Origin of the sequence: Mesorhizobium sp. GbtcB19 (assembly GCF_019091085.1) — a bacterium.
Classification (GTDB): Bacteria; Pseudomonadota; Alphaproteobacteria; order Rhizobiales; family Rhizobiaceae; genus Mesorhizobium.
In genome coordinates this window covers 1-227,100 of record NZ_JAGXJY010000009.1, presented here as the reverse complement: position 1 = coordinate 227,100, position 227,100 = coordinate 1, and the positions used below count along the sequence as shown (strand labels likewise).

At 64.2% G+C, this 227,100-nt stretch carries 209 protein-coding genes, 2 tRNA genes, 1 other RNA gene, 1 pseudogene and 1 riboswitch (1 of these 214 only partly in view); of the genes and pseudogenes, 102 read left to right on the top strand and 111 right to left on the bottom strand.

Features of this window, described 5'->3' with window-relative positions:
• Window positions 1–992, top strand: the 3' portion of a protein-coding gene (locus tag KVT37_RS17785; protein WP_217575351.1) for an FGGY-family carbohydrate kinase. The gene continues 373 nt to the left of window position 1, outside the view; 992 of the gene's 1,365 nt are visible here — the last part of the coding sequence; its start codon lies beyond the left edge, outside the window; the stop codon is at window positions 990–992.
• 9 nt (window positions 993–1,001) lie between these two features.
• On the opposite strand, the gene KVT37_RS17780 is transcribed toward KVT37_RS17785, so the two are convergent.
• Window positions 1,002–2,258 (bottom strand): D-amino acid dehydrogenase, encoded by a 1,257-nt coding sequence (locus KVT37_RS17780; RefSeq protein ID WP_217575349.1) that lies wholly within the window; start codon window positions 2,256–2,258, stop codon window positions 1,002–1,004.
• 100 nt (window positions 2,259–2,358) lie between these two features.
• A complete protein-coding gene (gene galE, locus KVT37_RS17775; RefSeq protein ID WP_217575422.1) occupies window positions 2,359–3,354 on the bottom strand; it encodes a UDP-glucose 4-epimerase GalE in 996 nt (331 codons plus the stop codon).
• Window positions 3,355–3,683: 329 nt separating this feature from the next.
• Here galE and hemA point away from each other — a divergent pair, with 329 nt between their 5' ends.
• The gene (hemA, locus tag KVT37_RS17770; protein WP_217575347.1) at window positions 3,684–4,961 is read left to right on the top strand and encodes a 5-aminolevulinate synthase; all 1,278 of its coding nucleotides are present in this window, start codon (window positions 3,684–3,686) and stop codon (window positions 4,959–4,961) included.
• A gap of 155 nt (window positions 4,962–5,116) precedes the next feature.
• On the opposite strand, the gene KVT37_RS17765 is transcribed toward hemA, so the two are convergent.
• Window positions 5,117–6,283 carry a pyridoxal phosphate-dependent aminotransferase gene (locus tag KVT37_RS17765; protein WP_217575345.1) on the bottom strand — a complete coding sequence of 389 codons (1,167 nt, stop codon included), beginning with the start codon at window positions 6,281–6,283 and terminating at the stop codon, window positions 5,117–5,119.
• A 102-nt stretch (window positions 6,284–6,385) separates the two neighbouring features.
• Window positions 6,386–6,808, bottom strand: coding sequence for a large conductance mechanosensitive channel protein MscL (mscL, locus tag KVT37_RS17760; protein ID WP_217575343.1), 423 nt, complete (start codon window positions 6,806–6,808; stop codon window positions 6,386–6,388).
• Window positions 6,809–7,044: 236 nt separating this feature from the next.
• Between mscL and KVT37_RS17755 the strand changes: the two genes are divergently transcribed.
• Window positions 7,045–10,530: a PAS domain-containing hybrid sensor histidine kinase/response regulator gene (locus KVT37_RS17755; RefSeq protein ID WP_217575341.1), complete on the top strand. Its 3,486-nt coding sequence runs from the start codon at window positions 7,045–7,047 to the stop codon at window positions 10,528–10,530.
• Window positions 10,531–10,539: 9 nt separating this feature from the next.
• On the opposite strand, the gene KVT37_RS17750 is transcribed toward KVT37_RS17755, so the two are convergent.
• Window positions 10,540–11,175, bottom strand: coding sequence for a TetR family transcriptional regulator (locus tag KVT37_RS17750; RefSeq protein ID WP_217575339.1), 636 nt, complete (start codon window positions 11,173–11,175; stop codon window positions 10,540–10,542).
• 86 nt (window positions 11,176–11,261) lie between these two features.
• On the opposite strand from KVT37_RS17750, the gene KVT37_RS17745 reads away from it, so the two are divergent.
• Both KVT37_RS17745 and KVT37_RS17740 read left to right on the top strand, forming a co-directional pair.
• Window positions 11,262–11,918 (top strand): O-methyltransferase, encoded by a 657-nt coding sequence (locus tag KVT37_RS17745; RefSeq protein ID WP_217575337.1) that lies wholly within the window; start codon window positions 11,262–11,264, stop codon window positions 11,916–11,918.
• A gap of 119 nt (window positions 11,919–12,037) precedes the next feature.
• On the top strand, window positions 12,038–13,291 hold the full coding sequence (locus KVT37_RS17740; RefSeq protein ID WP_217575335.1) for an MFS transporter: 1,254 nt from the start codon (window positions 12,038–12,040) through the stop codon (window positions 13,289–13,291).
• A 39-nt stretch (window positions 13,292–13,330) separates the two neighbouring features.
• On the opposite strand, the gene KVT37_RS17735 is transcribed toward KVT37_RS17740, so the two are convergent.
• A complete protein-coding gene (locus tag KVT37_RS17735; protein ID WP_217575333.1) occupies window positions 13,331–14,233 on the bottom strand; it encodes a LysR family transcriptional regulator in 903 nt (300 codons plus the stop codon).
• Between the two features lie 141 nt (window positions 14,234–14,374).
• Here KVT37_RS17735 and KVT37_RS17730 point away from each other — a divergent pair, with 141 nt between their 5' ends.
• Window positions 14,375–15,886 carry an MFS transporter gene (locus tag KVT37_RS17730; protein ID WP_217575331.1) on the top strand — a complete coding sequence of 504 codons (1,512 nt, stop codon included), beginning with the start codon at window positions 14,375–14,377 and terminating at the stop codon, window positions 15,884–15,886.
• A 12-nt stretch (window positions 15,887–15,898) separates the two neighbouring features.
• On the opposite strand, the gene KVT37_RS17725 is transcribed toward KVT37_RS17730, so the two are convergent.
• On the bottom strand, window positions 15,899–16,558 hold the full coding sequence (locus KVT37_RS17725) for a response regulator transcription factor (RefSeq protein ID WP_217575420.1): 660 nt from the start codon (window positions 16,556–16,558) through the stop codon (window positions 15,899–15,901).
• A 119-nt stretch (window positions 16,559–16,677) separates the two neighbouring features.
• The gene (locus KVT37_RS17720) at window positions 16,678–17,109 is read right to left on the bottom strand and encodes a hypothetical protein (RefSeq protein ID WP_217575329.1); all 432 of its coding nucleotides are present in this window, start codon (window positions 17,107–17,109) and stop codon (window positions 16,678–16,680) included.
• A 110-nt stretch (window positions 17,110–17,219) separates the two neighbouring features.
• On the opposite strand from KVT37_RS17720, the gene KVT37_RS17715 reads away from it, so the two are divergent.
• Together KVT37_RS17715 and KVT37_RS17710 are read left to right on the top strand one after the other, a co-directional pair.
• Window positions 17,220–17,567: a DUF952 domain-containing protein gene (locus tag KVT37_RS17715; RefSeq protein ID WP_217575327.1), complete on the top strand. Its 348-nt coding sequence runs from the start codon at window positions 17,220–17,222 to the stop codon at window positions 17,565–17,567.
• Window positions 17,564–18,640: a quinone-dependent dihydroorotate dehydrogenase gene (locus tag KVT37_RS17710; RefSeq protein WP_217575325.1), complete on the top strand. Its 1,077-nt coding sequence runs from the start codon at window positions 17,564–17,566 to the stop codon at window positions 18,638–18,640. The genes KVT37_RS17715 and KVT37_RS17710 overlap by 4 nt, the downstream gene beginning before the upstream one ends.
• Before the next feature lie 10 nt (window positions 18,641–18,650).
• Here the strand turns inward: KVT37_RS17710 and KVT37_RS17705 are convergent, their stop codons facing one another.
• Together KVT37_RS17705 and KVT37_RS17700 are read right to left on the bottom strand one after the other, a co-directional pair.
• The gene (locus KVT37_RS17705; protein WP_217575323.1) at window positions 18,651–19,193 is read right to left on the bottom strand and encodes a GNAT family N-acetyltransferase; all 543 of its coding nucleotides are present in this window, start codon (window positions 19,191–19,193) and stop codon (window positions 18,651–18,653) included.
• A gap of 147 nt (window positions 19,194–19,340) precedes the next feature.
• A complete protein-coding gene (locus KVT37_RS17700; protein ID WP_254634089.1) occupies window positions 19,341–20,672 on the bottom strand; it encodes an MATE family efflux transporter in 1,332 nt (443 codons plus the stop codon).
• A gap of 139 nt (window positions 20,673–20,811) precedes the next feature.
• On the opposite strand from KVT37_RS17700, the gene KVT37_RS17695 reads away from it, so the two are divergent.
• Window positions 20,812–21,714: a histone deacetylase gene (locus KVT37_RS17695; protein ID WP_217575320.1), complete on the top strand. Its 903-nt coding sequence runs from the start codon at window positions 20,812–20,814 to the stop codon at window positions 21,712–21,714.
• Between the two features lie 92 nt (window positions 21,715–21,806).
• Here KVT37_RS17695 and KVT37_RS17690 read toward each other — a convergent pair whose 3' ends face one another.
• A complete protein-coding gene (locus tag KVT37_RS17690; RefSeq protein WP_217575318.1) occupies window positions 21,807–22,076 on the bottom strand; it encodes a DUF6460 domain-containing protein in 270 nt (89 codons plus the stop codon).
• A 385-nt stretch (window positions 22,077–22,461) separates the two neighbouring features.
• Here KVT37_RS17690 and KVT37_RS17685 point away from each other — a divergent pair, with 385 nt between their 5' ends.
• From KVT37_RS17685 to KVT37_RS17665, 5 genes are all read left to right on the top strand, one after another.
• Entirely contained in the window at window positions 22,462–23,076 is a 615-nt protein-coding gene (locus KVT37_RS17685; protein WP_217575316.1) for an outer membrane protein, read from the top strand.
• Window positions 23,077–23,257: 181 nt separating this feature from the next.
• Entirely contained in the window at window positions 23,258–23,653 is a 396-nt protein-coding gene (locus KVT37_RS17680) for a hypothetical protein (protein WP_217575314.1), read from the top strand.
• 103 nt (window positions 23,654–23,756) lie between these two features.
• Window positions 23,757–24,431 (top strand): response regulator transcription factor, encoded by a 675-nt coding sequence (locus KVT37_RS17675; protein ID WP_217575312.1) that lies wholly within the window; start codon window positions 23,757–23,759, stop codon window positions 24,429–24,431.
• Between the two features lie 29 nt (window positions 24,432–24,460).
• Window positions 24,461–25,858: a HAMP domain-containing sensor histidine kinase gene (locus KVT37_RS17670; protein ID WP_308642648.1), complete on the top strand. Its 1,398-nt coding sequence runs from the start codon at window positions 24,461–24,463 to the stop codon at window positions 25,856–25,858.
• Between the two features lie 59 nt (window positions 25,859–25,917).
• Window positions 25,918–25,991: transfer RNA gene (locus KVT37_RS17665), tRNA-Gly, on the top strand.
• A 177-nt stretch (window positions 25,992–26,168) separates the two neighbouring features.
• Here KVT37_RS17665 and KVT37_RS17660 read toward each other — a convergent pair.
• The 3 genes from KVT37_RS17660 to KVT37_RS17650 are packed head-to-tail and all read right to left on the bottom strand — an operon-like array spanning window position 26,169 to window position 27,983.
• Complete coding sequence (locus tag KVT37_RS17660; protein WP_217575308.1) at window positions 26,169–26,795, bottom strand: hypothetical protein; 627 nt, start codon at window positions 26,793–26,795, stop codon at window positions 26,169–26,171.
• Window positions 26,771–27,736 (bottom strand): RimK-like protein, encoded by a 966-nt coding sequence (locus KVT37_RS17655; protein WP_254634087.1) that lies wholly within the window; start codon window positions 27,734–27,736, stop codon window positions 26,771–26,773. The genes KVT37_RS17660 and KVT37_RS17655 overlap by 25 nt, the downstream gene beginning before the upstream one ends.
• 1 nt (window position 27,737) lies before the next feature.
• On the bottom strand, window positions 27,738–27,983 hold the full coding sequence (locus KVT37_RS17650; protein ID WP_217575428.1) for a hypothetical protein: 246 nt from the start codon (window positions 27,981–27,983) through the stop codon (window positions 27,738–27,740).
• 188 nt (window positions 27,984–28,171) lie between these two features.
• On the opposite strand from KVT37_RS17650, the gene KVT37_RS17645 reads away from it, so the two are divergent.
• Both KVT37_RS17645 and KVT37_RS17640 read left to right on the top strand, forming a co-directional pair.
• Entirely contained in the window at window positions 28,172–29,092 is a 921-nt protein-coding gene (locus KVT37_RS17645) for a hypothetical protein (RefSeq protein WP_217575304.1), read from the top strand.
• Window positions 29,093–29,142: 50 nt separating this feature from the next.
• Window positions 29,143–30,342, top strand: a complete 1,200-nt coding sequence (locus KVT37_RS17640) for a glycosyltransferase family A protein (RefSeq protein WP_217575302.1) — start codon at window positions 29,143–29,145, stop codon at window positions 30,340–30,342.
• 155 nt (window positions 30,343–30,497) lie between these two features.
• Here the strand turns inward: KVT37_RS17640 and KVT37_RS17635 are convergent, their stop codons facing one another.
• Both KVT37_RS17635 and KVT37_RS17630 read right to left on the bottom strand, forming a co-directional pair.
• The gene (locus KVT37_RS17635; protein ID WP_217575416.1) at window positions 30,498–30,848 is read right to left on the bottom strand and encodes a protamine-2 (modular protein); all 351 of its coding nucleotides are present in this window, start codon (window positions 30,846–30,848) and stop codon (window positions 30,498–30,500) included.
• 105 nt (window positions 30,849–30,953) lie between these two features.
• Complete coding sequence (locus tag KVT37_RS17630; RefSeq protein WP_217575300.1) at window positions 30,954–31,943, bottom strand: LysR family transcriptional regulator; 990 nt, start codon at window positions 31,941–31,943, stop codon at window positions 30,954–30,956.
• Between the two features lie 293 nt (window positions 31,944–32,236).
• Between KVT37_RS17630 and chvE the strand changes: the two genes are divergently transcribed.
• The 5 genes from chvE (at window position 32,237) to KVT37_RS17605 (ending at window position 37,992) form a co-directional block, all read left to right on the top strand.
• Window positions 32,237–33,307: a multiple monosaccharide ABC transporter substrate-binding protein gene (chvE, locus tag KVT37_RS17625; RefSeq protein WP_217575298.1), complete on the top strand. Its 1,071-nt coding sequence runs from the start codon at window positions 32,237–32,239 to the stop codon at window positions 33,305–33,307.
• Between the two features lie 188 nt (window positions 33,308–33,495).
• Window positions 33,496–35,031: a multiple monosaccharide ABC transporter ATP-binding protein gene (gene mmsA, locus KVT37_RS17620; RefSeq protein WP_217575296.1), complete on the top strand. Its 1,536-nt coding sequence runs from the start codon at window positions 33,496–33,498 to the stop codon at window positions 35,029–35,031.
• Complete coding sequence (mmsB, locus tag KVT37_RS17615) at window positions 35,028–36,320, top strand: multiple monosaccharide ABC transporter permease (RefSeq protein ID WP_254634086.1); 1,293 nt, start codon at window positions 35,028–35,030, stop codon at window positions 36,318–36,320. Before mmsA ends, mmsB begins: the two co-directional genes overlap by 4 nt.
• Window positions 36,321–36,522: 202 nt before the next feature.
• Window positions 36,523–37,515, top strand: a complete 993-nt coding sequence (gene araD1 / locus KVT37_RS17610) for an AraD1 family protein (protein ID WP_217575294.1) — start codon at window positions 36,523–36,525, stop codon at window positions 37,513–37,515.
• Between the two features lie 24 nt (window positions 37,516–37,539).
• Window positions 37,540–37,992, top strand: a complete 453-nt coding sequence (locus KVT37_RS17605) for a hypothetical protein (protein ID WP_217575292.1) — start codon at window positions 37,540–37,542, stop codon at window positions 37,990–37,992.
• A gap of 23 nt (window positions 37,993–38,015) precedes the next feature.
• On the opposite strand, the gene KVT37_RS17600 is transcribed toward KVT37_RS17605, so the two are convergent.
• Entirely contained in the window at window positions 38,016–39,110 is a 1,095-nt protein-coding gene (locus tag KVT37_RS17600; protein ID WP_217575290.1) for a 2'-deoxycytidine 5'-triphosphate deaminase, read from the bottom strand.
• A gap of 116 nt (window positions 39,111–39,226) precedes the next feature.
• Window positions 39,227–39,304: riboswitch (SAM riboswitch) on the top strand.
• Between the two features lie 56 nt (window positions 39,305–39,360).
• On the opposite strand from KVT37_RS17600, the gene KVT37_RS17595 reads away from it, so the two are divergent.
• The gene (locus tag KVT37_RS17595; protein ID WP_217575288.1) at window positions 39,361–40,551 is read left to right on the top strand and encodes an O-succinylhomoserine sulfhydrylase; all 1,191 of its coding nucleotides are present in this window, start codon (window positions 39,361–39,363) and stop codon (window positions 40,549–40,551) included.
• Between the two features lie 32 nt (window positions 40,552–40,583).
• Here the strand turns inward: KVT37_RS17595 and KVT37_RS17590 are convergent, their stop codons facing one another.
• Complete coding sequence (locus tag KVT37_RS17590) at window positions 40,584–41,729, bottom strand: ceramide glucosyltransferase (RefSeq protein ID WP_217575286.1); 1,146 nt, start codon at window positions 41,727–41,729, stop codon at window positions 40,584–40,586.
• Window positions 41,730–42,055: 326 nt separating this feature from the next.
• Here KVT37_RS17590 and apaG point away from each other — a divergent pair, with 326 nt between their 5' ends.
• A complete protein-coding gene (gene apaG, locus KVT37_RS17585) occupies window positions 42,056–42,448 on the top strand; it encodes a Co2+/Mg2+ efflux protein ApaG (protein WP_217575284.1) in 393 nt (130 codons plus the stop codon).
• Window positions 42,449–42,539: 91 nt separating this feature from the next.
• Here apaG and KVT37_RS17580 read toward each other — a convergent pair whose 3' ends face one another.
• The 3 genes from KVT37_RS17580 to KVT37_RS17570 form a co-directional block, all read right to left on the bottom strand.
• Complete coding sequence (locus tag KVT37_RS17580) at window positions 42,540–43,571, bottom strand: Hsp33 family molecular chaperone (RefSeq protein ID WP_217575281.1); 1,032 nt, start codon at window positions 43,569–43,571, stop codon at window positions 42,540–42,542.
• A gap of 114 nt (window positions 43,572–43,685) precedes the next feature.
• Complete coding sequence (gene argF, locus KVT37_RS17575; protein ID WP_217575279.1) at window positions 43,686–44,597, bottom strand: ornithine carbamoyltransferase; 912 nt, start codon at window positions 44,595–44,597, stop codon at window positions 43,686–43,688.
• A 17-nt stretch (window positions 44,598–44,614) separates the two neighbouring features.
• Window positions 44,615–45,814: an aspartate aminotransferase family protein gene (locus KVT37_RS17570; RefSeq protein WP_217575277.1), complete on the bottom strand. Its 1,200-nt coding sequence runs from the start codon at window positions 45,812–45,814 to the stop codon at window positions 44,615–44,617.
• A gap of 358 nt (window positions 45,815–46,172) precedes the next feature.
• Here KVT37_RS17570 and KVT37_RS17565 point away from each other — a divergent pair, with 358 nt between their 5' ends.
• Complete coding sequence (locus tag KVT37_RS17565) at window positions 46,173–46,691, top strand: GcrA family cell cycle regulator (protein WP_217575275.1); 519 nt, start codon at window positions 46,173–46,175, stop codon at window positions 46,689–46,691.
• A gap of 138 nt (window positions 46,692–46,829) precedes the next feature.
• Here KVT37_RS17565 and KVT37_RS17560 read toward each other — a convergent pair whose 3' ends face one another.
• The 3 genes from KVT37_RS17560 to KVT37_RS17550 form a co-directional block, all read right to left on the bottom strand.
• Entirely contained in the window at window positions 46,830–47,840 is a 1,011-nt protein-coding gene (locus tag KVT37_RS17560) for a magnesium and cobalt transport protein CorA (protein WP_217575273.1), read from the bottom strand.
• A gap of 86 nt (window positions 47,841–47,926) precedes the next feature.
• Window positions 47,927–48,649, bottom strand: coding sequence for a phosphate signaling complex protein PhoU (gene phoU / locus KVT37_RS17555; protein ID WP_217575271.1), 723 nt, complete (start codon window positions 48,647–48,649; stop codon window positions 47,927–47,929).
• 109 nt (window positions 48,650–48,758) lie between these two features.
• The gene (locus KVT37_RS17550; protein ID WP_217575269.1) at window positions 48,759–50,024 is read right to left on the bottom strand and encodes an ATP-binding protein; all 1,266 of its coding nucleotides are present in this window, start codon (window positions 50,022–50,024) and stop codon (window positions 48,759–48,761) included.
• Between the two features lie 201 nt (window positions 50,025–50,225).
• Between KVT37_RS17550 and ppk2 the strand changes: the two genes are divergently transcribed.
• On the top strand, window positions 50,226–51,131 hold the full coding sequence (gene ppk2 / locus KVT37_RS17545) for a polyphosphate kinase 2 (protein ID WP_217575267.1): 906 nt from the start codon (window positions 50,226–50,228) through the stop codon (window positions 51,129–51,131).
• A 106-nt stretch (window positions 51,132–51,237) separates the two neighbouring features.
• Here the strand turns inward: ppk2 and KVT37_RS17540 are convergent, their stop codons facing one another.
• From KVT37_RS17540 to KVT37_RS17530, 3 genes are all read right to left on the bottom strand, one after another.
• Window positions 51,238–51,987: an enoyl-CoA hydratase-related protein gene (locus KVT37_RS17540; RefSeq protein ID WP_217575265.1), complete on the bottom strand. Its 750-nt coding sequence runs from the start codon at window positions 51,985–51,987 to the stop codon at window positions 51,238–51,240.
• Between the two features lie 11 nt (window positions 51,988–51,998).
• Window positions 51,999–52,637 (bottom strand): acyl-homoserine-lactone synthase, encoded by a 639-nt coding sequence (locus KVT37_RS17535; RefSeq protein ID WP_217575263.1) that lies wholly within the window; start codon window positions 52,635–52,637, stop codon window positions 51,999–52,001.
• Between the two features lie 98 nt (window positions 52,638–52,735).
• Complete coding sequence (locus KVT37_RS17530) at window positions 52,736–53,467, bottom strand: LuxR family transcriptional regulator (protein ID WP_217575412.1); 732 nt, start codon at window positions 53,465–53,467, stop codon at window positions 52,736–52,738.
• Between the two features lie 282 nt (window positions 53,468–53,749).
• Here KVT37_RS17530 and KVT37_RS17525 point away from each other — a divergent pair, with 282 nt between their 5' ends.
• Window positions 53,750–54,571: a transporter substrate-binding domain-containing protein gene (locus tag KVT37_RS17525; RefSeq protein WP_217575410.1), complete on the top strand. Its 822-nt coding sequence runs from the start codon at window positions 53,750–53,752 to the stop codon at window positions 54,569–54,571.
• Window positions 54,572–54,731: 160 nt separating this feature from the next.
• Here KVT37_RS17525 and KVT37_RS17520 read toward each other — a convergent pair whose 3' ends face one another.
• A complete protein-coding gene (locus tag KVT37_RS17520; RefSeq protein ID WP_217575261.1) occupies window positions 54,732–55,145 on the bottom strand; it encodes a tellurite resistance TerB family protein in 414 nt (137 codons plus the stop codon).
• 209 nt (window positions 55,146–55,354) lie between these two features.
• On the opposite strand from KVT37_RS17520, the gene KVT37_RS17515 reads away from it, so the two are divergent.
• Window positions 55,355–57,004: a lysine--tRNA ligase gene (locus KVT37_RS17515; RefSeq protein ID WP_217575259.1), complete on the top strand. Its 1,650-nt coding sequence runs from the start codon at window positions 55,355–55,357 to the stop codon at window positions 57,002–57,004.
• On the opposite strand, the gene KVT37_RS17510 is transcribed toward KVT37_RS17515, so the two are convergent.
• From KVT37_RS17510 to KVT37_RS17475, 8 genes are all read right to left on the bottom strand, one after another.
• A complete protein-coding gene (locus KVT37_RS17510; RefSeq protein ID WP_368860635.1) occupies window positions 56,967–57,887 on the bottom strand; it encodes a thermonuclease family protein in 921 nt (306 codons plus the stop codon). The two genes, KVT37_RS17515 and KVT37_RS17510, sit on opposite strands and share 38 nt — an antisense overlap.
• A 10-nt stretch (window positions 57,888–57,897) precedes the next feature.
• Window positions 57,898–58,539, bottom strand: a complete 642-nt coding sequence (locus KVT37_RS17505; RefSeq protein WP_217575255.1) for a helix-turn-helix transcriptional regulator — start codon at window positions 58,537–58,539, stop codon at window positions 57,898–57,900.
• 280 nt (window positions 58,540–58,819) lie between these two features.
• On the bottom strand, window positions 58,820–59,362 hold the full coding sequence (locus KVT37_RS17500; protein WP_217575254.1) for a thioesterase family protein: 543 nt from the start codon (window positions 59,360–59,362) through the stop codon (window positions 58,820–58,822).
• A gap of 12 nt (window positions 59,363–59,374) precedes the next feature.
• Window positions 59,375–61,594 (bottom strand): 3-hydroxyacyl-CoA dehydrogenase NAD-binding domain-containing protein, encoded by a 2,220-nt coding sequence (locus KVT37_RS17495; protein WP_217575252.1) that lies wholly within the window; start codon window positions 61,592–61,594, stop codon window positions 59,375–59,377.
• Between the two features lie 14 nt (window positions 61,595–61,608).
• On the bottom strand, window positions 61,609–62,817 hold the full coding sequence (locus tag KVT37_RS17490) for an acetyl-CoA C-acetyltransferase (RefSeq protein WP_217575250.1): 1,209 nt from the start codon (window positions 62,815–62,817) through the stop codon (window positions 61,609–61,611).
• Window positions 62,818–62,850: 33 nt separating this feature from the next.
• Window positions 62,851–64,023 carry an acyl-CoA dehydrogenase family protein gene (locus tag KVT37_RS17485; RefSeq protein WP_217575248.1) on the bottom strand — a complete coding sequence of 391 codons (1,173 nt, stop codon included), beginning with the start codon at window positions 64,021–64,023 and terminating at the stop codon, window positions 62,851–62,853.
• A gap of 52 nt (window positions 64,024–64,075) precedes the next feature.
• Window positions 64,076–65,872, bottom strand: a complete 1,797-nt coding sequence (locus KVT37_RS17480) for an acyl-CoA dehydrogenase (protein WP_217575246.1) — start codon at window positions 65,870–65,872, stop codon at window positions 64,076–64,078.
• Window positions 65,873–66,106: 234 nt separating this feature from the next.
• A complete protein-coding gene (locus KVT37_RS17475) occupies window positions 66,107–66,571 on the bottom strand; it encodes a MerR family DNA-binding transcriptional regulator (RefSeq protein WP_217575408.1) in 465 nt (154 codons plus the stop codon).
• 455 nt (window positions 66,572–67,026) lie between these two features.
• Here KVT37_RS17475 and KVT37_RS17470 point away from each other — a divergent pair, with 455 nt between their 5' ends.
• From KVT37_RS17470 to KVT37_RS17455, 4 genes are all read left to right on the top strand, one after another.
• Window positions 67,027–71,127 (top strand): peptidoglycan-binding protein, encoded by a 4,101-nt coding sequence (locus tag KVT37_RS17470; protein WP_217575244.1) that lies wholly within the window; start codon window positions 67,027–67,029, stop codon window positions 71,125–71,127.
• A gap of 191 nt (window positions 71,128–71,318) precedes the next feature.
• Window positions 71,319–72,242, top strand: coding sequence for a sulfite exporter TauE/SafE family protein (locus tag KVT37_RS17465; RefSeq protein WP_217575242.1), 924 nt, complete (start codon window positions 71,319–71,321; stop codon window positions 72,240–72,242).
• Entirely contained in the window at window positions 72,242–73,033 is a 792-nt protein-coding gene (locus tag KVT37_RS17460; RefSeq protein ID WP_217575240.1) for a TIGR02186 family protein, read from the top strand. The genes KVT37_RS17465 and KVT37_RS17460 overlap by 1 nt, the downstream gene beginning before the upstream one ends.
• Before the next feature lie 251 nt (window positions 73,034–73,284).
• Window positions 73,285–74,541, top strand: coding sequence for an Hsp70 family protein (locus KVT37_RS17455; RefSeq protein WP_217575238.1), 1,257 nt, complete (start codon window positions 73,285–73,287; stop codon window positions 74,539–74,541).
• 84 nt (window positions 74,542–74,625) lie between these two features.
• Here the strand turns inward: KVT37_RS17455 and KVT37_RS17450 are convergent, their stop codons facing one another.
• Complete coding sequence (locus KVT37_RS17450) at window positions 74,626–75,513, bottom strand: LysR family transcriptional regulator (protein WP_217575236.1); 888 nt, start codon at window positions 75,511–75,513, stop codon at window positions 74,626–74,628.
• Between the two features lie 124 nt (window positions 75,514–75,637).
• Between KVT37_RS17450 and KVT37_RS17445 the strand changes: the two genes are divergently transcribed.
• From KVT37_RS17445 to KVT37_RS17430, 4 genes are read left to right on the top strand one after another with little or no spacing between them, the layout of a single operon-like run.
• Window positions 75,638–75,796 (top strand): hypothetical protein, encoded by a 159-nt coding sequence (locus KVT37_RS17445; protein ID WP_217575234.1) that lies wholly within the window; start codon window positions 75,638–75,640, stop codon window positions 75,794–75,796.
• A complete protein-coding gene (locus tag KVT37_RS17440; protein ID WP_217575232.1) occupies window positions 75,793–78,723 on the top strand; it encodes a molybdopterin oxidoreductase family protein in 2,931 nt (976 codons plus the stop codon). The genes KVT37_RS17445 and KVT37_RS17440 overlap by 4 nt, the downstream gene beginning before the upstream one ends.
• Window positions 78,720–79,454: a 4Fe-4S dicluster domain-containing protein gene (locus KVT37_RS17435; RefSeq protein ID WP_217575230.1), complete on the top strand. Its 735-nt coding sequence runs from the start codon at window positions 78,720–78,722 to the stop codon at window positions 79,452–79,454. Before KVT37_RS17440 ends, KVT37_RS17435 begins: the two co-directional genes overlap by 4 nt.
• 2 nt (window positions 79,455–79,456) lie before the next feature.
• Complete coding sequence (locus KVT37_RS17430; protein ID WP_217575229.1) at window positions 79,457–80,395, top strand: DmsC/YnfH family molybdoenzyme membrane anchor subunit; 939 nt, start codon at window positions 79,457–79,459, stop codon at window positions 80,393–80,395.
• A gap of 3 nt (window positions 80,396–80,398) precedes the next feature.
• Here the strand turns inward: KVT37_RS17430 and pdeM are convergent, their stop codons facing one another.
• From pdeM to KVT37_RS17405, 5 genes are all read right to left on the bottom strand, one after another.
• Window positions 80,399–81,115, bottom strand: coding sequence for a ligase-associated DNA damage response endonuclease PdeM (gene pdeM / locus KVT37_RS17425; protein ID WP_217575227.1), 717 nt, complete (start codon window positions 81,113–81,115; stop codon window positions 80,399–80,401).
• Window positions 81,116–81,137: 22 nt separating this feature from the next.
• Window positions 81,138–83,660 (bottom strand): ligase-associated DNA damage response DEXH box helicase, encoded by a 2,523-nt coding sequence (locus KVT37_RS17420; protein ID WP_217575406.1) that lies wholly within the window; start codon window positions 83,658–83,660, stop codon window positions 81,138–81,140.
• A gap of 219 nt (window positions 83,661–83,879) precedes the next feature.
• On the bottom strand, window positions 83,880–84,740 hold the full coding sequence (locus tag KVT37_RS17415) for an NlpC/P60 family protein (protein ID WP_217575225.1): 861 nt from the start codon (window positions 84,738–84,740) through the stop codon (window positions 83,880–83,882).
• Between the two features lie 47 nt (window positions 84,741–84,787).
• Complete coding sequence (locus tag KVT37_RS17410) at window positions 84,788–85,138, bottom strand: MarR family winged helix-turn-helix transcriptional regulator (RefSeq protein ID WP_140782196.1); 351 nt, start codon at window positions 85,136–85,138, stop codon at window positions 84,788–84,790.
• A gap of 117 nt (window positions 85,139–85,255) precedes the next feature.
• Entirely contained in the window at window positions 85,256–86,620 is a 1,365-nt protein-coding gene (locus tag KVT37_RS17405; protein WP_217575223.1) for a M17 family metallopeptidase, read from the bottom strand.
• A 123-nt stretch (window positions 86,621–86,743) separates the two neighbouring features.
• On the opposite strand from KVT37_RS17405, the gene KVT37_RS17400 reads away from it, so the two are divergent.
• On the top strand, window positions 86,744–87,577 hold the full coding sequence (locus tag KVT37_RS17400; RefSeq protein ID WP_217575221.1) for a tetratricopeptide repeat protein: 834 nt from the start codon (window positions 86,744–86,746) through the stop codon (window positions 87,575–87,577).
• Between the two features lie 92 nt (window positions 87,578–87,669).
• On the opposite strand, the gene KVT37_RS17395 is transcribed toward KVT37_RS17400, so the two are convergent.
• From KVT37_RS17395 to KVT37_RS17355, 9 genes are all read right to left on the bottom strand, one after another.
• On the bottom strand, window positions 87,670–88,686 hold the full coding sequence (locus tag KVT37_RS17395) for a type II secretion system F family protein (RefSeq protein WP_217575219.1): 1,017 nt from the start codon (window positions 88,684–88,686) through the stop codon (window positions 87,670–87,672).
• 13 nt (window positions 88,687–88,699) lie between these two features.
• Entirely contained in the window at window positions 88,700–89,713 is a 1,014-nt protein-coding gene (locus KVT37_RS17390) for a type II secretion system F family protein (RefSeq protein ID WP_217575217.1), read from the bottom strand.
• A 131-nt stretch (window positions 89,714–89,844) separates the two neighbouring features.
• The gene (locus KVT37_RS17385; protein ID WP_217575215.1) at window positions 89,845–91,341 is read right to left on the bottom strand and encodes a CpaF family protein; all 1,497 of its coding nucleotides are present in this window, start codon (window positions 91,339–91,341) and stop codon (window positions 89,845–89,847) included.
• Between the two features lie 30 nt (window positions 91,342–91,371).
• On the bottom strand, window positions 91,372–92,661 hold the full coding sequence (locus KVT37_RS17380) for a CpaE family protein (RefSeq protein WP_254634084.1): 1,290 nt from the start codon (window positions 92,659–92,661) through the stop codon (window positions 91,372–91,374).
• Between the two features lie 39 nt (window positions 92,662–92,700).
• Window positions 92,701–93,438, bottom strand: a complete 738-nt coding sequence (locus tag KVT37_RS17375; protein WP_217575213.1) for a CpaD family pilus assembly protein — start codon at window positions 93,436–93,438, stop codon at window positions 92,701–92,703.
• Window positions 93,439–93,452: 14 nt separating this feature from the next.
• Window positions 93,453–94,988 (bottom strand): type II and III secretion system protein family protein, encoded by a 1,536-nt coding sequence (locus tag KVT37_RS17370; RefSeq protein WP_217575211.1) that lies wholly within the window; start codon window positions 94,986–94,988, stop codon window positions 93,453–93,455.
• Window positions 94,985–95,797 (bottom strand): Flp pilus assembly protein CpaB, encoded by an 813-nt coding sequence (gene cpaB, locus KVT37_RS17365; protein WP_217575209.1) that lies wholly within the window; start codon window positions 95,795–95,797, stop codon window positions 94,985–94,987. The genes KVT37_RS17370 and cpaB overlap by 4 nt, the downstream gene beginning before the upstream one ends.
• Before the next feature lie 254 nt (window positions 95,798–96,051).
• Complete coding sequence (locus KVT37_RS17360; protein WP_217575207.1) at window positions 96,052–96,570, bottom strand: prepilin peptidase; 519 nt, start codon at window positions 96,568–96,570, stop codon at window positions 96,052–96,054.
• Window positions 96,571–96,730: 160 nt separating this feature from the next.
• Window positions 96,731–96,910, bottom strand: coding sequence for a Flp family type IVb pilin (locus KVT37_RS17355; RefSeq protein ID WP_095765933.1), 180 nt, complete (start codon window positions 96,908–96,910; stop codon window positions 96,731–96,733).
• A gap of 360 nt (window positions 96,911–97,270) precedes the next feature.
• Here KVT37_RS17355 and KVT37_RS17350 point away from each other — a divergent pair, with 360 nt between their 5' ends.
• From KVT37_RS17350 to KVT37_RS17340, 3 genes are all read left to right on the top strand, one after another.
• Window positions 97,271–97,693: a pilus assembly protein N-terminal domain-containing protein gene (locus KVT37_RS17350; RefSeq protein ID WP_217575205.1), complete on the top strand. Its 423-nt coding sequence runs from the start codon at window positions 97,271–97,273 to the stop codon at window positions 97,691–97,693.
• 143 nt (window positions 97,694–97,836) lie between these two features.
• Complete coding sequence (locus KVT37_RS17345) at window positions 97,837–98,430, top strand: TadE/TadG family type IV pilus assembly protein (RefSeq protein WP_217575203.1); 594 nt, start codon at window positions 97,837–97,839, stop codon at window positions 98,428–98,430.
• Between the two features lie 39 nt (window positions 98,431–98,469).
• Window positions 98,470–99,081 carry a TadE/TadG family type IV pilus assembly protein gene (locus KVT37_RS17340; RefSeq protein WP_217575201.1) on the top strand — a complete coding sequence of 204 codons (612 nt, stop codon included), beginning with the start codon at window positions 98,470–98,472 and terminating at the stop codon, window positions 99,079–99,081.
• Window positions 99,082–99,085: 4 nt separating this feature from the next.
• On the opposite strand, the gene KVT37_RS17335 is transcribed toward KVT37_RS17340, so the two are convergent.
• Window positions 99,086–99,997 carry a phosphate/phosphite/phosphonate ABC transporter substrate-binding protein gene (locus KVT37_RS17335; protein WP_217575199.1) on the bottom strand — a complete coding sequence of 304 codons (912 nt, stop codon included), beginning with the start codon at window positions 99,995–99,997 and terminating at the stop codon, window positions 99,086–99,088.
• Window positions 99,998–100,157: 160 nt separating this feature from the next.
• On the opposite strand from KVT37_RS17335, the gene KVT37_RS17330 reads away from it, so the two are divergent.
• The 11 genes from KVT37_RS17330 to KVT37_RS17280 all read left to right on the top strand — a co-directional run bounded on the left by KVT37_RS17330 (window position 100,158) and on the right by KVT37_RS17280 (window position 111,486).
• Window positions 100,158–101,402 carry a phosphopentomutase gene (locus KVT37_RS17330; RefSeq protein ID WP_217575197.1) on the top strand — a complete coding sequence of 415 codons (1,245 nt, stop codon included), beginning with the start codon at window positions 100,158–100,160 and terminating at the stop codon, window positions 101,400–101,402.
• A complete protein-coding gene (mutM, locus tag KVT37_RS17325) occupies window positions 101,386–102,276 on the top strand; it encodes a bifunctional DNA-formamidopyrimidine glycosylase/DNA-(apurinic or apyrimidinic site) lyase (RefSeq protein WP_217575195.1) in 891 nt (296 codons plus the stop codon). The genes KVT37_RS17330 and mutM overlap by 17 nt, the downstream gene beginning before the upstream one ends.
• A 43-nt stretch (window positions 102,277–102,319) precedes the next feature.
• The gene (locus KVT37_RS17320) at window positions 102,320–103,093 is read left to right on the top strand and encodes an enoyl-CoA hydratase (RefSeq protein ID WP_217575193.1); all 774 of its coding nucleotides are present in this window, start codon (window positions 102,320–102,322) and stop codon (window positions 103,091–103,093) included.
• Between the two features lie 251 nt (window positions 103,094–103,344).
• On the top strand, window positions 103,345–103,611 hold the full coding sequence (gene rpsT, locus KVT37_RS17315) for a 30S ribosomal protein S20 (protein WP_040985913.1): 267 nt from the start codon (window positions 103,345–103,347) through the stop codon (window positions 103,609–103,611).
• An 843-nt stretch (window positions 103,612–104,454) separates the two neighbouring features.
• Window positions 104,455–106,005, top strand: coding sequence for a chromosomal replication initiator protein DnaA (gene dnaA / locus KVT37_RS17310; protein WP_217575402.1), 1,551 nt, complete (start codon window positions 104,455–104,457; stop codon window positions 106,003–106,005).
• A gap of 200 nt (window positions 106,006–106,205) precedes the next feature.
• The gene (gene dnaN / locus KVT37_RS17305) at window positions 106,206–107,324 is read left to right on the top strand and encodes a DNA polymerase III subunit beta (protein ID WP_140645319.1); all 1,119 of its coding nucleotides are present in this window, start codon (window positions 106,206–106,208) and stop codon (window positions 107,322–107,324) included.
• A 25-nt stretch (window positions 107,325–107,349) separates the two neighbouring features.
• On the top strand, window positions 107,350–108,510 hold the full coding sequence (gene recF / locus KVT37_RS17300; RefSeq protein WP_217575191.1) for a DNA replication/repair protein RecF: 1,161 nt from the start codon (window positions 107,350–107,352) through the stop codon (window positions 108,508–108,510).
• 73 nt (window positions 108,511–108,583) lie between these two features.
• The gene (locus KVT37_RS17295; protein WP_217575189.1) at window positions 108,584–109,339 is read left to right on the top strand and encodes a molybdopterin-synthase adenylyltransferase MoeB; all 756 of its coding nucleotides are present in this window, start codon (window positions 108,584–108,586) and stop codon (window positions 109,337–109,339) included.
• A gap of 4 nt (window positions 109,340–109,343) precedes the next feature.
• Window positions 109,344–109,832, top strand: coding sequence for a GNAT family N-acetyltransferase (locus KVT37_RS17290; protein WP_217575187.1), 489 nt, complete (start codon window positions 109,344–109,346; stop codon window positions 109,830–109,832).
• Window positions 109,829–111,082, top strand: coding sequence for an aconitase X catalytic domain-containing protein (locus KVT37_RS17285; RefSeq protein WP_217575185.1), 1,254 nt, complete (start codon window positions 109,829–109,831; stop codon window positions 111,080–111,082). Before KVT37_RS17290 ends, KVT37_RS17285 begins: the two co-directional genes overlap by 4 nt.
• The gene (locus tag KVT37_RS17280; RefSeq protein ID WP_217575183.1) at window positions 111,079–111,486 is read left to right on the top strand and encodes a DUF126 domain-containing protein; all 408 of its coding nucleotides are present in this window, start codon (window positions 111,079–111,081) and stop codon (window positions 111,484–111,486) included. The genes KVT37_RS17285 and KVT37_RS17280 overlap by 4 nt, the downstream gene beginning before the upstream one ends.
• A gap of 15 nt (window positions 111,487–111,501) precedes the next feature.
• Here KVT37_RS17280 and KVT37_RS17275 read toward each other — a convergent pair whose 3' ends face one another.
• The gene (locus KVT37_RS17275; RefSeq protein WP_217575181.1) at window positions 111,502–112,503 is read right to left on the bottom strand and encodes a D-glycerate dehydrogenase; all 1,002 of its coding nucleotides are present in this window, start codon (window positions 112,501–112,503) and stop codon (window positions 111,502–111,504) included.
• A gap of 270 nt (window positions 112,504–112,773) precedes the next feature.
• Between KVT37_RS17275 and KVT37_RS17270 the strand changes: the two genes are divergently transcribed.
• Window positions 112,774–113,331, top strand: coding sequence for an SH3 domain-containing protein (locus tag KVT37_RS17270; protein WP_217575179.1), 558 nt, complete (start codon window positions 112,774–112,776; stop codon window positions 113,329–113,331).
• 140 nt (window positions 113,332–113,471) lie between these two features.
• Here KVT37_RS17270 and KVT37_RS17265 read toward each other — a convergent pair whose 3' ends face one another.
• Both KVT37_RS17265 and irrA read right to left on the bottom strand, forming a co-directional pair.
• On the bottom strand, window positions 113,472–113,858 hold the full coding sequence (locus KVT37_RS17265) for a DUF4260 domain-containing protein (RefSeq protein ID WP_217575177.1): 387 nt from the start codon (window positions 113,856–113,858) through the stop codon (window positions 113,472–113,474).
• Window positions 113,859–113,862: 4 nt separating this feature from the next.
• Window positions 113,863–114,294: an iron response transcriptional regulator IrrA gene (gene irrA / locus KVT37_RS17260; RefSeq protein WP_217575399.1), complete on the bottom strand. Its 432-nt coding sequence runs from the start codon at window positions 114,292–114,294 to the stop codon at window positions 113,863–113,865.
• A 245-nt stretch (window positions 114,295–114,539) separates the two neighbouring features.
• On the opposite strand from irrA, the gene fabA reads away from it, so the two are divergent.
• From fabA to KVT37_RS17240, 4 genes are all read left to right on the top strand, one after another.
• A complete protein-coding gene (gene fabA / locus KVT37_RS17255; RefSeq protein ID WP_112101788.1) occupies window positions 114,540–115,055 on the top strand; it encodes a 3-hydroxyacyl-[acyl-carrier-protein] dehydratase FabA in 516 nt (171 codons plus the stop codon).
• Between the two features lie 116 nt (window positions 115,056–115,171).
• Window positions 115,172–116,392 (top strand): beta-ketoacyl-ACP synthase I, encoded by a 1,221-nt coding sequence (fabB, locus tag KVT37_RS17250; RefSeq protein WP_217575175.1) that lies wholly within the window; start codon window positions 115,172–115,174, stop codon window positions 116,390–116,392.
• Window positions 116,393–116,420: 28 nt separating this feature from the next.
• Complete coding sequence (fabI, locus tag KVT37_RS17245; protein WP_217575173.1) at window positions 116,421–117,233, top strand: enoyl-ACP reductase FabI; 813 nt, start codon at window positions 116,421–116,423, stop codon at window positions 117,231–117,233.
• Between the two features lie 157 nt (window positions 117,234–117,390).
• Window positions 117,391–118,944 carry a bifunctional diguanylate cyclase/phosphodiesterase gene (locus KVT37_RS17240; protein ID WP_217575171.1) on the top strand — a complete coding sequence of 518 codons (1,554 nt, stop codon included), beginning with the start codon at window positions 117,391–117,393 and terminating at the stop codon, window positions 118,942–118,944.
• A 122-nt stretch (window positions 118,945–119,066) separates the two neighbouring features.
• Here the strand turns inward: KVT37_RS17240 and KVT37_RS17235 are convergent, their stop codons facing one another.
• The 11 genes from KVT37_RS17235 to rimP all read right to left on the bottom strand — a co-directional run bounded on the left by KVT37_RS17235 (window position 119,067) and on the right by rimP (window position 132,017).
• Window positions 119,067–120,203 carry a class I SAM-dependent methyltransferase gene (locus KVT37_RS17235; RefSeq protein ID WP_217575169.1) on the bottom strand — a complete coding sequence of 379 codons (1,137 nt, stop codon included), beginning with the start codon at window positions 120,201–120,203 and terminating at the stop codon, window positions 119,067–119,069.
• Window positions 120,204–120,273: 70 nt separating this feature from the next.
• On the bottom strand, window positions 120,274–122,424 hold the full coding sequence (pnp, locus tag KVT37_RS17230) for a polyribonucleotide nucleotidyltransferase (RefSeq protein WP_217575167.1): 2,151 nt from the start codon (window positions 122,422–122,424) through the stop codon (window positions 120,274–120,276).
• Between the two features lie 357 nt (window positions 122,425–122,781).
• The gene (gene rpsO / locus KVT37_RS17225; RefSeq protein ID WP_274534970.1) at window positions 122,782–123,093 is read right to left on the bottom strand and encodes a 30S ribosomal protein S15; all 312 of its coding nucleotides are present in this window, start codon (window positions 123,091–123,093) and stop codon (window positions 122,782–122,784) included.
• A gap of 149 nt (window positions 123,094–123,242) precedes the next feature.
• Window positions 123,243–124,337 (bottom strand): magnesium/cobalt transporter CorA, encoded by a 1,095-nt coding sequence (corA, locus tag KVT37_RS17220; protein WP_217575165.1) that lies wholly within the window; start codon window positions 124,335–124,337, stop codon window positions 123,243–123,245.
• Window positions 124,338–124,442: 105 nt separating this feature from the next.
• Window positions 124,443–125,402, bottom strand: a complete 960-nt coding sequence (gene truB / locus KVT37_RS17215; protein WP_217575163.1) for a tRNA pseudouridine(55) synthase TruB — start codon at window positions 125,400–125,402, stop codon at window positions 124,443–124,445.
• On the bottom strand, window positions 125,403–125,819 hold the full coding sequence (gene rbfA / locus KVT37_RS17210; protein WP_217575161.1) for a 30S ribosome-binding factor RbfA: 417 nt from the start codon (window positions 125,817–125,819) through the stop codon (window positions 125,403–125,405).
• A gap of 92 nt (window positions 125,820–125,911) precedes the next feature.
• Entirely contained in the window at window positions 125,912–126,466 is a 555-nt protein-coding gene (locus tag KVT37_RS17205) for a hypothetical protein (protein ID WP_217575159.1), read from the bottom strand.
• Window positions 126,467–126,475: 9 nt separating this feature from the next.
• On the bottom strand, window positions 126,476–129,064 hold the full coding sequence (infB, locus tag KVT37_RS17200) for a translation initiation factor IF-2 (RefSeq protein WP_217575157.1): 2,589 nt from the start codon (window positions 129,062–129,064) through the stop codon (window positions 126,476–126,478).
• Entirely contained in the window at window positions 129,061–129,711 is a 651-nt protein-coding gene (locus tag KVT37_RS17195; protein ID WP_217575155.1) for an RNA-binding protein, read from the bottom strand. Before KVT37_RS17195 ends, infB begins: the two co-directional genes overlap by 4 nt.
• A gap of 38 nt (window positions 129,712–129,749) precedes the next feature.
• Window positions 129,750–131,345 carry a transcription termination factor NusA gene (gene nusA / locus KVT37_RS17190; protein ID WP_217575153.1) on the bottom strand — a complete coding sequence of 532 codons (1,596 nt, stop codon included), beginning with the start codon at window positions 131,343–131,345 and terminating at the stop codon, window positions 129,750–129,752.
• 45 nt (window positions 131,346–131,390) lie between these two features.
• On the bottom strand, window positions 131,391–132,017 hold the full coding sequence (gene rimP / locus KVT37_RS17185) for a ribosome maturation factor RimP (RefSeq protein WP_217575151.1): 627 nt from the start codon (window positions 132,015–132,017) through the stop codon (window positions 131,391–131,393).
• Between the two features lie 290 nt (window positions 132,018–132,307).
• Here rimP and KVT37_RS17180 point away from each other — a divergent pair, with 290 nt between their 5' ends.
• Complete coding sequence (locus tag KVT37_RS17180; protein WP_217575149.1) at window positions 132,308–132,469, top strand: hypothetical protein; 162 nt, start codon at window positions 132,308–132,310, stop codon at window positions 132,467–132,469.
• A 16-nt stretch (window positions 132,470–132,485) separates the two neighbouring features.
• On the opposite strand, the gene KVT37_RS17175 is transcribed toward KVT37_RS17180, so the two are convergent.
• The 19 genes and pseudogenes from KVT37_RS17175 to KVT37_RS17085 all read right to left on the bottom strand — a co-directional run bounded on the left by KVT37_RS17175 (window position 132,486) and on the right by KVT37_RS17085 (window position 151,116).
• Window positions 132,486–133,817: a hypothetical protein gene (locus tag KVT37_RS17175; protein ID WP_217575147.1), complete on the bottom strand. Its 1,332-nt coding sequence runs from the start codon at window positions 133,815–133,817 to the stop codon at window positions 132,486–132,488.
• A gap of 60 nt (window positions 133,818–133,877) precedes the next feature.
• Window positions 133,878–134,588, bottom strand: coding sequence for a tRNA (guanosine(46)-N(7))-methyltransferase TrmB (locus KVT37_RS17170; protein WP_217575397.1), 711 nt, complete (start codon window positions 134,586–134,588; stop codon window positions 133,878–133,880).
• A complete protein-coding gene (gene metK / locus KVT37_RS17165) occupies window positions 134,585–135,850 on the bottom strand; it encodes a methionine adenosyltransferase (protein ID WP_308642639.1) in 1,266 nt (421 codons plus the stop codon). The genes KVT37_RS17170 and metK overlap by 4 nt, the downstream gene beginning before the upstream one ends.
• A gap of 165 nt (window positions 135,851–136,015) precedes the next feature.
• Window positions 136,016–136,438, bottom strand: a complete 423-nt coding sequence (locus tag KVT37_RS17160) for a helix-turn-helix domain-containing protein (RefSeq protein ID WP_040985949.1) — start codon at window positions 136,436–136,438, stop codon at window positions 136,016–136,018.
• A gap of 140 nt (window positions 136,439–136,578) precedes the next feature.
• Window positions 136,579–138,165: an apolipoprotein N-acyltransferase gene (gene lnt, locus KVT37_RS17155; RefSeq protein WP_217575145.1), complete on the bottom strand. Its 1,587-nt coding sequence runs from the start codon at window positions 138,163–138,165 to the stop codon at window positions 136,579–136,581.
• A gap of 95 nt (window positions 138,166–138,260) precedes the next feature.
• Window positions 138,261–138,731, bottom strand: a complete 471-nt coding sequence (locus tag KVT37_RS17150) for a VOC family protein (protein ID WP_217575143.1) — start codon at window positions 138,729–138,731, stop codon at window positions 138,261–138,263.
• A gap of 13 nt (window positions 138,732–138,744) precedes the next feature.
• Window positions 138,745–139,821, bottom strand: a complete 1,077-nt coding sequence (locus tag KVT37_RS17145; RefSeq protein WP_217575141.1) for a hemolysin family protein — start codon at window positions 139,819–139,821, stop codon at window positions 138,745–138,747.
• Window positions 139,822–139,848: 27 nt separating this feature from the next.
• The gene (ybeY, locus tag KVT37_RS17140) at window positions 139,849–140,346 is read right to left on the bottom strand and encodes an rRNA maturation RNase YbeY (RefSeq protein WP_217575138.1); all 498 of its coding nucleotides are present in this window, start codon (window positions 140,344–140,346) and stop codon (window positions 139,849–139,851) included.
• Window positions 140,347–140,357: 11 nt separating this feature from the next.
• On the bottom strand, window positions 140,358–141,350 hold the full coding sequence (locus KVT37_RS17135; RefSeq protein ID WP_245442649.1) for a PhoH family protein: 993 nt from the start codon (window positions 141,348–141,350) through the stop codon (window positions 140,358–140,360).
• 83 nt (window positions 141,351–141,433) lie between these two features.
• Entirely contained in the window at window positions 141,434–142,843 is a 1,410-nt protein-coding gene (gene miaB, locus KVT37_RS17130; protein ID WP_217575134.1) for a tRNA (N6-isopentenyl adenosine(37)-C2)-methylthiotransferase MiaB, read from the bottom strand.
• Between the two features lie 136 nt (window positions 142,844–142,979).
• Complete coding sequence (locus tag KVT37_RS17125) at window positions 142,980–143,780, bottom strand: 1-acyl-sn-glycerol-3-phosphate acyltransferase (protein ID WP_217575132.1); 801 nt, start codon at window positions 143,778–143,780, stop codon at window positions 142,980–142,982.
• Window positions 143,781–143,841: 61 nt separating this feature from the next.
• Window positions 143,842–144,330 (bottom strand): annotated as a pseudogene (locus KVT37_RS17120) (GNAT family N-acetyltransferase); the annotation flags it as partial.
• Window positions 144,330–145,022 carry a tRNA (adenosine(37)-N6)-threonylcarbamoyltransferase complex dimerization subunit type 1 TsaB gene (gene tsaB / locus KVT37_RS17115; protein WP_217575130.1) on the bottom strand — a complete coding sequence of 231 codons (693 nt, stop codon included), beginning with the start codon at window positions 145,020–145,022 and terminating at the stop codon, window positions 144,330–144,332. The gene tsaB and the pseudogene KVT37_RS17120, both read right to left, overlap by 1 nt.
• 125 nt (window positions 145,023–145,147) lie before the next feature.
• Complete coding sequence (locus tag KVT37_RS17110; RefSeq protein ID WP_217575128.1) at window positions 145,148–146,263, bottom strand: DUF1513 domain-containing protein; 1,116 nt, start codon at window positions 146,261–146,263, stop codon at window positions 145,148–145,150.
• Between the two features lie 3 nt (window positions 146,264–146,266).
• Window positions 146,267–147,340, bottom strand: a complete 1,074-nt coding sequence (locus KVT37_RS17105; protein ID WP_217575125.1) for an imelysin family protein — start codon at window positions 147,338–147,340, stop codon at window positions 146,267–146,269.
• Entirely contained in the window at window positions 147,340–148,827 is a 1,488-nt protein-coding gene (locus KVT37_RS17100; protein WP_254634095.1) for a di-heme oxidoredictase family protein, read from the bottom strand. The genes KVT37_RS17105 and KVT37_RS17100 overlap by 1 nt, the downstream gene beginning before the upstream one ends.
• 126 nt (window positions 148,828–148,953) lie before the next feature.
• Window positions 148,954–149,439, bottom strand: a complete 486-nt coding sequence (gene bfr / locus KVT37_RS17095) for a bacterioferritin (RefSeq protein WP_217575121.1) — start codon at window positions 149,437–149,439, stop codon at window positions 148,954–148,956.
• Window positions 149,405–149,716 carry a (2Fe-2S)-binding protein gene (locus tag KVT37_RS17090; protein WP_217575119.1) on the bottom strand — a complete coding sequence of 104 codons (312 nt, stop codon included), beginning with the start codon at window positions 149,714–149,716 and terminating at the stop codon, window positions 149,405–149,407. The genes bfr and KVT37_RS17090 overlap by 35 nt, the downstream gene beginning before the upstream one ends.
• A 110-nt stretch (window positions 149,717–149,826) precedes the next feature.
• Window positions 149,827–151,116, bottom strand: a complete 1,290-nt coding sequence (locus KVT37_RS17085) for an imelysin family protein (RefSeq protein WP_217575117.1) — start codon at window positions 151,114–151,116, stop codon at window positions 149,827–149,829.
• Window positions 151,117–151,548: 432 nt separating this feature from the next.
• Here KVT37_RS17085 and KVT37_RS17080 point away from each other — a divergent pair, with 432 nt between their 5' ends.
• Genes KVT37_RS17080 through KVT37_RS17070 form a run of 3 tightly spaced genes read left to right on the top strand, consistent with a single transcriptional unit; the run spans window position 151,549 to window position 153,401 of the window.
• Window positions 151,549–152,802, top strand: coding sequence for an NAD(P)/FAD-dependent oxidoreductase (locus KVT37_RS17080; protein ID WP_217575115.1), 1,254 nt, complete (start codon window positions 151,549–151,551; stop codon window positions 152,800–152,802).
• A 38-nt stretch (window positions 152,803–152,840) separates the two neighbouring features.
• Window positions 152,841–153,071, top strand: coding sequence for a type II toxin-antitoxin system ParD family antitoxin (locus KVT37_RS17075; protein WP_217575113.1), 231 nt, complete (start codon window positions 152,841–152,843; stop codon window positions 153,069–153,071).
• 3 nt (window positions 153,072–153,074) lie between these two features.
• On the top strand, window positions 153,075–153,401 hold the full coding sequence (locus KVT37_RS17070; protein WP_217575393.1) for a type II toxin-antitoxin system RelE/ParE family toxin: 327 nt from the start codon (window positions 153,075–153,077) through the stop codon (window positions 153,399–153,401).
• Between the two features lie 44 nt (window positions 153,402–153,445).
• On the opposite strand, the gene KVT37_RS17065 is transcribed toward KVT37_RS17070, so the two are convergent.
• The gene (locus KVT37_RS17065) at window positions 153,446–154,723 is read right to left on the bottom strand and encodes a 4-aminobutyrate--2-oxoglutarate transaminase (RefSeq protein WP_217575111.1); all 1,278 of its coding nucleotides are present in this window, start codon (window positions 154,721–154,723) and stop codon (window positions 153,446–153,448) included.
• Between the two features lie 152 nt (window positions 154,724–154,875).
• Window positions 154,876–155,142, bottom strand: coding sequence for a hypothetical protein (locus tag KVT37_RS33940; RefSeq protein WP_308642637.1), 267 nt, complete (start codon window positions 155,140–155,142; stop codon window positions 154,876–154,878).
• On the opposite strand from KVT37_RS33940, the gene KVT37_RS17060 reads away from it, so the two are divergent.
• From KVT37_RS17060 to KVT37_RS17050, 3 genes are read left to right on the top strand one after another with little or no spacing between them, the layout of a single operon-like run.
• A complete protein-coding gene (locus KVT37_RS17060) occupies window positions 155,135–156,115 on the top strand; it encodes an efflux RND transporter periplasmic adaptor subunit (protein ID WP_308642636.1) in 981 nt (326 codons plus the stop codon). The two genes, KVT37_RS33940 and KVT37_RS17060, sit on opposite strands and share 8 nt — an antisense overlap.
• Window positions 156,112–157,185, top strand: coding sequence for an efflux RND transporter periplasmic adaptor subunit (locus KVT37_RS17055; RefSeq protein WP_217575107.1), 1,074 nt, complete (start codon window positions 156,112–156,114; stop codon window positions 157,183–157,185). The genes KVT37_RS17060 and KVT37_RS17055 overlap by 4 nt, the downstream gene beginning before the upstream one ends.
• On the top strand, window positions 157,185–160,274 hold the full coding sequence (locus KVT37_RS17050; RefSeq protein WP_306796960.1) for an efflux RND transporter permease subunit: 3,090 nt from the start codon (window positions 157,185–157,187) through the stop codon (window positions 160,272–160,274). The genes KVT37_RS17055 and KVT37_RS17050 overlap by 1 nt, the downstream gene beginning before the upstream one ends.
• On the opposite strand, the gene KVT37_RS17045 is transcribed toward KVT37_RS17050, so the two are convergent.
• The 12 genes from KVT37_RS17045 to ffs form a co-directional block, all read right to left on the bottom strand.
• Window positions 160,275–161,207 carry a TIR domain-containing protein gene (locus tag KVT37_RS17045; protein ID WP_217575105.1) on the bottom strand — a complete coding sequence of 311 codons (933 nt, stop codon included), beginning with the start codon at window positions 161,205–161,207 and terminating at the stop codon, window positions 160,275–160,277.
• A gap of 77 nt (window positions 161,208–161,284) precedes the next feature.
• The gene (locus KVT37_RS17040) at window positions 161,285–162,034 is read right to left on the bottom strand and encodes an ABC transporter ATP-binding protein (RefSeq protein ID WP_217575103.1); all 750 of its coding nucleotides are present in this window, start codon (window positions 162,032–162,034) and stop codon (window positions 161,285–161,287) included.
• Window positions 162,031–162,867, bottom strand: a complete 837-nt coding sequence (locus KVT37_RS17035) for an ABC transporter ATP-binding protein (protein WP_217575101.1) — start codon at window positions 162,865–162,867, stop codon at window positions 162,031–162,033. The genes KVT37_RS17040 and KVT37_RS17035 overlap by 4 nt, the downstream gene beginning before the upstream one ends.
• Window positions 162,868–162,877: 10 nt before the next feature.
• Window positions 162,878–163,804 (bottom strand): nickel transporter permease, encoded by a 927-nt coding sequence (gene nikC, locus KVT37_RS17030; protein ID WP_217575099.1) that lies wholly within the window; start codon window positions 163,802–163,804, stop codon window positions 162,878–162,880.
• Between the two features lie 196 nt (window positions 163,805–164,000).
• Window positions 164,001–165,068: an ABC transporter permease gene (locus tag KVT37_RS17025; protein ID WP_217575097.1), complete on the bottom strand. Its 1,068-nt coding sequence runs from the start codon at window positions 165,066–165,068 to the stop codon at window positions 164,001–164,003.
• An 18-nt stretch (window positions 165,069–165,086) separates the two neighbouring features.
• A complete protein-coding gene (locus KVT37_RS17020) occupies window positions 165,087–166,718 on the bottom strand; it encodes an ABC transporter substrate-binding protein (RefSeq protein WP_217575095.1) in 1,632 nt (543 codons plus the stop codon).
• 265 nt (window positions 166,719–166,983) lie between these two features.
• Window positions 166,984–168,255, bottom strand: a complete 1,272-nt coding sequence (locus tag KVT37_RS17015; RefSeq protein WP_217575093.1) for a lytic murein transglycosylase — start codon at window positions 168,253–168,255, stop codon at window positions 166,984–166,986.
• Between the two features lie 184 nt (window positions 168,256–168,439).
• A complete protein-coding gene (gene recR / locus KVT37_RS17010; protein WP_217575091.1) occupies window positions 168,440–169,045 on the bottom strand; it encodes a recombination mediator RecR in 606 nt (201 codons plus the stop codon).
• Window positions 169,046–169,137: 92 nt separating this feature from the next.
• A complete protein-coding gene (locus KVT37_RS17005) occupies window positions 169,138–170,127 on the bottom strand; it encodes a cell wall hydrolase (protein ID WP_217575089.1) in 990 nt (329 codons plus the stop codon).
• A 217-nt stretch (window positions 170,128–170,344) separates the two neighbouring features.
• Complete coding sequence (locus KVT37_RS17000; protein ID WP_040993963.1) at window positions 170,345–170,668, bottom strand: YbaB/EbfC family nucleoid-associated protein; 324 nt, start codon at window positions 170,666–170,668, stop codon at window positions 170,345–170,347.
• 22 nt (window positions 170,669–170,690) lie between these two features.
• Complete coding sequence (locus KVT37_RS16995; RefSeq protein ID WP_217575080.1) at window positions 170,691–172,502, bottom strand: DNA polymerase III subunit gamma/tau; 1,812 nt, start codon at window positions 172,500–172,502, stop codon at window positions 170,691–170,693.
• 106 nt (window positions 172,503–172,608) lie between these two features.
• An RNA gene (ffs, locus tag KVT37_RS16990) (signal recognition particle sRNA small type) lies at window positions 172,609–172,705 on the bottom strand.
• Window positions 172,706–172,886: 181 nt separating this feature from the next.
• Here ffs and KVT37_RS16985 point away from each other — a divergent pair.
• From KVT37_RS16985 to KVT37_RS16975, 3 genes are read left to right on the top strand one after another with little or no spacing between them, the layout of a single operon-like run.
• On the top strand, window positions 172,887–173,306 hold the full coding sequence (locus KVT37_RS16985) for an HIT domain-containing protein (protein WP_027165934.1): 420 nt from the start codon (window positions 172,887–172,889) through the stop codon (window positions 173,304–173,306).
• Window positions 173,307–173,341: 35 nt separating this feature from the next.
• The gene (gene nudC / locus KVT37_RS16980; protein WP_217575078.1) at window positions 173,342–174,283 is read left to right on the top strand and encodes an NAD(+) diphosphatase; all 942 of its coding nucleotides are present in this window, start codon (window positions 173,342–173,344) and stop codon (window positions 174,281–174,283) included.
• A gap of 10 nt (window positions 174,284–174,293) precedes the next feature.
• Window positions 174,294–174,596, top strand: a complete 303-nt coding sequence (locus KVT37_RS16975) for a Dabb family protein (protein ID WP_217575076.1) — start codon at window positions 174,294–174,296, stop codon at window positions 174,594–174,596.
• Window positions 174,597–174,845: 249 nt separating this feature from the next.
• On the opposite strand, the gene KVT37_RS16970 is transcribed toward KVT37_RS16975, so the two are convergent.
• Together KVT37_RS16970 and KVT37_RS16965 are read right to left on the bottom strand one after the other, a co-directional pair.
• A complete protein-coding gene (locus tag KVT37_RS16970; protein WP_217575074.1) occupies window positions 174,846–175,709 on the bottom strand; it encodes a prephenate dehydratase in 864 nt (287 codons plus the stop codon).
• Window positions 175,710–175,717: 8 nt separating this feature from the next.
• Window positions 175,718–176,446 (bottom strand): 3-deoxy-manno-octulosonate cytidylyltransferase, encoded by a 729-nt coding sequence (locus KVT37_RS16965; RefSeq protein ID WP_217575072.1) that lies wholly within the window; start codon window positions 176,444–176,446, stop codon window positions 175,718–175,720.
• A 193-nt stretch (window positions 176,447–176,639) separates the two neighbouring features.
• Here KVT37_RS16965 and KVT37_RS16960 point away from each other — a divergent pair, with 193 nt between their 5' ends.
• From KVT37_RS16960 to KVT37_RS16930, 7 genes are all read left to right on the top strand, one after another.
• The gene (locus tag KVT37_RS16960) at window positions 176,640–177,302 is read left to right on the top strand and encodes a cytochrome c family protein (protein ID WP_217575070.1); all 663 of its coding nucleotides are present in this window, start codon (window positions 176,640–176,642) and stop codon (window positions 177,300–177,302) included.
• A gap of 156 nt (window positions 177,303–177,458) precedes the next feature.
• Window positions 177,459–179,339 (top strand): extracellular solute-binding protein, encoded by a 1,881-nt coding sequence (locus KVT37_RS16955; protein WP_217575068.1) that lies wholly within the window; start codon window positions 177,459–177,461, stop codon window positions 179,337–179,339.
• Entirely contained in the window at window positions 179,339–181,216 is a 1,878-nt protein-coding gene (locus tag KVT37_RS16950) for an extracellular solute-binding protein (RefSeq protein ID WP_217575066.1), read from the top strand. Before KVT37_RS16955 ends, KVT37_RS16950 begins: the two co-directional genes overlap by 1 nt.
• A gap of 30 nt (window positions 181,217–181,246) precedes the next feature.
• The gene (locus KVT37_RS16945) at window positions 181,247–182,341 is read left to right on the top strand and encodes a microcin C ABC transporter permease YejB (RefSeq protein ID WP_217575064.1); all 1,095 of its coding nucleotides are present in this window, start codon (window positions 181,247–181,249) and stop codon (window positions 182,339–182,341) included.
• The gene (locus tag KVT37_RS16940; protein WP_217575062.1) at window positions 182,341–183,480 is read left to right on the top strand and encodes an ABC transporter permease; all 1,140 of its coding nucleotides are present in this window, start codon (window positions 182,341–182,343) and stop codon (window positions 183,478–183,480) included. The genes KVT37_RS16945 and KVT37_RS16940 overlap by 1 nt, the downstream gene beginning before the upstream one ends.
• Window positions 183,477–185,105 carry an ABC transporter ATP-binding protein gene (locus tag KVT37_RS16935; protein WP_217575060.1) on the top strand — a complete coding sequence of 543 codons (1,629 nt, stop codon included), beginning with the start codon at window positions 183,477–183,479 and terminating at the stop codon, window positions 185,103–185,105. The genes KVT37_RS16940 and KVT37_RS16935 overlap by 4 nt, the downstream gene beginning before the upstream one ends.
• Before the next feature lie 91 nt (window positions 185,106–185,196).
• Window positions 185,197–186,138 carry a glyoxylate/hydroxypyruvate reductase A gene (locus KVT37_RS16930; RefSeq protein ID WP_217575058.1) on the top strand — a complete coding sequence of 314 codons (942 nt, stop codon included), beginning with the start codon at window positions 185,197–185,199 and terminating at the stop codon, window positions 186,136–186,138.
• Here the strand turns inward: KVT37_RS16930 and KVT37_RS16925 are convergent.
• The 3 genes from KVT37_RS16925 to KVT37_RS16915 all read right to left on the bottom strand — a co-directional run bounded on the left by KVT37_RS16925 (window position 186,135) and on the right by KVT37_RS16915 (window position 188,126).
• Complete coding sequence (locus KVT37_RS16925; RefSeq protein ID WP_217575056.1) at window positions 186,135–186,665, bottom strand: AAA family ATPase; 531 nt, start codon at window positions 186,663–186,665, stop codon at window positions 186,135–186,137. The genes KVT37_RS16930 and KVT37_RS16925 overlap by 4 nt on opposite strands.
• Window positions 186,666–186,732: 67 nt before the next feature.
• Window positions 186,733–187,107, bottom strand: a complete 375-nt coding sequence (locus KVT37_RS16920) for a hypothetical protein (RefSeq protein ID WP_217575054.1) — start codon at window positions 187,105–187,107, stop codon at window positions 186,733–186,735.
• Window positions 187,108–187,181: 74 nt separating this feature from the next.
• The gene (locus KVT37_RS16915; RefSeq protein ID WP_217575052.1) at window positions 187,182–188,126 is read right to left on the bottom strand and encodes a methyltransferase domain-containing protein; all 945 of its coding nucleotides are present in this window, start codon (window positions 188,124–188,126) and stop codon (window positions 187,182–187,184) included.
• A gap of 108 nt (window positions 188,127–188,234) precedes the next feature.
• Between KVT37_RS16915 and KVT37_RS16910 the strand changes: the two genes are divergently transcribed.
• Together KVT37_RS16910 and KVT37_RS16905 are read left to right on the top strand one after the other, a co-directional pair.
• On the top strand, window positions 188,235–189,245 hold the full coding sequence (locus tag KVT37_RS16910; RefSeq protein ID WP_217575050.1) for a ligase-associated DNA damage response exonuclease: 1,011 nt from the start codon (window positions 188,235–188,237) through the stop codon (window positions 189,243–189,245).
• 238 nt (window positions 189,246–189,483) lie between these two features.
• On the top strand, window positions 189,484–191,085 hold the full coding sequence (locus tag KVT37_RS16905) for a cisplatin damage response ATP-dependent DNA ligase (RefSeq protein ID WP_217575048.1): 1,602 nt from the start codon (window positions 189,484–189,486) through the stop codon (window positions 191,083–191,085).
• Between the two features lie 36 nt (window positions 191,086–191,121).
• On the opposite strand, the gene KVT37_RS16900 is transcribed toward KVT37_RS16905, so the two are convergent.
• Window positions 191,122–192,318, bottom strand: a complete 1,197-nt coding sequence (locus KVT37_RS16900; RefSeq protein WP_217575046.1) for a hypothetical protein — start codon at window positions 192,316–192,318, stop codon at window positions 191,122–191,124.
• Window positions 192,319–192,658: 340 nt separating this feature from the next.
• On the opposite strand from KVT37_RS16900, the gene KVT37_RS16895 reads away from it, so the two are divergent.
• The 10 genes from KVT37_RS16895 (at window position 192,659) to KVT37_RS16850 (ending at window position 199,803) form a co-directional block, all read left to right on the top strand.
• A tRNA-Thr gene (locus KVT37_RS16895) sits at window positions 192,659–192,734 on the top strand.
• A 105-nt stretch (window positions 192,735–192,839) separates the two neighbouring features.
• Window positions 192,840–193,028: a YodC family protein gene (locus tag KVT37_RS16890; RefSeq protein WP_217575044.1), complete on the top strand. Its 189-nt coding sequence runs from the start codon at window positions 192,840–192,842 to the stop codon at window positions 193,026–193,028.
• A gap of 147 nt (window positions 193,029–193,175) precedes the next feature.
• Window positions 193,176–193,613 (top strand): EF-hand domain-containing protein, encoded by a 438-nt coding sequence (locus KVT37_RS16885; protein ID WP_217575042.1) that lies wholly within the window; start codon window positions 193,176–193,178, stop codon window positions 193,611–193,613.
• Window positions 193,614–193,658: 45 nt separating this feature from the next.
• A complete protein-coding gene (locus KVT37_RS16880) occupies window positions 193,659–194,201 on the top strand; it encodes an RNA polymerase sigma factor (RefSeq protein ID WP_217575040.1) in 543 nt (180 codons plus the stop codon).
• 74 nt (window positions 194,202–194,275) lie between these two features.
• Window positions 194,276–194,725 (top strand): hypothetical protein, encoded by a 450-nt coding sequence (locus KVT37_RS16875; RefSeq protein ID WP_217575038.1) that lies wholly within the window; start codon window positions 194,276–194,278, stop codon window positions 194,723–194,725.
• On the top strand, window positions 194,722–195,156 hold the full coding sequence (locus tag KVT37_RS16870; RefSeq protein WP_217575036.1) for a periplasmic heavy metal sensor: 435 nt from the start codon (window positions 194,722–194,724) through the stop codon (window positions 195,154–195,156). Before KVT37_RS16875 ends, KVT37_RS16870 begins: the two co-directional genes overlap by 4 nt.
• A 108-nt stretch (window positions 195,157–195,264) precedes the next feature.
• A complete protein-coding gene (locus KVT37_RS16865; RefSeq protein ID WP_217575034.1) occupies window positions 195,265–195,546 on the top strand; it encodes a hypothetical protein in 282 nt (93 codons plus the stop codon).
• Window positions 195,547–195,643: 97 nt separating this feature from the next.
• A complete protein-coding gene (locus KVT37_RS16860) occupies window positions 195,644–197,104 on the top strand; it encodes a DUF1800 family protein (RefSeq protein WP_217575032.1) in 1,461 nt (486 codons plus the stop codon).
• 81 nt (window positions 197,105–197,185) lie between these two features.
• Window positions 197,186–198,424 (top strand): DUF1501 domain-containing protein, encoded by a 1,239-nt coding sequence (locus tag KVT37_RS16855; RefSeq protein WP_217575030.1) that lies wholly within the window; start codon window positions 197,186–197,188, stop codon window positions 198,422–198,424.
• 932 nt (window positions 198,425–199,356) lie between these two features.
• Complete coding sequence (locus KVT37_RS16850; RefSeq protein WP_217575028.1) at window positions 199,357–199,803, top strand: pyridoxamine 5'-phosphate oxidase family protein; 447 nt, start codon at window positions 199,357–199,359, stop codon at window positions 199,801–199,803.
• Window positions 199,804–199,826: 23 nt separating this feature from the next.
• Here the strand turns inward: KVT37_RS16850 and KVT37_RS16845 are convergent, their stop codons facing one another.
• The 5 genes from KVT37_RS16845 to KVT37_RS16825 are packed head-to-tail and all read right to left on the bottom strand — an operon-like array spanning window position 199,827 to window position 206,471.
• On the bottom strand, window positions 199,827–201,407 hold the full coding sequence (locus KVT37_RS16845) for an indolepyruvate oxidoreductase subunit beta family protein (RefSeq protein WP_217575020.1): 1,581 nt from the start codon (window positions 201,405–201,407) through the stop codon (window positions 199,827–199,829).
• Complete coding sequence (locus KVT37_RS16840; protein ID WP_217575018.1) at window positions 201,400–203,553, bottom strand: indolepyruvate ferredoxin oxidoreductase subunit alpha; 2,154 nt, start codon at window positions 203,551–203,553, stop codon at window positions 201,400–201,402. Before KVT37_RS16840 ends, KVT37_RS16845 begins: the two co-directional genes overlap by 8 nt.
• A 56-nt stretch (window positions 203,554–203,609) precedes the next feature.
• Entirely contained in the window at window positions 203,610–204,092 is a 483-nt protein-coding gene (locus KVT37_RS16835; RefSeq protein ID WP_217575016.1) for a MarR family winged helix-turn-helix transcriptional regulator, read from the bottom strand.
• On the bottom strand, window positions 204,092–205,663 hold the full coding sequence (locus KVT37_RS16830; protein ID WP_217575014.1) for an NAD(P)/FAD-dependent oxidoreductase: 1,572 nt from the start codon (window positions 205,661–205,663) through the stop codon (window positions 204,092–204,094). Before KVT37_RS16830 ends, KVT37_RS16835 begins: the two co-directional genes overlap by 1 nt.
• Window positions 205,664–205,679: 16 nt before the next feature.
• The gene (locus tag KVT37_RS16825) at window positions 205,680–206,471 is read right to left on the bottom strand and encodes a cyclase family protein (protein WP_217575012.1); all 792 of its coding nucleotides are present in this window, start codon (window positions 206,469–206,471) and stop codon (window positions 205,680–205,682) included.
• A 122-nt stretch (window positions 206,472–206,593) separates the two neighbouring features.
• Here KVT37_RS16825 and KVT37_RS16820 point away from each other — a divergent pair, with 122 nt between their 5' ends.
• The 13 genes from KVT37_RS16820 to KVT37_RS16760 all read left to right on the top strand — a co-directional run bounded on the left by KVT37_RS16820 (window position 206,594) and on the right by KVT37_RS16760 (window position 220,484).
• A complete protein-coding gene (locus KVT37_RS16820) occupies window positions 206,594–208,168 on the top strand; it encodes an NAD(P)/FAD-dependent oxidoreductase (RefSeq protein WP_217575010.1) in 1,575 nt (524 codons plus the stop codon).
• 92 nt (window positions 208,169–208,260) lie between these two features.
• Entirely contained in the window at window positions 208,261–209,790 is a 1,530-nt protein-coding gene (locus KVT37_RS16815) for an ABC transporter substrate-binding protein (RefSeq protein WP_217575008.1), read from the top strand.
• 188 nt (window positions 209,791–209,978) lie between these two features.
• Window positions 209,979–210,986, top strand: a complete 1,008-nt coding sequence (locus KVT37_RS16810; protein WP_217575006.1) for an ABC transporter permease — start codon at window positions 209,979–209,981, stop codon at window positions 210,984–210,986.
• A complete protein-coding gene (locus KVT37_RS16805) occupies window positions 210,979–211,827 on the top strand; it encodes an ABC transporter permease (RefSeq protein ID WP_217575004.1) in 849 nt (282 codons plus the stop codon). Before KVT37_RS16810 ends, KVT37_RS16805 begins: the two co-directional genes overlap by 8 nt.
• Window positions 211,824–212,702, top strand: coding sequence for an ABC transporter ATP-binding protein (locus KVT37_RS16800; protein ID WP_217575002.1), 879 nt, complete (start codon window positions 211,824–211,826; stop codon window positions 212,700–212,702). The genes KVT37_RS16805 and KVT37_RS16800 overlap by 4 nt, the downstream gene beginning before the upstream one ends.
• Window positions 212,695–213,519 (top strand): ATP-binding cassette domain-containing protein, encoded by an 825-nt coding sequence (locus KVT37_RS16795; RefSeq protein ID WP_217575000.1) that lies wholly within the window; start codon window positions 212,695–212,697, stop codon window positions 213,517–213,519. The genes KVT37_RS16800 and KVT37_RS16795 overlap by 8 nt, the downstream gene beginning before the upstream one ends.
• Before the next feature lie 80 nt (window positions 213,520–213,599).
• A complete protein-coding gene (locus tag KVT37_RS16790; RefSeq protein ID WP_217574998.1) occupies window positions 213,600–214,199 on the top strand; it encodes a VOC family protein in 600 nt (199 codons plus the stop codon).
• 136 nt (window positions 214,200–214,335) lie between these two features.
• The gene (locus KVT37_RS16785; RefSeq protein ID WP_217574997.1) at window positions 214,336–216,630 is read left to right on the top strand and encodes a bifunctional salicylyl-CoA 5-hydroxylase/oxidoreductase; all 2,295 of its coding nucleotides are present in this window, start codon (window positions 214,336–214,338) and stop codon (window positions 216,628–216,630) included.
• Window positions 216,627–217,400 (top strand): SDR family NAD(P)-dependent oxidoreductase, encoded by a 774-nt coding sequence (locus tag KVT37_RS16780; protein WP_217574995.1) that lies wholly within the window; start codon window positions 216,627–216,629, stop codon window positions 217,398–217,400. Before KVT37_RS16785 ends, KVT37_RS16780 begins: the two co-directional genes overlap by 4 nt.
• Window positions 217,394–217,858, top strand: coding sequence for a MarR family winged helix-turn-helix transcriptional regulator (locus KVT37_RS16775; RefSeq protein WP_217574993.1), 465 nt, complete (start codon window positions 217,394–217,396; stop codon window positions 217,856–217,858). Before KVT37_RS16780 ends, KVT37_RS16775 begins: the two co-directional genes overlap by 7 nt.
• Window positions 217,855–218,667, top strand: a complete 813-nt coding sequence (locus KVT37_RS16770) for an enoyl-CoA hydratase family protein (protein WP_217574991.1) — start codon at window positions 217,855–217,857, stop codon at window positions 218,665–218,667. The genes KVT37_RS16775 and KVT37_RS16770 overlap by 4 nt, the downstream gene beginning before the upstream one ends.
• A gap of 231 nt (window positions 218,668–218,898) precedes the next feature.
• Window positions 218,899–220,047, top strand: coding sequence for an acyl-CoA dehydrogenase family protein (locus tag KVT37_RS16765; protein WP_217574989.1), 1,149 nt, complete (start codon window positions 218,899–218,901; stop codon window positions 220,045–220,047).
• A gap of 41 nt (window positions 220,048–220,088) precedes the next feature.
• On the top strand, window positions 220,089–220,484 hold the full coding sequence (locus KVT37_RS16760) for a RidA family protein (RefSeq protein WP_217574987.1): 396 nt from the start codon (window positions 220,089–220,091) through the stop codon (window positions 220,482–220,484).
• Here the strand turns inward: KVT37_RS16760 and KVT37_RS16755 are convergent, their stop codons facing one another.
• Window positions 220,485–221,576, bottom strand: coding sequence for an LLM class flavin-dependent oxidoreductase (locus KVT37_RS16755; protein ID WP_217574985.1), 1,092 nt, complete (start codon window positions 221,574–221,576; stop codon window positions 220,485–220,487).
• 124 nt (window positions 221,577–221,700) lie between these two features.
• Between KVT37_RS16755 and KVT37_RS16750 the strand changes: the two genes are divergently transcribed.
• The 5 genes from KVT37_RS16750 to KVT37_RS16730 all read left to right on the top strand — a co-directional run bounded on the left by KVT37_RS16750 (window position 221,701) and on the right by KVT37_RS16730 (window position 226,900).
• On the top strand, window positions 221,701–222,462 hold the full coding sequence (locus KVT37_RS16750; RefSeq protein WP_217574983.1) for an HpcH/HpaI aldolase/citrate lyase family protein: 762 nt from the start codon (window positions 221,701–221,703) through the stop codon (window positions 222,460–222,462).
• 186 nt (window positions 222,463–222,648) lie between these two features.
• A complete protein-coding gene (locus KVT37_RS16745; RefSeq protein WP_308642647.1) occupies window positions 222,649–223,839 on the top strand; it encodes a pyridoxal phosphate-dependent aminotransferase in 1,191 nt (396 codons plus the stop codon).
• 73 nt (window positions 223,840–223,912) lie between these two features.
• A complete protein-coding gene (locus KVT37_RS16740) occupies window positions 223,913–224,710 on the top strand; it encodes an ABC transporter substrate-binding protein (protein ID WP_217574979.1) in 798 nt (265 codons plus the stop codon).
• 186 nt (window positions 224,711–224,896) lie between these two features.
• On the top strand, window positions 224,897–225,571 hold the full coding sequence (locus KVT37_RS16735) for an amino acid ABC transporter permease (protein WP_217574977.1): 675 nt from the start codon (window positions 224,897–224,899) through the stop codon (window positions 225,569–225,571).
• A 45-nt stretch (window positions 225,572–225,616) separates the two neighbouring features.
• Window positions 225,617–226,900, top strand: coding sequence for a cysteine desulfurase-like protein (locus KVT37_RS16730; protein WP_217574975.1), 1,284 nt, complete (start codon window positions 225,617–225,619; stop codon window positions 226,898–226,900).
• Window positions 226,901–227,100 lie beyond the last annotated feature (200 nt).

Genomic DNA, 227,100 nt, shown 5'->3' with positions numbered 1-227,100 from the left:
CCGGCCTCAATCTCGGCGCGCAGTTTTTCTGGCAGCAGAAGCGCTTCCCGGCGGAATTCGCCAGGGCGGCCGCGATGCTGACGTATCCGCAATACTGGGCGCTGCGGCTGACCGGCATTGCCGCCAACGAGGTCACCTCGCTCGGTTGCCACACCGATCTGTGGAATCCCTGGACGTCCGACTATTCGCCGCTGGTCGACAAGATGGGCTGGCGCCAGCTGATGGCGCCGGTGCGGCCGGCAAGAGAGCGGCTTGGTCCGATCCTGCCGGTGTTTGCGCGGCGCACCGGGCTCGACCCGCAGACGCCGGTGTTCTGTGGCCTGCACGATTCCAACGCCTCGCTGCTGCCGCATCTGTTATCCGACCAGCCGCCCTTCTGCGTCGTTTCAACCGGCACGTGGGTTGTGTCGATGGCGGTCGGCGGCAGGAAGGTTGAACTCGACCCGGCGCGCGACACGCTGGTCAATATCAATGCGCTCGGCGATCCCGTGCCTTCGGCGCGCTTCATGGGCGGACGCGAATTCTCGCTTTTGACCGACGGCCAGCCACAGGAATGGATCGATGACGATGTTGCCGTCGTGCTGGCGCGGCAGGTCCTGCTTCTGCCTTCCACGCAACAAGGGTCCAGACCGTTTCCGCATCGTGACGCGCAATGGGTCAATGCCGAGGACTTGAGCCCCGGGCAGCGCTTCGCGGCCATTTCGTTCTATCTGGCGCTGATGACCGCGACCTGCCTGGAATTGATCGGCGGCGATGGAGCGACGACCGTCGAAGGACCTTTCGCGCGGAACCCGCTTTTCGTCAGCATGTTGGCGGCGGCGACGGAGCGGCCGGTCATCGCATCGGAGACTTCGACCGGGACCAGCATCGGCGCCGCGCTGCTGGCGTCGGACGGCACACCCACGATGAGCATGGGCGAGCGGACCGAACCGCCGGCGGAGCCGGCATGGCAAGCCTACAGGCAAGCGTGGCGGAAGATCGCCACCGCGTAAGCCAACCGCTCAGCGTCTTGTCCCGTAGAGCAATCCCTGAGGGTCGATCTGCGGCTTGCGGCCGGCAACGACGTCGGCGAGGAATTGGCCCGAGCCGCAGGCCATGGTCCAGCCGACATGGCCGTGGCCGGTGTCGAGATAGAGGTTGCGGTATTTCGCCTGGCCAATCACCGGAACCGAGTTCGGCATCATCGGCCGCAAGCCGGCCCAAAACACGGCTTTCTTCTCGTCGAAGGCGCCCGGGAAGAGGTCCTTGCCGGTTTCGAGGATGGTCCTGAAGTCGCGCGGCTTGAAGCTGCGGTCGAAGCCGGTGAACTCGGCCGTCGAGGACATGCGCAGGCGATTGCCGAGCCTCGAATAGCCGATCAGCCGGTCCTCGTCGGCGCCGCCCATGGTCGGCCCCTTGCTCTCGTCCTTCAGCGGAATCGTCGCGGTGTAGCCCTTCACCGGATAGACCGGCAGGTCGATGCCGTAGCGGCGTCCAAGCAGGCCGCTTTCCGGCCCCATGGAGATGACGACGGCGTCGCCGGTTACCGGGCCGGCCGAGGTGATGACCGCGCGCACGCGGTCGCCTTCGATATCGAGGCCCTCGATCGTCGTGCCGAACAGAAACTTCACGCCAAGCTTTTCGGCGGCATAGGCGGCAAGGCTGTCGGTGAACTGCTTGGAATCGCCGGTCTGATCGATCGGCGAATAGATGCCGCCGGCGATCTTTTCCTTGACGCCGGCAAGGCCGGGCTCCAGCTCGACCAGGCGCTCGCGGCCGACGATCTCGATCGGCAGGCCGTGCTCCGCGAGATAGCGGTAGTTGTCGGTGCCGGTGTCGAGGCTCTTCTGGGAGCGGAAGAAGTAGAGAATGCCCTTCTTTCGCTCGTCGTACCGGATGCCGGTTTCCTCCGACAGTTGATTGATGCACTCGCGAGAATGGAGCGCCAATCTCAGCTTGATATCGGTGTTGGCGCGCAGCCGCTTCACGGTGCATTCGCGCAGGAAGCGCAGGCTCCAGAGATAGAAATAGGGGTCGAGGCGCAGCCTGACCTTGATGCCGAGATCGTGGTTCCAAAGCGCGCGCAGGAAGGTCTTCAGCGCGGCGGGCGAAGCCCAGGCGGTGGCATCGCCCGGCGACACCAGGCCGGCATTCGACTGGCTGGTGCCGCGCGCCGCCGCTTCGTGGCGCTCGATCACCGTCACCTCGTGACCGTCTTTGGCCAGATAGTAGGCGGCCGCCGTGCCAACCACGCCGGCGCCAAGAACCAGGACCTTCATGCCATCCCCTCAGGATCGAACAGGGAGCGACGCTTGGACAACGCCCCTGGCGATCCCATAGCGCGTCTCGCAGCGCCGGACGAGTCCTTGGCCCAACAGGTCAGTTTCGAACGGAGTTCTTGGTGGTCAGGATGCGTTCCCAGGCCAACGCGTCGTTGACGATCAGGTCGAGATCGTCACGTTGCGGCGTCCAGCCGAGCTCCTTGCGGGCAAGCTCGGAATTGGCGACCACCGCGGCGGCGTCGCCGGGACGGCGCTCGCCCATGCGCACGTCGAAATCATGGCCGAAGGCGCGGCGCACGCTGTCGATCACTTCCAGCACCGAATAGCCATGGCTGTAGCCGCAATTGGCGACGAGGCTATTCCCCCCGGCGCGCAGCCGCTGCAGCGCCAGCCGATGCGCCGCCGCGAGATCGCTGACATGGATATAATCGCGCATGCAGGTGCCGTCCGGCGTCGGATAGTCATCGCCGAAGACCTGCATGAAGGGGCGCTTGCCGAGCGCGGTCTCGCAGGCGACCTTGATCAGATGCGTGGCGCCGGGCGTCGACTGCCCGGTGCGGCCCTTGGGATCGGCTCCGGCGACGTTGAAGTAGCGCAGCGCCGTGTAGCGGATGTCGTGCGCCAGCGCCGCGTCGCGCAGCATCCATTCGCTCATCAGCTTGGAAAGGCCATAGGGCGATTCCGGCGCAAGGCGGGCATCCTCGCGCACCGGCTCCAGCCCGGCGCCACCATAAACGGCGGCGGTGGAGGAGAAGATGAAGTGTGGCACGCCCTCGCGCACCGCGGTTTCGATCAGCGTGCGGGTCTTCGAGGTGTTGTTCTCGTAATAGCCGAGCGGATCGGTGACCGATTCCGGCACCACGATCGAACCGGCGAAGTGGATGATGGCGTTGACATGATTGTCGCGGATGATCCGGCCGACCAGGTCACGGTCGGCGACATCGCCGACGACGAGCTTTGCCTCCGGGGCCACCGCCCATTCGAAGCCGGTGGAAAGCCGATCGAGCACCACGACGCTTTCGCCGGCGTCGAGAAGCTCCCAGACCATGTGGCTGCCGATGTAGCCGGCACCGCCCGTCACCAAAACCGTCATCATTTACCTCGCTGATCAAGATTTATCGGAAACTGTCTCAACAGCTGCCTTGCTGGAAACCCCGCCGCAAGTCTGTATGGTTCGACCCAGGTCGTCCTCACCGCTGCACACTTTGGACGACATGCATTATCCTCCCGGAATGTTAAGTCCGTAACAGTTCCTCCCGCCCGAGGCATCGTACTGAAACAAAGCTGGTTCACATCCCGGGGAATAGGCCACGATCCGGCATCGTTAGGAACAGGGCAAGGGCGTGGCATTTTGACCGGTTGGGTCCGGTGGACGCGGCATGGGGCAGTCACTATTATCCGGCCCAAAATTGGGAAGTCGACATGAACTATCAGCGGTTCTTCGAGGATGCGATCGACCAGCTCCACGCCGAGCGTCGCTACCGCGTTTTCGCCGACCTCGAGCGCATCGTGGGCAAGTTCCCGCGCGCCATCTGGCGTTCCAACGGCCGCGCCCGGGAAATCACCGTATGGTGCTCCAACGACTATCTTGGCATGGGCCAGAACGCCGACGTCATCGCCGCCTTCCAGAACGCCGCGGGAAAGATGGGCTCGGGCGCCGGCGGCACCCGCAACATTTCCGGCACCTCGAACCCGCTGGTCGAGCTTGAGCTTGAGCTCGCCGACCTGCACGACAAGGAAGCAGCACTGGTCTTTACCTCGGGCTTCGTCTCCAACGAAGCCTCGATCTCGACCATTGCCCGGCTCTTGCCCAACTGCCTGGTGCTCTCGGACGAGCTGAACCATGCCTCGATGATCGAAGGCGTGCGCCGCTCTGGCGCGGAGAAGAAGATCTTCCGCCACAACGACGTCGCGCATCTGGAAAGCCTGCTGCAGGCCGCGGGGCGCGAGCGCGCCAAGCTGATCGTCTTCGAAAGCGTCTATTCGATGGACGGCGACATCGCGCCGATCAAGCAGATCGTCGAGCTCGCCGAGCGCTACAACGCCATGACCTATATCGACGAGGTCCATGCTGTCGGCATGTATGGACCGCGCGGCGGCGGCATCACCGAGCGCGAAGGCCTGGCCGACCGCATCGACATTATCCAGGGGACGCTCGCCAAGGCCTTCGGCACGTTGGGCGGCTACATCACCGGCACCAGCGCGGTGATCGACGCCGTGCGCTCCTATGCGCCGGGCTTCATCTTCACCACCGCGCTGCCGCCGGCGATTGCCGCCGCCACTACCACCTCCATCCGCCACCTCAAACGCTCGCAGGCCGAGCGCGACGCGCAGCAGCGCCAGGCATCCCGTACCAAGCAGGTGCTTGCCGCCGCGGGCCTGCCGGTGATGGAATCGGCCACCCATATCGTGCCGGTGCTGGTCGGCGACCCCGAGCTTTGCAAGATGGCCAGCGACCGCCTGCTCGGCGTGCACGGCATCTACATCCAGCCGATCAACTACCCGACCGTGCCGCGCGGCACCGAGCGGCTGCGCATCACGCCGACGCCGTTCCATTCGGATGCGCTGATCGCCGAGCTGCAGGACGCGCTGGTCGAGACCTGGGATGCGCTGGGCATCCCGTATGGCGCCGCCGGCAGGCCTGCCGTCGCCAAAACTGACCGGATCATTCCGCTGCTCGTGCCGAAGTCGGGCGGCTGAAGCCCGTTCGAAACTCTACTCCGGCGGCCACCTGCCGCAGCTTTCTCCGCTTCCGGTGCTCACGGACCTGAATGTCCGCTGCGCTCCGGTTCTCGAAAGCCACGCCAGGTGACTCCCCGGAGCGAGTTTCAATCCGGGCTTCGTCGATGGCTCGGCTACACCGTCTTCATCCATTTCGCCAGGCGATGCGCCGCTTCCTCGAGTTGATCGAGGCGGCGGTGGAAGCATAGTCTGAGGAAGGCTTCGCTGCCCGGGCCGAAGGCAGTGCCGGGCGCCAGGCCGACATTGGCGTTGTCGACGATGTCGAAGGCGGCGCTGCGGGAATCGGTGATGCCGTCGACCTTGAAGAACAGATAGAAGGCGCCTTGCGGCACGGTGAAACGTGCCTTGCCGGTCGCACCCAGTATATCGCAGACGAGGTCGCGGGCGGCATGCGCGCGCTCGACCTGTTCAATGATGAAGCCGTCGCCCTCGTCGAGAGCGGCGACGGCGCCGCGCTGCATGAACTGGGCTACCCCAGAGTTCGAGTACTGGATCAGGTTCTCGAACACCTGCTGCAAGGCCGGATGCGTCTTGATCCAGCCGACGCGCCATCCGGTCATCGCCCAGTTCTTGGAAAAGGAGTTGACGAAGAGGATGCGGTCTTCGGGCGTGGCGACGTCAAGGAAGGACGGCGCGCGGCCGCGCCCATAGTGGAACAGCGAATAGATCTCGTCGGCGATGATCCACAGGCCCTTTGCGCGGGCGAGATCCAGAATCGCCTGAAGCGTCTCTTTGTCGGCGGTCCAGCCGGTCGGGTTGGACGGGGTGTTGATGAACAGCAGCTTGGTGCGCGGCGTGATCGCAGAGGCGATCTTGTCGACATCGCAGGACCAGCCATTGCCTGACTGGTCGAGCACCACCGGAACCGGGATGGCGCCGGCCACGCCGGCGGCAGCGGCGAAATTCGGCCAGGCCGGCGAGAGGTAGATCACCTCGTCGCCGCTGCCGGCAATCGCGTCGATGGCCAGCTGGATGGCGTGCATGCCCGAGCCGGTGACGATGAACTCTTCCTCGGCGAAGGTCTGGCCGAAATGCCTGGCGTAGTAGCTGGCAAGCGCCTGCCTGAGCGGGGGGATGCCCTTCTGCCAGGTGTAGAAGGTCTCGCCATCGGCAAGCCCCTTGGCGGCGGCAGCGCTGATGAAGGAAGGCGTCGGCAGGTCGCCTTCGCCGGCCCAGAGCGGAATCAGGCCTTCGCGCAGGCGGCCGTGATTGACGACGGCGACGATGCCGCTTTCGGGCGCGGCACGGGCTTCGGTGCGCAAGGTTTCGATGAGGGTCATGAACAAATCCGCTTTCGTCTTGGTACGGCTCTTATCAGATCGATGAACAGAAAACCCCGGCCGCGGGCGGCCGGGGTTTTGGTCCAGAACGTCTGCCGAAGCTTATCTCTTGGCGAGCAGATCGCGAATTTCGGTCAGGAGCTGAACATCGGCTGGCGGCGGGGCCGCAGCGGCGGCAGGCTTCTCGCGCTCAAGCCGCTTGCGCAGATTGTTCACCGCCTTGACCATCAGGAAAATAATGAAGGCAAGGATCAGGAAGTTCAGCACGACGGTAATGAAGCTGCCATAGGCGAAAACGGCGCCCTCTTTCTTGGCGTCGGCCAACGCGGACGAGTGGACGTTCGAGGACAGTCCGAAGAAATAGTTGTTGAAGTCCAACCCGCCGAAAATCGCGCCGACGATCGGCATGATGATGTCGTTGACGAGCGAATCGACGATCTTGCCGAAAGCCGCGCCGATGATGACGCCGACGGCCAAGTCCATGACATTGCCCTTGGAGATGAACTCCTGGAATTCTTTCAGCATTCGACCCTCCTTGACGGGCCGCGCTGCCGCCTCATCCATGTCCTTCGGCGCCGGCCCGGGCTCACAATAACAAAAACCCCCGGTTGCAAAACCGGAAAAACGGCCAAAGCACCGGTTTGTGTTTAGGCAGAGTCATCAAGCACATATGCGCCGAAAGCCGCGGTGGACTCATGGTTGGAGCTGTGATTGCGTTGTAGAAGCCGGATGAGGAACCGGCCAGGGAGGAAGTGCGGACCGTGCAAGGCTGGTTCGTCGTCATCATCGCGATCGCCTATGTGACGCTGCTGTTCGCCATTGCCAGCGTCGGCGACCAGCGCGCGGCGGCCACCGGGTTCGGCCGCGCGCGGCCGTTCATCTACGCGCTCAGCCTCGCCATCTACTGCACCTCCTGGACCTTCTTCGGCTCAGTCGGCCTCTCCGCCGAGCGCGGCCTTGAATTCCTTGGCATCTATACCGGACCGGTACTGGTCTTCGTGTTCGGCTTTCCGCTGCTCAACCGCCTGGTCCGGCTGGCGAAAAGCGAGAAGATCACCTCGATCGCCGACCTTCTCGGCGCCCGTTACGGCAAGAGTTTTGTCGTCGCGGCCATAGCGACAGTGATCGCGACGGTCGGCGCGGTGCCTTACATGGCGCTGCAGCTCAAGGCGATCTCCGGCTCGGTCAGCCTGATGGTCGAACACTATACCGGTTCGCCGCCCTCTTTCGATCCGTTCGTCAGCGACATCTCGCTCGTGGTGGCAATGCTTTTGGCGCTCTTCGCGGTGCTGTTCGGCACCCGCCATGCCGACGCCACCGAGCACCAGGACGGCCTGGTTCTGGCGGTGGCGGTCGAAACCGTGGTCAAGCTCGCCGCCTTCATCGCCATCGGCCTGATGGTGACCTTCCTGATCTTCGGCGGGCCCGGCGACATGTTCGCCAAGCTCGCCGCCAACGGCCAGGTGCGCCAGGCGATGAGCTACAACACCTCCTTGGCCACCTGGCTGGTGCTGACCGGCTTGAGCGGCTTTGCCATCCTGATGCTGCCACGCCAGTTCTACGTCACCATCGTCGAGAATCGCAGCGAAGCGGAGCTGCGCACGGCAACCTGGGTGTTCCCGCTCTATCTGGTGGCGATCAACCTCTTCGTGCTGCCGATCGCCTTTGCCGGCCTGTCGCTGGTCGGCGGCAAGACCAGCAGCGACCTTTACGTGCTGTCGCTGCCCTTGCTCAGCGGCCATGATCTGCTCGCCATGGCCGCCTTCATCGGCGGCCTGTCGGCGGCGACCGCCATGGTGATCGTGGAGAGCGTGGCGCTGTCGATCATGATCTCCAACGACCTCGTCATCCCGCTGTTCGTGCGCCGCGTGCTCAAGACCAGCACTTCGGAGAACGAGGACTGGTCGACGCTGATCCTCAATGTCAGGCGCGCGTCGATCTTCATCATGCTGTTCATCGCTTTCCTTTACTACCGCGAGAGCACCAACAGCGCGCGGCTGTCCTCGATCGGGCTGATGTCGTTTGCCGCGATCGCCCAATTCGCGCCGGCGCTGATCGGCGGGCTGATCTGGCGCCGCGCCAATGGGCGGGGTGCCGCGCTTGGCATGGTCGCCGGCATCGCCGTCTGGTGCTACACCCTGCTGCTGCCTTCACTCGCCGGTCCGTCTACCGACATCGTCGTCCATGGCCTGTTCGGCTTCGAGGCGCTGAGGCCGCAGGCACTGTTCGGCACGGTCGGCGAGCCGCTGAACCACGGCGTGCTGTGGAGCCTCTCGGTCAATGCGCTGTTCTTCGTGCTAGGCTCCCTCTCGCGCGCGTCGCTGCCGCTGGAGCGCATCCAGGCGGCAATCTTCGTGCCGCGCGAAGCCGGCCCCATGCCGAGTCTCAGGCGCTTCCGCACCGCCGTCACGGTCAACGACCTCAAGGACACGATCTCGCGCTATCTCGGCGTCGAGCGCACCGAGCGTTCCTTCCAGTCCTTCGAAAAGGACAATGCCGTTTCGCTCCACGGCAAGGAGCAGGCGAGCATGGACGTCATCCGCTTCTCCGAACAATTGCTGGCAAGCGCGGTGGGCTCGTCCTCGGCGCGGCTGATCCTGTCGCTGCTTTTCCGCCGCAACGACCGCGATTCCAAGGATGCCTTCAAGCTGCTCGACGACGCCACCGAGGCGCTGCAGCACAATCGCGACTTGCTTCAGATCGCGCTCGACCAGATGGAGCAAGGCATCACCGTCTTCGACCGCGATTTCCGGCTGATCTGCTGGAACCGGCAATACCGGCTGCTGTTCGACCTGCCGGACGAGATGGGCCAGGTCGGCGTTTCGCTCGACCGGATCCTGCGCCACCTCGCCGAGCGCGGCGACATTCCCGCCGAACAGCGCGTGACGATGCTCAACCGGCTGACCAGCTTCGCCGGCCCGTGGCAGATGGAGCTTAAGACCAGCGGCCGCATCCTGGAGCTGCGCTCCAACCCGATGCCGGACGGCGGCATCGTTGCCACCTATGCCGACATTTCCGGCCGCGTCGAACAGGACCTGGCGCTGAAGCGGGCCAATGAATCGCTGGAGCAGCGCGTCAGGACCCGCACCATCGAGCTCACCCGCGTCAACGAGGAACTGGCGCAGGCGCAGATGCTGGCCGAGGAGGCAAACCTCGGCAAGACGCGCTTCCTCGCGGCCGCCGGACACGACATCCTGCAGCCGCTGAACGCCGCCCGGCTCTATTGCTCGTCGCTGATCGAGAAGGCCGGCAAAGGGCCGGCCGGCAAGGCCGCTGTCAACATCGAATCCTCGCTGGAATCGGTCGAGACCATCCTCGGCGCAGTGCTCGATATCTCGCGGCTCGACGCCGGCGCCATGAAGCCGGAGGACACCGCCTTCAACCTGGGCGGACTGCTTGGCCAGATCGGCAATGATTTTCGTCCGCTTGCCGCGGAAAAGAGGCTCGAACTCAAGATCATGCCGTCCTCGCTCGGCGTCATGACCGACCGCAATCTCTTGCGCCGGCTGATCCAGAACCTCGTTTCCAACGCCATCAAATACACGCGCGAGGGCCGCATCCTGGTGGGTGTGAGGCGGCGCGGCGAGCTGGCCGAGATCCAAGTGATCGACACCGGCATCGGTATTGCCGGCGACAAGCTCAACACGGTCTTCCACGAATTCACGCGGCTCGACGAGGGCGCGCGCGAGGCCGAGGGCCTTGGCCTCGGCCTCTCGATCGTCGACCGCATCGCGCGGGTGCTGCGGCTCGAAATCCGCATCTTCTCCAATCCGGGCAAAGGCACGCGCTTTTCCGTCCTCCTGCCAGTCGCGGCGGTTGCGGCGCCACCGCGCGAGGTCGGCAAGGCGCCGGCGCGCTCCGCCTCGACGCTTGCGGGATTGAATGTGCTTTGCATCGACAATGACGCGCGCATCCTCGACGGTATGCGGCTGCTGCTCGAAGGCTGGGGCTGCCGTGTCGAGACGGCTTCGGGATCGGAGGACCTTTTGAAATCCGGCGCGCCAAGGCCCGATATTGTGCTTGCCGACTATCATCTCGACGGCGAAACCGGGCTCGAAGCCATCGACGCGCTGCGCGCCATCTATGGCCAGGATCTGGCTTGCGTGCTGGTCACCGCCGACCGCTCCAGCGAAGTCCGCACAGCCGCGGGCAGGCTCGACATCCCGGTGATCAACAAGCCGCTGAAGCCGGCCGTGCTGCGCTCGATGATGGCACGGGTCAGACCGCTGGCACCGGCGGCGGAGTGATATCCGGTCTCAACCTCGATGCCCTAGGCTTGTGAGATAGGCGCAGAACATGTCGGCGAGCGCATCGGAATAGGCTTCGGTCTCGGCCGGTGTTCGCTCCTTTTCCGAAAAACCGGCGCCCACGGCGCTCAGCGTCTTCATGATCAGATCACCGGCGAGGACGCGGACAGCATCCGGCGCCTCGGGCAGCGTTTCGCGCATGAACGCCTCGACAGTGCGGTTCGCCATGGCTTTTGCCTCCTCGGCCTCGGGGGCGTCGCGATAGAGGGGTGCCGCATCGTTCAAGGCGCCGCGCACCGCCGCCTCCTCGCACTCGGAACGAATGAAGGCATGGACCACCGTGCGTATGCGTCCAAGGGGTGTTTGTTCCCTATCTTCAAGGATGCCGCACAAAAGCTCCGTCGTCTGGCGCCACTCGTCGCTTTGCAGCCTGAACAGCAGCGCCGCCTTGTTGGGAAAATACTGGTAGAGCGAGCCGACGGCGACGCCAGCCTTTTCGGCGACGCGCGTCGTGGTGAAACGCTGGGCGCCTTCAACAGCCAAAACCTGAGCAGCGGCCTGCAGAATCGCCGCGACAAGCTCGGTGGCGCGCGCCTGCTTTGGCTGTTTTCGGGTGGAAATTGAAGGGCTTGGGCGTTGCATCATGGTCGCGCTCGGAAATGCGAATTGGAAACCTGAAGGATTATTCGTATTTTTCGGAGCAACACAAGAACCCCGCCCCGGAGACAGCCATGAGTACCTTGACCGGAACCCCGCTCGCCCCCTTGCTCGCCCGCCTGTTCGAGGAAGCCGATGCGGCAACCAGCCCGGCGATCGCCCGGTACTCGGGCGAGGAACGGACGCGCCTCATCAACAGCAAGACCGAATATCGCCAGTTCTACGGCAGCCTGAAGGATCTGTGGCTCGCGGTCTCGCCCGAGACCGGCACGCTGCTCTACATGCTGGCGCGCAGCACCGGCGCGCGCGTCATCGTCGAGTTCGGCACGTCCTTCGGCATCTCGACGCTCTATCTTGCCGCCGCCTTGCGCGACAATGGCGGCGGTCGCCTGATCACCACGGAATTCGAGCCGTCCAAGGTGGTGCGGGCCAAGTCCAATCTGACGGAAGGCGGCCTCATCGACCTGGTGGAGATCCGCGAGGGCGACGCGCTGGAGACACTCAGCGCCGACCTGCCGGACACGATTGATCTTTTGCTGCTCGACGGCGCCAAGGCGCTCTATTCGGAGATATTGAGCCTGGTCGAGAGCCGGCTCAGGCCCGGCGCGCCGGTCATCGCCGACAATGCCGACTTCTCGCCCGACTATCTGCAGCGGGTGCGCGCGCCGGCGGGCGGCTATATGTCGACGCCGTTCGGCGACGACGTGGAGCTGTCGATGCGGCTGAACTAGGCGCTTTCAACACAAAACTGATGCTGCTCGTCCGAGTGGCCGTAGGCGTTTACGTCAACCAACGCGCAATCCCGGCCTTCGGGCCCCGGCCTTTGAGCCTTTGACGCGTAGGTGACATCATGACCATTTTTCCACTCTCCTGGCGCGGACTGCCGCGCCCGGCCCTGCTCGGCCTCTTCCTGTTCTTCTGTGCCGGTTTCGCCGACGGCGCGCTGGTGCCTTTCTTCCCGCTCTGGGCGAGCAGCGAGGCGAATATCCCGATCGGCGCCATCGGCCTGTTGTTTGCCTGTTATGCGGGCGGCGAGCTGATCGCCGCGCCGCTGATCGGCGGCATCGCCGACCGGATCGGCCGACGGCCGGTGCTGATCCTGTCGTCGCTCGGTGTCGGCTGCGGCTTCATCGCGCTGTTCTTCGTCCATGGCGTCGCCGCCATTGCCGCTGTCCTGCTTTTGACCGGCATGTGCGAGTCGGTGCTCCACCCGACCATCCTCACCGCGATCGCCGACGTGACCGAGCCGTCCGCGCATCCGCGCTGGTTCGGCATGGCGCGGGTGAGCTCGAGCGCCGGGCAGATCCTCGGACCGGCCTGCGGCGCGCTGCTGGCGCTGGTTTCACTCAGCAGCGTGTTCCTGGCCGGCGGCGGCATGCTCATCCTTGGCGGCATCGTCATGTTCGTTGCATTTGCCGAGACGGGCGGGCATGCCGCAGTCGACACTGATGAAACGGAGGACGAGGAAGGCCTGTCGGCGCTGCTGCCGGCCTTCCGCGACGGCCGGCTGGCCAGATTGCTCGTCTGGGTCGTGCTGTTCGAAATCTCCGGCAACTGGATCGAGGCCGTCATCCCGCTCTATGCGCAGGACGCCGGCACGCTCAGCCCGTCGGGTGTCGGCACGCTGTTTGCCTATGCAGCCGCCTTGACCGTCGGCCTGCAGATGCTGGTCAGCCGCTTTGCCGAGACGCGATCGGCGCTTTGGCTGACGATTGGCGCCGGCATCTCGACCATGGCCGCTTTCGCCCTGCTCGTGGCCTCGCCGGCGATGATCTCCCTGGTCGCCGCGGTCAGCCTGTGCGCAATGGCGCAGATGCTGGTCGGGCCACTGGTGCCGACCGCCGTCAACGTGCTGGCGCCTGTGTCGCGGCGCGCCTCCTACATGGCGGCATCGTCGGTGGCGGTCGACCTCAAGGACTCGCTTGGGCCTTCGATCGGCACGGCGGTCTATGCGCTCGCGCCGCGCCTGCCCTGGGTCGCCGGCATTCCGCTGATGGCGATCGCTGCGCTTGGCCTCGGCGCCGCGATCGGACGGGCGCGCAACCCTGTGGACACCGTCGAGGATGAGGCGATGCCGGGCTCGGCCGTCGAAAACTATCGCTGAGCCCTCAGCATCGCAGCCAAGTCGCGCAGGCCGGCAGCTTCAGATGGAGCTGTCGGCCATCTGCGAGTTGCGGAAGCGGGGCCTTGCGCCATTGGCCGCCGGCCGATGCTCGCGAAACGCCATGGCAAGGGTGCGCAGCGCCTCGCGCGATTGGGGATCGGAGAGCGTCGAAAGCAGCAGGATTTCCGTTGCCGGCAGCGGCGGCAGGCCGAATTTGCGGCTGACCTCGATGGTGCCTGGCGGGGCGAGCCGGCAGGAAAAGACCGCCGCGGCAAGGCCGGCCGAAACCGCCTCGGCCACCGCAAAGGAGCCGCAGCCCAGGAAAACCTGCGTCCACGGTATGCCGACCGCGTCGAGCGCGCCGGTGACGATGTCGCGGATGCTGCAGGACGGCGAGGAGGCGGCCAGCCGCAGCGGCTCGCCGGCGCGGTAGACGAAATCGGGCGTGGCGTACCAGCCGAAATGCTCGGGCGCCAGCACCTCGCCGTCACGGCGGTCATCCTCGCGCCGCACGATCGCGGCGTCGAGCTCGCCGCGATCGAAAGCAGCAAGCAGGTCGCGCGTGTCGTCGAGCCGCACCTCGATGGTCAAGGCCGGATCATGCGCGTTAAGCCGCGCCAGCAAGGTCGGCACCTCGGCGCCGCCGACATGGGTGGCGATGCCGAGCCGGAAATGGCGGCGAACGGCGGTGAGACTGGCGACGGCGCGGTCATGTGCGGCAAGCAGCTCGCGCGCCGGCTCCAGGAACACCGCGCCGCGCGCCGAAAGGCGCACCAGCCGCGGCGTCCGCTCGATCAGTCTTTCGCCGATCCGATCCTCCAGCCGCTTCAGCCTGACGCTGATCGCGCCCTGCGTGGTGCCGAGGGCCTCGGCGGCGCGCGTGAAGCTGCGCAAGTCGGCGACGGCGACGAAGGCTTTCACCGCATCTACGTCCAGCGTCATGTCAGCTATCCTGTTTTGTTGTCACTGAAATAGCCAACCATGCAATTCTAAAATGATCAAGCCTGCCCTAGCTTGGGTTGATCGCGCGGCGGCGGCCACCATCCAGTCTCGCCCCGCCCAAGGAATTCGAGAGGTTTGGTCATGACAAACGTCCTCACCCGGCGAGGCATCGTCGTTCTGTTCGCGGCATGCCTTGCCTGCCTGATGTTCGGGCTCGAGATATCGAGCGTTCCCACCATCCTGCCGACGCTGGAGCAGGTGCTCGATGCGGATTTCAGGCAATTGCAATGGGTGATGAACGCCTACACCATCGCCGTCACCACGGTGCTGATGGCGGTCGGCACCATCGCTGACCGTTATGGGCGCAAACGCGTCTTCCTGGTCTCGATCGCTGCTTTTGGCATAACTTCGCTGCTCTGCGGCCTGGCTGACAGTATCTCGATGCTGATCGTCGCGCGCTTCCTGCAAGGCTTGAGCGGTGGCGCAATGCTGATCTGCCAGCTCGCCGTGCTGTCGCATGAATTCCAGGAAGGGCGCGAGCGCGCGGTGGCCTGGGGCTGGTGGGGCGTCATCTTCGGCATCGGCCTCGGCTTCGGTCCGATCATCGGCGGCGGCATCGTCGCCGTGTCGAGCTGGCAGTGGGTTTTCCTCATCCATGTGGCGGTTGCGGTCGCCGCCTTTGGGCTTGCGCTCACCGGCGTCCATGAATCGAAAGACCCTCAGGCGGGAAAGCTGGACCTGGCCGGCATCCTGACGCTGTCGCCTGCCGTCTTCTGCCTCGTCTTCTACATCACGCAGGGACCGGAGCTTGGCTTCGCCAGCCCGGCCGCCTTGGCGATCCTTGGCCTGTCGGTCGCGAGCTGCGTGGCGTTCCTCATCGCCGAACGGGTCAGCAAGCGGCCGATGTTCGACTTTTCGGTGTTTCGCATCCGGCCGTTTTCCGGCGCGATCGTCGGCTCGGCGGCGATGAACCTCAGCTACTGGCCGTTCATGATCTATCTGCCGATCTGGTTCCATGCCGGGCTCGGCTTGGACAGCTTCGCCACCGGCCTTGCCTTGCTGGCCTACACGCTGCCGACGCTGGTCATGCCGCCTTTGGCCGAACGGCTGTCGTTGCGCTACCAGCCGGGCGTCATCATCCCGGCAGGGCTTGCCACCATCGGCATCGGTTTCCTGCTGATGAAATGGGGCAGCACTGCTGCCCATGCCAGTTGGCTGACCATGCTGCCGGGATGCCTGATCGCCGGCACCGGCCTTGGCATCACCAACACGCCGGTCACCAACACCACGACCGGCTCGGTTTCGCGCGACCGCGCCGGCATGGCGTCGGGCATCGACATGAGCGCGCGCATGATTTCGCTGGCCGTGAACATCGCGGTGATGGGTTTCATCCTGGCGAGCGGCGTGTTCTCGCATCTCAGGGCCGCTCTGCCCGATCTCGACGGCGCCGGGCTCTCTCGGCTCGCCGAAGCGATCACGGCCGGCAATCCAGTTCCAGGACTGCCGGACAAGGTCGCGCATGACGCGCTCGCAAATGGTTTCGGCTGGGTGATGCTCTATGGCGGCATCGCCGTCTGGATCATGGCGGCGATCGGCTTTGCGATCTTCAGGGCGCAACCGGCGCGGCAGGCGGCGGCCCAGGGCTCGGACTGAGCCGGATAGTTGTCAAGTCACCGGCTGCAGCGGGTCGCCGCCGATCTTCGACAGCTGGATGACCGCCTGGGTGCGGCTGTCGACGCCGAGCTTTTGCAGGACGGCCGAGACATGCGCCTTGATGGTGGCCTCGGAGACGCCGAGCTCATAGGCGATTTGCTTGTTGAGCAGGCCTTCCGCCAGCATGCCGAGCACGCGCGTCTGCTGCGGCGTCAGCGCCTGCAGGCGCTTGATCAGATCGGAGATTTCGGGGTCGCGCTCGACACCGAGTTCGACGCCGGCGGGTGCGGCGATATCGCCGGCAAGCACCGCCTGCACGGCACCGCGGATCTCTTCCATGCTTGCCGACTTGGAGATGAAACCGGACGCGCCGAGATCGAGCGCGCGGCGGATGGTCACCGGATCGTCATGGGCCGACACCACCACCAGCGGCACCGTCGGATGGATGCCGCGCAGCGAGATCAGCCCAGAGAGGCCGCTGGCGCCCGGCATCGACAGGTCGAGCAGCACCATGTCGATATCCTCGTTGGCCAGCACCAGCGCCTTGGCGCTTTCGAAATCGCCGGCCTCGTGGATGGCGGCAACGTCACCGATGCCGGCCAGCGCCTCCTTCAAGGCACCGCGAAAAAGCGGATGGTCGTCGGCAATGACGAAAGTGTGGCCCGACGGCAAATATTCCTCCCCCGATCCCATCATCATTGTGTGCTTCTTGCGGGGACCGGAATGATTATGCGGCGGCGGGGCGCGTTTTCAAGCGGCAAAGGCCGCGCACGCGTTTTTCCCAACGGGTTTCAAGTTTTTTGGTTCAACTTGGCGCCGTCGCCGTCTTCCTTGTCCATGTCCCTGACGATGTCTTTGAAGGTGCGGAAGAACTGCTGCATGTAGCCCATCGTCTTGTTGAAATCCTCCTGGCTGGGCAATTGCGATTCCAGTCGCGAGGACAGCGAATTCTCGAGCTTGGCGACACGCGCGTCGAGCGCCTTGACCGAATTGTCCAGCCGGTCGATCTCATCCTGGTAGGCGGCGCGCTCATCGGCCGCCATCTTGCAGACGAGCTGGCCGGAGCGCTCCTCGCAGATCGACATGGCGCCGGTCTGGGTGTCCATGCGGACATAGCCGGTGGCGGACTTCTCCAGCCGGTAGTGGTCGGTCTCCTCGGAATAGGCGGAAGCGGCAACCAGCGAGCAGAGCGCCGCGGGGATCAGGATGTGCTGAAGACGCATGTTGTCCTCCATGAGCCGATAAGCGCAGCCTGTCACGGCTTTGCGCCGGAAATGGGGAAGAACGCGGCTCAACTCTTCCCCATGCTTCAGCTTCGGACTATAGCGCGGGAATGTCTCAGATTATCTACAAGATTGCGCCCGAGGCGCTTTGGCGCGAAGCCGAGAAGAACGGCCGCTTCACCGGCGCGCCGATCGACATCGCCGACGGCTTCATCCATTTCTCCACCGCCGCCCAGGCGCGCGAGACGGCGGCCAAGCATTTCGCCGGGCAGACGGATCTGCTGCTGATCGCGATTGAAGGCGCCAAGCTGGGCGATGCGCTGAAATACGAAGTGTCTCGCGGCGGCGCCTTGTTCCCGCATCTCTACGCCCCGCTCGATCTCGATGCCGTTCTCTGGGTGAAGCCGCTGCCGCTCGGCGCCGGCGGCCACGAATTCCCGGCGCTGGAGGGCGAATGAGCGTGCTCGACCGGATCGGCCAAAAACTGCTTTTCTCCTTCGATCCGGAAACCGCGCATGGCCTGTCGATCGCGGCTTTGCGCTGCGGCCTGCCGGTTGGCGCGACGGCGCCGCGCGACGCGCGGCTCAGGATCAATCTGTGCGGCCTCGATTTCCCGAACCCGCTCGGCATGGCGGCAGGTTACGACAAGAATGCCGAAGTGCCGGACGCGCTGCTTGGGCTCGGCTTCGGCTTCGCCGAGGTCGGAACCATCACACCGCTGCCGCAGCCGGGCAATCCAAAACCGCGCATCTTCCGGCTGACGGCGGACGAAGCCGTGATCAACCGGCTAGGCTTCAACAATGAAGGCCATGCGGCGGCCGAAAAGCGGCTTGCCGCGCGCAAGGGGCGGCCAGGCATCGTCGGCGTCAACATCGGCGCCAACAAGGACAGCGCCGACCGCATCGCCGACTATGAGCGCGGCGTCACCCGCTTCGCGCCCTATGCGAATTATCTGACGGTCAACATCTCCTCGCCCAACACGCCGGGCCTGCGCAACATGCAGGCGCGCGAGCAGCTCGGCGAATTGCTGTCGCGGGTGATGGCCGCGCGTGCGGCGGCGTCGGCGCAGCCGCCGGTCTTCCTCAAGATCGCGCCGGACCTGGTCGAAGCGGAGCTGGAGGATATCGCCGCCGAGGTCATCGAGAAGAAGATCGACGGCATCATCGTCTCCAACACGACGCTGGCGCGAACCGGATTGCGGAGCGCGACTGGCACAAGCGAGGCTGGCGGCCTTTCGGGCAAGCCGCTGTTCGAGCGCTCGACCGCCGTGCTCGCCCGCATGCGCAAGTTGCTCGGGCCGAACTTGGCCATCATCGGCGTCGGCGGTGTCGATACGGCCGAGGCGGCGCTGGAGAAAATCCGCGCCGGCGCCGACCTCGTCCAGCTTTACACTGGCATGATCTATGCCGGGCCGGCGTTGCCGGGGCGCATCATTGCCGGCCTGGCGCGCTTCGCCGAGCGCGAGCGCCTTGGCTCGATCCGGGAGTTGCGCGATACGGCCTGCGAGCGTTGGACGTCCAGGCCGCTCTGAACGGCGCTGCCTACGCCTGGAGCGGCTTCCTCATTCTTGTGAGAGGGACACTCGCGCCGCCGCGCGCGTCTTCCACCCGTTCAACGGGTCGATATCCGCACGCAAGGTAGAGTGGCTCACCCGACAGGGTGGCCATCAACTCGATTTCCTGAAAACCCTCGCTGCGCGCCGCCGCCTCACAGAGCGTCATGATCAACCGCCCCACGCCACGACGCGTGAAGTTTGGGTGCGTGTACATCGCCCTCACCCGGGCCGCGTCCTTCGCGGGATCAAGAAGGGCGGCATCGCGGCCGGAGGTGCTGTCTCCGCCGTAAAGCGTCGCACGGCGGCTCCAGCCGCCACAGCCCGCCAAGACGCCGTCGATCTCGATGACAAAATAGGTTCCGTCCTCGATCAACTGGCTATCCAGTCCCATTATGGCCCGACTTGACGCGATCTGCTCGCCGCTCAGAAACGGTTTCTGGTTCTCCGAGATCGCAGCATCCATCAGCGATCTGAGATCGGCCAAATCACCATGGCTGGCCAGCCGATGCGTGAGTTGCTCTTGCCCCATCTTCTACCCCTGCCCGAAGGGCTGGCCGGACGGCCGACCAGTCCGCGGCGCGTTCGCGCAACATTCCGACCTGGGAACCAGGCGCGCCCGCCTTTGGCCATTTTAGCAGGCCGGATTGTAAACCGAACGGCGATCGCAGGCTGCAAATTAAAACGCCGTGCGCACTCGCAGCCGCAGAACCGCCAGCAGGCTCAGCCCCCGCACCAGCAGGAAGACGTGCAGCGATGCCCACAGCCCGTTGTTGCCGAAGGCCGGCGCCAACGTGATCAGCGCGGCGCTGAAGGCGAGGAAGGACAGCAGCATCATGTTGCGCATATCTCGCGACCAGGTGGCGCCGATGAAGACGCCGTCCATCTGGAAGGCGAGCACGCCGCTCAGCGCCGTGAAGGCGGCCCAGGGCAGGTAGGTGTCGGCGACCACCCGGACATCCGGCGAGGTCGTCACCAGTGCCACCAGGCCGGTGCCGGCCGTCAGCAGCACGAGCGTGGCGATGCCGGCGAGGCCAAAACCCCAGATCAGCGTCAGCCGCACCGCCTGCCGGAACGGGGCCGGCGCCTGCGCGCCGATGGCCCGGCCGGCGAGTTGCTCGGCGGCGGTGGCGAAACCGTCGAGGAAATAGCCGGCGATCAGGAAGAAGTTCATCAGCACGGCATTGGCGGCGAGCGCCACCGTGCCGAACTGCGCGCCCTGTCTCGTGAACAGCGCGAAGGCGGCAAGCAGCGAGAAGGAGCGGATCATGATATCGCGGTTGAGCGACAGCATGTGCCGGTAGGCCGGCAGGTCGAGGATGCGCCGGCGCGAAGGCCGCTCCAGCCTGCGGAAGCGGCTGAGCACGATGGCAAGGCCGAGCAGCATGGCGAGGAACTCGCCGGTGACGGTCGCCCAGGCGACGCCGGCGACGCCCCAGCCGAGTTCGAGGCCGAGCAGGAAGCAAAGCGCGATGTTGATGCCGTTGAGTACCGCCTGCAGCATCAGGCCGAGCCCGCCTTCGCCGCGTCCCAGCACGTAACCCAGTACGGCATAGTTGACCAACGAGAAGGGCGCCGCCAGCAGCCTGATGCGGATATAGACCGACATCGCCGCGCTGACGCGCGGCTCGGCGCCCATGAACCATTGGCCGGCCACGGCAAAGAGCGGCGAAAGGGCGGCAAGTATGACGCCGGCGACGACCGCGATCAGCACGGCGCGCCACAGCACCGCCTGCTCTTCCAGCGCATCGCCGCGCCCGAAAGCCTGGGCGACGAGGCCGGTGGTGCCGGAGCGCAGGAAATTGAAGGTGGTGAAGACGACGTCGAAGACCAGAGATCCCGCCGCAAGGCCGCCGAGCAGGGCAGCGTCGCCGAACTGGCCGACCACCGCCGTGTCGACGATGCCGAGCAGCGGCGTCGTCAGATAGGCAAGCGTCATCGGCACGGCGATCGCCAGCACCGAGCGATTGGTGACGGCGAAGGACCTGGGGTTGGCTTGTGTTACGTCCAAGGGGGTCGCATCCAAGGGATTGCCGCCCGGCAGATTGCGGCTTGATCGAGGAGCTGATGTGCCCCAGTTTGCCGGCGCCACGCAATCGCCAAGCAGTGGCGGCCAATCGAATTCCAGCACTGGCGCAGACCCGCCCATCATGCCTTTGCAGATCGTCCACCACCCCGACTATGACGCCGGCTTCGCCGTCAACCATCGCTTTCCGATGAGCAAATATCCGCTCTTGATGGCAGCCTTGCGCATCCGCGGGCTGGCCGTGCCTGAAGCGCTTTCGATGCCCGAGCCGGCGCCGCCGGCATGGTTGAAGCTGGCGCACGCGGCCGACTATGTCGACCAGGTGATCGCCTGCCAGGTGCCGGAGAAAATTGAGCGCGAGATCGGCTTCCCGATCGGTCCGCGCGTGTCGCTGAGGGCGCAACTCGCCGCCGCCGGCACGCTACTGGCGGCGCGGCTGGCGCTGGAGCATGGCATTGCCTGCAACGCCGCCGGCGGCAGCCATCATGCCAGGCGCGCGCAAGGCGCTGGGTTCTGCACCTTCAACGATGTCGCCGTCGCCTCGCTGGCGCTGCTGGCCGAAGACGCCGCCGAGAACGTGTTGATTGTCGATCTCGACGTGCATCAGGGCGACGGCACGGCGGACATACTGAAGGACGAACCCCGCGCCTTCACCTTTTCCATGCATGGCGAGCGCAACTATCCGGTACGCAAGATCGCCTCCAACCTCGACGTCGCCTTGCCGGACGGCACCGGCGACGACGCCTATCTCGAGCGGCTCGCCGCCATCCTGCCGGAGCTGTCCGAACGAAGGCACTGGGACATCGTCTTCTACAATGCCGGCGTGGATGTCCATGCCGAGGACAGGCTCGGCCGGCTGGCGCTGACCGACGACGGCCTCAGCGCCCGCGAAGACATGGTCATCGGCCATTTCCGCAAGCAGGGCGTGCCGCTGTGCGGCGTCATCGGCGGCGGCTATTCGACCGACGTGCCGGCGCTGGCCGCGCGCCACGCCATCTTGTTCGAGGTGGCCGCCCGACACGCTTGAATCTAGGCAGTGGGCAATAGGCAGTAGGGAAAGGCAGCCCCTACTGCCTACTGCCTACTGCCTACTGCCTACTGCCTACTGCCTACTGCCTACTACTTCCTGTAGCTGGCGATCCGAAGCAGGATGAACGCAGGCACGACGATCGCGGCGCCGAGCAGGATATAGCCCAGGAAGCGGTCGATGGCGTGGAAGCCGAGATTCCACAAATCGACGAAGAACTGGCGGATGCCATAAAAGACATCCATCGGCGACCAGCCGAAGAAATGCATGACGAGGCCGACGAGGAAGGAGACCACGAGCAGCTTCAGGAACACCCTGAGCGGCGTGTCGCCAAGAAAGCGCGTCAGTGCGGACAAGGCCATCCTCCGGTTCGAACCGCCCGATTCGGCAGCGATACCAGAAATACGCACTCAGATGTCCGCCATCAAGCGGCCCGGCTGCCAACCCGCGCTGTTGCGAAAGCCTAATTTTGTGTAAACAAAAACGCAGCAAATTGCTGAAAATAAATAGAAAAACCTTCATCTTCCCGATCCGCGCAATGTGCGTGCAATTTTCGCCTGACAGATAGCGCTGGTCTTTCGAGCAGTGCGTCGCAACGGAAGTTCGGACCGCAAGGCAGCGCCTTGCGGCAGAGGAATTCTGTTGCCCGCGGGAGACAAACGAACCGGAGCGGCGATCCCAGGAGCCGGCTTCACGGATCAATCCGCGCATGGTGTTGCCCTGCGCATGTTTGTTGGAGTGTGGAACGTGTTTTGTCGAACCAAGATTGCCCTTGCGGCCGCCTTTGCCGCCTGTCTGAGCGGGGCGGCGACGGCCGCCGACCTTGCCCCCGCCTATAACGATCCGCCGGCCTTCCAATGGAGCGGCGCCTATGTCGGCGTCCATGGCGGAACGGCCTTCACCAAGATGCCCAATCCGTTCGCCGGCCGGAATGGCTGGAGCGGCGGCGTGCAGGCCGGCTACAACATCCAGACTGGACCCGCCGTGTTCGGCGCGGAGGTCGAAGGCTCCTATCTCGGCGGCGCCGAGCACAACGTGCAGGGTGGCAAGATCAAGGAGAAATGGCGCGCCGCGGCCAAGGCCAAGGCCGGCCTCGCTTTCGACCAGACGCTGGTCTTCGGTACCGCCGGCGTCGCCATGACCACATTCGACAAGGCAGGCGGCGTGCGCGACACCGACAGCCGTAAGCTCGGCTATCTGGTGGGCGCAGGCGTCGAGCAAGCCTTTGCCGGCGGCCTCTCCGCCAAGGTCGAATATGACTATATCCGCACGCCCGGTGTGGAAACGCGATCGGCCTTCGGCAAAGCGAAGACCGGTATCGGCAGCCAGGAGCTGAAAGCCGGTATCAACTACCGCTTCTAGCGCCTGGAGCGCCGGAGAGCAGTTTTCCGCGGCGGCCCCACCCCCCGCCGATCTCCACCGCGGGAAACTGCCTTTCTCCGCCTTCCGGGAAGCGACCGCCTCATCCGGGCGCTCGCGTAATGTCGATGCAATTTTCGCGGCCTAGCTGGCCAGCGCGCATCTTGATCCCAGGAATCAGACCATGTTCATCACAAGCAGTGGCAAGGGCCGGAAGCTCGCGCTGAAGGCTTTCCTCGCGGCGGCACTCATCGGCATGTCCGCCTGCGCTTCCGATATCATGAAGAACTATATCGGACAGCCCGTGGAATCCGTCGTCCTCGACTACGGGCCGCCGACAACGGTTGTTGAACTCGGCCCAGGCGAGCGCGCGTATCAGTGGCGCAAGATCTCCACGAATGTGGTCTCAGGCTCATCGAGCGGCGAGGTCCGTCATACCAAGCACGGCACCGAGTACGAGGAGACCGAGACGCCCGGCTATGTCGAGCGCCAGGAATGTTTTTACACATTCTACGCCCGTTCGTCCGGCGGCCGCTGGTTCATCACCAATTTCCGCAAGCCGCAGCTGGAATGCGAGTGAGATCACCACAAGCGGCGAGCTGGCTCTTGCCGCGCAGCGGCCGAAGTTCTACCGGCCGCCCAGGACGGTCGCACGCCGCTGATCCGCCGACGGAGACCGAAGAATGCGTATCCTTTTGATCGAGGACGAACCGGAAATGGCGTCGGTGCTGAAGACGGCGCTGGAGCGGCAGGATTTCGTCGTCGACCGGACCTCGACGCTTGCCGACGCCGAGATCATGGCGAAGATCGGCACGCATGATGCGATCGTGCTCGACCGGCGCCTGCCCGACGGCGAGGGCCTCGACCTCATTCCGCGCCTGCGCGCCATGAATGTCGACACGCCGGTGATCGCGCTGACGGCGATGGCCGGCATCGAAGACCGCGTCGGCGGGCTTAACGCCGGCGCCGACGATTATATGGCAAAACCCTTCGCCACCGAGGAACTGGTGGCGCGATTGCGCGCGCTGCACCGGCGCCAGTTCACCTTGCGCGCCGACCGCATCGAGGTCGGCCGCCTCACCTACGATTTTCGCGATCGCGAGGCGCTCGTCGACGGCAAGGCCCTGGACTTGCCGCGGCGCGAACGGCTGGTGCTGGAAACGCTGATCCGGCGACCAGGCCGTGCCGTGATGCGCCGGGCGCTGGAAGACGCCGTCTACGCGCTGGATGACGAGATCGGTTCGAATGCGCTCGACGCGCATATTTCCAGGCTGCGCCGCAAGCTGGAAGACGCCGGCACCGGCATCGAGATCCGCGCCATCCGCAATATCGGCTATCTGCTCAGGGCCTTGCCGTGAGGCAGCGGAGGACACGTTCGTTGCAATGGGTGCTGGTGCGGCGACTGATCCTGCTGCAGGCGGCGATGCTTGCGATCTTCATCGCGCTTTGCGCCGCGGCTCTGTGGGTCGCCAATCCGCGGCTGCTGGTCGACAACGAGGCCGCAGTGGCGGCGTTGAAGGACGCCATCGACCGCAACAGCGACGGCACGCTGGTCGTGCACGAGACGGAGGAGTTGAGACACTTCCGCGAGAGCTTCCCGCATGCCTGGTACATCGTTCGCGACAGGACCGGACAGAGCATCCGCTCCGGTGCTGTGCCGGATGTCTACACCGGCACGCCCGGCGCGCTGTTGGACTCGGTCGATCATGCCACGCTCGAGCTCGCCAGGGACGACCTTCGCCCGGAAGCCTATGTCGAGAACACCTCGACCAAGGCCGGGCCGGTCCAGATCATCGCGGCCACCCGCTCGTCGCGAGAGCAGACCGACGGGTTGGAAATCAACATCTCGGCGACGATCGATGTCGCCCGCAACCCGGACGGCAGCCGCAGCTGGCAACGGGCCTTGCCGGCCCTGGCGCTGGTCCTCGCCATTCTGCTTCTGCCGATCGTCGTGGTCATGGGCGTCACCACGCTGGTGACGACGCCCGCCGTGGTGCGCAGGTCCTTCGCGGGCCTGGTCGACACCGCCGACCAGGCCGCGCGCATCGACATCAACACGCGCGGCATGCAGTTGCCGCTGCAGCGCGTGCCGCAGGAGATCGCGCCGCTGGTCCAGGCCTTCAACCAGACGCTGGCGCGGCTGGCGCATGGCTACGACCGGCACAACCGCTTCCTGACCGACGCCGCGCATGAATTGCGCACGCCGATCGCCATCCTGCGCACGCGGGCCGAATTGTTGACTAGGGAGCCGCAGAGCGAACGCCTGCTGCAGGACATCGAGCGCCTGTCGCACCTTGCCCAGCAATTGCTCGACCATCAGATGCTGGAACGGCCTGCCGACGAGCGCCGGAGCATCGATCTGACCGAGCTTGGACGCCGGGTCGCCGCCGACTTCGCGCCGCTGGCGATCGAGGCCGGCTACGACCTCGCCTTCGAGCCGCCCGGAGGCCCGGTCCATGTCGAGGCGAATGGCTCGCAGATCGAACGCGCCCTGGCGAATTTGGTGCGCAACGCTATCGACCATGGCGGCGGCTCCGGCACGATCACCGTCGCGGTCGACGACAGCGGCGGCATCGAGGTACGCGACGAAGGTCCGGGCATTCCGCCGGCGGAGCGCGAAAATGTGTTCCAGCCCTTCTACCGCCTGCAGCCGCAATCACGCGGCGCCGGCCTCGGCCTCAACCTCGCCCGGCAGATCGCCGAGCTGCATGGCGGCACGGTCAGGATCCTCGGCGGTCCGGAGCGGGGTGCGCGCGTGCGTATCGAATTGCCGGTCCGGCGATGATCAAAGGTTGAGCTTTGCCGATTGATCGAGGCGGCGCCATCATGGTAACGAGGGCGCGCGCGGGTATGATGTAATGGTAGCCTGTCAGCTTCCCAAGCTGAACGCGCGGGTTCGATTCCCGCTACCCGCTCCACGAATTAGCTCCGAACGCGATACGATTTGGCACTTATTGGCACGCGCGAAGCCGTAGCTCTCTTCGCAAGCTCGCCACTTCCCGGTTATCGGCAGCACGTGGCCACCAGCTTGATCACGAACCTTCAAGCGTAGCATTCGACAGGCGCGGAAATCCCGTCATTTAGGTTGGCAACAACTACGGCGCGATCGGCGCGAACTCGATGGCGAGAATCCCGAGGACGATCGATAGCGCAAAGATAAGGACGCCGTTCCGAACCGCACTCGCTGCTGCGCTCGCCTGGTTCGCGCGCATAATGTTGTCGCGGAGTGATCCGTTGGCTGCTGCCATCAGTGCCTTGCGCTTGGCTTCGCCGCCTTGCGAAATCAAGCGTAGAAATGCAGGACCATAACCGTAGCGGGCTCTTGGGCGAAGACCGTCGAAGCCCAGAATAACGCCGACAACGAGGTAGAGTTCGGCAACCAAGAACGAGAACACCATGGCGGTTTTTAGCCAGGATACTGGAAGACTGCTGAGCATCGTTTGGCCGACAAAGCCACCAACTGTCACTGCAACAGACAGTGCAGCAGTCAGCTTTTGAAGTTTCTCGTCAAGCTCCTTGGCTCGCGCACCATCGCTCACGAGATAGTCTGACAAATCGTCATCGGATAGCTCGGCGATATCGGGATCAGCGAGCTCCTGCTCTCGGAGCGCACTATTGGCTATCCACATCCAGATCGGCTCGATTGCTTCCTGGAACGCGCCTTGCGGTAGCCGCCAGAGCGCTCGGACCACCCTTTTCAGTGGGAGGAGATCGATCGGCATTCCAGTTCTCCCGCAATAGTTGCAGCGATCGACCACTCAGGCCGTTCCAGCCAGCCCCACTCACCGGTCGGATTTATCTCGATGAACCAGTAACGGCCATTTGCCAGCGCCAGGTCGATCGCGCCAAATACCAGCCCAAGGCGTGCAACGAGTGCACGGCAGCGCCGCTCGATTCCTGGTGGCAGAACGTGCTCCGGGTAAGTCAGTTCGTCTTTCGGCGTAAGGCGCCAATCCCCTTCAATTTGCTCGCCCCTACCGCGCACCTCTGCGCACCAGATCGCATCGCCGACAACCGTGACGCGAAGATCCAGTTTTGTCTCAAGTGGCGCTTGAATGGTCGCGGGTGAGAGTCGCAAATCGTGGACAGCCACGTGCTCAATTTCCAGCAAAGTGGTATAGCCAAACAACTGCGTATCGCCTTCACGTAGGAGCAACGTGTCAATGCTCTTAAAGGCGACGCGAGTTCCGGGTTTAAAATCGATGAAAGCAACTGGGTCGTTGCTCATCGCCGTTTGCGGAATGTCGAATCCGACCTCACGAGCAACACTGAGCTGGACCGCTTTGGTTTCGGCCTCATAGGTTGCTGCCGGATGATTAATCCATTTCGCTCCTGCGAAAACCATCATGCTACGAAGAAATGCACTCCACTGGCTGCGCTGAAGCTGCGTCTGGAGGTCGAGCGTGCGATCTGAGATATCTCTGTCGAAGGTGCCGACGCGCCACCAGACCGATTGCAGACTATTGTCCACGATCCAGTTTCGGCCTTCGAAGTTGCAGCGAAGCGTTGGCGCGACGGGATCAAGAGTCAAGCTTAATGCCGGTAAGGACTCGCGATTCAGCCGTAAGAACGAAGAACCGCGTCTGCCGAGTTCGCGGCACACCCGGTCTGTTGCAAAATCGAGATCGCTGGAGAGAATGAGGACATCGACGGCCTCCGCCAAACTATTGTCCTTTCTGATCCTCGCCGGTTTCGACATCAAACTTTTTGGTTGAGGGAAGCTCGTCCGGGTTATCGGCCAGCGGCCCGCCTTTCCCGTACCATAGACCGGATACGAAGTCGTAGGTGGCTTCCGTCGGGCGTACTGCGCGTTCGTTTATCGGTGTACGACGCGCGAGAGCGAGAAGTGGATGCATGTAGATTCCCTCTGAACCGCGTTCTGAAGTATTCTGGTAGCGAGTTGCGCTCAATGCAAGTCTCTTGACTGTCCGAACTTGAGAATCGGCTATTGGATATTGCTGATCGCAATGGGAAAGCTGTCAAACCATTTTGTTGAACCCGCGCGTAAACGGTATCATGAGTCCCCCGCGAACCTCCAGGCCGCTTGAACCGCACCTCATGGTTGTTGCGCCAGCCGTTGACGGATAAAAGGCGAAGCATGCCGCGCGCCCTGTCGAGATACACCGTCCGCGAATGGTTTCGACTACGTCCGTTGGTCGATCGGAAGAATCATGCTCGCTATCAGGTTCGGGAACGGATCGCCCTGGCCATGCATGCCAGTCCTGTGATCCTTCCTCGTATCCGTGGGCGGAAAGTCCTCATCACGATCAGCTTCAATGATCCCCAAGTGATCGAATGGCAGACCAGACTCGTCGCCAGACATATCCCTCACGCAATTCACATCATTGCCGACAACTCGAACGATCTTGCCGCGAGAGCCGCCATTCAAGACATTTGTACGTCGACCGGCGTAGCCTACGTCACGGTACCCGGAAACCCCTGGGGGAAGGGAAAGCCCGACGGCAGCAGATCGCATGGATACGCCCTCAACTGGGCGTGGAAAAACATCGCTCTGGTCAACAACCCGTCGATGGTGGGATTTCTCGACCACGACATTTTCCCGACCAAGAACACCGACCCTTTCAGATTGCTGGTCGGTGCCACCGTGGCAGGCAAGGTGACGGCCCATCCGGACGGTCGTTGGTATCTGTGGCCGGGTTTCGCCTTGTTCAACCTCGACAGGCTCACCACAACCCGACTCAACTTCGGCAAGGATTGGCTCGATGGCCTCGACACCGGCGGCTTGAATTGGAACCGTCTCTATTGTCGTCTTAAGGAAAGCGAACTCTGCAAGGCCAACTACGATCGGCTGCCGATCTCGGATGGTCTCCCTCTCGAAGAAGCATCTTTTGAGCGAATTGACGATTGGGTCCATGAATGCGGTACAACGTCCACCTATATCGAGCCGGTGCACAGACGCTTCTTGATTGAGCTCAAGCGCCGGCACACGGTAGAGATTTTGGCGAGATCGGACCTTGGTGACATACTTGAAACAAATTTAAAAACCCTGGCATCATAATACGCCATTCTATTACGAAATATTTTTTCGCATACTCACAAAGGCAGCTAATGATCCGCAGGAAGATCGAGAAATGGCGTCGGAACTTTCGTCGGAAGTTCCATTCTTCCATTCTTGATCCGCGAACTCGTAGCTATTTGGATGTTGCGACTGCATTCCGAGAGGGAAAGCGCGGCAATGTTGCGCTGGCTGGTGAATTTTCTTCCGCTGTCGACAGAATGAAGCTGTCCGCCTTTTACGATATCGGCGCCAATTGGGATGAAGTGGAGACAAAAGCAAAATCGCTACCGCCGTCCAGCCGGAAGATCGCTTTGTGCATCAATGCAGAGGACGCCGCTTTCAAGCTTTTGGACGGTGCAATGGAGACGCTGGAGCGAACAGGTATCGCTTTGATCAAGGTTAAGGTCTCCAAGCCTTGGTGGGACCAGCCTAGAGCTTTCGACCTTTTGCAAAAGCTAATATCTCTTGGCCTCGCCCCGATCTTTAGGGATCAAGCGTTTGGCGTCTCACAATCCAATGTAATTTTTGCCCATACCGACGTTGCACGAGAACTATGGCCGACGCCTTCCTATGACAGGCAGGGAGGCGTTCCGGTGCTGATACCTTGTTTCAACAATCCTACCTACTGCGCCTTGATGCTGGATCAATTGTGGGGCGCCGGCTTTGACGATATCCGCTTCGTCGACAACGCCTCGACCAGCGCTCAAATGCACGATTGGTTGCGCAGGGAGGACGCGCGCCGCAAGATCATAAAACTGAGCGAGAACCTAGGACCCAACAAATCGATAAATCGGCTGAAGCAAGACCTTCCAAGGCATTTCTGCGTCACCGACCCTGACATTCTCTTCAACGCGCGCCTGCCGGCCAGCTTTCTCACCGAGTTGCTCAACCTCACCAGGCGGCATGCCGTTGGAAAAGCCGGCTTCGCTCTGGATATCTCGCGAAGCCACTTGTTTACGGGAAAGGCCCTGGCCGGCCGCGACAGTACAATCGCGAAATGGGAAGAGCAGTTCTGGTCAAAGCCACTTCATTTCACCGATGAGGGCGACAGGGTTTTCGAGGCCCATATCGACACGACTTTTTGTGTTATCGACCAGAAGTTTTACCGGCCTTCAAAACCCTACGACGCCGTGAGGGTAGCAGGTCGGTACACGGCCACCCACTTGCCTTGGGAGGGACGGGTCCATGTTCCCACGGACGAGAAGGAAGTCTACGCCCGCACGCAACTCCATTCGAACTACGGCAATTAGACCTGACCGGTTGATAGACAGCGGCGGCATTGGAGCGGCGACAATCAAAGCGGCGATGCCTGATTCCGCGCCTCGGTCTCTGAATTCGCCTCGAAAGGTGATGGGTCTGCACGATCGTCGTGCAAGACCCATCCTTCAAGCCGCTTGGGCCTGAATTACAGCCAAATGTTGATCCAATAGCGCTCGCGCCGGCAACGGCGGCGCCAGCGGCCATGATGCCAGTAGCGGCGGCAGACGTGCCTCCAGCCGCGGCGACGACCATGGCGGCGGCGCCAGCGCCAATGGCCGTGTCCGTGATGGTGGCGGTGCGAGACCAGCTCTACTTGAGCCTGATCGTCGCCTTGGAGAACCGCTTCTTCCGGAAGCAAATCCGGCTTGTCGAGCTCGTCCAGAATTCCGTTGCCGGCCGGAATTCCGGCAACGGCCTTGCCGGGTCCGGCCAGGCTCGCAAGTGCCGCCGCCCCCGCAACGCCAAGCATTCCAGTCAGAAATAACCGACGTTCCATCAAAAACCTCCCGAGCTGTTGAGCATCGGCGGCCCTTCCCTCGCCCGCAACGGGCTCCAGCGAGCCGCCGATCGGTTTGAACGTACAAGTAGCATTCTCGTTCCATTACCCCACTTCGCGCAAGATGAAGTCATGCAGCATTTTCGCGGCGGGCGAGAGCACGCGGTTCTTGACCGTGATCAGGCTGTAGGGCCGGACCTCGATGTCGAACTCGGTCTGAACCACATCGATGGCGCCGGCCAGGCCATCGCCGCCTTGAATGAACTTGGCGACCTGGATCGACACCGGCGCGATGGCGTCGGACTGCGCCACCATCACCAAGGTGAGCAGCAGCGAAGAGGTGTTGAGAATGCGATCGGGCAAGGGAATATCGCGGTTCAAAAAGTTGCTTTCCATCGCCTGGCGCAGCGGCGAACCGCCGGACTGGAACACCCAGTCATAGCCCGCCGTCTCCTCCAGCCGCACCGTCTTGCCGCTCGCCAGCGGATGGCCGCGGCGCACGATGAGGCAAGCTTTCTCGACGCCGATGACGCGCGATTCGAAAAGCCGCGGATTGAGGTCGTCGGGAATGCGGGCGATGATGAAATCGTGGCGCGATGCGATCAGCTCGCGGGCGAGCACGTTCGAGGTTTCGACCTGCATGGTGATCTCGATGCGCGGATAGATGCGGCGGATCTCGCGGATGGCCGGCACCGCAAGCTCGATCGCCGGCGCCGTCACCGCGCCAAGAAACACCGAACCGCCCTTGCCGGCCTTGAGCTCGGAAATCTCGCGATCGGCCTCCCGCATCTCGAGCAGGATCGAGCGGGCGCGGCGGGCGAGCGCCTGGCCATAGGGGGTCAGCGTCACGCCGCGCGGCAGCCGCTCGCACAACCTGACGTCGAGCACCGCCTCCATCTCGGCGATCATGCGCGAGGCGGCCGGTTGCGAGATGTTCATGACCTGGGCGGCGGCGCTCACCCGTCCGTGATCGTCAATGGCCGCGATCATGCGCATGTGGCGGAGGCTGAGGCCGCTGCGCAGCAGCGTTTCGCCGTCGCCCGGCAATTTCTCGTAACCACCTGAAATCGCACCGGGATCGTGCAACGCCGCCATGATTTTCAAGCCTCTTTGCCGGTTTCTATCAACCCCTTAAGCCATACCACTTTCGATATAGCAACCAGCAAAGATCGCATTTGACAGTTATGTCAAAGCGACCCACCCTTCGTGCGTTCCGAGGCGCAACAGTCGGCAACGAGCAAATTCGTATCGATTGAAACTGCGCCGCGGGGCCGATTGGGAGGATACCGGAGATCGATAAAGCCGACAGTGGCGCGCCAGCGCACCTGCTCGACTGCGCGGCCCGCGAAGCCCCGAGGTGTCGCGTCCATCAACCAGGGAGAGTAATCGTGAAGATCATCAAGACACTGGCCGCCGTCGCGGCCCTTGGCATTGCTGCCATCAGCTATTCGGCGCACGCGGCCGACAAGGGTCTCGTCGGCGTGCTGATGCCGACCAAGACCTCGCAGCGCTGGATCAACGACGGCGATGCCGTCAAGTCGCAGCTCGAGGCCCTCGGCTATACCGTCGACCTGCAATATGCGCAGGACGACATCCCGAACCAGCTCAGCCAGCTGGAAAACGAAATCACCAAGGGCCCGAAGGCGCTCATCATCGCGTCGATCGACGGCACCACCATGGCCGACGCGCTGCAGAAGGCCAATGATGCCGGCGTCGTCGTCGTCGCCTACGACCGCCTGATCAAGAAGACCAAGAATGTCGACTACTACACCACCTTCGACAATTTCGGCGTCGGCGTGATCCAGGCGAATTCGCTGGTCAAGGGCCTCAAGGAGCGCTTCCCGAACACCAAGCCGTGGAACGTCGAGCTGTTCGGCGGCTCGCCGGACGACAACAACGCCTTCTTCTTCTACAATGGCGCGATTTCCGTCCTGCAGCCGCTGATCGACGACGGCTCGATCAAGATCAAGTCCGGCCAGACCGGCATGGACAAGGTCGGCACGCTGCGCTGGCTCGCCGCCACCGCCCAGGCGCGCATGGACAATCTGCTCTCCGCCAACTACTCGGACGGCAGCCGCGTCGATGGCGTTCTGTCGCCCTATGACGGCCTGTCGCGCGGCATCACCGCCTCGCTGCGCGCCGTCGGCTACGGCACCGACGCTCAGCCCTGGCCGATCGTCACCGGTCAGGACGCCGAGACCGCCTCGGTCAAGCTGATCATCTCGGGCGAGCAGTATTCGACGGTGTTCAAGGACACCCGCGAGCTGGCCAAGGCCACCGTGCAGCTGGTCGACAAGGTGCTCTCCGGCGGCAAGCCGGACGGCCTCGACGAAAAGACCTACAACAACGACGTCAAGGTCGTCCCCTCGATCCTGCTGACGCCGCATGAGGTCGACAAGTCGAACTACCAGGCGCAGGTGGTCGATTCCGGCTACATCAAGGCTGCAGACCTGAAGTAATCCAGCCTTAAAGGAAGGGGTCCTGCGCGACGCAGGGCCCCTTTTCGTTCACAAGCGACCCCGGTATCGTTTTTTGCCGGCTCTGCAGCGCCTTGCGCCGTCGCGGCGCGGACCAGACTGCAGTATGATGATTTCGCGCATGACGCTTTCCGGAACCGGAAGGCCTGCGCCAGGGAGCGGAATTCCTGATGGCCTCGACGATTTTGGAGATGCGCGACATCACCAAGACGTTCCCCGGCGTGAAGGCGCTGTCGAACGTCAACCTCAGCGTGGAGGAAGGTGAGATTCACGCCATCGTCGGCGAGAACGGCGCCGGCAAGTCGACGCTGATGAAGGTGCTGTCGGGCGTCTATCCATCCGGCACCTATGAAGGCCAGATCGTCTTTCGCGGCCAGGAATGCCATTTCAAGGGCATCCATGACAGCGAGCATATCGGCATCGTCATCATCCATCAGGAGCTTGCCCTGGTGCCGATGCTGTCGATCGCGGAAAACATCTTCCTCGGCAATGAACACGCCACCTATGGCGTCATCGACTGGAACGCCAACGAGAAGCGCACCAAGGGGCTGCTCGACAAGGTCGGCCTGAAGGAAGATCCCAAGACGCTGATCACCAATATCGGCGTCGGCAAGCAGCAGCTGGTCGAGATCGCCAAGGCGCTGAGCAAGGAAGTGAAGCTTCTGATCCTCGACGAGCCGACCGCGTCGCTCTCGGAAAAGGACAGCCAGGCGCTGCTCGACCTTCTGCTCGAGTTCAAGCGCCAGGGCATGACCTCGATCCTGATCTCGCACAAGCTCAACGAAGTGAACCGGGTCGCCGACAAGGTGACCGTAATCCGCGACGGGCGCACCATCGAGACGTTGCCCAGGAAGGACATCTCGGAAGACCGCATCATCACGTCGATGGTCGGCCGCTCGCTCGACGACCGCTATCCGCCGCGCGAGCCGCAGATCGGCGAGGTCATCTTCGAGGTCAAGGACTGGTCGGTCTACCACCCGATCCACGCCGAGCGGCAGGTGATCAAGAACGTCAACCTCAATGTGCGCAAGGGCGAGGTGGTCGGCATCGCCGGGCTGATGGGCGCCGGCCGCACCGAATTCGCCATGAGCCTGTTCGGCCGCACCTACGGCCGGCACATCACCGGCGAGGTGTCGCTCCATGGCAAGCGTCTCGATCTTTCGACGGTGAGCAAGGCGGTGGAAAACCGCATCGCCTATGTCACCGAGGACCGCAAGACCTACGGCCTCAACCTGATCGACCACATCAAGCACAATGTGACCTTAGCCAATCTCCGAGGCGTCTCCAGCCGCGGCGTCATCGACGACATGCGCGAGATGAGCGTCGCCAACGACTACCGCAAGAAGACCAACATCCGCGCCTCCAGCGTCTATCAGCTGACCGGCAACCTCTCGGGCGGCAACCAGCAGAAGGTGGTGCTGTCGAAATGGCTGTTCGCCGATCCGGAAGTGCTGATCCTCGACGAGCCGACGCGCGGTATCGACGTCGGCGCCAAATACGAAATCTATACGATCATCGCCCGCCTCGCCGCCGAGGGCAAAGCGATCATCGTCATCTCGTCGGAAATGCCTGAATTGCTCGGCATCACCGACCGCATCTATGTCATGAACGAAGGGCGTATCGTCGGCGAAATGGCGGCAAGCGACGCCAGCCAGGAAAAAATCATGCGCGCCATCGTTCGCGGAGAAGGAAAAAAAGCATCATGAGCACAGAAAGCGCTCCTGCGCCGCAAAGCGGCACGGCCGAAGACGTCAAGCAAGGTCCGCGCATCGCAGTCTCGGCGCTGACGACGAACCTGCGCGAATACGGCCTGATCATCGCGCTGATCGTCATCATGCTGTTCTTCCAGTACACGACGTCGGGAACGCTGTTCAAACCGGTGAACCTTTCCAACCTGGTGCAGCAGAACTCGTTCATCATCGTGATGGCGCTCGGCATGCTCCTGGTGATCGTCGCCGGCTATATCGACCTCAGCGTCGGATCGGTCGCCGGCTTCATCGGCGCGCTGGCGGCGATGATGATGGTGATCTGGCCGCTCGGGATATTCTCGAATCCGCTGGTCGTCTCGATCGTCTGCCTTATCGTCGGCGCGCTGATCGGCGCGGCGCAGGGCTACTGGATCGCCTATCACCGGATACCGAGCTTCATCGTGACGCTGGCGGGCATGCTGATCTTCCGCGGCATCTGCCAGGCGCTGCTTGGCGGCGGTTCCTCGGTCGGCCCGCTTCCCGACGGCTTCAAGGCGCTGAGCTCGGGCTTCATCCCGGATGTGATCGGCCCGCTGACGCTGATCCCGCCGACGGTCAATGCCGCCGGCAAAACCATCGTCGGCAGCGGGCTTACGCTGCACATGACGACGATCGTGCTCGGCCTGATCGCGGTGCTCGCCTATGCCTATTTCGGCTTCAGGACGCGGCGCAAGCGCGAGGCGCATGGCTATGAGGCCGAACCCTTCCCGCTGTTCGTCGTCAAGACGCTGGTGGGCAGCGCGCTGGCGCTGTTCCTGGTCTTCCAGTTCGCCAGCTACAGGGGCCTGCCGGTGGTGCTTCTGGTGATGGGCGTGCTGATCTCGCTGTTCGTCTTCGTCACAAAGCGCATGACCATCGGCCGCCGCATCTACGCGATGGGCGGCAACGCCAAGGCCGCGCAGCTCTCGGGCATCAACACCGAAAGGCTGACGCTGATGGTGTTCATCAACATGGGCGTCTTGTCTGCGCTCGGCGGCCTGATCATCGCGGCGCGCCTCGGCCAGGCCGTGCCGGCGGCGGGTCTCGGCTCAGAGCTCGACGTCATCGCGGCCGTCTTCATCGGCGGCGCCTCGGCAATGGGCGGCGTCGGACAGGTGATCGGCGCCGTTGTCGGCGGCTTCATCATGGGCGTGATGAACAACGGCATGTCGATCATGGGCGTCAATGTCGACTGGCAGCAGGTGGTCAAAGGCCTGGTGCTGCTCGGCGCCGTCATCTTCGACGTCTACAACAAGAACAAGGCTTAAGGGCCGGAACAAAGTTCAGGAGGCATACGGGTTCTAGATCGCGAAGCTGCCGGCAACCCGTCGGCGCCAAGAAGTCCGGCCAAGGACCAGGCTCGCGAGCGCAATCCGGACGAAGCGTTTCAACCGTGGCGCGGATTGCTTCGCGCTGCGCCGGTAAAGGTTTGCCCGCGGGCAGCCAGGCAAGATGAGAGAGGGTTCAAACATGCTGATCTCCCAAATCCTCGACGACGCCGAGACGATCCGCGTCGTCGCCCGCAATGGCGGCGGCAAGACCAGGGTCATCAACGGCGCGCGCAGCGTCTATTCGCTGGCGATGGAGGCCGCGCGCACCGGCACCGGGCTCGAAGCCCTGATCGAGCGCAAGGGCTATGGCGAGGCGGTCGATCTCGACGCGGCCTACAAGAGGGGCCGGCTGGTGTCGCCGATCAACCATCCCGATCCCGCGCATCTGCATCTCACCGGCACCGGCCTCACGCATCTCGGCTCCGCGGCAACGCGCGATTCCATGCACAAGAAGCTCAATGACGGCGAGGAACAGCTCACCGATTCCATGAAGATGTTCCGCATGGGTCTCGAAGGCGGCAAGCCGGCCAAGGGCCAGGTCGGCGTGCAGCCGGAGTGGTTCTACAAGGGCAACGGCACGATGGCGGTGGCGCCCGGCGCGCCGCTGATGTCGCCCGCCTTCGCGCAGGACGGCGGCGAGGAGCCGGAGATCGCCGGTATCTATGTGATCGGCGACGACGGCGCGCCGTTCCGTGTCGGCTTCACGCTGTCGAACGAGTTTTCCGATCACGTCACGGAGCGGGTGAACTATCTGTTCCTGGCGCATTCCAAGCTGCGCAACGCTTCCTTCGGTCCCGAAATCCTGATCGGCGAGCTGCCGGCCGATATCCGCGGCGCATCGCGCATCTGGCGCGACGGCAAGCTCTTGTGGGAAAAGCCGTTTCTTTCAGGCGAAGCGAACATGTCGCACACCATCGCCAATCTCGAGCACCATCATTTCAAATATTCGGCGTTCCGCCAGCCTGGCGACGTGCATGTGCATATGTTCGGCACCGCGACACTGTCCTTCGCCGACGGCATCAGGACCGAGGCCGGCGACACGTTCGAGATCGAGGCGCAGGATTTCGGCCTGCCGCTGCGCAATCCGCTTGAGATCGAAAAGCCGGTGAAGGTGGCGGTGAAGGCGCTGTAAGGCAGCGCCAAGCCTGGAGGACAAATGGAGCGGAAGCGGATCGGCGTTGTGTTGATGGGTTTGGCGCTTGCCCTCGCTTGCATGTCCTCAGCGGCTTACAGCGCCGCCAAATGCAGCCCAAGATCCTACAGCCAGGCCCGATCGGCGATGACGAGCCGGCTTCTGGCCACCGGCTACTCGAAACCGCAAGTGGGCTTTCTGATGCGCAACTCGGATCGCATGACGTCCGCGCTGCGCGCCGACAGGTTGAACGACAAGGCCGAGGCCTGCGGCATCGACTCCGCGAGAGCTTATGTGCTCGCATGCCTCGACAAGCAGTTGTTCCCCTTGGGAGCGGGCTCAAGCTCGCCGCTTGATGAAACGAAGCAAACCAAAGGATTTTGGGGCAGGAAGCGCCTGACCGTACGCGAACTGCTCTATATCGGCCACTTTCACGCCTGTCTGGGCGCAGCCCAAAAGTTTCTGTTTCGCGGCTGACCTCCGGCCGAAGCCAACGGCGCTCAGCGCGCGGCGCGAAAGTGCTTTGAGAGCTTCAGTCCCTGCGCCTGGTAGTTCGATCCGAGATCGGTGCCGTAGAGCGCCTGTGGACGCTTCAGCATATGCTCGTAGACGAGGCGGCCGACGATCTGGCCGTGGTCGAGGATGAACGGCACCTCGTGGCTGCGCACTTCGAGCACCGCGCGGCTGCCGGTGCCGCCGGCGGCGGAATGGCCGAAGCCCGGATCGAAGAAGCCGGCATAGTGGACGCGAAACTCGCCGACCAGCGGATCGAAGGGCGTCATCTCGGCGGCGTAGAGCGGCGGCACATGCACGGCCTCACGGCTGACCAGGATGTAGAATTCGTCGGGATCGAGGACCAGCTCGCCGGCGCCGCTCTTGTAGATCGGCTCCCAGAAATCGACGACATCCTGCGCGGCGCGCTTGTCGACGTCGACAAGGCCGGTGTGATGCTTGCCGCGATAACCTACAAGGCCGTCCTTGTCGCCGTCGAGATCTATGGAGAGCGCGATGCCGCCGCCGGAAATGTTGGGCGGCTCTGTGGCGACCAGCATCTCGGCGCGGTGAAGGTCGCGCAGCTCGCTCTCCGACAGAACCGCATTGCCGGTGCGGAAGCGTATCTGGGACAGCCGCGAGCCCGCGCGCACGACGATCGGGAAGGTGCGCGGGCTGACTTCGAGATAGAGCGGCCCGTGATAGCCGGCGGCGATCTTGTCGAACTCGTGGCCGCGATCGGTCATGACGCGCGTGAAAATGTCCAGCCGGCCGGTCGAGCTCTTGGGATTGGCCGAGGCTGAAACTTCGGCCGGCAATGCCAAGCTTTCGAGCAGCGGCACGATGTAGACGCAGCCGGTCTCCAGCACCGCTCCCTCGGTGAGATTGATCTCGTGCAGCTTCAGCCGCTCGAGCTTGTCGGCGACGAGATGATCGGGTCCAGGCAGGAAGGAAGCGCGCACCCGGAAGGCTTTGTCGCCAAGCCGCAGGTCAAGGCTCGCCGGCTGGATCTGGTCGGCATCCAGCGCGCGCGGCGACTTCAGCGCGTTGGCCGCAAACAGCGCCGCGATGTCCTGATCCGGAAGAATGCCTGTCTGCCGCAAAGGCTGGCTCCGTTCGCAAGGCCGGGCGAGGACCTAAGCAGGCTCTTGCCGCCCGGCTGGTACAAACCTCTTAATGAAGCCGGCAATTGACGCAAGCGCGGCGCTCATTTAAAGGGTCGTTATCCCGTGGTGATTTGGCCGGTCGGCTTGCAGCCACGTTAAACAAGTCGCTAAAGGACCGTCGAGCCGCAAGGCTGTATGGACCGGTTGCGACTTCGCGGCCGGTTTTTTTGTGTCTGGAAGCAGGGCTATGAGCACCAAGAAGCGTAACTGGAAACCTCAGACGGCACTCGTGCATGGCGGGACACTGCGTTCCCAATTCGGCGAAACCGCCGAGGCGATGTATCTCACGCAGGGCTATGTCTATGAGACGGCGCAGGCCGCCGAGGCCCGTTTCAAGGGCGAGGAACCGGGCTTCATCTATTCGCGCTACGCCAACCCGACCGTCGACATGTTCGAGAAGCGCATGTGCGCGCTGGAAGGCGCCGAGGATGCCCGCGCCACGGCCTCCGGCATGGCGGCCGTCTCCGCGGCATTGCTCTGCAGCGTCAAGGCCGGCGACCACATCGTTGCGGCGCGCGCGCTGTTCGGCTCCTGCCGCTGGGTTGTCGAGACGCTGGCGCCGCGCTACGGCATCGAGGCGACGTTGGTCGACGGCACCGACATCGCCAACTGGGAAAAGGCGGTCAAGCCGAACACCAAGCTGTTCTTCCTGGAAAGCCCGACCAACCCGACGCTGGAAGTGGTCGACATCGCCGCGGTTGCCGCTTTGGCCAATTCCATCGGCGCCAGGCTGATCGTCGACAATGTCTTCGCCACGCCACTGCAGCAGAAGCCCTTGCAGCTCGGCGCGCATATCGTCGTCTATTCCGCCACCAAGCATATAGACGGCCAGGGCCGCTGCCTCGGCGGCGTCATCCTGTCCGACAAGAAGTGGATCGACGAGAACCTGCACGATTATTTCCGCCACACCGGCCCAAGCCTGTCGCCCTTCAACGCCTGGACGCTGTTGAAAGGCCTGGAAACGCTGCCGCTGCGCGTGCGTCAGCAGACCGAGAGCGCCGGCAAGATCGCCGACTTCCTGGCCGGGCGGCCGGAGATCGCGCGCGTCATCTATCCCGGCCGGGCCGATCATCCGCAGGCGGATGTCGTCAAGAAGCAGATGTCGGGCGGCTCGACGCTGATCTGCCTCGACGTCAAGGGCGGCAAGCAGGCGGCCTTCGCCCTGCAGAACGCGCTCGATATCGTGTTGATCTCCAACAATCTCGGTGACGCCAAGAGCCTGATCACCCATCCGGCGACGACGACGCACAAGAACCTGAGCGACGACGCGCGGGCCGAACTCGGCATCGGACCCGGCACGCTCAGGCTTTCGGTAGGGCTGGAAGATACGGACGACCTATTGGAGGACATCGAGCAAGCACTGAAGGCGGCCAAATAGAACCTGTCGCGGCACCCGCCGCGAACAGCACTTCAGGCTGGCTCTTCCAGTTCGGTCATCGCCTTGGCGCGGATGGTCATGGCATTGCCGCGCCAGTCGACCGCGCCGCCGAACCAGGCGCGCGCCCAGATGGCCGGCAGCATCGCGTCGCGCGTGAGCATCGCGGTGACGCTGCGCGGCGACAGGTACCAGCCTTTGGCGGAGGCCAGCAGGCATTCCGGCAAATAGGCGATCGCCAGCACGCACAAAGCCGTGCTGGGCAGGCTGACGCCGGCGCTTGCCGCGGCAAGCAGCGCCAGCAGCAGCGGCGCGGCGGCACCGGTCAGGATTTCGGGCGCGAAGAACAGCGGGAAGGTGACCCGGCGCAGCCGCGCCCAGCGCGCCTGGCGCGCCCAGATCTGGGCGAATGTGCGCAGGCCGAGCGGCTGCTCGAAAGGCGAGGCGACGAGATTGACGCGCAAGCCGAGGCTGTTGACCAGCTTGGTGGCGGCCGCGTCCTCGGCGCTCTCGGCGCCAAGCGCTTCAATGCCGCCATTGGCATCCAGCATCGGCTTGTTCCACAGCATGCTCTTGCCCTGGGCAAAGCCGAGGCCGAGCGCCTCGCCGGTATACTGCCAGCGCGCCTGCAGCGAGTTGAGGAAGGCGCATTCAACCTCAGCCCAGAAGCCGTCCGGCCGCGAGCCGATCGGCGTCGAGCAGACGAGGCCGGTGTCCGGGCGCCATGCCGCCATCAGCTGTTGGACATAATCCCTCGGCATCAGCACGTTGGAGTCGGCAAGGATGACCCAATCGTGCCGTGCCGCCTGCCAGCCCTTGGCGCAGTTGTTGAGCTTGGGATTGGCGCTGATGCGATCCTCGCCGACCAGAAGCCGCGCCGCAACCTTCGGATGGCGTGCGATCGCCGCTTTGACGAGATTGACCACCGGATCGTCGGCGTGCGCGACGCAGAAGATCAGCTCATAGCGCGGCCAGTCGAGCGAGAAGGCGCGCTGCAAGGTCTCTTGCGTGAACGGCTCGATGCCGCGCGACGGCACGATGATCGTGACCGGCGGCTGCGCACCGGCGGGCGGCGCAATGACATGACGCCGTTTCAGCCGCGACGCGGCGAGCAGGATGCTGGCGAGATTCGAGAGGAGAAGGGCTGACGAAGCCAAGCCGGCTGCGATAGTCAGTTCCATCGAGATCTGGTCACTCCTGCTAGAGTGTTTCACCGTTTCACGGAAACGGCGAACCACTCTACCTCTTTGTTTTGACGCAATTCCGGACGGAAAACCGCTCACACTTTTCCTGGAATTGCTCTTGGCCGCATGCGGCCGTTTCATCAGTCACAGAGCGCGCCCCGAGTCGGCCAGCACGGTTTGCGCACAGCAACATTGTCATGTGTCACTTAAATGACATTGTTATTCGGCACCTGCGCTTAAAGGCTGGCAGGCGGACTTCCGCTTTCGCGTAATAACCGCGGCGCGTGACAAATGTTTCCCTGCAGCGGCAACCGGAGTGGCCCATGTATCGCGCCGTGACGCGCAACATCGAAGTGCTAGTCAGACCCTTCTATCTGGAGGACCGATCCGATCCGTCCGAGAACCGCTATGTCTGGGGCTATCAGGTGACGATCGACAACCGCTCCGACGAATTCGTGCAGCTTTTGTCGCGCTACTGGCACATCACTGACGGCCGGGGCCGTGTCGAGGAGGTGCGCGGCGCCGGCGTCGTCGGCGACCAGCCGGAACTCAACCCCGGCGACAGCTATCAATACACTTCAGGCTGCCCGCTCTCGACGCCGTCGGGCATCATGGTCGGGCACTACACGATGCGGAATCGGCGGGGAGAGACGTTCGATATCGCCATCCCGGCTTTCTCGCTCGACATGCCGGGGACGAGGCGCACGGTGAATTAGCGAGAGGCACGCCAGTCGCCAATGTTGGCGCCGCCCCTCATCCGCCCTTCGGGCACCTTCTCCCCCGTGAAACGGGGAGAAGGAAAGGGCGTTACTCCGCCGCGAACTCGGCCGGATCGAAGTCGTATTGCGTCGAGCAGAACTCGCAGGCGACATGGATGCCGCCGTCCTCGGTCGAGTCCTTGATCTCCTCGGCCGAAAAGCCTCCGAGGATGCCGCGGATCTTGTCGCGCGAGCACGAGCACTGGTCGGCGACCGGCACGCCGCGGAACACGCGCACGCCGTGTTCGTGGAACAACCGGTAAAGCAGCCGCTCGGCACCGACAGTCGGATCGATCAGCTCGGTCGGCTCGATCGTGCCGAGCAGCGCCAGCAATTCCTGCCAGGAATTGTCGGCCGGCTGATGCGTAACGTCGCGCGGATCGCCGTCGCCGCCGGAAATGTCGGGCACGCGCATACGCTCCGGCGCTTGCGGCAGGAACTGCGCCAGGATGCCGCCGGCGCGCCACTGCTCGCGCGCGCCGCCCGGGCCGGGCGTGACCAGCTTGGCGACCGACATCTTAACCTCGGTCGGGATCTGCTCCGACTGCCGGAAATAGGTGCGCGCGGCATCCTCCAGCGAGGTGCCGTCGAGCTGGACGATGCCCTGGTAGCGTTGCGTATGCGCGCCCTGGTCGATGGTCAAAGCCAACACGCCATTGCCGAGCAGCGTCTGCTGCGAGGTCTCGCCGGAAGCGATCAGCGCCTGCAGCCGGTCCGGGTCGAAGCGCGCATAGGCGCGCAGCGCATGCGGCGTGCTGAAATCGGCCACCAGCATGTCGACCGGCCCGTCGGTGCGGGTCTGCAGGATGAACTTGCCCTCGAATTTCAGCGAGGTGCCGAGGAGCACGGTGAGCACGCAGGCTTCCGCCAAAAGGCGGGCGACCGGCTCGGGATAGTCGTGGCGGCTCAAAATGGCATCGAGCATCGGCCCGAGCTGCACGGTGCGGCCGCGCACGTCGAGCGGCGCGACCTCGTAAGGTACGACATGGTCGTCGCCGGCGAAGCCGAATTCACCGAGTTGGGGTTTATGCTCAGCCAAGGTCTGGGTTTCCAACATGACAAAACTCCGGGGCGCAGCCATGCAACCCTGTGAGCCGCATGCATCGAAGCGCGTTCAATTTACGTGATGGCCCGCAAATAGGCATCACATATCCCCGGATCAAGTCGACATATCCCCCGTATCGGTTTTGCCGGATCAGGCGCCCAGGCACCAGGCCAGCACCGCCTTCTGGGCGTGCAGCCGGTTCTCGGCCTCGTCGAAGACCACCGAATGCGGCCCGTCGATCACCTCGTCGGTGACCTCCTCGCCGCGATGCGCCGGCAGGCAGTGCATGAACAAGGCGTCGGACTTGGCCTTGGCCATCAGCGCCGCATTGACCTGATAGGGCAGGAAGACGTTGTGGCCCCGGGCGCGATGCTCCTGGCCCATCGAGACCCAGCTGTCGGTGACGACGCAATCGGCCTGGTCGACAGCCTCCTCGGCGGACCTCGAAAAGCGGACCTTGCCGCCATTGGCTTTCGACCAGTCGACATATTTCTCGAAAGGCTCGCTGCCTTCCGGCACCGCGACATTCAGGTTGAAACGAAACCGCGCCGAGGCTTCCAGCAGCGAATGCAGCACATTGTTGCCGTCGCCGGTCCAGGCAAAGGTCTTGCCGGCCACCGGACCGCGATGCTCCTCATAAGTCATGATGTCGGCCATGAGCTGGCAGGGATGCGTGTCGTCGGTCAGCCCGTTGATGACTGGAACGGTGGCGTTCTCGGTGAGCTCCAGCAGCCGGTCATGCGAGGTGGTGCGGATCATGATGGCGTCGACGTAACGCGACAGAACTTTTGCCGTATCGGCGATGGTCTCCGAGCGGCCGAGCTGCATTTCGGTGCCGGTCAGCATGATGGTCTCGCCGCCGAGCTGGCGCATGCCGACATCGAAGGACACGCGGGTGCGCGTCGAGGGCTTGTCGAAGATCATCGCCAGCACCTTGCCGTCGAGCGGTTTCGAACGCTCGCCTGCCTTGAGCCTGGTCTTTCGCGCCACCGCGTCGTCCAGCATGACGCGCAGGTCGTCCGCGGAAACGGCGGATAGATCGGTGAAGTGGCGAACACTCATCGGCAGGTTTCCAGAAATTATTTCGCGGCTTCGGCCGCAATCGCGTCGGTCAGGCCCTTGGCGCCGCCTCGGATGCGCTTCAGCGCCTCGCCGATCTCTTCATCGGTGACGGTGAGCGGCGGCAGGAGGCGGATGACGTTGTCGCCCGCCGGCACGGCAAGCAAATGCTGGTCGCGCAGCGCCATGTTCACCTTGGTGTTGGGCATGGCGCATTTCAGGCCGAGCATCAGGCCGGTTCCCCTGATATCCTCGATGACATCGGGAAATTCGTCCGCGACCGCCGCAAGGCCCTGTTTGAGGAGCAGCGCCTTGCGCTGCACGTCCTCGAGGAAACCGTCTTCCAGCACGACGTCGAGCACGGCGTTGCCGACCGCCATCGCCAGCGGATTGCCGCCGAAGGTGGTGCCATGCACGCCGGCGGTCATGCCGGTCGCAGCCTCGTCCGTGGCAAGGCAGGCGCCCATCGGAAAGCCGCCGCCGATGCCCTTGGCGATCGCCATCAGGTCGGGCGTGACGCCGGTCCATTCATGCGCGAACAGCTTGCCGGTGCGGCCGATGCCGCACTGGACCTCGTCGAAGATCAAAAGCAGGCCGTGCTGGTCGCAAAGCTGGCGCAGCCGCTTCAGCGATTGCGTCGGCACCGGGCGGATGCCGCCCTCGCCCTGCACCGGCTCGATCAGGATCGCGGCGGTCTCCGGCGTGATCGCCTTCTCGGCGGCGTCGATGTCGTCGAAAGCGACCTGGTCGAAACCCTCGACCTTCGGGCCGAAGCCTTCGAGATATTTGTACTGGCCGCCGGCGGCGATCGTCGCCAGCGTGCGGCCATGGAAAGCGCCCTCGAAGGTGATGATCCGGAAACGCTCGGGATGGCCCTTGACGAAGTGATAGCGCCTGGCCGTCTTGATGGCGCATTCCAGCGCCTCGGCGCCCGAATTGGTGAAGAACACCTTGTCGGCAAAGGTGGCGTCGGCCAGCCGCTCGCCCAGCCGGCGCTGTTCCGGGATCTCATAGAGGTTGGAGACGTGCCAGAGCTTGGCAGCCTGCTCGGTGAGCGCCGCGACCAGATGCGGATGGCTGTGGCCCAGCGAATTCACCGCGATGCCGCCGGCGAAGTCGAGATATCGTTCGCCCTTGTCGGTGACCAGCCAGGTCCCTTCCCCTCGATCGAAAGCCAGGGGTGCGCGAGCAAAGGTCTCGTAAAGCGCCGAACCGCTCATTATATGCGTCTCCGGTACCGGAAATCAAAAAAGCCGCCAATGCGGCGGCCTTTGCGGCTTATCATGTTTTTCGGCCATGAAGTCAACGAAAACGTCACGCAGAAGCGCGTGGCAACCCTCCGACGCCACGCCGGCTCATCAGTGTTCAGGCAAGTTGGGGAAAACCGTAAAAACCGAATCGGTGTTGCCTTTGGGACTCTTGTCACCGAGTCAGCGCATAAGGTAATTGTAGTCGAGAAATAACTATATTTCGTGCGGCGGACCTAAATCACCCGGTACATGTGGTGTCGTTTGCCCGGCGAGAGCCGGCTCGGGGAAGGATTCTGGCTGCCGCACGCATTAGCAGGAGCGCGGTCTCATGAACTGGACTGACGAGCGGGTAGAACTTCTCAGGAAATTGTGGTCGGAGGGTCTGAGTGCAAGCCAGATTGCCGCACAGCTCGGCGGAGTGAGCCGCAACGCCGTCATCGGCAAGGTGCATCGCCTGAAGCTGTCGGGCCGCGGTCGCGCGACAGCCGCCCCGGCACGCCAGAAGAAAGTGGCGCAAGGCGCCTCGATGCAGAAATCGGTGACCCGCGCGGCGAGCGCGACGCGCCATGTGACGGCGACCATCGGCGCCACCGCGCTGCAGGTGCAGTTCGACGCCGAGCCGGTGGCGCGCCACTATATCCGCCCGGTCGAGAACGTGGTCGTGCCGATTTCGCGCAACCTGCAGCTGGTCGAGCTCACCGAGCGCACCTGCAAATGGCCGAACGGCGATCCCCTGTCGGAAGATTTCAGCTTCTGCGGCAACGACGCCGCCGAGACGGGACCGTACTGCAAGTATCATTCCCGTGTCGCATTCCAGCCGGCGGCGGAACGGCGCAGGGCAAGATGAATTAAGGGAATAGGGGAATAGGGCAGTAAGGGAGTAGGGGAAAAGAGCGCTTCATGCGCGACGTTTCGCCAGCCTAGCACTCCCGTATTACCCTACTCCCTTACTGCCCTACTCCCCTATTCCCTTATTCCCTTACCTTCACAGCCACCCATTCTTCTTGAACCGCCAGTACAGGAACGCGCAGATCAGCGCGATCGCCGCTAGCACTGTCGGATAGCCGTATTCCATCTTCAGTTCCGGCATGTCGGAAAAGTTCATGCCGTAGATGCCGGCGAAGGCCGTAGGCACAGCCAGGATGGCGGCCCATGAGGCTAGTTTCTTGGAGATGGCGGTTTCCTGGCTCTGGCCGACCAGCAGGCTGGCTTCGAAGGCGAAGGCCAGAACCTCGCGCAGGGAGTCGATCTTTTCCTGCACGGTGCGGATGTGATCGGTCACGTCGCGAAACAGCGGATGCATGGCGGCATGGATCTGCGGCAGCTCGGCGCTGGTCAACCGGCGGCAGACCTCGACCAGCGGCAGCGCCGCATTGCGCAGCCGCAGCAGGTCGCGGCGCAGCATGTAGAGCCGCTCGATATCGGAACCGGTCATCGGCTTCAAAAGCACCTTGTCCTCGATCGCCTCGACCTCGTCCTCGATCTGCTCCAGCACCGGCATGTAATTGTCGACGATGAAGTCGAGGATGGCGTAGAGGACGAAATCCTCGCCCTTGGCCAGCGAATGCGGGCAGCTTTCCCAGTGCTGGCGCACGGCGGCGTAGGAGGTCGACGGGCCGTGGCGGACGCTGACGATGTAGCCGGTGCCGACGAACAGATGCGTCTCGCCGAAAGTGACGCGGCCGTCGATCAATTGCGCGGTGCGCGCGACGATGAAGAGGGCATCGCCATATTGCTCGATCTTGGGGCGCGCATGCGGATGCTCGGCATCCTCGATGGCCAGGTCGTGCAGGTGGAATTGTGCCTGCACCCTGAGGAGAAGGTTGCGATCGGGCTCGAGCAGGCCGATCCAGACGACATGGCCGGGTTTTGCCGCCCATTCGCCGGCCTGTTCGATCGCGATATCGGCGACCCGCTTGCCGCTGGAATAGACGCTTGAGGCGATGATGCCCGATGTCGGCTGCGGCGCTGGAGTCAGGTTTCGAACTTGTTCCATCGCAAACCTCCCGAGACTGCGACTGACAAATCGTTGTGCCGGGAAGAGCTTAGCCTAAATTAGAAAACCGTTCGAGAGGCGCCCGTTCACTTAGCCGGGATCAGTCCTGGAAGCACGATCTGGTCGGTCTTGTCGCCCTTCGGCCGGTCGGCGGGCATCTGATCGCCGGTGACGATGTAATAGATGGTCTCGGCGATGTTGGTCGCGTGGTCACCAATCCGCTCGATGTTCTTGGCGCAGAACAAGAGATGCGTGCAGGGCGTGATGTTGCGCGGATCTTCCATCATATAGGTCAAAAGCTCGCGGAACAGCGAGGTGTACATGGCGTCGATCTGGTCGTCGCGGTCGCGCACGAAGCCGATCCTCTCAACCGAGCGCGAGGCATAGACGTCCAGCACTTCCTTGAGCTGCGTCAGCGCCAGGTCGGCAAGGGCCTCCAGGCCGCGGAACAGGCTGTTCGGCTGGCGGCCGTCGACGGCAGCCACGCGCTTGGCGACGTTCTTGCCGAGGTCGCCGACGCGCTCGATATCGGCCGAGATGCGGATGGCGCCGACGATCTCGCGAAGATCCGTCGCCATCGGCTGGCGCCTGGCAATGATGATGATGGCCTTGTCGTCGATCTCGCGCTGTCCCTCGTCGAGCACCAGATCGTCCTGGATGACCTTCTGCGCGAGGCCATGGTCGAGATTGACCAGGGCCGCGACCGCCTGTTCGACCATGCGCTCGGCATGGCCGCCCATCGCGGCGATGCGCTTGGACAGGAATTTCAGTTCTTCATCATAGGCACTGGCGATATGGACGGACTGCATGGACATGCCTTCCCGGTTTTGTACCGGCTGGTGCGTTCCCTCAATCTGTCGCTGATACGCGAACCGCATGACAGAAAGAAGAAAATCCCGGTTGGCAACCGGTACACGATCAGCGAGCCGGCAAATGAACCGTGAACGCCGCGCCCTTGCCGACTTCCGACTTGATCGACAATCTTGCGTTATGACGTGTCAATATATGCTTGACGATCGAAAGGCCAAGCCCGGTGCCTTTCTGGGTGCGGCTGTTTTCGACATCGACGCGGTAAAAACGCTCGGTAATGCGCGGAATGTGCTCTTCGGCAATGCCCGGGCCGTAGTCCCTGATGGTGACGTCGAAGCCCGGTTGCTGGGCGTCCTCGGCGGCTACAATCGATACGGTGACATGCCCGCCTGATTGGCCGTATTTACAGGCATTTTCCAGGAGATTCTCGAAGACCTGGAACAGCTCGTCGCGGTCGCCGGGCACGACCAGCCACCCGCTGGCGAACTCCCGGTCGATGACGAGGCCGTTCTCCGCGGCCAGCGGTCCGAGCGAATCGATCACGCTGTCGATCGTCTGGCGAAGATCGACTTCCGTGCCCGGCTTCAGATAGGGTTTCATCTCCAGCCGCGACAGCGAGAGCAGATCGTCGATCAGGCGGGCCATGCGGCCGGTCTGGTTCTGCATGATCTGCAGGAACTGGTCGCGCGCCGCCGGATCGTTGCGGGCCGGGCCGCGCAGCGTCTCGATGAAGCCTGCTATCGAGGCAAGCGGAGTGCGCAGCTCATGACTGGCATTGGCGATGAAATCGGCCCGCATGCGATCGATGCGGCGCGTCTCGCTCTGATCCTTGAACACCAGCACGTAGAGGCCGGTGGCGTGGCCGACCGTGGACGCGCTGACCCGATATGTCCGTTCCACGGGCAGCTTTTCGGTGTAGTCGACCGCATCGGCGGCGACCTTCCCCGACAGGATGCCGTCCAGCAAGGCCTGCATTTCCGGCGCGCGAAACTTCAACGCCAGCGACATGCCCGGCGCCAGCCCGCCGAAGGCGGCGAAGGCGGCGGCGTTGGCGTGAACCATGGCGGCGGAATGGTCGAAGATGATCAGCGGATCGGCGACCGCGGCCGCCAGATACTCGCCGGAGAGCCGCTGCAGCCCGCCGGCCTCGATCGCGGCAGCCGCATCGGCCGACTGACGCTCGGCATCGGCGGGCAGCATCGCCGCGGCCGCCAACAGAGCCAACGCCGGCACCAGCACATAGATTGAAGCGCCAGCGAGGAAATAAACCGCGAGGACCGCAACGATGCCGGCGGCAAGCAGCCAGCGGTTGCGCCAAAGCCGCGCCACCAGGGCTTGCCTCCTGCTCTCTTGCTCCGCGCCCGTCTCTGCCATAGGCCCGCGCCACCCCGCATCCCGTCGACCGGTCAGCGGCTCGCTGGACCGGCCTGGCGCATGGGCTTCTCGAAAATCAGGATCGATTTTCGCGAAACTTCATGCGCAAAATCAAAATGCTACGGCGTCTCAGCATCCAAATGGGCGCTACGCCGCCAAGGCTCCATAGCATGAGTCCGCAAACTGGAAAGGTTCGTCTGGATGAAAAAAGCCAAGGAAACGGCAGAAGCGGTGCCGGCCACGGAACCGATCAAGATCAAGATCGGCGGCAAGGAACGCGCGTTCGACATCGACAATCCGGTGCTGCCGGACTGGATCGAGGACAACAAGCTGACTGCCGGCGGCTATCCCTACGACAAGAAGATGAAGGGAGAGGAGTACGAACCGGAGCTCGAGCGGCTGCAGATCGAACTGGTCAAGGCGCAGGCCTGGCTGCAGGCGACCGGCAAGCGGGTGATGGCGCTGTTCGAGGGCAGAGACGCCGCCGGCAAGGGCGGCACGATCTTCGTGCTGCGGCAATACATGAACCCGCGCACGGCGCGCAACGTCGCGCTGACCAAGCCGACGCCGACCGAGGCCGGGCAATGGTATTACCAGCGCTATGTCGACCATTTCCCGACGTCGGGCGAATTCGTCACCTTCGACCGCTCCTGGTACAACCGCGCCGGTGTCGAGCCGGTCATGGGGTTCTGCACGCCCGAGCAGCACGAGAAATTCCTCGACGAGACGCCGCATTTCGAGCGGATGATCTCCAATGAAGGCATCCATTTCTTCAAATTCTGGCTGAACATCGGCCGCGAGACGCAGCTTGAACGCTTCCACGACCGCCGCTGGTCGCCGCTGAAGAACTGGAAGTTCTCGCCCATCGATATCGCCGGCGTCAGCAAATGGGACGACTACACCAAGGCGCGCGACCAGATGATCGAACGCACGCACAAGGAGTTCTCGCCCTGGATCATCGTGCGCGCCAACGACAAGCGCCGCGCCCGGCTGGCGGTGATCCAGCGCATCCTTCTATCGCTGCCCTATGACGGCCGCGACCTCGACGCCATCGGCAAAGCCGACAAGAAGATCATCGGCGAAGGGCCGGATTTCCTGAAGGATTGATGCAGGTCGTTCAAAAGAGCGCAGCGGTTTCGGCGAACGACATACGTCAGAACGTTACAGCGCCGCGCGGCTTTAAGCTCGCGCGGCGCTGAGACTTTCATGCCTGTCAGGCGGCCAGGCGGGCGATCCGCTGCAGCCGCTTCAGCGTCGTGTCATCCTGAAGCGCCTGCTGGAACAGCGTGATCTCGTGGTCGATGCGGTCGCACAACACGTCCGTATCGCCCTTGAGCAGGCTGCGCGTCTGCAGCAATGCCGCCACCGGCTTCTTGGCGAGATGTTTGGCCCTCGCCAGTGTCGCTTCCTCGGCGCTGCCTTGCGTCACGATCTCGCCGACCAGGCCAAGCGCCTTGGCATCCTCGACGCCGAGCGTGTCGCCCAGGCAAAAGAAGCGGAAAGCCCCGGCATAGCCGAGCTTCTGGGGCGCCAGAATGCTGGTCGCCGCGTCCGGCACCAGGCCGAAATCGACGAACGGCACCCTGAAGGTGCTGCCCTTGGAAGCGATCACCATGTCGCAATGGAACAGTATGGTGCAGCCGACGCCGACGGCATCGCCGTCGACACAGGCAAGCACCGGCTTGGGGAAGGTCGCCAACATGCGGAACATGTCGGTGACGGCGGCGATCAGCTCTCGGTGCTTGGTGGCGTCGAGGAATTCCGAGAAGTCGCCGCCGAGGCAGAAGCAGCCGGCAAGGCCACGCAGCATGACGACGCGGACCTCGTCATTGACCGCCGCCTCGTGCAAGGTCCTGGCAAGGCTCGCATAAGCGTGCCGGTCGAGCACCGGCCTTCCGTCATGCGAGGACACGGTGACGACCAGCGTGTGGCCGCGCAGTTCCGGTTCGGGATGGAAGCTCATGACCGCCTCCCTCACGAAGCCTGCTTCAGGCCGAGCAGGCCGGGATAGCCCCGGTTCAGCACCGGCAGGAAGTGGTTGCGGCGGGCTCGCACGATATCGAGCGTATGCTCGGTGAAGGTGAGCAGCGTCGCCACGACCTGCTGGTTGCCATAGGTGCGCTGATAGCCGAGCGGCTTTGCCAGGAAGTGCAGTTGTAGCGCCCGCAGCACCCACATCGGCTCGAACTCGATGATGACCTGGTTGACGTTGCGCTTGAGGCCCCATTCGACGAAGCCGGCGATCAGCTCGGTGCCGACCGTCGAGACGCCGCGCTTGCCGTCGCGAAAGCCCGGGGCCACCGCGTAGCGGGTCAGCTCCCAGACATTCGGTCCCGAGGGGGACGGCCCCTCGCAGAGGTCCGACAACACGTCGGTCAGAAGATGCGGCCGAGTGGTCGGCAGCATGCGCTGGTAGCCTGCCAGTTCACCGTTGCGGATGACGAGGTGATGTTCGGCCTCGTCATGGTCGAACTGGTCGATCTCGAGCTGGTCCGGACGATCGAGATCGGTCCATCCCATCTCCTCGACGAAGATCTTGTAGCGCAGGCGGTGGACAGCCTCCCAGAGGTCGGGGCGTTCCATCAATTCCTGAGTGGTAAGGGCAAAAAGCATTAGCCGTCTCCTAGGCTTAAGAGGAAGATACGGCCGTGATGTCCCTTAAAATATTGCGCGAACGCGCAGGCAAGAATTTCTAGGTCGGCACGGCCGACCTAGCTAATATAGCCGCGCCTAATGGCCTCTGCGACTGCCTGCACCCGATTGGCTGCACCCAGTTTGCTCTTGGCGTTAAGAAGATGTTTCTCGGAAGTGTGTTCCGAGATGCCTAAAATTTGAGATATCTCCCATTCGGACTTGCCGACGGCCGCCCATTGCAGGCATTCCCGCTCACGCGCCGTCAATTCTATGTGATCGATGATGGTCTCGGCCTTGGTGTGCAACTGCATGGCACGGCCGATCGCGTAGGTCGACGCCAGCGAGACCATTCCGAATTCCGTATCGGACAGATCGACGGACTCGCCGCCCAGCGAGACCATGACGATCTGGCCATCGAGCGTGACCAGCGGGAACGCCAGGCCGTCGCGCAGCTTGAACTCGCGCGCGTCGCCCATGACTTCGTCGCTGCTCTTGTCGATCACGGCATTTTTGGAAGCATCACGCCATTGGAACGGCGCCTGCAGCTGCTTCATGTGGCTGACGACCGGATCGTGGTCGACATAGTTGCGCGCCACGTAGCGCTCCAGCCAATCGCCGGGCCAATCGCAAAGCATCACGTGCTGCTTCTGCCGGCCACGCGGCGTGCCCGGCTGCGGCACGGTTCCCGCCATCAGGGCGGTCAGGCCGAAATTCGAGGTGATGCCAAGCAGCCGCTCGCAAACCGCGGCCGCGGTGCCGGCATTCTGCAGCTGGTCTATATATTCCAGAGTTCTGTCAAACAGGCCCATCGCAACATCTACCCCATGTTGCTTCTGCTTTTTCGTTACCGACGCTAGATGCCCGAACCGCCCTTCGCCATCAACCCCCCGATCGCAATCTCCCCCGCAAAGCCGGTAGCTTCCCCCTTCCGGCGCGCGCGAGGTTATTTGCAAACGCGCTAAACCATACGCCTAATTTGGTCGCTTGAAATCAAAAACCGTTGTGCCTGCCCCATTTTCATACGAAAAGCCTTCGAACGGGGGCGGGCGCGGAGCCATATCGTGATCTTGCGGTGGATATTTCTGGCGCTGATGTCCGTGCTGGGCGGCGCATTGCCGTGTGCCGGCGCGACTCAGGCAGCGGAGCCGCAGGTGCCGGTGCTATGGGACGCCAAGGAGCGGCTGCCGAAACCCGATTTGTCGGCGCTGCCGCGGCTGAGATTCCTCACCACCACCGATTTTCCGCCCTTCAACTTCCTCGACGGCTCGGGCCGCCTGTCAGGTTTCCACATCGATCTGGCGCGGGCGATCTGCGCGGAATTGGGCGTCGTCGAGAAATGCCAGGTCCAGGCCCTGCCGTGGAACGAACTGGAGGATGCTCTCCAGAAAGGCGAAGGCGAGGCGATCATTGCCGGCATCGCCGCGACACCGGAGAGCCGCGAGAAATACACCTTTTCGCGCTCCTATTTGCAGTTCCCGGCGCGGTTCATCATGCCGAAGGCGAAGGCCTTCGCCGAGCCGATCCTCGACAAGTTGCGCAGCAAGCGGGTCGGAGTCGTCGCCGGCTCGGCGCACGAGAAAATGCTGCGCGACTATTTCAAGACCGTGCAGGTCGTGACCTTCGATACACCGGAAACCCTCTACGCCGATCTCAAAGCCGGCAAGGTTGACGCCGCCTTCGGCGACGGCATGCGCTTTGCCTTCTGGCTGGGCGGCTCCGACGCGGCCGGCTGCTGCCGCTTTGCCGGCGGTCCGTATCTGGCGCCGGAATATCTGGGCTCGGGCATGGCGATCGCCACCCGCAAGAGCGACACCGCGCTTGCCGCCGCCTTCGACTACGCGCTGCAGGAAATCTCGATCAAAGGCACCTTTGCCGAGTTCTATCTGCGCTATTTCCCTGTGAGTTTCTTTTGAAGCAAGGCCTGCGGCTCAGGGTTTGTTGAGATTCAGGTCAGGACGAGTCGAGAATGGCGGGTTCTGAGAACCGGAGCGGAGCGTACTTTTGGGTACGTGAGCACCGGAAGCGCAAGAAGCCGCCATTCGCAGGCCGGCCTCACCTGAATATCGACAAACCCTAAGTCAGCGTGCGCAGGCGCGCCTTGGCCGCACGCGCGATCGCGGCGACCGTAAGCGTATCGAGATCAAGCTTCAGGCGGATGAGCTGCAGGACGCGGACCTCCTCCATGCGCATTTCGAGGTCCACAGCGGCGACTTCGAAGGCAGCGGCGTAGGCGGTATCGCGCAGCCGCTCCGGCAAAGCTTCGGCAACGCGCGCCAGCACACCTTCCAGCCCATCCTTCTCATGCAGCGCCTTCTGGCAGGCCTGCGCCACCTGAATCAGCCTGTCCTGGTTGAAATCGACGAAGATCGGCCAGGAGCGGACGACGTCACCGATCCGCGCCAGCTCGACATCGGTCATGTCGCGGTCGGAAGCCGAGGTGATGACCATCAGGTGGATCAGGGCTTCGTGCGTCGTCAGCAAAGGCATTCAAAACTCCTAGAGGCGTGCACGTCATTCTCCCAAAACCGCAATCCACTTTGGGTGACGTGCACTGGAAAGCGAGGCTCGAACGTAGGAGCGCGATTGTGGCGCCGCAAGGAAAACCGCCGCAAATCGTTGACGCTCCGGCCTGTCGCGCCTAGAGACCGGTCAACAAATCTTATCCGCCGCAAGACGGCCTTGACTGGAACTTTGACATGACGGGATCAAACATCATCGATCTCACGCCCGAGATGCTTGCGGCGGCGGCCGAGAGCAAGGCCTGGCCGTTCGAGGAAGCCAAGAAAATCATCGCCCGCTACAAGGGCAAAGACTTTCCCGAGACCGTCCTGTTCGAGACCGGCTACGGCCCGTCCGGCCTGCCGCATATCGGCACCTTCGGCGAGGTGGCGCGCACCACCATGGTGCGGCATGCCTTCCGGGTGCTGACCGGAGACAAGGTCAAGACCAAGCTTTTGTGCTTCTCCGACGACATGGACGGCATGCGCAAGATCCCGGAGAACGTGCCGGACCGCGCGGCGCTCGAGCCGTATCTGCATATGCCGCTGACCTCGGTGCCCAATCCGTTCGGCGGCGACTATGCAAGCTTTGCCGACCACAACAACGCGATGCTGTGCCGCTTCCTCGACACGTTCGGCTTCGACTACGAGTTCGCCAGCGCGACGCAGTACTACAAGGCCGGCCGCTTCGACGAGATACTGCTGCGCGCCGCCGAGCGCTACGACGAGATCATGGGCGTGATGCTGCCGACGCTCGGGCCGGAGCGTCAGGCGACCTACAGCCCGTTCCTGCCGATCTCGCCGAAGAGCGGCCGCGTGCTCTACGTGCCGATGAGCCGAGTCGACGCCAAGGCCGGCACCGTCACCTTCGACGACGAAGGCACCGAAACCACGCTTCCGGTCACCGGCGGCCATGTGAAGCTGCAGTGGAAGCCGGATTTCGGCATGCGCTGGGCGGCGCTCGGCGTCGATTTCGAGATGTTCGGCAAGGATCACCAGACCAACGCGGCGATCTACGACCGCATCTGCAACATCCTCGGCGGGCGCGCGCCGGAGCATTTTGTGTACGAACTGTTCCTCGACGAGGAAGGCCAGAAGATCTCGAAGTCGAAGGGCAACGGGCTCACCATCGACGAATGGCTGACCTATGCGCCGACCGAGAGCCTCAGTCTCTATATGTACCAGCGGCCGCGGCAGGCGAAGAAGCTCTATTTCGACGTCATCCCGAAGGCGGTGGACGAGTATTACGCTTTCCTCGGCGCCTATCCGCGTCAGGACTGGAAGGAGCGGCTCGGCAATCCCGTATGGCACATGCATGACGGCAATCCGCCGGCCATCGACCTGCCGGTGCCGTTTGCGCTGCTCCTCAACCTGGTGAGCGCCTCCAACGCGCATGACAAGTCGGTGCTGTGGGGCTTCATCTCGCGCCACGCGCCGGGCGTGACGCCGAAGACGCATCGCGAACTCGACCGGCTGACCGGCTACGCGATCCGCTACTTCGACGACTTCGTGAAGCCGACCAAGGTTTTCCGTGCCGCCGACGAGGTGGAGCGCGAGGCGCTGGCGAAGCTCTCCGAGGCGCTCGGGGCGCTGCCGCAAGGCGCCGATGGCGAAGCGATCCAGAACGCCGCGCTCAACGTCGCGCGCAAGATCGAGCGCTACCAGGACCACTCCAAGCAGAGCCCGGAGGGCGGGCCCGGCGTGTCGGTCGCCTTCTTCCAGATGATCTACCAGGTGCTGATCGGCCAGGAACGCGGCCCGCGCTTCGGCTCGTTCGCGGCACTTTACGGCATTGCCGAGACGCGCGCGCTCATTGAGCGGGCGCTGGCTGGCCAGCTGGCGGCGTAGCGGCCTGATCGACTGGCGGCGTAACGGCGCCGTCGTTGGCCGGCAGGATGGAATCCGGCGCAACCGGCGCCGATTCCGCCGCGGCCGGCAGCGCCGGCAGACCGCCAAGGTTCGGCGCCGGCCCGAAAATTCCCTTCTTCGCGGTACGCGCCTTGTTCTCGGTCTCGACATAGGGGCCGCCTTGCGCGGCGCGCGCCCAGCCATTCTCCACCAGCCACTGGCCGACGTCCTGGTTGCCGATATGGCAGTCGGCGGAAATGGTGTCGCGCCCGCCTTCGGGCGGCAGCGTGCAAGCGACGGCGCGGCCGCGCAGGAAGGAGCGGAACGCCGTCCGCGCATGCGCGCCGCAAGCCCAGTCCTTGCCCGCGTCGCTGCAGGTTTCGTCGGCTTTGACGACGTCGACGCCGGTGATGGCGACGGCGAAACCCTTTGCCTCGATCAGCCCGGCGGCCGTGGCGACCGGCTGGAAAAGCTTGGTGCCGTTCCAGTCGCCCGGCATCTTCACCTTCGGCGGCTTGGGCGGCCCGGCAAGCGCCAGATCGCTGAGCGGCGCACGTGGTTCGACCCGTTCGAGCTCGTTGTCCGAGAGCGCAGGCGGCGCCACCACGTCGGGATCGATGGGCCTCGAATGAACAACGGGCTTCTGAGGCTGCGGCGCGGCGGGCGCGGGAATGGACGAGGTTGCCGGCTCCTGCGGTGGAGCATCGGCGCCGGAAGCGGAAAGCGTGCCGCCGCCGGCGATGGGGAGCGTATCTGCAATGGGATCGATCTGATCGACGGCAACGACGCTTTCGTGACCCTTGACCGTGCGTCCACCGGCGGCAACGAGAGCCGCCATCACCGGAATTGCCAGAACCGCCAAGGCTGTTTGGAGAAGCCGCACCAGCCCGGCCCTACTGGCTCGCCCAGACGATGCGCGCCACCCACTCGATATCGCGCGCCGGGATATCGCGATCGGGGTGAGCGGGGTTGAGCGACACCAGCACGATCGATTTCACCGTCTGGCGGTCGAGCACCTTGGCCATGACCTCGCCGGCGGTGGTCTTGACCACGACACGGTCGCCTTTGCGCGTCGGCGCGCCCGGTTCGACGATCAGCACGTCGCCATTGCGGTATAGCGGCAGCATGGAATCGCCCTGCACCTGCAGCGCATAGGACGTCTCGGTCGCCCGCGCCGGAAGCTCGACCAGATCCCAGCCCTGCCCCGCCGGATAGCCGGCGTCGTCGAAGAAGCCGCCGGCGCCGGCCTGGGCGAAGCCGAGCAAAGGCACGGCGCTGCGCTGCTGGGCGATGGAAATGCCGGCGCGCCCCTCGACCAGCCCGGTGAATTCCTCGAGCGAAGCGCCGGTGGCCTCGATGATCTTGGCCAGCGATTCGGTCGAGGGCCAGCGCGGCCGGCCGTCGGACGACAGGCGCTTCGACTTGTTGAAGGCCGTCGAATCGAGGCCCGCGCGCCGGGCAAGGCCGGAAGCCGACAGCGAATAGCGCTCGGCAAGGGCGTCGATTGCGGCCCATACGCGGTCGTGTGAGAGCAATGCCGCGCTCCTTCAAACAGGAAAAAATGCCTCTACCTGTCTAGCGCGCGGTCACGGCCTTGTCCACCGGCACAGCCGGCGGATCGTTAAGAATGCCTCATGGCTCGAACGCAGCGCCTAACCGGGCTTTGGGCAGACCCTTCTTGAGTTCCTCGGCATTCATGACCGACACGAACTCCACGGCGGCATTGTCACGCGCGCCTGCTGCAAAAAGGCGGACGCCGGCTCGATCCCCAAAGCGTGATCGAATCCGATTGGCCCGCGGGGTGCGCCTGCCCGATCAGGCCGCCTTGGCCTGCTCGCGCAGATTCCTGTGCGAGGCCATGAACGCCCGCTCGGCCTCGGTCGGCGGGCGCGGTTTGGCGGAATGGCCGAGCGCGGCGACGACCTCGTCGATGTCCAGGAAGCGGCGACCGCCACGGTCATAGACGCCGCCGGTGGTCAGGATCAACGCCGCCGTCTCGCCGCCATCGAGGACGAAACGGTGCCGGCCGATGACGGACGTGCCTTCCCAGGTTTCGATCGACGACACCACCTCGAAGCGCCGCCATAGTTTGATCTCGCGCACATAGGCGACCTGCAGGCCGCCGATCATCGGCGCCCAGCCGCTCTTGCGCGCCAGCGCGATGAGGCCGACGCGCAGGAAGATGTCGATGCGGCCGAGGTCGGCCAGCATCATGTAGCGCGCATTGTTGAGATGCAGGTTGAAATCGATGTCGGTCGGCAGGCAGCGAAAGGCCAGCCGGCTCTCATCGCCGACAACATAAGGGCCACGGCTGGACGCCGTGGCCATTGTGCGGGCCATTCGCCCCCAGACATACATGGTCGGGTTTCGTCAGGCCGCTTCTCTGACCTCGCCCTTCTGGTAGGGGTCGAAGCGCTGGTAGAAGGTCTCGCCCTTCTCGGCCATGTCGAGCAGAAGCTTCGGCGCCTTGAACTCGGCGCCATATTTCTTCTGCAGGCCCTTGGCGATCTTGACGAAACGCTTGGCGCCGATGCCGTCGATATAGGACAAAGCACCTCCGGTGAAGGGCGCGAAACCGAAGGCCAGGATCGAGCCGACATCCGCCTCGCGCGGATCGGTTACGATGCCCTCTTCCATCACCCGTACCGCTTCCAGCGCGATGGTCACGAGCAGGCGTTCCTTCAGCTCCTCATAGTCGACCTTGTCGGGGTTGAGCTGCGGATAGAGGTCCTTCAGGCCCGGCCACAGCTTCTTCTTCGCGGGCTTGGCCGGATAATCGTAGAAGCCTTTGCCGTTCTTGCGGCCGAAGCGGCCATGCGTGTCGACCATGGTGTTGATCAACGCCATCTGCTTGGGATCGACGGCCTTCTCGCCGAGATCCCTGATGGTCTGCTTCATGATCTTCTGGGCAAGATCGACGGCTGTCTCGTCGGTCAGCGCCAGCGGGCCGACCGGCATACCGGCGGCCTTGGCGGCGTTCTCGATCATCGGCGCTGGAACGCCTTCGATCAGCATCTTGTAGGCTTCCGACATGTAGCGCAGCACGCAGCGATTGACGTAGAAGCCGCGCGTGTCGTTGACGACGATCGGCGTCTTCTTGATCGCGCGCACGAAGTCGAACGCGACGGCCAAAGCCTTGTCGCCCGTCTTCTTGCCGAGGATGATCTCGACCAGCATCATCTTGTCGACCGGCGAGAAGAAGTGGATGCCGATGAAGTTCTTCGGCCGCGTCGAGTTCTTCGCCAGGGCGGTGATCGGGATCGTGGAGGTGTTCGACGCGAAGATCGCCGACGACTTCAGCACCGCCTCGGCCTTCTCGGTGGCGTCCTTCTTGACGGCTGAATCCTCGAAGACCGCCTCGACGACCAGATCGCAGCCGGCAAGGTCGGCATAGTCGGCCGTCGGCGTGATCAGCGACAAGAGCTTGTCCTTGTCTTCCGGCTTGGCGCGGCCCTTCTTGACCTGGTCGGCCATCAGGCTGTCGGAATTCGCCTTGCCCTTCTCGGCCGACGGCAGATCGCGGTCGAGCAGCACCACCGGAATGCCGGCGCGAGCCGTAACGTAAGCGATGCCGGCGCCCATGAAACCGGCGCCGAGAATGCCGATCTTCTTGAACTTGGTGTCCGGCACGCCGGCGGGGCGGCGCGCGCCCTTGTTCAACTCCTGCAGCGACAGGAACAGCGAGCGGATCATGGCCGCCGCTTCTTTCGACTGCATGATCTCGGTGAAATAGCGCTGCTCTATCCTGAGCGCCGTGTCGAAGGGCACCAGCAGGCCTTCATAGACGCATTTCAGGATCGCGGCCGCCGCTGGATAGTTGCCATAGGTCTCGCGGCGCAGGATGGCGATGGCCGGGGGCCAGAGATTGGCGCCGGCGGCCGAATAGATCGGGCCGCCGGGCAGCTTGAAGCCCTTCTCGTCCCAGGGCGCCACCGGCTTCAAACCGTTTTTGATCATCGCCTTGGCGGTCTCGACAAGCTTCGAAGGCTCGGCGATCTCGTGGATCAGGCCCATCTGCTTCGCCTTCTGCGGCGAAAGGTTCTGGCCGGTGGTCAGCATCTGCAGCGCCTGCTGCTGATCGGTCAGCCGCGGCACGCGCTGGGTGCCGCCGGCGCCCGGGAAAATGCCGATCTTCACTTCGGGGAGCGCCATCTTGACCTTGTCGCTGTCGGCGGCGACGCGGCCATGGCATGCGAGCGACATCTCGAAGGCGCCGCCCATGCAGGTGCCGTTGATCGCCGACACAAACGGCTTGCCGCAGGTCTCGATCTTGCGGAACAGGCCGGTCATGTAGCCCGCATTCTCGAACAGCGTCTTGGTCGCCTTATCGAGATCCTTCTCCTTGTCGACGGCGAAGGTGGCGAGCATCTTCTGCAGCATGGTGATGTCGGCGCCGCCGGAGAAAGAGTCCTTGCCGGAGGTGATGACCGCGCCCTCGATGGCAGCATCGCCGGCCACCTTATCGACGATGGCGTTCAACTCGCGCATCACCTCTTCGGTGAAGACGTTCATCGAACGGTCCGGCATGTTCCAGGTGATCAGCGCAACGCCGTCGGCTTCCACGTCGAGGGTGAAATTGGTGTAGCTCATCTCTTATCTCCCCGTCAGACGCGTTCGATGATGGTGGCGGTGCCCATGCCGGCGCCGATGCAGAGCGTGACCAGCGCGGTGTTGAGGTCGCGGCGCTCCAGCTCGTCCAGCACCGTGCCCAGGATCATCGCACCGGTGGCGCCGAGCGGATGGCCCATGGCGATCGCGCCGCCATTGACGTTGATCTTGTCGTGCGGGATCTCGAAGGCCTGCATGTAGCGCAGCACGACGGAAGCGAAGGCCTCGTTGAGCTCGAACAGGTCGATGTCCGACAGCTTCATCTTGGCGCGCTTCAGGAGCTTCTCGGTGACGTCGACCGGGCCGGTCAGCATCAGCACCGGCTCGGAGCCGATATTGGCGAAGGCGCGGATGCGCGCGCGCGGCTTCAGGCCCATCGCCTTGCCGGCCTTCTTGGAGCCAAGCAGCACGGCGGCGGCGCCATCGACGATGCCCGACGAATTGCCGGCATGGTGGACGTGGTTGACCTCCTCGACTTCCGGATGCTTCTGCACCGCAACCGCGTCGAAGCCGCCCATCTCGCCGGGCATGACGAAGGACGGATTGAGCGAAGCCAGCGACTGCATGTCGGTCGAAGGCCGCATGTGCTCGTCATGGTCGAGGATGGTAAGGCCGTTCTGGTCCTTGATCGGGATGACCGAATTCTTGAAGCGGCCTTCGCTCCAGGATTTTGCAGCACGCTTCTGGCTCTCGACGGCATAGGCGTCGACGTCGTCGCGGGAAAAGCCGTATTTGGTGGCAATCAGGTCGGCCGAGATGCCCTGCGGCACGAACCAGCCGGGCAGGCCGACGGACGGATCCATGAACCAGGCGCCGCCGGACATGCCCATGCCGACGCGCGACATCGATTCCACGCCGCCGGCGATGACGATCTCGTCCGCCCCTTGCGCGATCTTGGCGGCGCCGAAATTGATGGCGTCGAGGCCCGAGGCGCAGAAGCGCGAGATCTGCATGCCCGGCGCCTTGTTGTCGTAACCGGCCTCGAAGGCGGCGGCGCGCGGGATGACGGAGCCCGCCTCGCCGACCGGGTCGACGCAGCCGAAGATGATGTCGTCGACAGTGCCGGTGTCCAGCCCGTTGCGGTCGCGCAGCGCCTCCAGCGTCCTGGCGGCGAGCCGCACCGCCGGCACCTCGTGCAGCGAGCCATCCTTCTTGCCCTTGCCGCGCGGCGTGCGCACGGCGTCATAGACGTAAGCTTCTGCCATTTTAGTGCTCCCTGGCTTTGCCGGCCGCCGCGCTCAGAGGGAGCGCCCGATCAGCAATTTCATGATCTCGTTGGTGCCGCCATAGATGCGCTGGACGCGGGCGTCGCGGTACATGCGGGCGATCGGATATTCATTCATGTAGCCATAGCCGCCATGCAGTTGAAGGCATTCGTCGACGACTTTGCCCTGCAGGTCGCTAAGCCAGTATTTGGCCATCGAGGCGGTCACCGGATCGAGGCCACCATCGATGTGGCGGGCGACGCAATCATTGTAGAAAACACGGCCGATCGTGGCCTCGGTCTTCAATTCGGCGAGCTTGAACTGGGTGTTCTGGAAATCGATGACTGCCTTGCCGAAGGCCTTGCGCTCCTTGACATAGTCGATGGTGATTGCCAGCGCCCGCTCGATCATGGCGATGGCGCCGGTACCGATCTGCAGCCGCTCCTGCGGCAGCTGCTGCATCAGCTGGACGAAGCCCTTGCCTTCCTCGTGGCCGAGCAGGTTGGAGGTCGGCACGCGCACGTCGTTGAAGAACAGCTCGGAGGTGTCGTTCGACTTCAGCCCTATCTTGTCGAGGTTGCGGCCGCGCTGAAAACCCTCGACCTCATCGGTCTCGACGACGATCAGCGAGGTACCCTTGGCGCCCTTGTCCGGATCGGTCTTGGTGACGACGATGATCAGATTGGCGAGCTGGCCGTTGGTGATGAAGGTTTTCGAGCCGCTGATCTTGTAATGGTTGCCGTCCTTCTCGGCGCGGGTCTTGACGCCTTGCAAGTCGGAACCGGCGCCGGGCTCGGTCATGGCGATGGCGCCGATCAGCTCGCCGGTCGCGAGCTTGGGCAGCCATTTCTGCTTCTGCTCCTCGGAGCCGTAATGGAGGATGTAGGGGGCGACGATCGAATTGTGCAGGCCGATGCCGAAGCCGTCGACGCCGACATGGCCGATCGCCTCGATGATGGCGCTCTCATGCGCGAAACTGCCGCCCGAGCCGCCGTATTTCTCCGGCATGGAGGCGCAGAGCAGGCCGGCCGCCCCGGCCTTCAGCCAGCTCTCGCGGTCGAACATCTCGTTCTTCTCGAACTCGTCGTAGCGCGGCGCGATCTCTTCGGCCATGAAGCGGGACGCCATGTCGTAAAGCATGCCGACCTCGTCCGCCGCCCAGGCGGGCTTCGGGAGACCAAGAATTTCGGCTGGATTTGTCGCCACGATTTTCCTCCGCGTTCCGACAATTGTGAGCCGGCTTTCCGGCCCGCCGAACCTAGAACGCTTCCGCCGGCAGCGCCATTAGCGTGTCCGCGCCACTGGAAATGCGGGCAAGGCGCGTCGCCGTCTCCGGCATGATGCGCTCCATGAAGAAGCGCGCCGTCACCAGCTTGGTGTCGTAGAAGGCCGAAGTCCCATTGGCGCCTTCCGCCAACTTCGCCTGCGCGGATTTCGCCATCTGCGCCCACATGTAGCCCAGCGCCACCAGGCCGAAGAGATGCATATAGTCGCTCGAGGCGGCACCTGCATTGTCGGGCTTGGCCATGGCGTTCTGCAGCAGCCACATGGTGGCCGCCTGCAGGTCGTTGAGGCCCTTCTTCAGCGCCTTGGTGAAGGGCGCCATCTTCTCATCAGTGCGGTTTTCCTCGCAGAACTCGCCGACCTCCTTGAAGAAAGCCTGCACGGCGCGGCCACCATTCTGCGCCAGCTTGCGGCCGACGAGGTCGAGCGCCTGGATGCCGTTGGCGCCTTCATAGATCATGGCGATGCGGGCGTCGCGCACGAACTGGCTCATGCCGTGCTCTTCGATATAGCCATGGCCGCCGAACACCTGCTGCGCCATCACCGCGTGATCGAAACCCTTGTCGGTGAGCACGCCCTTGACCACCGGCGTCATCAGGCCGGTGTAGTCGTCGGCCGCCTGGCGGTCCTTGTCGTCGCCGGAGCGATGCGCGACGTCGGACTTGATCGCCGTCCACAGCGCCAGGGCGCGGCCGGCCTCGTTGAAGGCCTTCATGGTCATCAGCGAGCGGCGGATGTCGGGATGGACGATGATCGGATCGGCCTTCTTGTCCGGCGCCTTGGCGCCCGACAGCGAGCGGCCCTGCAGGCGGTCCTTGGCATAGGAAACGGCGTTCTGGTAGGCGATCTCAGAGACCGAGAGCCCCTGCAGGCCGACGCCGAGGCGGGCTTCGTTCATCATCGTGAACATGGCCTTCAGCCCGCCGTTCAATTCACCGAGCAGCGTGCCCTCCGCCTCGTCATAATTCATGACGCAGGTCGAGTTGCCGTGGATGCCCATCTTCTCCTCGATCGAGCCGCAAGAGAGCGTGTTCTTCTCGCCGGGATTGCCCGAGGCGTCGAGCTTGAACTTCGGCACGATGAAGAGGGAAATGCCCTTCACGCCCTCCGGCGCGCCCTCGGCGCGGGCCAGTACCAGATGGACGATGTTGTCCGACATGTCGTGCTCGCCGGCGGAGATGAATATCTTCTGGCCGGAGATCCGGTAGGTGCCGTTGCCGTTGGGAACCGCCTTGGTGCGCAGCAGGCCGAGATCGGTGCCGCAATGCGGCTCGGTGAGGTTCATCGTGCCGGTCCAGACGCCCTCGATCAGCCTGGGCAGCCAGGTCGCCTTCTGCTCGCCGCTGCCATGGGTGACGATGGCCGCGATCGCGCCCTGCGTCAGGCCGGGATACATCATCAGCGCCATGTTGGCGGAGATCATATATTCGGAGACTGCGGTATGGACCGCGTAGGGCAGGCCCTGGCCGCCGAACTCGGCGGGGGCGGCGAGCCCCATCCAGCCGCCTTCGCGATACTGGTCATAGGCGTCCTTGAAACCTTTCGGCGTCGTCACCGACCCATCGTCATGGCGCACGCAGCCTTCCATGTCGCCGACGCGGTTCAGCGGATGCATGACGTTCTCGGCAAGCTTGGCGCCCTCGGCCAGGATCGCCTCGAGCACGTCGGGCGTCGCGTCCGAGAAGCCCGGAAGATTGGAGTAGCGCTGATAGCCCAGCACATCGTTGAGCACGAACAGCGTGTCCTGGATCGGCGCCCTGTAGGTCGTCATGCCTTCCTCCACCCTTATGGTCGGCCGGCCAGCAAGTTTGTCTGTCCACATCCTGAACAGGGCGCCGGGCCAATGTCGATGCCCCGATAGCAAATATTGACGTTTGCGTAAACGTCAACTTCGTCGCAGCCAAAAATTTTTGTGAGCGGTCAGGTATTGTGGCGACAAAAAAGCCGCGCGGCTATAGCCACGCGGCTCTTCATTTCTGGGGCTATTGCAGTTGAACGCGGGCGCTCAGCCAGCGGCGCTGGCCTGCGGCGCCGCCGTGCGTTCGCTGAGCATCTGGCGCACGGCCGTCATCGAGTTGCTCAACTCGCCGATCGCGTCGTCGATCAGCGTCCGCTGCTTCTGCAGGCGGGCGAGTTGCTTCTCCGACTTGTCGAGCGCCAGCCGAAGCTGCTTGGTGTTGGTGCCGGTCGGATCGTAGAGATCCATCATCTGCTTGACGTCGCGCAGCGAGAACCCGACCTTGCGGCCGAGCAGAATCAGCTTCAGCCGGGCCTTGTCGCGGCGCGTGTAGAGACGCGTCGAGCCGTCGCGATGCGGATTGAGCAGGCCCTTGTCTTCATAGAAACGCAGCGTGCGCAGGGTCACGCCGTATTTCTTGGCCATCTCGCCGATGCGGACGAAGTCCTCGCCTGCTTCAGCTGGAATGTCATTGGTATTGGCCGCGGCCTCGCCGGGCGAAACAAGTTTCATGGTCACTGGCTTTCCCCTGATGGCGTCGCGGTCGCGGACCAAGCGTCGCCTGAGTGGAAGCGGGGGCGTGCTTCCAATCGTGGTTTCAACAACAAATCAATCGCAAGAGGCACGGCTTCGCACCTTTTACGTTTACGTAAATCCTATATCGACAGCCGCAGGGTGACGCAAGGGCGTTGTCGAAGCGGACCTTTATGCCGCACCCGAAAGGCGGCTCACGATTTATGCGCGGCTTCTTAAGCTTGGTTAACGCCTTGTTTACCACGTTGGGCGAAATGTGCGCATGTCGGTCACCCGTGTTTATCCTGTAGCGAATTTCTCACGGTTTTTCGAAGCGCGGGTGAAAACCCGGGAAGTCCGTCTTCCTCCGCAGCAAAACCGCTCGGCTCGCTTCGTTCCCGGCAGGCTACTGGGAAACCGGCCTCTGGCCGGCCATTCTGAACACGGGCGCATCGATGAACAGCAAGCGGTCCTATCTCGATACACTCAATGCCGGCAGGCAGCGCCGGCCGCATGCTTCGCTCGAAGAACTGAACCGCTCGCTCGAAACGCTGGAGCAGCGGCTGGACCGCACGCGCGCCGACATGCCCGATCGCCCGGACTTGCGGCGGCCGACCGCCGAGCCACGTTATCCGAGCACCCAGCCTTACGGCCAGGCACCGCGCTGGTATGAAGATCCCTATTCCACGCAGAGACCTCAGGAGCGGGCGCTGCAAAACCCGGCACCGCAGAATTTTGGTCCGCAGAATCCGCGGCCGCAAAATCATCCCCCGCAGAACCCGGCGCCCGCCGCGCCAGCGTTCGGCCAGAGCTATCAGGCGATCGCGCGCGACATCGACCGGGTGCGCGGCCAGGAAGACAGCGTCGCCATGGTCGGCAAGATCGCGGTCGAGCTGCGCGGACTGCGCGAGGAACTGCGACACCAGATGACCGCCGGCCTGCAACGCGAATTCGAAGCGTTCCGCCAGGACATCGACCGCGCCATGCAGGCCAACAGCCAGCGCGGCGCGAACGGCATGCCGGACAAGAGCAGCGCCGAGCTCGGCCTCGAATTCGAGCGGCTTTCAGGCGCCATCCAGACGCTCGCCGAAAAGAGCGACGACCGCAGCGTCAACCTGCTGCGGCTGGAACTGGAGCAGGTGAAGGGCGCGCTGGACACGCTGGCGCGCGAGGAAAGCGTCCAGAAGGTCGACCGCCGCTGGGACGATTTCGATCGCCGCTGGAGCGCCTTCGAGGACCGCGTCGACGCCGATCAGCGCAAGCGCGCCGAAGGCCCGAGCCTTTCGGTACTGACCGACCGGCTCGAACAGATCAGCAGCGCCGTCAACAGCCTGCCGGAATCGCTTTCGCTGCGCTCGCTGGAGGAAAAGGTGCGCACGCTTGCCGGCGCGGTCGACCGTTTTGCCGGTCAGCAGACCGCGCGCGGCGGCGAGACGCTCGCCATGATCGACGAGCGGCTGGACGAGATTTCGCGCGCCATCGTCGCCTCGACCGTGGCCGCGCAGGCCAATGCCTTCGACCCCGAGACCTTCGGCCGGATCGAGAAGCGCATGGCCTCCCTGGCGATGCAGATCGAAGAGGTCGCGCAGTCGCGGCCGGGAGCGGAGGTGCTCGACCGCCTCAGCCTCCTGTCCAGCCGTGTGGATCAGCTGGCCGGCCGCGCCGACCTGCCGGAACAGGCCATGGAGCGGCTCGGCAAGCAGATCGCCTTGATCACCGACAAGATGGACCGCGCGCCGGCCATGCCCGACACCGACCATATCTTCCAGGGCCTGGAGCAGCGTTTCGACGCGCTGTCCATGCTGCTCGAGCGGCGGCAGGGCGACGCGATCGAACAAGGCAATGTCCTGTTCCGCGATCTCGAACGGCGGCTGGACGAGGTCGCCGACAGGCTCGACCAGCGCATGCGTCGGGACGACGGCGCCGGCATCATGGAAGCGATCGACGCCCGCTTCACCGCGCTTGCCCAGCACATCGAGACGCGCCAGCCGGATCCCGCCAACGAAAGGGCGATCCGTGGCCTGGAGAGCCGCCTCGAAGACATCTCCAGCCGGCTGGAATCGTCCGCGCAGCAGGTCGCCGGCATCGATCCGGCACTGATCCGCAGCCTGGAGGCGCAGGTCGCCGGCCTGTCGGCGCATCTTTCCAAGCCCGGCACGCCGCTGCCCGAATTCGAGGACATCAGCCCGCGGCTCAACGAGATCGAGAAGTCGCTGGCCGGCACGCGCGATTCCATCCTGAGCGTGGCGCGCGAGGCGGCCGAGAGCGCCGTCAAGTCGCTTGCCGATTCGACGTCCAGCACGGCCCAGACCAACGCGACCGCCGTCGCCGGCCTCGCCCAGGACCTGAAGACGCTGGAATCGCTCACCCGCCGCTCGGACGAGCGCAACTCGCGCACATTCGAGGCGATCCACGACACGCTGCTCAAGATCGTCGACCGGCTGGGTTCGCTTGAATCGAGCGAGACCAGCGAAGCGGTTTCCGAACTGGTCGATCCGCAGCCGGTCGGCAAGCGCGGCGGCCGCGGCGGCAAGATCGCAGTGCAGGACGCGCCTTCGATGGACATCGACCAGCCGCTGCCGCTTACCGGCGACATGGCCGATCTGGAAGGCCGCGCCGCGGCCATCATGCGCAGCGAGCCAGCCTCGGCACGCACGCCCGCCGAAGCGGCGGCCGCGGCAGCCATGGCGGCGCTCGGACCGGACGTAGCCCGCGACAAGGGCGAAACGGCCGGGCGCAAGAAATCGATGTTCAGCGGCCTGACGCGCGCCTTCAAAGGCAAGAAGGATGCGGACACGCCGCCGCTTGCCGGCTCGGGGCCAGTCGCCGACGTGCCAAGCGTCGACATAGACGAGCCGCTCGACCCCAAGGCCGCCAACCGGCCGCTGGAACCCGGTTCCGGCGCGCCGGACCTCAACGCGATCATGAAGCGCGTGCGCGACGAGCGCGGCGGCCCGCCGCTCAAGCGCAGCGAAAGCGACGCCGCAAAATCCGATTTCATCGCGGCGGCCCGCCGCGCTGCCCAGGCGGCGGCGGCGGAGGCCGACACGCTGAAGCGGCAATCGACCATGACCGGCCCGGTGAAGGCGCTGAGGATCGGCGATCTGCTCAAGGCGCGGCGCAAGCCGATCCTGATGGCGGCGGCCGCGATCATGCTGGCGCTGGCCGGCCTGCAGTTGGGCAAGGCGTTCTTGTCCGATCCGGTCGAAGTGGCGAACAACCAACCCGCCCCGCTCGTCTCGACGCAGACGGTCGACACGGCTTCGCTCAACACAACCGCCGCTCCGCAAGACAGCACGCAGAAGACCGACACACCGAAGGCCGATGCCGGGGCAGCACAGGCCGAAAGCGCGCCTGCCCGCCCCGTCAGGCCGGCGGAGCCCGTCCAGGAGACGGCACCGGCCGCGTCTGTCCCCGCAAGTCCCGAAAGTGCGGCTGCCATGCCGGCCGAACCGGCGCCCGCGCCGGTGGCGCTTGCAACGCCCGCTCAACCGGCGCCGACGCCGATGGCTTCCGCGATGCCGTCCGAACCCGCGGCTGCAACTGCGACGGACACGGACGGCGACACGCAGCCGGCGGCCAAGGAACCCGTGGCCGCCAGTCCGGCTGCCAACGGCGCCGCGGCCAGCGCACCGGCGGCCACCTCAGCCGATACGACAGGCGCGGTGCCGCCGGCGAATAGCCCGACGGCCGCAGCCAAATTCGACATTCCGACCGAAATCGGTCCGGTGGCACTGCACGACGCAGCCGCCGGCGGCGACGCCAAGGCGCTGTTCGAGGTCGGCTCGCGCTACGCGGAATCGCGCGGCGTCAAGGAAGACATGAAGGCTGCCGCCAAGTGGTATGAGCAGTCGGCCGAGCTCGGCTTCGCGCCGGCCGAATACCGCATCGGCAATTTCTACGAAAAAGGCATCGGCGTCGCGCGCGACATCAAGAAGGCCAAGACCTATTACCAGCTCGCCGCCGAACAGGGTAACGCCAGCGCCATGCACAATCTGGCGGTGCTGTTCGCCATGGCGGCGGACGGCGTGACCGACAATGAATCGGCGACGCACTGGTTCCAGGAAGCCGCCGACCTTGGCGTCAAGGACAGCCAGTTCAACCTCGGCATCATGGCCGCCAAGGGCGTCGGCATGAAGCAGAACCTGGAAGAATCCTACAAGTGGTTCGCGCTGGTCGCCAAGATCGGCGACAAGGACGCCGCCGGCAAGCGCGACGAGATCGCCAATGCGCTGCGGCCCGAACAGCTCGAGCGGGCGCGCGCCGCCACGGAACTGTGGAAGGCCAAGCCGCTCAACGCGGCCGCCAACTCGGCCGACGTTCCGGAGTCCTGGCAGGACAGCGCGCCGCAGACCACCGCCGGCATCGACATGAAGAAGGCGGTCAAGAACATCCAGCTGATCCTCAACAAGAACGGCTATGACGCGGGCAGCGCCGACGGCGTGATGGGCGGCAAGACCAAGACGGCCATCATGGCCTTCCAGACCGACAACAAGATGAAGCCCACCGGCGAGGTCGATGCGCCGCTCGTCAAGGCGCTGCTTGCGAAGAAATAACGGCAGACGCGTCGCATACGCGACGCCCTGCCACACATTTGCCTGTTAACTGATTGAGATGGTTTTTGTTTCGGCGCGGCGGCGGGGTTTGGCCCCGCCGCCGCGCCGGCGCAATAAAAAATTGGCTTTTCGGTGCTTATTGTCCGGGGACGGCACTATGCGCCGACAGGCAAACTGATCGAGACAGACGGGTGGGCATCTATCTCCCGATCGCGGAAATTTCCGTCAATGTCTTCGTGCTGCTGGCGATGGGCGCGGCGGTGGGCTTCCTGTCGGGTATGTTCGGGGTCGGCGGCGGCTTCCTGATCACGCCGCTGTTGATCTTCTACAACATCCCGCCGGCGATCGCGGTCGCGACCGGCGCCAACCAGGTCATCGCCTCGTCCTTCTCGGGGGCGCTTTCTCACTTCAAGCGCGGCACGCTCGACTTCAAGCTCGGCGGGGTGCTTCTGGCCGGCGGCATCGTCGGCTCGACGGCCGGCATCTACGTGTTTGCCCTGCTGCGCCGGGTCGGCCAGCTCGATCTCTTCATCTCGCTGCTTTACGTCGTGCTGCTCGGCACGGTCGGCGGGCTGATGCTGGTCGAAAGCGTCAACGCGCTGCGCGCCTCGCGCAGCGGCGCGGCGCCCGTGCTCAAGAAATCCGGCCAGCACAACTGGATCCACAGGCTGCCGTTCAAGATGCGCTTCCGCGCCTCCAAGCTGTTCGTCAGCGTCATCCCGGTGCTCGGCCTCGGCGCGGGTATCGGCTTCCTGTCGTCGATCATGGGCGTCGGCGGCGGCTTCATCATGGTGCCGGCGCTGATCTACCTGCTCAAGGTGCCGACCAATGTCGTTATCGGCACCTCGCTGTTCCAGATCATCTTCACCTCGGCCTATACCACCCTGGTGCACGCCACGACCAACCAGACGGTCGACGTGATCCTGGCCTTCCTGCTGATGGCCGGCGGCGTCGCCGGCGCGCAATATGGCGCCAAGGCCGGGCAGAAGCTGCGCGGCGAACAGTTGCGGGCGCTGTTGGCGATGCTGGTGCTGGCTGTCGCCATCCGCCTTGCCGTCGATCTCTTCGTGACGCCGCCCAATCTCTATTCGCTTTCCGCCGCGGGCCTCAACTGATGGCGGCACAACGAGCATTTGCAGCCGCCGTCTCGTTGTCGATGCTCTTTGCCCTTTCGCCGGCAACGGCACAGACGCCGCCTGCCGAAAGCATCCAGATCGGCCTGTCGACCGATGCCATTTCCATCACCGCGGGTTTCTCCGGCGCCGATCTGACGATTTTCGGATCGCTGGAAAATCCGGATCCGCTGGTCGCGCGCCAAGGACGCTACGACGTGATCGTCGTGCTCGAAGGTCCGCCGCGGCCGGTCGTGGTCCGGCGCAAGGACCGCGTGCTCGGCGTCTGGATCAACCTGGACTCGGAGACGTTCGAGAACGTGCCGGTCTCCTACTCCGTCGCCACGACGCGGCCGCTGCAGGACATCGCCGAGCCCGCCAAATACAAGCAGCTCTCGCTCGGCGCGCAGAACCTCTATATGAAGCCCGCCGACGAGACCGACAGCCCGGCAACCATCGAGGAGTTCACGACAGCGCTTCGCGAACGCAAGGCGGCGACCGGCCTCTACAGCGAGAATGTCGGGGGCGTGCAGTTCCTGTCGCAGAACCTGTTTCGCGCCACGGTGCGGCTGGCGCCCAATGTTCCGGTGGGCACGCACAAGGCACGCGCCTTCCTGTTCAAGAGCGGCATGTTCGTCAAGGAAAGCTCGGCCCAGCTCGAAATCCGCAAATCCGGCTTCGAGCAGTCGATCTTCCGCGTCGCGCATGACTATTCCTTCCTCTACGGCGTGTTCGCCATATCGCTCGCCATGCTGACCGGCTGGCTGGGCCGCCTCATCTTCCGCAAGGATTGACTTTTTCTCGGGACGGAGGCTTCCCCTTCTCCCGCTTTTGCGATAAATCGCCGCCTCCCAGACCAAAGCACGTCGCGACGTGCTTTGGTCCTTTGTTTTGGTGCATGTCGTCCTCCCAAAACCGCTGCGCACTTTTGGGCGACATGCACTGGGACAAGCACACATTCAATTTCGATAGAGCGGTCCGGCCTTCCGGATGACGGCGCGCAATGCGTTGGCCTGCCGCTATGAACCGACGACAGGAGGCTGCGATGCAATCAGCATTCGGCGGCATCGATTTCGGCACGTCCAATTCCACGGTGGGCGTGATCCGCGACGGCCGTGCCCGACTGGTGGCGCTGGAAGGCGAGCAACCCACTCTGCCCAGCGCCGTGTTCTTCAATTTCGAGGATGGCTACACCTATTTCGGCCGCCGCGCGATCAGCGACTACACCGACAGCATCGAAGGGCGGCTGATGCGCTCGCTGAAGAGCGTGCTGGGCAGCACGCTCGCCAACGAGAAGACACGCATCAAGGCGCGCCAGATCGGCTTCATCGACATCGTCGGCATGTTCGTCGGCCATCTGAAGAAGCGGCTCGAAGAAGACACCGGCGGCCCGGTCGAGAACGTGGTGCTCGGCAGGCCGGTGCAATTCGTCGACGACGACGCGGCCGCCGATGCCAAGGCGCAGGGTGAATTGGAAAAGGCGGCGCGAGCGCAAGGCTTCAAGCACATCGCCTTCCAGTTCGAGCCGATCGCGGCGGCGCTCGATTACGAGCAGAACGTCACCCGCGAGGAGCTGGCGCTGATCGTCGACATGGGCGGCGGCACTTCCGACTTTTCGATCGTGCGCGTTTCTCCCGAACGTGCGCGTTCAAATGATCGCAAGGCCGACATCCTCGCCAATCGTGGCATCCATATCGGCGGCACCGATTTCGACCGGCTGCTCAGCATCGCCCATGTCATGCCGGAGCTCGGCTATCTGACACGAACCAAGGACCACAAGCGCAACCTGCCTGCGGCCTATTTCATCGATCTGTCGACCTGGCAGCGCATCAATCTCGTCTACACGGCCAAGGCGATGACGGATCTCAGGCAAATCCGCTATGAGGCCGAGCGCGCCGACCTCGTCGACCGCTTCATCCATGTCGTCGAGCATCGCTACGGCCATGCGATGGCGGGCCTGGTCGAAAGAGCCAAGATCGCGCTTACCGACCAGTCTTCGGCCGAAGTGAAGGTGTCCCTGCCCGGCGCGCGCTTCGCGGCGGAAATCACGCGCGCCGGCCTGGAAGAGACCATCCGTGGCGACATCGAACGCGTGACCGCGACAGTCAGACAGACGATCGCCGACGCCGGCATCGCCGCCTCGGCCATCACCGCCGTGTTCCTCACGGGCGGCTCGACCGCCATCCCGCTGGCGAAGCGGCAGATCCTGTCCCTGGTACCGCAAGCCGCCGTCATCGAAGGCGACATGTTCGGCTCGGTCGGTCTCGGGCTGGCGCTCGACGCGCAGCGCAAATACGCCTGACTGACGGAGATTGGCGAAGGTCGGAGGCCTCGGCCAATCGCGAACGTTGCGACTAGCATCCCGACAACGCAGTCCTGGCGTCGCTTAGCCGACCTTTCCACCAAGATGCGCCTTCAGCGCCATCTGGGCGAGGCTGGCCTGGCGGTCGCGGTGCGTGATCATGGCGAAGTCGCGCTTCGGCAGTTCGACCGGCACGGCCCGGAGGCTGCCTTCCGCCAGGGATCGCGCGACGACGAGCTCCGAGATGATCGTGGCGCCCGCGCCGGCCTCGACGGCCTGACGCACGGCCTCGTTGCTGGGTAGGACAAGGAAAATCTGCAGCTCGGCCGGCGGGACCCCCTGGCTGTGCGCGAAATCCTCCAGCGCCTCGCGCGTGCCCGACCCGCCTTCCCTGATGATCCAGCGCAAGGCCCTGATGTCGAGGCTTCCGGCTCGCGTCATCGGAATATCAGGATGCGAGCGCGCCACCACCAGCATCATGCGATCCTCGTCGACCGTGGCCCGACGCAAGATGTCGGACTCGGTGCGGCCCTCGACCAGCCCGAAATCGGCGCGGCCGTCCAGCACGTTGGTCTCGACCTGCCTGGTGTTGCCGATCGTGACGCTGAGCTTCACGGCGGGATAGGCTTCATGGAAGGTAGCGAGGCGACGCGGCAGCCAGTAGCTGGCGATGGTCTGGCTGGCCGCGATCGACAGGCTGCCGGCGACGGTCTGCGAGACATCCTCCAGGACGCCGCGGGCGGCTGCGGCGCGGTCCAGAACCGCCTTCGCCTCCGGCAGGAAGCGATGGCCGGTCTGGGCCAGTTCGATGTTTCGGCCGACCCGGTTGAACAGCCGCACGCCATGCTGGCTTTCGAGCGCGCGGATGGCGGCCGAGGCAGCCGACTGCGAGATGCCGAGCCGCTCGGCGGCCTTGGTCATATGGCCATGTTCGGCGACGGCGACGAAGATGCGCAACTGGTCGAGGGTCATGGCTTAACTAAGAAGCAAAATCGATCGGAATTACAAGAGCTGCTTGTTAGACGGATCAATTGCTTTGTTCTAAGTTTTTGCCGGAAGTTGGAAAAAATTGGCCGTCATACGCCAAGAGTTGGAAATGGTGGGGCGCTTCAAATCCCTGTTCGCGCATTGGAGCCGCCGGCTGAAGCGGCAGCTTGCCGGCGAGCGCTATCATCCTGAACTCCACTACATGCGCGGCCCCGGACCCAAGACGAAGGCCAAGATGGCGAACGGCAAGAGCGTTCGCGAATCATGAGCAAAACCGCGCCGCGCGGCGCCAATTCCGCACCCTCGCAGCGGCCGCTGGCTGACAGCCGAGCGCCGAACGAAGGCGACGGCGTCGAGACCTCGCCTGATGTCTCCGACCGCATCGCCAAGACCACCTGCTATATGTGCGCCTGCCGCTGCGGCATCGACGTCCATATCAAGGACGGCAAGGTCCGCTACATCAACGGCAACAAGGACCATCCGGTGAACCGCGGCGTGATCTGCGGCAAGGGCAGCTCCGGCATCATGCAACATTACAGTCCGGCGCGGCTCAAGAAACCGCTGCTGAGGACCGGTCCGCGCGGCTCGGGCGAGTTCCGCGAGATCGAGTGGGACGAAGCGCTGAGCATCGCCACCGACAGGCTGTCGGCGATCCGCCGCACCGATCCGAGAAAACTCGCCTTCTTCACCGGGCGCGATCAGTCGCAATCGCTGACCGGCTGGTGGGCGTCGAAATTCGGAACGCCGAACTTCGCCGCGCATGGCGGCTTCTGCTCGGTCAACATGGCGGCGGGCGGGCTCTACACGATCGGCGGCTCGTTCTGGGAGTTCGGCGAGCCCGACTGGGACAACACGAAATACTTCATGCTGTTCGGCGTCGCCGAGGACCATGATTCCAACCCGATCAAGATCGGCCTCGGCAAGCTCAAAGCGCGCGGCGCCAAGGTTCTCTCGATCAATCCCTGCCGCACCGGCTACAATGCGATCGCCGACGACTGGATCGGCATCAGGCCAGGCACGGATGGCCTGTTCGTGCTGGCGCTGGTCCATGAATTGCTCAAGGCCGGCCGCGTCGATCTCGATTATCTTCTGCGCTACACCAACGCGCCGGTGCTGGTCGTGCAAGAACCAGGGTCCGCCGATGACGGGTTGTTCGTCCGCGACGCCGACGGCAACCCACTTGCCTGGGACAGAATAGCCAAGCAGCCGGCCAACGCAGCCGCCCCCGAAGCAAAGCCGGCGCTGACCGGCAGCTATGATGTGGGCGGACGGCGCTGCGTGCCGGTGTTCCAGCTCATGGCCGACCGCTATCTGGGCGAGAGCTACTCGCCGGATGCCGTGGCGGAGCGCTGCGGTGTCGACGCAGACACGATCCGCCGGATCGCGGCGGAGCTGGCGCATGTCGCCTTCGAACAGACCATCGAGCTGCCCGTCGCCTGGACCGACTGGGCCGGACGTCGGCATGAGACGATCAAGGGCCGGCCTGTCTCGATGCATGCCATGCGCGGCATCTCTGCCCATTCCAACGGTTTCCACACCTGCCGCGCCATCCATCTCTTGCAGGTGCTGCTCGGCACTGTGGATGTGCCCGGCGGCTTCCGATTCAAGCCGCCCTATCCGCGCCCGGCGCCGCCGGGGCCGAAACCATGCGGAAAAAACACCCAGCCGATGACGCCGCTGGACGGCATGCCGCTCGGCTTCGTGTGCGGGCCGGACGATCTGCTGGTCGACGAGGCCGGCCGGCCTACCCGCATCGACAAGGCCTATTCCTGGGAAGCGCCCCTGGCCGCGCACGGGCTGATGCATACGGTCATCCGCAACGCGTGGGCCGGCGATCCTTATCCGATCGACACGCTGATGATGTACATGTCGAACATGGCGTGGAACTCCTCGATGAACACCGTCGAGGCGATTCATATGCTGACCGACAGGGACGAGGCGGGCGCCTACAAAATCCCGTTCATCATCTATTCCGATGCCTATTATTCCGAGACGGTGGCGTTTGCCGACCTGGTGCTGCCCGACACCACCTATCTCGAGCGGCATGACTGCATCAGCCTGCTCGACCGGCCGATCAGCCATGCCGACGGGCCGGGCGATGCGATCCGCCATCCGGTGGTGCAGCCGGACCGCGACGTGCGGCCGTTCCAGTCGGTGCTGATCGAGCTCGGCGCGCGGCTCGGCCTGCCTTGCTTCGTCAACGAGGACGGCTCGGCGAAATATCGCGACTATGCCGACTATATTGTCAACCACGAGCGCACGCCCGGCATCGGCCCGCTCGCCGGCTGGCGCGGCAAGGATGGCAGCTCGATCGGCAAGGGCGACGTCAACCCCGACCAGCTGCAGCGCTACATCGACAATGGCGGCTTCTGGCACCACGATTTTTCCGACGACCAGCGTTATTACAAGATGGGCAACCGCGCCTATCTCGACTTCGCCGTGCAGATGGGTTTCATCGCCAAGGCCGAGCCTATCGTCTTCCAGCTCTATTCGGAGCCGATGCAGCGTTTTCGGCTCGCCGCGCGCGGGCACGGCAAGGTGCAGCCGCCGGAGGCCGAGCGCGGCCGCATCGAAGCCTATATGGACCCGCTGCCCTTCTGGTACGCGCCCTTCGAGGAGGACACCGTCGACCTGCAAAGATACCCGCTGCATGCGCTGACGCAGCGGCCGATGCACATGTACCATTCCTGGGGATCGCAGAATGCGTGGCTGAGGCAGATCACCAGCCAGAACCGGCTGTTCGTGCACCGCCAGACGGCCGCCGGACTTGGCCTTGCCGACGATGACTGGGTGTGGATCGAAAGCATCAACGGCCGGGTGAAGGGTCAGATCAAAATCATCGACGGCGTCAACCCGGACACGGTGTGGACCTGGAACGCGATCGGCAAGCGGCGCGGCAGTTGGGGCCTGAAGGACGATGCGGCCGAGAGCAATCGCGGCTTCCTACTCAACCACATCATCGGCGATCAGACCGCGGCCGACGCCAACGGCAAGCGCTATTCGAATTCCGATCCGGTCACGGGACAGGCGGCGTGGTTCGACGTGCGCGTGCGGATCGTCAAATGCGCGACGGACGAAGCCGGCTTCACCGAGCCGCAATTCGAGCGCTTTGCACAGCCGCCGCATATGGAGGCGTCGCCGGACATATTGCGCTTCGGCGCATGGTTTCGCATGAAGAGGGAAGCCGCCGAATGACCTGCCTTCCCTCGCATACGGACAAGAAGCTTGGCCTTGTCATCGACCTCGACACCTGCGTCGGCTGCCAGGCCTGCGTCACCGCCTGCAAGGAGTGGAACACGGGCGGCCACATGGCGCCGCTGACCGACATCGATCCGTATGGCGGGCATATCGACGGCGTGTGGTTCAACCGCGTGCACAGCTATGAACACACGACCGAACAAGGCGGACGAACGGTCAACTTCCCGCGCTCCTGCCTGCATTGCGAGCAGCCGGCCTGCGTCACCGTCTGCCCGACCGGCGCCTCCTACAAACGCGCCTCGGACGGCATCGTGCTGGTCGATGAGGATAAATGCATCGGCTGCAAATTGTGCAGCTGGGCCTGCCCTTACGGCGCGCGCGAGTTCGACACAGATGTCGGCGTCATGAAGAAATGCACGCTTTGCGTCGACCGCATCTACAACGACAATCTGGCCGAGGAGGATCGCGTGCCAGCCTGCGTAGCGGCCTGCCCGACCAGCGCCCGGCATTTCGGCGATCTCGGCGATCCGGCCTCGGCGATTTCGCAACTGGTCGAGGAGCGGGGCGGCGTCGCGCTGATGCCGGAGCTCGGCTACAAGCCGACCAATCGGTATCTGCCGCCGCGTGCCCGCAGCGAACGGGCGGTCAAGGTCGACGCGCCGGCGCTGGAGCCGATCAAGGCCGAGGGCGGTTTCCTCGGCTGGATCGACCGCATGCTTTCGAACTGATCATGCATCCCGCTTTCTCGGTCGTCTTCTTCACCACCGCCACCGGCGCCGGTTACGGCCTGCTGGCGCTGCTCGGTGTGCTTGGCGGGTTGGGGTTCATTCCCGCCGATTTCTGGCTTGGCCTTGTCGGCATGGCGCTGGCTCTCGGTTTGATCGTCGCCGGGTTGTTGTCCTCGACCGGCCATCTCGGTCGCCCGGAGCGCGCCTGGCGGGCCTTCTCGCAATGGCGCAGCTCGTGGCTGTCGCGTGAAGGCGTGGCGTCGGTCGCGACCTTCATTCCGACTGCATTGTTCGGCATCGGCTGGGTTCTCCTCGGCCGCAGCGGCGGCTGGGTCGCGGCCGCCGGCCTGCTAGCGGCGGTGGGTGCGGCGACGACTGTCTGCACGACCGGCATGATCTACGCCTCGCTGAAGCCGATCGCCCAATGGCACAGCCCATACACGCTCCCCGCCTATCTGATCTTCGCAGGCATGACCGGGAGCGTGCTGGCGAATGCCTTGCTGCAAGGCTTCAACGTTGGCTCGAACGCGATGCTAGCCTTCGCGCTGCTCGCCACGCTTGCAGGCTGGGGCTGGAAGCTTGCGACCTGGCGATACAATGACCGGTTGGAGATCCCGACCACCGCCAACACAGCGACGGGCCTCACCGGCGGCACCGTGCGTTCGATCGAATGGCCGCATACGGAGGAAAACTACCTGCTCAAGGAGATGGGGTTCCGCATCGCGCGCAAGCATAGCGCGAAGCTGCGGCGGATCACACAGGCGCTGGCATTCGCCGTGCCGGCTGTCCTGCTGGCCGGCGTCTTCATCACGCCTTGGTCGTTCGCGGCGATTGCCTCGGCGCTTGCAGCTATTTGTCAGCTCGCCGGCATGCTGGTCGAGCGCTGGCTGTTCTTCGCCGAGGCGAAGCACACAGTCACGCTCTATTACGGCAGGCAGTAAGGTTCAGCCCGGCCGCAACATCGAGCCGGAGATGGCAAAGATGCGATCGGCGCCCAGCATATAGGCAACAAGCGTTTCCAACCGGAACAGGCCGGCATAGGCACGGTCGAGCACGTTGAGCGAGCCGGTATAGGCGCCGAAAGCCGGCATGATCATGCGGCCGCCGTCGGCGGCGAAGCAGCGCCGCCGGACCGAGCGGCCGCGCTGGACGATGCGAGCGCAAGGGTGCAGATGGCCCGATATCTCGCCCTCTATCCGTGTCTTCGAGGGCTCGTGCCGGAACAGCAGCGAGCCGACGGCAAGTTCCCGCACCGTCTCGCCAGGCAGATCGGCGGGCGCGTCGGGATCGTGGTTGCCGGCGACCCAGAACCAATCGCGGCCGGCCATCATCGCCTCCAGCCGCTCACGGAAACTCGAATGCATGCGCTCGGCGCCGCCGCCGTCATGGAAGGAGTCGCCCAGGCTGACGACGATGCGCGGCTGATAATCGGCGATCACCGCCTGCAGCCGCAGCAAGGTCGCGCCGGTGTCGTAAGGCGGGATCAGCGCACCGCGCTTGGCGAAGGACGAACCCTTTTCGAGATGCAGGTCGGAGACCGCGAGCAGGCGCAGGTCGGGGAAATAGAGCACGCCGCGCCGGTCGCAGACAGCACGCTCGCCGGCAATGCCGACAAGGTCGGCCTCAGCGATCAGCGTTGCGCGCGACAGCGAAAAATTCATCCCCTCCTGGCCTCTCAGTTCGTCACGTCCGGTCGCCCATGGCTTCCTCGACCAGATCGGCGGCTTCCATCAACAGCGTGTCGTTGGCGCCGCCATTGACCGATTCCTTGCCGATCTCCAGCATCACCGGCACCGCCAGCGGCGAGATCTGGTCGAGATGCTTATGCATGATTCGACCGCGCACACGCGAGAGCATCTCGCCAAGTCTGCTGACATCGAGCAAGCCGGCCGAGGCATCGGCGCGGGTTGCCTGCAGCAGGATATGGTCCGGCTCATGGCTGCGCAGCACGTCATAGATCAGGTCGGCCGAGACCGTCACCTGCCTGCCGCTCTTCTCCTGGCCCGGGAAACGCTTCTCGATCAATCCGGCGATGACGGCGCAAGTGCGAAAAGTGCGCTTCAGCATCCAGCTCTCGTTCAGCCAGTCCTCCAGATCGTCACCCAGCATGTCCTCGTCGAAGAGCTGGCCGAGCGACGGCTTCCTCGCCTTGAACAGCGCCGCCATATCGTCCAGCGCCCACACCGCCAGTGAATAGTCGGTGGCGACGAAGCCGAGTGGCCTCGCATGCGCGCGCTCCAGCCGGCGGGTCAAAAGCATGCCTAGCGTCTGGTGCGCCAGCCGGCCCTCGAAGGGATAGGCGACCATGTAATGGCGGTTGCCGCGCGGAAATGTCTCGACCAGGAGGTCGCCGCGCTTCGGCAGAACCGATTTCTCCTGCTGGATCCGAAGCCAGTCGGCCACCTGTTCGGGAAGGAGCTTCCAGCGATCGCTGTCGGCCAGCATGCCGCGCACCTGTTCGGCGAGATAGGTCGAGAGCGGAAACTTGCCGCCGGCATAGGACGGCACGATGATGTTGGCGCCGGCGCCGTTGGAGACGACGCACTCGTTCTCGCGAATACCCTCGAAGCGCAGCACCTTGCCGGCGAAGAGGAAATTGTCGCCGGGACGCAGCGTCTCGGCGAAATACTCCTCGATCTTGCCGAGCACCGGCCCGCCGCGGCCGGCCATACCGCGCCCTTGCCTGACATACCGGATGTTGAGTTCCGGCATCTCGACGATGGTGCCGACATTCAGCCTATATTGCTGCGCGACGCTCGGATGCGAGATGCGCCACAGCCCGTCCTTGTTGCGGCGGATGCGGGCATAGCGCTCGTAGTTCTTCAGCGCGTAGCCGCCGCTGGCGACGAAGTCGACGACACGGTCGAAGGTTTCGCGCTCCAGCGCGGCATAAGGGGCGGCACCGCGCACTTCCTCGAATAGGAGATCGGCGTCGAACGGCCCGCCGCAGGCGACGCCCAGCACGTGCTGCGACAGCACGTCGAGCGCGCCCTTGATCAAAGGCGGCGTGTCCTGCGCGCCAAGATAATTGGCGTCGAGGGCGGCGCGGCATTCCAACACCTCGAAGCGATTGGCGGGGATGAGGATCGCCTTCGACGGCTCGTCCATGCGGTGGTTGGCGCGGCCGATGCGCTGCGCCAGGCGGCTGGCGCCTTTCGGCGCGCCGACATGCACCACCAGGTCGACGTCGCCCCAGTCGATGCCGAGATCGAGCGTCGAGGTGGCGACGATGGCACGCAGCGCATTGTCGGCCATCGCCTTCTCGACTCGGCGGCGCTGACCGACATCGAGCGAGCCGTGATGCAAAGCGATCGGGAGCGAGTCTTCGTTGGCCCGCCACAGCTCCTGGAACAAAAGCTCCGCCTGGCTGCGGGTGTTGACGAAGAGCAGCGTGGTGCGGTGCTCCTTGATCGCCTCGTAGATTTCCGGGATGGCGTAGCGGGCCGAATGGCCAGACCACGGCACGCGCTCGCGCGAGTCGAGGATCGAGATGTCGGGCTTGGCGCCGCCGGCAACAGTGATCAGCCCAGCCATGTCGCCGGGCGGGTTCTGCGCAACCAGCCAGCGCCGCAACTCATCTGGCTCGGCGACCGTCGCCGACAGGCCTATGGTCTGCAGCCTGGGAATGAAGGCGCGCAGCCGCGCCAGGCCAAGCGCCAAAAGATGGCCGCGCTTCGAGGTGACCAATGAATGCAATTCGTCGAGTACGACATAGCGCAGATCCTCGAAGAAGCGTTTTGCGTCGTTCGAGGCGATCAGCAAGGCGAGTTGCTCGGGCGTGGTGAGCAGGATGTCGGGCGGCACAAGTTTCTGCCGTTGGCGCTTGTGCGATGGCGTGTCGCCGGTGCGGGTCTCGATGGTGACGGGGAGGCCGATCTCCTCGACCGGCTTGCCGAGATTGCGCTCGATGTCGACGGCCAGCGCTTTCAGCGGCGAGATGTAAAGCGTGTGGATGCCGCGATGCGCCTGGCCCGGCTTGCGCTTCGGCCGGTTGGCCAGCTCGGTGAGCGAGGGCAGGAAGCCGGCCAGCGTCTTGCCGGCGCCGGTCGGCGCGATCAGCAGCACCGATTGTCCGCTTTTAGCCTTCGCCAGCAGCTCGAGTTGGTGGACGCGGGGCGACCAGCCCTTTTCGCCGAACCATTTGACGAATGGCTCAGGCAGCAGGACGGCGGCATTCTGTTCGGCAAGGCGCGGCTGCTCGGTCACGCGCAAGAGGTAGCGCGGCGGCACGAAATCGCCAAGGAAAATCGGAACAAAAGGGGATCAAGGCGCCCTTTTCCTTCTCCCCTTGTGGGAGAAGGTGGATTGCCGCGAAGCTGCAAGACGGATGAGGGGCGGAGTGAGACGTCGGCTCTCCCTGGAGCACCCCTCATCCGTCGCCTTCGGCGACACCTTCTCCCACAAGGGGAGAAGGGGAAGCTGGCGCTACGGTCTCCTGAACCCCGTCGGCCCACCATAGAGATAGCCGATACGCTGGACCGCCTCTTTCAGCCCTTCGCGTGAGACCAGCATGGTGTGGCCGTTGGCGTGGATCATGTCTTTTGCGTCAGTCATGATCGCCACATGGCCTTTCCAGAAGACGAGGTCGCCGCGTTGAAGTCCTGAATAGTCCGGACCCGGCTCGATTGGCGTGCCGATCGATGCCGCCTGCATGTCGGAATCGCGCAGCACATCCTTGCCGGTCATGCGCATCGCCAGTTGCACAAGGCCGGAACAGTCGATGCCGAAGCCGGAGACGCCGCCCCACAGATAGGGCGTGCCGAGGAAGCTTTCGGCGACGGTGACATAGTCGTCGGCCAGTTCGGCGATCGGCCGCAAATGGCCGGCGATCATCGCCTGGCCGGATGGCAGCAACGCATAATGCGTGCCGCGCGTTTCGGCCGAGCCGGTCACCGCCACGGTCGAGCCCATCGACAGCTGCCCGCTTATCGGGAAGCGCAGATCCGGTCCGGGATAGAGGAAGGTGCGCGGCACGGAAACGATGTGCGTGGGCGCATGCTCGCGCGCGCCGACAAGATTGTCAGCCACATAGCCGACATAGCCGTCGCGCTCGGCCTGCACCCAGGCCCAGCCTTCCGTATCCTCGAAGACAAGGACGTCGTCGCCGAACAGCGCCTGCGTGTTCACGCCCGCATCGGGGCGCGGCGCCTTGCGCAGGTCGGCGACCGACGCCGTGATGCGCGCCGGACGGCCGGCGACGAAGCGCTCGGCAGTGACCTCGCCCTTCAGCCTTGCATCGGCAAGGTCGGAGCGGAAGGCATGAAGGCGGGCATCCCTGGCGGTCAAATCGATAATCCAGTCATCAGCAATGAGATCAGATGGCAGCAATGAGGTCAGATCGGCAGCTCATGCGCCCTGGCGACGATACCATCGCCGAAGCGCTCGACAAAGAGCGCGCCTTCCACCGTGCGCCTGATCAGCACGTTGCGCTTGTCGAGCTCGTCGCGGTGGCGCGAGACCAGCTTCAACGCGCCCATCGTGTCGAGCGCGCGGGTGATGACCGGCTTGGTGACGTTGAGCTTGGCCGCCAGCCCGCGCACCGTATGGGGCGGCGGATCGAGATAGATGGTGAACAGGATCGCGGTCTGGCGCATGGTGAGGTCCGGCGCGCCGTCGCGCACCTGCGCCAGCATCACCTGCTGCCACAGTCGCAAGGCCTGGCTCGGGCGCATCGAGATCGACATCGCCCAAGCATGCCGGCAAATTGTTTCGGTTCCGTTTCAGTGGCGGGCGGGCAGCCAATCTCTTTGTTTTGACGCAATTCCAGACGGAAAACCGCTACGCACTTTTCCTGGAATTGCTCAGGCAAATCGCCGCGTAATTATGCTCTCCAGCGCGCGAATGCCCTGCGCCTCACCGCCAGTCAGGCCGTAAGGGCGATCAGAAGGATTCCAGGCAAAGATGTCGAAATGCGCCCAGCTGTGGGTCTTCTCGACGAAGCGCTTGAGGAAGAGTGCTGCGGTGATCGATCCGGCAAAACCGTCGGTGGTGGTGTTGTTGATGTCGGCGATCTTGGAGGAAAGCTTCGCATCGTAGGGACGCCACAGCGGCATGCGCCACAGCGGATCCTCGACCGCCTGGGACGCAGCGGCCAGATCGGCGGCGAGCGTCTCGTCGGCGGTGTAGAAAGGCGGCAGGTCCGGTCCCAGCGCGACGCGCGCGGCGCCGGTCAGCGTCGCCATGTCGATCAGCAAAGCGGGCTGCTCTTCATCGGCCAGCGCCAGCGCGTCGGCCAGGATCAGCCTGCCTTCGGCATCCGTATTGCCGATCTCGACGGTGATGCCCTTGCGGCTCCTCAGCACGTCGCCGGGCCGGAAGGCATTGCCGGCGATCGAATTCTCGACGGCGGGGATGAGCACGCGCAGCCGGACATTCATCTTCGCCGCCATGATCATCGAAGCGAGGCCCAGCACGTTGGCGGCGCCGCCCATGTCCTTCTTCATCAGAAGCATGCCCGAGGACGGCTTGATGTCGAGGCCACCGGTGTCGAAGCAGACACCCTTGCCGACCAGCGTCACCTTCGGCGCGTCGCCTGGCCCCCAAATCATGTCGATCAGCCGCGGCGCGCCGGTGGAAGCGCGGCCGACGGCGTGGATCATCGGGAAATTCCGCACCAGAAGATCGTCACCATGGATCACGGAGATTTCGGCGCCATGGGCGGCCGCCAGTTGCCGGGCGGCTTCCTCCAACTCGACCGGCCCCAGGTCGCTGGTCGGCGTGTTGACGAGGTCGCGCGCCAGGAACACGCTGTCGGCGATGCGGCCGAGATGCGCGGCGTCGGCGCCTTCCGGAAGCGCAAAACGCAAGGCCTTGCCAGGCTTCTTGCCGTAGCGGGTGAAGACATAGCCGCCGAGGACAAGCGCGAGCGCGGCCAGATCGGGCTGGCGCAAATCCGACGCAAAATGCCAGTCGCCTTCCGGCAGCGCCCTTGCGAGCGCGCCGAGGGCTAAAGCGCTTTCGCCGTCGCCCGTGCCGAACAATGCGCCGGCAAGGCCACCGCCCTCGCCCGGCAACACCAGCGTGCGCCCCGCCTCGCCGGAAAACCCGTTGGCTCTTGCCCAGGCGATGGCTGGCGGCGGCAAGGCCGTGGCTTCAAGGGCATCCTTGGCGACCAGATAGACGGGCAAGGCGGCTTCCGGCTTTTGTTCGACGAGTTCGACAGGCATGCGATGATCTCCGGCCGAACGACGAGTCGGCGCTTCTTAACGGTCCGTTAGGGTTAACAGAATATTTCTGCGGGAGGGAAGACGGCTAGGCAATGGCCGCACAGGAATGGAGACTAGGCGCAGATGCCTACCACAGCCTCGAACGTTACAGCCAAGCGTCTGATCACCACCGCGTTCATGGCGGTACTGGCGGCCAGCGTCGCGGGCTGCGGCAGCACCAGCAAATTCACCACCGGCTCCATCTCGCGTTCCGACAGCAAGCCGCTGGAAACGATGTCGGCAGACGACTTGCACACCGCAACGTCCAGGCTCGGCCAATCCTATGCCCGCAACCCGAACGACAAGCGCCTGGCGATCAATTTCGCGGCGGCGCTGCAGATGGACGGCGATGCCGACCAGTCGCTGGCGGTTATACGCAAGCTGGCGATCGCCTATCCCAAGGATCGCGACGTGCTTGCCGCCTATGGCAAGGCGCTTGCCGCCAACGGCCAGTTCGAGCCGGCGCTCGACGCCGTGCGCCGCGCGCAGACGCCCGAATATCCCGACTGGAAGCTGGTGTCGGCGGAAGCCGCGATTCTCGACCAGATGGGACAGAAGGACGAGGCGCGGCAGGACTACCGCAAGGCGCTGGAGCTCAAGCCGAACGAGCCTTCGGTGCTGTCCAATCTCGGCATGTCCTATGTGCTCGAAGGCGACCTGCGCACGGCCGAAACCTATATGCGCTCGGCCGCGCAACAGCCCGGCGCCGACAGCCGGGTGCGGCAGAACCTGGCGTTGGTGGTGGGCCTGCAGGGCCGCTTCGACGAGGCCGAGAAGATCGCCTCGCAGGAACTGTCGCCCGAGCAGGCGCAGGCCAACGTCGCCTATCTGCGCCAGATGCTTGCCCAGCAGAACGCCTGGAACCAGCTGAAGGATCAGGACAAGAACAAAGACAAGGCGAAAGTCGCCACGAACTGACCGTGGTGGCGCTGGCGACGGCGCCCACCGCTGCCGAAAATCAAAAAGCCGCGCGAACCCCGCGCGGCTTTTTGATTAGGCGAACCGACGGCTTACTGGCTCGAGGAACTATGCTGGTCGCCGAAGATGCCGCGCTGGCTGACCTGGATGCCGGCAGGGCCCAGAATGATCGCGAACAGAACCGGCAGGAAAAACAGGATCATCGGCACGGTGAGCTTCGGCGGAAGTGCCGCCGCCTTCTTCTCGGCCGCATTCATGCGCATGTCACGGCTTTCCGAGGCGAGCACGCGCAGCGCGTGCGCCACCGGCGTGCCGTAGCGTTCGGCCTGGACCAGGGCCTGGGAAACCGACTTCACCGATTCCAGGCCGGTGCGGCTTGCCAGGTTTTCATAGGCGACCTTGCGATCCTGCAGATAGGACAGCTCGGCGTTGGTGAGCACGAATTCTTCGGCAAGCGGCACCGACTGCGCGCCGATTTCATCGGCGACCCTGCGCAAGGCCGCTTCCACCGACATGCCGGATTCCACGCAGATCAGCATCAGGTCGAGCGCGTCCGGCCACGCCAGCTGGATCGACTGCTTGCGCTTGGTCGCCCGGTTGTTGACGTAGAGGATCGGCGCGTAGAAGCCGCCATAGGCGACGACGACGCAGACGAACAGCTTGATGAAGGCCGGCTGCTGCGGCAGACCGCCGAGCACGAACAGGTAGATGGCCGCCAGTGCAAAGCCGACGAATGGCAGCACGAGGCGGAAGAACAGGAAGCGCGTCAGCGGGTTCTGGCCGCGAAAACCCGCGACCTTGAGCTTCTGGATCGTGCTTTCGTCGGCAAGCGCGCGCCTCAGGTCCAGCCGGTCGACAATGTTGCGCATGCCGATCGACTGTTCCTCGCGCAGCCCCTTGCGGCGGCGGTCGGCCTCGTTGGCCAGCCGCGCACGCTGCTCGGCGCGCAGTTTGTCGCGTTCGAGCGCGACGCTCTTCATGCGCGACTTGAGCGACGTGCCGCCGAGCGCCGGCATGAGCGTGAAGACGGTCGCGAACACGGCGATGGCAACCAGCATCGCGATCAGGAAGGAAGGGTCGGTGAGTGTCTTGATGACCTGTTCTGTCACTGGATCCGCGCCCCTACACTTCGAAGTTCATCATCTTGCGCATCACCAGGATGCCGATCGACATCCAGACGCCCGAACAGCCCAGGATCAGGTGGCCGACGCTGGTGGTGAACAGCGGCATGATGTAATTCGGGCTCGACAGATAGACGAGGAAGGCGACGACGAAAGGCAAGGCGCCGATGATGATGGCGGATGCCTTGGCTTCCATCGACAGCGCCTGGACCTTGGCCTTCATCTTCTTGCGGTCGCGTAGGACGCGCGAAAGATTGCCCAGCGCCTCGGACAGGTTGCCGCCAGCCTGCGACTGGATCTGGATGACGATGCCGAAGAAGCCCGCCTCGGTGCAAGGCATGGTCTCGGACATGCGCATGGCCGCGTCGGGCACAGACAGGCCCATCTGCTGGGAATCGACGATGCGGCGGAACTCGGACCGGACCGGCTCGGGCGACTCGTTGGCGATCAGGCGGATCGCGTCATTGAGCGGCAGGCCGGACTTGACCGCGCGCACAATGATGTCGAGCGCGTTCGGAAATTCTTCCAGGAAGGCCTTGACGCGGCGTGAGCGGCGAAACGAGACGAACCAGCGCGGCAGGCCGAGGCCACCGGCCAGCAAGGCGCCGGGCAGAGCCCACAACGGCGCGCCTATGAAAAAGAGAAGGGCCGTGAGCACGAGGCCGCAAACAGCGGAATACATATAGAAGCGTTCGATCGAAACCTTCATGCCGGCCTGGCGGATCTGGACCTTCAGCGGCGGTTTCTTGACGTTGAGATCGTTGGCCTTCTGCTTCTCGTCGAGCTGCTTGAGCGAGTCCTGCACACTCTTGCGCCGCTTGACCGCTTCCGCGGCGCGGTCGCGCGTGGCTTTCACCACGGATCGGTCGGTTTCGGCGGTCTTGATGGTCTGAAGCCGCTTGCCGGCCTGCTTCTCGTTGTCGATGCGTGTGAACAGGAAAGCATAGGCCACCGCGCCGGCACTGAAGCCGGCGAGCACGACAAACGCCAGTACGGTGGTGTCAATTCCGAACATCGACCGAAGCCCCTAGGGCAATACGCCGTTCGCAAGAAACGGCGAACCGCCCTATCTCTTTGTATTGACGCAATTCCGGACGGAAAACCGCCTCACACTTTTCCTGGATTTGCTTCCAACCTCCATATGCATCAATCAGCTCGCTTCTCCATGGCCTCGAGCGCATTGGCGAGGCGCTGCTCCTCGCCATAGTAGCGAGCACGGTCCCAGAAATGCGGGCGGCCGATGCCTGTCGACACATGCTCGCCGACCAGCCGGCCGGCCGAGTCCTCGCCCTTGATGTTATAGAGGACAAGATCCTGGGTGATGATGACGTCGCCTTCCATGCCCACCACCTCGGTGATGTGGGTGATGCGGCGCGAGCCGTCGCGCAGGCGGGCGGCCTGGATGATCACGTCGATCGAGCCGACGACGATCTCACGCACCGTGCGCTGCGGCAGCGAATAGCCGCCCATCGCGATCATCGATTCGATACGGTTGAGGCATTCGCGCGGGCTGTTGGAGTGGATCGTTCCCATGGAACCGTCGTGACCGGTGTTCATCGCCTGCAGAAGGTCGAACACTTCCGGTCCGCGCACTTCGCCGACGATGATCCGCTCGGGGCGCATGCGCAGGCAGTTCTTGACCAGGTCGCGCATGGTCACCTCGCCCTCGCCCTCAAGATTGGGCGGCCGGGTTTCGAGACGGACCACGTGCGGTTGCTGCAGCTGCAGCTCGGCCGAATCCTCGCAGGTGATGACGCGTTCCTCGCGGTCGATGTAGTTGGTCAGGCAGTTGAGCAGCGTCGTCTTGCCGGAGCCGGTGCCGCCCGAAATGACGACGTTGCAGCGGACGCGACCGATGATCTTGAGGATCTCGGCGCCCTGCGGCGAGATGGCGCCGAACTTGACCAGTTGGTCGAGCGTCAGCTTGTCCTTCTTGAATTTGCGGATGGTGAGCGCGGTGCCGTCGATCGACAGCGGCGGCGCGATGACGTTGACGCGCGAGCCGTCGGGAAGGCGCGCGTCGCAGATCGGGCTCGATTCATCGACGCGGCGGCCGACCTGGCTGACGATACGCTGACAGATGTTGAGCAGCTGCTGGTTGTCACGGAAACGGACGCCGGTCTGTTCGACCCTGCCGTTGACTTCGATGTAGACGTTCTTGGAGCCGTTGACCATGATGTCGGCGATGTCGTCGCGGGCAAGCAAGGGCTCCAGCGGTCCATAGCCCAGAACGTCATTGCAGATGTCCTCGAGCAATTCCTCCTGCTCGGAGATCGACATCGCGAAGTTCTTGATCGCGATGATGTCGTTGACGATGTCGCGGATTTCCTCGCGCGCGGTTTCGGGATCGAGCTTGGCGAGTTGCGACAGGTCGATCGTATCGATGAGCGCGGAAAAAACCTGGCTCTTGGTGTCGTAGTAGGTCTCCGAGCGCTCACGCTGGACCCGTCTCGGCGGCTCGGGCGCCATCGGCGGCGCCTCGACCGGACGGCGGGTCGGTGGGGCGGCTGGCGCGCTGGATGCGGGCGCTGCCGGCCGCTCGGCCGTCATCGTTCCGGTTGGAGCGGGAGCGGCGGGAGCAGCTGGCGGACGGAATTCGGGCGTCGCCCGGTTGCCGTCGTCTTTGCCTCGTTTACCAAACATGATCGACTACCCGATGCCGCTCAATCAGCGTCACTTCTTGTTGCGCGAGAGCTTGCCGAGGATCGAGCCCAGGCCTGCCTTCTTCTTTGCCTTGATTTCGCTGCGTCCGGTCAGCACATGCGCGATTTCATTGATGGTGGCGACGACCGGGTTCTTGGCGTCCATTTCGCTCAGCATGCGGCCGTTGTTGGCGGCATTGCCGAACAGCAGCGGTTCGAAGTTGATCACCGCCATCGGCGTGATGCCAAGCGGTTCGGCGAAATCGGCAGCCGCGATCTCCGGCCGCTTCGGCACCCCCGCCTGGTTGATGATCAGCTTCGGCGGCGGATCGTTCGGACGCAGCCGCTTCAGCATGTCGACCATGTTCTTGGTGTTGCGAAGATTTGCCAGTTCGGGCGTGGCGGTGATGACGATCTCGTCGGCTTTGATCAGCGTGCTCTTCGTCCACCCGCTCCAGACATGCGGCATATCGAGCACAAGCAGAGGCGCGCTGCGCTGCGCCGTCTCGATGATCTGCGAGAAGGCCTCGGCGTCGAAATCATAGACGCGCTCGAGCGTGGAAGGGGCAGCGAGCAGCGACAGATGTTCGGCGCATTGCGCGAGCAGGCGATCGAGATAGACCTCGTCGACCCGCTCGGGCGAAAACACGGCCTCGGCGATGCCTTGCGCCGGGTCCTGGTCGAAATTGATGTTGGCCGTGCCGAAAGCGAGATCGAGATCGGCGATGACGACTTCCGATTTGAACAGCGACGACATCGCCCAGGCGACATTGTGGGCGATGGTAGAGGAGCCGACGCCGCCCTTGGCGCCGATGAAGGCGATCGAGCGGCCGATCGGCTCCGATTCCGGATCGACGAAGATCGACGACACGACGCTGACGATGTCGGTCATCGAGACCGGCGCGATGACGTATTCGGAAATTCCTGAACGGATCAGCTCGCGGTACAGCCCGACATCATTGTAGTGGCCGATGACCACGACCTTGGAGGACGGATCGCAATATTCCGCCAGCTGGCCGAGTTGTTCGAGCAGCTGCTGCGGTTCGCTGCGCGATTCCAGCAGGATCAGGTTCGGTGTCGGCGCGGACTGGTAGAACTCGATCGCCGTCGGGACGCCGCCCATATGGACCTTGAGATGGGCCTTGGCCATGCGGCGATCCTCGCCGGCGCGCTCCACGGGGTTGGCGACACCCTCGGTCTCGCAGAAGGCCTGGATCGAAATGCGCGGCACCGGACGCAGCGCCTGCATGGCGGCGATGTCCTGCTGCGAAAGGTCGCCGGTCTCCGCGGGCGTGTCGTAGGCAAGATTGCTCATCGTCATGCTCTTTCCGTGACTGCTCTCTTCGTCGTCCGGCGCGGCTCAGTAAGTCACTTCCGAGTTGCCGAGGAACTCGTTCGAAATGCCGCGCGCGCGATAAAGGTCGATCACCGCGCCGCGGTTTTCGGCATCGATGTCGGTCTGCTTGCGCGGCCCCAGCAAGTCGTTGGGATTGGCCACCTGGGCCGCGAGATTGTTCTGATAGGAGCAGCCGAAATCGGCATAGTGCTTGTTCTCGGACGTCTCCAGCATGTCCTCGGGCCAACGGCCGCATTTGTCGGTCTGGGCCCGCACCGCGACGAAGGCGACACGCACCGGCGCCGAGGCCTCCGGCACATCCGACTGATAGGATGTCATGACGATACGGTTGCGCTTGATGCCGGCGGCCACGGCGAGCCGAGCGAAGTCGCGACCCGCCACCAGCGCCGCCACCTCATTGGCCGAGCCGCGCGGGATTGCGATGGTCAGCGACGGAGCGGCACCTTTGTCGTAGCCGTCGAGGAATCCAAGCAGCGTGTCGCGCTGCGCGCCCGTCATGCCGCGATCGCCGGCGCCGACCGGCAGGTCGATCTTCTGGTTCTTCTCGGCGATGACGATCGGATGGGTCGTGCGGTAATCGTCCGGTATCGCCCCGACCGTAACGCTGTCACGATGCCAGTTGGCGCAGCCGGCAAGCGATGCTGCAAGCATAACCGCCAGTGCCGGCACCACCTGCCGACGGATCCTCGTGATACCGGATGCTGTCCGGACCGTCATGACCTTCGATGCTGACTTGGACATATCCGCATTCCCACTCATTTGTAGATGAAGCCGACGACGCCGTGATAGCGGCCCGGCGGCCTGTCGGTCTGCATGGTGCCGTAGACGCGGTTGACGCGGCCGAGGAACATGCCGGCGCCGTCGCTCGCCGCATTGAAGTTGTCATCCGGCTTGGCCAGGTCGTTGCGCGCCACCGGCCGGGTCAGATAGGGCGTGATGATGATGACGAGCTCGCTTTCGTTGCGCACGAAATCGCGGCTGCGGAACAGCGTGCCGAGTACAGGGATCTTGCCCAGGCCCGGAAATTGGCTGATAGCCTGCCGAACATCGTCGCGGACAAGACCCGCAATCATCATCGAGCCGCCGGAGGGAAGCTCGACGGTGGTGTCGGCGAGACGCTTGCGAATAGACAGCATGCTCGCGGCGGGAACGTCCTTTTGGCCCGTCGAAAATGCGGCGGAACCTTCGGTCGTCGGCTCGGAGACCGCGGTCCGGACCTTCAGGCTTATGCGGCCGGCGGACAGCACGACCGGTTGAAATTCCAATCCGATGCCGTACTCGACCTTGTCGAGCTGGTAAGTCAGCTTCGAAGGGATGCCTTTGGTGATGTCCGGATCGGTAATGTTTTGGCTGGAGACAATATTATATTCGCCGCCAACCTTGAACGTTGCCTTCTCGCCTGAAACCGCCGTCAGAGTCGGCTCGGCGAGCGTCTTCATCACACCCGACTGTTCCAAGGCGTTGACATAGGCCTGAAGCGAGGACGAGCTGATATTGAATCCCGAATTGCTGAGGGGCTTGCCGAGCCCCACGGGGTTGTCGCCCGTCGCCTTCCAGCTGATGCCGTTGCTCTCGCCGCTACCGAACATGTTGACGCCGAGCTGCTTCATTACGGAGCGGCTGACTTCGGCGACCGTCACCTTGAGCGTCACCTGATCGTCGCCGATGATCTGCAACAGGTTGACGATCTTCGAGACCCGGCGTTCCTGGTCGGGGTTGTTGATGTCGACGCCGCCATTGACCGAGCCGCCGGCCGCGGTCTGCGAATATTGACCCGTCGTCGCTTCACCGCCGGACACGAAGATGGTTGCCAGGTCGACGGCACGCTTGGCATCGAGGGGTGTGTCGACCATGCCCGTCAGGACGACGTTGTCGTTCAGCAGCTCGACCTTGATCTGCGAGGACGGGATGAAGCGCTTCAGATAATCCTCCAGCCCGGCGACGTCGCGCTCGACGGCCAGGTCGAGGCTGACGATCTGCTCGCCATTGGGGCCGAACACAAAGATATTGGTCTCGCCGACCGCCTTGCCGAACAGATAGATGCGCCGCGCCGTGCGGGTCACGGCATCGGCGACCGCAGGGTTCGCGACAAGGATGTCATAGGCGTCGCTCGGCAGATCGATGACGACGGATTTGTTGAGGCCGAGCTTGACGCGCTGCGTGGCCACGGAAGCCGATACGCCGGCGCTTGCGGCCTTGGCTTCGATCAGTCCCGGAGCATTGGTGCCGAGCAAGAACAGGCCGATCGCGCCGGCCGCCAGGAAGGGGAGCAGTTTACCGTTCAGCCTCATTTCCTTGCTCCCACCTCGGAAACCTCACCCGACTTGATCAGCCGAACCGTTCCGCGCCGGCCGCTGCCGTTGACCAGATAGTCGGCTTCGTCCGTACTCTTTTCATGGATGTCGGTGATCGGACGCAGCGCCAGCGTCAGCCGGTCCGCCATCTGCTGCGCCACCGTGATGATCTCGGCCTGCTGTGGCGTCAGCTCCAGCGTCGCGGTCTGGCCGACCCTGGTCTTCTTGCCTTCCTCGTCTTCCTGGATGGTCTGGTCGATGGCCAGCACACGGATGTTCTTGAGGATCGTCGAGGTGTTGAAGCCGCTGCCGCCATTGCCGGTGTCGGCGCGGCGGGTCATGATGACGTCGACGAAGTCGTTGGGCAGGATGAAGCCGCCGGCGGACGTATCGGCCGATATCGCGGTCGCCACGGCCCGCATCCCGGAAGGCAGGATCGACGACATGAAGCTCTGCCCCTCGCCGACCAGCTTGGAGCGCCGCAGCGGCTCGCCCGTATACATGGCGACGCGCGCGACAGAGCCCTTGAGCTTCTCGACCGCGTCCGGTTCGGCGGCGCGGGTGATGAAATTGGCATTGACGCCGTCGGCCGGCCATTCTTCCCAACTGATGTTGGTGCCGAGCTGGCTGCCCATCGCCACGTCGCCGGAAAGCACCAGCACGTCCTGCAATGCGATCGCCGGCTGCTTGGGCGCATCGACAATGACCTGGGGCGGCGGCGCAACGACCATGTTCTTCGCGACATAGCCCGCGCCACCCGCCGCGACCGCAGCCACGCTGAGAATAATCAATCGGGATGCTGGCATTCGTCCGAAACCCTTCGCCTCGTGGCAAACCACCTCGCCAGGCCGGACTTTGCAGCTGCAATCGTCAAAACAAGGTTAATGCAATGCTTACGATCGTGATTAATTTAAGGTTTACTCAAATTAGATGGAACGCCCCGGCCGTTAACAAAAAAGGCGGCCCAAGCCGCCTTCAATCGCCGACATCGATGTCGTCAGCGTTTTTGTTTTGACGCAATTCCGGACGGAAAACCGCTCAAACTTTTCCTGGAATTGCTCTATGTCGTGAGCCTCTGCAGCGCCCAGACCATCAGCGGCGAATCCGGGAAGGTGATCAGTCCGCCGGCGCCAAGCGCGACGGCATATGGGACACCCACGCTCTCGTCGGCGAAATTGCGCAGAAACCGGCTGTGGCCGGTATACATGGCCAGCGGCGATTTCCGGTAGGCAAGGATGGCGATTGTCAACAGGCCGCCGATGAAAGCCGACGTCACCAGATAGCCGATCAGGTTGATGTTGAGGCCCATCCATAGAGCGGTCGCGGCCAGCAGTTTGGCGTCGCCGCCGCCCATGCCGCCGAGCGCGAAAAGGCCGAACGTCACCGCAAGCACGAGGGCGCCCGCGGCGAAGTGCCAGCCATAGGTTGCCCAGTCCATGCCGGTGAGCGGCGCTACAAGCGCGAACGTCGCCACCAGGAGCACGGGAACGCGGTTGGCGATGGTCATCGACAAGGTGTCCGAGACCGCAGCAAACAGCATGCAGAAGGGAAAGACGACGAAGATCACGGCTTCAAGCATGGGTGCGGCGTGCCCGTGGCAGGTTTTCCAGCGGCATCCTAGGCGCGCCGGATTAACGATCGATGAGGCGGGACGATCAAAATCGGCCGACCGCATGAAAAAGGGCCGCCAGCTGGCGGCCCTTTTTTCTTACTGTCGAAAGGCGCGATGACGCAGCCTATTACGGAGCCGTGGCGCCGTTGAGGGTGGCGGCGATGTTGGCGAACTTGGCGTTCAGCGCGCCGCCGAGCTGGGTAGCGCCGACCATGATGGCGAGCGCGATGAGAGCGGCGATCAGACCGTATTCGATAGCGGTCGCGCCGGATTCGTCCTTCACAAAACGTGCAATGAGATTAGACATTCGAGAGCTCCTACTCCACGTGTTACAGCACTTCCGTCAACTTCTCTTTGCGGGTTGATCGGATGCTGCAAATCTAGGGAGAAGCCCTTTCAATCGGCTTAATAAACAGCCTTACCGATTCCTTTCCCGGGGTGAACGCGTTGCGTGGTTAACCGCCGCCTAAGCATTGCCGGCCAGCCTGCGACCCCAGCAAAACAGCGCAAACCGGCGGCTCCCGCAATATTGCTAAAACTGCGGGTACCATCGATGCATGACGCATGGGGCAAGCCGATCCTTCATCATCGGCAGACCCTGTTTAACCGTTGGTTCACCAATCTCGTTCATGTTCCGTTGAAGAATCTGCCCGCCCGGAGCGCCTCAATGACCTTGCCGAGATCGCTGTTTTCTGCCGCCGCGCTGCTGGCAACTGCCGCCTTGGTCATGCCGGCCAGCGCCGGCGCCGGCATAGAAGTCACCATGAACCAGGCAAAGATCGTCAAATTGTCACGCGGAGCCGACACGGTCGTCATCGGCAATCCGGCGATCGCCGATGCCTCGGTGCAGGATGCCTCAACCATCGTCCTCACCGGCAAGGGCTTTGGTGTCACCAATATCGTCGTGCTCGACTCCGACGGCAGCCCGATCATCGATGAACAGGTGACCGTGGTGCGGCAGGCTGCGTCCTCCGTGCGCATCTACAGGCGCTCAGAGGTCCAGACCATGTCCTGCACGCCCTATTGCGAGAGTGCGTTCAAGAGCGAGGCCGAGAAGGCGTCCGAATCCGAAATGAGCGCCGGGCACTGAGCCTCCCGAGAGGGCGGAACCCGCAGGCGTTAAAGACAGCTTAAGGCTTGCCCGGCGAATTTAACGATCATCCAAACCGGAACTCAATGGGTTTTCGCTAACCTCGCCGCCGGTACCGAAATGGGGATCGGCAGGAACATAAAATGAGCAAGGATGCCACATCCGGCAGCGGCACGGACCGCAAGGCGCGCGCCAAATCCCGCCCAGGCTTCTTCAGCGACAGGCGCGGCAGCACGGCAATGGAATTTGCGATGCTGGCCATTCCGTTCGCGCTTCTCGTCTTCGCCATCCTCGAGAGCTGCATTTCGTTCGCGGGCCAGGAGGTGATGGCCAACGTCACCGACGATGTCGCCCGCCAGTTGCGGACCGGACAGCTGCAGAAGACGAACGTCACCGAAGCCTCCATCAAGCAGCTGATCTGCAGCAGGCTGGAGATCATGGTGGCCCAGGATTGCCCGGGGTTGCTGGTGGACCTGCGCGAGTATCCGAGCTTCGCCGACGCCGCTACGGCCGGCTTCAAGATCGTGGACGGCGACATCGTGCTGGTGCAGGGCACCAACTCGATGAGCTTCACGGTTTCGCCGGGATTGGCGGAATCCATCAACATGTTGCGGGTGTTCTACAAATGGCCCGTGATGACCGATTTCCTCGCCAAGTCGATGGCCAATCTGAAGAATGGCAACACGCTGCATTTCGCATCGGTGACCTGGCAGAACGAACCGTTCGACGACAATTGAGACTGCTCGGCGGCCAAGACCGCGGCGTGGAGGGAAACTATGTTTAGTGCGGGGGCACTGCGCGGGATTTCGGCGAAGGTGGAGCGGTTTTGCCGCGACCGCCGCGGCGTCGCGGCGATCGAGTTCGCTTTTATCGTGCCGGTGCTGCTGATCATGTATTTCATCACGATGGAAGCCTCGCAGGCCATCGAGACCAGCAAGAAGGTGAGCCGCATCGGCAGCATGGTGGCCGATCTCGTCACGCAACAGCAGACGGTGGTGAAGGCGAACCTCGATGCCATCATGCAAATCGGCACGTCGACGCTACAGCCCTATAACCGTTCGACGCCGTCGATCATCGTCACCGCCATACAGATAACCGACGAGGCGACGCCGAAGGTACAGGTGGCATGGTCGCGCAAGGTGGTGGGCAGCACCTACAGCGCCGACGCGGCCGCGGGCACCACAACCACGGTGCCGGCGACGCTGAAGATCCGCAACACCTTCCTCATCCGCGTGGAAAGCGATCTCGGTTACAAACCGATCATCACCTGGTCGGCCAGCAATTCGCAGACGCTCGGGCTGACCTCGGCTTTCAGCAACATATCGATGAGCGAAACCTATTACCTGCGGCCGCGCCGGAGCCCGACGATTCCCTGCAGCGACTGCTGACGGCCTATTCCTTTCCGGCAGTTTCCCGTTCCACGATCGCCAGAGCCATCGCATAGTCCTTCGACGCGGCCGGCACAAAGCCACCGGAATGCGCCCGCTCCAGCAGATCGTACACGTCAGGCGTCTGGGACTTGAGATTGGTCAGGAAAACCGTCAGCCGGCGCTTTGCCTCGGGATCGAGATCGCTGCGGACGGCGTGCGGGCCGTAGCGCAACAGGCCCGAAGTCCACAACACGCGAAGCGATGCGCCTGGGATGCCGGCAGCCTCCAGCCGCGCGACCGTGCCGTCGGTATGGGTGGGCTGGCCATTGGCATCGGCCGGCTCCCAGCCGAACAGACCGTCCGCCTCGCCGCCGCTCAGCATCGTCTCAGCCGCCGTGGCCGAGACGGCGCGCGCCAGGAAGGGCGAATCCTGCGCGATCTTGACGCCTTCGGCCGACAATGCCGCCAGCGGCAGCAGCGCGCCGCCGACATTTCCGGCCGGCGCTATCGCAATCCGGCGCGAAGGCATGGCGGCAAGGTCGGGGAGCCTGCCGTCGCGCGTCACCAGGACGGAGCGGATGCCAACGGCGCCGTCGGCATCGACCGGCGCGACCAGCGGCTCGACACAGCCGCAGCGCTCCGAGGCCGTGGCATAGGCGAGTGCCGAATAGACCGCGTATTGCACGCGCCCGCTCGCCTGCGCCTCGATCAGCGCCGCATAGTCGCGGGCAACGACGAACTCGACCTTCATGCCGAGCGCATTGGCATAGGCGTCCGTCAGGCGCGCGAGTCCCGGGACGGTGTTGCCGCCGCCCGGCTCGGCGACGATGCCGATGCGAAACGTGCCGATGTCGTCACGCCAGTCGGCGTGCGCCGGCCAGGAGGCCCAGCCGAACGCCGCGAAAGCGACCGCGCATAGTTTCGCGGCCTGCATTGCCGCGGTTCTGCCGCGCCTCGCCATATTTGCCTTGTCCCCCGCCGGATCCGCGTCTCGCCGCAACTATGGCGCGAAGCGGTTGCGGTTTGGTTTCCGATTTGCCAACGCCGCCGACGGACCTTATGTCTGGCAGCCGACACTGACAACAATGATACCCATGGCGCGCGCTTTCCTGTTCGTTCTCGATTCTTTCGGCATCGGCGGCGCGGCCGACGCCGAACGTTATGGCGATGCCGGCGCCGACACGTTCGGACATATTTTTAAGGCCTGTGCCGAAGGGCGCGCGAACCGGGAAGGTCTGCGCGAGGGGCCGCTCGCCGTCCCCCATATGATGTCGCTCGGGCTTGGCAGGGCGGCAAGGACGGCGACCGGACTGGCCATCGACCGGGCGCCGCTGATCGCCTCGGCCTTCCATGGCGCCGCCCAGGAAGTGTCGAGCGGCAAGGACACGCCCTCGGGCCACTGGGAGATCGCGGGCCTGCCGGTGCGTTTCGACTGGGGCTATTTTCCCGATACGGTGCCTGCGTTTCCGGCCGAGCTGACCGAGGCGATCATCCGCGAGGGCGAGGTGCCGGGAATCCTCGGCAATTGCCATGCGCCGGGGACCGAGATCATCGAGCGCTTCGGTGAGGAGCACATCCGCACAAGCAAGCCGATTTGTTATACTTCGGTCGACTCCGTGTTGCAGATCGCCGCGCATGAAACGCATTTCGGCCTCGACAGGCTCCATGCGCTCTGCCTGACGGTGCGCCGGCTGGTCGATCCCTTGAAGATCGGGCGGGTGATCGCGCGTCCCTTCGTGGGCGAGACGCCGGCCACGTTCCAGCGCACCCACAACCGCCGGGACTATGCGGTGCCGCCGCCGGAGGAGACCCTGCTCGACCGGCTGACCGGCCGCGGCAGCAAGGTCATCGCCGTCGGCAAGATCGGCGACATCTTCGCCCATCGCGGCATCTCCGAGGTGCGCAAGGCCGGCGGCAACATGGCGATGTTCGACAAGGCGCTCGGCGCCATTGACGACACCGGCGAAGGCGACCTGGTCTTCGCCAATTTCGTCGACTTCGACACCGAGTTCGGCCACCGGCGCGACGTCGCCGGCTATGCGGCCGCGCTCGAGGCGTTCGATCGGCGGCTGCCGGAAGCGCTGTCGCGCCTCAGGCCTGGCGATCTTCTCATCCTCACCGCCGATCACGGCAACGACCCGACCTGGCGCGGCACAGACCACACCCGCGAGCGCGTTCCTGTGATCGGCATCGGGCCGGGGCTGAAGGGCGGCGACATCGGGCTGCGGCCAACCTTCGCCGATATCGGCGAGACCGTCGCGGATCACCTCGGCCTGGCGCCTGGCCGTCATGGCGCTTCCTTCCTTGCAACGATAGGCGGCCATGCCAGAACTGCCTGAAGTCGAGACCGTCCGGCGCGGACTGCAGCCGGTGCTGGAAGGAGCGCGGCTCGTCAAGGTCGAGACGCGCAGGCCCGACCTTCGCTTTCCTTTTCCCGCGCACTTTTCGCAACGGCTAACCGGCAAGATCGTGACGGCGCTTGGCCGGCGCGCCAAATATCTGACGATGCATATAGAGAACGGTCCGGTGCTGATCTGCCATCTGGGCATGTCGGGATCGTTCCGCGTCGAAGCCGCAGGCAGCAGCGACACTCCCGGCACCTTCCATCACGAGCGTTCGAAAAGCGCCGCGCACGACCATGTCGTGTTCGACGTCGTCTCGGAAAAAGGCGAGCGATCGCGCGTCATCTTCAACGACCCGCGCCGCTTCGGCTTCATGCTGTTTGCCGAAGGGGCGCCGGACACCCATCCGATGCTGGCGGGGCTCGGCATCGAGCCGACCGGCAATGCGCTTGACGGTCCCCTGCTCGCCTCACTGCTGAAGGATCGCAGATCGCCTCTCAAGGCGGCGCTGCTCGATCAGCGGCTGATCGCCGGGCTTGGCAATATATATGTGGCGGAGGCCCTGTGGCGGGCCGGCCTGTCGCCGTTGCGCGAAGCCGGCACCCTCGCCGGATCGGCCAAGAAGGCAAAGGAGCAAAGCGAGCGCCTTGCGCAAGCGATACGCTCGGTCATCGCCGACGCGATCGCCGCCGGAGGCTCCTCGCTTCGCGACTATGTCCAGGCCGACGGATCGCTTGGCTATTTCCAGCATTCCTTCGCGGTCTACGATCGCGAGGGGGAGCCATGCCCGAAGCCGGGCTGCCGTGGCCATATCGAACGCATCGTGCAAAGCGGGCGCTCGACCTTCTATTGCCGGACATGTCAGCGGTGAGCTAGACCGGTCTTGTCCAAGACAAGCGAGGAGACATAACGCCATGACCTATGAAACCATTCTCGCGGAGACACGCGGCAAGGTCGGGCTGATCACGCTGAACCGGCCGAAGGCGCTCAATGCGCTCAATTCGCAGGTGATGGCTGAAGTCGTGGCCGCGGTGAACGCTTTCAACGCCGATGCCGGCATCGGCGCCATGGTGCTTACCGGTTCGGAAAAAGCCTTCGCCGCCGGCGCCGATATCAAGGAAATGCAGGCGATCGCCTTCGTCGACGCCTACACGCAGGACTTCTTCGTCGGCTGGGAAGAACTGACGCGCGCGCGCAAGCCCATCATCGCGGCGGTCGCGGGCTATGCACTCGGCGGCGGCTGCGAGCTGGCCATGATGTGCGACTTCATCATCGCCGGCGACAACGCCAAGTTCGGCCAGCCCGAAATCACGCTCGGCGTCATGCCTGGCATGGGCGGATCGCAGCGGCTGACGCGCTTCGTCGGCAAGTCGAAGGCGATGGACATGTGCCTGACCGGACGGATGATGGACGCCGCCGAAGCCGAGCGCTGTGGACTGGTCTCGCGGGTGGTGCCGGCGGCCGAACTCACCGAGGAAGCGCTGAAGGCTGCGGCGAAGATCGCCGAGTTCTCGCTGCCCTCGGTGATGATGACCAAGGAAGCCGTCAACCGCGCCTACGAGACGACGCTCGCCGAGGGGCTGCGCTTCGAGCGCCGCCTGTTCCATTCGCTGTTCGCGCTCGACGACCAGAAAGAAGGCATGGCCGCCTTCGTCGAGAAGCGGAAGCCCAATTTCACCAATCGCTGAAGTGCCTCGCGCGGACGTGGATACAGCAACGCATTTCAGCTCTTTTTCTTGATGCATGCCGTTGTCCCAAAACCACTGCGCAGTTTTGCGCGGCATGCACCGGAGCTTCTCCAAAAAGACCGCAAAGCGGCGTTGACGCGCCGGAAAAGCTGAACTATAAGCCGCACCAACCGAGGCGGCCCCGTGGCTGCCCGTTTGTTTTTTGCGCCCTGCGACATCGCTGGCGTTCACCAGATCAGAAGAGAGGCATCATGGCCAACACTTCCTCGGCCAAAAAGGCTACGCGCAAGATCGCCCGCCGCGCCGCGGTCAACAAGAACCGTCGCTCGCGCGTGCGCACCTATGTCCGCAAGGTCGAAGAGGCGCTGGCCGCCGGCGACAAGGCCGCGGCGGTCGAAGCCTTCAAGGCTGCGGAGCCGGAATTGATGCGTGCCGCCACCAAGGGCGTCGTTCACAAGAACACGGCTTCCCGCAAGGTTTCGCGGCTGGCGCAGCGGGTCAAGACGCTGTCGGCCTGACCGACTCCCTCTATCCTCCATCGATACTGAACCCGGCCGTACAGGCCGGGTTTTTTCGTTTGCCGGCAAGTACTTAAAAAGTTTGCTCGCAAGCTGCACTTATGAGGCGATTCCAATGTCGGTAATGTTTTGCCGGCATATACAGCGCCGCTTATATCTGTGCGCCTCCGCCGCGGCAGCTGCCCAAATTCCCCTGTCAGAAAATCTACATTTTTTTCAAAGACTTACAGGCGGTCGTCCACAGCTTGTTCAACGCGTGGTCGGGCGACGGGGGAGAAGTAGCTGTCAAGAGAATTATTTCAGAATATTTCGTTTCGGGCGGCCTTTTTCATATTCGCCGGAAAAGGGTTTGAATCACAATGGCTTTGTCAAAACGTACCGTTGCGGTACCTGATTTCAAGCCCTGCCTGGTAACCAGATTCGTTAAAAAACCGTTAGACGTGGCCTTGCCCTATCCACAGCGATTTCGGTAATGTCCATGCATCGAAGGGACGGGCTTTAGCCCCTGACCCAGCCTGAATCGGCCAGCACAAAATGGCAGAATTCATGACGTGGAGCAATTCTGCGTGTGGCTTGGTTTGTCTCTTCGGTGCGGGTAGGGGACTGGCGTAATTGTACATGGCAGTCGATGTCTCGCCGGCGTTTTCGCCGGAGGGCGAAGTATTGCCTTGTCGTTGTCGGAAGCCGGCGTGCGGAGCCGGCAGTCGGTCCCTTGCGCGCGTTGCGACGATCATTGCCGGCGGCGGCAGTGGCGGCGCGGCAAAAATGAGGCCGTCGGACCAAGGATGCAGGAGGCGCATCCCCGGCGGGAAAAAGGGTACGACAAGACAAGGAACTTTGATGATGCAGAGCGGCATTGAAAGGGAGATGGCGGGCGAGCTCCCATTTCCAGCAACTTTTGCCGGAGGGGACGGCGTGGCGGCATCCAACGACGCGGAACAGAAGTTCGAGCGGGTCAAGACCCAGTTGAAGGCGCGCCTCGGAGCCGAGGTTTATTCGAGCTGGTTCGGTCGCATGAAGGTCGCGGAGGCCTCCCGCGGCATTGTCCGCATCTCCGTGCCCACCGCCTTCCTGCGGTCCTGGATCAACGGCCATTATCTCGAGCTCATAGCGGAGCTGTGGCGGCACGAGGATGCGGACGTCCTCAAGATCGAGATCGTCGTGCGCACCGCGACGCGCCAGGGGCGCAACCCCGTCGAGCCGGAAATCGCGCCGGCGCGCAAGATGATGACCAAACAGACGCATACCGCGCTCGCCAACGGCACCGCGAGCGCCGGACGCGTGGAACAACGGGCGCCGGCGCCCCGCCAGGGCACTTCCGCGGAACCGGAGTTCCGCCACAACGTGCTGGGATCGCCATTGGACCCGCGCTACACCTTCGCCTCCTTCATCGAGGGGCCGTCCAACAGGGTGGCCTTCGCGGCGGCCAGGGCTGTGGCGGAATCGCAGTCGAGCGCGGTGCGTTTCAATCCGCTTTTCCTGCATGCGACCGTCGGGCTCGGTAAGACGCACCTCTTGCAGGCGATCGCGGCGGAATCGCTGCGGCACAACCCGAAGTCACGCGTCGTCTATCTGACGGCGGAGTACTTCATGTGGCGCTTCGCCACCGCGATCCGCGACAACAATGCGCTGACCCTGAAGGAGCAGCTGCGCGACATCGATCTCCTGATCATCGACGACATGCAGTTCCTGCAGGGCAAGTCGATCCAGCATGAGTTCTGCCATTTGATCAACATGCTGCTCGATAGCGCCAAGCAGGTCGTGGTCGCGGCCGACCGGCCACCGTCGGAACTGGAATCGCTGGAGCCGCGCGTGCGTTCGCGCCTCAATGGCGGCGTGGCGCTGGAAATGTCGGCGCCGGATTTCGCCATGCGGCTCGGCATGCTGAAGCTGCGCCGCGCCACCGCCAAGACCGATGACAGCTCGCTCGACATCTCGGACGAGATTCTGGAGCATGTCGCTCGCACGGTGACCGGCAGCGGCCGCGAGCTCGAAGGCGCCTTCAACCAGCTTCTGTTCCGCCAGTCCTTCGAGCCGCAGATCACCATCGACCGCATCGACGAGATCCTCGGCCACATCTACCGCTCGGGCGAGCCGAAACGGGTGCGCATCGAGGACATCCAGCGCATCGTGGCGCGCCACTACAATGTGTCGAAGACGGAGCTTCTGTCCAACCGGCGCACGCGCACGATCGTCAAGCCGCGGCAGGTGGCGATGTATCTGTCGAAAGTGATGACGCCGCGCTCGCTGCCGGAGATCGGACGGCGTTTCGGCGGCCGCGACCACACGACCGTGCTGCATGCGGTGCGCAAGATCGAGGATCTTTCGGGTGGCGACAACACGCTGGCGCAGGAACTCGAGCTGCTCAGAAGGCTGATCAACGACCAGGCCTGAGCGGGCGCTAAAATAGCCGGCGACGAGCTTCGCCGGCTTTATCCCCAGAAAGCCCGCGCAACCGGCCGGAACCGGTGGCGCGGGCTTGCGTTTGCGGGCTTTTTACTGTCAGCTTACGGAGATTCTGAAGCCTTTCAGAGCTTTCGCGGGATGCCGCTGCCTGGCGACCCGTTCATTCATTGAAGCGAGCCTGTTTCGTCATGCGTGTTATCCTGGAACGGTCAAACCTCCTGAAGTCCCTCAATCACGTCCATCGCGTGGTCGAGCGGCGCAATACCATTCCGATCCTGTCCAACGTGCTGCTCAGCGCCGAGGGCGCCAGCCTCGAGATGAAGGCCACCGACCTCGACCTCGAAGTGACGGAGGCGACGCCGGCCAAGGTCGAGCGCGGCGGCGCGACCACGGTGCCGGCACATCTGCTCTACGACATCGTGCGCAAGCTTTCCGACGGCGCCGAGGTGATGCTCAAGACCGACGAAGACGGCAACGCGATGACCGTCACCTCCGGCCGCTCGAGCTTCCGCCTGCAGTGCCTGCCGCAATCCGACTTCCCGGAGCTTTCGGCCGGTTCGTTCTCGCATATCTTCCGGCTGGAATCAGCGGCGCTGAAGGGGCTGATCGACAAGACCCAATTCGCCATCTCCACCGAAGAGACGCGCTATTATCTCAACGGCATCTTCCTGCACACGCATGAGGTTGGCGGCAAATTGAAACTGCGCTCGGTGGCGACCGACGGACACCGCCTGGCGCGCGCCGAGATCGACGCGCCGGCCGGCTCCGAAGGCATGCCGGGCATCATCATTCCGCGCAAGACCGTGAGCGAGCTGCAGAAGCTGGTCGACGATCCCGATGTGGCGGTGACGACGGAACTGTCGGACACCAAGATCCGCTTCACCATCGGCAGCGTCGTTTTGACCTCGAAGCTGATCGACGGCACCTTCCCCGACTATCAGCGCGTCATTCCTACCGGCAACGACAAGAAGCTGATCATCGACCGCCAGTCCTTCGCAGCGGCCGTCGATCGCGTGTCCACGATCTCGTCCGAGCGCGGCCGCGCGGTGAAGCTCTCGATCAACGAAGGTCAGGTCACACTTGCCGTCAACAATCCGGATTCAGGCAGCGCCACCGAGGAGCTGGCTGCGGATTATTCGTCGGACCCGATCGAGATCGGCTTCAACGCCAAATACCTGCTCGACGTCGCTGCCCAGCTTACCGGTTCGGAGGCCAAGTTCATGCTGGCCGATGCCGGCTCACCGACGCTGATCCACGACATGGCTGACGAAACGGCGCTCTACGTGCTGATGCCGATGCGGGTCTAGGTCCGGGACAGGCATATATGTCGCCGTGACCGAGGATGCGAAACAGCTTCGGCAGCAAAGCCATATAAGTAAGCTGACACTTACGAATTTCCGCAACTATGCGGCGTTGTCGCTCGAGCTTGCACCCGGCGCGGTGGTGCTGTCGGGCGACAACGGCGCCGGCAAGACCAATCTCCTGGAAGCGGTCTCGTTCCTGACGCCGGGCCGGGGCTTGCGCCGCGCGCCCTACGCGGACGTGGCGCGCGAGGGCGGCGACGGCGGCTTCGCCTTGCATGCGCGCATCGGGGGACCCGAGGGACAGGTCGAGATCGGCACCGGAATTTCCGGCGGAGACGCCGCTGGAGAAGGCGGCCGACGCGTGCGGATCAACGGCGCGCCGGCGCGATCGGCGGAGGATATGCTGGAATGGCTGCGCGTGGTCTGGCTGACGCCGGCGATGGATGGGCTGTTTCCCGGGCCGGCGGCCGATCGGCGCCGCTTCCTCGACCGGCTGGTGCTGGCGATCGACCCCGGCCACGGCCAGCGCGCGCTTGACTACGAGAAAGCCATGCGTGGCCGTAACCGTTTGCTTACCGAAGGCTCCCGCGACGGCGCCTGGTTCGACGCGATCGAGACGCAGATGGCCGAGACCGGGGTGGCGATCGCCGCGGCGCGGGCCGAGCTGGTGCGGCTGCTCTCCGCCATGATCGACAGATTGCCCGGCAGCGGACCGTTTCCGCAGGCCGACATCGGTCTTGCCGGCGATCTGGAGACCGCGCTCGGCAGCGCGGCGGCTGTCGACGTCGAGGAGCGGTATCGCGCCGCCCTTGCCAATGGCCGCGAGCGCGACCGCGCCGCCGGCCGCACACTGGACGGCCCGCACCGTTCCGACCTCGTGGTCCGGCATCGGCCGAAGTCGATGCCGGCGGAACTCTGTTCGACCGGCGAGCAGAAAGCGCTGCTGGTTGGCATCGTGCTGTCGCATGCCAGGCTGACCGGCGAAATGTCGGGCCTGACGCCGGTCCTGCTCCTGGACGAGATCGCCGCGCATCTCGACGCGGGCCGGCGCGCGGCGCTGTTCTCGATTCTCGAAGAGCTGAACTGCCAGGCCTTCATGACCGGCACGGATGCGGCCCTGTTTTCCAGTCTTGCCGGGCGGGCACAGTTCCTGACGGTCGATCATGGCAGCGTCGAGCCAACCGCCTGACACTTGAAGGGCCAAGGCTCTCAACCGCCTGCCGGCGAATGACAAGGTTGCTTGCCGGCGATATGGTCCGACCATGACCAGTGCCGCCCTGACCGACGAAGAACTCGAACGCTATGCCCGCCACATCGTGCTGCCCGAGATCGGCGGGCCGGGCCAGCAGAAGCTGAAACGTGCGCGGGTGCTGGTGATCGGCGCCGGCGGACTGGGCGCGCCGGTGCTGGAATATCTCGCCGCCGCCGGTGTCGGCACGCTCGGCATCGTCGACGACGACACGGTTTCCTTGTCCAACCTGCAGCGGCAGGTGATCCATGGCGGCGACACGATCGGCATGGCCAAGACCGACAGCGCCGCGGCGGCGATCATGCGCATCAACCCCAACGTCACGGTGGAAGCGCATCGCCTGCGACTGACGGACGAGAACGCCCCTGCCCTGGTCGCCCGCTACGATGTCGTCGTCGACGGCTCCGACAATTTCGAGACGCGCTACGCGGCCGCCGACGCCTGCGCCGGCGAGAATAAGCCCTTGGTCACCGCGGCTGTCGGCCGCTTCGACGGCTCGGTGACGGTGCTGAAGCCGTTCGAGACAGGCGCCGACGGCAAGCGCAACCCGAGCTACCGCGACCTGTTCCCGGAGGCGCCGCCCGAAGGGCTGGTGCCGTCCTGCGCCGTTGCCGGCATCGTCGGCGCGCTGACCGGCGTCATCGGCACGCTGGAGGCGATGGAAGCGATCAAGCTGATCACCGGCATCGGCGAGCCGCTGATCGGCCGGCTGCTGCTCTATGACGGGCTCACGGCCCGTTTCGACACCATCCGCTACAAGGCCGTCTGAGCGCATGGACCAGACCGTCGGCATCTCGATCGTCGAACTTCCTCCTGATTTCGGCCAATGGGACGATTTGCTCGCGCTGATCCGGCGCGCCTTCGCCTATATGGACGGCGTCATCGACCCGCCGTCATCGGCGCATCTTTTGACCGCCGACGGCCTTGCCGAGAAAGCCAAACGCGAGGCGGGATTCCTGGCCATCGAGAACGGCCGCATCGTCGGTTGCGTCTTCGCGCTGGAGCGGGCCCGGGATTTCTATGTCGGCAAGCTGGCGGTCGAGCCGGGGCTGCAGGGCCAAGGCATCGGAACCCGGCTGATGCAAGCGGTCGAGGATCTTGCCCGCCAGCGCGGCAAGGATGCGATCGAGCTTCAGACGCGCATCGAACTGACCGCAAACCATGCAGCCTTCGCCCGGCTGGGCTTTCGCGAGACCGAACGCACGGCGCATGCCGGCTATGACCGGCCGACCGCCATCACCATGCGCAAGGTGCTGTCTTGAGCCTCGTACTCAGCCCGCAAGAACAGGCGATCGCCGCCAGCCAGGACGGCGCGGGAATGGCCATGCGCATCGTCGCCGAAAGCGCCCGCCTGCTCGGCGCGCCGCGGCTCATCCCGATCGCGTCCACCCATATCGACGGAGCGCTTTACCACGGCGATTCCGGCACGTTGTTCGCCGAAAGGTTGGTCGAAGGCGGCGCCAAGGTCGCGGTGCGCTCGACGCTCAATGTCGGCGCGCTCGACCTGATGGGCTGCTCGCCCATTCGCCTTGAAGAGCCGCAACGCGGCATGGCGCGGCGGATGATGGAGGCCTATCGCAAGCTCGGCTGCGAGCAGAGCTGGACGTGCGCGCCCTATCAAGCCGGGCACCGGCCGGCACAGGGCAGCGACGTGGCCTGGGGCGAGTCCAACGCGGTCGTGTTCTGCAATTCGGTGCTGGGCGCGCGCACCAACCGTTACGGCGATTTCCTGGACATTGCCTGCGCCATCACGGGACGCGCGCCGGATTACGGCCTGCACCGGCCTGACAATCGCCGGGCGCGGCTCGTGTTCGATGTCTCGGGCCTGTCACCCGCCTTCCTTGCCTCCGAGATCGCCTGGCCCGTTCTGGGCAGCCTCTATGGCCGTGAGGTGGGCAACGCGATCGGTGTCGTCGCCGGCGTCGCCGGCCATCCCGGCGAGGACGCGCTGAAGGCGTTCGGCGCGGCCGCCGCATCGTCCGGCGCGGTCGGCCTATTCCACATCGCCGGCGTGACGCCCGAGGCCCCCGACGTCGAAACCATTCTGGCCGGGCCGGAACCGGAAGCCGTCATCCGCGTGACGCCTCAGATGGCGGCGAAGGCCCGAGCCGGCCTGTCGACCGCGGCGGCGCCAAAAGCCATCGATGCGGTGGCGATCGGCAGTCCGCATCTGTCGCCTGCCGAGTTCGGAAGTCTGGAGCGGCTGATCGCAGGGCGGCGGCTTGCCGTGCCGATCTATGCCTGCACCGGCCGCCACGCGCTCGCCCTGCTGGAGCAGGACGGTGGGCGAAAGAGGCTCGAAGCCAGCGGCGTCGTCATCGTCGCCGATACCTGCGTCGTGGTGACGCCGATCATGCCGGACCTCCACAACGGCGTGCTGATGACCAATTCGGGCAAGTTCGCCCATTACGCGCCGGGCAATACCGGCTATGGCGTGCTCTACGCCTCGCTTGCCGACTGCGTCGAAAGCGCGGTCCTCGGCAGGCCGGTCTTTACGGATATCGCCGCATGAGCGCTGCAGCCGAAATCCTGGTGCCTGGCAAGGCGGGCGAAGGCGAAGCGCTGGTGCTGACGGCGCCGATCAGTTTTTGGGGCGGCGTCGATCCCAGGACCGGGCGCATCGCCGATGTCCGCCATCCGCAGCATGGCGACGTCATCGCCGGCAAAGTGCTGTTCCTGCCCGGCACGATCGGCTCGTCGTCGGCTTCGGCGGTGCTGATGGAGCTCGTCCACAACGGCCGCTCGCCGGCCGCTCTGGTGCTGCACGAGCCGGACGCGATCCTGCTGCTCGGCCTGATCGTCGCCCGGGAAATGGGCTGGGAAACGCCGATGGCGGTGCGGCTCGAACGCAGCGCGTTCGAGACCTATCGTGGATCCACTGTGACGGTCGCCGCGGACGGCGCCGTCACCATCTGATAGTGGCAGACCTTCTCAGGTCCTGAGCGGCAAAACCCGGTCCGGCGGGCGGTGGCCGTCGAAGAAGGCGCGGATGTTGATGATCACCTTCTCGCCCATGTCGATGCGGCCCTCGAGCGTGGCCGAGCCCATATGCGGCAACAGCACCACCTTGCCCTTGGCGGCAAGCTTCAACAGCTTGCTGTTCAGCGCCGGCTCGTGCTCGTAGACGTCGAGGCCGGCGCCGGCGATCTTGCCGTCATGGATGAGCTTCACCAGCGATTCCTCGTCGATGATGTCGCCGCGCGCGGTGTTGACGATGTAGGCCGAAGGCTGCATCAGTGCCAGGCGGCGGCCGGACAGCAGATGGAACGTCGCCGGCGTCGACGGGCAGTTGACCGAGATGATGTCCATGCGGGCGAGCATCTGGTCGAGGCTTTCCCAATAGGTTGCCTCCAGCTCCTCCTCGACCGCCGGCAGCACGCGGTGCCGGTTGTGATAGTGGATCGACAGTCCGAAGGCCTTGGCCCGTTTGGCAACCGCCGTGCCGATGCGGCCCATGCCGACGATGCCCAGGCGTTTGCCCCAGATGCGCCGGCCGAGCATCCAGGTCGGCGACCAGCCGGCCCATTTCTTCTCGCCGGTCAGCACGTTGGCGCCTTCGGCCAGACGCCGCGGCACGGCGAGCATCAGCGCCATGGTCATATCGGCGGTGTCCTCGGTCAGCACATTCGGCGTGTTGGTGACGGTGATGCCCTTCTTGGCCGCCGCCGCGACATCGATCTTGTCGACGCCATTGCCGAAATTCGCGATCAGCTTGAGGTTTTCGCCGGCCTGGGCGATCAGCGCGGCATCGATGTGGTCGGTGATGGTGGGGACCAGCACATCGGCTTCCTTGACCGCCGCGACCAACTCCGGCTGCGTCATCGGCCGGTCCTCGACATTCAGCCGCGCGTCGAACAGCTCGCGCATGCGGGTTTCGACCGGATCGGGCAGCTTGCGCGTGATGACGACGAGGGGCCGTTTTTTGCCTGCCATTTTATCCCCGAAGCTTCCTCGACCAGGATGACGTTTCGTCGAATCGTCATCCTGATCCTACTCTTTTTTGGAGCGCGATCTTTTCCGAAAACCGGTTCCCACTTTTCGGGATCATGCTCTCGAAACCGATCTCGTTGAGACCTCTTTAACCAAGACCGGCGAAACTTGTAGCCAGTCGCGGCATCAGCCCACTCCTGTAACAAGCGGTGCCGCCGAAGACAAAGAAAAAGGGGCGCCCGTCCCGTCCGACGGGCGCCGAAAGGAACGAAAGTGTCTGGTTTCGCGTCGCTTCGCCTGGCCTTCAGCGCGGCCATCCTTGGCGCCCTGCTTTGCGCGCCGCAGGCGCTGGCGCAAAGCGCGGCCGCGCCGGCGCAGACCATAACGCTCGGCCCGAGCGGCCTGCCGCTGCCGCGATTCGTCAGCCTGAAGCCGGCCCGCGTCAATTCGCGCGTCGGCCCCGGCGCCAATTATTCCGTCAACTGGATGTACATGAAGGCCGGGCTGCCGATGGAAATCATCCAGGAATTCGACACCTGGCGGCGCGTGCGCGACGCCGACGGATCGGAAGGCTGGATCAACCAATCGCTGCTCTCCGGCCGCCGCACCGCGATCGTGGCGCCCTGGCAGCGCGGCAAGGGCGGGCAGGTCAACCTGCTCAACGAGCCCGACAAGGATGCCGGTGTCGTCGCCATCATCGAACCGGGCGTGATCGGCTCGATCAAGAAATGCGACGGCCAATGGTGCGAAATGACCTTCGACGGCCATACCGGCTGGATGGCCCAGTCGCAGGTGTGGGGCGCTTATCCCGGCGAGAAATTCAAGAACTAGGGCGTATCGACATTCAGGTGAGGCCGGCCTGCGAATGGCGGCTTCCTGCGCTTCCGGTGCTCATGTACTTTAAGTACGCTCCGCTCCGTTCTCGGAAACCACCATTCTCGACTCGGCCTGACCTGAATCTCGACACGCCTTTAGCCGGCCGCGCTCTTGCGGTCGCGGCCGATGCGACCGAGATGCGTATCCTGGAAACCGGTGGGCAGCTTGAGGCCGTAGCCGAGGGCACGATCGATGGCGATGTGCGCGATCCAGATGAGCGCCACGGCGGTCGTGACCGTGCCGGCGAGCAAGGCGCCCGCAAGCAGAATGACCAGCGGGGCGATCAGGATATGCAAGGCGTTGTAGGTGACGGCGCCGACGCGCGGTCCGGCGAGGTAGCCCAGCATCGACAGGTCCGGCGCCAGGATGAGCAGGGCAAACAGCCACCAGGAAAAGCCGGACAGTGCATAGCAAACGATGGCCAACGCGGCGACGGTGACCCACTCAAGCCGGACGATCAGGTCGACGGGGCGCGTCGCCACGGGATCAGTCGCCGCGCTTCGGGCGAAGCCTCACGACGATGTCGACATTGGCGATCTCCATGCCCTCCGGCGGTGCCGGCAGGTTGGAGACGGTGACCGGTCCGCTTTCGATGTCGAAAATCCGGTTCTCGCCTTCGATGTAGAAGTGATGGTGGTCGGAGGTGTTGGTGTCGAAATAGGTTTTCGAACCTTCGACCGCCAGGATGCGAAGCAGGCCGGCCTGGGTGAACTGATGCAGCGCGTTGTAGACCGTCGCCAGCGAAACCGGCACGCCGGCGGCGATCGCCTCCTCGTGCAGTTCCTCGGCCGAAAGGTGGCGGTCGCCCTTGGCGAAAAGCAGATCGGCCAGCGCGATGCGCTGGCGCGTCGGCCTCAGGCCGGCTTCGCGAACCCGCTTGTCCACAGCGACATTTTCCTTCCGGTAGCCCGAATCCATCTTCGCTTCGAAGCTTGTTGCCCAGCCCATCAACAGGTCCAGGATGGCAAAAAGACGTCAAAAGCCAAAACCGGACACCAATCGACATATATTCTGTAGTCCGAATGCGATCAATAGCGCGCATTGACCCGGGCAGGCGCACGGGTTAAGCGCAAACGCCGGTTTCCGGCCGCAAACAGAGTGTGTTAGGAAACCAACGACAAGGGCGCCCTGCCGCCCGCCAAGAACACGGGGACGGAAGTTTAATGGCGGATCAAAAGTCCAGCTACGATTACGAGGAACTGCTTGCCTGCGCCCGCGGCGACCTGTTCGGGCCAGGCAATGCCCAACTGCCCTACCCGCCGATGCTGATGTTCGACCGCATCACCGAGATCAGCGAGACCGGCGGTGCGTTCGACAAGGGCTTCATCCGCGCCGAATTCGACATCAAGCCGGACCTTTGGTTCTTCGCCTGCCACTTCATCGGCAATCCGATCATGCCGGGCTGCCTCGGCCTCGACGCCATGTGGCAGTTGACCGGTTTCTATCTCGGCTGGCTTGGCGAGCCGGGCAAGGGCATGGCGCTTTCGACCGGCGAGGTGAAGTTCAAGGGCATGGTGACGCCGTCGGTAAAGAAGGTCGAATACGGCATCGACTTCAAGCGCGTGATGCGCGGCCGCCTGGTGCTCGGCATCGCCGATGGCTGGCTCAAGGCGGATGGCGAACCCATATACGCCGCGACGGATCTGAAGGTCGGCCTGTCCAAGCAGTCGGCCGCCTGACGGTTATTTCGCCGCGGCGCCCGATTATCCAATGGACGCCGCGTCAGTTTATTTGCGTATGATGCAAGGCGAAAACCGACTAGGTTTTCGCCAGAATACGCCGGAAGGAGTTGCGAATGAGACGGGTCGTAGTGACAGGGCTCGGCATTGTGTCGTCGATCGGCAACAATGCCAACGAGGTGCAGAGCTCGCTTTACGATGCCAAATCCGGCATCAGCTTTTCCAATTCCTTCGCCGAGCACGGCTTCCGCTGCCAGGTCTGGGGCGCGCCGACGCTCGATCCGACCGCGATGATCGACCGCCGCGCCATGCGTTTCCTGAGCCAGGGCGCGGCCTGGAACCACGTCGCCATGGACCAGGCGATCGCCGATGCCGGTTTGGGCGAAAGCGACATCACCAATGAGCGGACCGGCATCGTGATGGGTTCCGGCGGCCCGTCGACGCGGACCATCGTCGAGGCGGCGGAGACGACGCTGAAGAACAACAGCCCGAAGCGCATCGGCCCGTTCGCGGTGCCGAAGGCGATGTCGTCGACGGCCTCGGCTACCCTGGCCACCTGGTTCAAGATCCACGGCGTCAACTATTCGATCTCGTCGGCCTGCTCGACCTCGGCGCATTGCATCGGCAATGCCTATGAGCTGATCCAGTGGGGCAAGCAGGACGTGATGTTCGCCGGCGGCCACGAGGACCTCGACTGGACGATGTCGGACCTGTTCGACGCCATGGGCGCGATGTCGTCGAAGTACAACGACCGGGCTTCGGCCGCTTCCCGCGCGTATGACGTCAACCGCGACGGCTTCGTCATCGCCGGCGGGGCGGGCGTGCTGATCCTGGAGGAGCTGGAGCACGCCAAGGCGCGCGGCGCCAAGATCTATGCCGAGATCGTCGGCTACGGCGCAACCTCCGACGGCTACGACATGGTGGCGCCGTCGGGCGAAGGCGCGGTGCGCTGCATGCGCCAGGCGCTCGCCACCGTCTCGACCCCGGTCGACTACATCAACACCCACGGCACCTCGACGCCGGTCGGCGATTCCAAGGAAATGGGCGCCATCCGCGAGGTGTTCGGCGAAAAGATGCCTTACATCACCTCGACCAAGTCGCTCACCGGCCATTCACTGGGCGCGGCCGGCGTGCAGGAATCGATCTATTCGATCCTGATGATGCAGGGCGGCTTCATCGGCGAGAGCGCCCACATCGAGGAGCTCGATCCGGAATTCGAGGGCATGCCGATCGTGCGCAAGCGCATCGACAACGCCAAGATCGACACGGTCCTGTCCAACTCATTCGGTTTCGGCGGCACCAACGCAACGCTGATTTTCCAGCGCTATTCCGCATAGGCCAGCGTTTTTACAAGGATTGCCTTTTATGGACGGGTTGATGAAGGGCAAGCGCGGGCTTGTCATGGGCGTCGCCAACGACCACTCGATCGCCTGGGGCATCGCCAAGAAGCTGTCGGAACACGGCGCAGAACTGGCTTTCACCTATCAGGGCGACGCCTTCGGACGGCGGGTCAAGCCGCTGGCCGAGAAGGTAGGCGCCTCCTTGATCGTGCCGTGCGACGTCGAGGACAGCGCTTCGGTCACCGCGACCTTCGAGACCCTCGGCAAGGCCTGGGGCGGACTGGATTTCGTGGTGCACGCCATCGGCTTTTCCGACAAGAACGAGCTCAAAGGGCTCTACGCCGACACCAGCCGCGACAATTTCGTGCGCACCATGGTGATCTCCTGCTATTCCTTCACCGAGGTCGCCCGCAACGCCGCCGCCCTGATGAACAATGGCGGCTCGATGATCACGCTCACCTATGCCGGCTCGGTGCGGGTGATGCCGAACTACAACGTCATGGGCGTCGCCAAGGCCGGGCTCGAGGCCAGCGTGCGCTACCTTGCCAATGACTACGGCCCGCGCGGCATCAGGGTGAACGGCATCTCGGCCGGACCGGTGCGGACGCTGGCCGGCTCCGGCGTTTCCGACGCCCGCCATATGTTCTCCTACCAGCAGCGCAATTCGCCGCTCAGGCGCACCGTGACCATCGACGAGGTCGGCGGCTCGGCGCTCTACCTGCTCTCCGATCTGTCATCGGGCGTCACCGGCGAGATCCATTATGTGGATTCCGGCTATCACATCGTTTCGATGCCGGCGCTGGAAGAACTGAAGCAGAACGACGGCGCCCGCGAATAGTTCGCAAGCGCTGCAGTTTTCGCGCAGTTCCGGACGTTAGCCGCGACGCATTTTTGCTGGAATTGCTTCACTGGCGTTCCAGTAAAATTCGATGCATTGGCGGAAACTCATTTTAAGGAGATATCCGTTATAAGGTTTCCTAATCTAGGGGCCTTGCATGTCTGCAGTCAGCAACCCGAAGCGAACACCGCTGTTCCGGCTGATCACCATTGCCAGCTCGGGCATGGGCAGTTTCATCCTTGGTTTGTGGGGGCTGCGCTTCGGTTTCGGCGACGGCATGGCCGGCATGCCGGCCGAAACGATGGCGGGCGTGATTGCCGCGCTCTGCGCCCTTGCCGCCGGCGGCGCCGCGCTGTCGTTCTTCGCCGGTGTCGATGAATCGGTGGCCTATGTCGTCAAGGAAACCCATTTCGACAAGCTGACCGGCTTACTGTCGCGCCAGGCCATGGTCGGCAGGATTGCCGATGCCGCCTCCGGGACGATCCGGACCGGCGAGCCCGTATTCCTGATCGACATCGACATCGACCGCTTCAAGCAGATCAACGACGCCATCGGCTACAGCCAGGGCGATGAACTGATCCGGGCCTTCACCACCAGGCTGAAGGACAACATGCCGAAGGGAGCCGAGATCGGTCGCATCGGCGCCGGCGAGTTCTGCGTGCTGTTGCCCGATCGCGAGATCAGGGGTTCGATCGAGCGGCTCATCGAAAAGCTCATCAACGATATGATGGAGCCCTATCAGCTGCAGAGCCATCTGCAGTCGGTCAGCCTGTCGGTCGGCATCGTGGCGATGCCGAAGGACGGCGTCGACCCGGTCCTGATCCTGCGCCGCTCGAACCTGGCGCTGCAGAACGCGCGCGCCAGCGGCGTCGGCAACTGGTCCGTCTTCCACGCCGATATGGGCCGCGTGGCTGACTATCGGCAATGGATCGAGTCGGAACTGAAGACCGCTTTCGACCGTGGCGACTTCAGTCTCCACTATCAGCCGCAGCTCAACCTGCCGAGCGGCCGCGTGGTCGGCTACGAAGCGCTGATCCGCTGGAAGCACCCCGAGCGCGGCATGATCCCGCCGATGGAGTTCATTCCGATCGCCGAGGAAACCGGCATGATCAATCCGATCGGCGAGTGGGTGCTGCGCAAGGCCTGCAGCGACGCCCGGTACCTGCCACAGGATTGCTTCGTCGCCGTCAACATCTCGCCGGTACAGTTCATGACCAGGGATTTCGTCGGCATCGTGCGCGAGGTGATGGAATCGACCGGCATCAAGCCGTCGCGGCTGGAGCTCGAGGTCACCGAGACGGCGATGATGCAGGATCGCGACCGCGCCGCGGCGATCCTGGAGCAGCTTGCCGAGATGGGCATCTCCGTGGCCGTCGACGATTTCGGCACGGGCTATTCCAATTTGAGCTACCTGATCGATTTCTCCTTCGGCAAGCTGAAGATCGACCGTTCCTTCGTCAGCCGCATCGACACCGATTCCAGTTCCGGAGCGATCGTCTCGACCATTGTCGGCCTGTCGCGGGCGCTCGGCGTCGGCATCATCGCCGAAGGCGTCGAGACCGAGAACCAGGCCACGCTGCTGAGGGCCGCCGGCTGCGAGGTGGTGCAGGGCTATCTGTTCGGCCGGCCGGCGCCGCTCAAGGTCGAGCTCGGCGAAGCGCAGCCCGCCTCCGGCGTGCGCGAGCCAGCCCGCATCGTCAGCGTGCATTAGAGCGTTTCACCGTTTCACGGAAATGGCGAACTGCTCTACCTCTTTGTTTTTACGCAATTCCTGACGGAAAACCGCTCACACTTTTCCTGGAATTGCTCCAGACCGGTCAAGCAACCAGCTTTTCAGCGGCGCGCCGAAAACACCTTGAACATGCCGTCACGGGCAATCTCGGCGTAGCTGGCAAAGGTTGCCGACAAGGCTTGCTCGTAGGGCAACTGCCGGTTCGCCACCATGAACAGGCGGCCACCTGGCTTCAGCGCCTTCGACGCCGCACGGATCATGCCGGCGCCGATGCCAGGCTCCGTTGCGCGGCCGCTGTGGAAGGGCGGATTCATGACGATCGCATCGTAGCGTCGGTCGACCGCTTCGGTGAGAAGATCGGTCCAGAAGAAGCGCGGTTCGATGGCGCCACGGACGTTCAGCCTGGCCGCCTCCAGGGCTTCGAAATCCGCTTCATAGAGATCGAGTGCGGTGAGGCCCCGCGCCCGCTGCAGGACTTCCGCCGCCAGATAGCCCCAGCCGGCACAGAAATCGGCGATGCTGCCCTTGAGATCGCCGGGCAGGTTTGCGGCGAGCAATTTTGAGCCGGCGTCGACCCGGTCGAAAGAGAACATGCCAGGCGCGGTTCTGAAGCGCTCATCTATGAGCGGCCATTCGTTTTGCCAGTCATGAATAGATTTGGCGAAAGCTTCGGCCTGCAGTGTCCGCTCCAGCCAGAACACAACGCCATGATGCTTCGACAAATGCCCCGACAGCGGCACTTTCGCCGTCTGAGGATGAAACAGTCTTTCATTGGGGAGCACGTCGCGGGATCCATCGCGACGCTCGATGATCACTCCGCTGGGTTCATGTCCAGCGATCATCGACGCCAGCCTGTCGTCGCTGCTGGCCATGCGCTTTCGCAAGCTATCGATGCCGTCGTCCTTGCCACCGGCAATGATGACCAATCCACCCGTCGCCACGCGCTCGATGGCATCGGCGATGCGCCGCTCATTCTGGCCGCGATGGCGGCCCGCAAGCACCAGCGCCATGTCGAAGCCGGAACCTTCCACGCGCGGCGTGACAGTGTAACCGGACGCCTGCAGAGCACGAAAATGCGGGCGAAAGCCTTGCACGAGATGCAGCGCCGCCTCGAAGCCTGTGGGCAGACAGAAGCCTGGCTCGGCGCCCAGAAACAGGACGCGGGCATCCTTTCGCGGCAGAGCCAGCGCCTCGGCCTCGAAGGGATAGAACAGCGTCTTCAGCGGCTCCGCGGCCAATCTACTCTCCCTGAAACAAAACGGGCGCGACCTTGCGGCGCGCCCGTTTTCGACTAAGCGATCAGGCCGATCAGGCGGCGTCTTCCTCGCCGTCCGACTTCTTCTTGTCCTGGACGATTTCCTTGCCGGTCGCCTGGTCGACGACCTTCATCGACAGGCGGACCTTGCCGCGCTCGTCGAAGCCCATCAGCTTGACCCAAACCTTGTCGCCTTCCTTGACGACGTCGGAGGTCTTGGCGACGCGCTCATTGGCGAGCTGCGAGATGTGGACGAGACCGTCGCGCGGACCGAAGAAGTTGACGAACGCGCCGAAGTCGGCCGTCTTGACGACGGTGCCTTCGTAGATCTCGCCGACTTCCGGCTCGGCGACGATGGTGTGGATCCACTTCTTGGCCGCCTCGATCTCCTTGGCGTTCGCCGAAGCGATCTTGACCGTGCCGTCGTCCTCGATGTTGATCTTGGCGCCGGTTTTCTCGACGATCTCGCGGATCACCTTGCCGCCGGAGCCGATGACGTCACGGATCTTGTCGGTCGGGATGTGCATGACCTCGATGCGCGGCGCGAACTCGCCGAGCTCGGCGCGGGCGCCGGAGATGGCATGCGCCATCTCGCCCAGGATGTGCAGGCGGCCGTCCTTGGCCTGGGCAAGCGCGATGCCCATGATCTCCTCGGTGATGCCATCGATCTTGATGTCCATCTGCAGCGAGGTGACGCCGTTGGCGGTGCCGGCGACCTTGAAGTCCATGTCGCCGAGATGATCCTCGTCGCCGAGGATGTCGGAGAGCACCGCGAAGCGCTCGCCTTCCTTGATCAGGCCCATGGCGATGCCGGCGACCGGCTTAGCCAGCGGAACGCCGGCATCCATCAGCGCCAGCGAGGTGCCGCACACGGTCGCCATCGAGGACGAGCCGTTGGATTCGGTGATCTCCGAGACGATGCGCAGCGTGTAGGGGAACTGCTCCGCCGAAGGCAGCATCGGGTGGATGGCGCGCCAGGCAAGCTTGCCGTGGCCGATTTCGCGGCGGCCCGGCGAGCCCATGCGGCCGGTCTCGCCGACCGAGTAGGGCGGGAAGTTGTAATGGAGAAGGAACTTCTCCTTGTACATGCCGGTCAGCGAATCGACGAACTGCTCGTCCTCGCCGGTGCCCAGCGTGGCAACCACCAGCGCCTGGGTCTCGCCGCGGGTGAACAGCGCCGAACCATGGGTGCGCGGCAGGACGCCGACTTCCGAAACGATCTTGCGCACGGTCTTGAGATCGCGGCCGTCGATGCGCGAGCCGGTGTCGAGGATGTTCCAGCGCACGACCTTGGCCTGGAGCTCCTTGAACACGGAGCCGATCTGCTCGGAGGTGTACTTGGCTTCCTCGCCCTCAGCCGGAGCGAAAGCGGCCTTGACCTTGGCCTTGACGGCGTCGACCGCGGCATAACGCGACTGCTTGTCGATGATCTTGTAGGCGTCGCGAAGCTCGTCGCCGACGACCTTCAGCATCTCGGCTTCGAGCGCGGAGTAATCCGGCGCGGTGAAGTCACGTGGCTCCTTGGCGGCGACCTCGGCCAGCTTGATGATCGCCTCGATCACCGGCTGGAAGCTCTTGTGGCCGAACACGACGGCGCCGAGCATCAGATCCTCGGAGAGTTCCTTGGCCTCGGATTCGACCATCAGCACGGCGTCGCCGGTGCCGGCGACGACGAGGTCGAGCTTGGATTCCTGCATCTCGTCGATATGCGGGTTGAGCACATATTCGCCGTTGATGTAGCCGACGCGGGCGCCGCCGATCGGGCCCATGAAGGGCACGCCGGAAAGCGTCAGAGCGGCGGAGGTGGCGACGATCGACAGGATGTCCGGATCGTTCTCGAGGTCATGCTGGACGACGGTGACGACGATCTGGGTGTCGTTCTTGTAGCCGTCGGCAAAGAGCGGGCGGATCGGGCGGTCGATGAGGCGGGAAACCAGCGTTTCCTTCTCGCTCGGACGGCCCTCGCGCTTGAAGTAGCCGCCTGGGATCTTGCCGGCGGCATAGGTCTTTTCCTGGTAGTTGACGGTCAGCGGGAAGAAATCGAGGCCGGGCTTCGGCTCCTTCATCGAGACGACGGTGGCCAGAACCACGGTCTCGCCATAGGTGGCGAGTACTGCGCCGTCAGCCTGGCGGGCGATCTTGCCGGTTTCCAGGATGAGCGGACGGCCGCCCCATTCGATTTCCACTTTGTGTTGATTGAACATATCTTGTCCTTCATATGCGGAAGGGACCACGCCGTCTTAGCGGTCGCGGGTTCTCCCTTCCCTGGCTTCCTTCGGGCAGCCACGGGCAAGACAACGGGAAGCTCGATAGATCCGGCCCCAGCCGAGCGAGCATCCTGCAATCCTGCCCCATGACCGTCCATGGGCGGTTCCGGATAGCCCTCTGCAGTCCGGAACCCGATTGGCCGACTGGTCGGCCGGCCTTACGCTTGACGCCGAAAACCGCTGTTTCCGGAACGCGCCATGCGCGGAGGCGAATTTCCATCATCGAGGCACCGGACCATCCGATGCGCCAATGCGCGACCGGCGGGCCCCTTGGAGAGCCCGCCGGTCAATTCGTCAGCGACGCAGACCGAGCTTGTCGATCAGCGTCTGGTAGCGCGCGTCATCCTTGCGCTTGAGGTAATCAAGCAGGCTGCGGCGCTGGGAGACCAGAGCAAGCAGACCACGGCGGGAATGGTTATCCTTCTTGTGGTCCTTGAAGTGCTCGGTCAGGTTCTTGATGCGCTCGGAAAGGATGGCAACCTGGACTTCCGGAGATCCGGTATCGCCCTTGGCGGTTGCGAATTCAGTCATCAATTCCTTCTTGCGATCGGCAGTGATCGACATCGTGCTTTTCCTTATCTGTTGGAGGAAACGGGACGCCCACAGCCGGGATGTCGTCCAGCAGGGGCCAGTGCAAGCAACGCGTCAGGGCGCGAAGCTGCGGCGCATATAGTGCAATTCCGGATAAAACACCAGCCCAATTGTCAAGCCGGCTTGTCGCAGGTTCTTGTTGCGAAAACAGGGCATTTCAAAGGCTACAGCCATTTCTTCCATTTGAAGAAGGCGATCAAGCCGGCGGCGACCAGCGCCATGAACACCAGCGCCAGAGGGTAGCCGTAATAGGCTTTCAGCTCCGGCATGTTCCAGGGTGAGCTTCCCGTATCGAAATTCATGCCCCAGACGCCGACCAGGAAGGTCAGCGGCATGAAGATCACCGAGACGATCGTCAGATAGGAGATGACGTCGTTGGTGCGGGCCTGGGTCAGCGAGACATGCATCTCGATCAGGCCGGTCAGCATATCGCGCTGGTTCTCGACCAGTTCGATCAGGCGCAGCGAATGGTCGAGCGTGTCGTTGAAGAAGATCTTGGTCTCGGCTTTTACGAAGCTCTCGTCGTTACGGATCAGCGTCGCCAGCGCGTCGCGCATCGGCCATAGCACGCCTTTCAGCACGCCGGCGTCGCGCCTCAACTCATGCAGTTGCCGCATCTGATGCTTGTGCGGCTTGTTCAGCATCTCGTCCTCGATGCCGTCGACCAATTCGCTCGCCGCCTCGATCGGCGGGAAATAGCTGTCGACGATGGCGTCGATCAGCGCATAGGCGAGATAGTCGGCGCCGCGCGAGCGCAGCCGGTTCGGCATGGCGCCCGCGATGCGCTTGCGCACCGGGTCGAACGGGTCGCCTTCGCGCTCCTGGAAAGTGACGACGAAATTTCCGCCGAAGAACAGCGCGATCTGCTCGTAGCGATGCGCGGTGACGTCGTCGATCATGCGCATGACGACGAAGGCATGATCCTCGAAGAAATCCACCTTGGGCCGCTGTCCGGTGTTGACGACATCTTCCAGCGCCAGCGGATGCAGATTGAAGATGCGGCCGATCTCCTCGATCAGCGGGATGTTGGCGAGCCCGGTGCAGTCCAGCCAGACGACCGGCCATTTCTGGCAATGGGTGTTGAGATCGTCGATCGAGGCATTGTCGATGGTCTTGAATTTCTCCGGCGAAACCAGCGTCAGCCGAAGCTCGCTGCGCCGCGCCGCCGGATCGGCGATAAGCGTGCCCGGCGACGCCCCGACCGGAGGCCGACGGGTTTTCAGCGGCGCCCGCTTCTTGCCTGTGTCAGCCTTTGCCATGAGATCCCTGGGACTCAGCGTTCGACCGAGATTAGAGCAATTCCAGAAAAAGTGCGCAGCAGTTTCCATCCGGAACTGCGTAAATAACAAACACTTAGACTGGGTTCACCCGGCAAAGACCCGCTTGGGCTTGAACATGCCCTGCTCGATGGCGCCGATGGCGACGAGCCTGCCGCGCGCGGTGGCGCAGGCTTCCTCGGCTTCGACCGGCGCATCGCGGCCGCGAATGATGACGGGATTGCCGAGGCGGATCTTGGTGGCCGCATCGTCGCTGACGGCGACCTGCGGCAGGCAGTCGAGCGCCACCGCGGTGTCGACCAGCAGCGCGTCGATGGCGCTGAAATCGACCGGGGCGTCGGCTTCGTCGGGGGCCGCTTCAGCCTTGTCGCCAAAACGGGCCGCCTCAAGCTCGGCGACCGTGACAAAATCATCCGAGGTGAACGGTTCGACTTCGACACGGCGCAATTCGGCGATGTGGCCGAAGCAGCCGAGGTCGCGGCCCATGTCGCGCGCCAGCGAGCGCACATAGGTGCCCTTGCCGCATTCGATCTCGAAGATGGTCTTGTCGGCGCCGTGCTCGACGATGTCCAGGCGGCCGATCTCGATCTCGCGCGCCGGAATCTCGACCGTCTCGCCCTCACGGGCAAGGTCATAGGCGCGCTCGCCGGCAATCTTGATGGCCGAGAATTGCGGCGGCGTCTGCATGATGACGCCGGTGTATTTCGGCAGCAGCGCGCGCACCTCGGCCTCGGCCGGGCGGCGGTCGGAGTTGTTGGTTACCGGGCCTTCGAGGTCGTCGGTCGAGCGCTCCTCGCCCCAGGCGACGGTAAAGCGATAGATCTTGGCGCCGTCCTGCACATAGGGGACGGTCTTGGTGGCCTCGCCCAAGGCGATCGGCAGCATGCCGGAGGCCAGCGGATCGAGCGTGCCGGCATGACCGGCCTTCTCGGCCTGGAACAGCCATTTGATCTTGGAGACGGCCTCGGTCGAGCCCATGCCGACCGGCTTGTCCAGCACCACCCAGCCGGAGACCGGCCGCCCCTTCTTCTTGCCGCGACGCGCCACCTATTCCTCGTCCTTGTCGTTGTTCTTGCCATCGCCGAGATCGCGCGCCACTTCGGGCGATTTCAGCAGTTCATTGATTTTCGCGAAATTGTCGAAGGAGGTATCGAGCCGGAAGCGGAATTCCGGCATGTACTTCATCTGCCTGAGCGCGCCGGAGACACGGCCGCGGATGAATTTCGCATGCCTGTTGAGCGCCTCGATCACCGCATCGGCATCGCCCGCGCCGAGCGGCGAGACAAAGGCGGTGGCGATCTTCAGATCAGGCGACATGCGTACCTCCGAGACCGAGACGACGCTGTTTTCGATCACCGGATCGATGATCTCGCCGCGCTGCAGGGTTTCAGACAGGGCGTGGCGCACCTGTTCGCCGACGCGCAGCATGCGCTGGGAGGGGCCAGCCGTAGATGGTCTTGACATGAAACTCTTCCTTAGTGCGGGTTCGAACCGCCTGAAACTGCCCACTTAGCGCCGTTGAACCCGCTTGGCTACCCCCGCCAAGTCTCCTCCTCTTATTGCAACGTGTGCGGCGCCTCATGACTAGTCTCGTAACCGGGGTGGCCTGATGCCATGACGGAAACGATCTTCTCGTATTCGGCCTTCATCGCTGCCTCAGATCCAAACGCACTTATTGGAATGAACCAGCCACCCTCCTTAGTGACGAAGCCAATGCCGAATTCGGTCAGCGTAATTTTGTCCACCGACCCCCAGCCTAGTCTAATCTCTGAATCTGCAACGCATTTCGATATGCCAGCGGTATGGACGCGGATCAAATTGGTCTCGGGCTCGAAGCTGGTGATGTTGCCTTTCTTCGCCAGAATAGAGCTGAGATTGGTAGTGATGCCGGCGACGATGGTCATCATACCTACAACGCCGAGGACGCCAGCCAATGCTCCGGTAGCGTCCACAAAGTTCGTAGCAATAGTCAGCGGAAGTCCCACGAGAACACATAGGCTCAGCCTCCTAAGAGCGTCGAGCCGATTCTCATCGTGGAGTTTTGAGTGTAGCGCCGCAAAATCGGCAGGAGAAAGAACAAAGCGATATTCGAGACTTTGCTCTTTCTCCATATCCGATCTTTACAGCGTCCGGGTCACCATCTCGATGCGGAAGCACTCGATGACGTCGCCGACGCGCATGTCCTCGTAGTTCTGGAAGGCCATGCCGCATTCCTGGCCGCCCGGCACTTCCGCAACCTCGTCCTTGAAGCGCTTGAGCGTCTTCAGCGTGCCTTCGTGGATGACGACGTTGTCGCGGATCAGGCGAACGCCCGCGCCGCGCTCGACCTTGCCTTCGGTGACGCGGCAGCCGGCGATCTTGCCGACCTTGGAGATGTCGAAGATCTCGAGGATCTCGGCATTGCCGATGAAGGTCTCGCGCCGCTCCGGCGAAAGCATGCCGGAAAGCGCAGCCTTCACGTCATCGACGAGGTTGTAGATGATCGAGTAGTAGCGGATCTCGATGCCCGCGGCGGCCGCGGCCGCGCGCGCCTGCGCATTGGCGCGGACGTTGAAGCCGATGATCGCCGCTCCGGACGTTTCGGCGAGCGAGACGTCGCTTTCGGTGATGCCGCCGGCACCGGCATGGACGATACGCGCACGCACCTCGTCGTTGCCGAGCTTCTCGAGGGCGGCATTGATCGCCTCGATCGAACCCTGCACGTCGCCCTTGATGACCAGCGGGAATTCCTTCAGTCCGCTCGTCTGCAACTGCGACATCATCTGCTCGAGCGAACCGCGCTGGCCGGCATGCCTGGCCACCGCCTTGTCGCGCGCCAGGCGCTGGCGGTACTCGGTGATCTCACGGGCGCGCGCCTCGTTGTTGACGACGGCGAAGCGGTCGCCCGCCTGCGGCGTGCCCTGGAGGCCAAGCACCTCGACCGGCATCGCCGGCGGCGCTTCCGGCACATGCTCGCCGCGATCGTTGACGAGCGCGCGCACACGGCCCCACTCGTTGCCGGCGACGATGATGTCGCCCGGCATCAGCGTGCCTGTCTGCACCAGCACAGTGGCGACGGGACCACGGCCCTTGTCCAGCTGCGCCTCGATGACCGCGCCTTCGGCGGTGCGGTCGGGATTGGCCTTGAGGTCGAGGACTTCGGCCTGCAGCAGGATCGCTTCCAGCAGCTTGTCGAGATTGGTGCCCTTGGTCGCCGAAACCTCGACGTCCAGCACCTCGCCGCCCATCGATTCCACGAACACCTCGTGGCGCAGCAGCTCGGTCCGCACCTTCTGCGGGTCGGCGTCGCGCTTGTCGATCTTGTTGATGGCCACGATGATCGGCACGCCGGCCGCCTTGGCGTGGCTGATCGATTCGATCGTCTGCGGCATCACGCTGTCGTCGGCCGCCACCACCAGCACGGCGATGTCGGTGACCTGGGCGCCGCGGGCGCGCATGGCCGTGAAGGCAGCGTGGCCGGGCGTGTCGATGAAGGTGATCTTCTGACCGTTCTTCTCGATCTGATAGGCGCCGATATGCTGGGTGATGCCGCCGGCTTCGCCGGAGACGACATTGGCGTTGCGGATGGCGTCGAGCAGCGAGGTCTTGCCGTGGTCGACATGGCCCATGATGGTCACGACCGGCGGACGCGACACCAGGTCTTCCGGGCGGTCGGCGATGTTGAACAGGCCTTCCTCGATGTCGGACTCGGCAACGCGGCGGACCGTGTGGCCGAATTCGGAGGCGACCAGCTCGGCCGTGTCGGCGTCGATGACGTCGCCCGGCTTCAGGATCTGGCCCTGCTTCATGAAGAACTTGACCACGTCCACGGCGCGCTCGGACATGCGCTGCGCCAGTTCCTGGATGGTGATGGTTTCGGGCAGGATCACTTCGCGCATAACCTTCTCGCGCGGCTCATTGTGGAGCGCGCGTTTGAATTTTTCCTGGCGGCGGCGCATCGACGACAGCGAGCGTCCGCGCGCGTCGTCATCCGACAGCGCCGAGTTCAGCGTCAGCTTGCCGCGGCGGCGATCCTCCTCGCCCTTGGTCGGCTTGGCCGGCCGCGCCACTTCCGGCGTCGCAAGGCGACGGGCGGGCACGCTGGCGCCTGCACCACCGCTTGCGCCAGTGCGCCTCGGCTTGGCCTCCTCCTCGTCGTCAGCCGTGGCGACATCCGCTGCCTGCGGCGCGCGGCGGCGAGCCTCTTCCTCGGCACGGCGCCGCGACTCGGCCTCGGCCTGCAGACGCGCTTCTTCCTCGGCCTGACGGCGCGCGGATTCGTCACGCTCGCGCTTGCGGCGTTCTTCTTCCTCGGAGCGGCGCTTGGCATCTTCCTGGGCGCGCTGGCGATCCTCGGCCTCGCGGGCCTTGGAGCCTTCCAGCGCCTTGCGGCGCGCTTCCATCTCGCCGCGCGAGAGTTCGTTCAGAACCATGCCGGAACGCTCCGGCGGCGGGGGCGGCGCCTTCGGCGCTTCCTGCACGACAGGCGCGGCGGCAACGGGCGCGGGAGCGGGCTTCGGCGTGAAGACGGATGCAGCAGCCACCGGCTCCGGCTTGTCGCCGGGCAGCGAGAACTTGCGCTTCTTGGTCTCGACCACGACCGACTTGGTGCGGCCGTGCGAGAAATTCTGGCGCACGGTGCCCTGCTCGAGGCCGGGGCGCTTCAGCGTCAAGGTCTTCTTCGGTGTAACGCTCAACGTCTTGTCGTCGCCCGATTTCGTATCGCTCATTCCATATCCTCTGCGGCATCATCTTCGTCAGCAACGGCCGCAAGCATTGCCAGATCGTTCGGGGTACCGCCCCGATATCGGTCGAGCGCAACAACGCGCTTCTCAACCGCCTGTCCCGCGTCCTGCGCGAGGACGGCAGCATGTATCACATTTGTACCCCCCAATGCCAAGCTCAACTCGGCCTCGGAGAAAAGTTTGTAGGCAAGGATGGCGGGACCGCCGAGATGGACGGTTGCCCGCCGCGCCTGACCGATCTTGCGGACACCGTCGTCCGAAGCCTCGGTCGCATGCAGCACGAGGAGCGCCTGCCCGTCGCGCACCGCAGCCTCGACCTTGGTGGCGCCAAGAACGATGGCGCCAGCCTTGCGAGCGAGGCCAAGCATGCCCAGAGCGGATCTGGAGAGCAGCCCGTCAACCATGCCGCCGAGATCGGCCGGAACGGTCACCTGTGCCTTGAAAGCGCGGGCAAACAGGTTCTTCGTCGCTGCCTTGTCGATATGTAGGCGATCGGCGGTGACCCAGCAACCGCGGCCGGGCAGATTTCTCTTGATGTCCGGAACGACGGCCGAATCCGGGCCGACGACGAAGCGGATCAGCTCATCCGCTTCGGCCTGCCTGCGCGTAACGATGCAAGTGCGATCGTTCATATCGTCCTGGGGCGGGTTGTGTGCGATGCGGTTTCACCTCACGCACCAACAGCTTCGTCAGCCGCGACTTGTTCGGCTGCAAGCTCGTCTTCGCTGATCCAGCCAGCCTTGAGGCGGGCTGCCAGAACCATCTGCTCGGCATCGGCGCGCGACACGCCGTGGCTGGCGAGCACGCCCGGATAGACCTTGGTCTCGCCGTCCTTGCGTTCCTTCCAACCGATCAGGTCGTCGGCGGCATAGCCGGCGAAATCCTCGATCGTCTTCACGCCGTCCTCGCCGAGCGTCACCATCATGGCGGTGGTGACGCCGGGGATCTCGCGCAGCTCGTCTGCAACGCCGAGCGCCTTGCGCTTTTCGTCGTGCTCGGCCTCGATCTTTTCCAGATATTCGCGGGCGCGGGTCTGGATTTCCGAAGCGGTGTCCTCGTCGAAACCGTCGATCGAGGCAATCTCGCCCGAGTCGACATAGGCGACTTCCTCGACGCTGGTGAAGCCTTCGGAGGCCAGCACCTGGCCGACCATCTCGTCGACGTCGAGGGCTTCCATGAACAGCGCCGAACGCTCGACGAATTCCTTCTGGCGGCGCTCGCTTTCTTCCTGCTCGGTCAGGATGTCGATATCCCAGCCGGTGAGCTGCGAGGCAAGGCGCACATTCTGGCCGCGGCGGCCGATGGCCAGCGACAGCTGGTCGTCCGGCACCACCACTTCGATGCGCTCGGCATCCTCGTCGAGCACCACCTTGGCGACTTCGGCCGGCTGCAGCGCGTTGACGATGAAGGAAGCGGCCGAAGGCGACCACGGAATGATGTCGATCTTCTCGCCCTGCAATTCGCCGACCACCGCCTGGACGCGGCTGCCGCGCATGCCGACGCAGGCGCCGACCGGATCGATCGAAGAGTCACGCGAGATGACGGCGATCTTGGCGCGCGAGCCCGGATCGCGGGCGACCGACTTGATCTCGATGATGCCGTCGTAGATTTCCGGCACTTCCATGGTGAAGAGCTTGGCCATGAACTGCGGATGCGTGCGCGACAGGAAGATCTGCGGGCCGCGCTGCTCGCGACGCACGTCATAGACATAGGCGCGGACGCGATCGCCATATTTGTAGTTCTCGCGCGGGATCAGCTCGTCGCGGCGGATGATCGCCTCGCCGCGGCCGAGATCGACGATGACGTTGCCGTATTCGACGCGCTTGACGGTGCCGTTGACGATCTCGCCGATGCGGTCCTTGTATTCGTCATACTGGCGGTCGCGCTCGGCCTCGCGCACCTTCTGCACGATGACCTGCTTGGCCGACTGGGCGGCAATGCGGCCGAAATCCATCGGCGGCAGCTGTTCGGCGATGAAATCGCCGAGCTGGGCGTCGGGATTGCGCTCGCGCGCCGTGGAAAGCGCGATCTGGGTGGCGTAGTCCTCGACCTTCTCGACCACTTCCATCAGGCGCTGCAGCTTCATCTCGCCGGTGTTCGGGTTGATGTCGGCGCGGATGTTGGTCTCCTGGCCGTAACGCGAGCGCGCCGCCTTCTGGATCGCATCGGCCATGGCGGCGATGACGATCGACTTGTCGATCGACTTTTCACGCGCGACCGCATCGGCGATCTGCAGCAGTTCAAGCCTGTTGGCGCTTACAACCATTGTCTTTCTCCCGATTTCGCCTCGGACATGCAGCCGGCGGCGCTATCAACTTTCCTGTTCGGTTTCGTTTTCCTCGGCGGCGTCTTCCGCTTCGCCGCGGCGTTTCTTGGCTTCCTTGCGCGCCCGGTTGTCCTTCGACAGGGCATCGCGGATGAGATCGTCGGTCAGCACCAGCCGGGCCTCGGCAATCGCGTCAAAAGGCACGCGCACCGTCGGCTCCTCGCCATAGGCCGCCTTGTCGCGCTCCAAAAGGATGCCATCGGCATCGGCCTCGGCGATCTTGCCCTTGAAGCGCTTGCGATCACTGACGAGAACCGACGTCTCGAGCTTGACCAGATGGCCGGTCCAGGTGGTGAAATCCGATTTGCGCACCAGCGGCCGGTCGATGCCGGGCGACGAGACTTCCAGATGATACGCCTTTTCGATCGGATCATCGACATCGAGCGCCGGCGACACCGCGCGGCTGACCTCTTCGCAATCCTCGACGGTCATGGTGCCGTCCTCGCGCTCGGCCATGATCTGCAGCGTCAGCCCGTTCTGGCCGGTCAGTTGCACCCGCACGAGACGGAAGCCGATGGCCTTGAGCACCGGCTGTACGATCAGCGCAATACGTGCATCGATGCCGCTTTCGCGGATGATACGGTCGTCGGCCTCGCTTGCCGCTGCAGTCATCAGATCCCTGTCGCTTTTTGGGTTCCGGCCGGCAGGTAATAAAAAAGAGCGGGACCGGGTGGACCCACTCTTCGTCATACCGACCAAGAATTTGAGGCTGATATAGACGATTGCCGCCGGCGTTTCAAGCCTGCATGCAGCCTGGGCGAAGTTGATGCCGGGCGGCCAGGGTTGCGCGTCGGACATGGCCGCCATGCGGCCGGCAGTCTTGTAGAGAGCGGCGGACGGCACCCATCTACATGGCAATGCAAAAAGAAAGGACGTGCGCGGTGGCGCACGAGGATAATTTTATGGACCGTGGATTGTTTTTCGTCATCGGTGACTTCTTCAACACATTTGGCAGCGCCGCTGCCGCGGCGCGCGCCGTCGAGGCCGGCCGCAAGCCGCGCCGCGGTGACCTGAAGAAGCTCGGCATCGATCCGGCCGCCTTCGGCAGGATCGGCCGGTTCTAGTAAGGCCCTATTCCGACTAGGACTTTTGAGTGGATTTGGCTGCGTTGACATACATCTGCGCCCGCGCCTCCACGGTCACGGTATCTGAATAACGTGCCCGCGCTTGTGCGCGCGAAGGCAGCATCGCGTCCTCGCGGCTGATCTTCTGGGCCAGTTCGAGGTAGTTGCCTATCTCGAAGAAGCTCAGGGCATCCCCGGCATATTTGCCCAGCTCGCGAAATGCACCGGTTCTCGTGCAGTAGATGGGACGCTGCAAATCGAGAGCCTGCGAGGCCGGGCCGGATGAGGTCTGGCCGACTTCCTCATAGGGGAGCAAAATCGCATCGCAGCCGGCCATGAGCTCGGCAAAGGTCCGGTTGTCCACCGCGCCGGCGAAATGAACACGCTGCAGCAGGGCAGCGCGCTGGTCGTCGGCCCCCTCCCTTTCCCCGGCATCAAAAGTCGGTTCGAGAAGCTTGGTCAGGTCTTTTATAGGCGGCTGCTCGCTGGATGCCTGCACCACAGTTTCGGGATGAAGGCCTCCAACGATGAGAATGTGGTGGTCCGACGGGAGGTGGTCGAGCGCACGCAAGGCAATTTTGGTCCCCTTGATACCGCCCAAAAATCCAAAAACGCCGAGCACCTTCCGCCCGACTGTTCCGTAGATGTCGTCCAACTTCCGACGATAGCGCTCGTGGTCGAACTCTGCCTTCTCAGCTCTCGTGAAATAGGAGAGAGGCATGTCGAAGATGCGCTCCGGGTCGACACCCAGCAATGTCAGGCGGGTCTTCTCGCGGCGGGTTTGGACGATGTGGGCGAACTTGCTCTGATTCCTTCGAACCATCCGCAGAAGCCGGCGAAAGACGGTCTGGGCATAGCGGTGCCTGGCAAGAGATATCAACGATCGAATGCTCGTTGGGGCTGGCGGCGGAAGCGTCGGCGCCGTGTGGTAGGTCAAAACCACCCGCTTGGCGGCATCCAATATCGACCTCAACGTCGCCCATATCTGCCTCTGCGACCGGCCGAACAGTCCAGGCTCGAATTCCACCACCACGACTTCGGCGTCCGCGATTATTGCCAGCGATTCGGCAAGTGCCCTTTGAGCCATGCTATGGGCCATCGGCCCCGACGCACGCAGCAGGTCGACCGGTAGAGGGGCGATCGAAAGATTATCGCCAAGCAATTCGCGTAACGGCCCCTCGAGATGTTCTACATACTGTGCGATACCGCAGTCGCGCTGATAGCTCGAAATAATCGCAAGCTTCACGTGGAGAATCCCTGTCAGGTGGGCCTTGCCGCCGATAGTCCATGATACGTCAATTTCGACAAGCGCTGCATATTCGACGCCAACAATCCAGACATCGACCATTGGCCGCAGGCGCTCCCAAGAAGCCCAAGAGCGCTTCGCAGTCGTGACGGATTTTCGAGCCTATATCCGGATGAAAGTCAGGTAGGCAGGCCGCCTTCCTTCGCGGATGGCCTTTGCCTCGTAGCGTGTGCCGGGCCAGCCCGCATAGGGCCTGTGCCAATCGGCAGCCTCCCGCGCTTGCCACTCAAAGGCGCCGTGATCGCGGCAGGCAAGCAGCGTCCAGTTCACGTAGCTGTCGATGTCGGAGGCGAAGCGAAACCTGCCGCCGGTCTTCAGCACGCGGGCAAAGCGGCCGAGATTCGCGGCGCCGACGAAGCGCCGCTTCCAGTGCTTCTTCTTCGGCCACGGGTCTGGATAGAGCAGGTCGATGCCGTCGAGCGAGCCTGACGGCAGCCAGTCGAGCAGGCGCGTGGCGTCGTCGTCATAGACCTTGAGGTTGGCAAGCGGCGCCTTGCCGAGCGCCGTCATCATCTTGGCCATGCCGTTGACGAAAGGCTCGACGCCGATGAAGCCGGTCGAAGGCGATTCGGTGGCGCGATGCAGGAGATGCTCGCCACCGCCGAAGCCGATTTCCAGCTGGGTCTTCGAAATTTCCGCCTTGAACAGGCTCCTGAAGTCGGTCGGCGCTTCCGCCGTCAGGTCGATCCGGTATTCGCGCAGGCCGCTTTCAAGGGCGACCGCCTGCTGCGGGCGTATAGTCTTGCCGTGCCGGCGACCGAAAAATCCTTCGGTCGCCCGGCTCGGCCGATCCTTTGCGTCTGCTGGCGTCAGGCGGCGACAGCGTCCTTGAGCGCCTTGGCGAGATCGGTCTTCTCCCACGAGAAAGACCCGTCGCGACCGGCCTTGCGGCCGAAATGGCCGTAGGACGACGTCTTGGCGTAGATCGGCTTGTTGAGGTCGAGATGACGGCGGATGCCCGATGGGGACAGGTCCATCACCTTGCGCAGCGCCTCCTCGAGCTTCGATTCGTCCACCTTGCCGGTGCCGTGCAGGTCGACATAGACCGACAAAGGCTGGGCGACGCCGATTGCGTAGGAGAGCTGAATGGTGCAGCGGTCGGCAAGCTTGGCCGCCACCACATTCTTGGCAAGATAACGCGCCGCATAGGCCGCCGAACGGTCGACCTTGGTGGTGTCCTTGCCGGAGAAGGCGCCGCCGCCATGGGGTGCTGCGCCACCATAGGTGTCGACGATGATCTTGCGGCCGGTAAGGCCGGCATCGCCGTCAGGCCCGCCGATGACGAACTTGCCGGTCGGGTTGATGTACCAGTTGCAGTCCTCGGCGATCTTCAGGTCGCCAAGCGCCTCGCGGATGTAAGGCTCGACGACCTTGCGGACCTTCTTGGAATCCCAGCTCGAATCGAGATGCTGGGTGGAGAGCACGATCTGCGTGACCTCCGCCGCCTTGCCGTCGGCATAGCGCACGGTGACCTGGCTCTTGGCGTCCGGGCCGAGCCTGCCGGCTTCGCCATTGCCCTCATGGCGCGCGGCAGCCAGCAATTCGAGAATCTTGTGGCTGTAATAGATCGGCGCCGGCATCAGGTCGGGCGTCTCGCGGCAGGCGTAGCCGAACATGATGCCCTGGTCGCCGGCACCTTCCTCGCCCTGGCGGTCGGCGGCATTGTCGACGCCCTGGCCGATGTCGGGCGACTGGCCGTGCAGCAGCACGTCGATCTTGGCCGTCTTCCAGTGGAAGCCGGACTGCTCGTAGCCGATCTCGCGGATCGCCTTGCGGGCGACCGACTTGAACTTGGTCGGATTGACCACTGGATGGCCGGAGGCATCCATCAGGACGTTACCCGCCTTGTCCTTCTTCAAGAGCGTGTCGGGGACGCGGACCTCGCCGGCGATGACGACGCGGTTGGTGGTGGCGAGCGTCTCGCAGGCGACGCGAACCTTCCACGGGTCCATGCCCGTCTTCTTGGCTTCGCGATAGACCAGATCGACGATCTCGTCGGAGATACGGTCACAGACTTTGTCGGGATGACCCTCGGAGACGGATTCCGAGGTGAAGAGATAATTCTGCCGCGTCACGGGTGTCCCCTCTTGAAAAAAGATCGGCAAGCTGCCGATTTTGGCGCGCCACGTGTTAGCGGTGCCGGGCGCCGCTCGTCAAGCGGCGCGACGGATCTGGCATGAATGTAGGCAAAGCCTGCTATGCCACCAGCGGCAGCGCGCCGCCGGCGCCATAGGTAAAAATCAATCGGCGTCGTCGGCGGACAGCGCCTTCACCAGATCGATGATCCTGCGGCGTACCTTGACGTCACCGATCTTGACGAAGGCCCTGTTGAGCTGAAGCCCTTCGGGACTGCCGCAGAATTCGATGGCGAACGCCATCGAGGAGTCTTCGGCAAATCCCCGATTGCCGCCGCCGGTCTCCTCGCCCGGGGCATCCTCGAAGAAGAAGGCGACGGGAACGCTCAGGATGGAGGCGATCGCCTGCAGACGACTGGCGCCAACCCTGTTCGTGCCCTTCTCGTACTTCTGGATCTGCTGAAACGTGATGCCGAGATTTTCACCCAGCTTTTCCTGGCTCATTCCAAGCATATTGCGACGCAGCCGAATGCGACTCCCGACATGGATGTCGATCGGATTCGGCTTCTTCTTGTTCTCTTCTGTCATTTTTTCCTCGCCGAATTTTTCCGGCTTTTTCTATTTTGTTCCGCCCAAATGAAGCCGGAGCCACCTGCCCCAACAGAACCCTCCAACCGACTTCGAGAAAATTTTAGGCGTTACAGTATGAGTTTCTAATGTGCCGACTGTCAATTCACCCGTAGCCGCTGCCTTACATTCAATGTGAAGGCCGCCAGCGCAAACACCAACATGATCAGCAATCCGTTAATTCGCCGCTGTTCGGGAGGCAGCAGGGCGCGCCCAGAAACCGGCACATGCGCGTCGATGGAGCCCCGCGCATTCATGGCGAGCGCGTCGACGATGCGGCCGCGCGAATCGACCACGGCGGAGATGCCGTTGTTGGCCGCGCGCAACAGCGGCAAGCCGTTTTCCACCGCGCGGATCTGAGCCTGCCTGAAGTGCTGATAGGGGCCTGGCGTGTCGCCGAACCAGGCGTCGTTGGTGACGTTCACAATTACGTCAGATGACGACGCGTCCTCGCCCACGAGATCGGGGAAGATCACCTCGTAGCAGATGAACGGCGCGGCTCGCAGGCCGCCCGGCACGCCGATCGGATGGCGCTCGTTGCCGGCTGCGAAATTCATCGGTCCGGCGACGAGCTGGCCTATGCCGAAGCGTTCGAACAGGTCGGCGAAAGGCAGATATTCGCCGAAGGGCACAAGATGCACCTTGTCGACGGCATCGACGATCTCGCCCTTGTCGTCGATTGCCACCACGGAATTGTAATAGCGGCTGCCGCCATTCGCCGACCCGCCCTCCTCGCGCACGATACCGGCAATCAGCATCTGGCCGTCGGTCAGCAAGTCGCCCAACGCCGTCAGCGCGTCGGGACGCTCGGTGAACAGGAACGGCACCGATGTTTCCGGCCAAAGGATGAGCTGGGGCTTGGCATGGCCCTCCCCCGGCGCTTTCCCCGATATCCCCAGCAAAGTTGCGAAGATGCGGTCGCGCACCGAGGCATCCCATTTCTCGCTGAGATCGACCGTGGGCTGGACGATGCGGACATCGATCGAGCGGGTCGGTTTGACCGGGGTGACGAGCCTGACATAGCCGAAGCCGACATGGGCGGCGACGAGGATGACGAAGAGGGCAACGCCCAGCCTCAAATGCCGGCGTGCAGCGGCCAGCGCAGGCAGCGAAAACACGAAGACCGCGAGCGCGTTCATGCCGATCATGCCGGTCACCGACACGCTCTGCATCAGGAGCGGCACGGGCATCGCCGCGTAGCCGACGGCGTTCCAGGGAAAGCCGGTAAAGAGGGAATCGCGCAACCATTCGGCGAGGCCGAAACCGAAGGCAAGGGCCGCGATGCGGCCGATATCGCTGCTCCAGAACAGGCGCGCCACCACAGTGGCGAAGCCGTAGAAGAAGGCCAGTGCGAAGGGGATGCCGACAACGGCGAAGGGCAAGGCCCAGGCGAAGTTGTCGGCCTCGACCAGCAATGCCTGGCCGATCCACCACAGACCGGCGAGGAAATAGCCGAAGCCGAACCACCAGCCGGTGGCAAAAGCGGGCCTCAGGCGCCTGAACCAGCCATCGGATGCCTCGCCGGTGGCGCCGTCGAGCAGCCAGACCAGGACCGGGAACGAGACGAAGCAGACAGCGAAGAAATCGTAAGGCGCCTGGGCAAGCACCGCCAGCGCCCCGGCGGCAAAGGCCACCAGCGCCCGCCGCCACCCCCACAGCAGAATTATCCGGCCGGCAAAGCGCTGCATCCAGCTTCCCAAGTCGCGCGAATCAGGGAGTTAGAGGTTTAACAGGCCGCGCCGCACGATCCAAACCCAGATGAGCGCCACCTGACACAGAAGCGCTATCTGTGCCAGCCCTCGATCCGCAGGCCGCTCAGACGCTCGGCCTCGTCCTTCGGCACGACGCGCACGGTCCGGGTGAATGTCCAGATATGGCCCTCGGGATCGCGGGCGCGATATTGCCGCTCGCCGTAGAAATGATCGGTAGGCTCTTCCAGAATTTCCGCGCCCGCCTTGCGGGCCTGTTCGCAATGCGCGTCAAGGTCCTGCTGCAGACGGATGTAGACGGCTTGCGTGTTCTTGCCGCCAACCGAGGCCGGACTGGCGACATGGTCGGCCCATTCGGAATCGACGATGATATAGCCGTCGCCGAAGCGCATTTCGGCATGCACGAGACGGCCGAACGCATCGCTCACCAGCATGCTCGGCTCGAAGCCGAAGGCCGCCCGCAGCCAAGCCAATGCCGCGCGCGGATCGCGATAGAAGACGCCTGAGCCGAGGACCGCGTGTTTGAACGGATCGTCGATCGGCATGGCTGCGAAAAGATCAGGCCTGTTCGGCGCGGGCGGCGCGGCGGCGCTGCCGCTCGCCTTTCGGGCTCTGCACGATGCGCACGCGCTTGACGCGGCGCGGGTCGGCGTCGAGAACATGGAACTCGAAGCCGGGGATGGCCTGGACGACTTCGCCGCGGGCCGGGACGCGTCCCAGCGTGTTGAAGATCATGCCGCCGATAGTGTCGACATATTCGCCATGCTCGCCGGCGGTGAAATCCTCGCCGATCATCTTGGCGACCTCGTCGATCTCAGCCTTGCCGTCGACGACGAAGACGCCGTCGCCGGTCTGGGTGATCATCGGCTCGTCGTCGTCATGCTCGTCCTCGATGTCGCCGACGACCATCTCGACGATGTCTTCCAGCGAGGCGAGGCCGTCGGTACCGCCATATTCGTCGATGACCAGCGCCATCTGCGTGCGCGTCGTCTGCATGCGGCCCATGAGGTCGGAGGCCAGCATCGAAGGCGGCACGAACAGCACCTCGCGGATCAGATTGAGATCGCCGATGGTGCGCGCGAGATCGACCTGCGCGAGGTCGAGCGCCGTCGTCACCGGCGCCTTCGCCCTGGTGCGGCCCTTCTTGACGCGGGCGACCTTGGTGATGTGGGCGAGCACGTCGCGGATGTGGACCATGCCGCGCGGATCGTCCAGCGTCTCGGAATAGACCGGCATGCGCGAATGGCCGGACTGCTCGAAGAGGCCGAGCAGGTCGCCAAGCGTGGTGTTGATCTCGACCGCCTCGATATCGGCGCGCGGCACCATGACATCCTCGACCCGCACTTCGCGCAGGCGCAGGATGTTGTTGAGCATGGCACGTTCGCCAGGCGAGAAGGCGCCGGCATCGGTCGCCGTTTCGGCGAGCGCGCCGGCTATTTCCTCGCGCAGGCTGGTGCCGTTGCGGTGCCGGAACAGGCCGAGCACGCGGTCGAAGAGGGAAGGACCGGCATGCGTCGGCTCGGCGGCCGCGCTGCCGGTCGGAATACTCGGACTGGAGCCCTCTTCCGTCTTTTCGGAAGGCTTGGCAGCACTGCCGGCGTCCGGACGGGCGGCAGTTTCTGGTGTGTCGTTCATCGCCATCGGGTCAATTGAGCTTTTTTGTTACGCGTAGGGATCGGGAATGGCAAGCCTCGCAAGCGCCGCGCGCTCGATCGCTTCCATCTCCTCGGCCTCGGCGTCGGTCTCGTGATCATGGCCCAGGAGATGCAGAAGGCCATGGATGACGAGATGGGTGATATGGTTCTCAACCGGCTTGTCTTCCAGTGCGGCCTCGCGCGCCACGGTCTCGGAAGCCAGCACGATGTCGCCCAGCATCGGCGGCAGCGGGCCGCCCTTCGGGAAGGAAAAAGCCGGGAAAGACAAGACGTTGGTGGGCTTGTCCTTGCCGCGCCATTCGGCGTTGAGCGTCCGGATATGGGCATCGTCGGAAAAAACGATGCTGAGTTCCGAGGCGCCACCCGCGCCGGTCTCGGCAAAGGCGGCCGCGACGGCGCGATCGACGAGCCGCGTCAGCTCGGCTTCCGCCGGCCAGTCGCCGGCCTCGACGAAAATATCGATATCGACCGGGATACCGGTAGAGGATTTGGCGTCTTCAGCCATGCGGCTTTTAATCAGCTTTCAGTGCCGAGGCCTCGCGCCAGCTTGCCGTCGCGGTCATAGGCCTTGACGATCTCGGCGACCAGCGGATGGCGCACGACGTCGCCCTCGTTGAAGCGGACGGTGACGATGCCCGGCACGCCGTCGAGGACGCGCAGCGCCTCGACCAGGCCCGACTTGGTGTTGGGCGGCAGGTCGATCTGGGTTGGATCGCCGGTGACGATCATGCGCGAGTTCTCGCCGAGGCGCGTCAGGAACATCTTCATCTGCATCGGCGTGGTGTTCTGCGCCTCGTCAAGGATCACCGCCGCATGCGCCAGCGTGCGGCCGCGCATGAAGGCCAGCGGCGCGATCTCGATCACCTCGGCGGCGATCGCCCGCTCGACCTTGTCGGCCGGCATCATGTCATAGAGCGCGTCGTAAAGCGGCCGCAGATACGGATCGACCTTTTCCTTCATATCGCCCGGCAGGAAGCCCAGCCGCTCGCCGGCCTCGACGGCCGGACGCGACAGGATGATGCGCTCGACCATGCCGCGCTCCAGGAGCATCGCGGCATGCGCCACCGCCAGATAGGTCTTGCCGGTGCCGGCAGGGCCGATGCCGAAGACCATCTCGGAGCGCTCCAGCGCCCGCATATAGGCGTCCTGGTTGAGCGAGCGGGCATAGATCGTCTTCTTGCGCGTCGCGATCTGGGCGGCCGAGACCTTGCCCTTGCGCTCCATCGTCGGCAGCGTCAGCTGGTCGTCGGCGGCAATCGCCATGCGCACGGCGCCGTCGACATCCGACTGGCCGATGTCGACGCCCTTCTGCAGGATGCCGTAGAGCGTATCCAGCGCGCGGCGCGCCTGCTCGGCGGCGGCTGCCGAGCCCTTGATCGTAAGCTGGTTGCCGCGCGAGCGGATGTCGACGCCGAGCTTCTGCTCGAGCCGGGCCAAATTCTCGTCGAACTGACCGTAGAGGGCGCTGGCTAGCTTGTTGTTGTCGAAGGTCAGTACGATGTGCGCCATGTCGGAAGCCCCGGACGCCTGGTTCTGGGGCGGATTCTTCAGTTCAGCAGCGCTCAACCGTCTCTCCTCATCTGCCGAGGCCGTCAGGCCAGTTCGGCGAACAGGCTGTTGAAGCCCGTCTTCGTGATTCGCACATCAATAATGTCACCGATTCCACCGGCCTTGTCGTCAACAATAACCGGCTGCAGCCAGGGCGAACGGCCGACTTTCTGGCCAGCCTGCCGGCCAGGCTTCTCGATCAGCGTGCCGATGGTGCGGCCGACCAGACTCAAGCCGAAATCCTGTTGCTGCTTGAGAAGCAAAGCCTGCAGACGCTGCAGACGCTCGTCCTTCACCGGTTCAGAAACATGGCCGTCCATTTCGGCGCCCGGCGTGCCGGGACGCGGCGAATATTTGAACGAGAAAGCCGAGGCATAGTTCACCTCGCGCACCAGGTTCAGCGTCGCCTCGAAATCCTCGTCCGCCTCGCCGGGGAAGCCGACGATGAAGTCGCCCGACATGGCGATGTCGGCGCGGGCGGCGCGGATGCGCTCGATCAGCGCCAGATAGTCGCGCGCCGTATGGCGGCGGTTCATCGCCTTCAAGATCCGGTCGGAGCCCGACTGCACCGGCAGATGCAGATAAGGCATCAGCGCCGGCAGATCGCGATGCGCGGCAATCAATTCGTCATCCATGTCCCGCGGATGGCTGGTCGTGTAGCGCAGCCGCGCGAGGCCGGGGATTTCCGCCAGACGGAACAGCAGGCGCCCGAGACCCCATTCCTCGCCATTGTCGCCGACGCCGTGCCAGGCATTGACGTTCTGGCCGAGCAGCGTCACCTCGCGCACGCCGGCCTCGGCCAGGCGCTCGGCCTCGGCGACGATCTGCGCCACCGGGCGCGAGACCTCGGAGCCGCGCGTGTAGGGCACCACGCAGAAGGTGCAGAACTTGTCGCAGCCTTCCTGTACCGTCAGGAAGGCGGTGACGCCGCGTTTTGCCAGTTCTGCGCGCTTCGGATGCGGCAGATGCTCGAACTTGTCCTCGATGGCGTATTCGGTCTCGACGATCTTTTCGCCGCCACGCACCCTTGCCAGCACATCGGGCAGGCGATGATAGGTTTGCGGGCCGATGACCAGATCGACCGCGGGCGAGCGCCTGATGATCTCGGCACCCTCGGCCTGCGCCACGCAACCGGCAACGCCGATCAAAAGCTCGCGGCCGGCCTCGGCGCGTTCGGCCTTCATGTCGCGGATGCGGCCAAGCTCGGAATAGACCTTTTCCGCCGCCTTTTCGCGGATATGGCAGGTGTTGAGCAGCACCAGGTCGGCGTCTTCGACGGCGTCGGTGGCGACATAGCCGTCGGCGGCCAGCGCATCGGTCATGCGCTGGGAATCATAGACGTTCATCTGGCAGCCATAGGTCTTGACGAAGACCTTTTTCACCGTCCGGCCGGCGCTGGCCGAGTGCTCGGTGGCAGCGCCGATGTCGTGGCTTTCAATTGTGTTCAACTCCATTGGGCGGCTTCTAGCGCCTTTCCGTGACAAAAAACAGACGATTCTGCCTTGTGGCGCGTCGTGCGGCCCGGACGGAGCAAGACGCTGCATGTCGTTATCCCAAAACCGCTACACACTTTTGGGCGACATGCATTCATCACCGGCTCTTGGCCGGGTCGGCGAGGATGGCCTGCATCATCTCGCGCACCTTGGCTTCCATCAGCCTTGCCGTTTCCTTGCGGTTCGAGCCCTTGGAGAACGGCACCGGCTGGCCGAAATGCACCTCGGCGTCGAGCGCGCCTTCGGCAAGCAGACCTTTCAGATGCGGCATCAGATCCTGGTCGCCGATCCAGGCGGTAAGCGGCCGGTGGCGGCGGCCCATCGGCATGCCGTGCAGGCGCGTATAGGCGATCGCCACGGGCTGGATGAAGACCTGTTCCGCCGCGCCTTCCGAGATCGCCATGGAGGCCGCGCCGAACAGCGTGCTCTTGAACGGCAGCACGAGATTGCCGTCGCCGGTCGAGCCTTCGGCGAACAGCACCATGGCGTCGCCCTTTGCCATCCTTTTGGCGATCTCGCTCGCCTGGTCGCCGGAGGTGCGCTTGCGCTCGCGCTCGATGAAGACGGTGCGCTGCAGCTTGGACAGCATGCCGATCAGCGGCCAGCCCTCCATGTCGGCCCTGGCGATGAACTTCACATCGACGAAGGAGCCGAGCACCATGATGTCGGTCCAGGAGATGTGGTTGGCCGCCACCAGCAGAGGACGATCCTTGGCGAGCGCGCCTTTCACATGCACGCGCATGCCCAGCGCCCGCAGGATCATGCTGTGCCAGATTTTGAGGATGAAGGTTTCGGGCCACAGCCCCGTCTTCATCGACAGGATCTGCAGCGGCACCAGCACCAGGGAACAGACGACGACATAGAAGAGCGCCAGGAAAATCCGTAATTTCTTGATCATTCGCCCCGGCCCCAACATTACGGCGCCGCGCGGCTAGGGCGCACAAAGGACGCTGTAACACTCTCACTTGGCGCATGACAAGCGCGCCGGTCGGACCGTGCTCGGTCGAGCGATAATAGTTCGGCCGATGACCGACCTGGCGGAAGCCAAGCCTGCGGTAGAGCCCGATCGCAGGCGCATTGGTCTCGTCGACCTCGAGGAAGAGCGCCTCGGCGCGCTGCGCATGCAGTTCGCGCAGCACCGCATCCATCAATTGCCAGCCAAGGCCCTGGCGGCGATGCGTGCGGGCGACGGCCACGGTCAGGATTTCGCCCTCGCCGGCCGCAAGCCGCGCCAGCACGAAGCCGACCGGGGGCTTGGAGCCTTGGCCGGTCTCACGCGCCGCATAGCCGAACACCGTGTCCTGTTCGAGGAGTGCCGCGAACTCGCCATCGGTCCAGGGCCGGACGAAATCCTCGCGATGCAGCACCGAAACGGCGGCGCTGTCAGCGACCGTCAGCGGCTCCAGCGCATAATCCCTGCGGCGCGGCTGAAAGAACGGGATGCGCATCAGGGATCTTTCTCCCCCGGGTCTTGTCTCGGCAGAATGAAACCCGCCTGCGGCTTGGCGTCGGCGCCGCGCAGGTAAAGCGGCTTCGGCTTTTCGCCCGGCTTTCTGGCAGAGGCCAGCCTGGCATAGGTCGCGATGTCGGCGGTGACGGCAACCGGACCGGTGGCGAAGGCACGTCCGGCGGCCGCGGTAATCGCCGGCGCGGCCGTGCCGACAAGCACCGCTTCGGCGCCGATGGCCATGGACACTGCCTCGGAGAGCGTGGTTACCGACGGTCCGTAAGTCTCAACTAACGCTCCATCGTAGAGCGCCGCATGGATTTCCTCGCGGCCGGCATCGAGCGCGGCAAGCACCGCGCGCCCGGGAAAGGCGTACGCACCCTCAGCGGCCAAGGCTTCCAGTGTCGTCACGCCGATCGCCGGGATTTTCAGCGCCAGCGCCAGGCCGCGCGCGGTGGAGACGCCGACGCGCAGGCCGGTGAAGGAGCCGGGACCGATCGAGACGGCAACGGCGTCGAGGTCAGGGTAGCCGACGCCTCCGGTTTGCAGGGCGGTCTCGATGACGGCCATCAGATGCTCGGCATGACCCTTGCCGAGATCGCGCACCTCGCGGCCAAGCTCCTTCCCCGCGCCCGCGTCATAGACGCAGGCGGCGCAGAGGTTGGCGGCACAGTCGATGGCAAGCAGCTTCATGCGGGCAGCTTCATAGGCCGGTTAACGAGCTGGATCGAAACACAATTCCCTCTGCCCGGCATGGGCCGTCACCGCAAGGGCCAAGGCGGAGAAATGTTAAGCGGCTTCGCTTCCACGCGCGGCGATCACGCCGTCGCGACAATGCGCAGCATGTGGTTGTCCCAGACATAGTCCGGCTCGGAACGGGTGGCGCCGGCGCCACCGACGATTTCGCCTGCGCCCGTCGTTGCCATGAAGCCGGTGCCGTCGGGCGCCACGCCGCAGACCTCGACCAGCGACCTCGTCGCGACCACGCGCCCGCTGGCGGCATCGATGACGGCCAGCGAATTGCCCTCCGGCGAGGTGACGGCGACCGTGCCTGTCGCGGGATTGGCGGCGACCGAGCCGATATAGTTGCGGAAGCCGGAGAGCACGTCCCGCGGCATCTCCAGCAGCTCGAGCCCTTTGCCGCGCGCGGCGCGGCCGACCAGCGCCGGGCGGTCGGTCCCTGGCCCACGATACTGGCAGCCGAACCAGACGGTGCCCGTCTGGTCGCGATCCATGTGGCGGATCGAAAGCTGATGCAGCGCCGGCGGCAATTCGTGCTTTTCGATCAGGTCGCCGGTGACGCGGTCGACCAGCGTATAAGACGGCTTCATCGTGGCGATGTTGAGCTCGGCGCGGCCATAGTCAGGATGGGTTTCGATGCCGCCATTGGCGATGGCCAACGTGCGGCCATCGCCGAGCAGCAGCAACTCGTGCGGCCCCATGCCGTAGGTGGGGAATTCGCCGATGCGGCTGAATTTCGCGCGCGCGTCGTAGACACCAACGACGCCGGCGGCGTTGTCGAAATCGTTCTCGGTCGCATAAAGCAGCGCGCCGTCGGGCGAAAACACGCCATGGCCGAAGAAATGCCGGCCGGTGATGCTGGCAATGGTCAGCGGCTTGTCGCGGCCGGCATGGTCGAAGACGACGGCGAAAGTGCCGGGCTGGCGGGCGAAGACGACCGACCGCTTCGACGCCGGATCGAAAGTGACGTCATGGCCGCGATCCGGCAGATCGATCGTATGCAGGATCTTTCCCGCCTCGGAGAGCACGGCAGCCCCGAAACTGCCGTCGCGCTTGACGAAGGCCGTGGCAAAGACCGCGTCCGCGGCAAGCGTGTCGGCCCAGGCGCGCGGCGCCATGGCAGCGGCAAACCCGGCGCCGGCGGCGCGCAGGAAATCGCGGCGATCGATGAGTGGTGTGCCCGACCAGGCCATCGGTCAATCCCCATCCAGCGACGAGAAGCCGGCGGTCAGGCCGAACTCGGCGGTCATCCTGGTACCGATCAGGGTCGAGAGGCTGGAGGTGATCAGCGCGAAATGCTCGAGCTTGTCGCGCAGCGCCGGATCGGCGAGCGCCTTGTCGATCGGGCCGCTGACGGATTTCGCGGTCGCAACACCATTGGCGAGCTGGATGTGGATGGATTCAGCCATCCATTGTGCCTCGGTGGGCAGCGCATCACCGAGTTTGGAAGCCTGGAACAATTGGTCGATGCCGGACAGATTGCCGGCCAGTGACGCGGTGGTGTTCCGCGAACGCCAATAGATCGCCTGCTTCGGCTTGTCGGCGTCCGCCTTGCCGCCGAGAAAGCCCTTGAGCCGCACGTCGCGGATCATGTCCAGCTCGTTGATGAAGACGCCGACCAGCTCCGTCACCGCTTCATTGCCGTCGCGATAGAGCGGGTTTTTCGGGCCGGGATTGGCCCAGAGCGAGGCAAAGCCGTCTGGCTTTTGCCAGGCGTCGCGCACCTCGCCCGAGATCGTTTCGATGTTGCCGGCGACCGCCGCGCCGTAAGCGCAGCGATAGGGATCGTCCTTCTGAACGAGCGTTTCGGCGCCTTCGCCGTAAAGCACATATTCGAGCGCGCCGAGGCCCTGCATGGCAACGCTCTTTTGCGCCAGTTGCACCGGATCGGTCGCTGAGGGGTCCTTCGCGGCGAGCGTCGACTGCACCTGCCGCAGGCCGATGCTCTTGCGGTCCGGCCAATAGAGCATGCGCTCCAGCCGGTTGTTTTCCTTGATCGGCCCAAAGGCGATGATCTCGGCCACCGACCAGGCCTCGACCGTACCGGAAAACGCCGAGCGCGCTGCTTCGAGATGCTCCCCGGACGGCGCTTGGCAAAGCTGGTGCATCGCCTTGATCAGACCCACCGCATGCTCGTCGAGGCTGGCATAGGCCGGGCGGACGAAGCCGTCGATGGCGCGGCCGATGACATCGGAAGCCTTGACCGCGGCCGGTGCCGGCAGCGCGGCGGCCAGAAGGAACGGAAGAGCAAGGACCAGGCGTTTCGGCATCAGAGGGACTCCAGGAATTTGATCAGCGCGTCACGATCGGCCGCCGTGGCGCCGGCAAACCGGTCGCGCGCCTTCCGGCCCTCGCCGCCATGCCACAGGATCGCCTCGGCAAGCGTGCGGGCGCGACCGTCATGCAGGTAGAACGTGTTGCCGTTGACCGTCGCGGTGAGCCCGATGCCCCAGAGCGGCGGGGTGCGCCATTCGCTGCCGTTTGCTTCACCTACCTGCTGGCCGTCGGCAAGGCCCTCGCCCATGTCGTGCAGCAGGAAATCGGAATACGGCCAGATCAGCTGGAAGGCCTGCGCTTTGTTGGGCGTGCCGCGCAAGGTGACGAATTTCGGCGTGTGGCAGGAAATGCAGCCCATCTCGTAGAACTGCTTCTTGCCGCCAAGCACTTGCCGTGTGTCGAGATCGCGGCGTGCCGGTACGGCAAGGTTCCGCGAATAGAAGGTGACGAGATCCATCACCGGCGGCGGCGCCTCGACCGCACCCAGACGTTGCTGCACGCCGTTCGGCATGGCAAGGCAATCCTTCTCGGCCTGCGTGCAATCGCCCCAGGGCTTCGGCATTTCCGGCGTCGAGATGCCGATATCGCCGGCAAAGGCATCGGCCGCCTGCTGGCGGATCGAGGCGGTCTGCGCCTTCCAGCCGAAGCGGCCCAGAGTGGTCTGGCCGCTCAGCGCATCGCGCACGATGTTCGGCCTGCCCGAAATGCCGTCGCCGTCGCGGTCGTCCGGATCGGCATGGGCAAGGATATCGGCAGGCGCAATCTGCTCGATCAGGCCGAGCCCGATCATCGGCGGCGTCAGGCGCGGCGACAATGTGGTGCGCGGATCGAGCGGGCCATATCCGAGATTTTCGACGGAATAACTCGGCTTGCGCAGCGCAACGACGGTTCCGTCGCCGAGCGTCACTTTTTGCTCCTGGTAATCGACATGCATCCGGCCCTCGCCCTTGAGGCCTGGAACCGCCAGATCCTGCAATTGCGCGCCATAGACCGGATCGGGAAAGTTCAGCAGCTTGTGGTCGGCAAGCGCTGCCTTTTCCTCGGCGCTGCTCGCGTCGCGCGCGAGCCTGAGGAACATCGATGTCGATCCGGCATCCCCTTCCGGGGGGCGCCCGCGGCCATCCTTCAGGTGGCAGTTCTGGCAGGCGCGCTCGTTGAACAGCGGACCAAGACCGTCCGAAGCCTGGGTCGAAGAGGGCGAGGATACCCAGTTCTTGCGGAAGAGCGCGTCGCCGAGCTTGAAGGTGCCCTCTTCCTCGAAGGTGATGTTGGCTGAGGATTGCGAGAAGGCGTCGCGGTTGACATCCTTGCGCGACGTGCCGGCGCCGCCCTGCATCAGCTCGAACGGCTCGGGCTTGGTGAAATCGGTCGTTGGCCTGGTGACCGCAAGGACCCGCGCCTGATCCTTCGGCGTTAGGTCGGTGCGGATTGTCGGCAGATCGGCTGGCCCACCGGCCATGGCGGGAACGGAAAGCAGCATCGCCAGCAAAAGCGATGCCCCGCGATAGATCCGGTATCGCGGGGTCTTCTGAAGCGGCAGGGCGTCGATTGCGGCCCACCACGCGCGGCGCGAAAAATCTACGGGGCGCCGCATTCCCGCATGTCCTTACCCCACCTCGTTAGCCGAGTCGGCGTTGAGCAGGCCGTACTTCTCCTCGCCGATCGAGGCAAGCAGGTCGAGCTGCGTTTCCAGGAAGTCGATATGGCCTTCCTCGTCGGTCAAAAGGTCCTCGAACAGCTTCATCGAGACGAAATCGCCTTCGTCGTGGCAGATCTCGCGCGAGCGCTTGTAAGCGGTGCGCGCGTCATATTCGCCGGCCAGATCGGATTCGAGCACTTCCTTGACATTCTGGCCGATACGCAATGGCGCGACGGACTGCAGGTTCGGATGGCCTTCGAGGAAGATGATGCGCGCGATCAGGCGGTCGGCGTGATGCATTTCCTCGATCGATTCCGCGCGTTCCTTCTTTGCCAGCTTGGTGTAGCCCCAGTCCTCGAGCAGACGGTAATGCACCCAGTACTGGTTGACGGCCCCAAGCTCCAGAAACAGAGCTTCGTTAAGCCGCTCGATGATCTGCGGTTCGCCTTTCATGGGTTCTGCTCCCGTATTGGCCGCGCAAGCCTCGCACGCGATCCAGGTGTGAAACGATATCCACGTCCCCCACCTCTGAGCGGGCGTGGTAGTTCTCGGTGACCCGAATGATCGTTTCCACCACATTTGGGAAACAGCCGCAACAGCGGCCGCGCTTGCGCATCGCGTGATAGACCTTCGCGGGCACGATCAGCTGCCACGGATCCTCATCCAGCAGGCCGACGATCGTCTGCTCGATCTCCTTTTCGGTGATGATGTTGCAATGGCAGATCAGCATCTACTTGCTCTGGCTGACGGCGCCGGTCCGGCGCCGTATGGCTGGTCTTTTCAATCGGGCACGATCTTGTCCAAAAACCGGCTGTCGCCTGGTCGGACCGTGCCTAATCTCTACTTGAACACCTTGTCGGGAGCGTCGAGGCTGTCGGAGCCCTCGAAGGCGATCTGGTTGAGCTTGAGCGAGCCGACGGCGCGCTCGATCGACTTGGTCTGGTCGATCAGGGCGTCTATCGCCGCCTGCACGGTGGCGTTGCCTTCGGTATTGCCTTCGGCGATCTGCTGGTCATAGGCCTCGCCGGCGAGCGCCCGCGCCTTGATCGCCTCCATCCTGGCGACGCTGGTGTCGAGCTTGCCCGACAGCTCCTTGTCGATCGCCGGATCGGCGGCCTTCACCATGTCGGACACCGACGGACCGGAAACCACGGAGCCGTCGAGCCGCTTGTAGCTGGCATGATAGGCGTCGCGGATGCCGACGGCGTCATAGAGATGCGAGTTATAGGTGTTGTCGGAGAAGCAGTCGTGCTCCTCCTCCGGATCGTGCAGCAAGAGGCCGAGTTTCATGCGCTCGCCGGCGAGCTCGCCATAGGAGAGCGAGCCCATGCCGGTGAAGATGGTGGAGATGCCGGCATTCGTGTCGCCGTCGGTCAGGTTCTTGCGCGCGGCGCCGTCTTCGTTCCAGTTGTCGACCATCTCCTGCAGGTCGGACACCAGGAGGTTGCTCGCCGACTTCAGATATTCGGCGCGACGATCGCAATTGCCGCCCGTGCAGTTCTTGAGATCGTAGTCGGTATAGGGACGCTCGCCGGCGCCCGGGCCGGTGCCGTGCAGATCCTGGCCCCAGAGCAGGAATTCGATGGCGTGATAGCCGGTCGCGACATTGGCTTCGACGCCACCGGCGCCCTGCAACGTGCCGGAGAGGAATTCCGGCGTCAGCTTCGAGGCGTCGACCTTCTTGCCGTTGATCTCGATTTCCTTGTTGGCGATGACGTTGGCCGTATAGAGCGCGTTCTCGTCCGACTCGGTGCCATAGCTCTTGGCGACATAGTCGATCAGGCCCTCATCCAGCGGCCAGGAATTCACCTTGCCTTCCCAGTCGTCGACGATCTTGTTGCCGAAGCGATAGACCTCGGTCTGCTGGTAGGGATTGCGCGCCGCCTTCCAGGCTTCGCGCGCGGCGTTCAAGGTATCGGCCGAGGGGCTGGCGATGAGCGCGTCGACCGCCTTGTCCAGCGCCTGCGCGGTGGTCAGCGAATCCTCATACTTGGCCAGCGCGATGTCGGCATAGGTCTTGATCACCGCTTTCGCGTCGGTCTCGGCTTTGGCCGGCAACACGAACACCGCCGCCGTCAACGCAGCCGTGGCGCAGATCGCAGCCAGCCTGCCGCCATTACGTGCCGTCATTATCCTTCTCCAGTTCTTTGGAAATTTGACAAAAGGCGCGTGTGTCCACCCGCGCCGAGGCATGAGCATGCCGGGAAAAATTGTGGCCGCGCCGATGCGCGGTTCGCGATAAAAAGACACTCACTTGCCTCCAATCGAAAGGGTTCAAGGCCCAGACATCAAAGGGGATGCGCTTTGCGCGCAGCCCTCCATAAAGCGATGGAGAGCCCAGATGTCAACGGGGGTCATAGGAAAAATGCAATTGAAACAATAGTTTAGAATTATTCTAAACTACAAATGTCAACTTTAAGGTCGGGCGAGACAGGAAAGTTCGGCGGTGGCTCGATTGACAGTCAGCCGTTCTGGGTGCGACCCGATCCACGGCTCTTGCGGCGGCGGCAGACAATCGCCACTTGGCGCAAGAGCCTAGATTTCAAGACAAAAAGGATTGCGATGACGAACGGGGTTGTGATTGTCGGTGCGGGCCATGCCGGCGTGCAGGCAGCCGCCAGCTTGCGCGAAGAGGGCTATGAAGGGCCTGTCGTCCTGATCGGCGACGAGCAGGAACTGCCCTATCACAAGCCGCCGCTGTCCAAGACCTTCATCAAGGACCCCGAGGCCAAGCCGCAGCCCTTGCGCGGCGAGGCCTTCTACACCGGCAACAACATCGATTACCGGCCGGGCATGCGCATCGAGAGCATCGATGCCGGCGCGGGCCGATTGACTGTCGCAGGCGGCGGAACGCTCGGCTTCGACCGGCTGGTACTTGCGACCGGCTCGCGGCCGCGGCTGCTCAAGCTCGACGGCGCCGGCCTTGCCGGCGTGGTCTCATTGCGCTCGCTGGCCGATGCGCGCCTGATCCGCGAGCTCAGCGCCCAAACCGAGGACGTGGTCATTCTCGGCGGCGGCTTCATCGGCCTGGAGATCGCGGCGACACTGCGGGCCGCCGGCCGCAACGTTACTGTCGTGGAAGCCGTCGACCGGCTGCTCGGCCGCGCCGTGGCGCCGGTCATCGCTTCCCATGTGCGCCAGCGCCTGGAGGCGATCGGCGTTCGCATCCTGACCGGCGCTACCGTCGCTCGTCTGGAGGGCGAAAGCGGCCGCGTCTCGGCCGCTGTCACGTCGGGCGGCGAACGCCTGCCGGCGCAGATGGTGATCATCGGCATCGGTGTCGTACCCAATGTCGAGTTGGCGGAAGCCGCCGGCTTAACTGTCGGCAACGGCATCCGCGTCGACCAGCATATGCAGTCTTCTGTCCCAGAAATCCTCGCCATCGGCGACGCCGCCTCCTATCGGCATTGGTTCACCGGCGGCGACGTGCGGCTGGAATCGGTGCAGAACGCCACCGACCAGGCGCGGCTTGCCGCCCGCACCATCCTCGGCCATGCCGAGCCCTTCGCCGCCGTGCCGTGGTTCTGGTCGGATATCGGCGATATGAAGCTGCAGATGGTCGGGCTGACGCAGGGCGGCGATCACCATGTGGTGCTCGGCGATCCCGCCGAGAACAAGTTCTCGATCTACCACTATGCCGGCAACCGGCTGCTCGGTATCGAATCCGTCAATCGCCCCGCCGACCACATGCTTGGCCGCAAGATGCTCGGCGCCGGTTTTTCCCCGGCGCCGGAGACGGCAGCGGCGGGGCCGGATGCGCTGAAGGCGGCGCTTGCGGCCTTCGGCCAGGACGAACCGGCCAGGGCCAGCGCGTAGAGATTGCCAATTTTTGCCACTAGCCATACATTGGCTGAATGAGCACGATGAACATCTCACTGCCCGACAGCTTGAAGAATTTCGTCGATCAGCAAGTGACGGATCGCGGCTATGGCACGAGCAGCGAATATGTGCGTGAATTGATCCGCCACGATCAGGATCGTCAACTTCTGCGTCGTCTGCTTCTCGAGGGCGCGTCATCCGCGCCGGGCGCTCCCGTCGACGACGACTATTTCGCAGCGCTGCGAAAACGGGCGCAGGGCCAATAGTTGGTGGCCACAAAGGCGGTTATTCCTCGAACGCTTGCTTTGCGGGATATTGAGGACGCCGTTGACTACTATGCACGTGAAGCTGGTTCGCGTGTGGCGTTAGGTTATATCGAGGATCTTCAACACGCCTACGAGCTGATAGCCAGCCATCCGGCATCGGGCTCTCTGAGGCATGGCTACGAACTTGGACTGCCTGGTCTGCGCAGCCTGCAGTTCAAGCGCTATCCGTACCTGATTTTCTACGTGGAACAGACCGACCATATCGATGTGTGGCGCGTGCTTCACGCCAAAATGGATATTCCGGCCTGGTTGCAGAATCCGGGCTCCTGACGGCCCATTCGAGCAGGCCGCCAGGAGGAATGCTGCGCCGTCCCTCAGGCCGCCCGCGCGTCGCGGATCGAGGTCTCCAGGATATCCAGCGCCTCGGTCATGACGCCGTCCTGGATGGTGATCGGCGACAGGAAGCGGATGACGTTGCCGTAGACGCCGCAGGTGAGCAGGATGAGGCCCTTGTCGAGCGCTTTCAGCCTGACCGCATTGGCGAATTCAGCCGACGGCAGGCCCTTCTTCACGTCGTTGAACTCGACAGCGTTCATGAAGCCGGGGCCACGGATGTCGACGATCTCCGGCACGTCGTCGCGGATCGATTCCAGCCGCTGCTTCAGCCTGCTGCCCAGCGCGTTGGCGCGGTCGCAGAGCTTTTCTTCCTCGATGACGTCGAGCACGGCGTGCGCGGCGGCGACGCCGATCGGGCTGCCGCCATAGGTGCCGCCGAGGCCGCCGGGGCCGGGCGCGTCCATGATCTCGGCGCGGCCGGTGACGGCCGACAACGGGAAGCCGCCGGCCAGGCTCTTGGCCATGGTGGTGAGATCGGGCGCCACGTCATGATGGTCCATGGCGAACATCTTGCCGGTGCGGGCAAAGCCGGTCTGCACCTCGTCGGCGACGAGCAGGATGCCGTGCTGGTCGCAGATCTTGCGCAATGCCGCCATGAAATCGCGCGGCGCTTCGTAGAAACCGCCCTCGCCCTGTACCGGCTCGACGATGATGGCGGCAACACGGCCCGGATCGACATCGGCCTTGAACAGCTTGTCGAGCGCGGCGAGCGAATCCGCGACAGAGACGCCGTGCAGCGCAACCGGGAACGGCGCATGGAAGACATCGGCAGGCATGGCGCCGAAGCCGACCTTGTAAGGCACCACCTTGCCGGTCAGCGCCATGCCCATGAAGGTGCGGCCGTGGAAGCCGCCGGAAAAGGCGATGACGGCCTGGCGTCCCGTGGCATTGCGGGCGATCTTGATGGCGTTTTCCACCGCCTCGGCGCCAGTGGTGACGAAGACGGTCTTCTTCTCGAACTTGCCGGGCAGCATGCCGTTCAGGCGCTCGGCCAAACGCACATAGCTTTCATAGGGCACCACCTGGTGGCAGGTGTGGGTGAAGCGGTCGAGTTGCGCCTTGACCGCCTCGATCACCTTCGGATGGCGGTGGCCGGTGTTGACCACGGCGATGCCGGAAGAGAAATCGATATAGCGGCGGCCCTCGACATCCCAGATTTCCGAATTCTCGGCGCGATCGGCGTAGATCTGCGTCGTCATGCCGACGCCGCGCGAGATCGACTGGTTCTTGCGTTCGGAAATGGCTGAATTCTTCATGGCGTTCCTCATCGGGCCGTCCCTCATCGAGATTGGCCCCGTTCCGTTGATCGAAACCCTTCTGACCTTATTTCACGTTTTCCTCAAGTCGGCACTATGGCCTAGTCGATTGGGCCTGCCAGGGCTGGAAAAGGCCTTTAACCAGCCTGCCGCTACGCACCGCAGAAATGGTTTCCTTTTCCCGCCGATCGATTAATCTCACTTCGTCCGCTACGTGCCGCCGTCAGGAGCGGCTCCCACGGGTTGAGGGGAACCATGAGCAGGAACGCGACACCGTCCGCCTTGCCGTCTTCACCGCTCCGCCTTCTTTGCCGTTCAAAAACCGTGTTGCTGCTGGCTTGCGCCGGCGCGGCGCTTTCGACATCCGGCTGCCAGAAGCAGCAGGCGGCGGATAAGAAATTGCCGGTGTTGGTGACCACGCAGAAGGTCGCTCTCGCGGAATATGCGCCGCGGACCTCGCTGACCGGGGTGATCGCGGCCCGCACTCTCAACAATCTGTCGTTCCGCGTCGGTGGCCGCGTTGCCGAGCGGCTGGTCGATGTCGGCCAGCATGTCGACCAGGGCATGGTGCTGGCCCGCATCGATCCGCAGGAACAGCAATCGGATCTGCGTTCGGCGCAGGCCGATCTTGATGCCGCGCAGGCGCAGCTCACCCAGGCGGCGGCCACTTATCAGCGGCAAAAGACGCTGCTTTCGCAAGGCTTTACGACGAGGCGGGATTTCGACACCGCCGACCAGACGCTGAAAGTGGCGCAAGGCAGCGTCGACGCGGCGCAGAGCGCCTTGGCCAACGCCAAGGAAAATCTTTCCTACACCGAGCTCAAGGCGGGCGCCGCCGGCGTGATCACGGCGCGTCAGGTCGAGGCCGGGCAAGTGGTTCAGGCGGCGCAGACGGTGTTCACCATCGCCGAGGACGGCGACCGTGACGCGGTCTTCAACGTGCAAGAGACGCTGGTGGCCCAGACGCCGCCTTCTCCCGCGGTGACGATCACCTTGCTTGGCGACCCGCAGGTCAGGGCGGTGGGCAAGGTGCGTGAGATCTCGCCGGCGGTCGATACCGCGTCGGGGTCGATCCGTGTCAAGATCGGCATTCCCGACACGCCTGCCGGCATGCCGTTGGGCGCGGCCGTGATCGGCACGGTCAGCGCCAAGTCGGTCAAGGCCATCCTGTTGCCCTGGCAGGCGCTGACCTCGACTGCCGGCAAGCCTGCCGTCTGGATCGTCGACCCGTCGAGCAAGGCGGTGGCGACAGCGCCGGTCGAGGTGCTGGCCTTCGATTCCGGCGTGGTCGTCGTCGATAAGGGCTTGCAGGAAGGCCAGAGCGTCGTCACCGCCGGCGGGCAGTTGCTCAGTCCGGGACAGACGGTCGAGGTGGCGGGGGCAAGCCAATGAGCCGGTTGTCGCACATCGCTCCCCTGCTGGTCCTCGCCGCGCTTGCCGCCTGCTCGCGCTCGGAGGAGAAGCCGCCGGAGGTCGTCCGGCCGGTGCTGTCGCTGGTGGTCGAGCCGAAGACCGTCGAGACCTTCGGCTTTGCCGGCTCGGTCGAACCGCAATACAGCGCCGACCTTGCCTTCCGCCTGCTCGGCCGCGTCGTCTCGCGCGACGTCAAGGTCGGCGACCTCGTCACCAAGGGCACAACGATCGCGGCACTCGACCCGACGGCGCTGGAGCTTGCCGTCCAGGCTTCGAAAGCCGATCTGTCGAACGCGCAGGCGCAGTTCACCAATGCGGCCGCCAGCGAGGATCGCCAGCGGCAATTGCTTGCCTCGGCCAACACCTCGCAGGCCACATTCGATGCCGCGAAACAAGCGCGGCAGGCGGCGGAAGCCGGCGTCGAGCGCGCCAATGCAGCCTTGGCCAAATCGCAGGAGCAGCTCGGCTATGCCCGGCTGTTCTCCGATTTCGACGGCGTCGTCACCGCGGTGGGCGCCGAGGTCGGCCAGACGGTGTCGGCCGGACAGACGGTCGTCACCGTGGCGCGCACCGACCCGCGCGAGGCCGTGGTCGACATTCCCGACCAGTTGATCGGCGATCTCACCGTCGGCACGCCGTTCGAGATCATCCTGCAATCGCTGCCGACCATCAAAACCGACGCCACGCTGCGCGAGATCGCGCCGCAATCGGAGGGCTCGACCCGCAGCCGCCGCGTGCGGCTGACACTGGTCGATCCGCCGACGGCCTTCCGCCTGGGCTCGACGATCACCGCAACGCGCATGACCAAGGTCACGCCGACGATCGAACTGCCGATATCGGCGCTGCTCGAAAAGGACGGTTCGGAGAAGGTCTGGATCGTCGATCCGCAATCGTCCAGCGTGAGCGCGCGCGAGATCAAGGTCGCTTCGAAGAATGGCGGCTCCTTCACGGTGGCGGAGGGGCTTGAGGCCGGCATGCGCGTCGTCACGGCCGGCGTCCACAGCCTGAGCGAAGGCCAGAAGGTCAAAGTGCCGGAGGGCGGCGTCTGATGAAGGGCTTCAACCTCTCCGACTGGGCGCTCAGCCACCGCTCCATGGTCTGGTATTTCATGCTGGTCTTCGTGGTGGCCGGCATTTTCTCCTATCTCAATCTCGGCCGCGAGGAAGACCCCGCCTTCACCATCAAGACCATGATCATCCAGGCCAACTGGCCCGGCGCCTCGGTCAGGGAGACGGTGCAGCAGGTGACCGACCGCATCGAGAAGAAGCTCGAGGAGCTCGACAGCCTCGACTTCACCAGATCGGTCACCACCGCCGGCCAGACCGTCATCTTCGTCAACCTGAAGGACACCACCAAGGCGCGCGATGTCGTGCCGAACTGGCTTCAGGTGCGCAACATGGTCAACGACATCAAGGCGCAGTTTCCGCAAGGCGTGCAGGGACCGTTCTTCAACGACCGCTTCGGCGACGTCTACGGCAACATCTACGCCTTCACCGCCGACGGGCTGACGCCGCGCCAATTGCGCGACTATGTCGAGGACGTCCGCACCAAGATCCTGACCGTGCCCAATGCCGGCAAGGTCGACCTGGTCGGCGCGCAAGACGAGGCGATCTATCTCGAATTCTCGAGCCGGCAGATCGCGGCGCTCGGCCTCAACCAGCAGCAAATCGTCGCCAGCCTGCAGGCGCAGAACGCGATCACGCCCTCCGGCGTCATCCAGTCCGGACCGGAGCGCGTCAGCGTTCGCGTCGGCGGTCAGTTCACCTCCGAGGAAAGCCTGCGCGCCATCAATTTGCGCGTCAACGACCGCTTCTTCCGGCTGAGCGATGTGGCGACGATCCGGCGCGGCTATGTCGACCCGCCGACGTCCCTGTTCCGCTTCAACGGCCAGGATGCGATCGGCCTTGCCATCGGCATGAAGCCCAATGCCAACCTGCTCAAATTCGGCGAGGCGCTGCATGAGGAGATGCAGAAGGTGCTGGCTGACCTGCCGGTCGGCGTCGGCGTGCATCTGGTGGCCGACCAGCCGGTCATCGTCGAGGAGGCGGTGTCGGGTTTCACGCGGGCGCTGTTCGAGGCGGTGGCGATCGTGCTCGCGGTCTCCTTCATCAGCCTCGGCATGCGCGCCGGCTTCGTCGTGGCGCTGTCGATCCCGCTGGTGCTGGCCATCACCTTCACGGTCATGGCCTATCTCGGCATCTCGCTGCAGCGTATCTCGCTCGGCGCATTGATCATTGCGCTGGGGCTATTGGTCGACGACGCGATGATCGCGGTGGAGATGATGGTGGCGCGGCTGGAGGTCGGCGACAATCTGCGCAAGGCGGCCACCTATGTTTACACCTCGACCGCCTTCCCGATGCTGACCGGCACGCTGGTGACGGTCGCCGGGTTCATCCCGATCGGCCTCAATTCGAGCGCCGCCGGCGAATACACCTTCACGCTGTTCGTCGTCATCGCGGTGTCGCTGCTAGTGTCATGGATCGTGGCGGTGCTGTTCGCGCCGCTGCTCGGCGTGACCATCCTGCCGGCGACGATGAAAGAGAAGCATCACGACCAGCCCGGACGTTTCACCTCGATGTTCCGGCGCATCCTTGTCTTGTCGGTGCGCCGGCACTGGCTGACCATCATCGTGACGGTGCTTCTGTTCGCGGCGTCGATCGCCGGCTTCGGGCTCGTACAACAGCAATTCTTCCCGCCATCCGACCGGCCGGAGCTGGTCGTCGACTGGAACCTGCCGCAGAACTCCTCGATCACCGAGACACGCGACCAGATGGAACGCTTCGAACAGCGGGCGCTGGTCGGCAATCCCGACATCGATCATTTCAGTTCCTATATCGGCCAGGGCGCGGTGCGCTTCCTGCTTGCCTATGACGTGCAGCCGGCCAATCCTTATTTCGGCCAGACGGTGATCGTCACCAAGAGCATCGAGGCGCGCAATCGGGTGAAGCCGGCGCTGGAAAAGCTGCTGCGCGCGGAGTTCGTCGGCACCGACGCCTTCGTCAAGCCACTGGAGCTCGGGCCACCGGTCGGGCGCCCGGTGCAATACCGCGTCGGCGGCCCCGATATCCAGACGGTGCGCGAGCTGGCGCAGCAATTCGCCGGCCTGATCTCGGCCAATCCGAAGCTTGCCGCGCCCACCTTCGACTGGAACGAGCCGCAGCGCATGCTGAGGGTCGATGTGCTGCAGGACAAGGCGCGCCAGCTCGGCATCACTTCCTCCGATATCGCCAGCGCGCTGAACAGCACGGTCGGCGGCGCGACGATCACCCAGGTGCGCGACGCCACCTATCTGATCAATGTCGTGGCGCGCTCGCGCGAGGCGGACCGCAGTTCGATCTCGACGCTGCAGAACTTGCAATTGCCGACTGGCACCGGCGAGTCGATCCCGTTGGCGGCAATCGCCAACTTCCGCTACGACCTCGAACAGCCGACGGTCTGGCGCCGCAACCGCACGCCGACGATCACCGTACGCGCCGGCCTGGTCGGCGACGTGCTGCCGGCGACCGTCGTCAACGAGCTGAAGCCGTCGGTCGACGCCTTTATCGCCAAGCTGCCGCCCGGCTATTCGGTCGAGACCGCGGGCTCGGTCGAGGAAAGCGCCAAGAGCCAGGGACCGATCGCGGCCGTCGTGCCGCTGATGCTGTTCGTCATGGCGACCATCCTGATGATCCAGTTGCAGAGCTTCCAGCGCCTGTTCCTGGTGGTGGCGGTGGCGCCGCTCGGGCTGATCGGCGTGGTGGCGGCGCTGGTGCCCAGCGGCGCGCCGCTCGGCTTCGTCGCCATCCTCGGCGTGCTGGCGCTGATCGGCATCCTGATCCGAAACTCGGTCATCCTGATCGTGCAGATCGAGGACCTCGTCGCCGAAGGCAAGGATCGCTGGGCGGCGGTGATCGAAGCGACCGAGCACCGCATGCGGCCGATCGCGCTAACGGCGGCCGCCGCCAGCCTGGCGCTGATCCCGATCGCGCGCGAAGTGTTCTGGGGACCGATGGCCTACGCCATGATGGGCGGCATCATCGCCGGCACGGCGATCACGCTGCTCTTCCTGCCGGCGCTTTATGTGACGTGGTTCCGGATCAAGGAGCCGGAGAGCCAGAGAGGTACGCCTACTCCGGAGGTCGGCGCAAACATGTCTTAACTAGTGGCGACCCGGGTTTGGCACTCGAGGCTGGCAGCCATCCGGTGGCTGCAATGCGGTTTCGAGGAAATCGGCCAATCGCCCTTCAATCGAAGACACGTTCTTGCGCCCATCAAGCCGCAAATAGATGATACCACCCAGATCGGATGGAAGGCTTATGCCATCCTCGACGATTAGAAGGGTACGGTCCAGTCCCTTGGCAGCAGCAAAGTAGCCAGCTTCAAATACGACATTGTCGCGTGGAGTGAATATCTCTTTATTTTTCGATTTCTTGACATCATCTGCCGTAAGAAGAAACAATCCAAATGAAACCTCTTTTGCTGCAGATGCAATTCCAGAAAATATGGATGAAGACGGGTTAAAATCTTTCCAATCAAGCACTTTAATATTCTTCTTGGTCATCCACGAAATGAGTTGATTCGCGGTGTCGGAAGCGACACCAGCGTACCCAAAGAAAACGTGGCATGAGCTGTCTATCTGTCTACGCCAGCGCCGAAACTCTGCCTCGAACTCCTCACTGTCGAGCCAATCCCGGTCCATTTCAGAGGGGATTTTCAAAGCCGGGCGTCCCATCGTAGGGCGAAGAGCGCCACGTTCAGTCACCCCCTGTTCTCGAAGCACAAGGAGCGGCTTTTGCAGGGCACTGGCTAGTGCGATGTATAAATGATTGAATTCACTTGGGAGAGTAGCACTCGACTTACGGCGAACGAAAATTCTGGAGGCGCTCCACTGCGCAAATGCGACGACAACGACGCCTTGGATTCTCCTTATGGCCGCAACCTGATCTGTCAGCGACGCCACCCCATCGACATCAAGTGGCGAGTACCCGCAGTCACTAATTTTCCGGGACAATGCTTCCAGAAAAGCAGATTGATCTGGCGAAAGGTTCTCTCGCCTTGCTGCATTGACGATTATTTTTGGAGAAACGTTCAAACCTTCTCCCCCGCAAGACTGCAACGCTAATATGCTATTTTTCGAGAGTCGAGGGCCGGCTTGGCGACGCGAAAAGCTCAGGCTGTCCGCACAAACCCCTCGCTCGCCCTGAGCAGGTTGCGCGTATAGTCCTCGCTGACGCGATGGCCGATCAGCTGGCTCGCCGTCAGCGTCTCCACCGCCTCGCCATTCTGCATCACCATCAGCCGCTCGCACATATGGGTGATGATGGCGAGGTCGTGGCTGACCATCAGGAAGGTGAGCTTGCGGCGGCGCCGCACTTCTTCCAATAGGTTCAGCACCTCCGCCTGGACCGAGGCGTCGAGCGCCGAGGTCGGCTCGTCGAGGAGCAGGATCGAGGGCTCGAGGATGAGCGCACGCGCAATCGCCACGCGCTGGCGCTGGCCGCCGGAGAGTTGATGCGCGTAGCGGAAGCGGAAGCCATTGCCGAGGCCGACCTCGTCAAGCGCGCGCTCGATGCGCTTCTCGCCATCGGCAATGCCATGGATCGCGAGGGGCTCCTGCAGCAGCCGGTCGACGGTCTGGCGCGGATGCAGCGAGCCGTACGGATCCTGGAACACCATCTGCACGTCGCGGTAAAAGGCCTTGTCGCGGGTCTTGCCAAGTCTCTTGCCGTTGACAGTGATGGTGCCGGAATCGATAGGCACTAGGCCGGTGATCGCCCTCAGCAGCGTCGACTTGCCGGAACCGCTCTCGCCGACCAGACCGTAGGATTGACCTTCGCCAACTTCGAGGCTGACGCCCTTCAGCGCGCGAAAACGGTCGAAGACGACTTCCAGCCCCTCGATGGCGATGGCAGCCGTCATGCCGCCCACTCCGGCTTGCGGTCGAGCACTGGCAACGGATGGCGCTCGAAGCCGATCCTCGGCATGCAGTTGAGCAGGCCGCGCGTGTAGGGATGCTGGGCATCGCGCAGATCGGAGGCCTTGATCTGCTCGACCACCTTGCCCGCATACATGACGACGACCCGGTCGCAGAAGGACGAAACCAGTCGCAGGTCGTGCGAGATGAAGATCAGGCCCATGCCGCGCTCGGCGACGAGCTTGTCGAGGATCTTGAGCACGTCGAGCTGCACGGTGACGTCGAGCGCCGAGGTCGGCTCGTCGGCGATCATCAGCTCCGGCCCGGTGATCAGCATCATGGCGATCATAGCGCGCTGGCCCATGCCGCCCGAGACCTCATGTGGATACAGGTCAAAGACGCGGGCCGGGTCGCGGATCTGCACCGCCTGCAGCATGGCTAAAGCCCGTTCGCGTGCCTCGGCCTTGGAGACTTTTTCATGCGTGCGCAGCGTCTCGACGATCTGGCGGCCGATGGTCATCACCGGATCGAGCGAATATTTCGGATCCTGCAGGATCATGGCGATGCGGTTTCCCCGCAGCGCGCGCCGCTCACGTGGCGATATGGAAAGCAAATCCATGCCGTCGAAGGCGAGTTTCCTGGCCGAAACCTCGGCCTGCGGCGGGGTCAGCCCCATGATGGCGCGGCCGGTCTGCGACTTGCCGGAGCCGCTTTCGCCGACAATGCCGAGACGCTCGCGGCCCAGCGAGAAGGAAACGCCGCGCACAGCCTGCACGAGGCCCGTGCGGGTCGGGAAGGTGACGCGCAGATCGTCGACCTCGAGGAGCGTGTCGCTCATTGATCGCCACTCATTGGTCGCCACTCCGGGGGTCGAGCGCATCGCGCAGGCCGTCGCCGAGCAGGTTGAAGCCGAGGCTGACGATGAGGATGGCGGCACCCGGGGCCGCGGCAACCCACCACTGGTCGAGAATGAAGCGGCGGCCGGACGCGATCATCGCACCCCATTCGGGCAGCGGCGGCTGCGCGCCGAGGCCGAGGAAGCCGAGGCCGGCGGCGGTGAGGATGATGCCCGCCATGTCGAGCGTCACGCGGATGATCAGCGAGGAGATGCAGAGCGGCATGATGTGGCGCAGCACGATGCGGAAAGGCGAGGCGCCCATCAATTGCACCGCCTTGATATAGTCGGAGTTGCGCACCGTCAGCGTTTCGGCACGGGCGATGCGCGCGTAAGGCGGCCAGGAGGTGATGGCTATCGCCAGCACGGCGTTCTCGATGCCGGGGCCGAGCGCCGCAACGAAAGCCAGCGCCAGCACCAGCTTGGGAAAGGCGAGGAAGATGTCGGTGATCCGCATCAGGATCGTGTCGGTCCAGCCGCCGGCATAACCGGCGACCGTTCCGACCAAAAGGCCGATGGGCGCGGCGATGACGGCGACCAGGATGACGACATAAAGCGTCCAGCGCGAGCCGTAGACGATGCGCGAATAGATGTCACGGCCGAGGTCGTCGGTGCCGAACCAATGCGCGGCGCTCGGCGCCAGCAGGCGGGCGTTCTTCAGGTCGCCGACGGTCGGCGAGTAAGGCGCCAGCACATCGGCAAGGGCGGCAACCACCACCAGTGCGAGGATGATGAGCAGGCCGACCAAAGCCAGCCGGTTGGCGGAAAAGCGCCGCCAGGCGACATAGGCGCGGCCGAGCCTCGCCTGCACACGCGAGGCCGGCCGGTCGCTAAGCAACCATTCGCGACGGGAGAGATGGCCGGCGTCGGAGGCGGTCATGACAACGTCTCCTGACGCCGTCGACCCCCGCTCCGGTCTGCTTCGCAGACCACCTCTCCCCCGTTCGACGGGGGAGAGGAAAGGCGCCAAGCGTGCGAGCGGTTTTTCCTCTCCCCCGGGCAGGGGGAGAGGTGGCCCGAAGAGCCGGAGTGGGGGTGATTGGCCGCAGCCAGACCCGAAAGCGGGATAGCTCTGCTCATCCGGTCTTCGTCCTCGGATCGAGCAGCCTGTAGAGCAGGTCCGACAGGAGGTTGATGGCGATGAAGACGGAGCCGATGACGATGGTGCCGCCGAGCACGGCGTTCATGTCGGCGTTGGTGAGGGAATTGGTGATGTAGAGGCCGATGCCCGGCCAGGAGAAGACGGTCTCGGTCAGCACCGAGCCTTCGAGCAGGCTGGCATAGGACAGCGCGATCACCGTCACCATCGGCACGGCGGCGTTGCGCAGCGCGTGGCCCCAGATGATACGCGTTTCCGACAGGCCCTTGGCGCGCGCGGCGACGATATATTCCTGCGCCAGCTCGTTCAGCATGAAGGAGCGGGTCATGCGGCTGATATAGGCGAGCGCGAAATAGCCAAGCAGCGCGGCCGGCAGGATGATGTGGCGGTAGGCGTCGTAGAAGACGTCCCATTGGCCCTGCATGGCCGAGTCGAGCAGGTAGAAGCCGGTGATCGGCGTGAAGGTGTATTCGTAGACGACGTCGAGTCGCGCCGGAAAGGCGACCCATTGCAGCTTGGCATAAAACAGGACGAGCCCTAGCAGTCCCAGCCAGAAGATCGGCACCGAATAGCCGATCAGGCCGATGATGCGCGCGATCTGGTCGATCAGGCTGCCGCGTTTGACGGCGGCCAGCACGCCGAGCGGCACGCCAAGGACGGCGCCGATCAGCGTGCCCAGCGTCGCCAGCTCGATCGTTGCCGGAAAGACCCGGCGGATGTCGGACATCACCGGATTGGTGGTCAGCACCGAGGTGCCGAAGTCGCCTCTCAACGCTGCTTTGACATAGAGATAGAACTGCTCGATCCAGGGCAGATCGAGCCCCATCTCGCGGCGCGTGCGTTCGACGACAGCGGTTGGCGCGCGGTCGCCCAACACCGCCAGCACCGGATCGATCGGGATGACGCGGCCGATGAAGAAGGTCACCGCGAGAAGACCGAGATAGGTCGTCACGGCGATGACCAGGAAGCGGCCAAGCGACGATAGAATGGCGACGGCACGGGCGCTGCCGCGCCCTGCCGCCGCCTGGTTTTCAGCTACGCTCACGAGGCGCGTCCGAGGACGCTATTCCTTCGAGACCGGACCGACGAAATTGGTGTCGAAGCTCGGGCCGAGCGCGAAGCTCTTGAGGTTCTTGCGCAGGCCCGCCACTTCCAGCTGCTGATGGATGATGACAAAGGGGCTGGTGTCGAGGATCTTCTTCTGCAGATCCTTGTACATGTCGGCGCGCTTGCCCGAATCCTTTTCCAGCAGCGCTGCCTCGGTCGTCTTGGTCAGGTCCGGGATGTCCCAGGCGTTGCGCCAGGCCAGCGTCTTGATCTTGGCGCCGTCGGAATTGTCCGGGTTGGAGGCGAAAGTCTGGGCGTTCGAGTTCGGATCGAAATAGTCCTGGCCCCAGTTGCCGATATAGATGTCATGGTTGCGGGCGCGGTACTTGGTCAGCGTCTGCTTACCGTCACCCGGAATGATCTCCAGCTTGATGCCCGCCTGGCCGAGCGTCTGCTGGATCGATTCCGCCATGCCCGTGGTCGGCTGGCCGACACGCACATCCATGGTCACCTTGAAACCGTCAGGGAGGCCGGCCTTGGCGAGTAGTTCCTTGGCCTTGGCGACGTCGAGCTTGAACGGGTTGTCGTCGATGGCGCCAAGGTCGCCCTTGGGCAGGAAGGACTGGTGGATCTCGCCGATGCCCTTCAGGATGGTGGTGCTCAGCGCGTCGTAGTCGACCAGATATTTGAACGCCTGGCGCACCTCCGGCTTGGCGAGGTTGGCGTTCTTCTGGTTCAGGCTGATGTAATAGACAGTACCCTTCGGGGCGCTTGTCGTGGTGAGGTCGGCGTTCTTGGCGATGGCGTCGAGGTCGTTCGGCTCGAGGTTGCGGGCGACGTCGATGTCGCCGGCTTCGAGCGCCAGGCGCTGCGCCGAGCTTTCCTTCATGTTGCGGTAGATGACGCGGGCGAGCTTGGCCTTCTCGCCATTGTAATTGTCGTTGCGCTCCAGCACGACGGCTTCGTTGGCGCGCCATTCGCGCAGCTTGTACTGGCCGGAGCCGGCATAGCCGGTCTTCAGCCAAGCGTTGCCGAAATCGTTGTCCCATTTGTAATCGGCGCTGGGCGTGACGGCCGCGACATGCTCCTTGACCAGCTTGGCGTCGACGACGGAGGCGACGGTGGCCGACAGGCAGTTGAGCACGAAGCTTGGCGCATAGGCCTTGTCGACGACGAACTGGAAGGTGGTGTCGTCAACAGCCTTGGCCTTTTCGGTGACGTTGTCGCCGCTGATGCCGAACTGGTTGATGATGAAGGCCGGGCTCTTGTCGAGCTTGATGGCGCGTTCGAAGGAATAGGCGACGTCGGCCGCGGTGATCGGATTGCCCGATGCGAACTTCATGCCGGGCTTGAGCTTGAAGGTGTAGGTCAGGCCGTCGTCGGACACGGTCCAGCTTGCGGCGAGGTCCGGCTTGACCTTGGAGGTGTCGCTGAGGTCGAGGCGGACCAGGAGATCATAGGTGTTGCCGGTGACTTCGGCCGTCGACAACTCGAACGCCTCGCCGGGATCCATCGAAATAATATCGTCGATGGCGAAGCCTTCGACCAGCGTATCGGCGGGCGTGACCGCGAAGGCAGGCGTTGCGAGAAGCGCAGTCATCGCCACACCCGCAAGCAAGCTACGGACGGCAAACTTTTCCAGCATCATGGTGATCGTTCCCTGTTTTGTTGACCTGAGTTCCCGGCTCAGGGCTTCATTATTCTTTGCGAAGCCGGCAGCGGCTTGGACCACGTACCGTCGTGGTTTTTGTCCAGTTGGTCAACTCCCTATTCGACGGTGCCCGCTCCGCAACATGCATTTTGCGAGACGGCATATCGGACCTAACGGGCGGCGATCCGTCGACCCATGCGCCGGCTAAATGGAGCAGTCGATCCGGAAAAATTTGCCAGGGTCCGCGGCCATGAAGCAGCCGTCATTTCAGTTGGGCGACCAAGCCTGCATCGGGAAAACAGGTCGCGGGCTTGCCGTTCTTCGCCTGCCACACACCGATCGAGCGGCGGGTCTTGAAGCCGGGAAGGCCGTCGGCGCTGCCAACATCATAGCCTTTGGCCTCCAGCGCTCGCTGCAGCGCGGCAATGTCGGACCGGTGCAGGTCGCCGACCGCGCCCCAACTGCCGATAAAGGTGGCGTCGCCCTTGGCGATGCGATCGGCGGCATGACCGATGAACAGGCCGTAGAGGTCGCTGTTGTTGTATTGCTTGATCACATAGAAGTTCGGCGTGACCAGAAACGCCGGGCCGCTGCGTCCGGCCGGCATGAGCAGAGAGCTTTCGGCTTTCAATTCGCTCGCCTGGAATGCCTTGTTGTCGGCGCGCCTGATGCCCATCGCCACCCAGTCCGATATCTTCTTGCCTTGATCGGGACCTTCGAGCGAGCACGAAACGTTTGCCGGCACGGTCACCTCGACGCCCCAGCCGCGCCCCTTCACCCAGCCATAATGGACGAAGTAATTGGCGATCGAGGCGAGCACGTCGGGCGTCGAATTCCAGATGTCTGGCCTGCCGTTGCCGTCGAAAGCGACGGCATGCTTGAGGAACGATGTCGGCATGAATTGCGGCTGGCCGAGCGCGCCAGCCCAGGACGACTTCATGGCGTTGACCGGGGCGAGCCCGCGCTCGACGATTTCCAGCGCCGCCAGAACCTCGGTGCGGAAGAAATCCTTCTTCGTCGACATGAAGGCCTTGGTGCCCAGCACTTCGAAAGCGTCATAAGGCATCTTGGCGGCGCCGAAACCGGTCTCGCGGCCCCAGATCGCCAGCACGATCTCTCCCGGCACGCCGTAGCGCTTTTCGATCAATCCGAGCACCCTTGCGTTGGCGCTCTCACGCGTCCGGCCGCCTGTGGTGACGGCGCGGATGATTTTTTCGGCGAAATAATTGGCGGGCGGGCCGAATTCAGCCTGATGCTGCTTCTGTGGCGTCGTCGGCGTCTCGCCGGGCAGGACGAGGTCGGGCAGCTTCAGGTTCGGCTTCACGCCGGTGAAGGCGGCGTCGAAGGTTTTCTTCGAGATGCCTTTGGATTTGGCTTCCGGCCAGAGATCGGTTTGCAGCCAGGTCTGGAATTGGTCGTCGATGGGGGCTGCGTGGGTGGGGGTGATGAAGAAGATACCGAGCAGTGCGAACAACAGAAATGCGACGCTGGAAAGGCCGCGTTCCTTCGCACCCCCCTCTGTCCTGCCGGACATCTCCCCCGCAAGGGCGGAGATCAGATGTCGCGCAAGCTTTCGCCAACGGCCAACGTTGCAGAAAGAGCGCCGGGGGCGAAACTGCCAATCTCCCCCCTTGCGGGGGAGATGCCCGGCAGGGCAGAGGGGGGTGTGACGGGGTGCAATCGTTTGAGGAAATCCGCCTGTCACCGACTTCTTCCCCTCAAAACGCCGTCCGCGATCGCAGCGCCGCGGCCAGCGTCCCCTCGTCGAGATAGTCGAGCTCGCCGCCGACAGGCACGCCATGCGCCAGCCGCGTCACCTTGACCTCGAAGCCCGACAACTGATCCGTCAGGTAGTGCGCCGTGGTCTGCCCCTCGACGGTCGCGTTGACGGCAAGGATCACCTCCTTCACCTCGCCGCCGGCGATGCGGTCGACCAAAGTGCGGATGTTGAGCTGGTCCGGGCCGATGCCGTCGAGCGGCGACAGCGTGCCGCCGAGCACGTGATAGCGCGTGTTCATGGCCGCGGCCCGTTCCAGCGCCCAGAGGTCGGAGACGTCCTCGACGACGATCAACGTGCCGGCATCACGGCGCGGATCGGTGCAGATCATGCAAGGGTCGGAGGTGTCGACATTGCCGCAGGTCGAGCAGATACGCACCTTGTCGACCGCCTCGCCCATGGCGGCGGCCAAAGGCTCCAGCAGTTGCTCCTTCTTCTTGATGAGATGGAGTGCCGCGCGCCGCGCCGAACGTGGCCCGAGCCCCGGCACTTTGGCCAGAAGCTGGATCAAGCGTTCGATTTCCGGTCCGGCGATTCTCTTCGACATCGCCCTGATCTAGGATTTTTCAGAACAGCCAGCAACGGACAAGGCCCGCCATGCTGCCAAGACGGGCCCTGTGCCGTTGCATGCAACCGTGTTCAGTTGGTTTCGAGCGGCCGGTCCTGGCTGACGATCATCGCGCCGATGGCGTCGGTGTTCTCAGGCGTCGACTGGAAGCCCATCGACGCTTCCTGCGTAGCATTGGGCACCGAGGTGATGTAGCGGCCCTTGATCGTGCCGCCGAAACGCGAGGCGTCCGGTTCGGCCATCGGCTCCTGCATCGCCACAACCGTCTGCTTCTGGGCGAGGCGACCGGACTTCTGCGATGGCGCCGCGGCAGCCGTCACATAGGTCTGCTCGGCCGGAACGATCGCCTTGGCCGGAAGCGTCGGCTCGGCCGCGTCCGTCGCGACCTGCTTGGACGGGTCGGACCGTACGATCGTCTTGACCACCGGCTCGGCGGAGGCCATCAGCACCGGAGCGGTCGGGTCGATCTTCTGCTGTTTGTCGGAGGCCATGGCGACCATCGGCTCGTCCGGCAGCGGCTGCCAGTTGCGGCCGCGCTTCTCATAAAAGGCGTTGCCGCCGGCGACCATCGTGTAGTGCATGTTCTTGTAAGGGAAACGCAGGCCAGCGGTGTGGAAATACATCGTGTTCTTGAGCTTGGCCTTGCGCTCGCCCTTGAGCACGGCATCCGCCGCCGCTTCGACATCGGGCAGGGCCCGCGAATTCATCGGCCGCGTCAGCACGCCCGGAGCGAACTGGCCCGGCTCGCCGACCACCTCGCAGATGGTGTTGCCGTGCTGGCCCGAGCGCAGCCGGTTCATGACGACCGTGCCGACGGCGATCATGCCGTCGCGACTCGACCGGTTGGATTCGAAGAACATCGCCCTTTGCAGGCATTCCTTGTCCTTCATCGAATATTTGTAGGAGCGCGTGCTGAGGAAGCTCGGCGTGATAGCGTCGGTCAGGCTCGCCACCGACATGCTATGGGAGGAGGAAGTGGTCTGGCTGCAGCCGGCCAGGAGCAAGGGGGAAGCGGCGATGCCGATAAGCAGCAGCGGCGTCTTCCATCGCGTCGCGATCACCAAAAAAGCCTCATGTCCAGATGCCAGCCCGCCCCGAGATGTGGCAAGAATGAGACTCTTTCGGGCAAAAAGATGGCTAGAGGGTTAGCAACTTCTGGACTTGGGTAAAACTTTATGAAAGCCGCGAAATGAGCCCGTGAGCAACGCCGGCAAAATGGTTAACAACGGCCCAGGCGCTCGATTTCCGTTCATAATCAATTAACTGGCGGAGGCCGGCTCAGAACGGCAATTTCATTCCAGGCGGAATCGGCAGGCCCGCCGTCAACGCCTTGGTCTTCTCCTGCATCACCTGCTCGACCTTATTTTTGGCGTCATTGTGGGCGGCCAGGATGAGGTCCTCGAGGATCTCAGCCTCGTCGGCCTTGATAAGCGAGGGATCGATCTTCAGCGCCTTCATCTCGAACTTGCCGGTGAGCGTGATGCTGACCAGGCCGCCGCCGGCCTGGCCGGTGGCTTCGAGCGTCGCGATCTCATCCTGCATGGCCTGGAACTTGGCCTGCATTTCCTTCGCCTTACCCATCAGGCCGAGAAGATCTTTCATCGGGTGGTCCTCTAAGATTGTTTCAGATTTCGTCGTCGTCGGCCGCGGGCTCAACCGGCACTTCGGCCTCGGCCTCTTCCACCTCCGGCACGTCCGGAATGCGCACGTCGATGATCTTGGCGCCGGGGAACCGGGCAAGGATGGCGGCGACCGTCGGATCGGCCTTGGCGTCGGAGAAGGCATTCTCGCGCTTCGTCGTCTCCATTTCGGCCAATGTCTGGCCGCCCTCTTCCTTCGACAGCGACACCAGCCAGTTGCGACCGGTCCAGGCGCGCAGCTTGGCGGTCAGCTCGTTGAGCAGCATCTTCGGCGCGTCGTCGGTCAGGGTGACGTCGAGACGGCCGGGCTCGATGCGGACCGGCCGCACGCAGCGTTTCAAGAGCACCTTGAAAGCCATGTCGCGATTGGCGTCGGCAAGCGCAACAATGTCGGCCAGCGATTTGACCGGAACGACAGGCGTTTCCGTGACCGGCTCCGGCGCCGGAACGAAGGCCTCCGGCACCGGCTGCGCCTCGACCAGCCGCATGGTCTGCGCGCCGCCGGCGGAAGACGGCATCCGCGTCTGTGCGACAGCGCTTGCGCCACCGCCATTGCCGGCGGGGGCGCCATTGGCGCGCGGCGCGCCATTCGATACCGGGCCTGCGCCTTCCAGCGATTTCAACGCCTCGTCCAGCGTCGGCAGGTCGGCGGCATGCGCCAGGCGTATCAGGACCATTTCGCCGGCGCTGACCGGGCGGTTGGAGGACTGCACCTCGGGGATGCCCTTGAGCAGCATCTGCCAGGTCCGCGACAGCACCCGAACCGAGAGCGCGTTCGCGAATTCGGCGCCGCGCCGGCGTTCGTCCTCGGAGAGCGAAGCGTCGTCGGCGGCTGCGGGAACGAAACGCAGGCGGGTGACGAGGTGGTTGAACTCGGCAAGATCGGTGAGGACAGCGGCCGGATCGGCGCCGGTGTCGTATTGCGCGCGGAATTCGGCGAGCGCGGCCGCCACGTCGCCCTTCATGACATGTTCGAACAGGTCGATGATGCGGGCGCGGTCGGCCAGGCCCAGCATGGCGCGCACGGCATCCGCGCTGACGGCGCCACTGCCATGGGCGATCGCCTGGTCGAGGATGGAAAGCGAATCGCGCGCCGAGCCTTCGGCGGCGCGCGCGATCATCGCCAGCGCATCATCGTCAACCGCTATGCCTTCCTTTGCGGCGATCGAAGACAGATGCGCGACCAGCGCGCCGGCATCGATGCGGCGCAGGTCGAAGCGCTGGCAGCGCGACAGGACCGTGATCGGCACCTTGCGGATCTCGGTGGTGGCAAAGATGAACTTGACGTGCGGCGGCGGCTCTTCCAGCGTCTTCAGCAGGCCGTTGAAGGCCTGGGTGGAGAGCATGTGCACTTCGTCGATGATGTAGACCTTGTAGCGGGCCGAGACCGGCGCGTAGCGCACGCGGTCGATGATGTCCCTGATGTCGTCGATGCCGGTGTGCGAGGCGGCGTCCATCTCAATGACATCGACGTGGCGGCCTTCCATGATCGCCTGGCAGTGCTCGCCGGGGATCGAAAGGTCGACGGAAGGCTGGTCGACGGTCGAGGTCTTGTAGTTGAGAGCGCGCGCGAGGATGCGCGCCGTCGTCGTCTTGCCGACACCGCGCACGCCCGTCAGCATCCAGGCCTGGGCGATGCGGCCGGTGGCGAACGCATTGGTCAGCGTGCGGACCATCGGCTCCTGGCCGATCAGCTCGGAAAAATTCGAGGGGCGATATTTGCGCGCCAGCACCCGGTAGGCACCAGCCTTCTCCGTTTGCAGGCTTTCCGTCCCCAAATTTCCGGCTTCGCTCATTCGCCGTCAAAAGCTCCCAGGACCGCGACGGAAGGCGGCCGATTCCTGCGCATAGTCTCGCCCGCACGGCTTGGCGCCGTCAATGTCGCGGGAGAAAGGCGAAGAGGCGGGAGGCTGGAACAATGACCCGTTCCGGGCTCGTTAGGGCTGCTTCCTTCCGGACCTGACCCGGTTGGCGAGTGGATCGTCCACCACCAACCTCCCGCGCTCCATATCGGCAATTCGGCGATGAAATGCAAGGGCCGAGCTGGAACCAGCCGCCGCATCGCGACCGGAAAGTCCTTCAAATCGCCAAGAGCGGTCAATGAATCGCTTGCAGCCACCTTGCCGCCGCTCTAGCGTTCGTTGGTTTGAAGAATGCTACAAAAAACGAAGGAAACGCCCATGCTGCCTGGCCTCAAGGCCGGATTCACGCTGGACGCCCGACTGGAGGCGGACAGCGAGCAGCTCATGTGGCTTGGCCTTTGCGAGCTCAGGCTGATGAACGATCGCCGCTGGCCCTGGCTGGTGCTGGTGCCGCAGCGGCCGGGCACGGAAGAAATCCACGAAATGACGCCGCTTGACCAGGCGATGCTGACCTTCGAGACCAATATGGTGGCGCAGGCGCTGAAGCGGGTAACCGGCTGCACCAAGATCAACACCGGCGCGCTCGGCAACATCGTGCGCCAGTTGCACGTCCATGTCGTCGCCCGTTCCGAGGGCGATCCCGGCTGGCCGGGACCAGTCTGGGGACACGGCATCCGCGAACCCTACCAGCGCTCCGATATCAGGCGGTTTGCCGAAACGATCAAGGCGGCGCTATAAACCGACCAGTATCCACCTGTACATTCCGAGTTCCCATGAGCTTTCGCCTGTTTGACGCGCCTTTGCGCGAGCCGAGCCAGTTCGTCGGTTTCGCCGGCAACCGGATCGACCGTCAGTCCGAGAACCGCGCCGACGATGTGGTCGAAAAAGCGCTGGCCGACCGGACCGCGCGGCTGATGCTGATGCATGCCGGCCGGCTCTACCTGAAACTCGACGACGGCAAGTTCGACCCCTGGTTCGAGGCGGATGAAAGCCAGGCCTTCGAGGCTTCGCTCGGGCAAGGCGTGCTGCTCGGCTTTTCCGACAACGGGCCGGTGCTGGCGGTGCCGGCCGGCGTCGAGCCGGAACAACTGCCCGAGACGGTCAAGGCGATCGACTACCGCTCCGTCTATATGCAGGGGCTGATCGACGAGGCGGCGGCCGGCGCGCTGGCGCAAGGAGCCGCACTGCTGGCCTGGCATGCCAGCCACGCCTTCTGCTCGAAATGCGGCAACCGCTCGGAGATGCGGGCCGGAGGCTACAGGCGCCACTGCCCTGCCTGCGGCACCGATCATTTCCCGCGCACCGACCCGGTGGCGATCATGCTGACGGTGACGCGCGAAAAATGCCTGCTCGGGCGCGGCAAGCATTTTGCCCCGGGCATGTATTCAGCGCTTGCCGGCTTCATCGAACCGGGCGAGACGATCGAGGCGGCGGTGCGGCGCGAGACGCTGGAGGAAGCCGGCATACGGCTCGGCCGCGTCGTCTATCACGCCAGCCAACCCTGGCCGTTCCCCTATTCGCTGATGATCGGCTGCTTCGGCGAGCCGCTCAACGAGGACATCCAGGCCGACCTCAACGAGTTGGAGGACTGCCGCTGGTTCTTGCGCGACGAGGTCCGTTCGATGCTGGACAGGACGCATGCCGACGGCTTGATTACACCGCCGAAAGGGGCGATTGCCCATCACCTCATCCGCGCCTGGGTCGACAGCGAGTAGGAGCCGAGAAATGATCCGTCACACCGTCGTGTTCACGCTGAAGCACGAGCCGCATTCGCTGGAGGCGAAGCGCTTCCTGCACGATGCGAAGAAGATCCTCACCGGGATCAAGGGCGTTACGCATTTCGAGCAGCTGCGCCAGGTCAGCCCCAAGAACGACTACCAGTTCGGCTTCTCGATGGAGTTCGCCGACCAGGCCGCCTATACGCGCTACAACGAGCATCCCGACCACGTCGCCTTCGTGCGCGACCGCTGGGTTCCGGAAGTGGAGAAGTTCTTGGAGATCGACTACGTGCCGTTGGGGTTTGGCTGAAATCGGCGCCGACATCCGAGATTAGCGCGGACGTTCGTGACGTCGTCATTCCAGGGCGTAGCGAAGCGAAGACCCTGGAATCCATGCCGTGACCTAATCGAGGGGCGCAACGGGGCAGAATTCTGCACCGTGGGCGGCGCTTCAGCGTAACGGAATGGATCCTCGGGTCTGCGCGCGTCGCTTCGCTCCTTGCTTCGCCCGTGGATGACGAAGCGCGAGCGTCTCGGCTAACCTCGCGGATTAATTTGCCTAGTCCGCCACCTTCCACTGCTCGCGCGAGGCGCTGGCCGGATAGACGCCGAGGATGCGCATTTCGCGTGAGAAGAAGCGCAGTTCGTCGAGCGCCAGCTTGACCAGCGGATCGTCCGGGTGGCCTTCGATGTCGGCGTAGAACAGCGTCGCGGTGAAGGCGCCGAGCTGGTAGCTCTCGAGCTTGGTCATGTTGATGCCGTTGGTGGCAAAGCCGCCCATGGCCTTGTAGAGCGCGGCCGGCACGTTGCGGACGCGGAAGATGAAGGTCGTCATCATCTTGGCGTCCGGCGCCGGGCGCTCCACCCATTGCTTGTTCTTGGTCAAGACGACGAAGCGGGTGACGTTGGAGTCGGTGTCCTCGACATTCTTCTCGATGATGTCGAGGCCATAGAGCTCGGCGGCCAGAGCCGGCGCCAGCGAAGCCATGGTGCGATCCCTGACCTCGGAGACCATCTTCGCCGAACCCGCCGTGTCGCCGGCGATCACCGGCTTCCAGCCGTTCTTGCGGATGTATTTGCGGCACTGTCCCAGCGCATGGATATGGCTGTGCACGGTCTTGATCTCTTCGCGCTTCACCCCCGGCAGCACCATGAGCTGGAAGTGGATCGGCAGGAAATATTCCCCGACGATGTGCAGCTTCGATTCCGGCAACAGGTGATGGATGTCGGCGACGCGGCCGGCGATGGTGTTCTCGATCGGGATCATGGCGAGCTCGGCCTTGCCGGTCTCGACCGCGTTGAAGGCATCCTCGAAGGTCGGGCAAGGCAACGGCTCCATCGACGGGAACATGTTGCGGCAGGCGGTGTCGGAGTTGGCGCCGGGCTCGCCCTGGAAGGAGATTCGGTTGGTCTTGGCGGTCATGGGACGTCTCAGGTTGAAAGGATTTTTCTTGCCCGCTCCAGATCGTGCGGCGTATCGACGCCGAGCGGCAGCGATTGGACGATCTCGGCGTCGATGCGCATTCCGGCTTCCAAGGCACGCAGCTGCTCGAGCCGCTCGCGGCGCTCCAGCGGCGACGGCCTCAGCGCGACGAAGCGTTCGAGCGCGGCGCGCCGATAGGCATAGAGGCCGACATGATGGTACAGCGGCCCCTCGCCCCAGGGCGCGGTGGCGCGAGTGAAATAGAGCGCCTTCAGCCGTGTCGCCGACAGCGGCGAGCCAACGATCTTGACGACGTTGGGATTGGTCTTTTCCTCGTCGCGCACGATCTCGACGCCGAGCGTGGCAATGTCGACCGAGGCGTCCTCGAAAGGCCGCAGCGACGCGCCGATGATCTCGGGATCGATGGTCGGCAGGTCGCCCTGGACGTTGACGATGGCTTCCACCCGCTTCTCGGGATCGAGCGCCGTCAGCGCCTCGAAGATGCGGTCCGAGCCGGATTCATGGTCCGTGCGGGTCATGACCGCCTCGAAGCCATGCGCCCGCACGGCCTCCGCTACCGCTTGCGTGTCGGTCGCCACCACGACGCGGCCAAGCCCGGCCTCGGCGGCGCGGCGGGCGACATGGACGATCATCGGCGCGCCCGCAATATCGGCCAGCGGCTTGCCCGGCAGACGCGTCGAGGCCATGCGGGCGGGGATCAGGATCAGGGTTGACATCGGATTTTGGAGCAGTCGAAAAACGCGGATGGAAAAGTGGCAAAAGGTCTCACTGGAAGCGCCCTTATAGGTGTTGCAACGCCAGAGCAAAAGACCTAGTTTCCGCCCGATTTGACTGGCCTTTCGGGGCAGTTCGCGATACCGACGGACGGAGTGGACGGGACGGTCCGCCGGAAAAGGGAGCAAGGGGCGTATGGATTCCAACGAAGTCAACAAGCTGCTCGGCGGATTTCTGGGAACCTGCTTCGTCGTCTTTTCGATAGGCCTCGTCTCCGACGGCCTGTTTGCCTCGCCCGCCCCCGAAAAGCCCGGCTTCGCCATCGAAGCGCAGGAGCCGACCGAAGGCGGCGCCGCCGCGCCTGCGGCAGCCGAAAAGCCGATCGCCGACCTGCTCGCCACCGCCAATGTCGAGGCGGGCGCTGCCATCTTCAAGAAGTGCCAAGCCTGTCATTCCGGTGAAAAGGGCGGCCCGAACAAGGTCGGCCCGGACCTCTGGGATGTCGTCGAGCGCCCCGTCGCCTCGCATGAGGGCTTCGCCTATTCCGCCGGCATGAAGGACTATTCCAAGGGCGGCACCGAGAAGTGGACCTATGAAAACCTCAACCACTTCATCACCTCGCCGAAGAAGGACGTGAAGGGCACGGCGATGGGCTTTGCCGGTCTTCCCAAGGAAGAAGACCGCGCCAACGTGATCGCCTATCTGCGCACGCTGTCGGACAATCCGAAGCCGCTGCCGCAGCCGGGCGCCGCCGCCGATGCCTCGGCAAAGCCTGCCGAAGCCGCGAAGCCCGCCGACGGAGCCGCCAAGCCGGCCGAAGGTGCAGCCCCGGCCAAGCCGGCCGCGCCCGCTCAATAAACAATTTGTAATCGAGATATCCTCAGAAAAGCCGGGTTCGTCCCGGCTTTTCTGTTAGGAAACCTGCATGGACCGCCACAAAGCCGGCCCTTGCGGTTTCCACCGGCGTCAAATGTTCTAGATTGCGGTGGGTAAATTCCGCGACGAGGAGAACGCATGAGGGTTGGCCGCTTCCGCACGCTTTTCGCATCGGCGCTGGCGCTCGCCTTCGCCGCCAGCCTGCAGGCCAGCTTCGCCGATGAGTGGCGCACCACCTCCTCGTTGATCGGTCCGTCCAAATACGGCGACAATTTCCAGCGCTACGACTACGTCAATCCGGACGCACCCAAGGGCGGGACATACAACGCCGTCTTCCAAGGCACGTATGACAGTTTCAATCCCTATGTCGTGCAAGGGTCGCCGGCGGCGGGCCTGGCGCCGTTCGGCGGCGGGCTGCTCTATGACACGTTGATGGAGCAAGCGACGGACGAAGGCAGCGTCAGCCATCCGCTGGTCGCCGATGCCTACAAATATCCGTCCGACTATTCCTCGGCGACCTACCGCCTCGATCCGCGCGCAAAGTGGCATGACGGCCAGCCGATCACCGTCGACGACGTGATCTGGTCGTTCCAGGTGCTGAAGGCCAACAGCCCGCAATACAGCCGCTATTTCGAGAACGTGACCGAAGCGGTGGCGCTCTCCGACCGCGAGGTCGAGTTCCATTTCAACCAGAAAGGCAATCGCGAGTTGCCCAAGATCCTCGGCGACCTCGTCGTGCTGCCGAAGCACTGGTGGGAAGGAACCGACGCCAGCGGCAAGAAGCGCGACATCACCAAACCGACGCTGGAGCCGCCGCTGGGTTCGGCCGCCTACAAGATCGCCAGCTTCAAGCCGGGCTCGGAAATCGTCTGGCAGCGCGTGCCGGATTATTGGGGCGCCAAGCTGCCGGTGAAGATCGGCCGTGAGAATTTCGACACGCAGCGCTTCACCTACATGCTGGACGACAACGCCACCTGGCAGGCCTTCACCAAAGGAGGGCTAAGCGACCTCAAGCTGGAAAACAGCTCGAAGAAGTGGGCGACGTTCTACGATTTTCCCGCGATCAAATCGGGCGACGTCATCAAGAAGGAGTTCAAGACCAGCTCGCCCGAGCCGATGCAGGCCTTCATGCTCAACCAGAGGCGGCCGCTGTTCCAGGATCGGTTGGTGCGCGAAGCACTTACCCTTCCCTACGATTTCGAGACGATGAACCGGACGCTGTTTTTCGGTTACAATACCCGCACCGCCAGTTATTTCCAAAACACCGAGCTTGCCTCAAGCGGGCTGCCGCAAGGCAAGGAGCTGGAGATACTCGAAAAATATCGCGACAAGCTGCCGCCGGAGCTTTTCACGCAGGAATTCAAGCTGCCGGTCTACGACTCGCCGCAGGCTGAACGGAAATATCTGAAGCAGGCCGTCGACCTCTTCGCCAAGGCAGGCTGGGTGATCAAGGGCGGCAAGATGGTCAGCGCCAAGACCGGCGAGCCGTTCAGGTTCGAGGTTCTCGGCTGGAACGAGATCGATCAGATCCTGACCGGCAACTGGATCGCCAACTTGCGCAAGATCGGCGTCGACGCCAGCCTGCGCATCATCGACCAGACCCAATATGTCAACCGCGTCAACAATTTCGACTATGACGTCATCACAGGCCAGCTCCAGCAGTCGCAATCGCCCGGCAACGAGCAGCGTGATTTCTGGGGCTCGAAGGCAGCCGGCACACCGGGATCGCGCAACTATTCCGGCATCAAGGATCCGGTGATCGATGCGCTCGTCGACCGCATCATCTTCGCCACCGACCGCGACGACCTCGTCGCCACCACCCATGCGCTCGATCGCGTGCTGTTGTGGAATTACTATGTGGTGCCGCAATTCTACCGCGCGGTAGTATGGGCCGCTTACTGGAACAAATTAGGCATTCCTGAAAAGCAGCCCAGCTATCTGGGCGTGGACACGGATTCCTGGTGGATCGACACCGAAAAGGAAAAAGCGTTGGCCGCCAAGTACAAGAGCAGCAATTGATGGTGCCGCGGCTCATGCTTCCCCGCCGCGACTTCCTGGCGCTCGGCGCCGCGGCGACGGCCGCCGCCCTGCTGCCGGGTCGGGCTTTCGCCGAGACGCCGACCGGCGTCAAACTGCACGGCCTGTCGGCTTTCGGCGACCTGAAATACAAGCCGGATTTCGCCCATTTCGACTATGTGAATGTCGATGCGCCGCAAGGCGGGACTTTCAACTTCCTGCCGCCCAACTGGACCACCAACCAGAGCCCGCTGACTTTCGATACGCTGAACGCCTTTGTCCCCAAAGGCTCCGCTCCGCAGCGCATGGAGATGTGCTTCGATCAGTTGATGACAAGGTCGCTCGACGAGCCCGATGCCGTCTACGGGTTGATCGCCGAGAGCGTGACGATTTCGCAAGACCGCAACAGCTTCACCTTCGCGCTGCGTCCGCAGGCGCGTTTTCATGACGGCTCGCCGCTGACGGCTGAGGACGCCGCCTTCACTTTCAAGCTGCTGAAAGACAAGGGCCATCCGGACTACTCGCTGACGCTCGCGCAATTCGCCGATGCCGTCGCCCTCGATGCGCATACCCTGCTGCTCAAGTTCACCGGAAAGCAGACCGCGCGCACCATCCTCAACGTCGTGCAATACCCGATCCTGTCCAAGGCGTTCTTCAGCGCCAATCCGTTCGATTCCTCGCAGCTAAACCCGCCGCTCGGCTCCAGCGCCTATAAGGTCGGCCGCTGGTCGGCCGGCGCCTGGATCGAATATGAGCGGGTTGCCGACTATTGGGGCAACGACCTGGCGGTCAATCGCGGCCAGAACAATTTCGGGCGTATCCGCATCGAGTTCTACCAGAACCGCAACGCATCGTTCGAGGCCTTCAAGAAGGGCGAGATCCTCTACAAGGAAGAGTTCGTCTCGCGCATCTGGGCGACCGGGTACGATTTTCCGGCCGTCACGAATGGCAAAGTGGTGAAGCACGAATTCCCCGCGGAAAAAGTGCCGTCCATGCAAGCCACCGCCGTCAACCAGCGGCGCGAGCAATTCCGCGATCCCCGGGTCCGGCAGGCGATCGCGCTCTGCTTCGATTTCGAATGGACGCGGCGCAATTTCTTCTACGGCTCCTACGAGCGCTCGCAGTCCTGTTTCGAAAAGTCGGATTATCGCGCCGAAGGCACGCCGTCGCCGCAGGAATTGGCCCTGCTGGAACCGCTGCGCGATCAGATCCCGCCCGAGGCGTTCGGCGATGCCGTGACCCAGGCGGTGTCGAACGGTTCCGGGCGGGACCGCCAGTTGCTTGGCAAGGCGGTCAAGCTTCTCGGCGATGCCGGTTGGAAAAGGACGGGCGATTTCGTCGTGAACGACAAGGGAGGGCGGCTGTCGGCCGAAATCCTCGCCGACGACGAGATCTTCGAGCAGATTTACGGGCCGTGGGTCGAAAATATGAAGGCAGTCGGCATCGACGCCTCGATCCGGCTGGTTGATTCGGCCCAGTATCAGCTCCGGCAGTCGACATTCGAATTCGATCTGCTCTCGGCCGCTTTCAGTTTCGGCGCGACGCCAACCCGCGACGACCTCGAACTGTTTTTCCATTCACGCAGCGCATCTCTCAACGGCTCGCGAAATCTGCCCGGCACAGCAAGCCCGGCCATTGACGCGCTGATCGACGCCGTCGGCGCCGCCAAGGATCGCGAAGGCCTGACGGTCGCCATGCGCGCGCTCGACCGGGTCTTGCGCGCGCGGCGCGATTGGATTCCAAGTTGGTACCTGGCGAATCACCGAAGCGCCTTTTGGGACATGTTCGGCTTTCCCGAGCAGAAACCCGATTTCGGCTTTCCGGTCGAATCGCTCTGGTGGGTCGACAAGGGCAAGGCGGCAAAGATTGGCAAAGCCTGACATGATCGTTCGCGCGGGATCGGCGGCCTGATGGGTGCCTATATCCTGCGCCGCATCCTCCTGATGATCCCGACCTTGTTCGGCATCATGGCGCTTGCTTTCATCGTGGTGCAGTTTGCGCCGGGCGGGCCGGTCGAGCAGATTATCGCCAGCCTCAACAATCAGGGCGGCAACGACCGCCTCGGCAGCGGCGGCGGAGATGTCCAGGGCAGCAATTTCGATGCTGCCGGCGATGTCAGCTCGAAATACCGCGGCGCGCAGGGTTTGGACCCTGAATTCATCAAGAAGCTGGAAAAGCAGTTCGGCTTCGACAAGCCGCCGCTCGAGCGGTTCGGCATGATGTTGTGGAACTATATCCGCCTCGACTTCGGCGACAGCTACTTCCGCGACATTCCGGTGCTCAAGCTGATCCTGGAGAAGATGCCGGTGTCGATCTCGCTCGGCATCTGGATCACCATCCTGTCCTATCTGATCTCGATCCCGCTCGGCATCCGCAAGGCGGTCAAGGACGGTTCGACCTTCGATGTCTGGACCAGCGGCGTCGTCATCGTCGGCTATGCCATTCCGAGCTTCCTGTTCGGCATTCTCCTGATGGTGCTGTTTGCCGGCGGCTCGTATTGGGACTGGTTTCCACTGCGGGGCATCGTCTCCGACAATTGGTCCGAATTGTCCTGGCCGAACAAGATCATCGACTATTTCTGGCACATGACGTTGCCGCTGACGGCGCTGGTGCTGTCGGCATTCGCCACATCCACGCTGCTCACCAAGAACTCGTTCCTCGAGGAGATCCGCAAGCAGTATGTTGTGACGGCCCGGGCCAAGGGCCTGTCGGAGAGAAAAGTACTCTACGGTCACGTTTTCCGTAACGCGATGCTGATCGTCATCGCAGGCTTCCCCGGGGCTTTCATCTCGGCCTTCTTCACGGGAGCGTTGCTGATCGAGAACATCTTCTCGCTCGACGGCCTCGGCCTGCTCGGCTTCAAATCTGTTCTGACGCGTGATTATCCGGTCGTCTTCGCCAATCTCTACATCACATCGCTGCTTGGCATGGCCATTGGCCTGCTGTCCGACCTGACATACACCTGGGTCGATCCGCGCATCGATTTCGAGCGGAGAGACGTCTGATGTCCGAAGTGGTTGCCGAGAATACAGCCAGGCGGACAAGGCGACCCTGGCTGTCGCCGCTAAACCGACGCCGCGTGCAGAATTTCAAAGCCAACCGGCGCGGCTACTGGTCGCTGTGGATCTTCGTCATTCTCTTTGTCCTGTCGCTGTTTTCGGAGTGGATCGCCAACGACAAGCCGATCATCGCTTCCTACAAGGGCGAGATTCTGTTTCCCGTCCTGGTCGCTTATCCGGAAGAGAAGTTCGGCGGCTTCTACGCCGTCACCGACTATCGCGACCCGGTCATCCGCGACGAGATCAACGCCAATGGCTGGATGATCTGGCCGCCGATCCGCTATTCCTACCGCACAGTCAACAACGCAGTACCCGAAGCCGCTCCGGCAAGGCCGTCCTGGGATTATGACGCGGAAAAACGCTGCAGCCAGTATCCGCAGAAGACCGCCGATCCCGACTGCATCGTCGGTAACTGGAACTGGCTCGGCACGGACGATCAGGCACGCGACGTGCTGGCCCGGCTCATCTACGGCTTCCGTATATCAGTGCTGTTCGGCCTGCTGCTGACCGCCGGCTCATCGATCATCGGCGTCATCGCAGGGGCTGTACAGGGTTATTTCGGCGGCTGGACCGACCTCATATTTCAACGCCTTATCGAAATCTGGTCGGCAATCCCGCTACTTTATCTTCTCTTGATTATCTCAGCGATCCTGCCGCCCGGCTTTTTCATTCTGCTCGGCATCATGCTGGTCTTTTCCTGGGTCTCACTGGTCAGCGTGGTGCGGGCCGAATTCCTGCGCGCCCGCAATTTCGAATATGTCAACGCGGCGCGGGCGCTTGGCGTGCCCAACCTTACCATCATGCGCCGCCACCTTCTGCCCAACGCGATGGTGGCGACGCTGACCTTCCTGCCCTTTCTGGTCAGCAGCGGGATCTCGACGCTGACGTCGCTGGACTATCTCGGCTTCGGTCTGCCGCCTGGTGACCCGTCGCTGGGCGAGTTGATGAAACAGGCGCAAGGCAATCTCAGTGCGCCGTGGCTGGGTATCTCCGGCTTCATCGTGATCTCGCTGATGCTGTCGCTGCTGGTGTTCATCGGCGAGGCCGTCCGCGACGCCTTCGATCCACGCAAGACGTTTCAATGAGCGAAGCCCTACTGTCCGTCCAAGACTTGAGCGTGGCCTTCGCGCAAGACGGCAAGCAATCGATCGCCGTCGATCACGTTTCCTTCGACATCGCCAAGGGCGAGACGCTGGCTCTTGTCGGGGAATCCGGTTCCGGCAAATCGGTCTCGGCGCTGTCGGTGCTAAAGCTGCTCGCTTACCCGATTGCCAGCCACCCGTCGGGCAAGATCCTGTTCCACGGCAAAGACCTGCTCGCCATGGACGAGAAGGCGTTGCGCGGCGTGCGCGGCAACAAGATCACCATGATCTTCCAGGAGCCGATGACCTCGCTCAATCCGCTGCACACGATCGAGCAGCAGATCGTCGAGGTGCTGCAGCTGCATCAGGGCCTGCGCGATCAAGCCGCTCGCGCGCGCACGCTGGAACTGCTCAACGAAGTCGGCATCCGCGATCCGCAGAAACGCCTCGACGCCTATCCGCACCAGCTCTCCGGCGGCCAGCGCCAGCGCGTCATGATCGCCATGGCTTTGGCCAACGAGCCGGAGCTTCTGATCGCCGACGAGCCGACCACCGCGCTCGACGTCACCGTGCAGGCGCAGATCCTCGAGCTGCTCGCCAAGCTGAAAAGCCGCAAGGGCATGTCGCTTTTGTTCATCACGCATGATCTCGGCATCGTGCGCCGGATCGCCGACCGCGTCTGCGTGATGACCAAGGGCAAGATCGTCGAGAGCGGCCCGACCAGGGAAATCTTCGCCAACCCGCAGCACGCCTATACGAAGCATCTGCTTGCGGCCGAGCCGAAGGGCAAGCCGCCTAAAGCCGACCTCAGCGCCAAAGCGGTCATGACGGGCAAGGACATCAAGGTCTGGTTTCCGATCAAAAAGGGCTTCTTCCGCACCACGGTCGACCATGTGAAGGCGGTCGACGGCATCGACGTCACCGTGCGGGCCGGCCAGACGCTGGGCGTGGTCGGCGAGTCCGGCTCGGGCAAGACGACGCTCGGCCTGGCGCTCGCCCGGATGATCTCGTCGACCGGGACGATCAATTTCAACGGCCGCGACATCAACCAGCTCTCCTTCAGCGCCATGCGTCCTCTGCGGCGCGAATTGCAGATCGTCTTCCAGGATCCGTTCGGGTCGCTCAGCCCGCGCCTGTCGGTCTCCGAGATCATCGAGGAAGGGCTGAAAATCCACGCGCCGAAACTCTCGCCCGACGCGCGCGACGACAAGGTTGTCGCCGTGCTGAAGGAGGTCGGCCTCGATCCCGAAACGCGTCATCGCTACCCGCACGAGTTTTCAGGCGGCCAGCGCCAGCGCGTCGCCATCGCGCGCGCCATGGTGCTCAATCCGCGCTTCGTCATGCTCGACGAACCGACCTCGGCGCTCGACATGAGCGTGCAGGCGCAGGTGGTCGACCTTTTGCGCAACCTGCAGGCCAAGCACAATCTCGCCTATCTCTTCATCAGCCATGACCTCAAGGTCGTCCGCGCCCTTGCCAATGACGTCATCGTCATGCGCAATGGCCAGATCATGGAAGCCGGACCGTCCGAACAGATTTTCAGCAGCCCGCAAACCGACTATACGCGGGCGCTGATGGCGGCAGCTTTCAAGATCGAGACGGCGCCGACCGGCGTGGTCAGCGAATAGTTATCTATTTCGCGCAATTCCCGACGGAAAGCCGCTACACTTTTCCCGGAATTGCTTCGGGACCGACAAAACAGGGAAGAAAAATCCGCGAATGGAAAAAGGCAAAATCCTGCTTGCCCTCACCGGCATCCACCCGCAGCGCTGGCATGAGCTGCTCTCGGCCGAGCGCGAGGTCGTGCTGGAGCCGAACGGCGCCAACGATCCGTCGATCACCTATGCGGTGGTGTGGAAGCAGAAACCCAACCTTCTCAAGTCGCTGCCCAATCTGCGCGTCATCTTTTCGATCGGCGCTGGCGTCGACCACATCTTTGCCGATCCCGGCCTGCCCGATGTGCCGATCGTCAAGATCGTCGCCGACAACCTCACCCAGCACATGGTCGAATACGTCGTCTGGCGAGTGCTCGACCATCATCGCCAGGCCATGCTCTATCGGGGCCAGCAACAGAAGAAGATCTGGCACGAGCCGCCGCAACGGGTGGCCGGCGACATTTCCGTGGGCATCATGGGGCTTGGCAGTCTCGGCCGCGCCGCGGCTTCGGCGCTCAAGTCCCTCGGCTTTGCCGTCAACGGCTGGTCGCGCAGCGAGCGGCCGACGAAGGGTGTTTCGACCTATTCCGGCGAGGCGGGGCTGATCCCGTTCCTCAACGCCACCGACATCCTGGTCGTGCTTTTGCCGCTGACGCCGCAAACCCAAGGCATCGTCAATTACGGGCTGCTCAAGGAATTGCGCCGGCGCAACGGGCTTGGCGGCGCGGTGCTGATCAATGCCGGGCGCGGGCGGCTGCAGAAGGACGCCGACATAGTGCGCGCGCTGGAGGACGGGACGCTGAAGGAGGCCAGCCTCGACGTGTTCGAGGTCGAGCCGCTGCCGAAGACCAGCCCGCTGTGGAGCCATCCGAAAGTGTTCGTCACGCCGCATGCGGCAGCGACGTCCGACCCTGCCCATCTGGTGCCGCCTATGCTTCGCCAGATGGCGGCCTTCGAGCGCGGCGAGAAGCTCGAGAACCTGGTCGACCGCACGGCCGGATATTAATTCAGGGTCAGGCCCCATGCGCGAAAGCACTGCTTGATTGCTCGCACGGAGGTGAGCCGCAGTTTCGGCAGATTGAGTTCCTCGAACATCGTTCGGTATCGCTGGCGATTTCGTGGCGTGACCACAGCAATGTGGTGGATCATATCCCATTTGACGCTGTCGCGCCCGCCTTCGAGGGCGCCATGCCTTTTGGCCTCGAACAGCGTTCGCCGAAAGTACCGCAGCAAACTCGCTGATGTGGAGATATCCAGCAGGATCAAACCCGTCGCGCGCGCAAAGCGCTGCGGCATGCAGACCGAGTAATTGCCGTCCATCACCCAGCGCTCGCCGGCGATCGCGGCGTCATGCAGGGCGACGAATTCGCTCTTTGGGCGCGGCTCCCAATCGGTATTGGGCAAATGATGCAGCAGATCGAGGTGAACGGGCTCCAGGCCCCGCTTGCGCGCAATCGCATTGGCGAGCGTCGACTTGCCGCTGTTGGATGGCCCAAGGATACAAATACGGTTGCCGAGGTCCGCGAGGTTCATCCGGTGAGCTTTCAGAGACGGGAAAGGATCAACGATCCGACCGATCGTAGAGCGGGTTAGCGAATTCTCAGGACGGTTTCGAACCAGGCAGCCCGAAACTTTCCTTCTTCTTCGGCTTGCCGCAGTCGCGGCGCTCGATCGAGCGGTTCATGGCGTCGATCTCACCGCTCGCCTTGTTGCTGGCGCGCTGTGCCTTGGAGCGCGTGTCGGGCATGAACGGACCGAAGCCCATCGCCGGATTGGAGAAGCCCGGCTTGGCGGTGACGGGCAGACTGTTCTGCTGCGCTAGCTGATTGCGCTGCGCCAGCAATTGATCGCAAGGCACATCGTCATATTGCAATGAGGATTGGACATCCTCGTCCTGGCGCTCGGCCATCGACGTGCCGCCGACACATCCGGCGACCGTCAGGCAAGACGCCAACGCAACCATGGTCCAGCGCATGGATTTCTCCTCGTGATGTCTGCCCCGCGCCACCCCGACCATGCCATTCAGGCTTTTTCGCAGCAAGCACGGGCTCATGCGGTAGCCGGGTTCTTCTCCGATGCAGCTGTTGCCGGGAAGCTGGCCACGATGGCAAGGCCCTCGACGGGATCGCGCCGGTCATGCCGGATAACCATGCTCTCCAGCGACAGGACCGCAAGCCCGTTGGCGGCAAGCACGCGCCGCGCATAGGCCTCCGTGTGCGCATAACGCCGTGACGGCCGCAGGGCGAAATCACCGCCGCCGGCAAGCGTCTCGACCGAGAAGGCGAACAGGCCGTCCCCGGCGAGCATGCCCGCCACCGCGCTGACGATGCGTTCGAGCGCGCCGATATAGATGAACACGTCTGCCGCGACCACGAGGTCGGCCCTGTCGCCGGTGCGGGAGAAATGCTGAAGATCGGCCTTGGCCAGCAGATCGTAGATGCCTTTGGCTTTCGCCTTCCTCAGCATGGCTGCCGAAATGTCGTAGCCCTCCAGCCGGTCGACGAACGGGCGCAGCCTCTCGCCCATCAGGCCGGTGCCGCAGCCGAGGTCGAGGGCCAGCCGGAATCGGCCGGGCCTTGCCTTGCAAATGGCCTGGCCAAGGAAATCCGGCAGCCCATAGCCGAGCTTTTCGACAAGCGATTCCTCGAAACTGTCGGCGTAATGATCGAACAAGGTCTCGACGAAGGCGCTTGGTGGCGCCGCGGCAGCCGGAGCGCGGCCGATCAGCTGAAGCTTCAACGCGGCGCCGAGGCGGTCCGCGGGCTCGAGCTCCAGCGCCATGGCCCAGGCCCGCGCGGCCTGGTCGGGCAGGCCAGCCGCTTCCTGCATTTCGCCGAGACGAAACCAGCCGGCAGCCCATTGCGGCGCGAGCTCCAGCGCGCCGAGCAGAAGCTCCGCCGCCTGCGCGGGCTCGCCCGAGGCGAGCAGCATCTCGGCGAAATCGGCGCGACGGTCGGCATTCAGATCGCCCGACGAGGCCTGGAGCGGTTTCATTCGCGAAGGATCCTGCCGGCGAGATGAGCCGGCCGGGCGGCTTTAAGATGAGTCAGCAGTCTCTTGCAACGGGCTTCCCGCGCTGAATTTAACCACTATCTTCGAGGGATGCGCGCCAGCGACCTGCTCAAATCCCGGCCGGAAGGCCTTTATTGCCCGCCAGGTGATTTCTTCATCGACCCGGTGCGGCCGGTCGAGCGGGCCTTGATCACGCATGGCCACTCCGACCATGCGCGCTCCGGCCACCGCTCGGTGTTGGCGACCCAGGAGACGCTCGACATCATGGGGCTGCGCTATGGCGAGGATTTCGCCGGAACGACGCAGGCCGCAACCCTCGGCGAGACGGTCGACATCAACGGCATTGCCGTCACCTTCCATCCGGCCGGCCATGTGCTGGGCTCGGCGCAGATCGCCGTCGAGCATGGGGGCATGCGCATCGTCGCCTCCGGCGATTACAAGCGCCAGAAGGACGCCACCTGCCTGCCGTTCGAGCCGATCCGCTGCGACGTCTTCATCACCGAAGCGACCTTCGGCCTGCCGGTGTTCCGCCATCCGCCGGACCACGAGGAGATCGCGCGCGTGCTCAAGTCGGCGGCGCAATTTCCCGAACGCTCGCATCTGATCGGCGCCTATGCGCTCGGCAAGGCGCAGCGCGTGATGCGGCTGCTGCGCGATGCCGGTTACGACAGGCCGATCTATATCCATGGCGCGCTGGCGAAGCTCAGCGACTATTATCAGAGCCAGGGCATCGATCTCGGCCGGCTGGAGCCGGGGACGGTGGAGAGCGGAGCCAAGGCCGATTTCGCCGGCGCCATCGTGGTCGGACCACCATCGGCCTTCGCCGACCGCTGGGCGCGGCGTTTCCCGGACCCGATCTCCTGCTTCGCCTCTGGCTGGATGCGCATCCGCCAGCGCGCCAAGCAAGGCGGCGTCGAACTGCCGCTGATCATTTCGGACCATGCCGACTGGGATGAGCTGATCGTCACGATCAAGGAAACCGGTGCCGAGGAAATCTGGGTCACGCATGGCCGCGAGGAGGCGCTGGTGCGCTGGTGCGAGCTGGAGGGCATAGCGGCGCGGCCGCTGCATCTGGTGGGGTACGAGGACGAGGGCGACTGATGGAACAGTGTTCGCCAATCGCCATCGCGGCGCTCTACGGCCCCCCTCTCTGTCCTGCCGGACATCTCCCCCTCAAGGGGGGAGATCAGATGTCACGCCGGCTTTCGCTAATCTCCGACGTAACAAGAAATGCGCCGGCGCTGAAGCTGCCAATCTCCCCCCTTGAGGGGGAGATGGCCGGCAGGCCAGAGAGGGGGGCCTCGCGCCGGCCCTCACCATTGGCGTGGCGCGCACCATCATGAACCGCTTCGCCGAGCTCCTCGACCGCCTCGTGCTGACGCCGTCGCGCAACGGCAAGCTGACGCTGCTGACCGACTATTTCCGCAGCGTCGAGGACCCAGACCGCGGGCTGGCGCTGGCGGCGATCACCGGGGACCTCACGATCGCCGCGGTGAAGCCGGCGATGCTGCGCGCGCTGGTGGTCGAGCGCATGGACCCGGTGCTGTTCGGCTATTCCTACGACTATGTCGGCGACCTCGCCGAGACCGTGTCGCTGGTCTGGCCGCAACCGCAAGGACACATCCCCAATCACGTGCCGACGCTGGCCGAGGTGGTCGGCAGGCTGCAGGCGGCAAGCCGCTCCGACGGGCCGAAGGTGCTGGCGCGGCTGCTCGACGACGCCAGCATCTCGGCGCGCTTCGCCATCATCAAGCTGGTGACCGGCGGCTTGCGCATCGGCGTGTCGGCGCGGCTCGCGAAGCAGGCGCTGGCCGATCTCGGCAAGGTCGACGTCGCCGAGATCGAGGAACTCTGGCACGGGCTGGCGCCGCCCTACACCGAGCTGTTCGCCTGGCTGGAAGGCCGGGCGGAAAAGCCGAGGAGCGCGGCGCTCGCGCTGTTCCGGCCGGTGATGCTCTCCAACGCCGTCGACGACGGCGACCTCGAAAAGCTCGAACCGGCCGACTACGCGGCGGAATGGAAGTGGGACGGCATCCGCGTGCAGGCGGTCTGCGAAGGCGGCGTGCGCCGGCTCTATTCGCGCACCGGCGACGACGTGTCCGGCGCCTTCCCGGACCTTGCCGCGGCGATGACTTTCGAAGCGGCGCTCGACGGCGAACTGCTGGTCGGCGATCCGCGCGAGGCGACCGGGACCTTCTCCGATTTGCAGCAACGGCTGAACCGCAAGAGCGTGTCGCCGAAAATCCAGCAGCAATATCCGGCGTTCATGCGCTGCTACGACGCGCTGCAGATCAATGGCGAGGATTTGCGCGCGCTGCCCTTCGCCGAACGCCGCAAGCATCTGGAAGCCTTCGTCGAGGCGCTCGACCCCAGCCGCTTCGACCTTTCGCCGCTGGTCGCGTTTTCCGATTGGGAGACGCTGGAGCGGCTGCGCCAGGCACCGCCGCATCCGATCATCGAAGGGGTGATGCTGAAGCGCTGGGATTCGCCCTATCTCGCCGGCCGGCCGAAGGGGCCGTGGTTCAAGTGGAAGCGCGATCCGCATACGGTCGACGCGGTGCTGATGTATGCGCAGCGCGGCCACGGCAAGCGTTCGAGCTTCTACTCCGACTACACGTTCGGGGTCTGGGCCGGACCGGAAGGCGCAGAAGAGCTGGTGCCGGTCGGCAAGGCTTATTTCGGCTTCACCGACGAGGAACTGCGAGAGATCGACAAATATGTCCGCGACAACACGATCGAGCGTTTCGGGCCGGTGCGCTCGGTGCGCGCCGACCGCAAGAATGGCCTGGTGCTGGAGGTGGCCTTCGAAGGCCTCAACCGCTCGACGCGGCACAAATCGGGCGTCGCGATGCGCTTTCCGCGCATCTCGCGGCTGCGCTGGGACAAGCCGGCCGCCGAGGCCGACCGCATCGAGACGCTGCAGGCGCTGCTGGATCGTTAATAGACCAGCATCGGCGTCCGTGGCGGAACGCGGCGCTCACTCCGCGATCGAAACACGTATCTCGTAGATGTCGACCGACTTGCCCTTCTGGTCGAAGTCGGAATTGACGGCGATGGTGCCGGCGGCGCCCGGGTGCTTGTTGGGGAACTGCACGTCGAACAGATATTCGTTGCGCTCATGGCCGACCGCGTAACGCTTGCGGCCGCAATCGCCGAGGTCGCCGAAATTGCAGTCGATCGAGATCTGCGTCTCCTTGCCCTCTTCCGAGCGGGCGACGATGTCGAACATGGCGTGCTTGCCGGCAAGCTTCTCCAGCACGCCCTGGCCGACGTCGAAGGCAATGGCAGAACCGGAAGCGCCGGACCGGATGCGCAGGAATTGACCGGTGTCGTCCTTCATCACCTCGGCATTGGCGTCGGAGGGCGTGCTGACATGGGTCGGATCGGCGGGCGAAAAGACGTTGATCCAGTTCTTCGACTGGTCCGCCTGGCCGGGCTTCTGCGGCGAACCGGGTTCGGCCGGCTGCGAGGAGTCCTCATCGTCCAGCGTCGGCGTCGGTTCGGGCGGGCCGGTGTTGAGCTCGGCCGCCGTCTTGAAGACCCCGGTCTGCTTGGCGAAGTAGAGGCCGATGCCGGCGGCCGCGAGCAATGTCGCGACGACGAAGATCGCGGTCAGCGGCAGGCGCCTGCCCCTGATCCGCCGCTCGTCGCGGTCGGGCGTAACCTGGGCGCCATTGCCGACCGGGGCGCCTGGCGAATCATCGAGCGACGGCGCGTCGGGAAGCGCCGTCTCGTCCGGCATGATGTCCGGCACGCGCGGCAGCACGCGCGAGCGTGGCTGGTCGGATGCATCGGGCTGAACCGGACCGTCAAAGCTGATCGAGGGCGACGACGCGGTTTGCGACGGCGGCAGCGGCGCGTCGACCGAAGGCGCAGCCGACGCGACCGGGGCGTCGACACCGGGCGCCGCCGCGGCATTGCCGGCCGGCACCACGTTTTCCGGCGGCAGCGTCACATCGGGGACGGCCGGCAGGAATTCGGATTCGATCTCGGTGATCTTGGCCTGCACCGCCTTGCGGCGGCTGATGGCGGCCTCGACGGTGACGTTCGGATTGGCCTGCAAGACGCGGTCGAGCGCGGCAAAGGCCGATCGATAGACCTTCTCGCGGAACGCCCGGTCCTCGGCATTGCCTTTCTCGAAGGCATTGCGGATCGCTTTCTCGATGGCGTCCAAGCGAGCTCCCTCTCAGCGTCCGCTCCCGGTTTCCTGATCGTTAGCCGCAGGCGACCAATCAATCAACGGGCGAGCGGCTGGCTTGCCGCATTCAACGCCATTTCGGCATTTTTTGTTGAAGAATCAACATTTTTCCGCGCGGGCGCCACGACAACCCATCCGCCGGGTTGCCATTCACGGGCTGGTTTGCAGGCTGCCACAGGCTTCAGCCGCATCCTTTGCGCGCTAACCGTATGAGGGAATTGCCGAGCTCAGGGCCGGAATTCGCCGCTGCCCATCTTGAATTAGCGAGCGGTTGAGTCTATCACGCAGCCCATTCTGGAAGCGCGATGCTTCCCGGGCCGCTTTAGCTCAGTTGGTAGAGCACATCATTCGTAATGATGGGGTCGCGTGTTCGAGTCACGCAAGCGGCACCAGTTTTCCTTGCATTTCCTGCTTCCGCACAACGCCTCGGCGCATCTCGGCTATTGTCGGGAATCGCCGTTGGTGGGACACTCCCCTTGTCAGCATGGGAGGTCGAAATGCCCAATAGTTTCAAGACCGGAGACGTCGTCAGGCTGAAATCCGGAGGCCCGCAAATGACCGTCAGCGACGGCGCGGCCTCGGGCATGTATCTGTGCCACTGGTTCAACCGCGACGGCGACGTCTGGATCCCGCAGCATGCCGGCTTCAAGCCGGATCAGCTGGTGGTGGTCGATCAACCGAAATAGGTTTTGCGCCTGCCGAAAGCGGCACCGTCCGGCCTCGCCGGAGATGGCTTCGATCGTGTCGGTAAGCCACCGACGGATTTTGCTCTGCCTCGCGTTTAACGGCTGAAGCGTGGCCGCCAATGGCTGCGCCCAACCGGAGACGAGAGCATGATCCGCCCCACCCTATTCGTCGTTGCCCTTGGCTTGCAGACCGCGGTCGCGGTCGCCCAGACGACGGCGCCGACCCCTCCCCCCGCGCCGGCGCCGGCGGCACCAAGCACTTCGGTTCCCTCTGCCGCCAAGTCCGGCCTGACGCTGGAGAAGTTCGAGACGCGGCGGGAAAGGGCCTTCATGCGGGCCGACACGGACAATGACGGCAAGGTCAGCCTCGCCGAATGGACGGCTTTCCAGACCGCGCGCAAGGCCAAGGGCGATCCGGCCAAATCCTTCGCGCGCCTGGACACCAACAAGGACGGTTTCGTCGACAAGGGCGAGCTCGACGCTTTCCTCGCCAAACGCTTCGCCAAGCTCGACAAGAACGGCGATGGCGTGCTCAGCGACGACGAGAGGCCGGGCCACAAATCTGCTCCCAACGAGGAGCAATGACCAAGAGGCTATGCCGCATAATAACAGCCGCGAGCGCCCTGGTTGATGGGCGCCGATCCGGACGAGGAACTGGTACGGCGCATCGGCGCCGGCGACCCCGCCGCCGTGCAGGCGATGGTGGCGCGCAAGCTGCCGCGCGTGCTGGCGCTGGCCAGGCGGATGCTGGGCGACGCGGCGGAGGCCGAGGACGTCGCCCAGGAGACCTTCGTGCGGATCTGGCGCCACGCCGCGGGCTGGCGCCAGAAAGGCACGCGTTTCGACACCTGGGTGCACCGGGTGGCACTCAACCTTTGCTACGACCGGCTGCGGCGCCGGCGCGAATGGGTAACGGACGAGCTGCCGGAGGTGGCCGATGAGACACCGCTTCCCGACGCAATGCCGGGCGACGAAGAGCGACGGGTCGGCCAGGCGCTGCAGCGCATCGCGCCGCGCCAGCGCGAGGCGATCGTGCTGGTGTATTATCAGGACCTGTCCAACATCGAGGCCGCCAGCGCCATGCAGGTCAGCGTCGATGCTCTGGAAAGCCTGCTCGCGCGGGGCCGCCGCGCCTTGCAGGCGATGCTCGTGGGAGACGACGGCGATGACTGAGACAGCAAGGGAATTGCCGGCTTCGCGGATGAGGACGTGGGGGGCCACGTCAAGACGGTGGAAGGGGGAACGAAATGGCTGAGAAGACGACGGCAGGGCCGATGGATGCCGCGCGGTTCGCCGCGCTGGCGGACGCCTATGGCAGCGCCTTGCACCGCTGGCCGCGGGCCGAGCAGGCCGCGGCGGTGCGGTTCGCCGAGACCGAGGAGGGCCACGCCATCCTGCGGCGCGCCGGCAGGTTGGATGCGCTGCTCGACCGGCAGCGCGTCGAGGCACCGAGCCCCACGCTTTACGGCGCGATCGTCGCCAGGGCCGCCACCGAGGTCCGACAGGTGCGCCGCCGGCGGTTCTGGTGGCTGGGCTTCGGGCTTGCCGGCGTCGGGCTCGCCGGCGCCGTGGCCGGGCTGGCGCTGGTCACCGTGGTCAATCCGGACATCCAGTCCGACCATTATGTCATGGATGCCAATGCGACGTCGTTCGGCGATGCCGGTCCCGATGCCGACCAGACCGAGGAGGACCTATGAACCCCCGTCTTGTCGCGGCATCCCTGGTGCTCAATGTCTTTCTGATCGGCGCGCTCGCCGGCGGCGCCGGCTGGCTGATCGGCAAATCCAACCCGGGCTTTTCGCTGGAATCGGCCGGCGGCCGGCTGCCCGTCGCCGACCGCAAAGCCTTCCGCCAGGCGCTGCGCGAGGTGCGCCGCGAGTCCCGCGACGTCATCCTCGACGGACAGGCGGCGCGGCGCGAGGCGGCCAGCCTGCTGCAACAGCCGACCCTCGACAGCAACGCGCTTGCCGCCGCGCTGGAGCGGGCGCGCAATGCCGACGTCACCATCCGCACGCGGCTGGAACAGCGCATCATCGAATTCGCCGCGTCGAGCTCGCCCGAAGATCGTCAGTTGCTGGCGGATGCCCTGCTGCGGCGCGCCGGCAGGCCTGCAAAAAAATCACCATAGGCAGCGACGGAAAGGGCGGGCACGCGCCGTTCAAGGGAAAGAGGGACAGGCCTGACGTCAGTTGATGCCGGCAGGTTCTCTTCAACTCGAAACTTTCGGGAGTACCCCATGAACAGTCTGACGAAATATTCGCTCGCGGCGGCACTCGCCCTTGGCGGGACGGCCGTGGCAAGCGCCGCCTCGGCGATGCCGCTTGCACCGGTTGCGCCGGCGCCGGCACTGGTCGAGCATGTCGCCTGGGGCTGCGGTCCGGGCTGGCATCCCAACTATTGGGGCCGCTGCGTCCCCAACCGCCGCGTGATCTATCCCGGTTATTATTACGGACCGCGCGTCTATATCGGCCCGGTCTGGCACCCGTACCACCGCTGGCACCACTGGCGCCGCTGGTGACGGCCCGCTCATGACGCCGGTGCTGCGGCCGGCGTCATGAGCGCCCTTGCGATCCCTGGAATATACCGGCCCAAATGGTCGGCTTCGGACGGAGGCTATGTTGGCCGCACCGGTTTCAAATCCCGTACCGCCGGACAAAGCCCTGGTCGCGCTCAACCGCTTCGGCCTCGGCGCGAGACCGGGCGACGAGCTCGGCAAGATCGCCGCCGATCCGCGCGGCTACCTCAAGGCCGAGCTCAAGCAGCAGGACATCGCGCTCATCCCTCCCGACGATCCGCAGAATGCCGGGTTGCTGGACAGCACCGCGGCGATCCAGGCCAGCATGGCGGCAGTCATGGAGCGCAAGACGGCGCGGGACGAGAAGGCGGCTGCCGCCATGCAGCCGACGGCGGCGGCTGATCCGGCCGGCCCGGCCGATGCAAAAGCCAAATCCGCGGTGCCGCGCGTCGAGGCCGATATCTATCGCGACGAAGCGCGGGCCCGTTTCGACAAGGCGCTCGCCGCGACACCCGGTTTCGTTGAGCGGCTGGTCGGCTTCTGGTCGAACCATTTCTGCGTTTCCGTCGCCAAGGCGCCGGTGGTGCGGGCCAGCGCCGGCGCCTTCGAGCGCGAGGCGATCCGCCCCTTCGTGCTCGGCCGCTTCGCCGACATGCTGCTCACGGTCGAGCATCATCCGGCGATGCTGTTCTATCTCGACAACCAGCAGTCGATCGGGCCGGACTCGCGCGCCGGCAAAAGGCGCGGCCGCGGCCTCAACGAGAATCTCGCCCGCGAGATCCTGGAACTGCATACGCTGGGCGTCGGCAGCGGCTATGCCCAAGCCGACGTCACCAGTTTCGCCGGCATGCTGACCGGCTGGACGATGGCGGGCCGCGAGGGGCGGCTCGGAGAGCCGGGAACGTTCGTCTTCAACGCCAACACGCATCAGCCCGGCGAGGCGATGCTGCTCGGTAGGACCTATCCAGGCGGCGGCATGGGCCAGGCGGAGGCCGCCCTCAACGACATAGCCCGTCATCCGGCCACCGCGCGGCACATCGCCGTCAAGCTTGCCCGCCATTTCATCGCCGACGACCCGACGCCCGCGGCTGTCGAGCGCCTGGCCGCGGTCTTCACCAAAACCGACGGCGACCTCCGCTCGATCGCCTTGACGCTGATCGACATGCCCGAAACCTGGTCGACGCCACTCACGAAGCTGCGCTCGCCCCTGGATTATGTCGTCGCGCTGCGGCGCGCGGTCGGCGCTACCGCCGGCAACGAACCGCAACGGTCGCTTCGCTGGCTGAACGTGCTCGGCGAACCGCTGTGGCAGCCGCCGGGGCCGAACGGCTTTTCCGACCAGACGGATGCATGGACTTCGGCCGAGGGCCTCAAGACGCGGCTGGACATTGCCTGGCAAGCCGCGAAGCAAGCGAACGACATCGGCGATCCGAACGAGATGCTGGCGTCGCTGATCGGCACATCCGTCTCCGCCGAGACCAAGCAGGCGATTTCGCGCGCCGAGTCCAAGCAGCAGGGCCTGGCGCTGCTGTTGATGGCGCCTGAGTTCCAACGGCGGTGAGCTGGAGCAATTCCAGGAAAAGTGCGCAGCGGTTTTTCGTCCGGAATTGCGTAAAAACAAAGAGTTAGTGGAGATGCGGCCATGAGCCTTCTTTGCGAAACCCCTAGCCTGTCCCGCCGCGCGGTGCTGATGACCGGCGGCGCGCTGTTCGCCTGGGCCTATCTGCCGCGCTTTGCCCGCGCGGCCGACAACCGCGACCCGCGCCTGATCGTCATCGTGCTGCGCGGCGCGCTGGACGGGCTGTCGACGGTCGGACCGGTCGGCGACCCGGACTATGCCGGCCTGCACGGCGATATCGCGCTTTCGCTCTCAGGCGCCAACCCGGCATTGCCGCTCGACGGTTTCTTCGCCGTCAACCCGGCCATGCCGGTGTTTGCGCGCCTGTTCAAGGCGGGCCAGGCGGCGGTCGTGCATGCGGCCGCGACGGGCTATCGCGACCGTTCGCATTTCGACGGCCAGGACGTGCTGGAAAGCGGCCTGCCCGGTCCCGGCAACGCGACCACCGGCTGGCTTAACCGGGCTTTGGCCAACCTGCCGGCGGGCGACAGGATCGCCAAGGCGGGCGGGCTCGCGGTCGGGCCTTCGACGCCGCTGGTGATCCGCGGCGCCGCGCCGGTGCTCGGCTGGGCGCCGCAGGCTCTGCCGACGCCCGGCGATGCGCTCGCCGAGCGTGTGCTCGACCTCTACAACCATCGCGATCCGGTGCTGGCGGCAGCCCTGCAGAAGGGTCTCGACGCCGACCGGATGGCAAAGGGCGATCAGCTCGACGGCAAGACGATGAAGCCGAAGGGCGGCCTCGACAATGCCGCCGGCATGCGGCAGTCGGCGCATGGCGCGGCGAGACTGATGGCGGCCGATGACGGACCACGCATCGCCGCGCTCGCCTTCGACGGCTGGGACACCCATGTCAACGAAGGCGGTGCCACCGGCCGGCTCGCCAACCTGCTTGGCGGCCTCGACGGCGCCTTCGAGGAATTCGAGAAAGGGCTGGGCGCGCGCTGGAAGGACACGGCAATCGTGGCGATCACCGAGTTCGGCCGCACGGCGCGTATCAACGGCACGGTCGGCACCGACCACGGCACCGGGACGGTGGTGCTGCTCGCCGGCGGCGCGGTCAAGGGCGGCCGCGTGATCGCCGACTGGCCGGGACTGAAGCCGGCGCAGCTCTACGAACAGCGCGACCTGGCGCCGACCAGCGACGTGCGCGCGGTGCTGAAGGGCCTGCTGGCGGATCAGTTCGGGCTTTCCACTGCAGTGCTCGGCGACAGGGTGTTTCCGGAGTCGGCGGCGGTGAAGCCGATGCGGGATCTGGTGGTGTAAGTCTTCGCTCCCTCGGTGGAGGGCGCCAAGCGCCTGTCAATTCGTCCTCGGACGGAGCAGTGCAAGATGAGATCGGTCGCGATCCTTCGCGCCCCCTCTGTCCTGCCGGACATCTCCCCCACTTGGGGGGAGATTGGCAGCTTCGGCGCTCCGCTCAATTCTACGACGTATGAGATTGGCGAAAGCAGGCGTGACGGCTGATCTCCCCCCTTGTGGGGGAGATGTCCGGCAGGACAGAGGGGGGCGCTGTCCCGCCGACGTCTCATAGCCTCTCCACGGCCGCGACGCTCTTAAGTTACGGACGCGGATGACCGAGCTTCGCCGCTGTTAGGACCTCAGCAAAAAACGCCCGCGCCGTTGCCAGCGCGGGCGTCGATGGCGATCCGAGCGCGATCATCAGCTCCAAAAGCCGGGATGCCAGCGGCCGTGATACCAGAAGCCGGGGTGCCAGTGGCGAACATGCACTGGCCGGATGAACCGGCGACCGTTCGGTACGCATCTGCCCCAGTGGTTCATGTGCCAGCCGGGACCGCAGCGCCAGCCGACTGTTTCGATGGGCAGCGATGAGGCACTCGGCTTGGCCAGAGGCATAGCCTCGGAGCTCGCGGCGGACAGCATCAAGGTGCCGGCCGCCAAGGCAATGGGCAGCAAGTATTTTGTAAACATACGTTCTCTCTCCGTAATTCGTCCCTACCTCCGTGAAACGGAGTGTTGGGGCGAAATCCGTCGGAGCGGGATGGATCACATGTTCGTTAGATCGGTTCGCGGCAGCGCCGGCTGACTGTTTCGATCCGCGGCGGGTCGGTCCAGCAGGCCCTCGGCGCCATATCGAATTGATCCATATCAATGAGCATGGACGCGTCCCGCACTAGGATCGATGAGAAGCGACCGACGGAGATCGTCAAGGCCCGCTGAAACAGGTGATCACACCGATGATGATCCGCACGCTCTCGAACCTGGAATGCACGAAGATGCTGGCGGCCAACCGCACTGGACATCTGGCATGCGCGAAGGACGGACAACCCTATGTCGTGCCGTTCAACTACGCCTATGCCGACAGTCACCTCTACGGCTTCTCCCTGCTCGGCAAGAAGATCGACTGGATGCGGGAAAATCCCCTGGTGTGCGCGCAGGTGCAAGACCACACGCAAGGGCGCGGATGGCGAAGCGTAATCGTCGAGGGGCGCTATGAGGAACTGCCGGACCGGGTCGGCCACAAGGTCCAGCGCGACCATGCATGGGCGGTGTTGAGCAAGCACGCGGACTGGTGGGAGCCCGGCGCGCTCAAGCCCGTCACGCCTCCCGTGTCGGACAGCCTGCCGCATGTCTTTTTCCGGATCCTCGTCGAGCAGGTCTCTGGGCGGGAAGCTACTGGATAGCCAGCGTCTGCGGCAGCAAGTCGTTACAAAGCCGGGCTATCGCCCAGCGTCGCCACGGTCTTCAGCGCGCCATCCAGCATGTCGCCCTTCTCGTCCTTCAGCGCGGCCTCGCGCAGGCGGCGGATCCAGTCGGCGGCATCGTCGCGGCCCGTCAGCATGGGCAGCGCCGAGAGCACGCGGTCGAACTTCGACTGGGCGCGGGCATGGGTGTCGCTGTAGCCCTTAATCAGGCGGCGGCAGTTCAGGATTTCGGTGGCAAGCGCGTAGTTCTGCGGCACATGGCTGAGCGCCAGTTCATACCAACGCTCCAGATGCTCGACCTCTATCCTGTGGCGCAGCAGAGCGCGGCGCCAGCGGCGCAGGCCGCCGATGAACCAGAGCATCGAAAAACCGGTGAAACTGTCGGTGCGGATGTGGCGGCCGCGATTGATGCGGCGGTCGAGGAAGGCGGCGAGCTTCGGCCTCTCCTCGATATAGCTGCCGAGCCCCGCGGGCAGCGTGCCGCAGAACTCCTCGATGCGCGGATGGAAATATTCTGTGACCTGCAGGACCGAACCTTCCTTGACGCCGACCTCCTTGCGCACCCGCTTGTCGCGCGTCGAGCGCGTCTTCAGATCGGCGACGCGGATCATGTCGTCATAGCACATGGCGTTGGCGAGATGCTTTGCCGCCGCGATCGACAGCGCATAACCGCGCTCCGCGTTGTCGAGCGCTACAGCCTTGTCCAGCCGGTCGAGATATTCGTCGCCATAGGCGATGTCCTGGTAGTCGACGACCTTTTTCAAGCCACGTTCGGCCATGTCGCGTACCGGCTCCGGCAATGCCGCGACGCGGGCGGCGAGCTCGCGCCAGCCTTTCAACAATGTTTCGGGACCGCTGACCTTCGCAGGCTTGGTTTCGGGGGCAGCAGGTTTCACTGCTGCCTTGTCCGCTGCCGGTGCGGCAATGCCGCGCGCGCGGTCGCAAGCAGCGCCAAAGGCGGCGAGGCTTGCCTTGACGCCACGGCCGGCGGCGCCGATCGCCTGCTCGTAGTTTTCGCGCGGGAACGGCAGCGCGTCCGAGCCGGCCAGCGCGCCGAGCAGGCTGGCCGAGATCATGGTGCCGTTGTCGGCGGCGATCTTCTCCATGTCGAAGGCGATGAAGCGCTTTGCCGCCGCTTGCGCCGTCGCATGCACCTTTTCCGACGAGGCGCGGCCGTCGCCCGGCTCGATCTTTTCCGAAACCGCGGCGATGCGGTGCGAAGAGGTGATCAGCGTCGTGCGCTCGGGCGTGACGAAGCCGCGGATGATGGCCCGGCCGGCTTCCATCAGCTCGGCGGCGATCAGGATGTCGACGTCGCCCTGCGAGGGCGACAGCGCGAAGACCGGCAGCCGGCCGGTGTCGCGGGCCATCTCGATATAGTAGATCGTGGCGCCGGTGCGCTGGGCGACGCCGGCGACCGACGTCGACTGGGCGATGTAGCCGCTGCGCTCGGCGACGTCGGTGATCCAGTCGGCGAGCACGCCGCCGCCCTGGCCGCCAACGGCGAGCACGGCGAGTTTTATCACCCGCTCGTCGTCAGAAGCGCCCGTCTTCGGGCGCAGCGCTGCGCTGGGGTCAAGCATCGGCGAACATCAAGCGGCGGCGCTCGCGGCGACGCTGCAGCAGGCCGATGACCGCGCGGCGCGCGCTTTCGAGAAACCGATCCCAGCGGCCGGGATTGTGCACGACATCGGCGCGGTAGAAGGACGGGCAGAGCACGGCGGCATCCGCCACCTCGCCGCAATTGCCGCAGCCGACGCAATTCTGGTCGATCGAGGCCACCGGATCGTCGCGCAGCGGATCGTCGAGCGACTTCACCGACAGCGACGGGCAACCGGAAAGCCGCATGCAGGCGTGGTCGCCGGTGCAGATGTCCTCGTCGACGCCGAATTTCGGCTTCACCACGCGCTCGCCGCCCTTGATCGCCTTGTCGACCAGCGGCTTCTCGCGGCGCTGGCGGTTGAGCATGCATTCGGACGAGGCCACGATGACCTTCGGCCCCTTCTCCTCTGTCGTCAGCGCCTCGCGCAAGGTGGCTTGCATCTTGCCGACATCATAGGTGCGGTCGATGTGGCGCAGCCATTTGACGCCCATGCCCTTCACCGCCTCGGTGATCGGATGTTTCGTCGACTTTGTCCGGTTCGGGGCGCGCGAGGACAATATGTCCTGCCCTCCGGTCGCGGCCGAGTAGAAATTGTCGACGATGACGATGACGCCGTCATTCTTGTTGAAGACGGCGTTGCCGATCGAGGAGGTCAGGCCGTTGTGCCAGAAGCCACCGTCGCCGACGAAGGAGATCGAGCGGCGTTTTGCATCGGGCGAATTGAAGGCGGAGGCCGAGGCCGGGCCAAGCCCATAGCCCATGGTGGTGGCGCCGAGCTCGAAGGGCGGCATGATCGAGAACAGGTGGCAGCCGATGTCGGAGGCGATGTGGTGTTTGCCGAGCTCCTGCTCGACCAGCTTTGTGGCCGCGAAGATCGGCCGCTCCGGACAGCCGATGCAGAAGCCCGGCGGACGTCCAGGAACGACATTGATGAGGTCGGCCGTATCGACACCCTCGCCCGTTTTGTTCGGGGCGCGTACTTCGCCCGGCAGCAGATGCGGAGCGTTGGCGCGCAGGAAGGAGCCGATGCCGTCGAGCATCACCTGGCCGGTATATTCGCCGGCCATCGGCAGATGCTCCTTGCCGACCAGCCTGGTGCCGCGGCCGGCCTTGTGCAGCATCGCGGCAAAGGCCTGCTCGATGTAATTGGGCTGGCCTTCCTCGACGACCAGCACCGCCTGCTTGCCTTCGCAGAAGGTGAGGAACTCGTCGTCGACCAGCGGGTAGACGGCGTTCAGCACATAGAGAGGCACGTCGGTGTCGCCATAGGTGTCGGCGAGGCCGAGCCGCTGCAGCGCACGGATGACGGAATTGTACATGCCGCCCTGCATGACGATGCCGACCGAGCCATGGTCCGGCCCGAACATCTCGTTGATCTTGCGACTCTTGATGAAATCGACCGCCGCCGGCCAGCGCTTGGCGACCTTCTCCTTCTCATGCAGGAAGGAGGCGGGCGGCAGGACGATGCGGCCGGTGTCGCGGCGCGGCGCCGACAGCGCATCGGCGACCGACATTGGCGGGCGCTTGTTGTCCTTGGCGATGAAATGTCCGTGGACGTGGCAGCAGCGGATGCGCACCTGCAGCATCACCGGCGTGTTCGACACCTCCGACAGTTCGAAGCCGTCCTCGACCGCCTTGACGATCGAGGGCAGGTTCGGGCGCGGGTCGAGCAGCCAGACCTGGCTCTTCATGGCGAAGGCATGGCTGCGCTCCTGCATGATCGAGGAGCCCTCGCCATAGTCCTCGCCGACGATGATCAGCGCGCCGCCGGTGACGCCGCCGGACGCGAGATTGGCGAGCGCATCGGAAGCGACATTGGTGCCGACCGTCGACTTGAAGGTGGCGGCGCCGCGGATCGGATAGTGCACGGAGGCGGCAAGCATGGCGGTGGCGGTCGCTTCGGAAGCGCTCGCCTCGAAATGCACGCCGAGCTCGCCGAGGATGTCCTGCGCGTCGGCCAGCACGTCCATCAGATGGCTGATCGGCGCGCCCTGGTAGCCGCCGACATAGCCGACGCCGCATTGCAGCAGCGCCTTGGTGATGGCGAGGATACCCTCGCCCGCGAATTCCTCGCCGGCGCCCAGCCTCAGCTTTTCGACTTCCTTGGCAAAAGACCGTTCGGCCATCTCTGCCTCCTTCCGTTGCCGCCTTCCCGTTGCCTTGGGGGAGGCGGCGCGTACCTCTAGATTTCGTGCTTGCGAATGTTCTTCAGCATTTTCTGCAGCGTCGCGATCAGCGCCGCGTATTCGGCATCGTCGACATCGTCGAACATCGCCTCGAAGGCGTCATGCATGGCCGGCCAGGCGCGCGTGAACAGAGCGCGCCCATCATCAGTCAGGAACACATGGCGGAAGCGGCTGTCGGTCACGCCCTGCTCGCGCCGCACCAGGCCCTGGCCTTCCAGCGTGTCGAGCGTGCGGCTGAGCGTCGACTGTTCGATGACCGTATAGACCGAGAGGTCGTTGATGGTGACGCCGTCGGTGACAGAGAGCACCGCCAATGTGCGCACCTGCGGGATGGTCAGGCCCTGCTTGCGGAAATCCTCGCGCAAAGTGGCGTTGTAGCGGCCCATGATGCGGTTCATCAGATAGGGCGCGAACTGCTGCAGCCCGATCTGGCCGAGGGTCGAGATGCGCTGGCGCTTTTCGGCGAGCTTCTGTTCCATCACAGCTTCCCCGCCAAAAGGAAGCCGGAGCCGCCGCCAAGGCCGGCGCCCGGATGGGTCGAGGCGCCGATGTGATAGAGGCCCTTGATCCCGGTCTCGTGGTTGCGGCTGGCCTTGAACGGCCGCCACAGGAAGGACTGGTCGATGGTCGAAGAGCCGCCATAGGGATCGCCGCCGACCAGGTTGATGTTCATCGCTTCGAGATCGGCGGGCGAGTAGGCGCGGCGCGCAATGATGGTCTCGCGAAAACCCTCGATGTGGTTGGCGAGGATCGCCTCGGCGCGGTCGGCATAGGCCTCGCGCAGCGTCTCGCTCCAGCTTCCGTCGGCCTGAGCCTCAAGCTTGCCGGCCGCATCGCCCTTGATGTGGCGCGGCGCCTCCGGCAGTTGCAGCCACAGGATCGCCTTGCCTTCCGGACAGCGCGACGGGTCGAGCGCATGCGGCTGGCCGACGCAGATGGTCGGCACCTCGGGCAGCAGGCCGCGCACTGCTTCGTTGCAGGCTTTCGACACACCGTCCAATCCCGGCGTCAAATGCAGCAGCGCCACCTTGTCGAGGCCCGCGCCACGCCAGGCCGGCGGCTTGTTCAGCGCGTAGTGGATCTGGAAGTTGCCCTTGCCGTAGCGATAGGACTGCGTGGCCTTGGTGGCTGCCTCCGGCGCCTCCTTGCCGAGCAGGCGGCCATAGAGCTGCGTCGGCGTGGCCGAGCAGATGACGTTCTTGGCGGCGCTCACCGTTTCGCCGGACGCGAGCCGGACGCCGGAGGCGCGGCCACCAGTCTGGACGATCCCAGCGACATCGGCGTTGACGCGGATTTCGCCGCCGCGCTCCCTGATCAGGCCCTCGAAGGCGGCAAGCAGGTTCCTGGCGCCGCCCTTGACGATCGGCGCGCCGGCGGCCTCCAGCGCGAAGGCGATGACCTTGGCGATCTGGCCGGAGAACGCGTCTTCCGGCCCGAGCCCGGCATGCAGCACCCACGGCGCCCAGAGCGCGCGCACCGTATCGGAGGTGTAGGTCGTTTCCAGCCAGCCGCGCGCCGGCACCAGCGCCTCGCCCATGAAGGCGGCGAGGTTGCGCGGGCCGCGCCGCCAGGCCTCGCCGGCCATGAGCCTGGTCGTCGGGTAAGACCAGAGCGCGCCGCCGAGCAGGCCGAACAACAGCCCGGCGTTGCGCTCGATGTCGCCGACATCGCCGCCATGGCGGTCGCCGTCATTGGGCGCGATCTGGTTGAGCGACACGATGTTGGCGGCGCGGTCGGTGGTGAGCACGGCATGGCTGCCGTCGGGCCTGAGCACGCCGGTGGGCGTCGCCGTGTGGCAGAACTCCAGCCCGTGCCGCGCAAGGTCCTTGCCAAGCGCTGCAAAGGCCGGCGAGGTGATGAACAGCACGAAGGTCGTCGCCATCACGTCGTGGACGAAGCCTGGCGCGGTGATCTCCTCGGTGCGCATGCAACCGCCGATGCGATCGTTGCGCTCGAGCACCAGCACCTTGGCGCCCTTGGCGCCAAGCATCGCAGCGCATACCAGGGCGTTGATGCCGCTGCCGACGATGATGTGATCGGGGGCGGTCATCGTCGTGGCCTTGGCTTTAACCCCGCGGCACCAGCGCCAGCGCGCGGATCGGGCTGCCGGTGCCGTGCTCGATCTTGAGCGGTGCCGCGATCAGGATCGCGCCTTTCGGCGGCAACTGGTCGAGATTGCAGAGGCTGGCCAGCCCATAGCGGTTGGCCTTATGCATCAGCGTGTGCGCCGGGAACGGCGGCTCCATGCCGCCGGCCTTGCCGGCGTCGGTGCCGATGGTCTCCGAGCCCCAGCCCTTGATGTCCTTGCTGATCAGGAACTGGATGGCTTCCGCCGTTGGGCCCGGCGTGTGCGGGCCGGTCTCATTGGCGTTGAGGAACTCGGCTTCGGAGCCGTTGCGCTTGTACCAGTCGGTGCGCATCACCACCCATTCGCCGGGATTGATGGCGCCGTGCTTGGCTTCCCAGGCCTTGATGTGGTCGACGGTGAGCAGGAAATCGTGATCGGCGGCGGATTCCGCTGAGCAATCGATGACGTTGACCGGGCCGACGAAATTCTGCGCCGGAATGGTGTCGGTAGCGCCGTCCGGATAGTCCTTGCCGGTGATCCAGTGCTGCGGCGCGTCGAAATGCGTGCCCGAATGCTCGCCGAGCTTCAGCCAGTTCCAGGCCCACCAGGGACCGTTCTTGTCATATTTGGAGATCGCGTGGATCTCGACCTTCGGCGTGTCGACGGCGAGTTCCGGCGGCAGCTTGATCAGCGGCGTGTTGGGGCCGAGCGGCGCCGACAAATCGACCACCTTGATGCCGCCCGAAAGCAGCTGGCCGGCGACCTCGCCGAGGAGTTTTTGCGTGTCCATGGTCTTTCGTTCCCTCTTATCTGGTGATCATCAAGGCTCGTCGCGGCCCTTAACATACCTACTAGACGAAAACATATGCATCTGCAATTATCTTTAAGCATAAAGCATTTTCGGGGCGGGGCGTGAGCGAGTTCGACGCCATCTTTGTCGGGGCGGGCCACAACAGTCTGGCATGCGCCGCGCATCTGGCGCTCAAAGGCTGGAAAATAGCAGTTTTCGAGCGCAGCCAGACGATCGGCGGCGCCGTGCAAACCGGCGAATACACGCTTCCCGGCTTCCGGCATGATTTCGGCGCGATGAATCTGAGCCTGTTCGCCGGCTCCGCGTTCCACCGGAAATATGCAAATGAATTGAAAAGCCACGGTCTGGACTTCGCGCCGGTGGCCGACTGTTTCGCCAGTGCCTTTCCAGACGGGAAATGGTTCGGCGTCAGCAACGACCTCGAAAAGACCGCCTCGCGGCTGGCAGCCTTCTCGGCGGCCGATGCCGCCACATGGCGCCGGCTGGTGGGCGCCTTCCCCGGCGAGGCCGAGCATCTTTTCCGGCTGCTCGGATCGCCGATGAGCGCAAGGGCACTGGCCGGCACGGGCTGGAACCTGTGGCGCAAGAAGGGCCTTGCCGGCGCGCTGGATACGGGTCGGCTGCTTTTCTCCTCGCCGCGCGCATGGCTTGAGGAGAATTTCGAGACGCCGCATGTGCGCACGACGCTCGCCGCCTGGGGCATGCATCTCGACTTCGCGCCCGACATCGCCGGGGGTGCGGTGTTCCCCTATCTGGAATCGATGGCCAACCAGAGTTTCGGCATGGTGCTGGGCAAGGGCGGCGCCGACACCATCATCCGCGCCCTGGCCGGCATGGTGACGGCGGCCGGCGGCCAGATCACGACGGGCGCGGACGTCACCGGGATCATGGTCACCGGCAGCAAGGCGAGCGGGGTGCGGCTGGCGTCCGACGAAACCCATGTCGCGCGCAAGGCCGTCATTGCCGGTGTCGCACCGAAAGCCTTGCCGGGCAAGCTGCTGCCCAATGGCTCCGGCGACGCCGGCTTCGACGCGGCGATGAAGAAATTTCGCCATGCACCGGGCACGATGATGATCCATCTGGCGCTGGACGATTTACCCGACTGGAGCGCCGGCGCCGAGCTTCGCCAGTTCGCCTATGTGCATCTGGCGCCCTCGCTCGACGCCATGTCGCGCACCTACCAGCAGGCGATCGCCGGCCTGCTGCCCGACCAGCCGGTGCTGGTCGTCGGCCAGCCGACGGCGGTCGATCCCTCGCGCGCGCCGGCGGGCAAGCATGTTCTGTGGGTGCAGGTGCGCATGCTGCCGGCTGAGATCCTCGGCGATGCGGCCGGCACGCTCGCGCCCGCGCATTGGGATGCGGTCAAGGACGCCTACGCCGAACGTGTGCTCGACATCATCGAGAGCTACGCGCCGGGTTTGCGCAGCAAGATACTTGGCCACGCGGTTTTCTCGCCGCTCGACCTCGAGCGCGAAAACCCGAACCTCGTCGGCGGCGACCAGATCTGCGGCAGCCATCACCTGTCGCAGAACTTCCTGTTCCGTCCGGCGCGCGGCTTCGCGCGCTGGAACACGCCGCTCGCCAATCTCTACCTCACCGGCGCCGCGACTTGGCCGGGCGCCGGAACGGGCGCAGGCTCAGGCTTCATGCTCGCCCAACAGCTGGGAGGGAATTAGAATTCCGGGATGGACAAGGCGCGGTTGCCCACCAGACCTAGCGAATGAAAAAACGCCGCGCGGACAAATGACAACCAACAAGGGGAACGACCATGACCATCAACAGACGTGACTTGCTTGGATATGGCGCCGCCGCGATCGGCGCGGCCACGCTCGGTCTGCCGAAAGCAGCAAAAGCGGCGGACGAGCTCACCATCGCCTACAACGTCAATTTGCCCTCCTGGGATCCAACGACCGGCCCCTCGGCCGTCAACCCGACCATCCAGGGCCTCTACCAGTCGGTGTTCGACCAGATCATCGGCCAGAAGCCGGACCTCTCCTTCACGCCGGGCCTGCTCACCGAATGGGGCTGGAACGAGGACCGCACCAAGGTGACGATGACGGTGCGCGAGGGCGTCAAATGGCATGACGGCTCGCCCTTCACGCCGGAAGACGTGGTGTGGTCGCTGACACGCGCCGGCGACGAGAAGACCGGCAACCCGATCCAGTTCGTCTGGAAGAACGTCAACAACTTCAAGATCGACGGCAACAAGATCACCGGCGACGTCGTGCAGTTCGACCCGGTCTATTTCAAATGGATGTCGTTTTTGACCGGCTACTTCCTGCCCAAGGCCTATTACGAGAAGGTCGGCGCCGAAGGTTTCGAGAAGGCCCCGATCGGCACCGGCCCGTATATGGTCGACAAATTCGAGCGCAACGCCTTCCTGCGGCTGAAGGCCAATCCGAACTACTGGGGCGCCAAGCCCGCCTTCGAGAATGTGACGATCAAGTTCGTCACCGACGCGGCGAGCCGCGTCGCCGAGATCGAATCCGGCTCCTCGCAGGTGACGCTCGAAATCCCCTATGAGGAATATGACCGGCTGATCGCCAAGAAGGGACTCGCCGGCTCGATCAAGAACGTCTCCGACATCGGCATGATCTTCTTCAACGACATCGAGGCGATGCTGGACAAGAATGTCCGCCAGGCGGCCGTGATGGCGGTGGACAAGGAGCTCCTGGTCAAGCGCCTGCTGCGCGGCTACGGCCAGCCGATCGCGACGCTGGAGACGCCGGAATACACGGCCTTCGATCCCTCGATCAAGGTCGAGCATAATCCCGAAAAGGCCAAGGAACTGCTCGCCGCTTCCGGCTATTCGACCAAGAAGCCGGTCAAGTTCACCATCCAGACCACCAAGGGCTTCAAGCCTAAGGACTATGAGATGATCCAGGCGATCGTCGGCATGTGGCGCAAGGTCGGCATAGAGGCCAATATCGAGGTCTATGAGATCGCCAAGCATTACGAGCTGCGCGCCGCCGACAAGCTGGCGCCGGCCGCCTTCTACAATTGGGGCAATTCCATCGGCGACCCCACCACCTCGACCGGTTTCGCCATGTATGGCCCGAGCCCGCATTCGGTGTGGGACAGCAAGGACCTTGTCGACATGATTAACCCGCTGTGGGGCGAGAAGGACGAGGCCAAGCGCATCGCCGGCTGGAAGGCCGTCGACAAATACATCGCCGAGCAGGCCTATGTGCTGCCGCTGATGCAGTATGCGCAGCCGATCGTGCATTCGAAGAAGGTCAATGTCGTGCAGCATGTGTCCGGCGCGCTGCTGCCGGCGCTGATGACCCCGGCTGCCTGATCGAGATGAGGAGGCGCGGTAGCGTGTCTCCTTCAACGACGCAGCCCCCTCATCCGGCCCTTCGGGCCACCTTCTCCCCCAAGGGAGAAGAGGTCGCCGACGGCTGAGCCAGCCTCTTCTCCCCACCGGGGAGAAGAGGCCGCGAAGCGGCCGGATGAGGGGGAGTTCGTTAGAGTGATTACGCACGCATGCTGCTGCAGAGATTCCTCGTTCGTCTGTTGACGATGCTGGTGACGCTTTTCGGCGTCGCCATCGTCGTCTTCGTCGTCATCCGCGTGGCGCCCGGCGACCCGATCGCCATGATGCTGCCGCCCGGGGCCAGCGACGACGACATCGCGCGGCTGCGCGCGCTCTATGGGCTCGACAAGACCATCGTGCAGCAATTCTTCATCTGGCTCGGCGGCGTGCTGCATGGCGATTTCGGCACCTCGATCTCGCTGCGCCAGGATGTGCTCGGTCTCGTCTTCAACCGGCTACCGGCGACGCTGGAGCTGGCGACCGTGGCGCTGCTCATGGCGATCGCGCTCGGCGCCACCGCCGCGATCGTCGGCGCGCGCTCGCGCGGCACGGCGCTCGAAGCCGGCATCGACATCGCCAGCGGCGCGACGCTCTCCATCCCCGACTTCCTGTGGGGCCTGGTGCTGATCCTTTTGTTCGGCGTTCTGGTGCCTGTCTTCGACATTTCCGGCCGGGTGTCGCCGGAGCTCGACCTGCCCTTCGTCACCCAGTTCTATCTGGTCGAGAGCTTGCTCAGGCTGCGCTTCGACCTCACCTGGGACCTGCTCAAGCATATGCTGATGCCGGCCGTGGCCCTGGCGCTGCCGCTGGCGGCGATCATCGCCCAATTGCTCAAACAGTCGCTGAAGGAGGTGCTCGACCTCGACTATGTGGTGCTGGCGCGGGTCAAAGGTTTTTCGGAGACGCAGGTGATCCTGCGCGAGGCGCTGAAGAACGCGGCCTTGCCGACGCTGACGCTGGTCGGGGTGCAGTTCACTTTCCTCATCGGCGGCACCGTCATCGTCGAGCGGCTGTTTTCCTATGAAGGCCTCGGCAACATGGCGATCGATGCCGTCATCAACCGCGACCTGCCGCTGATCCAGGGCATCGTGCTGGTGTTCGCGCTGCTCTTCGTGCTGATCAACCTTGCCGTCGACATGATGTATGCGCTGCTCAATCCGAGGCTGCGCCATGGATGACGCCCGCATCTCGCGAGGTGGCCTGAGCCCGAGGCTGTGGCTGGCCGGCGGCTGGCTGCTGATTGCCTTGCTCGCGGCCATCTTCGCGCCGCTCGTCGCGCCGCAGGATCCGCTGGCGCAGGACCTGATGCTTGAGCGGCTGCCGCCTTTCTGGCTGGACGGCGCCGAGCCCGGCTATTGGTTGGGCACCGATAGCCTGGGACGCGATCTGTTGTCGCGGCTGATCTTCGGCGGCCGCATCGCCTTCATCGTTGCCTTCGCGGCGGCGACGTCCGCCTGCCTGCTCGGGTCGGCGCTCGGGCTGATCGCCGGCTATTTCGGCGGCTGGGCCGACCGCATCATCTCGCGTGTCGTCGATGTCTGGATGGCGTTCCCGCCGGTGCTGTTCGCGATCCTCCTAGTTGCGGTGCTGGGCACGGGGCTCAGCTCCGTCATCCTCGCCATCGCGATCATCGACTGGACGCGCTTCTGCCGGGTGATCCGCGCCGAAGCCATGAGCCAGGCGCGCATGGACTATGTCGAGAGCGCGCGCATCGCCGGCTACGGTCGTATCGGCATCATGTTGCGCGAGGTGCTGCCCAATGTGCTTCCTTCGGTGGTGGCGCTTTTGTCGCTCGAGATGGGCATCGCCGTGATCGTCGAGGCGATCCTGTCCTTCGTCAATCTGTCGATCTCGACCGACGATCCGACCTGGGGCAGCATCATCGCCGAGGGCCGGCTGTCGATCCATCAGGCCTGGTGGGTGCTGGTGTTCCCGCTGATCACGCTGATCCTCACCGTGCTCTCCTTCAGCCAGTTCGGCGAGGCGCTGAAGGCGCGCTTCGATCCGGTGCTGCGATGAGCGCGTGTCTCGACATCCGCGGCTTGAGCGCCGTGCTGCCCAACGGCCAGCGCGTGCTGCGCTCCGTCTCGCTCACTGTCCAGCCGGGCGAGGTGCGCGCGCTGGTCGGCGAAAGCGGCGCCGGCAAGACGATGATCGGCAAGGCGGTGCTCGGCGTGCTGCCGAAAAGCGTGCGTATCGTCGAAGGCGAGATGCTGATCGAGGGCGAGGACCTCGGCCGACTTGATGCCAAGGCACGCCGGACCTTGATCGGCGCACGCACGGCGCTGATCCCGCAGGATCCGCTGACCGCGCTCAACCCGTCGCGCCGCATCGGCGCGCAGATGACCGATCGGCTGGTGCGCATCCTCGGCTGGAGCGGCGAGAGGGCCGACACACGCATCCGCCAGTTGCTCGACGAGGTGCAGATCCGCGACCCCGAACGGGTGCTGAAGAGCTATCCGCATGAGCTCTCCGGCGGCATGCGCCAGCGGGTGCTGATCGCGGCGGCCTTCGCGGCGGAACCGAGGCTGATCGTCGCCGACGAGCCGACGACGGCGCTGGACGTCACCGTGCAGAAGCAGATCCTGCGGCTGATCGCGCAGCTGCAGCGCGACCACGGCACCGCGATCCTGTTCGTCACTCACGATCTCGGCGTCGTCGCCAAGATCAGCCAGAAAGTGTCGGTGCTCTATGCCGGCAAGGTGGTGGAGGAGGCCGAGACCACCCAGCTCTTCGACGCTCCCCAACATCCCTACACGCGGGCGCTGATCGCGGCGACACCGCGCTATACCGATCCCTATGCTTCGCTGAAGCCGGTCGACGAGGCCGTGCTTGCAGGGTTGTCTGCCGAGATCGCGGCGGCCGATCAGGACTGGAGGCCCGGCCATGGCTGAGCCGCTGTTTTCCGTGCGCGGGCTGAAGGTGGCGCTGCCCGATATGACGCGCAAGCCGCTGATCGGCCGGGCGCCGCTGGCGGAAATCCTGAAAGGTCTCGACTTCGACCTGCCCAAGGGCTCAGTCACGGGCATCGTCGGCGAGTCCGGCTCCGGCAAGTCGACGCTCGGCCGGGCGCTGGTGCGTCTGCTCGAGCCGAGCGCCGGCGCGATCAGCTTCGAAGGGCGCGACATCAGCCATCTTTCGGAAGCCGAGCTCAGACCGCTGCGACGCAACCTGCAGATGATTTTCCAGGATCCGATGTCGTCGCTCAACCCACGGCACACGATCTTCAACATCATTGCCGCGCCGCTCAGGCAGAACGGCCTGGGCGACAGGCTTAAGGAACGCGTAGCTGAAGCCCTGCAGCGCGTCGGCCTGCCGCAGACTTTCGCCAGCCGCTATCGGCACGAACTGTCGGGCGGGCAGCGGCAGCGCGTCGGTATCGCGCGGGCCTTGGCGCTGTCGCCGAAATTCGTGCTGGCCGACGAGATCGTCTCCGGCCTCGACGTCTCGACGCAGGCACAGATCCTGACGCTGCTGGAGAAGCTCGCAGCCGAGATGGGGCTGACGGTGGCCTTCATCAGCCACGATCTGTCGGTGATCCGGCGGCTCTGCCAACGGGTCATCGTCATGCGCGAGGGAAGGATCGTCGAGGCCAGCGCCACGGACGCGCTGTTCGACAATCCGCAGGAGACCTACACGCGCGATCTGCTCGCCGCCATTCCACTCCCCGAGATCGACGCGGACTGGCTGCAGCAGAAGGCGCCGGCATGAAGTGAGTTTCGATATCCGCATGCCGACCAGCGGGCCTCGGATGTGCGCGATGAGAGGTCAGCCCGCCAATGGAGGGTGACATGAAATACGCAACGCGTGGCGCAATAGTCGCGGCAATTCTGTTCGGCGCAATGGGAGCGGCCACGGCGGATTCGATCCCCGGCATGCGCGGGCACGATCATACCGGCATCACCGTGCCTGACATGAAGCAGGCCGTCGACTTCTTCACCAATGTCGTCGGCTGCAAGAAGGCAATGGCGTTCGGCCCGTTCGCCGATGACAAGGGCACCTTCATGCAGGACCTGCTCGGCGTCGATCCGAAGGCGGTGATCGAGGAGATCACCATGGTCCGCTGCGGCTATGGCTCGAACATCGAGCTGTTCAAATACACCGCGCCCGACCAGAAGGACCTGACGCCGAAGAACAGCGATATCGGCGGCTTCCACATCGCCCTTTATGTCGACGACGTTGCAGCCGCGAAGGCCTATCTCGACGGCAAGGGCGTGAAGACAAGGCTGGGACCGCTGCCGGTGAAGGAAGGACCCGCGGCCGGCCAGACCATCCTCTATTTCCAGGCGCCGTGGGGCCTGCAGCTCGAAGCGATCAGCTACCCGCAAGGCATGGCGTATGAGAAGGGAGCGGAGACCGTGCTGTGGAGCCCGAAGGACCCAGCCAAGTGACGCGATGCGCCAAGCGCTCAGTCATCATTCAATTATAAAACTTTAAGCTTGAAATAATTTCCCTTGGGCGCGATACTGACCGCTGGAGATCGTCGGCTTTGCCGGCGACTCCTGAGCGAAGAGGAGATCGCAAGACATGAAGGTTGCGGTTCTCGGCGGCGGACCAGCCGGCCTCTACTTTGCCATCTCGCTGAAGCTGCGCGACGCCGCGCATGAGGTGACGGTCTATGAGCGCAACCGCCCGGACGACACGTTCGGCTGGGGCGTGGTTCTGTCGGCGGAGACGCTGGAGAACCTGACGAAAAACGATCCGGTCAGCGCGGTCTGGATCAAGAAGCATTTTGCCTATTGGGACGATATTGCCGTCATCCATGACGGCGTGCGCACCGTCTCCTCCGGCCACGGCTTCTGCGGCATCGGCCGCAAGCGGCTTTTGATCCTGCTGCAGCGCAGGGCGCGCGAGCTCGGCATCAAGCTGATGTTCGAGACCGATATCTCCGACCCCAGGCCGTTCATGGAGACGCACGACCTGGTGGTCGCGTCGGACGGGCTGAATTCGAAATCGCGCGCCACTTTCGCGGACGTCTTCAAGCCCGACATCGATACTCGGAAGTGCAAGTTCGTGTGGCTGGGCACGACGCAGAAATTCGACGACGCCTTCACCTTCATCTTCGAGAAAACGGAGCATGGCTGGGTGTGGGCGCATGCCTACCAGTTCGACAGCGAGACCGCGACCTTCATCGTCGAATGCAGCGAGCAGACCTGGAACGCTTTCGGCTTCGGCCAGATGACGCAGCAGGAATCGATCGCCGTCTGCGAGCGCATTTTTGCAAAGCATCTCGGCGGCCACGCGCTGATGACCAACGCCAACCACATCAGAGGTTCGGCCTGGATCAACTTCCCCCGCGTCTTGTGCGAGCGCTGGTCATACAAGAATCTGGCGCTGATGGGCGATGCGGCGGCATCGGCGCATTTCTCGATCGGCTCCGGCACCAAGCTGGCGCTCGAAAGCGCCGTGGCGCTGGCCGACTATGTCGAGTCCGAACCCGACCTCGAAGCGGCTTTCCGCAAATATGAGGATGCGCGGCGCACCGAGGTGCTGAAGCTGCAATCGGCGGCTCGCAACTCGCTCGAATGGTTCGAGGAAGTCGAACGATATCTCGGTTTGGATCCAGTTCAGTTCAACTATTCGCTGCTCACCCGCTCGCAGCGCATCAGCCACGAGAACCTTCGTCTGCGCGACGCCGAATGGCTGGCAGGCGCCGAGGAATGGTTCCAGCGCAAGGCCGGCGCCGGCGGCAACAGCTTACGCCGCGCGCCGATGTTCGCGCCGTTCAGGCTGCGCGACATGGCGCTCAGCAACCGCATCGTGGTTTCGCCGATGGCGCAGTACAAGGCGGTCGACGGCTGCCCGACCGACTGGCATTTTTCGCACTATGCCGAGCGCGCCAAGGGCGGCGCCGGACTTCTCTACATCGAGATGACCTGCGTCAGCCCGGAAGGGCGGATCACGCCTGGATGCCCCGGCTTCTACAAGCCGGAACATGAGGTCGCGTGGAAGCGGCTGGTCGATTTCGTCCATGCCGAGACCGAAGCAAAGATCTGCGCCCAGATCGGCCATTCCGGCGCCAAGGGCTCGACCCGCGTCGGCTGGGAAGGAACGGACGTGCCGCTCACCTCCGGCAACTGGCCGGTGATGGCGCCGTCGGCCGTGGCATGGTCGCCGCGAAACCAGGTGCCGAAGGCGATGGACCGCGCCGACATGGATCTGGTCCGCGACCAGTTCGTCGCGTCCGCCGAGATGGCCGGGCGCTGCGGCTTCGACATGCTGGAGATCCATGCCGCGCATGGCTATCTGCTGTCCGCCTTCATCACGCCGCTGACCAACCGCCGCACCGACGACTATGGCGGCTCGCTGGAAAACCGCATGCGCTACCCGCTGGAGATTTTTCACGCGGTGCGCACGGTGTGGGCGGCCGAAAAGCCGATCTCGATGCGCATCTCGGCCAATGACTGGGTCGGCATCGAAGGCGTTACGCCGGCGGACGCGGTCGAGATTGCCAAGCTGCTGCGCGAGGCCGGCGTCGATCTCTGCGACGTCTCGGCCGGACAGACCTCGATTGCCGCCAAGCCGGTCTATGGCCGCATGTTCCAGACGCCGTTTTCCGACCGCATCCGCAACGAGGTCGGCATGGCGACGATGGCGGTCGGCAACATCTATGAGCCCGACCACGCCAACTCGATCCTGATGGCCGGACGCGCTGATCTTGTGGCGCTGGCCAGGCCGCATCTGGCCGACCCCTACTGGACGCTGCATGCGGCGGTGACGCTCGGCGACCGCGGCGTCAAATGGCCAGATCCTTATCTGCCGGGACGTGACCAGATCTACCGGCTGGCCGAGCGCGAAGCGGCCGCGGGGCTGAAAGTATGAGCGCCGCGCGGGCAATCGAAGGCAAGCATGCGCTGGTCACCGGCGGCGGCTCCGGCGTCGGCAAGGCCATCGCGCTGGCGCTGGCGGAAGCCGGCGTGAAGGTCACCATCTGCGGGCGGCGCGAAGCGGCACTTGCCAAAGTCGTGAAGAGGAATGACCGCATCTTCGGCCTCGCCGCGGATGTCACGAACGAAGCCGAAATGGCCGAGGTCTATGAGAAGGCGGAGGCCGCGCGCGGACCGTTCGATATCGTCGTCGCCAATGCCGGCATGGCAGGCAGCGCAGCGGCACACAAGACGACGCTCGCCGACTGGCAGCGTACGCTCGACGTCAACCTGACCGGCGCGTTCCTGACGGTGAAGCCGGCGCTGGCGGGCATGCTCGCGCGGAAGGCAGGCCGTATCGTCTTCGTCGCTTCGACAGCGGGGCTGAAAGGCTATGCCTATGTCGCACCCTATGTCGCCGCCAAGCATGGCGTCGTTGGACTGATGCGGGCGCTGGCGGCCGAAACCGCCAAGTCAGGCGTTACGGTCAATGCCGTCTGCCCGGGTTTCGTCGAGACTGACATGCTGGAAGAGTCCGTCCAGCGCATCGTCGAAAAGACCGGGCGTTCAGCAGAGGAAGCGAGGCAGAGCCTCTCGGCCGTGAACCCGCAGGGACGATTCATCCAGCCGGACGAAGTCGCCGCAGCCGTGCTGTGGCTGTGCAGCGATGCCGCGCGGTCGATCACCGGACAGGCAATCTCCATCTCCGGAGGTGAGACATGGTAGCGGGACCGACGTCTATCGGGCCGGGCAAGGACCGGCTGCGGCTGTGGATCAGGCTGCTGCGCGCCTCGCGCACCATCGAGGCGGAGCTGCGCGAACGGCTGAAAAAGGAGTTCGACACCACGCTGCCGCGCTTCGACGTGATGGCCGCGCTCTACCGCTCGCCGGAAGGCATGCTGATGAGCGACCTGTCGCGCTTCCTTTTGGTGTCGAACGGCAATGTCACCGGCATCGTCGACCGGCTGGTTTCCGAAGGGCTGGTGACGCGCGCGCGCCGCAACGGCGACCGCCGCACCTCGATGGTGCGGCTGACCGAGGAAGGCACCAAATCTTTCGCGACGATCGCGGCCGTGCATGAGGGCTGGGTCGGCGAGCTGCTCGGCGGTGTCAGCGAGGAAGAAGCGAGGCGGCTGACCGGCATGCTGAAATCGTTCCGCAGCAATTGGGAGGGACGCGAATGAGCACTATCGCCAAGCTCAAGCCGAAGCATTTTATCTGGCAGGTCGAAGGCAAGGTCGCGAAAGTCCGGCTCGACCGGCCGGAGCGCAAGAATCCGCTGACCTTCGACAGCTATGCCGAACTGCGCGACACGTTTCGCGACCTCGTCTATGCCGACGATGTCGACGCCGTCGTGTTCCTGCCCAATGGCGGCAATTTCTGCTCGGGCGGCGATGTCCACGACATCATCGGGCCGCTGGTCAAAATGGACATGAAGCAGCTGCTCGCCTTCACGCGCATGACCGGCGATTTCGTCAAGGCGATGCTCAACTGCGGCAAGCCGATCATTTCCGCCGTCGACGGCGTCGCGGTCGGCGCCGGCGCCATCATCGCCATGGCCTCCGATATCCGCATCGCCACGCCCGAGGCAAAGACCGCCTTCCTCTTCACCCGCGTCGGTCTCGCCGGCTGCGACATGGGCGCCTGCGCGATCCTGCCGCGCATCATCGGCCAGGGACGCGCGGCCGAACTGCTCTACACCGGCCGCACCATGAGCGCGGCGGAAGGTGAGCGCTGGGGGTTCTACAACCGGCTGGTCGATGCGGCAGCGCTTGAAGCCGATGCGCTCGACATGGCGGCGCGCATCGTTTCGGGGCCGACCTTCGCGCATGGCATCACCAAGACGCAACTCAACCAGGAATGGTCGATGGGCCTCGACCAGGCGATCGAGGCGGAAGCGCAGGCGCAGGCGATCTGCATGCAGACCGGCGATTTCGAGCGGGCGTACAAGGCGTTCGTGGCGAAGGAAAAGCCGGTGTTCGAGGGGAATTGAGGATGAGCACTTTGATGGAGACGTCGGCGGGACAGCGCCCCCCTCTGTCCTGCCGGACATCTCCCCCTCAAGGGGGGAGATCAGCTGTCATCTCTGCTTTCGCCAATCTCCAGCGCCGCAGGAGAAGCGCCGGCGCCGAAACTGCCAATCTCCCCCCTTGTGGGGGAGATGGCCGGCAGGCCAGAGGGGGGCGCCGTAGAGCGCAGACCTCGCAGAACTGCGGAGGCAAATATGCCTGACCGTTCCTTCCTCAACTGGCCCTTCTTCGAAGACCGCCACCGCGACCTCGCAGAGCGCCTAGAAGCCTGGTGCGCGAAGAACCTTCCCGTCGACCACCGCGATGTCGACGCCGCCTGCCGCGACCTCGTCGCCACGCTCGGCCGCGACGGCTGGCTGAAGCCGACGGCGCTCGACCCGGCCAATCCCGGGCCACTCGACGTGCGCACGCTCTGCATCACGCGCGAGACGCTGGCCCGCCATGACGGGCTCGCCGACTTCGCCTTCGCCATGCAGGGGCTGGGCACCGGCGCGATCACGCTCTTCGGCACGCCCGACCAGCAGCGCTGGCTGGAAAAGACGCGGGCTGGTGAGGCGATCTCCGCCTTCGCGCTGTCGGAACCACGCTCCGGCTCGGACGTCGCCAACATGGAGATGTCGGCTGTCCGCGACGGCGACGATTATGTGCTTTCGGGCGAAAAAACCTGGATATCCAATGGCGGCATCGCCGACCTCTATGTCGTGTTCGCCCGCACCGGCGAGGCGCCCGGCGCCAAGGGGATTTCCGCTTTCATCGTTCCGGCCGACGCGAAGGGTCTCGGCGTCGCGGAACGGCTCGAGGTCATCGCCCCTCACCCGCTGGCGCGGCTCTCCTTCGACAATGTCCGCGTCCCGGCTTCCGCCCTGATCGGCAAGCCCGGCGACGGGTTCCGCATCGCCATGTCTGTGCTCGACGTGTTCCGCTCGACGGTGGGCGCGGCAGCCCTTGGCTTCGCGCGGCGCGCGCTGGACGAGAGCGTCAGCAGAGCTGCCGAGCGCAAACTGTTCGGCGCGCCGATGGCCGAGCTGCAGATGGTGCAGGGCCATATCGCCGACATGGCGCTCGATGTCGACGCCGCCGCGCTGCTGATCTACCGCGCCGCCTGGACCAAGGACATGGGCGCCGCCCGCGTCACCCGCGAAGCGGCGATGGCGAAGCTGTTCGCCACCGACAAGGCGCAGGAGGTGATCGACAAGGCGGTGCAACTGCATGGCGGCGACGGCGTGCGCAAGGGCCATATCGTCGAGAGCCTCTATCGCGAAATAAGGGCGCTGCGCATCTATGAGGGCGCCTCCGACGTGCAGAAAGTGGTGATCGCCAGACAGGTCATGGGTGCGGCGTGAGACCCTTGCGAATCGCATCTGAAATAGGGGGAGGCTAGACCATGCACACCATCCTGCAGCCGGAGGGCTGGGCCAAACCGATCGGCTACGCCAACGGCGTGGCGGCGCGCGGCCGGCTTGTCTTTATCGGCGGCCAGGTCGGCTGGAACGCCGAGTGCCGGTTCGAGACCGACGACTTCGTCGGCCAGGTGAAGCAGACACTGCAAAACATCGTCGCGGTATTGGCCGAGGCCGGCGGCGAGCCACGCCACATCACCTCGATGACCTGGTATTTCACCGACAAGGCCGAATATGTCGGCAACCTCAAAGGTATCGGCGAGGCCTATCGCGCCGTGATCGGCCGGCATTTTCCGGCGATGGCCGCCATGCAGGTGGTGGCGCTGGTCGAGGATCGCGCCAAGATCGAGATCCAGGCCACGGCGGTCATCCCCGACTGACTACTGACGCAGTCCCGCCTGCCTGAGCAGCGGCAACACGTGGTCACAGAAATAGGGCAGTTCCTGCGTGTAGTTGACGAAGGACAGCGCGATGCCCTGGTAGCCGTGCGCGGCGATCGCCGCCATATCGGCGGCGATTGTCTCGGGCGTTCCGATCAAGGGATAGGTGCCGGCGCCGCCGGCGAAACGCTGGCGGTAGCGGTCATAGGCATGCGGGTCGTGCGACTGCGAGAATTCCTTCTTGCCGGCCATGTGCGCGTCGACCGCTTCGTGGTCGGCCATCGTGACGGCGTAGCGCGTGTAATAGGCCTGCGCCTCTTCCATGGTCGGGCGGCACACCACATGCGCCACTGTGTAGACGCCGACATCGCGGCCCGCCTTGGCGGCGCGCTCACCGATATCGGCGACATGCTTGCCGGCATCGCTCATCTCGGAGAAGGTCGTGAACAGGTAGTCGCATCGGGCGGCCGCGAAATCGCGGCCCGGGCCGCCAAAGGCGGCGTTCATCGTCACCGGGCGGGGAACCTGCAGGCTGGCCGGCCGGCTCACCGCTTCCTTCAGGCGATAATAGGTACCCTCGTAATCGAGCGGCTCGCTCGAAGCATAGAGCCGCTCCAGGATCTCGATCCATTCGGCTGCCTGGTCATAACCCTTCTCGACCAGCGGCGTGCCGAACATGCCGAATTCCTTTGGGTTCCAGCCGCAGACGATGTTGAGCCCCGCGCGGCCCTGGCTGATATGATCGACCGTCGCCAGCGCCTTGGCGGCGTAGAGCGGATGCACCAGCGGCACGTGCACGGTCATGAACAGGCCGATCTGCTGCGTGGCCGCGGCAAGGGCGGCGGCCCAGGTGAAGGTCTCGAACGAGAATTCGCGCACCTTGTTGCGGCCGCCGAAGCCGCGCCAGCGCGCGATCGGCAGCATGAACTCCAGCCCGGCGCGATCGGCGATCTGGGCTGCCGTCAGATTGTCCTGCCAGCTTGCCGTCCAGCGCTCCGGCACATCGGTGATGGCAAGGCCGCCATCCGCATTGGTCGAGAAGACGCCAAGCTTCAGTCTGTTGGATCCATGCAGGGGATGCGTTTTGATCATGTCGGGAACTCTTGGACCGGAGGCCACACGCTAGGCCCGGCCAAAAATATTTCAAGCCTGAAATAGCTTCGTATGACCGCCGTTTGCGGATATAGATTTGCGACGCGAGCAACAGGGGATGGGCATGAGCGAGTTCCGCCAGAAATGCATCGGCAAGACCAACCTCATCGGTTCCTTCGCCGCCATTCCGCATCCGGTCGCTGTCGAGGTGATGGCGCAGTCCGGCCTCGATTTCCTCTGCGTCGACTGGGAGCACGCGCAGATTTCGCGCGAGACGATCGAGACCATGGTGCGGGCGGCCGACGTGCATCGCGTGGCGGCGATGGTGCGGGTGCCCGGCCATGCGCCTGAGGCCATCCAGGCGGCACTGGACAGCGGCGCACAGGGCGTGCTGATCCCGCGCGTCTCGACGGCCGCCCAGGCCGCCGCGGCGGTAAAGGCGTCGCGCTATCCGCCGTTCGGCGAGCGCGGCGTCGGGCCCGGCCGGGCCGCCGGCTACGGTTATCGCATCCCCGAATATCTGGCCGCCGCCAATGAACGGATCGTCGTCGCGGTCCAGGTCGAGACAGCGGAGGGCCTCGCCAACATCGAAGCGATCGCGGCGGTAGACGGCGTCGACCTGATCTTCGTCGGCCCCGGCGACCTTTCGGTGTCGATCGACGCGATCGGCCCGGCAGGCGCTGACAGGCTCAATGCGGCGATCAAGAGCATCATCGGCGCGACGCTCGCACATGGCAGGACCGCCGGCATTTTCTGCGCCAGCCCGCAAACCGTCAGCCGCTGGGCGGCCCTCGGCGCCAGCTTCTTCGTGCTGGCGAGCGACACGATGTTTCTCGGCGCCGGCGCCGCGGCCAACTATACGGCCGCGCGCGATGAGTTGGCGTAAAACGTAGGCGACCAAGGGCGTATCGGCGGCGCAACCGGCGAGCCAAACTTTTTAAGCTTAAAACTTTTGCCTTGAAAAGCTCGGTACTTTGGATAGCATCCGGATCGATGGCGGCTGCCGTGGCGGAGGGGCTTTCCGGTCAGTCCGTCGCCGTCCGGGTGGGAGGGGTTTCAGTCCTTGTCGTTTGTGTTGCCCCAGTCGTCGTCCAGCGCGCGCTATGCTTTCGATGGCGTGCGCGCCCAGATTCGCGACCTGCACACGGAAAACATCGCCAACCTCGCGGTCCGCGCCCGGGAGCTCGGCGACGTCATCGCGCTCTGGTACGGCGAGGGCGACGTGGTGACGCCCGCCTTCATCCGCGACGCGGCAAAGGCGGCCTTCGATGAAGGCCTGACTTTCTACGTCCCCAATATGCGCGGACATGGCCAGCTGAATGAAGCGCTGTCGGACTACCAGACCCGCATCCATGGCCGCCCGATCCCGATCGCACGCACCACGGTAACGCCGGGCGGCATGCAGGCGCTGTATCTTGCCCTGGAGCTGCTCGTCGATACCGGCACCAATGTCGTCTACGTCGCGCCGCAATGGCCCAACATCCACAACGCCATCCACCTGATCGGTGGCGAGCCACGGCCGTTCTCCCTCGATTTCAAGGATGACTGGCGGCTCGATCTCGACCGGCTGTTTTCGACCTGCGACGCGCGCACCCGCGCCATCTTCTTGTCGACGCCGTCCAACCCGACCGGCTGGACCGCCTCGCGCGAGGAGATGCAGGCGCTGCTCGACTTCAGCCGGCGCACGGGCATCTGGATCATTTCCGACGAGGTCTATGGCCGGCTCTATTTCGACGGCGACGTCGCGCCGTCGATCCTGCAGATCGCCGAGGACGGCGACCGGGTGCTGTCGGTCAACAGCTTTTCGAAAGCCTGGGCGATGACCGGCTGGCGCATCGGCTGGCTGACGCATCCGTCGGGTGTTGCCGACCAGCTCGGCGCCATGACGCAATATATCAACAGCGGCACCGCCGCGCCGATCCAGGCCGGCGCCGTGGCGGCGATCCGCCAAGGCGAGCCGCTGGTCGAGGAAATCAGGCAGCGGATCAGGACCGGCCTCGACCTCGCCTATGACAGGCTGTCCCGGATCCCGGGCGTGATCCTGCCGACCAAGCCGCGCGGCGGCATGTATGCGTTCTTCGCCCTGGACGGCGAGAACGACGCACGCCGCGCCTGCGCCCGGATCCTGGAGACGGCGCGGGTCGGGCTTGCGCCCGGTCACCTGTTTGGAAATTCAGCGGCAGCATTCCTGCGCATGTGCGTGTGCCGCGACCGCGGTCAGATCGAAACGGCGCTCGAGCGCATGACCGCCGCAATGAATTGACGCCCTGCGGAAGCGGGGCGGCAAAAAGCCGTGCGGGGGACAACCCGCCCGTTCAACAACAGAGGGAACAAAAATGAGCTTTACTCGTCGCAACCTGCTTCTCATGGCCGCCGCCATCGGCATCGCCGCCGGCCCCGCCACCGCTTATGCCGCCGATGTGCTCAATGTCGGCGCCTACCCGACCAATCCGCCGTTCGAATACAAGAACGAGAGCGGCACCTTCGAGGGTTTCGAGGTCGACATCGTCAACGAAGCGGCCAAGCGCATCGGCATGACCACCGATATCGCCGATCTCGGCTTTCAGGCGCTGTTCGCGGCCACCACCTCGAAGCGCATCGACGTCGCCATTTCCTCGATCACCATCACCGCCGAGCGGTTGAAGTCGCAGTCCTTCACCCAGCCCTACTATGATTCCGACATGGGCATCGCCACCAAGACCGACAGCGCGATCGCCAAGGAAGCCGACCTCAAGGGCAAGGTCGTCGGCGTGCTGTCCGGCTCGACCGGCGAGACCTGGGTCAAGGATCATCAGCAGGCCGACGGCTTCAGCGACGTGAAGGGCTACGACACGCAGCAGAACCTGTTGCTCGACCTCAGCGCCGGCCGCGTCGATGCCGCCGTCAGCGACATTCCCGGCATGCAGTACTCCTTCAAGAAGATGAAGGACCTCGTCGTCAAGGAACGCATCAAGACCGGCGAGCAGTACGGCCTGATGATGACCAAGGATCATCCTCTGCTCGGCAAGCTGAACGACGCCATCACCGCGATGAAGAAGGACGGCACCTTGGCCGCGATCCACAAGAAGTGGTTCGACAGCGATGCTCCGGCCGATTCCTCGACGGTCAAGGAAATGCCGCTGCCCAAGGCCTGAGCGGACTGACCAAGAAGCGAGCCGTGCCGGCTTTCAAAGCCGCACGGCTCGTTCCTTTCTCCCGGAACCGCAGGGCAGACCTGATCCGGCGTTTCGGGCCTCTATCCTTGTTTTTACGCAATTCCGGACGGAAAACCGCTTCACACTTTTCCTGGAATTGCTCCAGCACGGTTCGGGAACGTTCCCATGTCGCTGATCGACACCTTCTTCAATCCCGAGGTCATTGCATCTAGCCTGCCGGCGTTGCTGCGCGGCTTCCTCAACACGCTGCTGCTCGGGATCATGAGCATCGTCATCGGCATCATCGTAGGACTGGCGATCAGCCTGGTGCGGCTCTACGCCCCGAAGCCGCTGCGCTGGCTCGCCATCGGCTATACCGACATCTTCCGCGCCCTCCCCGTGCTGGTGGTGCTGATCCTGATCTATTATGCGCTGCCGTTCCTCGGCATCCGCCTGTCGTCCTGGGCGTCCGCGGTGACGGCGTTCGCCATCATCATGTCGGCCTATTCGGCCGAGGTGTTCCGCTCCGGCATCGAAAGCATTCCGAAGGGCCAGTTCGAGGCGGCGCAGGCGCTCGGCCTGCCATTCATGCTCACGCTGCGCAAGGTGGTGCTGCCGCAGGCGATCCGCGTCGTCATCCCCCCGATGACCAGCAATTGCGTCTCGATGTTCAAGGACACCTCGCTCGCCTCGACCGTGGCGCTGCCGGAACTCTTGAAGGAAGCGACCAATGCGCAGTCGCTCTATGCCAACCCCTCGCCGCTGATCGGCGCCGCGCTGGTCTATCTCATCTTCCTCTGGCCGATGGTGCGGCTGGTCAGCCTGCTCGAGCGCCGCTTCCAGACCGAAAAGACGCGCTGACCTTCAAACTGATCCCCGTCAAATCCCCCGCAGGAGCGCATTCCCGTGAACAAGCACCAGACCGATAGTACGAACGCCGCCGCATTCCCCGTCGAAAGAATCCGGGCCATGTTCCCCGCCTTGCAGCGAGCCGGCGACTTCATCTTCATGGACAATGCCGCGGGCGCCCAGATCCCGCAAAGCGTGCTCGATGCTGTGACCAACCATCTGGTGGCGCACAATGTGCAGCGCGGCGGCCGCTATGGCCGCAGCGTCACAGTCGACCAGTCGGTCGCGACAGCGCGCGAGAGCGTGGCGCTGCTGATCAATGCCTACAGCCCGTCCGAGATCTGCTTCGGCATGAACGCCACCTCGTTCATCCGCCTGGTCAGCCTCGGCATCGGCCAGATGCTTGCTAAAGACACCGGACGCGACGAGATCATCATCACCGACATGGACCATGACGCCAACATCGCCACCTGGCTGGCGCTGGAATCCGCCGGCGCCAAGTTCAAATGGTGGCGCATTCGCGAGGACGGCAATCTCCATGTCGACGACCTCAAGCCGCTGGTGTCGGAACGCACCCGCCTCGTCGCCTGCACGGTGACGGCGCATTCGATCGGCTCGATCGTCGACGTCGCGTCGGTGGCGAAGATCGCGCATACCGCCGGCGCCGAAGTGTTCCTCGACTGCGTGCATTACGGGCCGCACGGGCTGATGGACGTGCAGGCGTGGCAGTGCGATTACCTCGTCTGCTCCGGCTACAAGAATTTCTCGCCGCATATGGGCTTCCTGTGGGGCCGCTTCGACACGCTGAAACGGCTGCCGACCTTCCGCGAGGACTTCATCCCCGACGAGCCGCCCTACAAGGTCGAGGCCGGCACCTTCATCTACGAGAACGTCTCGGGCATGGACGCGGCGGTGCGCTACCTTGAATCGATCGGCCGCAACTTCCTGCCCGAAAACAACCGCTCGCGCCGCGACAACATCGTCGCCGGCATGAACGCCATCCGCGACTACGAGCTGATGCTGGCGCGCGAGATGATGAAGGTGCTGAAGGCGTGCGGTGCCACCATCTACGGCGTCGCCGACGAGGCGCGCATCAACGAGCGCGTGCCGACCTTCTGCTTCAACATCGGCAAGCTGTCGCCACAGCGGATCGTCGAGGAAATGGCCGCCGTCCAGATCGGCATCCGCGACGGCCACATGTACGCCCCGCGGCTGATGAAGCGGCTCAACCTCTCGATGGACAGCGGCGCGATCCGCGCCTCGCTGGTGCACTACAACACGGTGGAGGAAGTGCACAAATTCGGCGAGGCACTGCGGACGATCATCGCCAAGCTGTCGTGAGGTTGGCCCCCACCCGGACCTTTGGTCCGACCTCCCCACAAGGGGGAGGTAGGGGCGCCGCACTCTCCGTGTCGTCATCCACGGGCGAAGCAAGGAGCGAAGCGACGCGGCGCAGACCCGAGGATCCTGTGTGTTGGTTCTGGTGTATGGTTGAAGTGGGAAGGAGACCGAGTGGATCCTGGTCGTCCTTTCGGACAGGC

Excerpts from the sequence above, each read along its gene's own strand:
- KVT37_RS17380 (WP_254634084.1), bottom strand. The coding sequence starts at position 92,661 with ATGACGATGAGCAATCTTGCCTACGACACGCCCGCGGAGACCGGCGAC.
- KVT37_RS17440 (WP_217575232.1), top strand. The coding sequence starts at position 75,793 with ATGAGCAAAACCGCGCCGCGCGGCGCCAATTCCGCACCCTCGCAGCGG.
- KVT37_RS16860 (WP_217575032.1), top strand. The coding sequence starts at position 195,644 with ATGTTGGCCGCACCGGTTTCAAATCCCGTACCGCCGGACAAAGCCCTG.
- KVT37_RS16865 (WP_217575034.1), top strand. The coding sequence starts at position 195,265 with ATGAACAGTCTGACGAAATATTCGCTCGCGGCGGCACTCGCCCTTGGC.
- KVT37_RS16875 (WP_217575038.1), top strand. The coding sequence starts at position 194,276 with ATGGCTGAGAAGACGACGGCAGGGCCGATGGATGCCGCGCGGTTCGCC.
- KVT37_RS17410 (WP_140782196.1), bottom strand. The coding sequence starts at position 85,138 with ATGTCGATCTCGATGCGCCCGAGCCAGGCCTTGCGACTGTGGCAGCAG.
- KVT37_RS17400 (WP_217575221.1), top strand. The coding sequence starts at position 86,744 with ATGCCTACCACAGCCTCGAACGTTACAGCCAAGCGTCTGATCACCACC.
- KVT37_RS16995 (WP_217575080.1), bottom strand. The coding sequence starts at position 172,502 with ATGAGCGAAGCCGGAAATTTGGGGACGGAAAGCCTGCAAACGGAGAAG.
- KVT37_RS17520 (WP_217575261.1), bottom strand. The coding sequence starts at position 55,145 with ATGCCTTTGCTGACGACGCACGAAGCCCTGATCCACCTGATGGTCATC.
- KVT37_RS16795 (WP_217575000.1), top strand. The coding sequence starts at position 212,695 with ATGGCTGAGCCGCTGTTTTCCGTGCGCGGGCTGAAGGTGGCGCTGCCC.
- KVT37_RS17470 (WP_217575244.1), top strand. The coding sequence starts at position 67,027 with ATGAACAGCAAGCGGTCCTATCTCGATACACTCAATGCCGGCAGGCAG.
- KVT37_RS17445 (WP_217575234.1), top strand. The coding sequence starts at position 75,638 with ATGGTGGGGCGCTTCAAATCCCTGTTCGCGCATTGGAGCCGCCGGCTG.
- KVT37_RS17680 (WP_217575314.1), top strand. The coding sequence starts at position 23,258 with ATGTTCATCACAAGCAGTGGCAAGGGCCGGAAGCTCGCGCTGAAGGCT.
- KVT37_RS17320 (WP_217575193.1), top strand. The coding sequence starts at position 102,320 with ATGACCTATGAAACCATTCTCGCGGAGACACGCGGCAAGGTCGGGCTG.
- KVT37_RS17360 (WP_217575207.1), bottom strand. The coding sequence starts at position 96,570 with ATGCTTGAAGCCGTGATCTTCGTCGTCTTTCCCTTCTGCATGCTGTTT.
- KVT37_RS16800 (WP_217575002.1), top strand. The coding sequence starts at position 211,824 with ATGAGCGCGTGTCTCGACATCCGCGGCTTGAGCGCCGTGCTGCCCAAC.
- KVT37_RS16770 (WP_217574991.1), top strand. The coding sequence starts at position 217,855 with ATGAGCACTATCGCCAAGCTCAAGCCGAAGCATTTTATCTGGCAGGTC.
- KVT37_RS17275 (WP_217575181.1), bottom strand. The coding sequence starts at position 112,503 with ATGGCAGGCAAAAAACGGCCCCTCGTCGTCATCACGCGCAAGCTGCCC.
- fabB (WP_217575175.1), top strand. The coding sequence starts at position 115,172 with ATGAGACGGGTCGTAGTGACAGGGCTCGGCATTGTGTCGTCGATCGGC.
- KVT37_RS16805 (WP_217575004.1), top strand. The coding sequence starts at position 210,979 with ATGGATGACGCCCGCATCTCGCGAGGTGGCCTGAGCCCGAGGCTGTGG.
- KVT37_RS17080 (WP_217575115.1), top strand. The coding sequence starts at position 151,549 with ATGACGAACGGGGTTGTGATTGTCGGTGCGGGCCATGCCGGCGTGCAG.
- KVT37_RS17590 (WP_217575286.1), bottom strand. The coding sequence starts at position 41,729 with ATGGAACTGACTATCGCAGCCGGCTTGGCTTCGTCAGCCCTTCTCCTC.
- KVT37_RS16780 (WP_217574995.1), top strand. The coding sequence starts at position 216,627 with ATGAGCGCCGCGCGGGCAATCGAAGGCAAGCATGCGCTGGTCACCGGC.
- KVT37_RS16845 (WP_217575020.1), bottom strand. The coding sequence starts at position 201,407 with ATGCTTGACCCCAGCGCAGCGCTGCGCCCGAAGACGGGCGCTTCTGAC.
- KVT37_RS17675 (WP_217575312.1), top strand. The coding sequence starts at position 23,757 with ATGCGTATCCTTTTGATCGAGGACGAACCGGAAATGGCGTCGGTGCTG.
- apaG (WP_217575284.1), top strand. The coding sequence starts at position 42,056 with ATGTATCGCGCCGTGACGCGCAACATCGAAGTGCTAGTCAGACCCTTC.
- ppk2 (WP_217575267.1), top strand. The coding sequence starts at position 50,226 with ATGAAAAAAGCCAAGGAAACGGCAGAAGCGGTGCCGGCCACGGAACCG.
- KVT37_RS17715 (WP_217575327.1), top strand. The coding sequence starts at position 17,220 with ATGTCTCAGATTATCTACAAGATTGCGCCCGAGGCGCTTTGGCGCGAA.
- KVT37_RS16905 (WP_217575048.1), top strand. The coding sequence starts at position 189,484 with ATGAACCGCTTCGCCGAGCTCCTCGACCGCCTCGTGCTGACGCCGTCG.
- KVT37_RS17135 (WP_245442649.1), bottom strand. The coding sequence starts at position 141,350 with ATGGCGCACATCGTACTGACCTTCGACAACAACAAGCTAGCCAGCGCC.
- KVT37_RS17000 (WP_040993963.1), bottom strand. The coding sequence starts at position 170,668 with ATGAAAGATCTTCTCGGCCTGATGGGTAAGGCGAAGGAAATGCAGGCC.
- fabA (WP_112101788.1), top strand. The coding sequence starts at position 114,540 with ATGGCGGATCAAAAGTCCAGCTACGATTACGAGGAACTGCTTGCCTGC.
- KVT37_RS17645 (WP_217575304.1), top strand. The coding sequence starts at position 28,172 with ATGCCGCGCGCCCTGTCGAGATACACCGTCCGCGAATGGTTTCGACTA.
- mmsB (WP_254634086.1), top strand. The coding sequence starts at position 35,028 with ATGAGCACAGAAAGCGCTCCTGCGCCGCAAAGCGGCACGGCCGAAGAC.
- mutM (WP_217575195.1), top strand. The coding sequence starts at position 101,386 with ATGCCAGAACTGCCTGAAGTCGAGACCGTCCGGCGCGGACTGCAGCCG.
- KVT37_RS16960 (WP_217575070.1), top strand. The coding sequence starts at position 176,640 with ATGGATTCCAACGAAGTCAACAAGCTGCTCGGCGGATTTCTGGGAACC.
- rimP (WP_217575151.1), bottom strand. The coding sequence starts at position 132,017 with ATGACTGCAGCGGCAAGCGAGGCCGACGACCGTATCATCCGCGAAAGC.
- KVT37_RS17605 (WP_217575292.1), top strand. The coding sequence starts at position 37,540 with ATGGAGCGGAAGCGGATCGGCGTTGTGTTGATGGGTTTGGCGCTTGCC.
- mscL (WP_217575343.1), bottom strand. The coding sequence starts at position 6,808 with ATGCTGAAAGAATTCCAGGAGTTCATCTCCAAGGGCAATGTCATGGAC.
- KVT37_RS17535 (WP_217575263.1), bottom strand. The coding sequence starts at position 52,637 with ATGCTTTTTGCCCTTACCACTCAGGAATTGATGGAACGCCCCGACCTC.
- KVT37_RS16835 (WP_217575016.1), bottom strand. The coding sequence starts at position 204,092 with ATGGAACAGAAGCTCGCCGAAAAGCGCCAGCGCATCTCGACCCTCGGC.
- KVT37_RS17195 (WP_217575155.1), bottom strand. The coding sequence starts at position 129,711 with ATGAACGATCGCACTTGCATCGTTACGCGCAGGCAGGCCGAAGCGGAT.
- KVT37_RS17525 (WP_217575410.1), top strand. The coding sequence starts at position 53,750 with ATGTCCGTGCTGGGCGGCGCATTGCCGTGTGCCGGCGCGACTCAGGCA.
- KVT37_RS16840 (WP_217575018.1), bottom strand. The coding sequence starts at position 203,553 with ATGGCCGAACGGTCTTTTGCCAAGGAAGTCGAAAAGCTGAGGCTGGGC.
- KVT37_RS17735 (WP_217575333.1), bottom strand. The coding sequence starts at position 14,233 with ATGACGCTGGACGTAGATGCGGTGAAAGCCTTCGTCGCCGTCGCCGAC.
- KVT37_RS17430 (WP_217575229.1), top strand. The coding sequence starts at position 79,457 with ATGCATCCCGCTTTCTCGGTCGTCTTCTTCACCACCGCCACCGGCGCC.
- araD1 (WP_217575294.1), top strand. The coding sequence starts at position 36,523 with ATGCTGATCTCCCAAATCCTCGACGACGCCGAGACGATCCGCGTCGTC.
- KVT37_RS17780 (WP_217575349.1), bottom strand. The coding sequence starts at position 2,258 with ATGAAGGTCCTGGTTCTTGGCGCCGGCGTGGTTGGCACGGCGGCCGCC.
- KVT37_RS17490 (WP_217575250.1), bottom strand. The coding sequence starts at position 62,817 with ATGGCAGAAGCTTACGTCTATGACGCCGTGCGCACGCCGCGCGGCAAG.
- KVT37_RS17595 (WP_217575288.1), top strand. The coding sequence starts at position 39,361 with ATGAGCACCAAGAAGCGTAACTGGAAACCTCAGACGGCACTCGTGCAT.
- KVT37_RS17055 (WP_217575107.1), top strand. The coding sequence starts at position 156,112 with ATGAGCCGGTTGTCGCACATCGCTCCCCTGCTGGTCCTCGCCGCGCTT.
- lnt (WP_217575145.1), bottom strand. The coding sequence starts at position 138,165 with ATGCAGCGCTTTGCCGGCCGGATAATTCTGCTGTGGGGGTGGCGGCGG.
- KVT37_RS17345 (WP_217575203.1), top strand. The coding sequence starts at position 97,837 with ATGAGCAAGGATGCCACATCCGGCAGCGGCACGGACCGCAAGGCGCGC.
- KVT37_RS17040 (WP_217575103.1), bottom strand. The coding sequence starts at position 162,034 with ATGACGGCTGCCATCGCCATCGAGGGGCTGGAAGTCGTCTTCGACCGT.
- KVT37_RS17100 (WP_254634095.1), bottom strand. The coding sequence starts at position 148,827 with ATGCTGCTTTCCGTTCCCGCCATGGCCGGTGGGCCAGCCGATCTGCCG.
- KVT37_RS17550 (WP_217575269.1), bottom strand. The coding sequence starts at position 50,024 with ATGGCAGAGACGGGCGCGGAGCAAGAGAGCAGGAGGCAAGCCCTGGTG.
- KVT37_RS16825 (WP_217575012.1), bottom strand. The coding sequence starts at position 206,471 with ATGGACACGCAAAAACTCCTCGGCGAGGTCGCCGGCCAGCTGCTTTCG.
- KVT37_RS16755 (WP_217574985.1), bottom strand. The coding sequence starts at position 221,576 with ATGATCAAAACGCATCCCCTGCATGGATCCAACAGACTGAAGCTTGGC.
- KVT37_RS17720 (WP_217575329.1), bottom strand. The coding sequence starts at position 17,109 with ATGCGTCTTCAGCACATCCTGATCCCCGCGGCGCTCTGCTCGCTGGTT.
- hemA (WP_217575347.1), top strand. The coding sequence starts at position 3,684 with ATGAACTATCAGCGGTTCTTCGAGGATGCGATCGACCAGCTCCACGCC.
- KVT37_RS17370 (WP_217575211.1), bottom strand. The coding sequence starts at position 94,988 with ATGAGGCTGAACGGTAAACTGCTCCCCTTCCTGGCGGCCGGCGCGATC.
- ybeY (WP_217575138.1), bottom strand. The coding sequence starts at position 140,346 with ATGGCTGAAGACGCCAAATCCTCTACCGGTATCCCGGTCGATATCGAT.
- pnp (WP_217575167.1), bottom strand. The coding sequence starts at position 122,424 with ATGTTCAATCAACACAAAGTGGAAATCGAATGGGGCGGCCGTCCGCTC.
- KVT37_RS17385 (WP_217575215.1), bottom strand. The coding sequence starts at position 91,341 with ATGTTTGGTAAACGAGGCAAAGACGACGGCAACCGGGCGACGCCCGAA.
- KVT37_RS16870 (WP_217575036.1), top strand. The coding sequence starts at position 194,722 with ATGAACCCCCGTCTTGTCGCGGCATCCCTGGTGCTCAATGTCTTTCTG.
- KVT37_RS17180 (WP_217575149.1), top strand. The coding sequence starts at position 132,308 with ATGGACCGTGGATTGTTTTTCGTCATCGGTGACTTCTTCAACACATTT.
- KVT37_RS17405 (WP_217575223.1), bottom strand. The coding sequence starts at position 86,620 with ATGCCTGTCGAACTCGTCGAACAAAAGCCGGAAGCCGCCTTGCCCGTC.
- KVT37_RS17340 (WP_217575201.1), top strand. The coding sequence starts at position 98,470 with ATGTTTAGTGCGGGGGCACTGCGCGGGATTTCGGCGAAGGTGGAGCGG.
- KVT37_RS17630 (WP_217575300.1), bottom strand. The coding sequence starts at position 31,943 with ATGGCGGCGTTGCACGATCCCGGTGCGATTTCAGGTGGTTACGAGAAA.
- KVT37_RS17280 (WP_217575183.1), top strand. The coding sequence starts at position 111,079 with ATGAGCGCTGCAGCCGAAATCCTGGTGCCTGGCAAGGCGGGCGAAGGC.
- KVT37_RS17105 (WP_217575125.1), bottom strand. The coding sequence starts at position 147,340 with ATGCCGAAACGCCTGGTCCTTGCTCTTCCGTTCCTTCTGGCCGCCGCG.
- KVT37_RS16850 (WP_217575028.1), top strand. The coding sequence starts at position 199,357 with ATGATGATCCGCACGCTCTCGAACCTGGAATGCACGAAGATGCTGGCG.
- KVT37_RS17515 (WP_217575259.1), top strand. The coding sequence starts at position 55,355 with ATGACGGGATCAAACATCATCGATCTCACGCCCGAGATGCTTGCGGCG.
- KVT37_RS16890 (WP_217575044.1), top strand. The coding sequence starts at position 192,840 with ATGCCCAATAGTTTCAAGACCGGAGACGTCGTCAGGCTGAAATCCGGA.
- KVT37_RS17740 (WP_217575335.1), top strand. The coding sequence starts at position 12,038 with ATGACCATTTTTCCACTCTCCTGGCGCGGACTGCCGCGCCCGGCCCTG.
- KVT37_RS16885 (WP_217575042.1), top strand. The coding sequence starts at position 193,176 with ATGATCCGCCCCACCCTATTCGTCGTTGCCCTTGGCTTGCAGACCGCG.
- infB (WP_217575157.1), bottom strand. The coding sequence starts at position 129,064 with ATGAGCGATACGAAATCGGGCGACGACAAGACGTTGAGCGTTACACCG.
- recR (WP_217575091.1), bottom strand. The coding sequence starts at position 169,045 with ATGTCGAAGAGAATCGCCGGACCGGAAATCGAACGCTTGATCCAGCTT.
- KVT37_RS17085 (WP_217575117.1), bottom strand. The coding sequence starts at position 151,116 with ATGACGGCACGTAATGGCGGCAGGCTGGCTGCGATCTGCGCCACGGCT.
- nudC (WP_217575078.1), top strand. The coding sequence starts at position 173,342 with ATGAGCTTTCGCCTGTTTGACGCGCCTTTGCGCGAGCCGAGCCAGTTC.
- KVT37_RS17580 (WP_217575281.1), bottom strand. The coding sequence starts at position 43,571 with ATGGCTGCGCCCCGGAGTTTTGTCATGTTGGAAACCCAGACCTTGGCT.
- KVT37_RS16915 (WP_217575052.1), bottom strand. The coding sequence starts at position 188,126 with ATGAAACCGCTCCAGGCCTCGTCGGGCGATCTGAATGCCGACCGTCGC.
- KVT37_RS17460 (WP_217575240.1), top strand. The coding sequence starts at position 72,242 with ATGGCGGCACAACGAGCATTTGCAGCCGCCGTCTCGTTGTCGATGCTC.
- KVT37_RS17175 (WP_217575147.1), bottom strand. The coding sequence starts at position 133,817 with ATGGTCGATGTCTGGATTGTTGGCGTCGAATATGCAGCGCTTGTCGAA.
- mmsA (WP_217575296.1), top strand. The coding sequence starts at position 33,496 with ATGGCCTCGACGATTTTGGAGATGCGCGACATCACCAAGACGTTCCCC.
- KVT37_RS16855 (WP_217575030.1), top strand. The coding sequence starts at position 197,186 with ATGAGCCTTCTTTGCGAAACCCCTAGCCTGTCCCGCCGCGCGGTGCTG.
- KVT37_RS17355 (WP_095765933.1), bottom strand. The coding sequence starts at position 96,910 with ATGTCTAATCTCATTGCACGTTTTGTGAAGGACGAATCCGGCGCGACC.
- KVT37_RS16830 (WP_217575014.1), bottom strand. The coding sequence starts at position 205,663 with ATGACCGCCCCCGATCACATCATCGTCGGCAGCGGCATCAACGCCCTG.
- KVT37_RS17745 (WP_217575337.1), top strand. The coding sequence starts at position 11,262 with ATGAGTACCTTGACCGGAACCCCGCTCGCCCCCTTGCTCGCCCGCCTG.
- KVT37_RS17475 (WP_217575408.1), bottom strand. The coding sequence starts at position 66,571 with ATGAAACTTGTTTCGCCCGGCGAGGCCGCGGCCAATACCAATGACATT.
- KVT37_RS16790 (WP_217574998.1), top strand. The coding sequence starts at position 213,600 with ATGAAATACGCAACGCGTGGCGCAATAGTCGCGGCAATTCTGTTCGGC.
- KVT37_RS16985 (WP_027165934.1), top strand. The coding sequence starts at position 172,887 with ATGCTGCCTGGCCTCAAGGCCGGATTCACGCTGGACGCCCGACTGGAG.
- KVT37_RS16750 (WP_217574983.1), top strand. The coding sequence starts at position 221,701 with ATGAGCGAGTTCCGCCAGAAATGCATCGGCAAGACCAACCTCATCGGT.
- KVT37_RS17730 (WP_217575331.1), top strand. The coding sequence starts at position 14,375 with ATGACAAACGTCCTCACCCGGCGAGGCATCGTCGTTCTGTTCGCGGCA.
- KVT37_RS17765 (WP_217575345.1), bottom strand. The coding sequence starts at position 6,283 with ATGACCCTCATCGAAACCTTGCGCACCGAAGCCCGTGCCGCGCCCGAA.
- KVT37_RS16955 (WP_217575068.1), top strand. The coding sequence starts at position 177,459 with ATGAGGGTTGGCCGCTTCCGCACGCTTTTCGCATCGGCGCTGGCGCTC.
- KVT37_RS16740 (WP_217574979.1), top strand. The coding sequence starts at position 223,913 with ATGAGCTTTACTCGTCGCAACCTGCTTCTCATGGCCGCCGCCATCGGC.
- KVT37_RS17020 (WP_217575095.1), bottom strand. The coding sequence starts at position 166,718 with ATGATGCTGGAAAAGTTTGCCGTCCGTAGCTTGCTTGCGGGTGTGGCG.
- KVT37_RS17695 (WP_217575320.1), top strand. The coding sequence starts at position 20,812 with ATGCCTTTGCAGATCGTCCACCACCCCGACTATGACGCCGGCTTCGCC.
- KVT37_RS16760 (WP_217574987.1), top strand. The coding sequence starts at position 220,089 with ATGCACACCATCCTGCAGCCGGAGGGCTGGGCCAAACCGATCGGCTAC.
- dnaA (WP_217575402.1), top strand. The coding sequence starts at position 104,455 with ATGCAGAGCGGCATTGAAAGGGAGATGGCGGGCGAGCTCCCATTTCCA.
- KVT37_RS17160 (WP_040985949.1), bottom strand. The coding sequence starts at position 136,438 with ATGACAGAAGAGAACAAGAAGAAGCCGAATCCGATCGACATCCATGTC.
- KVT37_RS17375 (WP_217575213.1), bottom strand. The coding sequence starts at position 93,438 with ATGTCCAAGTCAGCATCGAAGGTCATGACGGTCCGGACAGCATCCGGT.
- KVT37_RS17705 (WP_217575323.1), bottom strand. The coding sequence starts at position 19,193 with ATGGGGCAAGAGCAACTCACGCATCGGCTGGCCAGCCATGGTGATTTG.
- KVT37_RS17570 (WP_217575277.1), bottom strand. The coding sequence starts at position 45,814 with ATGAGCGGTTCGGCGCTTTACGAGACCTTTGCTCGCGCACCCCTGGCT.
- KVT37_RS17690 (WP_217575318.1), bottom strand. The coding sequence starts at position 22,076 with ATGGCCTTGTCCGCACTGACGCGCTTTCTTGGCGACACGCCGCTCAGG.
- KVT37_RS16735 (WP_217574977.1), top strand. The coding sequence starts at position 224,897 with ATGTCGCTGATCGACACCTTCTTCAATCCCGAGGTCATTGCATCTAGC.
- KVT37_RS17090 (WP_217575119.1), bottom strand. The coding sequence starts at position 149,716 with ATGCTGATCTGCCATTGCAACATCATCACCGAAAAGGAGATCGAGCAG.
- KVT37_RS17065 (WP_217575111.1), bottom strand. The coding sequence starts at position 154,723 with ATGAAGAATTCAGCCATTTCCGAACGCAAGAACCAGTCGATCTCGCGC.
- KVT37_RS16935 (WP_217575060.1), top strand. The coding sequence starts at position 183,477 with ATGAGCGAAGCCCTACTGTCCGTCCAAGACTTGAGCGTGGCCTTCGCG.
- KVT37_RS17640 (WP_217575302.1), top strand. The coding sequence starts at position 29,143 with ATGATCCGCAGGAAGATCGAGAAATGGCGTCGGAACTTTCGTCGGAAG.
- KVT37_RS16880 (WP_217575040.1), top strand. The coding sequence starts at position 193,659 with ATGGGCGCCGATCCGGACGAGGAACTGGTACGGCGCATCGGCGCCGGC.
- KVT37_RS17450 (WP_217575236.1), bottom strand. The coding sequence starts at position 75,513 with ATGACCCTCGACCAGTTGCGCATCTTCGTCGCCGTCGCCGAACATGGC.
- KVT37_RS17290 (WP_217575187.1), top strand. The coding sequence starts at position 109,344 with ATGGACCAGACCGTCGGCATCTCGATCGTCGAACTTCCTCCTGATTTC.
- KVT37_RS17035 (WP_217575101.1), bottom strand. The coding sequence starts at position 162,867 with ATGAGCGACACGCTCCTCGAGGTCGACGATCTGCGCGTCACCTTCCCG.
- fabI (WP_217575173.1), top strand. The coding sequence starts at position 116,421 with ATGGACGGGTTGATGAAGGGCAAGCGCGGGCTTGTCATGGGCGTCGCC.
- KVT37_RS17075 (WP_217575113.1), top strand. The coding sequence starts at position 152,841 with ATGAGCACGATGAACATCTCACTGCCCGACAGCTTGAAGAATTTCGTC.
- KVT37_RS16940 (WP_217575062.1), top strand. The coding sequence starts at position 182,341 with ATGTCCGAAGTGGTTGCCGAGAATACAGCCAGGCGGACAAGGCGACCC.
- KVT37_RS17480 (WP_217575246.1), bottom strand. The coding sequence starts at position 65,872 with ATGACGACCTACAGGGCGCCGATCCAGGACACGCTGTTCGTGCTCAAC.
- KVT37_RS16815 (WP_217575008.1), top strand. The coding sequence starts at position 208,261 with ATGACCATCAACAGACGTGACTTGCTTGGATATGGCGCCGCCGCGATC.
- KVT37_RS16945 (WP_217575064.1), top strand. The coding sequence starts at position 181,247 with ATGGGTGCCTATATCCTGCGCCGCATCCTCCTGATGATCCCGACCTTG.
- KVT37_RS17150 (WP_217575143.1), bottom strand. The coding sequence starts at position 138,731 with ATGCCGATCGACGATCCGTTCAAACACGCGGTCCTCGGCTCAGGCGTC.
- KVT37_RS17350 (WP_217575205.1), top strand. The coding sequence starts at position 97,271 with ATGACCTTGCCGAGATCGCTGTTTTCTGCCGCCGCGCTGCTGGCAACT.
- KVT37_RS17050 (WP_306796960.1), top strand. The coding sequence starts at position 157,185 with ATGAAGGGCTTCAACCTCTCCGACTGGGCGCTCAGCCACCGCTCCATG.
- KVT37_RS17455 (WP_217575238.1), top strand. The coding sequence starts at position 73,285 with ATGCAATCAGCATTCGGCGGCATCGATTTCGGCACGTCCAATTCCACG.
- phoU (WP_217575271.1), bottom strand. The coding sequence starts at position 48,649 with ATGCAGTCCGTCCATATCGCCAGTGCCTATGATGAAGAACTGAAATTC.
- nusA (WP_217575153.1), bottom strand. The coding sequence starts at position 131,345 with ATGGTTGTAAGCGCCAACAGGCTTGAACTGCTGCAGATCGCCGATGCG.
- KVT37_RS17015 (WP_217575093.1), bottom strand. The coding sequence starts at position 168,255 with ATGTCCGGCAGGACAGAGGGGGGTGCGAAGGAACGCGGCCTTTCCAGC.
- KVT37_RS17335 (WP_217575199.1), bottom strand. The coding sequence starts at position 99,997 with ATGCAGGCCGCGAAACTATGCGCGGTCGCTTTCGCGGCGTTCGGCTGG.
- KVT37_RS17560 (WP_217575273.1), bottom strand. The coding sequence starts at position 47,840 with ATGGAACAAGTTCGAAACCTGACTCCAGCGCCGCAGCCGACATCGGGC.
- KVT37_RS17110 (WP_217575128.1), bottom strand. The coding sequence starts at position 146,263 with ATGGCCTGGTCGGGCACACCACTCATCGATCGCCGCGATTTCCTGCGC.
- KVT37_RS17635 (WP_217575416.1), bottom strand. The coding sequence starts at position 30,848 with ATGGAACGTCGGTTATTTCTGACTGGAATGCTTGGCGTTGCGGGGGCG.
- KVT37_RS16785 (WP_217574997.1), top strand. The coding sequence starts at position 214,336 with ATGAAGGTTGCGGTTCTCGGCGGCGGACCAGCCGGCCTCTACTTTGCC.
- argF (WP_217575279.1), bottom strand. The coding sequence starts at position 44,597 with ATGAGTGTTCGCCACTTCACCGATCTATCCGCCGTTTCCGCGGACGAC.
- KVT37_RS16975 (WP_217575076.1), top strand. The coding sequence starts at position 174,294 with ATGATCCGTCACACCGTCGTGTTCACGCTGAAGCACGAGCCGCATTCG.
- rbfA (WP_217575161.1), bottom strand. The coding sequence starts at position 125,819 with ATGTCAAGACCATCTACGGCTGGCCCCTCCCAGCGCATGCTGCGCGTC.
- KVT37_RS16920 (WP_217575054.1), bottom strand. The coding sequence starts at position 187,107 with ATGCGCTGGACCATGGTTGCGTTGGCGTCTTGCCTGACGGTCGCCGGA.
- KVT37_RS16950 (WP_217575066.1), top strand. The coding sequence starts at position 179,339 with ATGGTGCCGCGGCTCATGCTTCCCCGCCGCGACTTCCTGGCGCTCGGC.
- KVT37_RS17145 (WP_217575141.1), bottom strand. The coding sequence starts at position 139,821 with ATGAACGACACACCAGAAACTGCCGCCCGTCCGGACGCCGGCAGTGCT.
- nikC (WP_217575099.1), bottom strand. The coding sequence starts at position 163,804 with ATGACCGCCTCCGACGCCGGCCATCTCTCCCGTCGCGAATGGTTGCTT.
- KVT37_RS16765 (WP_217574989.1), top strand. The coding sequence starts at position 218,899 with ATGCCTGACCGTTCCTTCCTCAACTGGCCCTTCTTCGAAGACCGCCAC.
- bfr (WP_217575121.1), bottom strand. The coding sequence starts at position 149,439 with ATGAAAGGCGAACCGCAGATCATCGAGCGGCTTAACGAAGCTCTGTTT.
- dnaN (WP_140645319.1), top strand. The coding sequence starts at position 106,206 with ATGCGTGTTATCCTGGAACGGTCAAACCTCCTGAAGTCCCTCAATCAC.
- KVT37_RS16910 (WP_217575050.1), top strand. The coding sequence starts at position 188,235 with ATGCGCGCCAGCGACCTGCTCAAATCCCGGCCGGAAGGCCTTTATTGC.
- KVT37_RS17565 (WP_217575275.1), top strand. The coding sequence starts at position 46,173 with ATGAACTGGACTGACGAGCGGGTAGAACTTCTCAGGAAATTGTGGTCG.
- KVT37_RS16970 (WP_217575074.1), bottom strand. The coding sequence starts at position 175,709 with ATGACCGCCAAGACCAACCGAATCTCCTTCCAGGGCGAGCCCGGCGCC.
- KVT37_RS17710 (WP_217575325.1), top strand. The coding sequence starts at position 17,564 with ATGAGCGTGCTCGACCGGATCGGCCAAAAACTGCTTTTCTCCTTCGAT.
- KVT37_RS17295 (WP_217575189.1), top strand. The coding sequence starts at position 108,584 with ATGACCAGTGCCGCCCTGACCGACGAAGAACTCGAACGCTATGCCCGC.
- KVT37_RS16930 (WP_217575058.1), top strand. The coding sequence starts at position 185,197 with ATGGAAAAAGGCAAAATCCTGCTTGCCCTCACCGGCATCCACCCGCAG.
- KVT37_RS17500 (WP_217575254.1), bottom strand. The coding sequence starts at position 59,362 with ATGTATGTCTGGGGGCGAATGGCCCGCACAATGGCCACGGCGTCCAGC.
- KVT37_RS17205 (WP_217575159.1), bottom strand. The coding sequence starts at position 126,466 with ATGGAGAAAGAGCAAAGTCTCGAATATCGCTTTGTTCTTTCTCCTGCC.
- KVT37_RS16965 (WP_217575072.1), bottom strand. The coding sequence starts at position 176,446 with ATGTCAACCCTGATCCTGATCCCCGCCCGCATGGCCTCGACGCGTCTG.
- KVT37_RS17125 (WP_217575132.1), bottom strand. The coding sequence starts at position 143,780 with ATGATCAAGAAATTACGGATTTTCCTGGCGCTCTTCTATGTCGTCGTC.
- galE (WP_217575422.1), bottom strand. The coding sequence starts at position 3,354 with ATGACGGTTTTGGTGACGGGCGGTGCCGGCTACATCGGCAGCCACATG.
- KVT37_RS17495 (WP_217575252.1), bottom strand. The coding sequence starts at position 61,594 with ATGAGCTACACCAATTTCACCCTCGACGTGGAAGCCGACGGCGTTGCG.
- rpsT (WP_040985913.1), top strand. The coding sequence starts at position 103,345 with ATGGCCAACACTTCCTCGGCCAAAAAGGCTACGCGCAAGATCGCCCGC.
- KVT37_RS17660 (WP_217575308.1), bottom strand. The coding sequence starts at position 26,795 with ATGCCGATCGATCTCCTCCCACTGAAAAGGGTGGTCCGAGCGCTCTGG.
- KVT37_RS17530 (WP_217575412.1), bottom strand. The coding sequence starts at position 53,467 with ATGGGCCTGTTTGACAGAACTCTGGAATATATAGACCAGCTGCAGAAT.
- KVT37_RS16810 (WP_217575006.1), top strand. The coding sequence starts at position 209,979 with ATGCTGCTGCAGAGATTCCTCGTTCGTCTGTTGACGATGCTGGTGACG.
- cpaB (WP_217575209.1), bottom strand. The coding sequence starts at position 95,797 with ATGCCAGCATCCCGATTGATTATTCTCAGCGTGGCTGCGGTCGCGGCG.
- tsaB (WP_217575130.1), bottom strand. The coding sequence starts at position 145,022 with ATGAAGCTGCTTGCCATCGACTGTGCCGCCAACCTCTGCGCCGCCTGC.
- pdeM (WP_217575227.1), bottom strand. The coding sequence starts at position 81,115 with ATGAATTTTTCGCTGTCGCGCGCAACGCTGATCGCTGAGGCCGACCTT.
- KVT37_RS17330 (WP_217575197.1), top strand. The coding sequence starts at position 100,158 with ATGGCGCGCGCTTTCCTGTTCGTTCTCGATTCTTTCGGCATCGGCGGC.
- KVT37_RS17540 (WP_217575265.1), bottom strand. The coding sequence starts at position 51,987 with ATGAGCTTCCATCCCGAACCGGAACTGCGCGGCCACACGCTGGTCGTC.
- KVT37_RS16775 (WP_217574993.1), top strand. The coding sequence starts at position 217,394 with ATGGTAGCGGGACCGACGTCTATCGGGCCGGGCAAGGACCGGCTGCGG.
- KVT37_RS17240 (WP_217575171.1), top strand. The coding sequence starts at position 117,391 with ATGTCTGCAGTCAGCAACCCGAAGCGAACACCGCTGTTCCGGCTGATC.
- corA (WP_217575165.1), bottom strand. The coding sequence starts at position 124,337 with ATGGCAAAGGCTGACACAGGCAAGAAGCGGGCGCCGCTGAAAACCCGT.
- KVT37_RS17435 (WP_217575230.1), top strand. The coding sequence starts at position 78,720 with ATGACCTGCCTTCCCTCGCATACGGACAAGAAGCTTGGCCTTGTCATC.
- KVT37_RS17750 (WP_217575339.1), bottom strand. The coding sequence starts at position 11,175 with ATGATGCAACGCCCAAGCCCTTCAATTTCCACCCGAAAACAGCCAAAG.
- KVT37_RS17390 (WP_217575217.1), bottom strand. The coding sequence starts at position 89,713 with ATGTTCGGAATTGACACCACCGTACTGGCGTTTGTCGTGCTCGCCGGC.
- KVT37_RS16925 (WP_217575056.1), bottom strand. The coding sequence starts at position 186,665 with ATGAACCTCGCGGACCTCGGCAACCGTATTTGTATCCTTGGGCCATCC.
- irrA (WP_217575399.1), bottom strand. The coding sequence starts at position 114,294 with ATGGATTCGGGCTACCGGAAGGAAAATGTCGCTGTGGACAAGCGGGTT.
- miaB (WP_217575134.1), bottom strand. The coding sequence starts at position 142,843 with ATGGAGTTGAACACAATTGAAAGCCACGACATCGGCGCTGCCACCGAG.